Below are 230,686 nucleotides of genomic sequence, written 5' to 3'. Positions count from 1 at the left end.
GGCCCAGGTCATCAAGAAGTCGAATAGAGAGTTATGCTTGCCATTGAGTAGCAAGAACAAGTCTTTATCCCATTGTTCTAGTTTTTCTAGCACTTATCCAACCCAGTTTATGCCTTTTTTTAAGGCCTCTAAAGTTTTTCCTTCAGCACTATTGGTTGGAGGTATGAAATCATATTCCCAACCTGCTTGAGCTGGCAAACTCATAAGAATAGACTCAATCCTGCCGTTGGTTTCAAGCCCAAAACGAGTTCCGCGGTCATAAACTAGATTGAATTCTACATAGCGGCCCCTTCTTATCATTTGCCATTCTTTTTCTCTTTCTCCATAAGGCAGCTTAGCATTCTTTTTCATGAAATGAGTATAAATGGGGGCAAATGCCAAGCCTACATCTTTGACAAATTCTAGTCTATCGGCTTTCGAAATTCCTTCTTCTTCGCTTAAATGATCGAAGAAAATGCCTCCAATGCCTCTGGTTTCTTCCCTGTGTTTAATGAAGAAGTACTCATCTGCCCAAGGCTTAAACTCAGCGTAGTAAGTCGGGTGATGTTTGTCGCAAACCGCTTTTAATTTCTGGTGAAAGAAGCGAGCATCTTCAGCATCAACATAATGAGGCGTTAAATCAATGCCACCACCAAACCAATATGTGCCATTCGACATTTCAAAGTAACGGATGTTCATATGGATAATGGGCACCATTGGGTTTTCCGGATGCAGCACTATACTTACTCCAGTAGCAAAAAAATCACCGTCTTTAAGACCAAATGACTCTAAAATCTTATCAGGTGTTTTGCCATGAACTGCAGAGAAATTCACACCTCCTTTTTCAATAATAGCTCCATGCCTCATTATTCGGCTTCTTCCGCCACCACCTCCTGGGCGTTCCCAGCGGTCTTCTAAGAAAGTGCCCTTACCATCGGCAGCGGTAAGTTCTTTGCAAATATGATCTTGAATATTTTTGAATATTCTCGCTATGGATTCTTTATCGGTGTTTGCCATACTGCAAAAGTAGAATAAACAGTTGAAATGTAATTTCGTTAGATAAATAGATTGCCTACCGATCGTTAGGTTTTTGTGCCAATCGTTTGAAATTATTGGTTACTTTTGAGCCATATACCTTTTTGCATATGGAATATACGGAAACGAAGAGCGAACAGAAAAAGAAGAAAAGAGAGATTTCCATCACTAAAGATATTTTAGAAAAAGCCTATCGACTGATGCAAACCGCTATGAATATGGCGGTGATCTACGAAGAAAATAAATCCATTTGTAGTAAGTACGTCCATAGTACTTCTCGTGGGCATGAAGCTATTCAGTTGGCTGCAGGTATGTCGTTAACTGAACATGACTATGCTTCGCCTTACTATCGTGACGATTCTATTCTTTTAGGAATCGGAATGTCGCCATACGAACTGATGTTACAGCTTCTAGCCAAAAAAGACGATCCTTTTTCTGGAGGAAGAACTTATTATGGACACCCTTCTTTAAGAAGAAAAGGTTTTCCTGTTATTCCACATCAGAGTTCTGCAACAGGTATGCAGGCCATTCCAGCAACGGGAATGGCACATGGAATCCATTATTTGGAAAGCCAGAACCTAATGAAGGAAGCTGAAAAGCCAGTGGTTTTATGTTCTTTAGGCGATGGCTCGGTTACTGAAGGTGAAGTTTCTGAAGCCTTTCAAATGGCCGTTTTGCATAAGTTGCCAATCGTTTATTTGATTCAAGATAACGATTGGGGTATTTCAGCCACTGGTTCCGAAATGCGAGCTATGGACGCTTATGATTTCGTTTCTGGTTTTACCGGCATGGAAAGAATGCGTGTAGACGGTAGCGATTTCATTTCTTGCTATGAGGGAATGCAAGAGGCCTTTGATTATGTAAGAGAAAACCGAGCTCCAATCTTAGTTCATGCCAAAGTGCCATTGCTAGGGCATCATACTTCAGGTGTAAGAAAAGAATGGTATCGTGATGATATTGATGAACACACCAAGTTCGATCCAATTCCAGTTCTCAGAAAGGCTTTGAAGAGAAATGGCTTTAAAGAAGCAGAATTGGTTAAAATTGAGGATGAGGTTGTGACCTTTGTTCAGGCGGAATATGCACGCGCTTTAAATGCTGACGATCCAGACCCAACTACATTTATGGATCATGAATTTGCGCCTACACCTATTACGCAAGAACAAGGTGAGAGAAAGCCAAGAGGAGCGGAAAAAGCGGTAATGGTTGACGCTGCTTTACATGCTGTTGACGATATTTTAAAAAGTAATCCTGAGGCGCTGTTTTATGGTCAAGATGTAGGAGGAACTTTAGGTGGTGTTTTCCGCGAAGCGGCTACACTTGCTCAGAAATACGGAGACAGTAGAATTTTCAATACTCCCATTCAAGAGGCATATATTATTGGTTCAACCGCAGGTATGTCGGCTGTTGGGGCGAAAGCGATTGTGGAAATTCAGTTTGCCGATTATATCTGGCCGGGAATCAATCAGTTGGTAGAAGAGCTTTCTAAAAGCTGCTATTTATCCAATGGAAAATTTCCAATTCAGTCATTGATTAGAGTTCCTATTGGAGCTTATGGCGGTGGAGGCCCTTACCATTCGGGAAGTGTGGAATCGACCCTGCTGAACATCAGAGGAATTAAAGTGGTGTATCCATCGAATGCCGCTGATATGAAGGGTTTGATGAAGGCAGCTTTCTATGATCCAAACCCTGTGGTAATGTTGGAACACAAGGGACTTTATTGGTCTAAGGTTCCGGGTACCGAAGCTGCTAAAACTTTTGAGCCGGATAGTGATTATATGATTCCGTTAGGGAAATCTAGAATCGATCAAGAGGCCAGTGATGAAGCTATTGAGAATGGAGAAAGCTGCGTAGTAATCACTTACGGAATGGGTGTTTACTGGACTAAAGCGGCAAGTAAGTCTTTTGAAGGTCAGGTTGAAATTCTTGATTTAAGAACCTTAAATCCTTTGGATTGGGAAGGTGTGGTTGCTGCTGTGAAAAGGCATAATAAGGCCTTAATACTTACAGAAGAGCCTTTGCTGAATTCTTTTGCTGAGTCTTTGGCAGGAAGAATTTCTAAAGAATGCTTCCAGATTTTAGATGCTCCAGTAATGACTTTGGGGGCTACAAGTTTGCCAGCCATTCCTTTAAATGTGGAGTTAGAAAAGCAAATGTTGCCTACGGCTGAAAAGGTTGAAAAAGCTATCGAAGAGCTTTTAAACTATTAAGGATAAACTTCAGAAATAATTAAGAATTCCAAGTTCGTTATGAGCTTGGAATTTTTGTTTTAAAAGCTCCTTGTTAGAAAGGATAACCTACGGCAATATTCCAAGTGTTTTGGTATCTTAATCCACTGAATGGTTTTAACCAACGTTGACCAATAGGGAATCGAGGATCGCGGATTTTGTGTCCCATATCAAGCCTGAAAACCAAGAAAGAAAAGTCGAAACGTAAGCCTAAGCCAGCTCCCACGGCAATTTCTTTGTAGAATCTGTTCAATTCAAAATTGGCACCTGGTGAAACCAAAACAGTAGAGCCATCTAGTGAATTGTTGGTTTTGAACATGCGCCAAATATTTCCTGCATCTACAAAAAATGCCCAATCAAGAAATCCTACCAAATTCGATCGGTATTCAGCGTTGAGCTCAAGAAGAATTTCTCCCGGTTGCTCAAACTGATAGTTTGTGCGGGCAGGAACCAAATCACCATTTTCATCACGGACGTTATTTCCATTTTCATCGAGCAAATACGGGTAAGACGACCCTGGGCCTAACCTTCGGGGTTTCCATGCTCTGTTGCTGCTACTACCACCGGTGAAGAAGTACTTTTCATAAGGTAAAGTTTTGTTGCCAGAGTACGATTTTGCAACGCCCACATTGGCTCGAAATACCAAGGCTTCATCTTTCCCTAAAGGGTAGTACCTTCTGTAGTCTGTCTGTAATTTCAGGAATTGATAATATTCTAAGCCATTATTTCTTAAAAGCCCTGTGCCTACAAAGTTGTACAAGTTACCGCCTGCTTCTGTGAAATATCGGAAATAAGAAGAAGGCTCTGTGGAGGTTGAATAATTGCTGTTCAGTGTAGAACTGAAAGAAGTACTGCTCACAAATGAAGGTTTAAAAGCCAAACGAAGTGTGTTCCCTTGGGCATAAAGTTGATCCAGTAGTTTCTCGAAATTAGGGTCGATATCACGCGTATAAATCAGGTTTATATCCGCTAGATTGAAATTGTAGGATCTATTACCTCCTAAGTTTTGCCAATTGTAAGAGAAGGTTCCGTTGGTGGTTTCTCGTTTGTATTCTGGCCTTTTGATGTATGAATATCCAAGCGATATCGTGGTCTTTGGATTGAAAGTGTCTAAGTTCAATTTTCGAGATGGGAAGGGAGTTACGAACCTTGGGAAATTCAAGCCCAAGCTTCCTCCATAATTATAACTTTGGTATGTCTTTTCATTATTAGAGGCCCCTGAAATACCTTCGGAACCTACAAAAGCATTGAATTCTAAGATTTCTAGACCACCAAAAACGTTTCTGTTTTTAAGAGAGACATTATAAAAAGGACCCGGGTAGGAGTTGGTTACATTCATACCAAGTTCTTGAGTTAGCTGGAATTTTTTGAGCGGAGCTGTGTAAATGTTAGTGATTAATTTACCAGGTACCAAAGTCGTGTCGAAGTTGATGTTTACGTATCGGAAAATGTCTATGGCCAGTAGTTGTCTTTGTGTATTGACAATATTGGTGTAGTTATAAAGGTCTTTTTCTCTGAAAATTAAACGAGTATCCAGCACTTTTTCAGAATAATCGAAATCACCCAAGTGATAAGTTACTCCTCTGTAATTGATGGTGTCTTTGGCCGCTTCGCTTCCTTGCGCATTAAAAATGATGGAGTCCATATAATACACCTGATGATATGGTTTGTCCGCTGGTTTATTGATAATGGTTGAAAGCCAAATATTGGTGGTGTCAGGGGCGTAAAAGGCTTCAAATTCAATAAAGCGCTTATTGAAGTCAAAATAACCTCTATCTCTTAGTAAAGATTCTATTCTTTGCCTTTCTAAATCGATGTTGTCTTTATTGTACGGTTCTCCCTTTTCTAGAAAGGATTCGCTTTTGCTGCTTTCTACTAATCTTGTCAGTTTAGGGTCGCCAGTACGTAAATTAAGGCTATCGAGAAAGCTTTGAGGACCTTCATGAATAATGAACTTTTGATTTACCTTTCTGCCTTTCTCCTTGGTTTCTACAGCAACTTCGGCTTTGCGAAAACCATGATTCATCAAGTAGTTTTCCATGCGGAGTTTAGAATTGTCGATGGCGCGTTCATCATAAACAGCCAATGGCGTTCCGGTACGCATTCCAAAATTTCCGTTTCGAAGTTGATTCTGAAACCTTTCTAGCTTTCTGGATTTTCGAGTTTGAAGCCCAGCAATGCTTTTCCCTTCAGAATCACGTTCGGCAATTTTTTTATCAATTTTCTCAATGTAATTGCGCCTTTTTTCTTCGATTTTTGCAGTGTCGTAGTGGTTTTCTGCTGATTCGTAAATGGCTGCTCCTATGGGGCCTAATATTGGAATTCGAATGTTTGGTGTTAATGTTATCTGTTCGGTGAGTTCATCCTTATCGGCTTTTTCGACCCCAACAATACTTTGGTTGTAAAGAAGTTTTTCACCATCTTCCAAATATTTGGCACCTGTACAGGCGCCCAAAATAAGAGTAAAAACAAGAAGAATTAGTAGTTGTATTGCCGGCTTCACAAATAGCTAAAATATGCTTTCAAAACGATTGATAAAGTACTTTAAATCTCTTCAATTAAAAAAATATAGAACTCAAGAAGGTAAGTTTCTTGTAGAGGGGGCAAAGGGGGTTCAAGAAGCATTGGAATCGGGTTTTGAGGTTACTCATGTTTTGATAACTAAGGATTTTGCTGAAGTGTTGCCTGTTCAGTTGTTAAATAACGCTAAGGAGGTAATTGAAGTATCGGAAGCGGATTTGAAAGCAGTGGGTACCTTTCAATCGAACAATGCGGGGATTGCCGTTTTGTCAATTCCGAAGGAGGAAGGAATTTCTTTGGCAAGCGATGAATTGACTTTGGCTTTGGACGATGTTCGTGATCCTGGAAATCTGGGCACTATCATTAGAATTGCCGATTGGTATGGGATTAAGCGAATCATATGCTCCAAAGAATCTGCAGATGTTTATAACCCTAAGGTAGTTAATGCCAGCATGGGCTCATTTTCTAGAGTTAAAGTAAATTATGCCGATCTCAATGAGTTATTTGGGCAAACTGAACTACCGATATATGGAGCTCTGTTGGAAGGTGAAAATATATATGACTCTACGCTAGGCCATGGAGGAATTGTGTTGATGGGGAATGAGTTGCAAGGAATTAGTAAAGAGCTTCTTTCGTATGTTACACATCCCATTCATATACCGCGAAGGGGAGGGGCAGAATCGTTGAATGTTGCTATTGCCACTGCGGTTATCTTAGATAATTTCTTCCGGTAGGCTAAAAGAATCCTTCACCACTTTGGGCACTGGCTTCTTCCTGTAGTTGAGCGCTTTCTTCTTTGCCTAGGTAATTGTCTATAAAGTAATGAGCCACATATAGCAAAGGAGTGAGCAGAATGGCTATTAGAAATTTGTAGATGTAGTTGGTTACCCCAACAGCAAGTACTTGCGTGAGTGACCATGGCCCCAGAAAATAGAATGCCACAAAAAGCACAACAAAGCTGTCGATTAACTGAGAAATTAACGTGGAACCTGTTGCTCGAAGCCAAATTTTATGATGGCCAGTGATGTTTCTAAGCTTATGAAAAACATAAACATCCACTAACTGACCAATAAGAAAGGCCACTAAAGAGGCAAAAATAATATTCAGGCCTTGGCCAAGAACTTTTTGAAATGCTTCGTTGATATTGAAAGCGTTGCCATTTGCGTCAGTGGCATTTACATCGAGCCAGAAGTCGGCAGGAGCTAATTTCATAGCAAGAAAGATGACCACAAAAGCATATGCAATTAGGCCTACAGTAATGAGCGTAATCCGCTTTACGCCCTTCTTACCAAAATATTCATTGATAATATCTGTGGTAATAAACACTACAGGCCACAGGACCACACCTGCGGTTAGGTTAAATTGAAGTAGAAAGTCACCGAACAGCGGAACGTCCAAGGGCTCAAATCCTAGCGTTTTTTCAAAAGAGAATATTTTTCCACCTATGAGTTCAGCAATGAGGGCATTGGTTATAAATATGCCACTGAGAATGATGAACAGGTTTGTTTTCTTGTCTTTGAGGATTGATTGAGCCATAAACGAATTAAATATCGTCTAAAATAAAGTCTTCGCCCTCAATGGCTAATTCTGAATTCGCAAAAACAGTTTGTGCTTCCTGTTTTAGGGGCTCCAAATCTTTGTATCGAATGGAGAAATGGCCGAGTAACAATCTGCCAACTTCGGCTTTTTTAGCAATTGTTGCCGCTTCAATTGCTGTAGAGTGATATGTACTGGCTGCTCTTTCTTTGTGCTCTTCTAAGAAGGTAAACTCATGATAAAGCATGTCTACACCTTTAATAATCGGTATTAGCGATTCATCATATTTGGTGTCGGAACAGAAAGCATAGCGGAAAGTTCGTTTTGGAGGAAGCGTAAGGTCGCTGTTCTTGAAAATCACATTACCCTCAGTATCCGTTATATCCTCACCGTTTTTTAAGCGAATGATGTTTCTAATAGAGAAGTCGGAAGGGAGTTTCTCCTTAACGATTTTGCGCTTTTTGGGCTTTTCTTCAAATAAAAAACCTGAGCATGGAATTCGGTGGTTCAATGGAATCGAATAAACATTCACCATATCATCTTGATGGATGAGTTTGTTTACGGTGGTGTCTACTTCAATGAAATTCACATTGTAATTGAAAACCGTTTCGGAATGCTTAAGCTGAAGTGTTATGATTTCTGCCAAGCCCCGAGGAGCGTAAAGATTAAGAGGCTTTTTTCTACCGGTTAAATGCATGGTAGAAAGAAGCCCCATAACTCCAAGGTAATGATCGCCATGAAGGTGTGAAATAAAGATATTGTTGATACGCTGAATTCGTAGCCTGTAGCGCTTCAATTGTAATTGAGTGGCTTCCCCACAGTCCATCAGATAATAATGCCCTTCAATATTGAGTAATTGAGAGGTCTGATTTCTTTTATGGGCAGGTGCAGCGGAATTTGAGCCTAATATCTTTACCCGGATACTCAATATTTCTTAAGCTTCTCCGTCTTCGGCTCCCATTTCTTTTTCCAATTCCGTCATCATCACGTTTTCAATAGCTTCGTGTTGAGTAGGAAGAATCTCTAGGATTTTATCAAGTTGAGAGAGCTCTATCAACTTCTGAACCATTGGCTGAAGACCACAAAGAACAAGCAAACCGCTATTTTCATTGCAAACTCTGTTGCCAGTAAGAATTGCGCTTAGCCCTGAAGAATCGCAATATTTAGTTGCGCTAAGATCCAATACGATATTAGAAATGCCTTGCGTGCTTAAACTTACAAACTCGGATTTTAAAGCAGGAGCAATTGTAGCATCCAGTTTGTCTTCTCCAAGTTCTATAACGGTATATTTTTCTTGTTTATCTACTGTAAATTTCATCTTTTACTTTTCGTTTAAATATCTGTTGATATTACTTTCTATTCTTTTCTCAATCTCTTCAATAGGGTGTTTTTGAAATTTGTCCCCTGTCACTTGCTCGAAAAGCTCAATATACCTTTCTGATATCGATTTAACAACATCATCGGTCATCTCAGGTACTTGTTGGCCATCTTTGCCCTGAAAACCATTTTCAATTAACCATTGTCTAACAAATTCTTTCGAAAGTTGTTTCTGTTTTTCGCCTGCATTTTGACGTTCTTGATAGCCTTCTTTATAGAAATAGCGTGAAGAATCTGGTGTGTGGATTTCATCAATCAAATAGATTTTCCCGTCCTTATGCCCAAACTCATATTTGGTGTCTACAAGGATTAAATCTTGGCCTGCAGCAAGCTCGGTTCCTCTCGCAAAAAGCTTTCTGGTGTAATCTTCCAACTGAACATATTCTGCTTCAGATACCAAGCCTTGTTTAAGAATTTCTTCTCTAGAAATGTCTTCGTCATGACCTTCCTTAGCTTTGGTAGTCGGTGTAATAATCGGCTCAGGAAGTTTGTCATTCTCTTTAAGTCCTTCAGGAAGTGAAACCCCACAAAGCTCTCTTTTTCCATCGCGGTATTCGCGCCAAGCATGGCCTGCCAAATAACCACGGATTACCATTTCCACAGGGTAAGTTTCACACTTCAAACCTACACTAACATTAGGGTCGGGTGAAGATTGAATCCAATTGGGGACGATATCTTCTGTTGCTTTTAAAAACTTAGAAGCAATCTGATTGAGCACTTGGCCTTTATAAGGAATGGCACGAGGAAGTACCACATCAAATGCTGAAATTCTATCGGAAGCGACCATTACCAAAAAGTCGCTGAAGAAATAAATGTCCCTTACTTTTCCACGGTAAAAATCTACCTGTCCTGAAAAGCTAAAATGGGTTTCTTTAATGCCTGAGGTCATTCGGCAAAAATAGTCAAAAAATGAATTGTACTTTAACTTAGCTTAGTTTTCTGACGAACTCATAAGTTGACCTCGAGAATAAGCTTCTTGCTTAATCACAGTTCCTTTTTGGTTGAAATATTGCCAAGTGCCTTCTCTTAAATCGTAGCGGTGATTTCCTTTGATTTTGATGTTTTTGCCATCAAAATATTCTACAAATCGGCCTGATTTTCGGCCATTAACATAGCTGGTTTCGCTTTTTACTTTTCCATTTGGAAGAAAGCTGGTTTCAATCCCTGTATTTCGACCGTATTGATAAGGCGATTGTTTTTCCAAAATACCTTCAGTAGAGTAATGTTTTACATATCCATTGATTACTCCATTGCTGTAAGGTGTCTCTGTTTTCTTTTTTCCGTTTTGGTGAAATTCAACCCAGGTGCCATTAGGCATAGCATTCAGGTAACTTTCTTTTGATTTGATATTTCCATTTTCGAAATATTCTTCGGTGGTTACATCTTGCGTAACTCTTGTGTAGTTCTCTACTTTTTTCACTTTGCCACTTTCGTAGTAAGTGTAATTGAGGCCGGTTTTGGCTCCTTTAATAAAAGTGAATTTCTCTTTTAAGGCTCCATCCAGGTAATAGGATTTAGTTTCTCCATTCAAAATTCCGTCTATATACTGACCTTCATCCAAAAGGCTTCCGTCTCCATCAAATCGCTTAAATGGGCCGTTTTTATAGCCTCCAACATAGTTGAATTGCCATTCCACTTGTCCATTTTTATAATAGGTTAGGTATTTGCCTTCAATTACACCATTGGCATAGTTGAATTCAGCGGATACTTGGCCGCCTTCATAATAATTTTTTGCCGGGCCATCTTGAATGGCGTTTTTGTAAGTGAATTCCGACTTTATATTTCCTGAAGGGTAATACTCCTTTGCCCAGCCAATGGGAGTGCTGTCGTTGAACTGCGTTTCAGCTTTTTTTACACCAGTTTCATAGTAGGAGGTAACCAGGCCATTGAGTTCACCATTTTTATAGCCACCTTTTTGGATTGGTTTTCCATTTCTAGAGAAGATTTCGAACGGGCCTGTTTTCTTGCCGTCTTCAAAAGTGATTTTACTTAGAAGTTGGCCATTTTCGTAAAATTCGTTGAAGGTGCCATCAGGTTTGCCGTTGTCAAAACGCCCTTTCATCGCTACGCTTCCTTCTTCATAATACTTCACGTAGTCTCCATGGATTTTGGTAGAATCCTTATCTAGAATAAAGTATTCTTCTTTAACGATCTTATTTTCGGGTTTGAAGTACTTAACCACTTTTTGCTGAGCGAGTAAGCTCGAGCCGGTTAGTATGCCTATAAAAAGGATGAGAAGATTTTTCATAAAAAAAGCCTTTCGTAAAATTACGAAAGGCTTTGGTATTTATTATAGAATCAGTTAAAGTTTCTCAATAACCATAGAAGAAGCACCTCCGCCTCCATTACAGATACCCGCTACACCAATGCTTCCACCTTTTTGACTTAGCACAGAAGTTAAGGTTGTCATAATTCTACAGCCTGAAGCCCCTAATGGGTGGCCTAATGCTACTGCACCGCCAAAAACGTTTACTTTTTCTGGGTCTAGACCCAACTCCATATTATTGGCGATAGCAACTGCTGAAAAGGCCTCATTGATTTCGTAGAAGTCTACATCAGATTTGCTTACACCTGCCATTGCCATTGCCTTAGGAATAGCTTTTGAAGGGGCCGTTGTAAACCAAAGCGGATCTTGAGCAGCATCAGCAAAACCTCTGATTTTTGCTATCGGCTTCACTCCAAGTTCTTCTGCTTTCTTTTTGCTCATTAGAATCATAGCTGCGGCACCATCATTAATAGTAGAAGCATTTGCCGCGGTTACGGTTCCGTCCTTACTGAATACCGGACGAAGACTTGGGATCTTTTCGAAGAATACGTTGGTGAATTCCTCATCGGTATCCATAATCAACGGATCGCCCTTTCTCTGAGGAATTTCTACCGGAATGATTTCATTTTTGAAATAACCAGCCTCTGTAGAAGCTGCTGCTCTTTTGTAAGAGTTAATGGCATATTCATCTTGCTGTTCGCGGGTAATGCCCATTTCTTTGGCTGTATTATCAGCGCAATTTCCCATAGGAAACTCATTGTAAACTTCCCACAGCCCATCTTTTACCAAGCCATCGAGTAATTCTCCATTACCATATTTGTAGCCATAACGAGCTTTAGGGATGTAGTAAGGAATGTTGGTCATGCTTTCCATGCCACCGGCAACCATTACATCGTTTAACCCGAGCATAATAGATTGAGCCGCAACCATCACGGATTTCATTCCTGATGAACAAACTTTGTTGATTGTAGTACAAGGTACTTCATTGCTAAGGCCTGCGCCAATTGCGGCTTGGCGAGCAGGCGCTTGGCCAAGGCCAGCCGAAACTACGTTGCCCATAAGTACTTCTTGTACATGACTTCCTTCTATGCCTGCTTTTTCCAAAGCGCCTTTTATAGCCAATGAGCCAAGCTGAGTAGCTGAAAATCCTGCTAATTTCCCTCCGAAACTGCCAATAGGTGTTCTGGCAGCCGATACTATATATACTTCGTTCATATCGAATAATTTATTTACCTAACGAGTGTTAGCAAAGTTAACAAATTAAGCATGCAAACAAATTTTTGAAAGGAGTAGAAAGTCTAAAATTCGATAGGTTTGAACTGATTTGGTGGAAAATAAAAAAGCCCCATTTTGGGGCTTTGAAATAATTTCTGAACTGAGATTACCAATCTGGTTTGCTTGTGTCTTTTTTCTTAGAAGCTTTTCTTTTGTTCTGTTGAACGTATTGAATTTCATTGTTTTTCATCGCTTCTAAGATCATTTTGGCTTTTTCTTCAGAGATGTTCATTTCTTTTAACTTCTCTTTCAGTTTTTCCATAGGATCTTTTTCTTCAGGTTTCTGATCAGGATCCTGCTCTTCATTTTCCTTCTGCTCATCTTTATTCTGCTGATCCTTTTTCTCCTGATCTTGCTTTTGCTGCTCCTGTTCTTTTTTCTCTTGATCTTTCTTTTCCTGATCCTGCTTTTCTTGGTCCTGCTTATCCTTTTTCTCTTGATCTTTCTTTTCCTGATCTTGTTTTTGTTTGTCGTCTTTCTGTTGATCCTTTTGCTGCTCTTCTTGTTCGCGAATTATTTTTTTCAACAATTCGTAATTGTAGCGAGCCGATTCGTTCGTAGGATTTTTGCGAAGTGCGTCCTTAAAGTTGTTTAAGGCTTCATTCGTGAAAGACTTCTTCTCTTGCGCTTCGGCTTTTTCGCTTCTCTTGTAGGCGATTATGCCTTTTTGATTGAAAGAATTAGAAGCAACAACTTTATCAGTTGAATGCTGCGCCAAATCGTCATAATTGCGTTCTGCTAAGCTTGCATATTCCAAGTATTTTGAAGCTTCACTAAGTTCGGCACTGTCCATTTTGTCCGCATTTTGACTCAAAATGCCCAGTTTTCCTTCTTCGCCATAGGCCAATAAATAGGCAGCGTTCGCCAGGTTTAGCTGAGCATTGTCATCACTAACCTTTAGAGAGTCAATTAATTCGCCATAGGCAAAAATGGCTTTCTCGTAATCGCCATCGTTATAGGCTTCCTTCGCTTCCTTTTTTAGCGCGTTGGACTTGGCAATTTTTGTAACAGGGTCTGTTACGCTGGAAAATAGTAAAATGATAGAAATTAAGTATTTCATATTCTCAATGTCTTTCTTCTGATAAATACATCTAAGATGAGCAAAAGAATGGCTGCTCCTAGAAAGTAATAAAATTTATTGGCTGAAGCATCAATCTGGCGAGTGTCTCTTATTTCACCTTCCACTTCATTGATAGCTCTGATGAGGCGGTTTACATCGTTTTGGTTTTCGTTGATTTCGAAGTACTTACCACCGGTGTCCGCTGCTAGTTTTCTCAACGACTCAGAGTTAAGTTTTGTTATTACCTCTTGGCCGTTTCTATCTCTTTTAAAACCGCCTCTTTCCGGAATTCGAGCTCCTCTTTCGGTTCCAACCCCTAAAGCGAACAGCTTTACGCCTGAGTCTACCACGTTTTTGGCCGCTTTATCTGTTTCTTCTCCAAAATCTTCTCCATCACTAATCATCAGAATGATTTTTGACTTTTGTTGCGTAATAGGGGCGTCAGGATTATCGAGTTTGTCGATGGCAATGTTTAAGGGTGCGCCAAAATCTGTTCCTGCGTTCGGTACTAAATCAGTTCGAAGCGTACTGATGAACAAGTTGAGCGCACTTTGATCGTAAGTAAGTGGACACTGGATAAATGCTTCTGAAGAGAAAATGATGATTCCAATTCTGTCTGAATTGAAAGCTTCAACAATATTATTGAGTTCGTATTTGATTTTGGTTAGTCGCGAAGGCTCAATGTCTTCAGCATTCATTGACTGCGATAAGTCAACTGCCAAGTAAATATCCTTGCCTTCCGATTTTACTTCTTTTGAGGTTTCTCCAAACGATGGCCCCATTAAAGAGAAGATGATAAGGCCAAAGGCCAAACTTCTCAAAATGATTTTCAGCAATAGGGGGCGAAAGCTTGTGTTCAACCTTTTGGAAACTAATACCAAACGGAAGATGTAGGCCAAATAGGCCAATATAAATAAGGCGATAAAAATGCCGTCAGTAAGATCTATGGATTTAAACCAGGTCATTGCGTATTTTCCTAATTAGCAAAGATAACAATGAATAAACGCCAAGCTCAACCGTTTGTCAAGCCATATGGCAAAATGTGTTGTTAAAGATTGTTAATGATGAATTTGATCGAGCAAAAAAATAGACTGGAGAAGATTGTGTATCTAGGATTTTACCGTCCACAATTCTAAATATTGGATTCTGAAATTATAAGTTTTCTATGAGGTTCAACTTATGTTTTGCTTAGTCTGTAGCTTGTTTTGTGTGTTTTAATGATCGTAAATATTTGATTTTCAGTGCTTGTAATTTTTGGCTAGGTGATTCACCGATTGCGTTTGCGCAATCCACCTAAATTTCAATTTCAAGCGAATTGCCAACATATAGGCTTTTGTAATTCCAGACCTTTGAAATGTCGAAAGTGAACGGAATGAAAATTTACAAAGCCATATTAACTCTTGTCTTCGTTAGCTCAGTAGCTGCTGCACCCGTTGATTACTTAATGAGCAAAGATCATGAAGAAACCGTGGTTTATGCTTCAGATGTAAATGACTACTGGTTGCCAGGCCAAGATTGGGTGGATTTGAAAACTGGAAAGGCTTACCCTACAGCTGAATTTGGTGATGTTATCTGGATGACCATGAGTTTTGGCAAAGGAAATCAGCTTTTCTCTTTCGAAGAAATTGTGAATCAAATTCCAGAAGGTTGGGAAATTCCTTCTCATGCCGATTGGGATGCGCTTTTTAAATCAGCTGGATTTAGTGAAGCACCAAGCAGCCTTATTCCTTCAACTTACTATCAGTTTAGATTCGATAATCTAGGTTTGAACGATAGTGTTTCAGGAAACTTCGGAAAAGGCCAGTTCAGTTTTTACTGGACAAAAGATGAAAATGGAAATGCAAGTTATGTCGAGGTTCCAAACAGAGAATTGAAATACGGTTTTCACGGAAACTCAAATGACAAGCAAATGGCAGTGAGATTAATTAAAAAAGAGATATAGTTTTTGACACCCACACGAGTGTTTTGGTTAGGAAGGTCTCCCATACGGGGAGACCTTTATTTTTTATTCTTTATTAGAATGGCTGGTTACCAGTATCTCACCATTATTAACTCCATGTACAATTATTTTTTCATTATTAACTCTTGCAACAACTGCGTTCTTAATGTTGCCTGCAGCTCTGTAATGAGAGTTTCTGATAATGTCGAAGCGATTTTCTTGAATATTGAATTTTAGTTCGAAGCCATGGCTTGCATCGTATTGCCCAACGGTAACCTCAGTGGAGTAATCATTACCAGAAAGAAAGTAGCTTTCATTTAATTTAATGATGTTTTTTAAAGGTGCTATTTGTGTTTCTTTAGGTAAAGCCAAGGCCTTAAAACTTCCATTTTCTTGAATGAAGGCCATATGTTCAAAAGTATTTGCATGACGAATATACGCTCCTTCTCTGAGTTCAATAGGTAGTATTTCTTCAAAATTTGCTGAAGCATAATTTTCATGTTTGAAAAAGCGCTTTTTAAAAGAGATAACTTGTTGTTCAAGCGTACTTTTTGAATGAAGTATATGTTGTTCTCCATCAATGTAGCAACTCATGATAGCGTCTATCATGCCATTTTTATCATAGTCTTTAGCAAAAATACTGAGAGGCTCATTTTCAGATACTTTGTATTTGGTATTTAGACCTAGGTTTCCTGCAATGATATCTTTTTTTCCATCTTGATTTATGTCACTAATAAAGACGGTGTTCCACCATCCTGAATAAGATGATAAACCATATTTGGCAGTTTGATTTATAAAAGACCCGTTCGATTGTTCAAATATTGAAATGGGCATAAATTCTCCTGCAATAATTAAATCTACTTGCCCATCGTTATTCATGTCTTCCCATTGGGCATCCGTAATCATTCCGATTCTTTGCAATTCTGGAGATTGCTCTTTAGTTACATCTATAAAGTGACCATTTTCATTTTTTAGAATATAAGATGTGCCGGGAAGAGGGTATTCTCTCGGACTCAATCTACCGCCAATAAAGAGGTCTTGATCACCATCATTATCAAAATCTGAAGCTCTAACTACGGAAGAGCTTGAAAGCATTTTTGGCAACTTGTCTGTGGTTTTTGTAAACAAGCCTTTTCCATTGTTTTCGTAAAGTCGATCTTGATAGGTTGGACTGTTTTTGGGAGATTCATTTCCTCCCGAACAAATGTAAAGATCAAGATCACCATCATTGTCCATGTCGAAAAGAACTGCTGCTACGTCTTCGTACTGTTTATCAAATCCAAATTCAGATTTGATAAACTTTTGGTTTGACTGTTGAATGAATATCTGGCCCGAAAAGCCTGAAGATCCACCTATGAATATGTCATCTAGACCATCTCCATTGATGTCTCCAACTGCCATTGCCGGCCCTTCTTCCGAGAATTTATGGGGTAACAGAGGTTCATAATAAAAATCAACATATTCATTTTCTGAAGGGGTAAAATTAAGACCAAAGGATTTAGCTATATTTTCTAATTCCATTGTTTGGTTATCTTGATTGAGATTAACCCTTTCATGAGCTTGATTTATGTCGAATTCTACGGTTGAGTTAGGAGTGGATTCTTTTGTTTGCTTGAGCCCGTTGGGCCAAATAACTTCAATGGATACTTTAGAAAAGTCATTGCCAAAACCAAAATACGCTATTGGACTTAAAGAAGATAAATAGCCTCGGCTTAAAGATTGATAATGAGATTGTTGTGATTGATTCTGTTGTACTTTTATTGTGCTTCCAATTCCGTTAGAGTTTTCCTTATTACCTTTAAGTTTAACTTTTAAATGGTTTGCTGCTTTCTCTTTTTGATCAAGGGTGTTTTCATAAATAAAAGCCTTGTCGTCAATATTTGACACTACCAAATCCAAATCTCCATCATTGTCTAGGTCGGCATAAGCCATCCCGTTGGACCATGTAGGGTCAGTAAAACCCCATTCTTCTGATTTATTGGCAAAAGTCAAATCTCCATTGTTGGAGAATGCATAGTTGTTAAGTTTAATGTCATTTGTCTTTTTAATGATAGCTAATGCCACGGCATTTGGGTCTTTGCCTTCTTCTTTAGCTAGTTCTAACTGTTCGCTGACAAAATTCCTGAAATCAAAGTCGGTAACATTCCTTCTAAAGCCATTTGTTATAATCAGATCTTTTGAGCCATTAGCGTCATAGTCAGCGAATAATGGAGCCCAACTCCAGTCTGTTTCATGGATGCCTGCAAATTGTCCTATTTCTGAAAAACCGCTTGTCTCTCTGCTTAGCTGTAAGCTATTTCTCATGTACTGAGGAGTGTAACCTTCCTTAATTGAAAGATTGAAGAAGTCGAATGCCATTGGCCCTAGAATCTTTTTTTGGCGATAGTTGTCACGAGGCATCATATCCACTTGAGCAATGTCCGGTAAAAGATCATTATTGAAATCTTGGACATCAATGCCCATCCCAAACTGACTAGTGTGCCTTAAATAAGATTTGGATTGGTCAGAAAAAGTACCGTCCTGATTGTTGATGTATATAATGTCATCAAAGAGAAAATCGTTACTTACATAAATGTCAGGGTAGTTGTCTCCATTGAAATCATTGATCGCTAATCCTAGTCCGTAGCCTTCGATAAGAATACCGGCTTCAATGGTTACATCTGAGAATGTACCATCACCATTATTTCTAAAAAGCTTATCGTTTGAAACAGAGGAGCCATCAGTGATTTTCTTATTTACCAACTTTAAATCTGTTCCTTCATTATTTCCATATGTCAAAAGGTACATGTCTAGGTCTCCATCTAAATCATAGTCGAAAAAAGCTGAGTGAGTTGAGTAATTGTCATTGTCTAATCCATAAGATGATGCGTTTTCAGAAAAAGTTAAGTCCCCGTTATTGATGAATAGCAGGTTTTTTCTTTTCTCTTTATTAGGCCCCGAAACAGCAATGTAAATATCCATATAGCCATCTGAGTTGATATCCACAACAGATGCGCCATTACTCCAGATATCGGTTGATAATCCTGCTTTCTTGGTAATGTCTTCAAATTTTAGGTCTCCTTTGTTGATATATAGTTTGTTGGATACCATATTGCCTGTAAAGAAGATGTCCTCTAGTCCATCATTGTTGAAATCACCAATTGCCACTCCTCCGCCATTATAGATTGGAGCAAAGTTCATAAGATTTAACTCTTTCGTCTCCGTTAGTTTGTTTTCAAAATCAACATTCGTTTTTGATGAAGGTAGAAGTCTGAAAAGTGAATTTGCATTTTTGTCGGCATGGCTACAGCTAGTGGTAAATATTGCCAATATGCTTATAAGCAGATAAAAGGACTGCTTAGTCTGTTTATTGATGATCATGTTGAAAAGAAGTCTCGATAGTGTTAAAATCTATTTTTTGACGAGATAGGATTTCTAATTCACTGTTCCCCTCTGTAATAACAATTTTGGTATTGATAGGAATATTTGTGAAAGTTTGCTGCTGTTCTTTATTGGGCCAGAAAATTTCTAATGTATCAATGTTTTCTGCTTTGCTTATACCGATATTCAGGTCAAAGCTGTTGCCTCCAAAGCTAGCGCCAGACGATATTCTTCTGTAGATACTCTGCCCTGAACTTGTGATAATATGAACCTTAGCACCTATAGCGAATCCTTTTTTATCTTTATTTAATAAGGTAATGTTTGTCCAGTTTTTATTGATGGTAGGGTTTAACAATAGTTGATTTTGATAAGTATCACCTTCATGAGCTCCGCCCATTGCGATATAAATATCTTCATCTCCATCATTGTCTATATCTCCCCAGCTTATCCCATGGCCTTTCTGGATGTTTGAAAAACCTCCTTGAAAGCTTACTTCTGTAAAATACTCGCCATTTATATTCTTGAACATTCTATTGGGTATAAGGCTTTCGAAGTTTGGGTCGCCTGTGCCAAAATACATATCTAAGAAGCCATCGTTATCTAGATCTCCAAAATTGAATCCCATCCCATATATAGCTTTTTGGAGTCCCGTTTCTTTAGTTACGTCAGTGAATGAGCCGTTTCCGTTATTCTTGAAAAGACGAGGAATTGCCGCTTTAGCTTCATTACCCTGCATTTCAAAGGCTACTTCAGCAGCTATAGGGTTTGAACTTGTGGTATATGAACAGACAAAAATATCTTCGAATCCATCATTGTTGTAATCCAGAACTCCTGTGGAAAAGCTTACAAAAGGCTCAGAAACTCCTGCGGTGTTGGCTATATCAACGAACTGTAATCCTCCCTGATTAAGCATTAACTTATTATTGCCTCCCATAATTGAAATGTATAGATCTTGAAGTCCATCATTGTTCACATCAATTGTGGTTACCCCTTTAATCAGCGCTGTGAAATTTAGGCCCGTTTCTTGTGCTATATTCTTGAAAGTGCCGTCTTTTTGACTGATGAATAACTCTGACTCATGTGCTTTCCCAAAGTTAGTTTTTCCCTTATTTGTGGAAGCCGTTGATTCATTACCTATAAAAACATCTAGCCAGCCATCATTATTAAAATCTGCCCAAGTGGCAGTTTGAGTAGGGTGGAAGGTTAATAAACCCGCTTCTTTAGTTACATCTGTAAAAGTACCATCTCTGTTGTTTCTTAGTAACGAATTAGGGTGTTGCCCCCAGCGTCCAAACCATCCTCCCCTTAATATGAATATATCTACCCATCCATCATTATTGTAATCCGTTGGGATGCAGTTAAGCCCCCCAACTAAACCGCTGAGTCCAGCTTGTTGAGTGGCTTCCGAAAATTGCCCTGATCCATTGTTTAGGAATAATCTTGTTTGATCAGAAGGTTTTGTGCCGCTAGAGGAAAATACTATATCAAGAAATCCATCATTATTGAAGTCGGCAAGAATAGATCCGCCTGCTATAGATTGTGAATTTAGATTCAGATTTGGTGCTATGTCGATGAATTTTTCAATGAGCACAGATGAATCAGATTCTCCCATGCGAATGTAATACTCTTTCGGTACTCGAAATGGGTATTCACCAAGTGTTTGATAGCAGATGTTTAAAAGCCACTTAAGTTCTAAATCATCGGGATGATCTTTTAATATATCTTCAATAATTTCAATAGCTTTTTCGGATCCATTTGTGAGTTTATGGATTCCGTTTCCCGAGATAGGAATGATACATGAACTAGAACTATGATTAATTAAACAGTTCTCTTGTTCTCCAAGCCTTATATAGGCAATCGCCAATAATCTTTTGAAGAAGTAATCCCACTTTTTGTTTAGTAATGATCCCTTTTTCTCTTTTTCAGAAAGAAAATAATCTATGTCAAAAATGGCGTTCTCAGTATTTCCTGCATTTAACTTTTCTCTAAAACTCCAATAGCTGTAAGAAATGTATTCTTCTGATTCTGTGTTATGCTTTTTTCTTAATGAATCATAAAAAAAAGCTCTTTGTTCATTGAAATAGTAAGTGATTTCTGACGGATTAACTTTATTATGTATTGTCTCTAGCAGGATTGACATTTCCGAATTGGTTTCTTTCTGATTGGAGCAGGATATAATTAAACTAAAAATCAGAAGGTAGAGCAAAATCTTTAGGCAATTCATTCTTTTAAGATAAATAAACTCTTGAGAAAAATAACCATTTGGCTTTCTATGAAATTCATATGTTTTTAGAGAAAGGCAATCTTTTTAAAGACCTTTTCTTCAGCCCGTATGAAAATAAAAAGAATAGCAAGAGATAATACAATGGATCACTGTAATCTCTCCCGATAGAAGAAGCACAATGATATAATAGATTTACCAGTATAAATAAGAATTTTGCAATAACGAAGCAATTGTGCGTTTAATTAAGGATTTCTCTATCATTCGCAATATCACCACAATCAGAATCTCATATGAGTAATCAGTTATAGAAAGCATATAGAGTTCTACTTAATAGAGAACTCTATACTTAATGGTATGAGGTATTTGCTTCAATACCTTATTTAAATCTTTGCTGTATTGTTTGTTGATGTCGGTAATTACATAACCAACCGTTTCATTTGTTTTTAAATATTGCCCCACAATGTTGGCGTCATATTCGGCTAAAACTTGATTGATTTTGGCAAGTACACCTGGCTTGTTTTTGTGAATATGAATTAGCCTGTGCGCATTTTTCAACGGAGGCAAAGTAATGTTGGGGAAGTTCACGCTGTTTTCAGTATTCCCTGTGTTGATGTAATCAATGATTTTACGAGGTACAAAGTCAGCGATATTTTCTTGAGCTTCTAAAGTGCTACCACCAATATGAGGTGTTAAAATAGTGTTCGGCAAGCCCGTTAATTCAGATTCGAACGGATCATTGTTGCTTTTCGGCTCTTCGGGGAAAACATCTACTCCAGCACCCATAATTTTTCCTGAAGAAATAGCTTCTTTCAAAGCTGGAACATCAACAACAGGCCCTCTAGAAAGATTTAGGAAAACCACTCCATCTTTCATTTGATTGAAATGTTCTGCGGTAAAGAAACCTGTGTTTTCTGGCCTTCCGTCAATGTGAAGTGTTACTACATCGGCAATGTTCAACAACTCTTCAATCGAATCGCATTTTTTGGCATTTCCTAATGCCAATCTTTCAACCAAATCGTAATAGTATACTTCCATGCCCAAGTTTTCAGCCAAAACAGAAAGTTGGGCTCCAATATTGCCGTAGCCAATAATGCCCAGTTTTTTACCTCTGATTTCGAAACTATTCTTAGCGGTTTTCGACCAAATGCCTTTGTGCATATCTGCGTTCTTATCAGGAATCCCGCGCATCAGCATAATGATTTCAGCAATGGCTAACTCTACTACTGAACGCGTGTTGCTGAAAGGGGCGTTGAAAACGGTAACGCCATGGTCTAGAGCGGCTTGTAGATCGATTTGGTTGGTGCCAATACAAAAGGCTCCAATCGACATGAGTTTGTCGGCCTCTTGAAAAACTTTAGCGGTAACTTGAGTTTTGGAGCGAATGCCCAACACGTGAATTCCTTTGATTTTCTCGCAAAGCTCATCTTCGTCTAAGCCTGCCGGGTAACTTTCAACGCTAAACCCTTCTTCTCGAAGTTTGGAAAGCGCATTTGGATGCACGTTTTCCAATAACAACATTTTGATTCTATTTTTAGGGTAGGATAAGGCTCCGCTCATTTTTTTATGGAATAAGATTTCGTCAAAACTAGGTGCTATGTGATCGGCATTTTTCTTTACAGGGTCACGTTCTACGTTTTCAGTATATGCGTAAAAGTTGTTCGCCAAACCTGCTTTTCGTACTTCATAATCGGTATAGCCATCGCCAATCATGTTGATTTGGCCATCCAGTTTTAGGGATTCAATTTGTTTTACTTTACCTCCGTTGCTGCTCAGTACATTTTCTTTATTCAGGTCGATGATGTTTCCTTGCTCATCAAAAACCATATCATTGGCAAAGACATGCTCTGGTTTAATGCCTAATCGGGTAACTACCGGAATTATGAATTCTTTAAATCCATTGGAAATGATGTAAGTGTTTTCGGCATTTTCCTGAAAGAAGGCTTGGTTTCTTTCGATAGAATTGGAAACGAGTTTGGAAAGTCTACGGATTAGTTCAGGCAGGTGCGACTTGTTCCCGTTCAACAGTTTAATTCGCTCAATAATAGATTCACGGAGCGACATTTCTCCGGCCATTCCTAGATCGGTAATGTCTTTGATTTTCTGAATTCTTTCTTCCTTTTCAGGGTGCCCATTTAAGGCAATTTCACCTAAAATATCCAAAGCTTCTACCTTGGTAAAGGTGCTGTCGAAATCGATAACGAAATACTGTTTTTCCTGCTCGCTGATTGTCATAGACTATTTTTCTCTGATAAAGAGTGCGCTGCATTGTTTGCCAAAGACCCCAGCAACTCCTGCGGCCAATCCCCCAATTATTCCCGTAACGAGAATAAGTAGAAAAACATTTCCCTCTAGAAAAAGAAGGTCAGCTATTTTGGAAGATAACACGTAGTCGTTCGCGTTGGTCAAAAGCCATGCATCTAAAGCCCAAAGTACGGTGATCGCTAGAAATGGAACAAAGAACACCGAAGCCTTTTTGAGGCTAACGATTGCACCCGTTACAAATGCTGCCAACATTATTGACCACCATGGCAAAACAAGACTGAACAAAACGGCCAAAATAATGGTGAGAATAAAATTTATTAGCTTTTTCATTCTTGGTTTGGAGTTAAAGTTTGGGTGAAAAGAATTCTGTCAGAGGCTTGATCGGCTGAAAGCATATAAAGAAGCTGAACATATTCTCCAGCAGCCCAGGTATCAATCATGTCGTCATAAAATTTGCTGCCTGGATTTCCCGATTGCCCACCCGGATAAACTCCAAGAGCAGTAGGCGTGTCACCCAGTTCCACAATCATTCGCCAAGAGGGCCCATGATTTTTACTAGTAGCGTTTACAATGCCACTATTTCCGCCTATTGGTATATCGAAGCGAGAAAATGCAGGCAAAGCTTGAAGCAAATGACCAACATAAGTGCCTTTGTAGTCGCTCCAATCCAGTGATTTGCCTGTTCTCTCTTGCCATGTATTGAGTGAACTTACCGCTTCTTTAAAAGCCATTTTGTAAAGCTCTTTGGCTGTTTCTATTTCGGGAGTTTTTTTAAAGTCCATCCATGGGTGGTTGGGTTCATGTTTTAGAAGCCAAATCGTTTGATATGAATCTGGCCTGTGTATGGCTACTGAATCGATGTAGAGTTCGTCCCAAATCATGGGGTAAAGCTTGTTCCACCAACCTTCCCAGATTGTGGCACCAATGGCGTCAGTATTATTGTAGAAATCCCAGTTTTCAATTTCTACCAGCATTTTTTGCTCTTCAACAGTCAAGCTTGACCTGTCCATACTATCGAGCATGGTTGGGATCAATTCGGCCGCTTTTAAATTGAAGTTGTTGTTATGCAAGTCTTTGAAGTCTTGAACACCAAACTTTTCCTTACTTCTGAAAAAGTTGTTGATCACACGGTTTCTGTAAGCTTCATAACCATCATCATAAACGTAATACGGGTATTTTTCATCAGTTGGGTGCTGATTGGCAGAGCTCACAAAACCTCTTTCAGGATTTTTTACATGGGCATTTTGTTCTTGCGGAATGTAACCTTGCCATTCATATCGCGAGTTGGAGCCATCCATAAGGAATTTGCCTTGCTCAGGCCATTTGTTCGGGAATTTGCCTTGAATCCACATGGCAATATCACCTTCATTGCTTGCAAAAATAAAGTTCTGGGCAGGAGCGGTGAAATGCTTTAGTGCATTGGTGTATTCGGTATAGTTTCTGGCTTTATTTAGCTCTATAAAGGTCTGTTGATTGTTACTGGGTATGTGGCCTGTCCATTTCATGGCGTAGCCAATCTTGTCGCCTTCGCCTAAAAAGCTTTTATCGTAAGAAACAGGGCCATAATGTGTGTAAGCTACGGTATCATAAAAAGTGTTTTCACCTCTTACTTTAATTTCCTCAACTCTCATTGTGGTTTTCATCCATTTTCCATCATATAAATAAGCTTCTCGCTTTTCATCTTGAAACTGGATTTTGTACCAATCTTTTACATCTCTAGTGGCATTGGTCACACCCCAAGCCACATTTTTATTGAAACCTATAATGATACCAAGAGCGCCCGGAAGTGTTGCTCCAAAAGTGTTTTTTTCTGGTGTGGCAAGCTGCATAACATACCAAATGGAAGGCAAGTTGAGCTGAAGGTGTGGGTCGTTGGCTAAAATGGGTTTTCCTGTGGTCGACTTTTCTGGTCCAACGGCCCAGTTGTTACTGCCATTTTGAGGATGTGGTTTCTCCATGGTGTTTTTAATAAAGTCCATAGGATAGTCTTCTACTGGCTTTTCTACCTTCTGAACATCAAAATCACTCCAATCTCTTTCTCTTGGAATGATGGGATCTTGATCTTCATAAAAGTCGGGATAGAGTAAATCGAAGGTCTCTCTGCCAAAGAGTTTTATGAAATTAGTGTTTTCCAAATCTGCATCTCTTCCCGCAAGCATATCGGTCATATACATGAGCAAAAGCGCAGTTTTCTGCAAAGTCCAAGGTTCTGGCTTATAGTTTAAAAGTTTGTATTCTAAAGGCAAATCAGCTGAAGACAAGCTTTCGATGTAAGCGTTTACTCCATCTCGATAGGCTTCGAGCAATTCAAGCTGATCAGCATTTTTTGACATTTCTTTTACGGCATTTTCAGCCCCGAACAACATGCCTTTTCTCCTTTGTTCTCTATCATAGTTTAAGGCTTGGCTCCCTATTACTTCTGATATCCTGCCTGCTGAAGCATGGGTTTGAAATTCCATTTGCCAAAGCCTATGCTTTGCCGTGATGTAGCCTTGAGTTCTATATAAATCAGGGTCGTTTTGGGCGAACACATGAGGAATCAGGTGATCGTCATAAGAAACACTGACAGATTGCTGAAGTCCTGGGATTTCAAGTGTCGAAGTAGGGTTTGAAGATTCTGTGTTTTCGTTTTGCCAGAAGCCATGAAATGGATCCAAGAACTTCCCCATAGGTGGAATGCTTCCGAATTTGGTGTTCAATCCGTAGAAAACGACCGCTACGAATATTAAACTGATGAAAAACTTAAAAACTTTCATAATCAGAGAAAAGATTGAGCAATGGGTAACAGCGTTTAAAGTAATAATTTAATTGCGATAACCCTTTGTACGATGTGGTTTAACTTTTCAAAAATCAAGAACTGGGTTTCGGATAAGATTTTCTTCTATACGAACAAGAATGTGTAAATAATAGTAGTTGAAAAACGAATTATGCCTAAACCAAAAAACATTATACCTTTGCCGAAACCTTAAAATCGTGCAAATTCCTCCTGAAATTTCTGAGAAAGCCAAAAAGATCAAAGCTATTATTTTTGATGTTGATGGTGTACTTACCGATGGCAAGATCATTTATGATAACAACGGAATGGAGTACAAGGAATTTAATGTGAAAGATGGTCAAATCATTCAGCACTTGAGATTTAACGATATCTTAACAGGTGTGATTACAGGTAGGGATTCTCAGGTTGTTCGCAACCGATGTAAGGAACTTAAATTGGATTTTCACCACCATGGTATTAAAGATAAAGGTGAAAAATTTGAAGAGGTTTTGCTTGCACAAGGCCTTGAAAAAGAACAAGTAGCCTATATTGGAGATGATATTAATGATTTGCCAATTCTAACCCAATGTGGCTTGAGCGCTACTCCTGCCGATGGGCATTATAAGGTTAAGGAAAATGTAGACCTTGTCCTTAATGTTAAGGGAGGCTATGGCGCCTTAAGAGAATTGGCCGATATGGTGCTTGAAGCACAAGACTTATACAGACTTATTGTTGGACGATATATAAATGATGAATAAATTTGAAAAGGGATTCAGCCTAAGAGAGGGAGTTGATGTTGGTTCTGGCAACATGGTGCTGTTTTCCGGCCCCTGTGCTGTAGAGAGCTACGATATTTGCGCCCACATAGCTGAATCTTTGAAGAATGCCACATCTAAACTAGGCATTCACTACGTTTTTAAAGCATCTTTTGACAAAGCCAATAGAACCTCTTCTGATTCATTCAGATCAGTGGGTTTTGAAGAAGCTTTAGGCGTATTAGACAAGATCAAGAAGGAATTTGACGTTCCTGTGGTCACCGATATTCACGAATCTTATCAAGCCGCTCCTGTGAGCGAGGTGGCGGAAGCGTTGCAAATTCCCGCTTATCTATGTCGTCAAACCGATCTTCTTTTGGCTGCAGGAAATACAGGAAGAGCAGTAAAAATCAAAAGAGGACAATTTATGGCTCCCGAAGATATGGCCTACGCTGTTAACAAAGTAAAGTCTACCGGAAACGATAAAGTAATGCTAACCGAAAGAGGTGTTTCATTTGGCTATCATAATTTGGTTGTGGATATGAGATCTCTACCCGTTATGAGGCAATTTGCTCCAGTGATTTTTGATGTTACACATAGCGTTCAACAACCAGGCGGTATGTCGGGCAAATCTGGAGGCCAAAAAGAATTTGCTCCATTCTTAGCCAGAGCAGCTGCGGCTGCCGGTGTAGATGGCTTCTTTATAGAAACGCACCCAGATCCCTCAAAGGCCTTAAGTGATGGCCCAAATATGATTCCTTTAGATAAAATGTCAGGATTTCTTTCTATGTTAAAAGAAGGTTTTGAATATGGAAACCGCTCATCAAACGAAGTTTAGTTTTTTATTGACCAATAGCCTCTGAATTCATGATCAAAAAGCTCTTCGCATTTATAGTCCTAATCATCTTGGTTTCCTCGTGTATTCCTAATGAGAAGGTTATTTATATTCAGAACAAGGATGATTTAGACGAATTGGGGTTAGATACCTTGATTGTTACCCCTCGTGAAGAATACGAATTACAACCAAGAGATATTCTCAGCATTACTTTTTTCTCAAGTGTAGAAGAGGCCGTAGAGCCTTACCGTCAAGTTACTAGCGATGTTCAAGTGAACTTGCGTGGTAATCGAGGTGGAGGAAGCTCTGGCGGAAGTATGGGAGGTCTTGGAGGAGGATCGAATAACGGTATAAATGGCCCTACATTCATTATTGATAATAATGGGTTTTTGAATGTCAATACACTTGAGCCCATTCAAACGAAAGGTTTATCTGTGAAAGAGGTGGAAAGCTATCTGGAGGATAAAATTAAGAATGACGTGGGGGTGCTGGATATTGACGTAAACGTGAGTTTAGCAGGTATAAGGTATACTACTATTGGAGAAATTGGAACAGGTCAACAGGTTATTGCGGGGAGTGAAGCCAATATATTGGAAGCAATTGCTGCTGCTGGAGATCTTACTATTACGGCAGATAGACAGCATATTCAAATTATAAGAACCTATCCTGACGGTGTTAAAATTCACGAAGTAGACATTACCAAAAGAAATATTTTGCAGTCTAAATTCTTTTATGTCAAACCTGGAGATATAATTTATGCGCCTCCATTGAAAATCAGAGAAGTTGGCACTGGAGATAACTTCACTTCTCAACTAGGGACAATCGTTTCTGTACTTACCAGTTTCCTCTTTATAATTAGCATTGTTAAAAATTAAGGTATGAGTGATTTTGAGATGTTCGATGAATTTGAATCCTCGGGAGGTAACTCAGGATCTTCAATAGACTTTAAAGAGCTAATTAATAAATATATAAGGTTTTGGCCGCTTTTTTTAATTAGTACTGCCATACTGCTTTTGTCAGTTTTTATTTATCATAGGTATACTACCGAAAGATTTAGAGTTTCTGGTTCTGTACTTATTCCGGAGACCAACCCAGAAATTGATCAGAGTATATTTACCCAATTCGACTTCGATTTTAAATCGAGTTTTCTGAATGAGATTGAGGTTCTTGGCTCTGAGCAAATGAGTAGATTGGCTCTTGAGAATCTAGACTTCGATATTTCGTACTTTTCAAAAGGCAGAATTAAGACCATTCAGGAATATCATAGCCTACCGTTTTTCATAGAAGTTGATTCAACTAGTAATATTCCATTTGGAAAGGAGATTAGGATCGACTTTGAAGAAGGAAATAGATTCCATGTTGGGTATTCATCATTAGAGTCATTCGATGATCTTCCTCTGAGCTTACCTGGTCGATGGATCGATTTAGACGGATATAGATTTAGGTTGAGAATGGAGAAAGCCGTCAGTTTGGCAAGTCAATCTTATTTCTTTGTTCACAATAGCATTGAAACTCTATTGAATCGTTTTCATGGTTCTCTTAGTGTTACCTACAAGAGAGAATTCACATCGATTGCCTCCATGACACTCACTTGTGAAGTTCCATCACAGGGTGAAAAGTTTTTGAAGGAACTGATCCATGTCTACCAAGAAAAGGAGCTTGAAAGAAAAAACCTGAAGGCTGAAAAAACGATAGTTTTTATCGATAATCAATTACTCGGATTAGAAGATACATTAAAGGCCTTGAGGAGCGAAACTTCTAATTTCAGGGTTGATAACCGCTTTTTGGATTTAGGATCGAAAGGTAACGAGCTTTTGGCAAGGCTTACGGAAATGGATCAAAATAAAAGATTGATCGATGCTAAAATTAGCTTCCTAATAGAGAGCCGGGAAAAACTTGAGGATGATAACAATATCGAAAATCTAATCCTGCCATCTGTATTAGATATTGATGATGCGTATTTAAATTCAGTAGTAACTACCTTAAGTACGTTGAATTTAGAGCGAACCGAAAAGTTAAAGAAGCTTAAAGAAACTCACTCGATTGTTCAAGGATTAGATGATCAAATTGATCAATTAAAGAGAACTTTGTTCAATACCATTGATTTAAAAGTGGCCGAGCTGAAGGATGAGTCTGATAATATTGGTAGTGAAATCAGTTTAGCCCAAAATGAATTTAGCAACTATCCAGCCTTGGAGAGAGACTATTTAAAAATTCAACGTGAATTTTCAATTGTAGATGGACTTTATTCATTTCTTCTACAAAAACAATCCGAAGCACTTATTGTAAAGGCATCCAATATTGCTAATTCTGAAGTTGTTGATGTACCGAAAGCACTTCCTAAACCTGTTTTTCCAAAATATGAATTCGATTATGTTTTAGGAGGAATGATAGGCTTTTTCTTGCCTTTGATTTTTATTGTTCTTAGAGAGATCACATACAATAAAGTAGAGACACGTGGCCAAATAGAAAGAATGACCAATATTCCAATAATTGGGACGGTGGGGCATAAGGAGATATCTTCCAATTTGGCTGTCTTTGAAAGACCAAAGTCTGCTATTTCTGAAACATTTCGATCGCTTAGGGTATCATTAAACTATTTTAAAAAGGAAAAGGATATTCAAACCATCTTATTGACTTCGGGTGTTTCTGGAGAGGGTAAATCTTTTTGTTCGTTGAATTTAGCCTCAATTATGGCCTTGAGTGGAAAGAAAACTGTTCTGGTTGGATTAGACTTGAGAAAACCCAAGCTTTTTGATGATCTAGGATTGAATAATGACTTAGGTATGTCTAACTACCTTGGTGGTTTTGTGGAAATGGAAGATGCAATTTTACCTACGCAGTTTAACAACCTGGATGTAGTGTTGGCAGGGCCCGTACCTCCAAATCCAAGTGAGCTACTTTTGAGTGATAAAATCGATATTTTCTTTAATTATCTCAAAAGCAATTATGATGCAATAATTATTGACACAGCCCCAATTGGAATAGTGTCAGATGCGTTTAACCTTGTGAAATATGCGGACACTACTTTATATGTTGTAAGACATCTTTATACAACGAGAAATTCTTTGAAACCCCTTCAGGAGTATAAGGATAAAGGTTTGCTCCCAAATGTCTCCATCATTCTTAATGACTTTAAAGCCAAAGCGGGCTATGGCTATAATTATGGTTACGGCTACGGCTATGGCTACGGCTATGGCTATACTTATGGTAAGTATGATGGGGGATATTATGAAGAAGAGCAGAAAAGAAAATAATCATTGATTCAATGACTTTTTAGAAATGAAACGAATCCGATTTTTTGTAGGTCAACTCTTAGAAAAGCAGGTGGATGCATCTGGGTTAGGGATTTTCAGAATATTTTATTCTTTAGTCTTGCTATGCGAAGTATTACAGCTTTTTTACTTTAAAGAGCTAGTTTTCGATCGTGTCCCTTTTATTGAACCTTATGAAATCGATTTGACTTTTGGACTATTCATTTGGATATGTTCTCTGATTTGTCTTTCACTGGGCCTTTTTACTAGGATTTCTGCAATTATAAACTATCTACTTTCTCTGGTCTTCATATCAACGATTAGCACTTATGAATATCATATGTTTTATATATATATGGGGGTTAATTTCCTTTTGATATTTGTTGGAGTAGGTAAGTCTTTTTCTTTAGACAATATAATTGAGGCTTTTAAACCTACCAGATCTGTTTTTTTAAATAGGGTTTCTGCCTTCGATTATTATATCTTAGTTTTTGTTGGAATAGGTCTAGTTTATTTAGATTCAGTCATTTATCTTGTTTTGGTCTGATAGGAGTTGTGCAAGATGATAGTTTCGATATTTTTTATGTGAAGGCGGTAGCTCGTAACGGAGATGAGTTTTATGGTAGAGAAGCCGTTGTTAAGTCATTTTCTTATAACCCGTTTACACGGCTTATATATTTATTGAACAGGAAAAGGAGAATGGGTGTGCTTGAGGCTTGTTTAATTTCAATTGAAAAAAAAGATCCTTTACTAGATCAGACTTTGGCTAAAAATTTTCAAAGAGTCAGACAGGCTTTTGTCCCTTTTAGAGTATGGGCAATAACAGTTTTTTTTGTTTCACTAATCCTATTACAAATAAATGTGACTTTTAATTCTGATTTGGTGAATTCAGTAAAGAGTCGAATTGGAGTAAAGGACAATTTGATTGAAAGAAAAGCAAGTGTTGTTACAAATAAAGTGGCTGCCTTAAGTAAAGTTTTTTTAGGAGTAACTAGTCATACGGTATTCTTAGACGAGCATTTTGAAGGTTATAATCATGTTACTGCTATAGAGGCAATTTTTCCTGACGGTAGACATATATGGCTTCCATTTATAAACCAACAAGGACATATTGGGGAGTATAATTATTCTTTTGTTTGGGCAAAATGGACATTTCGTATAATGTCTCCCAATGTAAATATGGCGAGGTATGAAAGAGGAATCAAGGATGTAACTACTTTCTGGGCCTTCAAAAATGGGTTTAATTATAAAGAAATTGAATATAATATATACTACAAGGGAGTGACTGTTCCTTTAAAATGGGAGAAAAATTTCCTTAAGAAACAATATGAAGTCGAGTGGACTAAAATTGGTTATGCCTTTTGGAATAAGAATAATTTCGAAATAAATGTAGAAAATATTGAAGAGTTACCTTTTTGAAAAATGCGCATTCTAGTCTCTGGTTATAACGGATTTTTGGCTAAATCACTTAGGAATTTGTTTTCCCCCGAGGACGTAGTTGTTGGTTTAGTAAGGAATATTGAATCTTGCTGTACTGATCTTTTATATAATAGTTTAGATGATCTGTTTCTTAAGGAAGAATCCTTTGACGTAATTTTTCATTTAGCCTCTGTAATACCTTATCCCTCTAGAAAAGTAACAACTGAAGAGATTTTCTTGAATAATGTTGATTTGACTGAGAAATTAATTCGAAGATATAATTCTTCTCGATTTGTATTTGCATCCAGTGTTTCAGTATATGGGAGTCATCACAATGGTATTTTATCTGTTAATTCTAAAGTTAATCCTGAAAATACTTACGCGGATTCCAAATTGTTCGGAGAAGAATTTGTCAAAAAAAATTGTGAGAATTATGTCATACTTCGTTTTTCTTCGATAATCGGACCAAAAATGAAGCCATACTCTTTCATTCCTATAATTATACAAGAAGCAATGGACAAGCAGAAAATTGTTCTTTTTGGAGATGGAAGTAGAAAACAAAATTATATTGATGTAAGAGACGCTGCCCGGATGTTGTTCTACTTGGGGTTGTCATCAAATATAGTTTCTACAGAACTTGGAGTTGGTACTACTTCATATTCCAATTTGGAAGTAGCGAATATAGTGGCTAAACAGACAGGAGCCTGTATTAATTTCTTTGGTAACGATGAATCAAGTTCTTTCATTTTTGAACCATCACATGGTTTAAAGCAACTGGGTTTTAAATATTACTTTAATTTAGAAAGGACTATTAAAGATATTATTGAATAATGAAAAGGGTACTTGTAACTGGTATTGGAGGTGTGGTTGGTCAAGGTATATTACGGAACATTCGGTCATTTGACCGGGATATAAGACTTTTTGGAACCAATGTTGAAAAGGTTTCGGCAGGAAACCATTTATGTGAAGAGGTTTTTCAAGTTCCTTATGCCTATGAACAAGATTATGTTCAGGTGATGGCACAAATATGTAAAGAAAAATCGGTTGATCTAATTATTCCTAGTACTGATTATGAGGCCTATTATTTAGGCTTAAATCAACATGAGATAAATTGCGAAATCGCTGTTTCTCATTCTAATGCAACTAAGGTTTCCTTAGATAAATTCGAGAACTTTAAATCATTTTTATCTGCGAATATTCCATTTGCGAAATCAATTTTGCCGTCAAATTATAATGGTGAATTTGAAAGATGTATAGTTAAACCTAGAGAAGGTAGAGGAAGTAGGGGAATAGTTTTATTCCCTAAAGACCCAAAGGTTTTTTCTGATGAAAATGTAGTTCAGGAATACCTTGATGGACCCGAATTGACCAGTACTTTTTATGTAAAAAAGAACAGGACTATTCATGGTATGATTACCTTTTTGAGAGAACTCGATCAGGGCAATACATCTATGGCCGAGGTAGTTTTTGACTATGACGAAAAGTTAATGAAAATATTCACGCTAATGGTAGAACATTTGGATTATAGGGGGTCTATCAATGTACAGTCACGTATAGTTAATGGAGAGATTGTTCCTTTTGAGGTTAACTGTAGAATTTCTGGTACTAACTCTTTAAGATCTCAATTCGGTTTCCCCGATGTAGAATTTACTTTACTTGAGAATTTATACAACGAGGAATTACCACAGCCTAGGATAACTAAAGGAGTTGGTTTAAGGGTTATTAAGGATATTATTTACCCTAATATTAGCACTGAGGAAATTAGAAACAGTCAGGATAACTTTTATATTTATTAAATGACAAAGGCAGTTTTCTTTGATGTTGCAAACACTTTGCTGCATAAACCTAGGTTCTTTCCTATTCTTACTAATGTTTTAGAAAACAACGGAATAGAAGTTCCAATGTCAGTGCTAATGGAGAAACACCAACTTATTTCTGAGATAATTCTTTTTCCAGATGTAACTTCAGAAGAGTTTTACAGGGAATTTAATCGATATTACTTGATGGCTATTGGGGTAAATCCCGATCCTAGTCTTCTAGATCAGATCTTTAATCAATGCAAATATCTTCCTTGGGAAAAATTTTCTGATCTTGAGGTTTTAGAAGAGATTGATTTGCCTATTGGAATAATTTCTAATTGGAATTCAGGGTTAGTTTCAAAATTGACAGAAAACTTTCCGAAAATATGTTTTGATTGGATACTTGGCTCCGAGGATAAAAGGCTCAGGAAACCAAGTATTGAGTTTTACCAGATGATGATAGATGAATCCGGTTTTCTACCTTCGGAGATTCTATATGTCGGAGATTCTATTAAGTTAGATATTTTGCCTTCTCAACAATTGGGAATAAACTCAGTACTTATTGACAGAGAAAATACCTATCCTTATTCAAACTTGAAACGAATTAATTCAATGAGGTCAATAATCAGTATGGTATGAAAAGGGTAGCGATAATTGGATCCGGTGATTTAGGCCAGCAGATTTTACATATCATTAAGAGTATATCTTCATTGGAACCTATTGGCTTTTTTGATGACTATGAAAAGAAAGGATCCTATAAATCTGAAATGCCAATACTGGGAGATATTAAAGAGGTAGCTTTATCCTTTAAAAGAAATGTTTTTGATGAATTAATCATAGGGGTTGGGTATAAACATTTAGAATTTAGAGCTGAATTATTTGATAGGTATTTTGGTGATATACCATTTGCAAGGGTTGTCCACTCATCATGTTTCATTGATCCATCTGTCAAAGTTGGTGAAGGGTGTGTAATTTATCCCGGTTGTATAGTTGATCAGGGATCGGAAATTGAACATAATGTACTTCTGAATGTTGGGTGCACTATCGCTCATCACACACGAATTCAATCTCATTGTTTTTTATCACCACGGGTGGCTTTGGCAGGTTTTATAAATATTGGACCCAAGGTTAATTTGGGGATTAATACAACCGTAATTGACAACATTAGTATATGTTCCGGTGTAAGAACTGGTGGAGGAGCAGTGGTAGTCAAAAATATTGAAAAGCCAGGCCTATACTTAGGGGTTCCTGCCAAGCTAATCAAATCATAATCAATTCTAGTATATATGATTCCTTTTAATAAACCTTATTTATCAGGTAAGGAAACAAGTTATATAGAAGAAGCAGTGAAATCTGGGAAGATTTCCGGAAATGGCTTCTTTACCAAGGAGTGTCAATCTTTTTTTGAGCAGAAGTATCATTTTAAAAAATGTTTACTTACAACTTCTTGTACAGATGCGTTAGAAATGGCTGCGATATTGCTAAATATTCAATCTGGAGATGAGGTGATATTACCATCTTACACTTTTGTGTCGACTGCAAATGCTTTCGTTTTAAGGGGCGCTAAACTAGTTTTTGCCGATTCTAGGAGGGATCATCCAGGTATTGACGAGGCTCAAATAGAATCTTTAATCACCAGAAAAACCAAAGCAATAGTAGTAGTACATTATGCGGGAGTTGCTTGTGATATGGACACAATCATGGCCATTGCTAATAAACATAATGTGTATGTTGTAGAAGATGCAGCACAGGCTATAGATAGTTATTATAAGGGAAAACCTTTAGGTGGAATTGGTCATCTGTCAGCCTTTTCTTTTCATGAAACAAAGAATATTATTTCTGGAGAGGGCGGAATGCTAGTGATAAATGATGAGCGATTTGTAGAACGAGCTGAAATAATTTGGGAAAAAGGAACAAATAGAAGTGCTTTTTTTAGGGGGGATGTAGATAAATATGGCTGGGTGGATATAGGCTCATCCTTTCTACCTTCAGAAGTTATCGCTGCTTTTTTATTCGCTCAGCTAGAACAAATGGATGATATCCAATCTAAGCGCAAATATATATGGGACTATTATAGAGCTGCTTTAGTAGAGAAAGCAAAGGATTTAGGGGTTCAGCTTCCTGTGGTTCCTGAATACGCCACCAATAATGCTCATATGTTTTATTTAGTGGCCGATAAAATAGAAATAAGAGAACAACTACTGGCTCAAATGAGAGAACGGGGTGTTCATCCAGTTTTTCACTATTTATCCTTACACAAAAGTCCTTTTTATCACGAAAAGCACGATCAACGAAAACTACCGAATTCTGACCATTACACTGATTGCTTATTCAGGCTTCCTTTGTTTTATGAATTGAACGATCAAATGCTCTCAAAGGTCGTTGAGGCAATTAATTGAGTATGGTAAAACTTAGAGAACTTGTTTTTAAAGGAGTATTCTGGTCTTTTGTTAACCAAATAGGTATTCAGGTTTTACAGCTTGCTACTATGGCTATTCTGGCCAGGTTGCTTATTCCAGAAGATTTCGGTCTTATGGCCATGGTTACTATTGCTACAGGTTTTATCAATATTATTAGAGATTTTGGGATAGGGGCATCATTAGTCCAAAAAAAGGAAGTTAATGATGATGAGTATAGTACCGTTTTTTGGTTAAATCTAGGGATTGGGTTTGCTCTGACTTTATGTGTCTATTTGCTAGCGCAACCGATAGCCGCTTTTTTTGAAGATGATAGACTAAAAGGACTCATGGAGTTTGTATCATTTTCCTTTTTTCTAAATTCCTTGGGGATAGTTTGGGGGAATATTCTATTAAAGAATGTGGACTTCAAACAGATATTTTATAGGAATTTTCTATCCACGTTCTTATCAAGTGTAGTAGCTGTTTTTATGGCCCTTAAAGGGTATGGCTATTGGGCCTTAGTGGTTCAGGTTTATGTTAAAATTATATCTAATCAGTTTTTTAACTTTTTGAGAGTCAGATGGGTGCCCTCTATGGTATTTAAAAGGGCTTTTTTATCCGATGTTTTCAAGTTTAGCCTTCCTCTTTTGGCGGATAAGTCTGTAAATTATTGGATGAGAAATGTAGATAACTTGCTTATCGGGAAATTTCTAGGAAAAAGTGAGCTGGCCTTTTATACCAAGGCTTATTCTTTAATGCTGTTGCCTGTTCGGCAACTTTCAGGGACAATTACAAAAGTCTTATTTCCTTCGTTTTCATTGATTCAAGATGATTTTTCAAGAATGGGTTCGGCATATTTGAAAATCTCTAGGGTCATTGCTTTTGTTTCTTTCCCAGTAATGTTTTTGTTGGCCATTAAAGCAGATGTTTTTGTGATGATAGTTTATGGAGATCAATGGAAGCCAGTGATTCCGATATTCAGGGTGCTGAGTATTTTAGGAATGTTTCAGGCTATTGGTACACTTAGCGGTAATATTTATTTAGCCCAAGGCAAAACTATGCTGATGTTTAAAGTAGGTATTTTTTCCAGGCTACTCATGATAATGGGAATAGTGATAGGCTTATGGCTTGGAGGTCTTATGGGGATGGTTTATGGCTATTGTATTTCTTCTTTCATAGCCTTTATTCCGGAATTATTTTTTACAGGGAAAATTATAGAATTGAAACTTTGGTCTATTGTAAAAAATTTTATCCCTTACTTTTTCGTAGCATTGGTGTGTTCTGTGCCAGTCAATTTTATTGAACTTTCTTTACCTTCATGGATTGAATTTTTGATTTCAGCTCTGGCCTTTGCAATCATTTATTTGCTTGCTTGTAAGTTTTTTAAGTTAGCTGCTTTTATTGATTTGTTTGATTTAATTAAAAAGAGGAAGTTGAAATGAATCTCCATTTATTTACAGATAGTGTATTTGTTGATAAAATCATACCGAAGTGTGAAAAATATGGAGAGGACAATCTATATATAGTGTTTTCTCCTTCAATAAAATTGGTGAAGAATACTTCCATTTACCACTTTAAGTCATACTCGGAGTTTAAACAAAGTAATATTGATGTTGATAAGGTCAAGAGGATTTTTGTTCACTATTTGGGTGGATATGCTGTGGACTTTATTCTGGACAACCCCAAATTGGGGACTTATTTTTGGTTTTTTTGGGGAGCTGATGGATATTCGTTGAAAGGCTTAAGAGAAAATGTTCTGTTGCCTAAAACCCAAAAATATGCAAATGAAGCCAGTTCAGTTTTTTCTAAATATCGAAGGAAGTTGATCCGTTTGATAAAGCAAATGGATTCAAGGAAAAAAAGAGCGCTAAAACATATCGATTATTGTTGTACCTGGGTGCATGGAGACTATGAACTAATTCAAGGTACTATACCATCCAAATTGAAATTCCATTTTTTTTCTTACTTATCGGCAATTGAGCTTTTTAGAAGTGATGTAGTGAGTTCAGACATTAATTATGGTAATTTAAGTATAATGGCAGGTAACTCACTGAACGCTACGAATAATCATTTTGAATTAGTCGATTATATTCAATCTTCTTTTATTAATGTAAGAAAGGTGGTAATGCCTGTTTCTTATTCTGGGACAGAGACTTATAAGTCGCAGATTAAGCAGTATGTGGCAAAGAGCCATCTGCCGGTGGAATACTTAGAGTTTTTTATACCGATTAATGAATATTTAGATATTATAAAGAGTTGTGATATCATTGTGTTCTTTCATTTGAGGCAACAAGCGGCTAATAACTCACTATCGGTTTTGTGGATGGGTAAATTAATGGTGATGCATCCCGACAGTACTTTATTTAGATTTTTGAGAGAACAGGGCTTGAGTGTGATTTCATATACGGAACTTAATTGCGTTAATGATCTTAAAAGATTTGATCAACACTTCCATGATCGGAAAGAAAGAAACAGAGCTATTTTGAACACTCTATTTAGTGAAGGAGAAATTGAGAAAATGTATACGTTCTTGTTTACTCATGAATAATGCCTTATGTCAAAGCTTATAAAGAGATTAAGTAATTTTCTTAACAACCAGAATAATCTTGGAAACAATAAATGTGACTCAACTAATTTGGCTAAAGGGCTGACTCTTGTGGGAAACGTTAGGATTGGGAAGAATAATGTTTTAAAGCACTTAGAGATTTACGGTAAGGTAAACATTGGATCTTTTAATACTATCAATGGCCCTAATACCAGCATACTTTCAAAAATCAACCCGATTACAATTGGTAATTATTGCTCAATAGCAAAGGGTGTACTAATTCAAGAATATAATCATCCTATAAATAGGCCCTCTACATATTTTATTAACAAACATATTCTTAAATCAGACCATAAGGAAGAATTAATAAGTAAAGGAAGTGTTGAAATAGGCAATGACGTTTGGATAGGTGCTTATGCGGTTTTACTTTCTGGAATAAAGGTAGGAAACGGAGCCATTATTGGAGCTGGTAGCATTGTTACAAAAGATGTTCCTCCCTATTCTATTGTTGGGGGCAACCCCGCCAAAGTCATTAAGTACAGATTTGATAATGTGATCATTGAAAAGCTTAATGAGTTAAAGTGGTGGGATTGGGATAAAGACAAGGTTTTAGCAAATGCTGATTTTTTTAACTCGTCAGTAACATTGGATTCCCTTAAGAATGTCAGATAAAGAAAAAATATTTTTTTTTGTTGTAGGCTCTTTTAAGTCAGGAGGCACTGAGCGCACCGCTTCAAGAATAGGTCTAGAACTGATAAAAAGAGGATACAAGGTTACTTTTTTATTGATTAATGGAGTATTTGATTATGATGATTACGGATTAAGAGAAAACTCCATCATTCTGAGTCCGGAAAAGAAGACCTCGAGGATTGTAAGGTTTTTCATGGTCTATTTCAAACTATTTAAACTAGTCTATAGCCATAGACCTGATAAGCTAATTTCATTTTCATTAGGAATAAACAAGCTTATTTTCTTCCTCTTTTACCCAAAGACTATTTTTAGAATAGAGAGCAATATATTTATATATAAAAGAAAACTTCATCGAAGGTATTTGCAGAAATACATGGCTGTCTTTCCTCATATAAAGAAAATTGTGGTGCCTTCCGAAGGGCTATATCAAGCATGTAAGACTTACTTTGGTAAATCAGGAAAAAAGCTTGTTCAGGTTAATAACCCAATTGATATAGATAAAATAGAACGCGAATGTACGAAAGTTGAGCATGCTGATTTTCTTGATCAACCTTTTATTGTTTCAGCTGGCAGGCTATCCAAAAGCAAGGGGTATGAAGCTTTAATAGACGCTTTTTCACAAAGTGAAATTTCAAAAACCCATCGTTTATTGATTTTGGGAGAAGGAGAATTACAGCAAAAGTTAACTAATCAGATTAATTCTAAGGGCCTCGATTCGAAAATAAAGTTGCTGGGGTTTACTAAAAATCCATATCCTTATTTTAGTAAGGCTTTATACTTTATTCTAAATACAAGTCATGAAAGTTTCGGAAATGTGTTTATAGAATCATTTGCTGCTGGAACTTTAGTGATCAGTAATGATTGTGATTTTGGCCCAAGGCATATTATAGAGCATAAGAAGAATGGTATTCTTTACGATTCATCTAATTTTGAAAATATAGTAGACTCTCTAGACTTTTTTATTGGGAAGCAAGAATTATATAACGAAATGAAGCTAAATGCTTACGCTTCTAGATTTAAATATAGTATTGAGACTATTGTTGATGATTGGTTGAAGAAGATTGCCGAATAGACGAACTTTAGATTCAATAGTGACTAAATAGAAAGAGCTTTGAAAATACTAGACTGCACCTTACGAGATGGTGGTTATTATACCAACTGGGATTTTAAAAATGATATAGTCGAAACTTACTTCAAGGCAATGCAAAAGTTGCCAATTGAGTATTTGGAGGTAGGTTATAGAAGTAGGGAATTGACACAATACCTAGGTCAGTATTTCTATTGCCCAGAATATGTGTTGGAGAATGCCAGGCAGCTCACCGATAAAAAACTGGCTGTCATTTTAAATCAAAAGGATTTTCCAATCTCTGATGTAAAAGGGAATTTGGTTCCTGTTAAGGAATACCTTGATTTGGTCAGAGTAGCGGTTAACCCAGACAGCTTTGAAGATGCCTTGATTCTTGCTAAGGAATTGAAGGCCCACGATTTTAATGTGGCCTTCAATGTTATGTATATGTCATCTTGGGCCGAAAAAGGTGGTTTTATAAAGGAATTATCCAAAACATCGGGTCTAGTAGATTTCTTCTATATGGTTGATTCCTTTGGTGGGGTTTATCCTAATGATGTAAAGGAGATCATCAAAATGGTAAGAGATCAGACAGATGTGGCTTTGGGTTTTCATGGCCATAATAATTTGGAACTGGGGCTTATCAATACGCTTACAGCCATTGAAGAAGGAGTGGACATTGTTGATGCTACCATTACGGGAATGGGAAGAGGAGCCGGTAATCTAAAAATGGAGTTACTTCTTACGGCTCTTAACGCAAAGAATAATCTTGAAGTGGATTTTAATGCATTGACTTCTGTGGTCGATCCTTTTGAAAAGCTTCAAGAACAACACCGTTGGGGCACCAATTTACCCTATATGGTTTCAGGTGCAAATTCACTGCCTCAAAAGGATGTAATGGAGTGGGTTACCAGAAGGTTTTATTCCTTTAATAGTATCATTAGGGCACTTCAAAATAGAAAGGGCGGCAGCAAGGATAATGAAAAGCTGGATACTTTCCGTCAAGTTAATTCATATGAGAATGTGTTGATTATAGGAGGTGGGCCAAATGCAGTTGATCATGCAGAAGCGGTTAAACACTGGATCAAAAAGAACGATTCTGTAGCAATTATTCATGCCAGCTCTAAGAATGCCAAACATTATGAAGAACTTGCGAATACTCCTCAATTTTTCTGTTTGGTGGGAAGTGAAGGCCACCGTTTAGAAAAAGTGTTTGATCAAACTTCTGATTTTAAGGGAGAATGTGTTTTGCCTCCATATCCAAGGGAAATGGGAACTTACATTCCTACAGCGTTGAAGGATAAGGCAAAGGAATTAAATGAGGTGACTTTTACCAAAGTAAATAAGGATACCCATACTGTAATTGCCCTACAAACTGCACTTGATCTTGGAGCTAAACAAGTTTACGTAGTTGGTTATGATGGTTATATGGAGGGTGCTATTTCTCAACAAGAGAAGAGCCTTTCCGAAGAAAACGAAATGATTTTTGAAGATTTCATAGCTTTTGTGAATAGCTCCATAGTGTCGTTAACACCAACCAATTATAAAAAACTCAATGTTCAGTCTGTTTATGGCAAATTAGTGTGATGAAAGTTTCTTTTTTTCTCCCCATAAGAACAGGTAGCCAGAGGGTTTTAAATAAGAACATGAGACCATTTGCTGGATTCGAGTGTGGGATTTTAGAACTTAAGCTTAGACAATTGCTGAAATCCACAAAAATTGACGAGGTTTTACTCTCCACAAATGATCCTTCTGCTATTGACTTAGCGAAAGCCCTAGATAAGGATGGTGAGAAAATTAAAATAGATGAAAGGCCTCAGGAGCTGTGCTTAGATTCCACTTCTTTGACCGATTTGATAAAATATGTGCCAACTGTGGTTTATAATGAATTAATATTATGGGGACATGCTACCACTCCCTTGGCGAATGCAAAAATCTATGATAAGGCCATAACCGATTATCATGAGGCGATTATTAATGGATATGATTCGTTAATTTCTGGGTGTTCGTTTAAGAATTTTCTGTTCAATAGGAAGGATAATAAATTCATTAAAGAACAACAGTCGGGTTTACAGTGGCCAAGAACTCAAGACTTGCCAGATTTATTTGAAGTCAATCATGCTATATTTTTGGCACATAAGAACATTTATATCCAACACCAAAATCGAGTGGGAGCAAATCCTTATTTCTATGAGATGGATAGATTGACATCAACTGATATCGATTGGGAAGAAGATTTTAAAATCGCAGAAGTGCTCTATGAAAAGTTTGGAGAAATATAAAGTCATCTTTTGGGATTTTGATGGTGTGATTTTGGATTCCATGTCTATCAGAGACCGGGGTTTTGTAGAGGTTTTAAAAGATTATTCCGAAGATCAAATAAATGCTCTTTTAATATACCATCGTGAAAATGGAGGACTATCTAGATATGTGAAGTTTAGATATTTCTATGAAGAGATTCTTGGTGAAGAAATTTCAGATGAGCAGGTTAACCATTTGGCAGATCGTTTTTCAGAAGTAATGAAAGAACTGCTTACCAATCCTGATCTTCTGATTTCCGATAGTCTGAATTTTATCATTGAAAATTCTGAAAGCTATAGGATGCATATTGTCTCCGGTTCAGATGGTAATGAGTTAAGGTATCTTTGCGGAAAGCTCAATATTGACCAATATTTCATCACTATAGATGGCTCTCCAACTCCAAAAAAGCAATTGGTAAAAACGGTTTTGTCTGAACTTGGGTATAAACGTGAAGACTGCGTTTTAATTGGAGATTCGAAGAACGATTACGAAGCGGCCGTTGATAATGAGATAGCCTTTATAGGGTATAATAATTTAAAGTTGAAAGAGATAGGGGAAGACTATATAGAGAACTTCAAATGAAATTAATAAAAGCGATCTTAGGTTTTCTTATTTTACCTTTTAAGACAAAGGTTTTTAGGCCAGAAAAGGTATTTAAAGGCAAAAGGGTTGCAGTGGTAGGGGCAGCTAACTCAGCTTATGATCATAAGAATGGACATTTCATTAATGGATTTGACTATGTGATTAGGATAAATAAATCCTTGGTAACATGGGATGAGAAAAATGAGGATTACTTAGGTACTAAGTGTGATGTTCTTTTTCATAATTTTCATGAGAATATGGATAGAGGAGGAGCAGGGAAGTTAGATTGGAAATTGTTTAAAAGTTTTGGCTTACATTATTTGGTTCAACCCAGATTTGATAGAGATGGCTGGCGATCAATGTTTAATTACTTTAAAAAATATCTAAATTATACTGATACTATTTTTATTCTGCCAAAGAGGTATTATAAGGATATTACCGATCTATTTGATGATTTTCATCCAACAAAAGGATTTTGTGCTTTATATAGTGCGTTAACTTCAGAGTGCGAAGAGGTTTTTGTCACTGGTTTTACATTTTTTAAAACTCCATATGCTGAAGGATATAGAGATAATATTAGAGATGTAGAGTCAAATAGAAATCACATTCGGAATCAAGGCTTGCATGATATTAATTTGGAATTTCTTAATTTTTTGAAAATCCTCGAAACATCAAGAGCTAAGAAGATATTGGTCGATAGTCAGTTATATAAAATTGTTGAGGTAGAAGGGGCAAGTGTGATTGAAAAAATATTGAAAGTCAATTGAAAGAGTTAGTAAAAAATATTTATGACGATCTAATCTTCTATAGTGGAGGTACAATTGGAAAGAAAATAATGACTTTCTTTTTTAAGCCTGCCTTTCGGCTCATGAGAAATTACAGGATGGGAAACTATTTTTTTTACCATCGCTCCTTTATTTCCGGATTTATACTTATTTATCTTAAGCATAGGCAGTTAAAGTATAATTCTTGTCAGATCTCATATGAGACACAAATTGGGAAGAAGTTAGATTTACCACATCCTGTTGGAATTGTTATCGGAAAAGGGGTGCAGATTGAGGACAATGTGAGCTTATACCAAAACTGTACTTTGGGGAGAAAAGCAGAGGAAGAATACCCTATTGTTAAATCAGGAGTTACAATTTTCCCATCTTCCATAATTATTGGGAAGATTGTTATTGGAGAAGGGGCTACTATAGGAGCGTCTTCTTTTGTAAATAAATCAGTAGGCCCTAATGAAGTTTTTATTAATAAGATCTGAGACATGAAAATCCTTTATATCTCAGATTCATCCATTCCTTCTTACTCTGCTAATAGTATTCATGTTATGAAAATGTGTCAAGCATGGGGTGAACAAGGCCATGAGGTGACATTAATAGCAAAAAAAACTAATGCTTGTTTGAGTGGTGTTGAAGATGCCTTTTCTTTTTATGGAGTTAAGCAGAAGTTCAAAATGAAATTCTTTCCATCAAGACCTTTTCCAGGGTCGGGTAGGGTTTATAATTTTTTATTGCCGTTTTTTTCATTTGGAAACTTCGATTTAGTGTATACCAGAGCTATTTATCCCGCTTTTTGGTATTCTCTTTTTAGAAAGTCTGTGGTTTTTGAGATCCATGAACCATTTGATACGAAGAGTAAATGGTTATCCTTCATATTTAAATTTATAATCAAGAAGAAAAAGGTCAGAAAATGGGTGGTAATATCTAGCCCGATTAAGACTTACTTAATAGATCGGTTCAAAATAACGGAATCTGAAATTTTAGTGGCCCATGATGGAGCAGATGAAGTTAAAGATGGACAACAAGCCTTAACTTCTAATTCTAAGACCAATCAAATAAATGTTGGATATGTAGGGTCGTTATTGCAGGGAAAGGGAATGGAGATAATATTTGAGTTGAGCAAAGCTCTCCCCAATGTGAATTTTCATGTTGTTGGTGGTACAGATAATCAATTGCTTGAATGGAAAGGGCGTGTGAATCCTTCTCAGAGTATAATATTTCATGGTTTCATAGAACACTCCAAAACTGTTAGTTTTTTAAAATCCTTTGATATTTTGATTGCTCCCTATCAGAGGAAGGTTTTTGTAAAGGAAGAATCAAATTCTAACAATATTGCTAAATGGATGTCTCCTCTGAAAATCTTTGAATATATGGCTGTTCAAAAACCCATTATTACGAGTGATTTAGAAGTGATAAGGGAGATTGTGGAAAATAAAAAGTCTGCATTGTTATGCGATCCAGATAATATTCAAGAATGGGTAAATGCGATCAACTTGTTATCTGGAAATTCCGCAGTTGCCTCGGAACTTTCTAAGGAAGCATATAATAAGTTCATTATGGAATTTACTTGGTATAGAAGGGCAGAAAATATTTTAAAGTTCATCAACAGTTGAAAATCCTACAACTCATTCAAAAAAAGCAGCTTAGAGGAGCCGAAATGTTTGCCTGTCAACTTTCTCAGAACTTGGTTGAAAGCGGGCATAGCGTTAAGGTAGTATGCCTGTTTGGAGGGGATGCTAAATTGCCTTTCGAAAATATTCTTTCATTAGGTGGAAACCCTAATAAAAGGCTGTTTGACAAAACAGCTTTGGAAAAACTAGCTTCAATCATATCCGAGTTTAAGCCAGATATCGTTCAGGCAAATGCGGGAGATACCTTGAAATACGCCAGCCTTTCTAAGCTAATCTTCGGATGGAAGGCTCCTTTGGTTTTTCGGAATGCCAATAAAATGGGGGATTTTATAAACTCAACTCCCAAAAAAATATTCAATCAGTTTTTAGTAAATAGGTGTGCTGGTATTGCTTCTGTAAGCGAGCTCTGTAGGCAGGATTTTTTGAATACTTTTAATTTTGAAAGCTCAAAAACTGAGACTTTACCTATTGGTACTAATTTGAATTATGAGACCTACGAATGTCCTATAGACCTTAAAGATGTGAAAGATTTTTCTCCCATTCTAGTGAATGTGGCTAGTTTGGTGCCTGAGAAAAATCATTTAGGACTTCTTGAAATTTTCTCAGCAGTGAAAGCGAAATTCCCCGATGCAAAGCTTTTAATTGTTGGGGATGGTAAATTGCGAGGCAAACTCACAGAACAAATCAATATAATGGGCCTGACCGATTCAGTTAAATTGCTCGGCTATAGAAATGATGTTCTTTCGATTCTTCAAATGTCTGACTTGTTTGTTTTGCCAAGTAAAATTGAAGGCTTACCAGGTGTTATTCTCGAGGCGTTTATGCAAGGAATTCCTGTGGTAGTAAATGATGTAGGTGGAATTTCCGAAGTTGTGAAGGATAAGGTCACGGGTAGGTTAATCGATCCTTTAGACCCTTCAGGATTTACAAAGGCTTGCGTGGAACTACTCAAAAATGAGGATTTGGGTAAAGAGATATCCAGCAATGCGAAAAAGTTAGTAGAGCAGGATTTCTCTAATAGAATTATTGCCGATAAGTTTGTTACTTTTTACACAAGGATTAGTAAAGCATAATGCAGCGAATCAAAGTTCTTCATATCATAAAATCCCTTGGTAGAGGTGGAGCAGAAATGCTTTTACCCGAAACTCTTTCGTTGCATGATCAATCAAAGTTTGAATTCCACTACATTTATTTTCTTCCTTGGAAGAATCAAATGGTGACAACCATTGAAACCAATGGAGGAAAAGTAACTTGTTTTAATGCATCGAATAACATAAAGATTCTTCTCAAAAGAAACGCCATAGCAGATTATGTGGTAGAGAATAAAATTGATGTTATCCACTGTCACTTGCCATGGGCTGGTGTTTTGGGGCGATTGGTATTTAGGAAAACTCATGTTCCAACCTTATATACCGAGCACAATAAGCAAGAACGCTATCATATTCTCACGAAATTATTGAACAGGTTCACTTTCAATTGGCAAAGTATGGCCATTGGTGTCTCTGATGATGTTTCTAATTCAATCAAAAAAAATATCGATCCCACTATTCCCGTAATAACGATTCTTAATGGAGTGAATACTGACAAGTTTGTAAGGGGTGCTACCCAATCTTCTGTAAGGTCTGATTTAGGGATTCCTGAGGGTGCATTGGTGGTAGGTACAGTTGCTGTTTTTCGATTTCAAAAGAGATTGGTAGAATGGCTAAAAGTGATGAAAGCTGTTTGTGATGTGAATCCAAATTTTTATGGTGTTGTCGTGGGAGATGGGCCACTGAAAACAGAGATAATGGCAGCTCACAAAGAACTTAAATTAGAAGGTCGAGTGTTTTTTGCAGGGTTGCAGGAAGAGGTTAGGCCTTACTTTAAAGCTATGAATGTATTCATGATGACCTCAGAATTTGAAGGATTGCCAATCGCACTTTTAGAGGCTATGAGCATGGGATGTGCTATTTTTACAACAAATGCTGGAGGAGTAGGAGAAGTCGTGAATTCCAATGAAATTGGGAAATGTGTTGATGTTACAGAATGGGAGTCTCTATCTCAGGAACTTCTAAAACATACAAACCTTGAAGAACTCGGGTTAATGGGAGAGAATGCTAGACGAAGAGTAGAAACTGCTTTTAGCTTAAAGACCATGGTAAATCATTTGGAAAGCCTTTATGAGTTGTATGGTTCATAATTAATAAGGACGAGGATTATGATTATTCGAAAAGCAACCCAAGAAGACATACCTCAAATTATCGAACTACTAAAAAGTTCTTTGGGGGAAGGATTGATCAAAAAATCAGAAGAGGCATGGCGTTGGAAGCATGAGCAGAATCCCTTTGGCCCTTCTCCTGTTTTGGTTGCTGAAGAATCTGGTGAAATCATTGGTGTTCGCGCTATGATGCAATGGCGTTTCGAGAAAGACGGAAAAATTTATAAAGCGGTTAGAGCAGTGGATACCGCAACTCACCCAGCACATCAAGGCAAAGGGATTTTTAAAAAATTAACCTTGAAATTAATTGATGAATTAATTGATGAGGGTTATGATTTTATTTTCAACACGCCCAATGATCAGTCTCGTCCAGGCTATTTGAAAATGGGATGGGAAGAATTGTATAGAATTCCTATCCGTCTAAAGGTCTTATTGATGTTTAAATCAAAAGAAGTTACACCTAACGAATACACAATAGAATCGGGCAAATGGCCTATTCTAGATGACTCTCAAAGGGCATACTTCAAATGGAGATATCAAGATAATCCTTTAGCTCATTATTATCAGTTTTCCTATGGTAAGAGTGGTATTGTCTTTTTTAGAATAAAGGAGAATAAATACTTCAATGAATTTCGCATTTGTGACACACTGATTGACGAAGCTGAATTCAAACAATTTAAAATCCAGCTCAAATTGGCCATGTCCACCTTCAAGTCCAGAGTTGCTTCGGTCGGAAGCCCTTCTATTGGTAGCGCTACTGCATTTTATTCTAAATGTGGTTTTCTTCCTAAAATGGATAAAGGGCTTTTGTTAACTTCGCGTAAACTGAATACGGATTTTCAAGAGTACTTTTCTCCATCGGAGTCAACTTCTTTTGATTTAGGTACATACGAATTGTTTTAATGTTATATGGTTTTTTAGTCATATTATTAACAGGCGGGATTGCCTTTGGCATGATTGAGGCAAATGCTAAGCTTGATGAAACAGATAAGAAGAGGCTTCGCTCATTATTTCTGTTTCACTTGTTTATGGGCTTTGTTTATTTCGTCTATGTTCAATTTAATAGAAGTGATTCAAGGGGCTATTTTAGTGCGGTAACCTTGAATGAAAGCGGCTTAAATTGGTTCGATTTTTTTTCAGAAGGCACCCATTTTATCGAGTGGGCTATTTGGCCCTTTATTAAGTATTTGGGGTTTACCTATGAAGCTAGCATGGCACTTTTCTGTTTCTTTGGCTTTATTGGGTTCTATTATTTTTACTTATTCTTTAAAGAAAGATTAAGGTTTAAGCATAGTTTTTATGGCGTTGATCTTTTAACGATTTTTTTGTTTCTACCCAATATGCACTTCTGGACAGGCTCTTTAGGGAAAGGTTCATTGATTTTTTGTGGTATTGGTCTCTTCGTCTATGGAATGAATAAATTTCAGAAGAGAATAATTCCTTTAATGATTGGAGCCTTTATCATATGGGGTATTAGAGTTCCTATTCTCTTAGTGTTAGTTATCGGGGCAGCTATCGGTTTTTTTATAGGAGCCAAAAAACTCAGCTTTTTTCAAAGAGCAGTTGGTATGACCATTGGGCTTGTTGGATTGTTTTACGTGTCTCAAATGACAAGTTCTTTTTTGCAATTGGATCAAATCAATGATGTTTCAGGGTATTTTGATAACAGAGGACAGGAACTTTCGAAGGGTTCAGGTTCAGGTGTTAATATTGCCAACTATAACCTGGCTCAAAAGATGTTCACCTTTTTGTATAGGCCCTTATTTGTAGACGGTGTTAATGCTCTTGGTATAGTGGTTTCTTTCGAAAACCTTTTTCTGATTATTATGACGCTAAAGTTATTTAGTTGGAAGGCCGTTAAATATTTGTTGAGCTCGGATTATATGGTCAAAATGTGCTTGATAGCCTTTGTCGGAGCATCGTTTGGACTTTCCTCAATAGCGGGTAATTTGGGTATTGTGATTAGGCTTAAGACTATGATTGTATATTTTCTTTTGTTTGTGGTTATTCAATATTTGGATGATGACAAAATGAAAAAATATATAGCATATAAAAGAAGGAAAATGCAGATTCAAAAATTGAAGGAAATTAGAGATGTCGCCTAAAGGTATTTTTACAGTTTCCTTAGATTTTGAACTTCACTGGGGTGTTTTCGATAAAAAGAGCGTTGATGATTATCGAGAGTATTTCTTGAAAACAAGGTCAAATATCGATTTACTTTTATCGATTTTTAAAGAAAATGGAATTCATGTTACATGGGCCACAGTTGGCGCTTTGGGACTAACCGATCTTCACGACCTCGATAAGGCGCTTAAAGAAATTAATGTAACGTATAAAGAGACTGCATATAATCCTACAACATTATTGGATGGCAATATTATAGGTCAAAATGAAGATCAAGACCCATTTCACTTTGCCAGTTCTTTAATTGAAAAAATAAAACAAGCAGAAGGACAAGAAATGGGCTCTCATACCTTTTCTCATTTTTATACGCTTGAACAGGGAAGCTCTCTTGAGTTATATAGAAAGGATTTACAACTTGCTTCTGAAATCTTATCGAACCATGGTACAGCTGTCACTTCTCTAGTTTTTCCGAGAAATCAATACAGTGATGAACATTTAAAGATTGCTTTTGAAGAGGGAATTAGATCAGCTAGAGTGAATCCCAAAGATTGGTTTTGGAAAACAGAAGCGCAGTCCAAGGAACCCATGAAGAAGAAGGTGTTTAGAACGCTGGATCATTATTTTAGATTAGGGAAAGATACTACTTATGCTTTAGAGGATATTATTCAAAGGGATGGAGAGCCTGCCCTGATGCCTGCGAGTAGATTTTTACGACCGCCAAGCACGTTGGACAAGGCTTTTGGAAGGGCCAAAGTAAAGAGGATTTGCAATGAAATGACTTATGCGGCCAAGCAAGATCGAGTTTACCATTTATGGTGGCATCCTCATAATTTCAGTGTAAACTCGGATCAATCTTTTGATGAGCTTAATCAGATTTTAAATCATTTTCAAATACTTAAGTCCGATTACGGTATGCAAAGCTTAAATATGGCTGAAGTTTTGGTTAGGCTGGAGGATTCTAAATTGTAAATGGTGAAATTATTAAGAGTAACCACGGTCCCAATGTCTCTCCGGTATTTGATACGTGGGCAAATGAAGTTCATGAAATCGAAGGGGCTAGAGGTAACCATGGCGAGTGCAGATGGCCCTGAGGTAGATGATGTGGTGGAATATGAAGGGTGTAAGCATGAGAAGTTCAATTTGACTCGATCCATAACCCCTTTTACTGATCTGAAAACTTTGTTAACCCTTTCTCAATGGATTAAGAAAGAAAAGATTGATGTGGTTCATTCTCATACCCCAAAAGCTGGCTTGATTGCCATGCTGGCTTCCTTTCTGGTTGGAACAAAGGTGAGACTTCATACCGTAGCGGGAATTCCATGGATGGAATCACAAGGATTTAAAAGAGTTTTGCTTAAAAATGTAGATAAACTGGCTTTGAGCTGTGCTACAAAAGTCTATTCTAATTCTTTTGAGCTTATGAAGTTCATGCTCGATGAAAAACTTGTTAGGGCCGATAAGGTGACCGTTTTGGCCAATGGAAGTTCTAATGGAATTGATACTGACTTTTTTTCTAATAAAAGTGTCAGCAATTCAAAAGAAGAACTTCGTGATGAAATAGGAATTCCATTGGATAGCTTCGTTTTTGTTTTTGTAGGAAGGGTAGTGAGAGATAAAGGAATGGAAGAGCTCGCAGAAGCGTTCTCTACAATGCCAAAGCAATGTAGTTTAGTCATTGTTGGTCCTTTAGAACAAGAACTCGATCCAATTTCTAATGAGTTTTTTAGCTTTTTTCAAAATGCACCGAATGTTCATTTGGTGGGTTATCAAAATGATGTAAGGCCTTTCTTGAAAATGTCAGATGCTTTGGTCTTCCCTTCTTACAGAGAAGGTTTTCCAAATGTACCTCTACAGGCTGGTGCTATGGATTTACCTAGTATAGTGACTAATATCAATGGTTGTAATGAAATCATTGAACATCAAGTGAATGGACTAGTTGTAGAACCTAAAGATTCGGAAGGCTTAAAAGAAGCCATGAAAACTATGTTTGAGCAGCCTGAGCTTTTTGAGAGCATGAAAAATAAGTCAAGGAAAAACATTGTTGATCGCTACGATCAGAAAGTCATTTGGAATGCCTTATATGATGAATATCAAAAGCTTTTGAAAGAAGATGTACACTAGTTTTTTCAAACCTCTTTTTGATTTTCTGATCGCGCTGATTGTACTGGTGGTTTTCAGCCCGCTGATAATCATAACAGCACTTCTCCTTTTTATGCTTAATTCTGGCAAACTATTTTTCTTTCAAAGAAGGCCTGGGAAAAATGGTAGGATTTTCAAAATAGTGAAATTCAAAACCATGAATGACAGGAAAGATAAGGATGGTAACCTTTTGCCAGATGAAATCCGATTGACATGGGTTGGGCGATGGGTAAGAAAGCTTTCCATTGATGAACTCCCTCAAATGATTAATGTATTGAAAGGCGATATGTCTTTAGTGGGGCCAAGGCCTTTGCTTGAAGAATATTTGCCTTTATATAATTCAGAACAGGCTAAAAGACATAATGTTAGACCTGGAATTACGGGATGGGCGCAAGTAAATGGGCGAAACACACTGAGCTGGAAGTCAAAGTTTCAATACGATGTTTGGTATGTAGATCACATCTCTTTTTACCTTGATTTTAAAATCTTACTTTTGACCGTCAAAAAGGTTTTTATAAGCGAAGGAATAAGCTCAGATACATCAGCAACCATGGAAAAATTTACTGGAAACTAGTATGATACTCTTCGGTGCTTCTGGCCATGCTAAAGTGATTTTGAACATCCTCGAATTAAGTGGAGAGAGTGTTTCATTTCTTGTTGATGGTAATCCAAACATTAAAAAACTGAACGGATATCCAGTTATTCACGAATCCCAATTTGATCTTTCTGAAGAGCCTTTAATTATTTCTATTGGAAATAATACGATCAGGAAAAAATTAGCTAACAAATATTCCGGAAACTACGGAAGGGCCATTCACCCAAAATCTATTTTGGACAGCAATGTCGAAGTAGGGGAAGGTACGGTAGTGATGGCGGGAGCAGTGATTAATAACAGTGCAGTTATTGGCAGTCACTGTATTATTAACACTTCTGCAAATGTAGATCATGATTGTGTCGTAGGAGACTTTGCGCACATAAGCCCAAATGCTACTTTATGTGGGACGGTCTCCGTAGGAGAAGGCACACATATAGGAGCCGGAGCTACCGTTGCTCCAAATATTAAGATAGGAAAATGGGCCACCATAGGTGCAGGTTCGGTAATAATTTCAGACGTTCCCGATTTCGCTGTTGTGGTAGGCAACCCTGGGGCAATCATAAAATATAACGATGAGCAAAGATAGGATTTGGCTTTCATCCCCGCATATGGGAGGGGCCGAGATGAGATATGTTCAAGAGGCATTTGATACCAATTGGATTGCACCTTTAGGAGCTAATGTTGATGGTTTCGAAAAAGAGCTTTCTGAATACTTGAATGTTCCTTACGTTTCAGCCCTTTCCAGTGGAACTGCAGCTATTCATTTAGCTTTGATTCTTTTAGGTGTAGAAAGAGGAGATGAGGTTATAGCTCAGAGTTTTACTTTCTGCGGTACTACCAATCCGATACTTTATACAGGAGCAACTCCAATATTGGTTGATAGTGAAAGAGATTCATGGAATATGGATCCTGAACTTTTAGAGGAAGCCATTCTAGATAGAATTAAGAAAGGAAAGAAGCCTAAAGCCGTAATTCTTGTCCATCTCTATGGAATGCCAGCTAAAATAACTGAAATAGCCAAGGTTTGTCAAAAATATGAGATTGCTCTAATCGAAGATGCAGCCGAAGCACTTGGGTCTACTGTTGATGGTAAAAAGGCTGGGGCTTTTGGCGATTTTGGAATTCTCTCCTTCAACGGAAATAAAATTATTACAACTTCTGGTGGAGGAGCCTTAGTGAGCCATAATAAGAAATATATAGATAGAAGTAGGTTTTTAGCCACGCAAGCAAGGGACGAAGCACCTCACTATGAACATTCCGAATTAGGCTTCAATTATAGGATGTCGAATGTTTTGGCGGGCATTGGACGTGGTCAATTGGAGGTTCTGGAAAGCCATGTTCAGAGAAGAAGGGAACTTAATGCATTGTATAATTCTATGTTGAATTTTGATGGTATAGAATTCCAGAAGGAATGGAATTCTCAGATAAGTTCAAATTTTTGGTTAACTTCGATGCTAATTGAGCCAGAGGAATTGGGTTTGTCTCGTGAGGATATCAGGCAAGAACTCTGGAAGGAAAACATTGAAACACGCCCTTTGTGGAAACCCATGCATATGCAAAAGCTATATGAGGGTTCTCCATATTATGGAAATGGTGTTAGTGAAGAATTATTCGAAAAAGGATTATGTCTTCCTTCAGGCTCTAATATGACCAAAACCGAATTTGAAAGAGTGATTGATGAATTCACTCGAATAGTGCAAAAATGATCAGGAGCATTAAGACTTTAAACGTACTTCCAAGATGGATTATCGTAATGATAGATCTTGGGGTTTATGCATTTGCTGCTTTAGTAGCCTATTTACTGCGTTTAAATTTTAATGTTGGTAATTTATATGATTACAATTTTTTAAGAGGCATAGTTATTTTTTCTACAGCAGGCCTGATTAGTTCTTTAATCACCAGAAGTTTTGCGGGTATTATTAGATATACTGGTATCCAAGACACTTTACGTGTTCTTTATGCAAGTTTGCTGGCGTTAGCATTTTCTTTTGGGATTAATTATTTGTCTGAGAATTCAATTCCTTATTCAATAGCCTCTATAGCCTTCTTTGTGGCTTTGGTGGTTCTTACAAGCTATAGATTAATTGTAAAAGAACTTTTTGCTTATTATAGAACTGCTCCGAAGGTTTCTAAAAAGATTTTGATTTTTGGAGCGGGTCAGTCAGGCATGATTACCAAGCAACTTTTAGATAATGACACTTCTTCTAAGGTTAAGGTGATTGGCTTTTTGGAGGATAACCCCAGAAAGATCGGGAACATTATAGGAGGGGTAAAGATTTACTCTGCGCGGGGAGATTTTGAAAGAGTGGTTCTTAAAAATGGACCGACAGAACTGATCATAGCGACTACCAATATGTCTTTAGATAGAAAGAACGAATTGGTAGATCAATGTTTGCAATTTGGAATGAAGGTTTCAAGTGTTCCTTCTGCTGACCAATGGATAGGAGGCGAATTTGGCATTGACCAAATCAAAGAAGTTAAAATTGAAGATCTTTTAGGTAGAAATCAGATTAACCTGAAGGACACTTATGTAAACCAAGAATTGACTAATAAAAGCGTCTTGATTACAGGAGCAGCGGGTTCTATTGGTTCGGAATTGGTTCGTCAGGTTTCTAAGTACGGGCCAAAGAATTTGATTCTTCTGGATCAGTCAGAAACGGGTTTGTTCGAAATAGAGAATGAGGTTAAGGCTTCTCTTCATTCGGCTCAGAACCTAGTTTGCTTTATGGCTGATGTTGCCAATAAGGAAAGATTAAGACGGGTATTCAGGGATTATTCTCCGGATTATGTATTCCATGCCGCTGCTTATAAGCATGTGCCAATGATGGAGGCTAATGTTCCCGAGGCTATTCAATGTAATTTGATGGGGACCAGGAATTTAGCAGATCTTTCTGTCGAATTCGAGGTTAAGAAATTCGTTATGGTTTCCACCGATAAGGCTGTGAATCCAACCAGTGTAATGGGGGCCACAAAAAGAGCGGCAGAGATTTATGTTCAGTCATTGAACAATTTGCTTTCTGAAATTGAAGCTGATGCTCCAACTCGATTTATAACCACAAGATTTGGTAATGTTTTGGGCTCAAATGGGTCGGTGATTCCTATTTTTCAAAAGCAAATCCAAAAGGGTGGGCCGATAACAGTTACTCACCCAGAAATAACTCGCTTTTTCATGACTATACCGGAGGCATGTAGCCTTGTGTTGGAGGCTGGTGTAATGGGCAAGGGAGGAGAGATTTTCGTTTTCGATATGGGCAAATCAATTAAGATTGTTGATTTGGCGAAACGAATTATCCAGCTTTCTGGATTGAGAGAAGGAGAGGATATTAAAATTGTTTTTTCTGGCCTTCGCCCAGGAGAAAAGCTTTATGAAGAACTGCTGGATGATGGAGAAAATACTATGAGTACCCACCATCCAAAAATTATGATTGCGAAGGTTCGTGGCGTTGATTTTTCTGAAGTAAAACGTCATTATGAAGAATTGGAGGAAACGATTTTACAAAACGCCAGTTTAACCAACGATGAAATGGATATGAGGTTGGTGGGTTCTCTAAAGTCTTTAATTCAAGAATACAAGAGTAAGGAATCTCGATTTGAGGTTTTAGATTAATAAAGAAATAGTGATCTCCCGATCACTGAAAGGTCCAGAGGCTATTTTTTGACGAAAGTCTGAGCTTCTTCAGGATTAAAATCTTCCGGTCTTTCAGAGGCGTCTTTTCCCGCTTCAAAATCACACAAAAAAGAATTTTCCTTAAACTCAATAATGCCATAAAGGGTAAGTCCGACAATAGGCCCTTTGGTGAAATCATAGAGGTCTAACTGAATAGGTTCGGTTGAATAGTCAACATTATATTTGATGTTGAAAGTGTCGACTTCCGTGTCGAATGGGATGATCCATTCAGCAGTTTGATCTTCATGGAAAATTAGGGTTTGACCCATATCGTTTTCCCATGCGCCTAAAATGCTTTTCTTTTCAGAACAGGCAGCCAGAACAAAAAATAGAGAAAGGAGTAAAAGGTTTCTTGTCTTCATAGTAATTACAAATGTAATTGCTTTCTCATATCAATTTGAAATCACTACGAATTTCTCATTTACAGTATGGCTTGTGGAATCGAGCAAAGCTCTGGAATCTTTAAGGAATATCTTCATCTTGTTTTTTGAGAATTCTGTTAATCCTTTAAAGCTTTGACTTTCGGCTATTCTGCCGGCTATCACTTCGTAACTTCGCCTTCCTTTTACAATAGGCTTATTCACCCAGGTTAAGTGGTATGTATAATCTGATATTACGCTTTTATTGCCTGTTTTGCTAATGGTGAGCTCAACCATAACCCCGCCATCTCTTTTTCTAGTTCTTTGGTCTGAAATAAAATTGCCCAATGAATAGGCTATGAATTTCTCTTTCTCTCCGGCTTGAGGTAAAATCATTTCCATAGGCTGAATTACATGCGGATGACTACCTATGATAATGTCCACGCCATGCTTAAAGAGAAAATCAGCTAGGCTTTTCTGTTTTTTAGAGGGCTCAGAAGAATATTCAACTCCCCAATGAAGATAGACAGCCAATTTATCTAATGATTGATTCTGGGCTTTAAGAATGTCTTTTTTGATTTGAAGCGTATCTGTTCTGTTGACAATGCTAGGTGATGGGATTTTCCTGCCATTTGTGCTTTCTGTATAATTAAGAATGCCCACCTTGATTGTTCCTCGCTCAAGAATCAGCAGGTTTGAGCTATCTCTGTGTTGTTGATTGTAAAAGGTGCCTGTATGCTTTATTTTCATAGAATCGAGCGATTGAATGGTTCGTTTAATCCCTTTTAAGTCATGATCACAGGAATGATTGTTGGCCGTAAGCAATACATCAATGCCGCTTTTGTGAGCAGCTAGTGCCAATTCATCAGGAGAAGAGAAACGTGGGTAGCCAGAATAAGGGGCACCAGCCAAAGTGACTTCTAGGTTGCCAATTGCAAAGTCAGCGCTTTTTAATATTGGGCTTATTTTGGCGAACATTTTGTCGAAGTCAAATGAAGCCTTTGTGGAATCATACGCTGCGTCAATTTGAGCGTAGTGCCCCATGATGTCGCCAATAAACAATAATGATAATGATTCTGTAGAATAAGGATTTTGTGCGTTTACACGAAATACACTCAAGGCTATCAGTAGAAGGGTAAAAAGTGGTTTCATTGCTGAGTTAAAAAATACTCCGAATGATGAAATTTAGTAAAAAGAGGCAAGCTTTTGAGTGATAGCGATTGCCTTTTTTGTCTTTTGACGTGGTGGTGCAGGCAATGTGCAGGCTTAACAATAAAAAAGCCTCACACTAATAAAGTATGAGGCTTTTTGTTGGTCTACTAGGGCTCGAACCTAGACTCTTCTGAACCAAAATCAGACGTGTTGCCAGTTACACCATAGACCATCCTTGAATTCGGAGTACAAAAGTAGCTGTTGGTTTCTAATTTGAAAACCTTTTCGTGAAAAATTTTCAGTTTTTTTTATTCCTCGATTTTCCAGAAAGCTATGCCTCCAGCTTGTTTTCCAAGATAGGCCGTGTCTATCAACTGGTTAGAGCTTAAATCGAAAATATCTACCATGCCAGGGTCTCCATTTTTTCCTTCTACAGAAACAAAGGCGTATTTGCTGTCCGATGAAATGGCAACGCCATGTGTTACTTTTTGGCTATTGTCTAACCTAGCTACTTCTTTGCCACTATCTAAATCCCAGATTCCGGTTTTCGCTGCTGTTTTATAAGAAACTACCATTCTTTTCCCGTCAGGAGAGATGTCAATGTTGTAAGGGCCTTTGTCTGTAGTGAACTTACGGGTTACTTTCCAAGTGTCCGTATTGATTTCAAGTACCATATCAGCGCCATTTCCTGCTACGTACACAAAGTTTTTAGAAGGGTGTGTACTTACCCAAGTTGGTTTAAAAGCTGAATGTTTCATCGTTCCACTCTCATGTCCCATTTTTGAATGATCCATTTTACTGTGATCCATGGTATTCATATCCATTTTGGAATGGTCCATAGAGGCGTGATCCATTGGCATTGAAGCAGCTGCTGCGTCTAAGTCTAACTCGTGGCTTACATTGAGTGTCAAAGCGTCAATTTCAAAAAGTTCTCCCGACATCATGCCTACAGAATATTGTTTTAAACCGTCTCTGGAAAGGCGAGAACCGTGAGGCATTGTGCCCACTGTGATTTTCTCCAGTTCGGTCATGCTTTCAACATCCACTACTGAAACCGAGCTGGGCACCATGTCTCCATGAAGGTTAAAATTGACGCAATAGAGAAGCCCTGTGGCAGGAGAAACTTGCATAGAGGCAGGGAACAGTCCTAAGACGGCAGTTCCTACCACTTCATCAGTGCCTGTTTTAAACTTGTATAGAGTTCCGTAAGGATTTCCATGAGCCAAACTTAAGTACCAGTATTTGCCTTCAGGACCTACTGTAATGCCATGTGGCCCTTCGTTTTCTGAAGGCCAAACTCCCACTGGGATTCTTTTAACGGTTTCGGCTTTTTTGCCATCAAACTTGATTAGGGCAACTTCATCTTCTGATTCTGCCGCCACATACACGTAGTAGTTTTGTGCTTGAACCAAAACAGCCATCAGTAACATGGCTAATATTCCGATTGCTTTTTTCATACTTATCGGTTTTGAAATGCTTGTATAAAGAAGGTGCTAGCGTTTAAACTAGCACCTCGATTTTATTTGCTCTGAATTTGAGTGTTTTTTGGTTTCTCTGGTTCTACTTTAGCCGCCCATAATCCACTGTTCCAATCTGAGTAGAATACGTGGCCTTTGTAGGCCTGAGCACCCCAAGTGAAAGGCGCGTTAGGAACGTAGCCATTAGGGTCGTTAGGGATGATCCAAGCGATTTCTCTGCCTTGTTTTCTAAGGTCACCCATAAGTTCTCCGCTTAAATCAACTACTCTTACGCCTCCATTATAGAATGCTACATAAAGCGTTTCTCCTTCAATCCAGTAGTTGTGAGAGCCAGCGTAAGGCACTTCAAATCTAGCTACTTCTTCAGGATTGTCTAGGTCTGTGAAATCAACAACGTGTAGGTAACCTCCGGCCATATTTGGGCCTTGCATATTCAATCCGTAAGGGAAAATTTCATCACCACCAATTACGTAGAACTTACCTGTTGATGGGCTTCTGAAAGGGAAACTGGCATGGTTAGCTTTGTTTGGGTAAGCGTAGCTAGCAAACTGCTTAGGGTTTTCAGGAGAACCACCAGCAATTCCGTTTCCAACATCCACCAACTGAATTCCATCGCTCCAATTTGAAGAGTAGGCAATGCCGTCTTCCACCCAAACATCGTGAATAGAGTGGCCAGGAGTGTCCAATTCAAACTTTGAAACAGCAAAAGGATTCTTAGGGTCTTTAATGTCGATTACATAGTACTTCTGTCCAGCGCTAAGTGCATATACGTAGCCTTTAGAGATAAACACGTTGTGTACACCACCTGTAAGATTTTCATCAAAAGTTGAAATAATTTCTGCATTTCTTGGGTTGGTTACGTCTATGATTACCAAACCATTTTTACGGTTTGAAGCACCTTCACGGCTGATTACACAGATTTTTCCATCTTCAGAAATCTTAACATCATTTACAGTTCTGGCATCTACTTGTACAGAGTTGATTTTAGTGATGTTGGCAGGGTCAGTTACATCCCAGAAATAAGCTGTGCCATCGGCTCCCCAAGTGCCAGTAACGGCATAATCGCGGCCATCTACACCTTCCCAAACCCAAAAATCTGAAGTGTGCTTATCGCTAACAGAACCATGGCCTACCAATTCGATTTTCCTTGAAACTTCTCGCGTATCAATTTTTAGGGTTTTGGAAGCCGAAGCCACTCCGCAAGATGCAGTTACCACATACTTGCCAGGTTCATCGGCCACAAAGCGGCCATCTTGTTTGATTAAGCCAGATGCTGATTGCGATACATTGTCCGAAACACCATTGAAAGAGTAATAAATAGGCGCGTCAGTAATTTCTTTTCCGCTTTTGTCTAAAGCTTTTGCAGTGAAATGGAATACATCGCCAGTTCTGGCTTCATTGCCATCCGAAGTGAGCTCAATCTTTACGATTGGATTTTTTACTACGTTTAATGCTACTGTATTGCTAACATCGTCTGCTGTAAGTGTAATTGTGGCTTTGCCCGGAGTATGGGTGCTCACCATACCGAAAGCGTCTACATCGGCAATGGATGTGTGCTTAGATTCAAAAGTGACCTCTACATTATCGCGAATAGCTCCCGAAGCATCAATAACCTTGTATTTAAGGTTTACAGGTGTGCCAGCATAGATTTTATCAGGGATTTCCTCTACTTTGATTTCGGCAATGGCGGGGTAGTTCACGTTAATTTCGAAACTTTTACGAATACCGTCAGCAATGGCCAATGCGGTGTGCTTTCCTGGTTGCAAAGCCTTGGCTGTCATAGTGGAATCTATTTCTAATGCTCTTCTTGCTCTAGAAAATAGAGTGACAGGATCTTTCAATTTCTTCCCGTTCTCCATGATATAGGCATTAATTTTAATGCTCTGACCTACATCTAGGGTGATGTTCGCTGGCTCGATTACAATTTCCTTTTGGGCAAAAAGCGCCATCGGAAATAACATAGCCAGCACATAAAGTGCTTTTCTTAAGTTGTTCATGGTTGTGAATAGTGTGTCAATCTAACAATGTACTTAATAAAGGTATGGCTTACAATACTTTTTGGATTGGTTGGTTTTGCAGCGGTTTAGGTTGAAGCTCAATGGCTAACCATTGATTCTTCAATTTCTTCCAAGGTTTTACCTTTAGTTTCAGGCATAATCCGCCAAACAAAAATTAATTGCAAAAGCATCATAAACGCGAAAAAGGCAAACACAGGCCATGGGTTGTCTCCAAAAATACCTTCGCTTTTATCGATGAATAAAGGGGTGATTTGTGAAATAATCGCGGCAAATACCCAATGTGTTCCGGCACCAAAAGCCTGACCGAATGAGCGGATTTTATTCGGGAAGATTTCAGAAATGAAAGCCCAGATTACCGCACCCTGACCAATGGCGTGAGCCGCAATAAAAACCAAAATGAAAATCAGTAAAGTTGAAGGCCCAACGATTGAGTGGAATGCCCAAGCGGCTCCAGAAAGGCCAATTATGTAACCAAAAGAACCTATATACATGAGTTTTCTTCTTCCTGAACGGTCAATCAGGAACATGCCCAATAGCGTGAAAATAAGATTGATTCCGCCAATGGAGATGGAATTGAATAAGGATTCTTCCGAAGCAAAGCCTGCCTGAGCCAAAAGTTCGGGGGCATAATATAGAATGAAGTTGATGCCTGAAAGCTGATTGAAGAAGGCGATTAAAAAGGCCAACATAATCGGTTTGCTGTATTTTTTTGAGAAAAGAGAAATCTTTTCACCGGGCGTAGGAAGGTCTGTCTCTATTTCTTTTAGTTTCTCTGGCGCGCTACTTCCGTATATATTTTCCAGAACTGATAAAGCTTGTGTATGGTCTTTCTTCTTAAGAGCCAACCATCGTGGGCTTTCAGAAATAAAGAGAACAAGTACAGAATAGGCAAGAGCGGGTAGTCCTTCTATACCCAGCATATAGCGCCAATCATTTTCGCCTCCTACACCTATGAGCAGATAGTTAGAAATGTATGCAATCAAGATTCCGAAAACGATCATGAATTGATATAAGGCGACCAATCTACCTCGTTTATCGGCTGAAGATATTTCTGAAATATAAGTTGGGGCTGCTACCGATGATGCTCCAACTCCAAGGCCTCCGATAAATCGGAAGAAGGAAAAGGAGTAAGGGTCGGTGGCAAGGCCAGAACCGATGGCCGAAACAAAGTAAAGTACCCCAATCCAAAATAGGGTTTTCTTGCGTCCGTATTTATCGCATGGAATTCCTCCAAAAAGAGCTCCAACCACAGTTCCCCAGAGGGCCATGGACATAATAAAAGTGCCGTGAAAAAATGGGGAAGTATTCCAGAGTTCTTTGATAGGTTGATTGGCTCCTGAAATCACTACGGTGTCGAAGCCGAAAAGAAAGCCAGCAACGGCCACTGTGGTGGCCCATAAGCTCATTTTGTTGCTTTTCATGTTAAGGTTGATTAAAACAAAATATGCTTAATATATCGATTTCCAAGATTATAAACATACAATCAACTTTATGAATTATATCAAAAAAAGAGGGCGTTTTAGACAAAATGTCCAAAACGCCCTCTTTTGTGTTTTCAGGGAAAGAATTAGTAATTCAATCCTTTCAGATATTTCAAGCTAGTTTTTAAACTTGTAATTGGGTCTTCTGCCCAGTTGTAATCTTGTTCTACAAAGAAGTATTTCATGTCGGCATCTTTCTGGTGCGCAAAAATTTGTCTCCAGTCAATACGGCCATTTCCAACTTCAGTCATTACTCTTTTTTCGTTAAGCTCCATGTCTTTAACGTGCCAAAGTGGGAATCTGCCTTGGTAGTCCCTAAAGAGCTTCAAAGGATCTTGGTCGGCATGGCGCGCCCAGTAAATATCCAATTCCATTTTCACTAAATCCTCATCGCAGTCTTTTAAAAGAACATCATAATAAGGTATTTGACCATCTACTTCTTGGAATTCGAAATCATGGTTATGGTATGCGAACTGAATGCCTGATTTCTTACAAAGTTCACCCGCTTCGTTGAATTTTTCAGCAAGGGCTTTGTATTGGTCAATCGTTTTCCGCTCAAAGTCAAGTAAATAAGCGCAAACTAAATATTCAGTACCTAGTTCTGCAGCTTCGTCAACGCTTTTTTGGAAATCATTCACAATGGTGCCTTTTACGTTTGGTGTTTGTGCACCCGTCATCACGTGAATACTTTTAACTTTCAGCTTCGACTTGTCAATGATTTCTTTCGCCTCTTTTACAGGTTTGCCTAGAAGTTTACCTTCTCCAAAACCAAAGAATTCAGCATAATCATAGCCAGCTTTTCTAAGTGTAGTCAAAGTACCTAGCATATCTTTTTGAACTACATCTCTAACGGTATAAACTTGGAAGCCAAACTCTTTGATACGGTCTTTGAAAGGATTGGCCATTAAGCTACTGCCTGCAAGTAAGCTGGCCGAAGCCAAGGCAGATTTTTGAATAAAATGTCTTCTTTTCATACTTCGTGCGTTTCAGTTCTTTAAGCTAATAAATTATCAGAAAACCATAAGCCACTTTGATGCCAGTGGCGGCTCAAAAAGCAATTAAAACGGATGGAAGTACAGGAACGGTGAGTGCAAAAAGAAAGGGAATCTCAAAACCTTGGAGATTATGAATTGCAATGTAATCCTAACCTAAGTTTTGAGATTCCCTCTGTGGGCCTGAATAGAGTTTACTTTATGGCATCAAGTGCTTTTTCGTAATTAGGCTCGTCAACAATTTCAGATACTTGTTCGGTATAAACTACTTTTCCGTTTTCGTCTAGAACCACAATTGCACGAGAATGGAGGTTTAGTAAAGGTGGATCAATGATTTCCAAGCCGTAATCTTTACCGAATTGGCCTGTAGCGTAATCTGAAAGTACTTCTACATTTTCAATTCCTTCTGCTCCACAGAATCTTGCCTGAGCAAATGGCAAATCTCTTGAAATACAAAGCACTTTAGTGTTCTCTAAATCAGAAGCTTTTTTATTGAATTCCCTTACTGATGTGGCACACGTGCTTGTGTCAATACTTGGGAAGATGTTTAATACGACTTTACTTCCTTTAAAATCTGCCAATGAAGCTACCGACAAATCCGTTGTGGTCAGCTTAAAATCTTTTGCTTGTTCACCTACTTTAGGTAGTTCACCAGATGTATTTATCGAATTTCCTTTTAATGTTACCGTGCTCATATTCTTCTTTTTTTAAAGAAACCTTCCGTTTCAAGATAGGTTCCTGCCTTCTAAATATTGTTTTGCTTTTTCCAAGTCTTCGGGAGAATCGATAGAAATCCCTACGTGCTCTATTTCTACCATTTTGATTTTTTTCCCAGTTTCAAGATAGCGAATACACTCAATTTTTTCAGCTGTTTCCAAAGGAGTCATTGGTGTTTTTTTGAAAGCGAGCAGAGCCTGTTTTCTGAATGCGTAAATCCCGATGTGTTTGTAGTATTTGATTTCAATTTCTTGGTTTCTAGGGTAGGGAATGGGCGAGCGGGAAAAGTAGAGTGCGAAGTTATTTTGGTCAACAATCACTTTCACGTGGTTAGGATTTTTGATGTCTTCTTCTCCAGTAAGTAATTTCATGGGAGAAGCCAAATCAATAGTTTTTTCTTCGTCTTGTTCGAAAACTTCAATCAGTTTTTGAAGTGTTTCGGTTTGGGTGAAAGGTTCATCGCCTTGAACATTTATGATGATGTCAGCTTCAATATTTTCAGCAGCTTCGGCAATGCGATCGCTTCCGCTCTCATGTTCTTCTTTGCTCATAATTACCCTTCCGCCATGATCTGAAACCTCTTTTTCAATAATGGGGCTGTCGGTAACTACATAAACCGCTTCGAATAAACCAGTTTTTAGTGTGGCTTCATAAGTCGAAAGTATAATTGATTTTCCATCTAGCTTTTCCATCAATTTACCGGGAAATCTTGTTGCGGCATATCTGGCCGGAATCATTGCGACTACTTTCATAGGGGTATTTTGGGTTTGGACAAAATTAGGCAGAATCACTGAGAGCATCGTGAAAACCCCTAAAATATCCCAGATTGGGAATGGCATCCAGATATGGAAGCTGAAAATCTGATTTTGGGATTATGTAATGAATTTAATTTATTGATTTTCAGTTAGTTGAAAAATGTTCTGGTTTTGGCAGGCCAATTGTAAAATGATAGACAACAGATTAAAGAACAAAGATCTTGTTGGATCGTGAAGTTGATGGTTATTTATCTATTTGGTTGAGGTGTGCCCCGAAGAAGACGTCTTCGGGGTACTTTTTTTATGCCCCTTTTGAAATAAAAAAAGGGAGAATTATTCTCCCTATATAAATGATTGATGTGTTCTTATTCTTCTTATTGAATCAAAATACCTCTTTTCGATAATACATCGATTTTAGGAATATCAGCCCCGTAAGCTTCTTTCATAGCATCAATAATCAAGTTGGCGATAATTGCATGCCCGCGAGGGTTAGGGTGCACACCATCAACTGAAAATACTCCATTAGGGCTGAAGTCAGGTTGTAAAATTTGACCTTCAATCTCTACACCTAGACCTATGTTAACACCATCCACTATTTCTCCATCAGCTGCAGCTTGTGAAGCAGCGGCAGCACTTGGATCAGAGCCTAAACCAAGAGCCAATTGAGCAGCTAATTGAGGAGTAAGCCCAAACAAATCGGCAAACTTAGGTTGAACGTCCACTAAAGTGAGAACTTGGCCTCCTGCTTGTGTATTGATTCCATCTACAACCCCTTTAATTACTGCATTAAAAGTTGCTCTAGCTGTAACTGTTTTTACTACTTCTTTGGCCGATAAAATATATTTATCCTCAATAGGAGTTGCTAAACCAATTGGAGCAGCGCCTGTTCCTAAAACAGTAGCTGCAGTAAGCACAGGTAAGTCAGCTGAAGTTGCTGGTCTTGACTGTTCATAAGGGCGAAGAGCATCTCTTTGAGCTTGTGTAATTTGTTGAGATAATAAAAGGAAATCGAAGTTAGGGCCTAGATCTTGCAAATCTTTATCGTGCATAAGAATGGCATTTGGGCCAGCAGCATACTGAATTTTCCTTTTGTTGTACTCTTCTTCGGAAATACCATAAAGCGTATTGTAAGGTGCTGGTAGTTGAGAGAGTCCATAAAGTGCATCGTTAACTCCTTTTAAAGCAGCATTTAGCTGATCAGCTGTTGTTTGATCTAAAGGAATGGCATTCCATTTTACGGCTCTGAAGTAGGGTAACACCACCATTGGGGGAAGTGAAAGAACCACTCCTTTGGTTTGACCGTCACTAAGTAACCCTCCTAAAGTATTGGTTAGTGCTTCTTGAAAGTCACCTGCAGAAGTAATTGTGCTTTCGTCAACACCACCCGCAATTGCGTAGCCTAAAACATCATTATTTCCCAACCAGTAAGAAAAGAAAGTTGGGTCGGCAGCCGCAATTTGACTGTAAATAGGAGCATTGCCAGGATTGTCGGCAAATCTTGCATACAGAGCATTTCTAGCAGCAAATGAGGCATCAAACATATCTACAGCTCGCATACCTGGTACAGCAAAATTGTTCAAGGTAGCTTTGTTGCCAGAATAAGCTGTAGGAGCTTCTCCTTGGGTAGGAACAGGGCCTGGAATACTAAGATCCAAGATATAACGTCCTAAAATTGCATTGTTTGGGCCTATGCCTGAATATCCATTTTGTGAATTGATGTCGGGCTGATTAAAATCACCACCACCAATGCCAGAGATTTTAAATTGGGTGGCCAACATGTTGGCGAAAGAATTGTTCTGACCATCAGAATAAAGTGCATTATCCATAAACCCCGCAGAAAGGGAATTTCCAATGCTGACATATTTGGAAAGTGATACGGCTCCGTTGGTTCCTGATTGAGAAGTAGACGGAAGCGGATTAGCATCTTTTCTTTCCTGAATAAGAATATCTTCCTCATCGCATGAGGTGAACGCAAATCCAAGAGCTAATGCACAAGCGTATATTTTTAAGTTTTTCATTTTCATGTCGATTTATTTGAAGAATTCATCAAACGTGATTTGAATGTAGTAGATACCTCCAAGAGTTGGGTTAGCAAATGAAGTGGTATAATGCTCATTCAATAAGTTGCTAGCGCCAACTTTAATAATTGATTTCCAGTCTGGAACTCTGTAGCTAATTTGTGCATCCAAAGTTCCATATTCAGGAATAACCCCCACACCAATTGAAGATTCCCAAAGGAATGCTTGTTGCCATCTGTAAGTAATGTTGAAGCCTAAACGATCGGTTACTTTTCTGTTTTCAAACTTGATATTGTAACGGTATTTTGGAGTGTTGTAGCTAGCTCTAAAACCTTGAGCTAAAAGGTCATCTTGAGAAATCAACTCATTGAATGCCACATTACCACCAATGGTGTATCCGTTACCAATTTGATAATCCAATTGAACTGCCCACCCTTGTGATTTTACAACTCCTGTTGCATTAATGTCGAAACCGTAACGCTGTGTTGGTACATTACCGTCAATTATAGCTTGCTTTTGACCGTCAGTTCCTGCTTGAGCATTTTCTCCTTTTAACCCATTTGGAATAGCCTGAGTAAAGTCGATTTCAGCAATAAAGTCTTTGTAGTTGCTATGGTAGTAGTAAGCGTCAATCAAAAGTTTGCCGTCCATTAGAAGACCTTTATAACCAATTTCAAAAGTGTTCACTTTTTCAGTTTTAAAGTCTTGATTAATTCTAGTTTCAACCACTAAATCGTTGATGTTGCCAGAAGCTCTCGCAGCATTTACACTTTGAGTAGTGTAAACCGTATTCGTTTTAAATCTGTAGCGATCAACCAGTAGGTCATTACTACCAATCAGTCTTCGAGTTACCACATCAAGGTCAATAAATTGATCTTGCGTGGTTGGAATACGGAAACCTCTTTGGAATGAACCACGAAGATTGTGGTTTTCGGCAATGGTTCCTACCGCTGAAACTCTTGGTGAAAGCTGGCCTTTGAAGAATTCGTTTTTATCATAACGAATTGAACCTTGGAATTTTAAGTTTTCGTCTAAAAGGCTTTTTGAAGCTTGTGCATAAGCGCCACCTTCTTTAATAGAAACTTCAGAGCCATCATCTTCTAATGCGAAAAGCGTTCCGCTTGAATTTAGTTTATAGCTTCTGAAATTTGCTCCAACTACTAAATCTATAAATTGGATTCTTTCACTTAAATCCCAACTTGCTTCAGTATGATAAAGATCGGATTTGTCTAAAAACTTAGCTCCACCTTGAGCGATAGAAGTAGCTCTTAACTGTGTTGCTAGATTATCGAAACCTGCTGAACCCGGTTGTGGCTGAACCGAATTGGCTGCTGAACGAGCGGCTGCATGAGCTTGTTCTATGGATGCCCCCGTTAACCTTGCCTGAGCGAATGTTTGAAGGTAAGGCGATAAATAAGTCTGTTGGTTGATCAAAGAAGCCAAAGTATTGGCCGCATAACTATCTCCTGAATTTTCTTGAGTCGTGTAGGCTCTCACATAGAACTCAGAGCCTTTCAATTCTATTTTTCCTGTTGTGATAGAGAAATTATCTAAAACGAATCTGTCGTTAGCGGTGTAAACCGTGCTTCCCGCTCCGTAGTTTACTTGTCCGAAAAGCTCTAATTGATCGTTCAGACGGTAATGAAGTGCACCACCTAACTTAATGCTTTCAGTAGTGTTGTCTACGAATGATGCTTCGGTGTAACCTCTAGGTGTAAAATAACCAGATTGGTCATCTGGGAATAGAGTTCGAATTGGAGGTAGTGAGGTGTTCCCTCCAGCAATTGCTGCGTCAGCCACAGCACCAACTGTAATCCCGAAATCTCCATAAACGTTTACCCCATCGTAAAATCTATTGTCGCCTCTTTCAGTAGCGCCTCTTTCTACTACACCTCCAGTGGCTAAACCTTGATCTCTGTAGTCAACACCTCTAAAATCGTTGGCTTTCAAATAAGAAGCGGTAACCTTAAAGGCAATTTTATTATTAAAAGCTTTAGCGTAACGGAAACCATAATCTTGATAAAGCGAAACATCGTCTTGTTGTTCGTCTACATGGTTTACTCCAGTTTTGGCGTATACGCTTAAACCTTGGTAATCGAATGGGTTTTTAGAAGTAAGAAGTAAAATACCGTTAATGGCATTGGGGCCGTAAAGGGCAGAAGCAGCACCGGGAATCAATTCAGCAGATTCCAGATCTAAATCGTTAATCCCTACAATATTACCTACAGCGAAGTTTAATCCGGGGGCTTGGTTGTCGATTCCGTCAATCAATTGAACGAATCTGGTGTTACCATTAGCTCCAAAACCTCTCGTGTTAATGGTTTTGAAAGTCAAACTTTGTGTACTGAAATCTACACCTTTCATTGAAGCGAGAGCATCGTAAAAAGAAGGTGCAGCCGTATTCTGAATGTCTAGGATGTCAAGTTTTTCAATCGAAACAGGTGATTTTAGGATGTTTTCCTGAACTCTTGAAGCGGAAACAACTACATCTTGACCAAAGATTACTTGTTCTGACATTTTTACTTCAAGGCCTGTTACGTTACCTTGTGTAATTTCAATTTCTTGTGGTGTATAACCTACATAAGAAAAGATCAACGTAAGGGGAGGAGCTTGATTTACGGTAATGCTAAAATCTCCGTTAGAAGTGGATATAGTTCCCACCACTTTATCCTTGACCTTTATGTTCACGCCCGGCAGGCTTTCTCCGGTAGCGGCATCCACTACCTTACCAGAAATGTTTACTTGTGACTGAGCTTGCAATGTAATCGATTGCATAGCCAGAAACACCAGTATCATTCCCATTAAAATTCTCTTCATATTTATCATGTGATTCTGAGTTTGGGGACAAACAAAGTTTGGCTGTTTAAAATAAGTTGTGATAGAAATTTATGACTATTTCAAAAATACAATGTTTTATAAGTATATAAAGGGATTGTGCGAAAAAATATTCGTCATGCATACTATTTAAAAAAGCTTAAAAAGGGCATAGAGCCCTTTTTTTATCCTTCGTTGCTTTTTTTGTTTTCTTCTTCGATGTGCTTTACCAACTTGTCGCATAATCTGTTCATAGCGGTTGACATGAACTCATCACCAGTAGAATTAAGAATGCTTTGCGCTAAGCCGCCAAGGCAATCCACATAAAATCTTTTCATTTCATCTACTGGCATTTCTTTGTTCCAAAGATCTATGCGAAGCGTGTTTTGGTTTAGGTGATCCCAGATATTCAAACTGAATGATTTGGTCTCTTCTTCACCTGAATTCTCCTTTTCTGTGGCGTCCCAATAAATTTTTTCTGGAACGTTTTCGTTATCTAAGACCACTCTCAGTTTAATTTCTGATTCTCTCATAGTAAGTGTTGTTTGATTCTATTGCTTTGAAAACATTAAACTGCTGAACGTCTTCTGCCTTCAACAGGTTCAATGCTTTTTTTCTTATTAAAGAAATTGGGAATAATATAATTGCAAATATAAGCCTAGAATCCTTAGCAGGAAGCTTTAAATGCATTCTGTAAAATAGAAAAGCCCTCACTGAATTCAGTAAGGGCTTTCGAAAGGAGCTTGAATTCTCTTAATCAATTTTCATTTCAGGTATTTCACCTTCAATAATAAGTTTACCAGCAGTTGCTGCTTGTATTTCTTCAACCGAAACGCCTGGAGCCCTTTCTAAAAGTTTAAATCCTCCTTCTGGAAGAACATCGAGAACGGCCATATCGGTAACTATTTTCTTTACGCACCTAAGGCCTGTGATAGGCAATGTGCATTCGCTGAGTAATTTTGATTCACCGCTACGGCTACAGTGCTGCATGGCCACAATTATGTTTTCAGCAGAAGCCACCAGATCCATGGCGCCCCCCATGCCTTTTACCATTTTGCCTGGAATTTTCCAGTTTGCGATATCTCCATTTTCAGAAACTTCCATAGCTCCTAAAATGGTTAGGTCCACATGCCCACCTCTTATCATTTCGAAGCTTTCAGCTGAACTGAAAAGCGCAGAATCAGGCTTTGTGGTTACTGTTTGCTTACCAGCATTGATAAGGTCTGCGTCTACTTCCTCTTCTTCAGGAAAAGGGCCAATCCCCAAAAGTCCATTTTCAGATTGAAGTACTACATTAATATTTTCAGGAATGAAGTTGGCCACCAAAGTAGGAATACCGATCCCCAGATTTATGTAAGTGCCATCTTGAACTTCCTGTGCAATTCTTTTCGCTATGCCTATTTTGTCCAATGCCATATCACTTTAGCTTAGTGGTTCTCTGTTCAATTCTCTTTTCGTAGTTCTTGCCTTCGAAAATGCGCTGTACGAAAATACCTGGAGTGTGAACCATGTTAGGGTCTAGTTCTCCGGGTTCTACCAGTTCTTCTACTTCCGCAATTGTGATTTTACCGGCCATCGCCATCATAGGGTTAAAGTTGCGAGCGGTTCCTTTGAAGATCAAATTACCAGATGTGTCACCTTTCCAGGCTTTTACCAATGCAAAATCGGCTTTAAGCCAACTTTCCATGAGGTACATTTTTCCATCAAACTCTCTGGTTTCTTTGCCTTCAGCTACTTCCGTTCCATATCCAGCAGGTGTGAAAAATGCTGGAATTCCAGCTCCACCCGCTCTAATTCTTTCGGCTAAAGTGCCTTGCGGAATTAAATCCACTTCAAGTTCTCCCGACAAAAGCTGCCTTTCGAATTCTGCATTTTCTCCTACATAAGAAGAAATCATTTTCTTAACCTGCTTGGTTTTAAGCATCAAACCAATGCCAAAATCATCCACACCGGCATTATTGCTGATACAGGTCAAACCTGAAACTCCAGTTTTGAGCAGTGCAGAAATGCAATTCTCGGGGATACCGCAAAGCCCAAATCCTCCCAGCATGAGCACGGCATCATTAGGTATGTCTTTTACTGCCTCATCGGCATTGGCCACCACCTTGTTGATCATGATATTTCTATTTATAGTTTGCTAAACAAGCCCTTACAGCTTCTTCGTCTTTTTGCAATTGTAGCTTAAGCTCGTCAATAGAATTGAATTTTTCCTCCTTCCTGATCAATTCTATGAATTCAACACTGATTTCTGAATCGTAAATATCTTCGTTGAAATCAAAAATGTGAACCTCTATGGTTTTAGCATCTCCACCAATTGTAGGGCGTTGACCTATGTTCAGCATACCATTCCATTTCTGGAATTTGTTGCATACATGAACCGCGTAAATACCATCAGCAGGTATCAGCTTGTACGGCTCTTTGATATGGATGTTGGCCGTTGGATAGCCTAATTTTCTACCCAGTTTTTGTCCGTGAACCACCATTCCGTTTATACAGAAGGGTCTTCCAAGGTACTCATTGGCAGTTTTTACATCGCCAACATCAAGTGCTTTTCTGATTTTGGTGGATGATACGCCAATCTCATCTATGTCTTGCCTTGGAATTTCTTCAACCTCATAACCATACTTTGGCGCGAAGGTTTGCAAGGCTTCTAAACCACCCTCTCTTCCTTTTCCGAAACGGTGATCATAACCAATAATGATCTTTCGGGTTTGAACTCTCTCTTTCAAAATAACTCTGATATATTCTTCAGGGCTCATTTGAGAGAACTCAGGAGTAAAAGGGATTTTCACCAAATGATCGATGCCATACTTTTCAAGCAAAGTGGCCTTTTCAGGGAAAGTAGTAAGCAGTTTCAGCGAATGATCATAGGGTTTGAGCACCATTCTGGGGTGAGGCCAATAGGTGATTAGCACGGTTTCACCGCCCATTTGATTAGCAACTTCGCGAAGGCGGGCCAATATTTTTTGGTGGCCTACATGTACGCCATCAAAAGTACCGCTTGTAACTACAGCGTTTTTAAGTTCTTTAATGGGGTCTGTGCCCAGGTGAATTTTCATTCTATGGTTTTCACGTAGTTGATAAAATCTTCGAGCGACCAAGCATCGCTAACTTTGTGGTTTCCGATTCTTGTTCTGCGTAATGCACTTAAATAAGCACCTACGCCCATGTGCTGCCCAAAATCATTGGCTAAACTCCTAATATATGTGCCTTTTGAGCAAACAACTCTGAAGTCTACTCTTGGTAAATCTACAGCGGTTATTTCAAATTCAGAAATGGTAACTTTTCGGGATTTCAACGCTACTTCTTCTCCCTTTCTTGCATGGCTATAGGCGCGCTTTCCATCAACTTTGATTGCTGAAAATACTGGGGGAATTTGTTCTATTTCGCCTGTAAAAGCTTCTGTTGCTTTATGAATTTCTACTTCTGAAATATGTGAAACATCAACAGATTCTGTGGGTTCAGTTTCCAAATCGTAGCTCGGAGTTGTACTGCCCAAAACAAAACTGCCCGTGTATTCCTTTTCATCGGCCATAAAACTTTCTATGGCTTTTGTTTTTTTTCCTGTACACAAAATCAAAAGTCCAGTAGCCAGAGGATCGAGTGTTCCCGCATGACCTATCTTCTTGATTTTAATGTTGTATCGGATTTTTTTGACTACTCCAAACGAAGTCCATTCGTAAGGTTTGTCTATCAGGATAACCTGACCTTTGCTGAAATTTTCAGCTTTGCTGAGGGATGAATCAATCTCTAAGGCTTGCGGCATTTACATAAAGGTGTAGATAATAGCGCCCAAACCTACAACAAAACAATAAAATGAAAAGTATTTCAATTGGCTTTTCTTCACCAAAGAGATCATCCATTGGCAAGCCACAAGACCTGCGATGAATGCGGTTACAAAACCAATAATGAGTATTGAACTGTCGGTATGAGATGCTGCAATATCGCCACTCAGGATGTCCTTAGCCATTTTTCCCATGATTAAAGGAACTACCATAAGGAAAGAAAAACGAGCTGCCTTTTCACGATCTATACCTAAAAGAACAGCAGTTGAAATAGTAGCACCGGAACGAGAAATACCAGGAAGAATTGCAATGGCCTGCGCAATTCCAATGGTTAGTGCATTTGGTATTGAAACCCCTTTGTTGGTTTCTTTGGCTTTGTCGGCTAAAAAAAGTAAGCCTCCTGTAACTAGTAACATACAGCCCACTAAAAGAATTTGCCCCCCAAAAAGAGTTTCTATTTGTTCATCGAATAGCACACCAATTATAGCCGCTGGAATCATGGAAATCACGATTTTTAGCGAATACTGAAACTGGTCGTTGTTTTTGAATTGAAATAAACCGGAGACGATTTCTCCAATTTCTTTTCTAAAAATAACCACTGTACTTAATGCTGTTGCGGCATGTAACACGACCGTCATCAGAAGACTTTCTTCAGGAACACTCGTGTCGCCCAAAATGGCCTTAGCCAATTCTAAATGGCCGCTGCTGCTAACAGGCAAAAATTCCGTTAAGCCCTGAATTATTCCAAGGATAATGGCTTCGAAAGTAGACATTATTTATCTGCTTTATCTTTTTTGAAAATGGCAAAAAACTCAATAACGAACCCGCTTACAATAATGATTGGTCCTAAGGTAAGCCCTAAAAAGCCTTGACCGTGTTGAGTGCTATCTAGCGACATGATGATAAAACCTAATAGTAGAACACCTAGGCCGATCAACATCCATTTGTAGTTCTCTTTTCCGAAAGCGAAATTTTTATTTTTTTCTGACATATCAGTATAATTCGTCTAAAGACAATTTTAAGTATTTATTCATGGCGCGAAGCGTGCTAAAAAGTGCAATGAAGGCGCCAAGAACCACCAAAGCCCCGTAAAGAGCCAAAATGTAAGTTTCTTGTTGAAGCTCAATCAATCTATCGACTTTACTGTTGGCAAATTGAAGCAAGCCAAAAAGGAGTAGCGAAGCAACAACACCCGCAATAGCCCCATGAAATAAAGATCTTTTCAAAAATGGTTTCTTGATAAAGCCGCTTGTGGCCCCAACCAGTTGCATGCTGCGAATCAAAAAGCGTTGAGAGAATAGTGCCAATTTGATTGTATTGTTAATCAGCATGATTACTACCAACAAAAGAATAGCAGCAAAGCCTAAAAGAACGAGGCTGATGTTTCGAAGGTTTTTGTTGATGGAATCAACCAAGCTTTCTACATATGTGACTTCAAAAACCCCACTAATTGTATTAATTCGATTTCGAATGCTATCGAGTTTAGCATTGGTTTGAAAGTCGGGGGACACGTTGATGACAAGTGCATCTCTCAGTGGATTGTCGCCCAAGAATTCTGAAAAATCCTCACCCGTTTGTTCTGTGAACTGTTTTGCGGCTTCTTCTTTAGAGATAAAAGTGATTTGAGGTGTTTCCTCATTTTTAAGAACGTAGGCACTGGTAGAAATCTCATTTCGAATGCGCGTTTTCTGATTCTCAGAAAGATTTTTATCCAAATAAATCTGAAGCTCGATGTTTTCTTGAATAATGGATGTAAGCCTGTTGGTTTGTAGCAGAAGCACACCGAACAGCCCAATCACAAATAAGGCAAGTGTGACGCTAAAGACAACACTCCCATATTGGTATGAACCTACTTTTTTCTTTCGCTTGGCTTTCTTTTCGTACTTATTCACGCTAATCTCGAATCGGTCAAAAATAGTAATTTATTCTATGACAGAACTGTCAATAGACTTTAATATTATTTAAGGTGCAATGGTTTTGGGAAATGTTCGTGCTCAAGTTTGAGGTTTGACACGGGTATTTTTTTGATCTTTCAATTTTTGAATTTCTTCATATTCGAGTTTCAAGCCAGTGTATGTTTCATAAAGACTTATATGTTCTCGGTAAAAAAGCTCTTTGATAGTGTTTTTGAATCTAGATTGTTGCCGATAAGAATCAAGTTCGAATCGAAGCTTAATTTTTTGTTCTAAATATTCGAATTCAATGTAATTATCTAAGCCAGCTGAGTAGTTAGGGGATCCATAAAAGCGATATCTGTAGAAAAATGACCCAAATTCATATCTAGGTTCGCCTTTTACAAGGCCTATTCTAAAATTGAGGCTCTTAATGTTTACCCATGAAAAAGTACGTCCATCAGCTTGTATATGGCTATCGGTTATTTTTAAGATCCCTTCAAAGTGACCATGCTTTTTCTCTTCTGCTTTTAAACCCCAAAGACTACTGTAAATGGCAGACAATACGCTCAAAAGCATGAAAATATCCAAAGTTTGCTTTTGAAGAAGTCCTAGATATTCAACTTCAGATTTTATAAACCATGAGCTCATAAAAACTAAAAAGCTCAAGCCCATCAGTCGATCTGAAGAGATAAACAGAGGAATTCCTTTTCCGGGAACAAAAAACTGGGCTTCAAAATCAATGGGCTTCATGAATCTGTTCTAAAGCTTCTCTAACGCTATTTACTGGCAATTGGCAAGCTTTGTTAAAACAAACATAAAATGTGGTTTTGTGATTCACTTGGCCTCTGTCTTTTAGTAATTCTAGCTGGCTTTTTGCAGCGTTTTTACTCCCTACTAAAACTTTGTTGGGTAGAAAATCTTCGAAAAAGTTCAGGCTTTGCTCTTGAATGTCATCCCCCACAATGGCTATTTCTGCGATAGGTGCAGTCATTTGGGCGAATAAACAGGCCCAATTGGTTAAGTATTGTGGTTCTACCAAAACCATTTTTTTTACTTTGCCCAGCATGCTGGTCGCTATAGAAAGGTAGGTTTCGTTTCCGAGAATTGTCCCTAGCTGGAAAAGATTTTGCGCCATTAAGGAGTTGGAACCAGGAATTACATTGTCGAAAACCTCCTTCTTACGCGCGATGAGTTTTTCAGATTGTTCATCAGTATAGAAGAAGAAACCTTCATTCTCATCAAAAAAGTGAGTTAATGTATACGCTGTAAATTCTTCTGCCTTTTCTAGCCAATTTTCATCAAAAGTCACTTGGTAGAGAGCTGTTAAGCCTTGAATAACGGCTGCATAATCTTCCAAATAGCCATCTATGTTGGCTATTCCATTTTTATAATTCCTGAAAAGCTTATTGCCCACAGCCATTTTTGAAGTGAGAAATTCAGCGTTTTTCAAAGCGAGTTCCAGAAAACTTGCTTCTTGAAAAGTAGCGCAGGCATCCACAAGCCCCTTTAGCATCAAGCCATTCCAGCCCGAAAGAATTTTATCGTCTAAGCCTGGTCGAACGCGCTGATTGCGATAAGCCAACAACTTCATATTGGCGATGTTGATCAAATCCTCAAGTTCGTCAACTTCCAAATCGTACTTTTCAGTAAAAGCTTCATTACTTAAATTCCTGAAAGGAATGTTTTTGTTGTACTCCCAATTTCCTTTGGGTGAAAGATTGTAGTAATCAATCATTAAGCTGGCATCGGGACCTAAAACATGATGGAATTCTTCTTCTGTCCAGCAATAGAATTTTCCTTCTTCGCCTTCGCTATCGGCATCCAAAGCGGAGTAGAAACCTCCTTCTTCAGTTGTCATTTCTCTTTTCAGCCATTCAATGGTTTGATTGACGATTTGCTTATAAAGAGGTTTTTTGCTCACTTGATAAGCCTCGGAATATAGGCTGACAAGCTGCCCATTGTCGTAAAGCATTTTTTCGAAATGAGGGACAAACCAATCTTCATCTGTTGAATAGCGCGTAAAACCGCCACCGATTTGATCATAAAGTCCACCGAAAGCCATTTTTTCGAGCGTAAGCTCTACTTGTGCAAGTGCCTTTTCATTCTTGTTGAAGTAATATTCGCGAAGCAGAAAGGAGTAAATTACCGGCATTGGGAATTTCGGAGCGCGGTTCATTCCACCTTTTTTGGAGTCGAAATTCTTGCTTAGAATATCGAACATCTGCTTCAATTCCGACTTGGAAAAATGAGCATTACTATCTGTTAAACCATATTTCTGAATGTCGCTTACGGAAAGTGAATTCATAAACCCAGCGGCTGATTTCTCAAGCTCGTGCCTTTGTTCTTTGTACACTTTCGCGATTTGTAATAACAACCTTGCCCAACCTTCGGCTGGAAAGTAAGTGCCGCCATAAAAAGGGCGCTGATCTGGAAGCAAAACCACATTCAGGGGCCAGCCGCCCTGCAAGCCCATTGCGTGAACGGCATCCATGTAAATTTGATCGACATCCGGCCTTTCTTCACGATCGACCTTAATGCAAACAAAATGGTCGTTCATGATTTTCGCCACTTGCTCATTTTCAAAACTTTCTCTCTCCATCACATGGCACCAATGGCAAGCCGAATAGCCAATACTGACAATAATAGGTTTGTTTTGTCGCTTAGCATTTTCAAGTGCCTCTTCTCCCCAAGGAAACCAATCTACAGGATTATGTGCATGCTGAAGCAGGTAAGGAGAAGTAGAATTGATAAGGCGGTTTGTGTGCTTTGTCATGGTTTGGTGCTAGATCAACTGAGATTTTAATGTGGCGATTTCCTTTTTAACATCAACTTGATTTTTAAGTTTCTCAAGTTTGTCAATCGTGTTGAGAAGAAATTTTTGATGACTTTCAGAATTGGGATGAAAAGGTTTATGGTGCAAAGCGGCACTAATACTTTTCCACTCTTTTACAAAATCCAGTGTTTGTTTATTGAAATATGTGTTTTGGAATTTCTCCCAGATGTAATCGATCGCCACTTGATTTGGATGAATCATATCGCTTTCGTAGAATCTGTAATCCCGAAGGTCATCCATCATAAATTCATATGCTGGGAAATAACTGACATCATCTGCAAACGCTGTGATTTGATGACAAGCCATTCGGAGGATGCTTTTGCTGACACTATTCAACTCAATCGTGTCTTTAATATGGCGAACAGGGCTGACGGTAAGGATGAATTTGATGTCCGGATTTTTGGTTTGAAGCAACTCTTTAAGCTCCATAAAACCCGCAACAATTTCTTCTATGCTTAAAAGCCGTTTGTTGAATTCTGAAGCAGGAATTTTATGGCAATTGGCAACCAACATTCCCGTTTTCTTTTGTTCATAAACCCAAGCTGTACCAAAAGTAATGGCTATGACTTTTGCGCTTTTCAGCGCCTTATTCAGTCTGTTTCTTTGCCTATTAATCTTTGATTCTAAATCGGTTTCTGATTTACCGTTCAGCTCTGAGTGGACTTTATAGTTAAGGTGAATGCCATCTCTTTCGAGAAAACTAGGTTGGGTAAAGCTGCTTCTGAAAAAAGAAGCTTCAACTAACTCGAAAATGGATAATGGATTGAAGATTATGCCAAAGGGATTGCGAAGGGTTTCGAACTTGTGGTTCTCTAATTTGCTGCCGATATGTTCTGCAAAACAAGAACCTAGACATATGATAGGAGATGAAATATCAATCGAAAAAGCAGAAGCCTTAGGGTTTAATTCCGTTCTGAACATGTTCAAAGATACGGATTGATAAATGAAAACGCTGTTTTTGAATTTAGATAGAGCACGTAAAAAAGCCCTTCAGATTTCTGAAGGGCCCTGTTTTAACCTTAATGAACCTTTGGGCTTATCTCTCAACCACCTCCTCAAAATCCGAAGCCAAGGCTTTGTCTCTAGCTGGGGCTATTTTTTTTGAATCGTTTAATTTAAATACAATGCGAACTGCCATTCTTGTATTAACGGGGCGTCCTCGCTGCAAACCTGGTGTCCAGTTTGGAGAATTCTGAAGAAGTTGAACTGCCTCAACATCACAGCCAGCTCCAATACCTCGAGTCACTTGAATATCGCTAATAGCTCCTTCCTTGCTCACAACATAAGATAAATAGACAGCGCCTTCCACGCCCATATTTTTAGCTTTTTCAGGATATTTTAAGTTTTCCTTCTGGAATTTCACCCAAGCTTCTTGTCCGCCAGGGAAACGTGGCTGCTCTTCCACTACTTCAAAAACTTGATCACCAGATATGGCTTCTTCTGTAACAATACCTGTTACTTGGCCTACTTCTCCATCTAACTCCTGATAAACCTCTTCTTCCGAACAAGCCCAAGTGAGGGTGAGAACGACTAATAGTAAGATTGATTTTTTCATAACAACTAATTTTTTATTAATTAAACTATTTAAATAGTTTAAAGCAAGTGTTTTTAGTTGTTGTGTGTAAAAATCTGATATTCAGTAAGAAATGTTTAGGCTTTCATGCTCTGATGTGTAGTGTCTGATGATTTTCCACCTAAATGAGGACAGTTCAATAATTCTTGAGTACCTACAAAATCCACTGGCACTTTATCGTAATTATAAATTTGACGTAGGGTAGTGGTGTAATTGTTATCGCCCATGCTCATATCGACATCGCCCATCGTCATTTGGCAAGGGTGTTCGTAACCACAAGCGTGTGTGATTTCCAAAATTTCCTTTCTCAAGGTTTTTACGTAATTGTAGAATCGCTCTGATTTCAAGGTTGGATCAATGCCCGCTTGTAACCATTTGCTTTGGGTGGCAACTCCAGCAGGACAGGTATTTGTATGGCAAGATTGTGCTTGAATACATCCGATTGAAAGCATAGCTTCTCTGGCTACATTGATTAGGTCGGCTCCCAAACTAAAAGCCATAAGCGTGCTTGATGGGAAACCAAGTTTGCCTGAAGCAATAAATACAACGCGATCGGTAAGATTTTTTCTTTTGAAGATTTGATAAACCTGAGAGAAAGCAAAAACGAAGGGCAAAGAAACATGATTGGCGAAGGCTGGGGGAGCAGCTCCTGTGCCTCCTTCTCCTCCATCTATGGTGATAAAGTCTGGCCCAACGTTGCGTTCAAGCATCAAATCTGTCAGTTCTTCCCACATATCGAGTTTACCCACCGCAGATTTAATTCCAACAGGAAGGCCAGTGTTTTTCGCAATGTTCTCTACAAAATCAAGCAATTCAGGAATATTGGTGAAGGCCGTGTGACTGGCAGGAGAAATTACATCTTTGCCCATAGGTAGATGCCTGATTTCAGCAATTTCCTTAGTGATTTTAGAAGCAGGTAAAACGCCTCCTTTGCCCGGCTTGGCGCCTTGTGAAAGCTTGACTTCAATACCTCGAATGTAATCATGCGTCTCCACCAATTTTACGAGTTTTTCCAGATTGAAATTACCTGCTTCATCGCGAATCCCGAAATATCCAGTTCCGAATTGAAACATAATGTCGGCACCATTCTGATGATAGGAGGAGAGAGAGCCCTCGCCAGTATTGTGATAACAACCTGCCTTTTTTGCTCCTTTATTTAGTGACTCAATGGCTTTTGCCGAAAGCGAACCAAAGCTCATAGCTGAAATATTCACTATTGATTTTGGCCTAAACGGACGCTTTCTTTTGTTGTATTCACCCATCAATTTGGCGCAAGGAATTAAGTCGTAGTGCTCCGTGTTTGGGTGCGATTTCTTCGGGCTGTAGGGCAGCATGGTTGGGTTAATGAAAATAAAGCCAGGCGAATATTGATCCTGGTCGGTTCCAAAACCTTGGTAGTTGTTTTCTTTTTTGGAAGAAGCGTAAACCCATGACCTTTGACTGCGATTAAAAGGTAATTCTTCTCTATTGTTGGCTACAATATATTGGCGCAATTCAGGGCCAATTTTTTCCAGCATATAACGGATATGCCCAACAATTGGGAAATTGTGGCTGATGGTGTGTTTCCGCTGAATAATGTCGCGAAGGAAAACGATGAATAAAAAGAAAAGCACCCAGCCCCACCATGGAACTGCGGAAAGGAAAGCAAGTACGGAATCCATTTGAATTGTAGTTTTTGTCAAATTAGAAGTTCTAGGTTGCCATGAAAAGAAGAGGCAACAATTTTTATTTGAAGCAGCGTAGAACTTTCTGAAAAATCCCGAATTGGTTGATGTGAGACCCGAAATTAAAAGTTCTGTTTAAATGACTTTTTGTGCCAATAATTGTTTGAATAAATCTCAAATCAACTTCTTGGCAAAACAAAGGCTATTTGGGCTGTTTGCATATTGGCCGTATTTTTCGGTTTGTAGGTAGCCACTTCGCGTGTACAATGCTACGGCTTCAACTTGTTTGGTCCCTGTTTCCAACACACATTGGGTGTGGCCAAGTTCAGTTGCCCATTTTTCTAGTTCTTCCAGAATTTCAGTAGCTATTCTTTTACCTCTTACAGAGGGCGAAACATACATGCGTTTCACTTCCATCGTATTTTCACTGAAGGCTTTGATGGCTCCACAGCCTACTGGTAGTTCATCTAAATAGGCGACAATCACATTTTTGATCTGATCGATTTTATTGAACTGAGCAAAGAAATCATTCTCATCACCATTATGAATAGCAAGTTCGGCATCTAGAAATTTCACCAGCGCAATAAAGTCTGGATCCGAGGAGTTTGTTCGTTTTAGGGTAAGCATTAGCGCAGCAATATTCACTAAAGCTAATTCGAAAAATTAAAAGGTGAATGCCTTTTGAGGTTTTAATCAAAGAAGGATTTTCAATACCCTTGTTCCTTCATCAGTTGCCTGCCTTTTTCTGTGGTGATGGCATTCATGTAAAGCTTAAGTGCTTCGTGGTGATATTCTTGCTTGGTTAAGGCTTCCGTGTCGATGTATGGAGAACTGTCGTAAGACATGATAAGCTGGAAGTACATTTTCGCATACAGCTTGGCGTCAAAATCTTCTCGGTAGTAGCCTTGCTTTCTGCCTCTGTCGATGTTCTGCGTTACAATTTCCGCGAACTTTTCAGAGAAGGTTAGCATGTGTTTGCTGAACAGATCTGGGTAGTATTTGATCAGCTGCTTCAGCATAATGGAATTGTTTGTGGAGGCAATTCGCTCAATGTCTTCGTCTCTGGCGAACATACGTATGACAGCATTGTCAATTTTGTCATCCAAATCTTTGATGACCTGGAGCACTTTGTTGGTTGAATGCAAAAGCACATCTTCCAACAGTTCATCTTTGTTTTTGTATTTCTGGTAAAGGGTCTTTTTAGAAACACCAAACTCTCTGGCCAAATCGTCCATGGTAACGGTTTTGGCTCCGTTTTCTATAAAAATCTGAGTTGCTTTTTCAATAAAAGCCTTGTCCTTTTCCATTTCGAATAAGATGAACAAGGGAAACCAAGTTTTTGAGGATTGGTTTCCCTTGTTCGCTATTTGTTAAAATTCAATTTCACTTTCAGGATGGTTGTGCTCATAGTCAGCCACCATCAACTCGTTATAGTCAACATCTTTGTGTTTAGAGAATTTCTCTTCCAAACGTACTACAATCATGTAAACTACAGGAACGATCACCAAAGTAAGGAATAGTGACGAAAGCAGACCACCAATAATTACAATGGCTAAGCCATTATTCATTTCAGCGGCAGCACCGGAAGCCAATGCAATCGGCAACATACCAATGACCATGGCAATGGTGGTCATCAGAATCGGACGCAGACGAGCATGGTTGGCCTGAATCAAGGCATCTTTGATCTTCTCGCCTTGCTTCATTCTATGGTTGGCAAAATCTACCAACAGGATGGCGTTTTTAGCCACCAGACCAATTAGCATAATGATACCGAGGATGGTAAAGATGTTCAAGCTTTGGTTGGTAAGTGCCAATGCCCAAAGTGCTCCGATGAATGAAAGCGGAATGGAAAATAGTACGATAAACGGCTTCACAAAGTCATCATAAAGCACCACCATAATCATGTACACCAACATAATAGCGGCCAAAAGGGCAATACCCAGGGTTCCGAAACCATCGCTTTGGTTTTCCATATCTCCACCCCAGGTCCAGTCTACACCTTTAGGTTTTTCAAGCTCATTCAATTTTGCCTCCCATTCTGCAGCTACAGCTCCTACTGTTTTACCAACAGTTTGGCCTTTAACAGCCACCGATGGCGCTCTGTTGTATCGCTCCAGCAAAGACGGACCTGAACCATAATTAATATCCGCAAACTGTGATAGCTTGATCTTTTTCCCATCACTATTGATGAAGTTAATGTTCTCAACATCTTCAATGCTGGTACGGTATGCTTCATCGAGAATGATATTAATGTCATACTCATTGTTACCGGTTCTGTACTTATTATCGGTATTTCCACTGAAAGCAGTTCTCAGGGTCTGACCTACAGTAGCCACATTCAGACCCAACATGGCCATTCTGTCTCTGTCTACCGAAACCGAAATCTCCGGATTTCCATCTTCTACACTCAGTTCAATTTCTGTTGCGCCATCAATAGATCTCAGTAGTTCTTCCGCCTTTCTTGCATAAGCCATCGCTACTTCCATACTGGCTCCGGTAATATTCATCTGAAGAGGGGCTTCTTCGGCACCAATCAAACCTACCGGAACAGTTTTCACTTTGGCATCTACCAATTCCTGCTCCAGCTGGCGCTTCAATTTTGCAGCATAAACGTTGGTTTTGTCCTCTCTCAAAGACTTATCAACGAGAGTAACACTAATCTCCGATTTGTAATTGGTCGATTGTGCTGCTCCCATGCCTCCACTGGCCTGACCAACGGTTGTGATCAGCCTTTCCACCTCAGGCAAAGTCTGCAAATAGCTTTCAGCCTTTTGAGTGATGAAGTTCATTTCTTCAATAGACGCGTCTTTGTTGATTTCCAACTGCACCAGAAATTCACCTCTGTCTGTTCCTGGGAAAAAGTCTGTCCCTATATAGCCCGCACCAATCAGAAAGAATGAACTGATAAACAGAATACCGGCCAATAAGAGCGTAAGTATTTTATGATTCAAAGACCATTTTAAGATGACAGTGATTTGATTGGTGAACCAGGTCAAACCTTCTTCAAACTTGTGAATGACTTTGCCGAGAAGAGACTTCTCGCTGATTAATTCAAGTTTTCCGTATCTCGAGAACAACCATGGCACTACGGTAAAGGATACCAACAATGATAGCATGGTGGCAATGATTACCGTTACACAGAACTGGCTAATGATATCTGAAACCAGACCAGAGCTCATGGCAATTGGAAGGAATACTACCACAATTACAAGGGTAATGGCGGTTACTGTAAAACCAATTTCCTTGGCTCCATCATAGGCAGCACGCACCTTGTTTTTGCCCATTTCCATATGTCTGTGAATGTTCTCGATCACCACAATGGCGTCATCTACCAGAATACCCACCACAAGCGAAAGTGCCAGCAAGCTCATCAGGTTAAGGCTGTAACCGGCAATCATCATTCCTATGAAAGTAGCGATCAATGAGGTTGGAATGGAAACCATTACAATCACTGCATTTCTGATACTGTGAAGGAAGAACAGCATTACAAAAGCCACCAGACCAATGGCTATAAACAAATCGTGGATTACCGAGTTTGCCGCCTCCAGGGTAAACACAGAGGTATCATTGGCAATAGTAAGTTTTACACCTTGTTCTGCATATTGCTGCTCAATGGCGGCCATTTCTTCCTGAACTAACTCACTTACCGTTACCGCATTGGCATCGGTTTGCTTTTGCACTTGCAACAAAATGGTGTTTTCACGATTGATTCTGGCAATTTTATCGGTCTCCTTCTGAGTATCCTGAACCTCGGCAACATCAGTAAGGCGAATGTTTTTTCCGTCTTTAGAAGAGATCACCAATTCTCTCAATTCATCTACCGAATTAATTTTTCCTGAAAGACGAATGAGTGTTGTATTCTCTCTGGTTTTGAGATTTCCTGTCGGGAAGTCGAGGTTGGAAGCTGAAATGACCTGCTGAACCTGAGCGATAGTGAGACCATAGCCTTCTAGCTTGTTCTGATCGATATTGACACGGATCTCTCTCTCCTGACCACCTACAATATTCACCTGAGCCACACCGGGAATTCTGGAAAAGTCAGGCTGAATTTTCTGATCGATCAGATCATACAATTCGCTCTCAGAAAGATCGGCTGTTACCCCCAAACTCACCACCGGCAAGTCGGACAATGAGAACTGCGAAAGTGAAGGCTCTTCAATGTCTTCCGGCAATTCAGAACGGATGGCATTGATTTTTCGCTGCGCATCGTTCAGGGCATAATCTACATCCGCTTCGTTATTAAACTGAATGATTACGGTAGACAAACTCTCGTAAGATTTGGTCTCAATCTTCTTGATATTCTCAAGCGAGGAAACCGCATCTTCAATCTTTCTGGAAACTGTATTTTCTACCTCTGCAGGTGAAGCTCCGGGATAAACAGTAGCAACTGTTACCACTTTTACTTCGAATTTCGGGATCAGCTCATAGCTGAGCTGACTATAGCTGAACAGGCCACCAATGATGAGCAGTGCGAGTAGCACGATCACCAAACTTGGCCGTTTTATAGATACTTCTGCTATTTTCATTTCGGCACTATTATTTGATGATTCTCACTTTCGCCTCGTCAGTCAGGTTAATCTGACCGCTGGTTACCACCTGATCTCCTGCATTCAAACCGGAAACCACTTCAACCTTATCTCCATAATTCACACCGGCTTTGATCTTGGTTAACTGAGCCACACCGCTTTTCACTACGAATACCTCATTGTTACTCACACTACCCACAAAGGCAGATCTCGGAATAGTAAGCCTCTCCTTGCTATCTGCCGAAGCAAATTTTGCTGAAGCATACATGCCGGCTCTTAGTTGGCCTTCGCTATTATCTACAGTGATTTCTACCGGGAATTTCAGAGCTCCATTAGATGATGGCGCTATAAAACTGATGGTTCCTGTAAGCTCTTCGTTGGTGGCTCTTGGCACAATAGTTACTTGCTGACCTACCGCTAATCTGCTCACTAAAACCTCGTCTACTTCCACCTTTAGTTTGAGAGAGGAGATGTCGACCACTTCAACAATTGGAGCACCAGGGTTCACAACCGCACCTAATTCAACCTTCTTTTCATTCACAACTCCACTAACCTTTGTGATAACCCTGGTGTCTCCTGAGTTCAACTTAGCCAACTCATACTGAGCCTTGGCATTTTCAACCTGAAGCTTCGCCTGATCTAACTGGGCAGTTGTTATTCCACCCGTTTTGTGCGCTGCTTCATATCTTTCTAAAGTGAGTATGGCATTGTCCAGATTCGCTTTGGCATTGCTCACGTTGATATCCAACTTATCCTGAGCAATTTGTGCTATCACCTGACCGGCCTTCACTACACTTCCTTCTTTCACTTTTAGTTCAATCAACTGACCTCCAACTTCAGCAGAAATCTCTGCCTTGGTTTTGGGAATGAATGATCCGTTTACGCTGAATCCTTCGCTGATTTCTTCGTTTTTCACCGAAGCAACTCTCACCGCTACTTCGCTATTGGTTTGGGCAACTATGGCTACCTCTTCTTCATTTTTCTCTTTATTAGACTGAAGTATGAAGTAGAATGCGGTGGCAACAGCCCCCAGGATGATTATCGTTATGATTGTCTTTTTCATTGTCTTATTTGTTTTCATACAGAGTTCTAAGAGAGCCCTCAGATTTCAGTAGTTCTATTTCTGCTAGTTTATAATCCAGTTTGGCATTGGTGAGATTGTCTTTGGCATCGGAAAGGTCCCTTTCTGCATCGAGCAAATCGTTGAGCGTTGCCAGTCCGAGGCTATAGTTATTTTGAGTATCAGACAGAACCGACTGGGCCAGTCCCACATTCGTTTCCTGATTTTCAATGGTAATCAAGCTGTTTTCCAATTGGGCTTGCGCATTGTTGTAAGCCAACTGCAAACCGAGTTTGGTATCTCTTAAATCTGCTTCAGCTTTGGCAATGTCAATCTGCGCCTTGCCGACTCTGGATTTAGTGGCAAAACCATTGAAAATTGGAATTCGGATATTCAAACCGATAGAAGAAAGATCTGACCAATACACTCCATTGCTCTCGCCATTCCACCAAGGCATTTTCTGACCCTGACCTAACCAGCCATAGCTGGCAGAAAGTGAAGCGGTTGGATAAAACTCTGCTTGAGTAGCCTTCTTTTGCCACTCTAAAAGTTCTAGCTGTTTGTTCATCAACTTCACTTCAGTGCGTTGAGATAAAAAGTCAGCGTTTTTAGAAAATAAAGCAGAGGGTTCGAAAGTCTCCTGAGGCAGAGAAATCGGCTGATCGATTGGCATACCGATCATGAACTTCAGTGCGTTTTGCGTTTGATGAACTGCATTCAAGACTTGCTGCCTGTTCGATTTGGCATTGTTCAGCGCCACCTGACTTCTGTCGTAATCGATCTTCTTAGCCAGACCCAACTCATAAAGCCCTTTGATGATTCCAACGGTCTGCTCAGTAAGCGTTAGGTTGCTCTCAAGATTCTCAAGGCTTTGTTGTGCCTGATATACCTGATAATAAGCGGTAGCCACTTTTTCGATGACCTGCTCTTCTGTGAGTTGGGCATTGATCAGATAGAATTCACGAGTTGACCTTGCGGCTTTTAAGCCTGTGAAAACGGCCTGATTAAAAATGGTTTGGCTCACCTGAGCAGTAAAAGTGGAAGTCCATTTCTGGCCGAAAGCCACCTTTACATTCGTTCCGGGTTGACCAAAAATTTCGCCCGGTAATACGTTTTCCTGCAAAAGCGGATTGTAATTGGTGTTTCCACTTATGGACAGGCTCGGAAGCGCACTTGCCTTAGTTTCGGCAATTTCCAACTCACCTTTTTGCATATCGAGGCGAGCTTTTTCTGCATCAGCCTTATGCTCTAGTGCATAATTGATGGCGTCTGCAAGAGTCAGCTGCTGAGCTTCTTGTGCCAGTAGTGGACTGCTTCCAATCAGAAAAATCAATATCAGTTTTTTCATTCTTTGTTGCTGTTGTTTTAAATCTTTCTTCCTCTATTCTGGAATTTCCATACAAAAGAATTGAATGGAAACTAAAAAACCAAAATAGTTTCCAAGTTTTTACGCAAACGAATTATTGAGGTTTCAGAAACTATTAAAGCGATCGGAAGTAAATCATTTTAGTGATCAAGCTTTTGGAAAGTTTAGGTGGATGTGGGGGTGTTTTGGTGTTGAACTTTCCAAAAGGTGTTAGAGATTTAGAGAAGAATGCTCAGAGATGTGAATTCGAGTGCTTTATAGCAACTTTTGCTTGTTGCCCCGAAATGCAAGGTGTAAAAAGGAAGCTGTTTTGAAACCAAACTTTTGGAAAGTTTAGGTGTAAGGGAGTGTATTTTGTTGTTGAACTTTCCAAAAGGTCTTGGCGATTCTCAGAGAAGATTTTCATAGTTGTGAATTCGGGTTTTTTGGTGAGGTTCTTTTTACTCCTTAAATATAAGTGGTAAAAGAGAAACCGTTTTGAAATCAAGCTTTTGGAAAGTTTAGGTGGATGAGGATTGTGTTTTGTTGCTGAACTTTCCAAAAGGTCTTGGAGATTCTCAGAGAAGATTTTCATAGTTGTGAATTCGGGTTTTTTGGTGAGGTTCTTTTTACTCCTTAAATATAAGTGGTAAAAGAGAAACCGTTTTGAAATCAAACTTTTGGAAAGTTTGGGTGGATGGAGGTTGTAATTTGATGTTGAACTTTCCAAAAGGTGTTAGAGATTTAAAGAAGAGTTTTTAGAGTTGTGAATTCGGGTGTTTTGGTAAGGTTCTTTTTTGCCCGAAATGTAAGATGTAAAAAGGAAGCTGTTTTGAAATCAAGCTTTTGGAAAGTTTAGGTGGAAGGGATTGTGTTTTGTTGCTGAACTTTCCAAAGGGTTTTTATGAAGAAGTGGGCTAGGATGGAAGCTGTTTTTTGAGCAAATTGAAATGAAGTCATCAATTCCGAAGCAACATATATGAGTCAATTAATCATCCATTCAGACCCTGCAGTAGAGGCGGTTTTTGATAACTATCCCGAAGAGGTAAAACCGAAGATCGAGGCTCTTCAGCAACTGATTATAGAGGTAGCGAAAGAAACGGAGAGCGTTCAACAACTGGAAGAAACCCTGAAATGGGGAGAACCGAGCTACATCACTAAAATTGGCAGCACATTGCGCATTGACTGGAAGGCCAAAGCTCCCGGTCAATATGCCATGTATTTTAAATGTACCAGCAAGTTAGTGCCTTCTTTCAAAGAAAAGTTCGGTGACTTATTTGAATACGAAAACACCCGCGCAATTGTCTTTAAAATGGATGATCGGGTTCCGGAGGCCGAATTAAAACTATGCATTAAAGCAGCTTTGACCTATCATAAAGTGAAGAATTTAGAGGGGTTGGGGATGTGAACTAGTTACAGTTTTATACCTACATAGTAAATGCTGCATATGACACTATAGCTAGAAAGAAAGTTAGCACTACTGCATGACCTATTAAACCTATTATTGTTTTAGGCTTTTTAGTTCTTTTCAATTCAGGCATACCGACAATTAATCCTGCAATACTAATTCCAAAAGCCAAAGTAAGAGTTAAGGCCAGTGGGGATTTATTGTCGCCAAGCCCCATAGCTGTCCAGAATGTAGCTACTAAGAATGTAAGAGTTACAAGTGTCCCACTTAACAAAAAAAGATTGAAAGTACTTTTCATAATTGCATGATGTATAGTCAGGAATGTACTGAAGAATCTACTGAAATGCTAGTGAGTCAACCGTTACTTCTTCCTGCCTCTATCCCAACAGTGGAGAATACTTAACTTTCAACTTTGAACCATAGACATTGAACTTAAAAATCACTTCTCCAGCGACTGACGTTCCATAAAAATCTCTTCCAAAACCACAGTCTAGATCTATTACCAGAGCCATTCTGTGGTTGTGAGCTGAAGACATACCCTTTTCTAAAGGAACATTTATTGATGTGATAGGAGGGATAGTAACATTGGAATTTCTATTCAAGTTTATGTAGTCGAGCTTTTGATTGCCGGCCTTAGATTGACTAGAGAGATTGAGATTTATTCATTCTTTGAATCTCTTTTGTTGAACCATTTTGAATTCTCAGTGTTCAAATGTTAAATATATATCGTAAACGATTTAATCGCAAAGTATAAAATATGAATCAGAGCATTTCAACTAACATAGCCCAAAAGGTTTTCAGAATTGTTTTGGGAAGTTTTATGGTGATGGCCGCTATAGGTCATCTTACTTTTCAACGTGGCGAATTTCAAGCACAAGTGCCTGATTGGGTTCCTTTGGGAAAGGATTTGGTAGTTATACTTTCAGGAGTGGTGGAATTTGCCTTAGGCATCAGTATGGTATTTTGGAAAAGGCAAAGAGTTAATGTGGGTATTGCTTTGGCCGTTTTTTATGTTCTGATTTTTCCAGGAAACATCGCTCAATACTTAAATGGAACTGATGATTTGGCCTCGATACTGACCGAAAAAGATTGATTCGTCTGTTTTTTCAGCCCGTGCTTATTCTTTGGGCTTTATGGTCTACTGGCGCTTTGAAACACTTGATTTTAAGATACAGAAATAGATAAAATAATGTCAGATCAAACATTTTACACTTTAGAAGCTGCCAATTTGCAAGGTAAATCGGTGGGTATGAACCAGTATAAAGGTAAGCTGGTAATGGTGGTGAATACAGCCAGCAAATGTGGGCTTACTCCTCAATATGAGGGATTAGAGGCCCTTTACAAGAAGTATAAGAATGATGGGCTTGAAATATTGGGCTTTCCATGTAATCAATTTGCAGGTCAGGAACCCGGTAATTCTGAAGATATTCAAGAATTCTGTCAGGTGAATTATGGCGTCAGTTTTCCGATGTTCTCTAAAGTTAATGTGAATGGAAAAGACACGCATCCTGTCTTTAAATATCTGAAATCGAAGCTGAGTGGAATTTTGGGTAGCCGAATCAAGTGGAATTTTACCAAATTTCTAATTGATCAAGATGGAAAACCAGTGAAGCGATTTGCGCCTACCACTAAGCCTGAAGATATTGAACCTACGATCAAAAAACTGCTGAAGCATGACGCCTGATGAAAGCCTTTTTTTGGAGAATCAGCTTTGTTTTCCCTTGTATGCCACTAGCCGATTGACGACACAATTATATGGGCCTCTACTTAAGGATTTGGATATCACCTATCCTCAGTATTTGGTTTTGCTTGTGCTTTGGAAGAACGACCAATTGACGGTGAGCGAAATCAGCAGGGCTTTGTATTTGGAGTCGAATACACTGACACCGCTTCTTAAGCGAATGGAACAAAAACAGCTAGTGAAACGACAAAGGTCACAAACTGATGAACGAAGCGTCATGGTTTCACTTACAGAAGAAGGTGTAAAACTGAAAGAGAAAGCAGTCTGTATTCCTGAGAAAATTGTTGAGGGTTTCAGTGGAGGAGATTTGACTTTAGAAGAAGTAATGAGTTTTAAATCTACACTTATGAAAATCCTAAGTGCGCTAGATCAAAAACAGACCGTAGAAGGATAGGGGACTTCCTATCCTTTTATCTCGGTTAGAAAACTTAATTTTTTCCAAACCAATCAGAACACCCCGTAATTCTACTGAATTACGGGTTTAGTTTTAATGTCCATTACTTGAATGCTAATGATGGAAATAACACAGTAAGAAGCGAAATAGTAGAACCCTTCGAACAGTTCGGCACGAATGCTCTCGTTTTCTCCAGTCGCTAAAAATGCCAGAAGCACACCTACCACAAATACATCGGCCATGGACCATTTTCCAATCAGGCCAACGAATTTATAAAGTGAACCGCGTATCGATAGGTTTTTGAAAGCCAGTACAATCATGAGGATTACGGCTTTTAAAATCGGCACCATCACTGAGAAGATTAGAATCAGCCAAGCAACCAAGTCATTATTAGTTTCGAATAGCGACTGAATACTTTCAATCACGCTTTGGGTTCTATCGAAAAGGGAAAATTCGCCCATCATCGGCATTTTAGCCCCAATGTGAATCAAAATAATGGGTTTGGTTAAGCCAGGATAAAGGCAGGCAAGTGAAACAAGAATGAGTATAAATGCGAGAATATTCCTTTTGTTCATAATGATGTGCTAATATGACTTAGACGAACTGACTTTATAAATGTATACATAAATGAAAAAGAGCCCTCATCTAAAGGCTCTTTTTCATTTCTTCTATGAGGTGTATTGTTTTTTAATAATTAAAATCTTGAAAAGAACAAGACAACTGTGCATCAGAACCAATTGGCGATCCATCAGGAGGAGTTAATGCACTTTCGGGTTTAACTTCTTGTGGATCGTCTAAGAATCTTTCGATTTTATATCCTAACTCCACTTGAAAAGCATTGTTCGATTTTGATAATTGAGCTTGTAAATCTCTTAAAGCATGCATTGCAACAGCTTGGGTAGATGCCGAAGCTTGAGAACTCATACTCAACTCCATCAATTGGCTGGCAAATCTGTCGCCTACCACATTTTGCAATTGATCTCTATAATCTGAGTATTGCGTGCCAAAGGCTTGAGCAGCAATTTGATCGATCATATCTTTCAATCCTAATTGTTGGCTATCCATGGCCTTTTGTTGAACTAAACGAGTAGCACGTTGAGGATTGAAAAGGAAATCCATGGTAACTCCTGCTACTGATTCTGCTGGGGAAACAGCATCGAAAAGCACACCTGTTCTTACTTTGAAAGTTTCTCGAGAGCGGCCATAACCAGGCGTTCTGGGTGGAATTAACTTTAAGATGTGCTCAGGGATTTCAAGATTTTCAGGCTTAACCACATTCAATAAAGCTTGAAGCGCAGCTTTTTGCTCCTCAGCCGGAACGGTTTTCTGTAAAGGCTGAGAATCGCCACGCAATTTGTAATTGTAGTAAGCTCCGCCCACCACTTTTGTTGCGGCTTCCAATTGGTATCTGTGCAGCATGTACATAGGTACCAATACTTCTTCCAAAGTTGTCATTGGGGCTCCCATAGGAATATTCTTTTCGCTGAAATTTTTCAGAACCATAGAACGAACAGTCATCAGTCTATTCAGTTCTTCTACCGCATTTTTGCCGCTATCCCAAAGGTGCGCGAATGGATGGGCACCACCTGCTGCTCTTGCATCTGAATCGGTAATGAAGTGCAGATTGTCACTCAAGTGCTTTTCGATAATAGCATCTAAGGCTTTATCTTCATCCGTTCCGCTAGGGAAATCCTGATAACCGTAAGTAATGGCTGCTTTATCCCACTCGCCAATGCCAACATCATAAGCATCTGAAAGGTCGATTTGCCCATTTTTGATATCTATTTGAGGGTGAGGGTAATCCATTACAGAAGCTCTACCATCGGCACTAGATGCATAGCTGTGAGCCAAACCCAATGTGTGACCTACTTCGTGAGCAGAAAGTTGTCTTAATCGGGCAATTGCCATTTTCATTAAGCGAGGATCAGGAGTAGTTCCGTTCTCGTAAGGTGTTAACAAACCTTGTGCAATCAAGAAGTCTTGACGAACACGCAAAGAACCGAGACTTACATGGCCTTTGATGATTTCACCGGTACGCGGATCGGTCACAGAAGAGCCGTAAGACCAACCACGTGTTGAACGGTGTACCCACTGAATTAAGTTATATCTAACATCCATAGGATCGGCATCAGCAGGCATTTCTTTAACGATAAATGCATTTTTATATCCAGCGGCTTCATACGCCTGATTCCACCAGCTAGCGCCTTCAATCAGGGCAGACTTTACAGGTTCTGGTGCTCCGCGATCTACATAATAAATGATCGGTTCTACGGGTTCGCTTACTTTTGCCTTAGGATTTTTCTTTTCTAACCTATGTCTTGAAATGAATCTTTTGTTGATGTCTTCTTGAATAGGCGTAGCATAATCGAGGTAAGTATTGCCGAAATAGCCAGCTCTAGGGTCAAATTTTCTAGGTTTGTAATTGCCGTCTGGCAATTCAATAAATGAATGGTGCATTCTTACAGTAACAGCGCTAGAACTTGGTGTTACGCTTCTTATAAAACCTCCGGATGCATTTCCTGTAAATGTAATGGTGGCTTCAAACTCAGAGTTTTTAGGGAAGTTCTTCAACATAGGCGTGTAAATGGCAGAACGGCTGGCATCCAATCTGAAATTGCCTTGGCGCGAACAACTCAAGGTATTTACAACTCCGTGTGCATCGGAAAGTAAGAGTGGTGTTAGGTCTACCAATACTTTTCCATCTTCTTCAGCTTCAACCTTAAAGCCTTCCAATACAGATTCTGCAAAGGCTTGTTTTACAGATTCTACTTCTTCTTGATTGTCAGAAACCGCTCTATATCTGTAGTTGGGCTGGACCATAAGCACTTTTGGGCCAACGCGTCTGAATTCTACAATTTGAGTGCCTCCCAATTGGCCGCGGTCAAGGCCAATATCGTTAGAGCCTACACCGGCTGGCAGAGAGTTTACATAAAGAAATTCTTGGTCGAACTTATCGATTTCGAGCCAAACCTTTCCCGTAGATTCATCCCAATAATAGTTGAAGTAGCCTTCCTTTTTGGTCATGTTTTTGGTGACGTCAGCAATGCTTTTTTGAGCCGACAATTGCACACAAACCATAGCAAAAAAGGCAAAGAGAATAGTCTTTTTAAGCATGATGGTGAATTGAGTTTAAGTATGAGTGTATCCGTCAATATAAGAAGTCTTTACTAACCGCTCCTAACTTTTATATTTTTATGGATTATCTACCAACGTAAACACAAACTGTATGAAACTAAAAATCAGTCTTTTTTCCGTTTTTTTGATGCTAATGCTGTTTCAGGCAAAGGCTCAGAAGAAACCATTGACCCACGATGTTTATGATGATTGGAAAGGTATCCAGTCCGTTAACATCAGCAACGATGGGAATTGGGCAGCTTACGAAATCAATCCTCAAGTAGGCGATGGCGTTCTAGAAGTTAAAAACATTACTTCGAATAAAACCTATAGAATCGAACGTGTAGGTAGATATTCATTTTCTTCGAAAAGCGACTTTGTAGTGGCTACCGTTAATCCTCAATATGAAGAAGAAAGGGCTTTGAAGTTGAAGAAAACCAAAGCCGATGAAATGCCTAAAGATTCTCTCTTCATTTTAAACCTGAAATCGGGCGACATTAAAAAGGTAGCTCGTGTTAAAAATCATCAGGCTCCAAACGATTCAGAAGAATGGGTGGCATGGTTGCTTGAAAAACCGATGCCGATAAAAGCTAAAAAGGATGAAGAAAAGAAAGACGAAGAGAAGAAGGAAGCTAAGCCAAAATCTAAGTCGAAAGGCACAGAATTAGTGCTTTATAATATGGTTTCTGGCAAGGAACATACTTTTGAAGGAGTGGTAGATTATGAGCTTTCTCCCAAAGGAAACTACCTTTTTTATGAGCAAGATGAAGCTGATTCTTTGAACCCAGCGGGTGTTTATGCTTTCAATACCAAAAACGGAGATCAAATTACCTTAAGTGAAGGATTAGAAGATTACAAGAAAATGACTGCTGACGAAACTGGTGAGCAAGTTGTGTTCTTTGCTACTGATTCAGGTAAAAAAGATGACGACAAATATTTCAGTTTGATGTACTGGAAAGCAGGAGACAAGATTGCGAAAATCGTGGCCGATACCATAACCGCTGGACTTCCTGAAGGCTGGATGGTAAGCGATAATAGCAATCCACGATTCTCTGATAGCGGAAAAAGATTGTACTTCGGAACGGCTCCTCGCCCAATGAAATACGAATATGAGCAGGATACTACTTTGCTCGATAGCGAAAAGCCTGAGGTGGATATTTGGTCATATAACGACCCATACATTCAACCCATGCAACAATTGAGAGCTAACAGAGATAAAAATCAGACTTTCGATGTAATGCTTGATTTGAAGTCGATGAAAATGACACAGTTGGCTGGACCAGATTTAGAGAGCATTTACCTTGATATGGAGAACGACCGCGATTTCGTAATCGCCATGAATGACAAACCATATCGTGTTCAGTATACTTGGGACACACAAACACCAAGAGATTTCTACAAAGTAAATGTGAATACAGGGGAAGCAAAGCCGTTGATGATTGGTAATATCGGTTATGCTTCTGTTTCGCCTGCAGGAAATTATGCCGTATGGTTCGATGCTGAAGAAGAAGATTGGATTTTGATGGATTTGGCTACAGAAACCACCAAAAACCTTACTGAAGGTATCGGTGTAAGTTTCGCAAATGAATTGCATGATTCTCCTTCGCTTCCTGGTTCTTACGGAACAGCGGGTTGGAGTGAAAAAGATGCCGCTTTCTTTGTTTACGATAGATATGACATCTGGAAAATTGATCCAAAAGGCAAAACGGCTCCAGTAAATATCACCAATGGTTTTGGAAGAAAGAATAACCTCAATCTTCGCTATACCCGATTGGACAGAGAGGAAAGAACCGTGCCTACAAAAGGCGAAGTTTTGCTTTCTGCTTTCCATGAATGGACCAAACAAAGTGGTTATTACACTTCAAACTTCGGAAAAGCAACTACGCCTAATAAAGTTGTAATGGAAGATGTGAGTTTCAGCGGTTTGATGAAGGCCAAGAATTCTGATAGAGTTTTGGTTAGAAAATCTACTTACCAGGAGTATCCAGAAGTTTACGCGGCTAATAGTTACAAAATGGATGGCCTTAAGAAGTTGACTGATGTTGATGCTCAAGAAGACCCTTATAACTGGGGTAGCGCTGAATTGATTGAATTCAATTCTTTGCAAGAACGGAGAAACCATGCAGGCTATTCTTTACAAGCCCGAAAACTTCGATCCGAATAAGAAATACCCGATGATCGTTTACTTCTATGAAAGAAGATCAGAAAGCTTACATAGTCATCCAAGCCCTGCGCCAAGTGCTAGTACGGTAAACATTCCCTATTTCGTAAGTAATGATTATTTGGTTTTGGTGCCAGATATTAAATATCAGTTAGGTTACCCAGGGCAAAGCGCTTACGATCACGTAATTCCAGCTACAAACGCTGTAGTGAACATGGGATTTGTTGATAAATCTAAAATGGCAATTCAAGGGCAAAGCTGGGGTGGATACCAAGTAGCCTATTTGGTTACCAAAACTGATCTTTATGCTGCTGCTGGTGCAGGTGCTCCCGTAGTTAATATGACTTCAGCTTATGGTGGCGTTCGTTGGGGAAGCGGAATGAGCCGTATGTTCCAATACGAAAAAACCCAAAGCCGTTTGGGCGGAACCTTATGGGAAACGCCAACTCGTTATGTAGACAATTCTCCGATTTTCAGAGCTGACGAAATCACTACGCCTATGTTTATTATGCATAATGACCATGATGGTGCAGTGCCTTGGTATCAGGGTATTGAGTTTTATATGGCGTTAAGACGACTCCAGAAACCAGCATGGATGGTGGTTTATAACGATGAAGATCACAATTTGACAAAGCGCAAAAACAGAAAAGACCTATCGATAAGAATGGGACAGTTCTTCGACCACTATTTGAAAGGGGCTCCAATGCCAGTTTGGATGGCTCAAGGCTTACCTGCTACTCTTAAAGGAAGAACCTTGCGCTATGAGTTGGTTGATGAAGAAAACAATAAAGTAGAAGAAGGAGCCAGCTTAATGAAAGAAAAAGGCAATAAGTAGAGAATCTTCTCCACAAGAAAATAAAAAATAGCTCGCAGAAATGTGAGCTATTTTTTTGCTGATTCTAGTTGAGTCAAGAATTCAAAAGGCGATTCATTTCATTCCAGACAAACTTCATGAGGTAATTTAAGTATTTAGTTACCCTTGATTTTTAAGTTTTTGAACCAACCTTCAGAACCATTTCCCACCCAAAGACCAAGCTGACCTTCATGGTTTTTGCTGATTTTTTCTATGCTTAAAGTGGGACTTGTAGCATGATTAACGAAAACTTCAACCTTTGGCGAATAGATTTCTATACGGACATGAAACCAATCATTCTCATCTTCAGGCAATGGGGTAATTTCATTTTCATATTTTCCCGGAAACGCATTTCTTAATGTAGACCAATCATTTTTGGGCATTGAAATGTATTGAATGGAGTGATCTTTTCTCTCAGAATTTTTGAAGTTGAAAGGGCGAAAGTAAACAGCGTCAAATGTTTTGTTGTTTTGGCCATGAAAAGCTAAGCCTACAAAACTTTCTCCTGGTGCATTTTTTCCTTTAATATCTAGTTCAATAGAACCATTTTTAAAATTGGAATGGTTGAGCCATAAAATGCCGTCATTGGTTTTTGCATTGAGGTGGGCCACACCATTGCTGAAATCTACTTTGCGGTTGTGTACCGTATAGTTTTCTTCCCTCATTTCGGTAGAAACATCTTGCGTGTTGAAGGAAGGAATTGACCAATAAGTAATAAGTAGCAGATAGAATAAGTTAATGACTTTCATAGTTTTAAATTTGATTCAATTTTACGGTAGGGGAGCGGAAAAGACGATCGCAAAGGACGGTCAAAGTTCGGTCAAACCTGATTTTTGGGCCACAAAGCTTAATATTGCGCACAATGACATGGGATGAGCAAGATTTTATCGAACTCTGTAAAAAGCAGATAGAACAGCGCTATGCTTTTGGAAATGGCAATGGGTACACACAAAGAGACCTTGAGCAATTGGCAGAAGTTATAGAAGAGAAATCTGGCATCCGTTTGAGTCTTTCAACCCTGAAAAGATTATGGAAAGGGAATTTTAAGCAGAGTCCTCAACTGGCAACCCTAAATGCGCTGGCAGCCTTATTGGATTATAAAGATTGGCAGTCGTTTAAACTGCAAAATAGGCCAAAGGAGGGAGTTTTGAAGGCTTCTAAGAAGTCTTTGAACCAAATGGAAAAGAGGACGATTGCCGTTATTCTAGTTTTACTTTTGGTCACAGTGGTTTTGTTGATCAACTCGCAGAAAAGTGAAAGACGATTGTCAGAACTCAAAGTAAATGGGCCTGTTATTTTTGCTACCAAACAGACCGTTTCCAAAGGCATTCCTAACACCGTAATTTTCAATTATGATGTTTCTAACGTGGAGGCCGATTCTTTCTTTATTCAGCAAACCTGGAATGATTTTCATAAGGTGGCTATCGACCCTAAAAAGCATGTTTTTAGCAGTATTTATTTTGAATCGGGTTTTCATAGAGCAAGGCTTTTGGCCAACGATTCGGTGATAGCCATGCAGCCTGTTCATATTTTGAGCAATGGATGGGAGCCTCACGTTTATTACAGTTATGAGGAAGAACCAATTCACTTTGAGGGCGAGTTGGCCATAGCAGGTGGTCAACTTCATTTGTCGAAATCGTTGTTGCTGAGCAGAAATGTAGATACAAGCCGCAATTTCTTTTCAAGAATTGGTTATTCAGAACGTTTTGGGGTGTCTAGCAATGATTTTAGCCTGACCTCACGCATGAAAGTTGACCATATTAAAGAAGCACTTTGCCCATGGATGCAGGTGATTGTGGTTACCGAAAAGCATATTTTTTATGTGAATACGCAGGCAAAAGGCTGCGAAAGAAATATTGAATATAAGCTGGGCGAAATATATCGTTCGGGTGAAAGTCACGATATGTCAGGCCTCGGTTCTAATCCTTACGATTGGCAAAATGTGGCTCTAGAGGTAAAAAACAAACACGCCAAAATCCTCTTGAATGATGAAGTGGTTTATGAAGAAACCTTCGAAGAGGACTTTGGCGATATTATGGGGCTCATTTATCTTTTTGATGGAACAGGTTCCATCGATTATGTCCATTTGAAAGATGGAGCTGGCCACACAGTTTTTGAAGAAGATTTTCAGGAAAACCCAAAAAACCTTCCTTAGAAACTTTCATTGATTAGAGCATGGTTTACCGTAGCTCCCGCCAATGATCCTGTATATAAGGAGGATGGAAGTGATCGCATAGCGGAATTGTCGCCACAAGCAAAAACGCCAGACACCGTTGTTTCTCGCATTCCATCCACTTTCAGCAAACCGTTTTCGGCTATTTCACAACCCAAACTTGCGGGAATGCTAGAGCTTTGTTCGTAATCAGGTCTTGCATAAATAGCTTTTAAGGCAATCTGCTTGCCCGATTTCAATATTACATGATTCAAATAGCCATTTGTGTGCTCAAAGGCTTCAATTTCTTCTTCCTCAATCTGAATATTCTTCGTTGTTAGCTTAGAAGTCTGTTCTGGGCTTAGTGTGGACTTTCCATTGGTGAATAGCGTCAATTCATTCGTCCAGTTGCTGATGAGTTTGGCTAACTCAAAGCCTGCATCTCCGTTTGCTAAAACTCCGGTTTTTTCTTTTCGAACCTCGTAACCGTGGCAATAAGGGCAGTGAATTACTGAAATGCCCCAACATGCTTCAAAGCCAGAAATAGCAGGCATAATATCTCGCAAGCCACTGGCGAAAATCAACTTTTGGCTTATAAATTCCTGCCCGTTGTCACATTTAATATGGAAGCCATCTTCTAACTTTTTTCCTTCCAGGGCAAAACCACCCAAAAAGGTGACGGTGTCGTATTGCTTCACTTGTTCTTTGGCTTTTTTACTAATGCTTTCAGGTGTGTCTCCATCGTGCGTTATCAGGTTGTGTGAATGTGGAGTCGATCGATTACAGGGTTTGCCTGCGTCAATAACCAAGACTTTTCTTAAGGCTCTGCCCAAAGTCATGGCCGCTGAAAGGCCAGAGTAGCTTCCGCCTATAATGATTACTTCATACTTTTCGGGTTGGTTCATGTTGCTGAATTTTGTGACATCTAAAAAGATTATAAATGCAACAATGTTTCATTTATAAAGTTCCCATATTTCAGCTTTTGAAAACGAAGATGGTTATTTCGAGCGGTAAAGCTCGAAAATCACATTGTTTGGTATATCTGGGTCAGACAGATTTGGATTGTGGTTAAAGCCATTTCTTTCTAAAAGGGCAATAGACTTCGCATTCATATGCTGCGTATAGGCTTCAATTTTTTCAAAATGCATGGTGTTGAATCCAAATTGAAGAATCAGTTTTAAGGCCTCATTCATAATGCCTTTTCCATGAAAAGAAGGAGCTAGATCGTAACCAACTTCTGCTTTTTTCTGGTCTTTTGAAATGTTCCATAGGCAAATGCTACCGATCATTTTATTGTCATTTTCTAAACAGATAACCCAGTATAATAGATTATTGTGGGTGATGTTGCTAATAAAGGCCATGGCTTTCTCCTGGGTTTCGGCAGCTGGCCTTTTCACGAATTTGTTCACTTCAGGGTCAGACCTTAGAAAAGAAATCATTTCCCAATCCGTAGGGGCGGGGTGCCTTAAGATAAGTCTTTCGGAAGTTAAGGGTTTAAAGGAGTTCATTGAGGTCGGGTTGATGTATGTTAAAAAATAGACTCTTTATGATGAATAAACATAGTAAAGGTTAGCGCCTAAAGCCAAAATCTATGAGTGATGGTTTTATTTGGTTTTGCTCTCTTAAATTAGGTGATGACTTAACTGAGAAAGAAGCGTTGACTTCCTCGATTTTTTCCGATATCCAATGGTGTTAGGATAAAGTTGAGGTCATTTGCAAGTTGAGTTCGTAGATCTGTTTCCAATCTGTTTCGTTTGGCGATTCGGTTTCTAACAAAGCAAACTGTTTCCAGAAGTTGGATTCTCTTTCTTGCTGTTCTTCAACCAACTTGTGTTTATCGAGGCTGATGTTTTTCCAATCCTTTTCTACGGCCGCGTGAACCTGCATTTTCATCGCTTTAAAGAACTTCTTCCCAAAGTCACGAACCACGGAAATAAATTCTTCATAAGCCATTTCTACGCTTCCATTCTTGGCTGTCCATAATTCAATACCGTTGTCGAGTTTGAATTCTGTTTTCCATACGATCCTGATTTTGTCACCGTTTCTGAAAAATGAAAGGTGGGGGCCGCCAATCAAGTGGCCAGAGTTTAGCGTTCTGTGGTAGGTCCATGCAATCAAAGGGTCATAGGCATCAAAGTAGAAGTCATTTTCCTCATCAGTATCTTTGAGATCGAGCCACTGTTGAGCCTTCGAAAGAAATTCCTCTAGGTCTTCAGTAATGGCGTAAATATTATCGGGAATAAACTCATTGATTTGGCCGAATAAAGCAGTGAAATCTTCAATAAACCGAGCTATGGGATAGTCGTTATAGGGGGATTTAGGATTTCCGAAATGTTTAAGCGCTTCAGGGGAATATTCGTATAAAGTTGAAGATTCAAGATCAATCCACAAATCACCATCCGTAAGCCAAAACCAACTCATTTGCAAATCATCCTCCGATCCCGCAGGTTGACATTCATCAATATGCCTTAGTTTGAAGTTTATCATGGTTTGAGGAGGTCAGCCGACTATTCTGTTCTTAATTTCTAAAAGTGAATTAAACTACGCTATCTGAGTGGCTTTTCAAATTTCTATAAAGAAATGGGAATGCAGGCCACCAGTTTGGCTATGCGCAGTGTCCTGAAGGGGTTTGCGTATAGGTGTTGTTGTATGCCGTTTTTTTATTTATACATTTCCAATGCGTAATTCACATTGTTATTATTAAGTTCTATCAGTCTTTTCAGAGCGATATTCGCTTTCTGAGTGTCAATTGTTTTTAATGCGTGTACACATTTTCTTAAAGTCGATTCTAATTCATTATCGTATGGTCTGAAAATTTCCTTATTCAAAGCGATATTGAGAATTGGTTCTACTAATCTGTCATCCTTTAAACTCTCTAGATAAATGGTATTCACTATATCTTCGTGTTGACTATGCCACTTTCCATAAAGAGCTTTTTCAATGAAGTCATATTGACTAGAATCAATGTCTTTGCCGTTTTTGAAATCTAGCCATTTAATCAACCCTTCCTCGCTCTCTTTTTCAACCGCTATTTTAAGTGACTTATTCATTTTAGTTTTAATGGCATACAACACGTTTATATGCGGAATTTGACGAAAACTTCCGCAATAACCTACTTCTTAAATGTTTATTGCATTACTTTTTCTGTGATTCCTGATATTTCTAGAGTGGTTAACTTGCCCTCGATTTGGCGGTTATTGCGGAGCTGGAGAGTAGGGGATGCTTATTTTACTACAACGTTTAGTGTGAAATGCTTTTTGCACATTGTTGTAGAGTCTTTTTATTCTTCATTCCATTGTTCTAAATCCTCCACTGGACGAGGTAGTCTATCTTCAAGCCACTTCATAAGTGTACCAGGTTTAAACTCTTTATCTTTTGTTTCTATAACCCACGATAGGTAATCATATGGCCCACCATTCATGTAGGGAGGTGGAGAAACGGGATAAAACACTGTTGGTAATCTCTCATCAATTGATAGGTAGTTCATCACGTGTCCAAATTCCTGAACGACATTCCAAGCTAATTGATTTTCTAAGTCAAGTGAAAATTTCACCCACCAAAACCCATCTTCGTCACCATATGAAATTGGTTTCTGAACGGAAGGTACTTTCTCCAAGTATTCAATCAATGTCTTAAATGCTCTCTGATCCATATCAGTCTTCTCCATCAATTGTTACTGGTAAATACTCAAGTCCAACTTTTAACGCCATATACAAGTCTATTCCATCATCATCACAATCGACAATTAATAATGTAAATGGTTCTTTTTCAGAAGCCATTTCTACTTTTTCAATGCTATTTATCCTGACCGTCATTGAAAGACTTGAATTAAATGGAATGTTCACAAACCAACTCTCTTCAATTTGCCCTTCTATAATCTTACCGATTAAATAGAATTGTTTTCGGCTTCGGATTGCAAAACTGTCAATCACTTCAAAAAGCCCTTGTCTATTTTCTGGTTTCATTTCTTAATACTCTACAACGGTTTGCATATGACTTGTGGTGGGTTTCAAGCCACTAAACTATCAGATAGCACTAACCTTTGATTTATAGTTTTATGTTTCAAAATAACACTAAACTCGCTATTGCTCATACACAATGTTGGCAGCTGGGTTTCTGTTCTATATGAATTCATTTTTAAGTTCATCATATTTTTCCTTCAGTAGTAGTTTATTTTTGTCAAGTACAATAACCTTCGCTCTTTTAACAAATGGCTTAAGATGTTCATTCTCCATAGCACTCATTATTATTTGAGAATCACTTGTAATTTCATTAGTAAGTAAGTTAACAATTTTGTCATAGTTGGTATGCGATTGTTCTTGTTGATTTGGGGTGTCTATGATTAGCGCAGATTTTACTTCACTACCGTATTTCTCTACCATCGTAAACACAGTTAAGTAGTATGCAAGAATTGCTCTAACACCTTCTGCTGCTCCACCTTCTTTGATGATTTTGTTGTAATCTAATGGAGAGTTTATTTCTGAAAGGTTAACAGCTTCTGCGTCCAATGATTTAATGTACTTTGTAAGTATAGATTTAAATGAATCATTAATCGTCTCAGTTGTTTCCTTACTAATTAGACCCTTTTGTTCTTTACTTAGTTTTTTTAAGTCATCATCAATTTGCTTGATTTCTGCTTGTTTAACAGATTTAGTTTGAATGACACTTTCTTTTATTGATTTCCCTGCAATACTCTCAATGATTTGATTGAAATTGATGGCAGGAACATTATCATCTTCAATGATATACTTCTCATTTATTTCATTAATCTGATTTCTTGCGTCATTTAATTCTGTCTCGTTCTTTTCAATTTTAGAATCAATTTTGTTGATTTCAGCAAGCAAAACTCTCAATTGATTTTCAGCTTGTGCCTTGTCCGTGAGAATGGATGTTCGATTCAGAATAGTGTTGTCGTGAACAACTCCACATAGAGGACATTCTATTTCTTCATCTTCTATATTTTCAACAGAATACTTGTAGTCCTTGTCAAGTTCTGAGATTAATTTTTCAGTTAATATTTGTTGCTGATATAGATATGCTTTTTCGGAATTGAGGATTGCCATATTATTTAATAGCTTTTCTTGACTTTCTTGAAGTGATTTTAAGTCAGCTTTGATGCTATCGGTAATTTTCTCAAGTGTATTTACACTTATAACCGTTTGGATAGCTTGAGGTATATATGATTCTACAACTTCAATGGCAGTATCAAATTTTACAACTTCGGTTTCAGCGGTCTTTTGAGTTACTTTTTTATCTGATTTTTCTGATTCTATTTCAAAATGTTCAGGAGTCAATAACCCTACGTGAAATTTAATTATTGTGCTTTTCCATTTTTGGTATTGACCTAGATTGTCAAAATTATTCCAGGCATTAGCCCAACTTCTTTTTTGGTCAATATAAAAAGGAAGGAAATAAAATGCAGGGGGCGGAGTTTCAACAACGGATGTACTTTGATTAGGTAATAAAGCTTTGAAGTCAACAATTTCAGCGAATCGTTTAGAATAGTCACCTGTTATTTTTTGAAACTCTTGAACTTCATTATCATTCTCCTTAAGGTATATTTGATTTTTATATCTCTGTACACGATAGGAATCATCACCAATTTGAAATTCGACTATAGTTTTACAATCTTGGTTTGTCCAAGTTGTATCTAGTTCAGGCTCACAACCCAAACCCCAAAATATCAATTTTAATAAAGTTGATTTACCAACACTATTATCATTTGCTGTTATCAGATTCAGGTTTTTGCTGAACTCGAACTGATTTGCTGACTTTATTGAATTTGACAGAACTAGCAGTTGTTTGAATTTTAAGCTTTTCATTTTTCTTAGTTCTTAAATTTCTTATGAGTATTTTGAAATTTTCTTTTCCCATTAGTTCATCATTATATATTCACAAATTAAGGCAGTTGAAAATTCGTCTTTTGTTTGAAATTGTTTTTTAATTTTAGCTGGTGCAGAAGTGTATATAATATCAATTAGAACTGTCAAGTCTGTAATACCATCATTAATAGCATTCTCAATTTGGTCAACAAAAAAAATCGTTGTATCCTTTTGAAGCGTACTACTATTGCTAATTCTTTGTCTTTTATACCTATCAAATGAGCGTTTGAGTTTCTTTGTTTGAAGTGATTTTAGACCTATCTCAGAGCAAATATTATTAAATTCAATTTCAATTTTTGCTTCATCCTTAAGGTTGGTAAAATCATTAATGACCTTGGTAACCTGAATTGAAGTTAGAGCTTTGTCTTTTAAAAGTTCATCCCATTTTGTGAAGTCATAGGTAACTTTTCCTTTACGAATTAGTTCGTCAATTAGAAGTCTGTAAATAGACTCATCGTTAAAATAGGATTCAGGATAAAGTCGATTTATTAAGCTTGAAATTTCTCCTACAAGAATTTTCTGGTAATCCTTTTCGGCTAAATCTGGTACAATGAATTTCAGCGTTGAAGGTAATTCAGAAATTGAAAGCTCACTTTTTAATGCGGTTTCTAGTTTTTTAAGCTGATTATCAGATAAATCTTCTTTCCGAATTATTTTTAGTTTAACATCTTCTTTTTTTAATTCAAGATTAAAGTTACTTGTACAAACAAGATTTAGCGAAGTTACCTTATCAGCATAAGGCTTAGAATTGACACTTTCAATCAACTTACCCAATACAGACCTTCCATTCTTTTTATTCTCAACCAATTGATAATTAGTAAAGGTTGCCGAATTCGTTTTAACCTGATTAAATTCAAATTTTGCGTCATGGGCAGTGAGCGAGTCGCTTAAAACTACGTCTTCATGAAGCTCAATAAACACAGCATATTCATTCTTTTGATCATGTTCACTAATTACCTTGTACAAAGCCCAATGATATTGATAAAGATATTTGTCAATAGTTTTAGCTCCTGACTTTTCTCTTTGAGATTCAAATAATGAATTTTTATTCTCGTTATCCGCCATTTATTAGTTTTTACCTTGCTGCACAACACGTTTATATGCGGAATTTGCCAAAAACCTCCGCAATAACCTACTTCTTAAATGTTTATTGCATTACTTTTTCTGTAATTCCTCATATTTCTGGAGTGATTAACTTGCCTTCTATTTGGCGGTTATTGGGGAACTGGAGAGTAGGGGATGCTTATTTTGATACAACGGTGGTGGTATGAGGAAGTAGCGGTCAGACGAGAGTTTGAGTGTCCGACCGAAACTGAGGTTGGGGCGAGATTCGACTTGTCGAATCCACACAAATCCAGCCATGCCTTATATCACATGTTGTAAGCTGTGTTTTTATTCAATTTCAAATCGCGCTAAAATTGAGTATTCCAGTTTTATTTTTTCAAATTCAATTTCAGGTTGTTCCATTTTAGATTTGTCAGAATAACCATATCCCGTCACCACAATATTTGATAATCCTGCAACACGTCCTTGAAGAGTATTATAAACTTGATTATTTATTTCTTGAATATAAATTGCCTTTCCAATATTTTGGTCAATTGCATTTGTCAATGAAATAGCTTTTTCTTTGGCCGCTTTCATTGCCATTATTTTTACTTCTGTTCTGAATTTTTGAATCTCCGAATGTTCAATTTTATCGATTGAGATATTTGATAGTCCCAATGTTTCAAGTTCTCGAATTACTTGTCCGGCTATTTTTGCATTCTCTACCAATAGCTGGTACTCTTTTACTGAATTGATTTCAGGGCCTTTTAACCAATATTTTTGAAAATTGCTTGCTATGTCTCTAATTGAAAGCTGTTTTGAAATATCAATCCCAATTTCAGAAAGTTTTTTAATCATTGATTGCTCAACCTCCTGGAGTTCTTGTTTTCCTTTTAAATCTTTTTCGTTAACGATAATTTTCAAATAAATTTCATTTGGAATAATCTCCATTTCAGCCTTTCCAGTTACTTCAATATAATTCAGGTCGATGAAATTTTTCTCTCCGGTCTGAGAGAATGAATTAAAAGTCAAGATTGTAAATACTATAAAAATAATTTTTTTCATATCGTTTTTTGTGGTTTTTCAGCATTGCTTTCAACGGTTTGCATATGGCTTGTGGCGGTTTCGAAGCACTTTCTTCTCTGCCGAAACCAAAGTTGGCTACGAAGCGAAAACCTTGCTGGTAGCCGTTCCCCGCCATAAGCTATATGCGTTGTTAGCTCCCGTGTTTTTTAATTTTCTTTTTCTTGATCACTCCTTTGTCAAAGTCGGTCGAGTAAGTTATTTCTATTTCGCTGTCGTTAGAATTAATCTTCACCGTTTCAAAGTCAATTGGACCTTCTCCATCCAAGTCCCAATGGCCATAATCTTTCTCAAATATTATTAATTGTCGCTCCTTTATTTGGTATGAGCAGCAAGGTGCCATAAATCCTTGAAACGGAGTAGAGATTATAATTCCATTTTCTTCAAATTCCTTGTCATCAGGAATCAACGGAAATAGGACAACTGATAAAACCAATGTCCAAAATATTCCACGAAAAATTAGTCCAATTAGCAGTAAGCCTGCAATTGTTGCATAAATCGAGAAATAGAAGTTTATCTTCTTAAATGGTTTCAAATAGAAAAAGAAAAGTATCAGTCCGCTGTTAACCATCAAAATCTTAACCCCAAACTCTATGTTTCCTTCGAGACTATATGCTGTCACCGATTTGACAAATGCATTCAAAATCGCTACCGTCAAAGTAGTCAAATGAATTCTTATCAATATTTTCCGCAGTCTCGTTTTCATATGGTAGCCAACAGTTAGCATTTGGCTTGTGGAGGTTTCGAAGCACTTTCCTGTCCGCCCGAAACCAAAGCTGAGTACAGAGCGAAAGCCTTGCTGGTAGCCGTTTCTCACCATAAGCTATATGCGTTGTTGTAGCGCTTTTTTTTCTTTTTAGTCGGTCAAATCTGCTGCTTGCATTTGTCCGAAGTCTTCTAATTTTCTAAATTTTAATTCAAACTGGTTGTAATTTCTGTCAAAGAAGAGTTTGATTAATGCTCTGACAGTGTCCGTTTCTTCGGTCAATCTCATTTCTAACCATCTTACTTGCTTTGGTTTTCCTAATCCCAAAAATCCTCTTTTTTCTTTCGGGTAGATATATCCAATTATGTAACCGTGATTTGTCCTGTCGCCTGACATTGAAACCCAAAAGTCCTTTTCCGTTTTTAAGTCTTTGATTGAAAGTGTCGGTGAGACTTTGTCGGGATATTGACTGGCTTCTTCTATCTGGTCTAACCAAGGGAAGGAGTCAAATTCCTGAATGAAGTTTTGATAGTTAGTTTCTCCTTTTTTGTCAGCTTGGTCGTGATTGTAACCTGCGAGTTGAACGTTCCAAGTGAATTTTTCAGGTCCTGTTGTCATAGTTTCTTTTTTGTCAGTCGAGCAGGACATAAGTATCACTGCCAACAAGGTCAATATTTTCGTTTTTCACTGTCGCCCTGCTTGCGTATAGGTTGTTAGGCACAGGGACATTTATTTATTAATCGAACTTATGAAGATATCATCTCCTGTTTCAAAGATTTCATCTTTACCGCTTGATAAGAGCCTGTAGTTTGCAGAGTCTAAAAACGAATATTTATACTTGTTTCCCCAACTGTCATTTTTCCACGAGCTCCAAATAGGTTTTGAATCAACGAAGGAAGAATAATTTAATGGGTAATGGTTGTGGTACTGATAGTATCTTTCCAATGCTTCTTCAATTTCTGTCATTTCTTCCCTTGTTCTGTCTTCGTTTAAAAATTCATCGGTGATGAAGTTTCCACTTTTCCAAGCCGTGAAAAAGAAGAGATAAAAGATGCCAGGAATAATGACTATAGAAATCACAAGGCTAAAAATCAAAGACCTTATTGTTGATTGCTTTCCTTCTTTTTTCTGCATCTTATGGTATACCTCTACAAGAGACCATATTTGACAGAGTACATAAATGAAATATATAGGTACAAGTGGAAATATCAGCCATGTTCCAAACAGAACTATTAAAATCAAAAGACCTTTCCAGTAGTCTTTAATTGCAAATTGACCTAGTCCAGGTAGTAGAATTGATAGTAGAAAGGGGGCTAGCTGGTTCATAATGGAAATGGAAGGGTTTGTAGTTTTATTCTGATGTCTAACGGTTTGGCTGTAAGTCGTGGCGGCACACAGAAATATAAAAATTAAATATCAACCGTGCCGCCATGACTTATAGCTTTTGTTGTGGGTAGTCTTTCACTACACTTTGATTATTCCTTTGTTTCTGTATTCTATCTCAAGTTGACTAATTACATCAATCAATGTGTCCGTTGGTATGCTCTTTAAGAACACATCTTGTTTGTAATTTTTCAAGTCATCAAAAAAGTCCGTTCTTAAAACTTTCCAAAGAATGAAAGTCAAGTTTTCAAGTCTGTAAGTCCAAATGTTAAAGTCGTCAGTGAACGTTGATCCTCTAACCAAGTATTTGTCCGAGTACTCGTACTGCCCGTTGGATAAAAGATTAAAAAGTTGGTCCTTTGTCAAATGTCTTAGGTCTTCTCTTAATTCGTTTGCTCTTTTAAATTCGTTCAAAGTTCCAATTAAGTATCCGTTTAGATAGATCAGATCTTTGAATGTCCCTATGAATTCGTTCTTCACCCAAATTCTTCCGTACCCCATGTCTTTGGGATAGTCGTCCGCAAAGGAATATTCAACTGCAAATTCTAATTTGTCACCGATGACCATATTCTCTTAAAGGTTACCCACAACGCTCCGGCAATGCGTAGTGCGTGATTCAAAGGAGCTAGTTTTGAATGGAACACGGTCGGTAGCCAAAGCTGTGGTTTGAGTTAATTTTCATTTTTATAAACGTCAAAGCGTAGCTTTGGCGGGGTGGAAGCAGAGAAGTATCGGTGCCACCATCAACTGCATTGCATATAGGTTTTGTTGGCAGTAGTTTTTTATTTTTTTCTTGTCAGTCGTTGATATTCAATTTTAAAGTCAATTGCAGTGTTCTCAGTGTTTAGCTTTAGAATATTCCCGATTTTATATTGTGGCATTTGGTCCACGTATTCTTTTAAAGTCCTCATTAGAGCTGACACTGATTTGATTTTCTTTCCACTATCAACAATTTTCTTGAAGATGTCATTTTCGTTAATCTCACTCGTCAAGATTACCATTCCGTACTCCCAAGTTTTATCATTTTTGATTCCCTTAAGAACAATTGTCTGATCTGAAGGGTCAGGATAGAGAAAGTCGTTAATCTTTTTCTGTGGGTTATTTATATCTATTGGTACGAGGACTTTTTTTGTCATTTCTTTAAATTACTGCCAACGTTGGCTATCGGGAGTTTTCAATTTAATCTATCAAATCCAAATTGTCTAAAGGGCTTTGTATTTCTCCCATCCTTTATGTGTTATATGGGTATACCCCGATGCTTCGGGGTCTGTGGTCTGGCTAGAGTTATGGCCCAATAAAACTGGAATATACCTTGAGTTTACTCCCTTTTCGAGTAAATGAGTAGCGAAACTGTGACGCAAGGAATGAAGTGTTACTTTTTTCTGTATTTTGGAACTGATCAAGGCTGAAGAAAATACTTTTCGCAAACTGGAATCTGAGTATTTTCCTCCATTGTGCCCTTCAAATAAATATTCCTTTGGCCTATGCTTTTTAAAATATTCGCGGAGCACCGCCAATGACTTTAGAGAAAGAATTGTTACCCTGTCTTTTTTTCCTTTTCCGCCTCGTACAAATACACGCATCTGTTCGCTGTCAATATCTGTGATTTTTAGGTTGACCAATTCACCTGCTCTCAGCCCGGAGCTATATACCATCAGCAGCATCGTCTTGTGTTTAAGGTTATGAACAGCGTTTAATACTGCGCTTACTTCTTTTTCAGAAGGAACTTTGGGGAGTTTAAACTCCTTAATCGGTCTTTCTATATGATAGTCGCCTCTGTCTTGTCCTAGTACTTTTTCAAAGTAGAACTTAATGGAATTTATGTATTGGTTTTGGCTGCTTGTGGATACCCTCTTTCCCCTTACCAAATAGGCTTGAAGGGCCATTACGTCCTCACTAAGCTTCTCAGGAAGTGTATCAATCTGAACTCGATTAATAAAATGAGCACCAAGTTATTCTATGAGGCTTTCACACGGATAACAGCTCTCCAAAAGTTCCTTTTCATACGTCAGGTGATCTCATTTGCTTTTGATGAAATAGGAACCTCAACTTTTGGAGAGTTCTGGTTGTATTTAGAAGCGAGCCCAGGTTATCAGGAAAGTAATTGAGGAATTGTTCAAAAAGGCGAAATGTAGGTTTGCACAGTGTTTGAGCTATAGCGCCTTCTTCTCTAGTTTCTTTTTGATATGGGCAGATATAGGAAATAGCCATAATCTTAGGTTGGGATTCCAACCGCCTTTTAATTTTTTTGCCTTTTCAATGAGTTCGCTATTGTATGGAATGGCAATTCCGAAAAAGGACTTTCCTTCGATATGAATGGACTCTATTTTTCTTATGTGTCTCGATTTAATAAAAAAGAAAAACCAACTGAATAATCAAGTTGGTTTTCTAATGTCTAAAATATGATGTCTAGTTTCTAAATTAGCCAAACAAATCACTGCTTAGGTATCTATCTCCTCGGTCGCAGATGATGTGCACAATAATACCTTCTTCAATTTCATTGGCAATCTGCAGGGCCGCATGTAATGCTCCGCCAGAACTCATGCCGGCAAGAATTCCTTCTTCTTTGGCTAGTCTGCGGGTAGTTTGGGTGGCATCTTCTTCGCTTACATCAATTACGCGGTCTACTCTTTCGGGCTCGAATATTTTAGGGAGAAATTCAGGTGACCATCTTCTAATGCCTGGAATGCTGGAGCCATCAGTCGGTTGTGTACCCACGATCTGGATTTCAGGGTTCTGCTCTTTTAAATAGCGAGAAACGCCCATAATGGTGCCTGTAGTGCCCATGGCCGACACAAAATGTGTAACCTTGCCATCGGTATCTCGCCAAATTTCTGGGCCTGTGGTTTTATAATGCTGGCCGTAATTATCTGCATTGGCAAATTGATTCAGCATAAAGTAACCGTCCTCATTCGCCATTTTCTCGGCTAATGTGCGAGAATATTCTATGGTTTGTTTGGCGGGTGTAAGGATCACTTTGGCACCATAAGCTTCCATGCTCAAAACCCTTTCCCGAGTAGAATTGTCGGGCATAATCAGGGTCATTTCAACGCCCATAATACTGGCAATCATGGCTAAGGCAATACCGGTGTTTCCGCTGGTGGCTTCTACCAATTTGTCGCCTTTTTTGATTTCACCACGGTCCAATGCGCCTTTGATCATTCCGTAAGCTGCTCGATCTTTTACACTGCCGCCCGGGTTGTTTCCTTCCAGCTTACCCAAGATTTTCACCTTTGGGTTTTTGTGCATGTATTGATATTCTATAAGAGGTGTGTTTCCGATTAGCTGTTCAATGGTCATGCGCTTTGGCCTTTAAAAATGATGGTTTCTTTTTCTCCGTTATTACTCATTTGAGCTTGGTAGTAAATTTTTGAATAGGCAGGAATGCTTCGGGTAAGCCATACATTACCGCCAATAATGGAATCGTGGCCAATGAGCGTATTGCCGCCCAAAATGGTGGCACCGGCATAGATCACCACATTATCGCCAATGGTCGGATGTCGCTTGGTGGTAGCATCTTCCTTATCCACACTGAGTGCGCCAAGTGTTACCCCTTGATATACTTTTACATGGTCGCCAATGATGGTGGTTTCGCCAATTACCACACCCGTTCCGTGGTCTATACAGAAGGAATGGCCAATAGAAGCGGCAGGGTGGATGTCGATTCCTGTTTTGCTGTGGGCATATTCCGAAATGATTCTTGGAATTAACTGAACCTCTAACTGATGAAGCAAATGAGCTACACGATGAGCCGCTATCGCGAAAAAGCCCGGGTAAGTTCTAACCACTTCAGTTCGGCTTTTGGCAGCAGGATCACCTTCGAAAAGCGCAGTAATATCTTCTTCAAGTCTTTCGTAAACCTCAGGCAATTGCTCAAAAAAATGTTGAGTCAAATCGCTAGGATCCATTTCGGATTTGATTGGGTTTTTAGAAAGAATTTGGTGCAGCTGAAGTTTTAGCTTTTCAATATGAAGCTCGAATTCTCTTTGAGAATTAAAGGTCTGCCTTCCGAAATCAGGAAAAAGCGTGGCTAAAAGCTCATTGAACCAATGGGCTACGGTTTCTGGTGAAGGGCAACTAGGGCAAGCCTGTTGACGAACATAAAGTTTATTGACGAAATCGCGATTCATAACAGCATAATTACTAAGCGTGATAAAGAGTTCAGCGTCTGAATTAAAAGAATGGATTCTTTCGGGTTCAGGTATTTTGGCAGACGAACTTCCTTCGCAAAGGTTGTAGTTTTAGTCTATAAAACCGATAGGTTAAACTAATTTTAAAATGGAGAGACTTATGAAAACCTTCTCATTCCGCTCATAAAGTCGCGCTTCGATTTTCTTTCACTCGCATTGATCATGAAATACAATACCGGGCCAATGAGAAAGGCATTGAACAAAGGCAGATAAAGTGCTCTAGATCGATTTCTTTTTCGGCTGCTCCGCTGTTTCATGTATTGCATAAAACTGATGGTGTAAGAGACCAAAAGAAAAGTGCCGAAAAGAATCCAAAGCGTAATGTTCATACATGCTGTAACGTGTTTGGATAGCATGAGTTGAAAAAAGATTAGAAATGGATTCGGTAAAGAAAACTCATGCCTATTTCGTTATACTTGCCCAAGTGTTCACCATTTATGCTCAAGCTTGTATTGATTCTATAAAAGTTATGCGATAACTGCCACTTAAGTTGAGTTTGTTGCTTCCAACGTTTAATCTGTCCTTCAAAGTTGATGAGCCTAGAGAAAATGGGAATGCCTAGCTCGGTAATAAGTGCTACATTTTTTTCTTTATGACTTTCCTGCTCACTTGTTTGCTGACCAATTCCTAAACCTACCCGCCATTGTTTTAAATACAAGGAATTAATAATTCCAATTTCTTTTAAATCAATGTATTGAGATTCTATTAGAGTGTTTCTCTCTTTATATTCTACACTGGTGTTAATGATTTTTTTGCAAGTTTGAAAAGATACTTTTTATCTAATCTGAATTGAGTTCTTCGATTTTCTCCTTTGAATTGATGATTGAAATCCAAAGAGATATGAGGGCTAAAGCCCCTGAAGAGCGAAGTAATTTCGCTCTTGAAGCTTAGACCATACGGTGTATTCATAAATCCCGAAGATGGGCCAATAGAAACATATCGAGGAGCATAATAACATAACAAAATGTTTTGTGATAGTACGCTGGTATCCAAGCTTAAGGCCGCGTTTATTATATTACTGTCAGCAATAGGTATTTCTTGAGTTACGTATCCTAGAAATTTAAAAATCAGTTTGCCTTCCCTTTTGGGGATTTGAATTTTATAAAAACCATTTAAATCTGTGAGGGTCGTGTAAGAGGTGTTTTCTACTGTAACTGAGACACTAGGGAGAGCCATACTATCTAGTGTGTCAATTACCCTTCCTGTTATGGTGATTTGTGCTTTTGATGAAATCGAGCTGAAAATAACTAGGTTTAAGAATAAAAAATACCTCCTCATGTTTGTTAAAACAATTCAGAAATAGGAAGCCCTCATTAAGCAGGTAAGGGAGCAAGTAGTCCATTTAAAGCATATACTTTATGATTGCCTTTCTTGCCTTTTACTTCAATTTCGTATTCTCCACTGATGGTGCACCAACGTTCAAATTTTCTGTACAGGTCGTCTGAAATTAGAAAGCTCGTGTTTAAGGTTTTGTTGGCTTGCTCTATTCTGGATGCAAAATTTACCGTATCGCCAATGGCAGCCTCTTTTTGCATGCCTTCAATACCAATGGTGCCCCAAATTACTTTGCCTGTATGAGCACCCAACCTGATTTTAAAATCAGAATTGACAAGGTCGTGAACCTGCTCATCGAAACGTTTGATGGCTTGTTGCAATTCAAAGCCGGCATTGATTACATGGCGGGCGTGATCTTTGTTATTATTGAGCCCGAAAATGGCCAAGAAACCATCGCCATAATAGTCTATAATTCTGCCCTGGTGCTTTTTTACAATCGTGCCCGCGATATAGAAATATCGGTTTAGCACATGTACAACGTCATAAGCTGGAGTCCGCTCGGTAAAAGCGGTGTAATCGGCAATGTCTACAAATAGAACGGAAGCGTCTATGATTTCGCCCAAGCTTCGCGGATTGCCAGTAATACCCGAAAGAATGATTTGTTTATCGATATCATCTAAAACCAATCTTCGCGCTTCTACTGGGCCACAAACTGTGGTTTGGCAAGCCAATCGTATTTCAGGGCTGAGTTTTAAAGTGTCGGCTAACTTTTGTTCCTTTTCGTTTCTAGGATTAACATTTTCTAAACCTTCATCAATAAAAACTCGGCAGGTGCTGCACTCGGCTTTTCCACCGCAGGCATGGGCATGAGGAATACCATGTTTGAGAGAGGCTTCCAAAATGGTTTCTCCCTGCTCACAGTTTACATGAATATGTTCAGAATTGAGTGTTAACTCGGCCATTACAAGTATTCAGAAAGCTCTAACCAACGCATTTCCTTTTCTTCAAGGGCATCGTTGATTTTCTGAAGGTCCGAAGCCCATTGCGTTAAAGTTTCGTGATCTGTTGAGCCACTGTTCATTTTTTCGATCAAAACTTCTTTCTCTTTTTCAAGCTTAGGAATTTCATTCTCTAAGCCTTCAAACTCCCTTTTTTCGTTGAACGATAGCTTCTTTTTGTCTTTGTTTTCTTTTTGAACTACAGGCTTTTCGACAGTTTTTGGCTTTGCTACTTCCTTGGTTTTTGCGGTTTCTTCCAATCGCCAATCCGTGTAGTTGCCGTTATAATCTTTAATCACACCTTCGCCCTCAAAAACAAAGAGGTGATTTACCAATTTGTCAACAAAATATCGGTCGTGAGATACCAACACCAAACAGCCGTCAAAAGATTCCAGAAAGTTTTCCAATGTGTTTAAGGTGATCAAATCAAGGTCATTGGTGGGCTCATCGAGAATCAGGAAATTTGGGCTCTGAATTAAAATCTGAAGCAGCTGAAGTCTTCTTTTTTCACCTCCGCTCAGTTTGCCAATAGGTTTGTATTGAACTTCTGGTGGAAACAAAAACCGAGTTAAGAACTGCGAAACAGGAATGCTTTGGCCTTTACCAACTTCTACAAACTCAGCAATTTCTTTAGCGAATTCAATTACGGTTTGGGTATCGATAAAACTGAATTCTTGTTGGCGGTAATAACCGAATTTTGTGGTTTGGCCTAAGTCTATTTCTCCGCCATTTGCAGTCAATTCACCAGTAATAATTTTAAGAAGGGTAGTCTTTCCGCTTCCATTTGCACCTACGATTCCGACTCTGTCTTTTCGAGGGAAAACATAAGAGAAGTTCTCGATTAATCTCTTATCTCCGAAACCGTGGCTAAGTCCTTCAATTTCTAGCACCTTTTTGCCTTGGCGAGCCGTTTGAGCGTTCAGTTCTAAACTGGCATCGTTGCTGCCCGAAAATGCTTTCTTTTTGGTGTCCTCAAAGGCGTCAACCCTATATTTTGCTTTGGTTCCTCTGGCCTGAGGTTGCCTTCTAATCCATTCTAGCTCTTTTTTATAAAGGTTTTGAGCTTTTTCTATCGAAGCTTTTTCTGAGGTTTGCCTTTCGCTCTTTTTCTCTAAAAAGTTGGCATAATCACCTTTATAACGGAAGAGTTTTCCGTTTTCTAACTCAACAATTTCATTGGTCACTTTTTCTAGGAAATAACGATCGTGAGTTACTAAAATTAGCGCCATGTTAGCGGTTCCTAAATAATTTTCGAGCCATTCAATGCTGTCAATGTCCAGGTGGTTGGTAGGCTCATCGAGAATGAGCAAGTCAGGTTTTTGGATCAGTACTTGGGCCAAGGCTACTCGCTTTTGTTGCCCTCCAGAAAGTTTGGTCACCTCAGCTTCCAGTTCATGAATGCCCAGTTGCCCCAAAATTTGTTTGGCTTGGCTTTCTTGATCCCATGCGTTTAATGCATCGATTCGCTCAATAATTTCCTGCATCTCATTTTCAACAGGCATTCCGCGTTCCGCTTTCAGCATTACTTTTTGGTAGCGATTTAAAAGCCGAAGCGATTCGTCATCGCTATCGAAAACTGCATCCAAAACGGTTTGATTGGCCGCGAACTTAGGGTTTTGCACCAAAGCCCGAACGTTGATGTCGTTACGGAAAACGACATCCCCAGAATCTGCGGTTTCTTCTCCTGTCAAAATTTTCAGTAGGGTAGATTTTCCCGATCCGTTTACGCCAACCAGCGCCACTTTTTGTCCTTGGTCTAAGCCTAGCGAAACCTCATTTAAGATTTTTCGGTCGCCAAAGGTTTTCGATATGTTTTCTAACGATAAGTAATTCACAATGCAATCTAGAAATGTAAAGGCAAAAGTAATTAAAGTTGCGAGCAAGCAATTGGCATCAATGCACAGAATAAAATTAGTTTTCGTTAAAAATCATTTTCTTTGCAGCCCTCAAAAAAATAGGCAATAACCAAGCTGCTGTATTAATCGGAGAAATGCATGGTTGAGTGTAGATGTATTTGTCTTGATTGACAGTATGCTTAAATAATATTGATAAATTTATCAAAGGGCAATGTGCCATTTGAGCCATATGGTTAATGAAAATCCAAATATTGACGAACTACTGTTGCGTGTAGCCGAGGCTACTCATGTTTTGGTGTCCGAAAGTTTAGGTCCGGCTATTGAGAATTCAATTTCGGTAATGGGCGAATACCTCAGTGCATCCGTTGCTTTTGTGATGGAAACCAAGCCGATTGGCGATGGCCAATGGGACTGTCGCTTGGCTCATGCTTGGCGTAAAGAAAATTTACCTCAAAGTAATAATGAAGACCGAGGTTTCGATGGCTGCAATATTCTATTGACGCGTTTGATGGCTGGTGAAGTAGTTGATGCTGGGGTTTCAGAGTTTTCAGAATCAGTAAGAGAGCATCCGTTCTTTTATCAGATTCAACACGCTTCCTTCTTCCCGATTTTTAACAAAGAGCAGTTTTGGGGCGTTTTCGGAATCGCTTTTTCTGAGCAAAAACAACCTTTTTCTCATTCGGAAGTTTCCTTGCTTTCGGTGTTTGCCCGTTCAATCGGCAGTGCTGTAGGGCGTTATTTCTTAGAAGAAAACCTCGAACATTTAATAGAAGAGCGAACAGAAGAACTTCAGAAAAGCAGAGAGCTGTTTATGTTGGCTGTGGAAGGTTCTCAAGATGGAATCTGGGACTGGAATATTCAAGATAACACCACATATTGGTCGCCCAGAATGTACGAGCAATTGGGCTTTGAACCCAATGAGTTTGACCCGGGAGAAGATCGCTTCTTTGAAATGATTCACCCGGATGATAAGCAAATGATCAGAAACAGGCTCGATCGTCATTTGAAAGAAGGTGTGCCATACAGGGCTGAATTCAGAATGAAGACCAAGGAAGGGAATTATCGATGGTTCAGAACAAGCGGACAAGCGGCTTGGGATATTTCTGGCGAAGCCAAAAGAATGGTGGGGAGCCATGAGGATATTCACGAACAGCAAACAAGCCATCAAATGCTAAGGCAGTCCGAAGAACGTTTTCGGATGATTATTAAGTACCATCCCAGTGCGGTTTTTGTGGTGAACAAAGCGGCTGAAATTGTGCACTTCAGTCAAAAGGCCGTGGATCTTTTTGGCTATTCTTCCGAAGAACTGAAAGGCATGAAAATTCACAAGCTTCTACCTGATCATTTGAAAGATCGGCATCCAGACCTTTTTTCTGATTTTATGCGAAAGCCCCGGGTTCTTCTTTTGGGTAAGGATATGAATGCCAGGGCTTTGAAAAAAAGCGGAGAAGTACTTTATGTGGAAGTTGGTCTCAGTTCTGTAATCGTGAGAGATGAAAATCTGGCCATGGCTATGATTACTGATATTTCTCAAAAACGCGAGGCGGTGATAGCCTTAGATGAAAGCCACCGCAGAATGAACGACTTAGTCAATAATTTACCCGGAATGGTTTACCGCTGCAAAGCCGATAAAAACTGGTCGGTAGAATATATAAGTTCGGCATGTGTGGAGCTTACAGGTTATCCACCCGATTATTTCTACTCCGATCCCGATAGCCAAGGCTATGGAAAACTCATTCATGAAGATGATCAGGATGATGTTTGGGAGCAGATTACAGATGCGGTGAGCGAGAGAAAGTCTTTCAGGATTATCTACCGTATTCGCGATAAGGAGAAGGTTCAAAAGTGGATTTGGGAACAAGGCAATGGAGTGTACGCAGAAAATGGCGAAGTTGAAGCATTAGAGGGTTGTGTGTTTGATATAACGCCTTTGGTGCACAGCCAAGAACGTGTAAAAAGTGCTATTTATAAAGCTGAAGCGCTTGAACGAACCAAAATGGCCGCAGATATTCACGATGGTTTGCAACAAACTTTGAGTGTTTGTGCTTTGAACCTTCAGTATTTAGAAACCGAAGTTGGTGAGTTGAGTGAAGGCGCTCAAAAAAGGTTTGAAAATAGCCGAACTTCTTTGAAAAAGGCCGTTAATGAAAGTCGCAGAATTGCGCAGCGTCTGATGCCTTTGGCCATTCACGAAATGGGCTTAAAGCAAGCGCTTAAAAATTTGGTTGAAGAAATTGGAGAAACCGGAGCCTTAAAGTGCTCTTTTTATTCCAACCTGAAAACCAAAATGACAGAAGAAGTAGAGGTCGGTTTATATAGAATGACCCAAGAAGCCTTGAGCAATATGCTAAAATATGCGAATGCAAAACATTTAAACGTTCAACTCGTGGAACTAAAAAATGGTATTCAGCTTATGATTGAAGATGATGGTCTTGGTTTCGACAAGAATAAAATAGATATTTATAAGAGTGGCTACGGTTTAATGGGGATGAAAAGCAGGATAAGTGCTTTAAGCGGTAGCCTTCTTATTGACTCAACACCTGGAAAAGGAACTACAGTAATAGCACAGGTTCCCATAAAGTAAGCTTAAATGGATTCTTTATACAGTGTATTTTTAGTAGATGACCATCCCTTAGTAATCGATGGAATTTTGGGTTATTTAGAAGGAGATAACCAATACGAAGTGAAAGGCACAGCCAACAACGGGAAAGAAGCGCTTCAGAAACTGAGCGATTTAGACGTTGATGTGGTTTTTACTGATATCAACATGCCTGTTATGGACGGGGTTGAGCTTTCGCGAAAACTTTTAAGCCAAAACCCTTCACAGAAAATCATAGCCTTGAGCATGTATGGCGAAGCCCAACAAATCAAAAAAATGCTCCAAGTTGGGGTAATGGGCTACGTTTTAAAAAACAGTACCAAATCTCAAATTCAAAAGGCAATTGAAGCCGTGGCTTCTGGCGGTCAGTTCTATTCCCCCGAAGTAACCCATGTAATTATGAATAAATTACGAGGGAATATGGAAGAAGAACTTGCGCCTGTTCAACTGGATTTGACCAGTAGAGAAAGAGAAATCTTATATCATATCTTAAATCAGAATTCCAATCAGGAAATCGCTGAAAAACTATTTATCAGCACCAGGACTGTTGAAGCCCACAAGAGAAATTTGCTGGAAAAAACAGGCAGTAAAAACGTTGCAGGCTTGGTGCTTTACGCCCTCGATAACCACATTTTCGAAGAGTTCTAGTTTTCTTTAGTGTTGTTTACATACTTGAATATGTATTTCGCTTACATTTTTTAGGTGAAACACGTAGTCCGAAATTCCGTCTTTTGCCGATTTATAACTGTCATCGGTACGGTAATTTTGTATTGTAGATTAGAGCTTGAGGGGATGGATCGACACGAGAATCACTTAATTGGTGAGGGGCAGGAAGATTCTGATACCTCACTAGCAAATAAATTGACAGAAGAACTCCTTTATACCATTGAGAACGTAGAGCGAAGCGCAAGGCGTTTGAATAACCATAAAGGCAAATTAGGAAGTAGAGTTCAAGTTCTAGAACAGATGATTCTAGAGGCAGTTAAGGTAAACGGTCTGTTGAAAGGGATGTTGGATGATGTGCAATCGGAAAACCAGACCGATACCGATACCCACAGTAATGATTCATGACTTGCTGACCAAGGTTTTTGTGAAGTTGGAAAGTGGTGTGTGATGTGAAGTTGATGAGTGTGTGAAAGGGCGGCTTTTAGTCGCCCTTTATTTTTTTCCTTTTTTTAAAGAAGAGCTTAAGGCAGAAGGTGTGTTTTTTCTTTAAAGCATAAATGTTCTTCATCTGACCTCTCGGTACATCTTTCTGAAATGTGTTTCGTATCTTCAAAGAACTTAACATTTCAGAAGGATTTCTTCTAATGACAAATAGCTCAACGGCCGTCTTATTTTTCACCAGAACCTTTTCTGAGGAATATAAGGCTAAACCTATGAGTTTAAGCAAAGGCCAGTTCGAGCAGCTTTATCACTTCTGGATAAAAAGTACAACCGCTAAAGTTCAAGAAAGTGGTCTTCCCTTTATTCATTTTGATTCTTCTCAACAGCAAGGCGAAAGTTTTGGCGAAAGACTGAGCTATGCACTTCAATGTGTGTCCGATCAAGGTTTCGAGAATGTAATCGTTATCGGGAATGATGCGCCAGGCCTTACTGCCGAGCATTTGCTTTCAGCCCATGAGGCGTTGAGTTCAGGAAAGCATGTTTTGGGCAAAGATCAGCGTGGTGGTGCCTTCTTAATCGGTTTAAAGTTATCGGATTTTGATCGTCAAGCTTTTCAACAGTTGAGTTGGCAAAGCGCCAAGGTCTTTCGGCAATTGCAGTCTCTTCTTGTTGATTGTGTATGCCTAAATGAAGAAAGAGATGTTAATGTTTTTGCTGACCTCAAGCTTTTGCTTCGTACACCATCCGATGGGCTACTCCACTTCGTATGTTTTCTGAAGGTTCTTTTGAGGCTTCGTAAATTTCTGGATGTTCGAGCCATAGATAGGGAGCAAGGTTTCGAAAATTCTTTTCTTAGAAGAGGGCCACCCGTTTTGGCCTAAATCTAACTGAATCCATTTATCAATATTCATAGCTCATTTTCTGGGCTAGTATTAATCGTGTTTTATAAAAATTGAAATAATTACCTATGGCAAATCCATATTACGATTCCGCAGACCTTAAAAAATTTGGCCAAATCACAGAGTTTCAGGAAGAGCTTGGAACCAAATTCTTTGAATACTATGAAAGTGTTTTCAAACCAGGGGCGCTTTCGGCTCGCGAAAAATCTTTGATCGCATTGGCTGTGGCGCATGCCGTTCAATGCCCGTATTGCATCGATGCTTATACCGATGCCAGCATGAAAAAAGGAGCCGATGAAGAGCAAATGATGGAAGCTGTGCATGTGGCGGCCGCCATAAAAGGCGGAGCTGCGCTGGTTCATGGTGTTCAAATGATGAACAAAGTGAAAGAGAAAATGATGTAATATGACGTTAAAAACGCTCAAAAGAGAAAAACACTGGCTTTCTTCACCCAAGGAGCAAATCAAGATTTTAAGCGATAATGAGTCTATTGGGGTGACTTCCTTTCATTCAAAATTGAAGGATATGGGAATGTCGTCTCTCAAACCTGTAAGTGTCGATACTTTTCAGATTAATGTTGGGAAAATGTGCAATCAGGTTTGCAAACATTGCCATGTGGATGCAGGCCCCGACAGAAAGGAAATCATGACGCAGGATACCATGCAGCTCTGTTTGGATGCGTTGAAGAATTCTCCGGTAAAAACGGTGGATTTGACGGGCGGGGCTCCAGAAATGAATCCGAATTTCAGATGGTTTGTGGAAGAGCTCTCGAAGCTGGGTAAGCAAGTTATCGTACGATGTAACCTGACCATAATTCTGGCGAACCCAAAGTACCACGATCTGCCCGAGTTTTTTAAAAAACACAAAGTAAATGTAGTGTCTTCGTTGCCTTCGTTTACAGCCAGAAGAACCGATGCTCAGCGTGGCGATGGCGTTTTTGGCAAGTCTATTCAGGCTTTGCAAATGCTGAATGAAGTTGGTTATGGAAAGGACGGTTCGGGTTTGAAACTCGACTTGGTGTACAATCCGTCAGGCGCTTATTTGCCAGACGATCAAGAGATTTTGAAGCAAGAGTTTGCCGCCAAACTCAAAGAACAATATGATATTGTTTTCAACGATTTGTTTGCGATCACCAACTTGCCTGTAAGTCGTTTCTTAGATTATCTGCTCAATTCAGGGAATTATGAAGAGTACATGGCGGAATTGGCCAATGCTTTTAATCCTGCTGCAGCAGAAGGGGTAATGTGCCGAAGCATGGTCTCTATTGGTTGGGATGGCTATTTATACGATTGCGATTTTAATCAAATGTTGGAGCTCAAATTAGGTCAAGATGCACCTAAACACATTCGTGACTTTGATTTCGAAAAGGTTATGGATCGAAAAATCATCATAAACCAACACTGTTTTGGCTGCACCGCTGGTGCTGGGTCGAGCTGCGGAGGAACTACTACAAATTAAAACCTATGGAAACTTATTTAGAAACCACTAAAGATATTTACAAAAAGGCAGCCGAGACTCCAGATGTGGGGCTGTGTTGCACGACTACGCCTGTTTGGGCTTTTCCAGGTTTGGAAATTCCCAATATTATGAAGGAAATGAATTACGGTTGCGGTAGCACCGTTCATCCTCGCGATCTTATCAATTCGCCTAAAATTCTTTACGTTGGCGTAGGGGGAGGTATGGAATTGCTTCAGTTTTCCTATTTCAACAGGCAAAAGGCAGGAGTGATTGGAGTGGATGTGGTAGATGAAATGCTCGAGGCTTGCCAACGGAATTTCGATTTGGCTGCACAACAAAATGACTGGTTCGATCCTTCTTTTGTAGAGTTGAAAAAGGGCGATGCGCTGCATTTGCCTATTGAAGACGAAACAGTGGATGTAGCCGCTCAGAATTGCCTTTTCAATATTTTTCATGAAGAAGACCTAAAACAGGCTTTGAAAGAAATGTATCGAGTGCTGAAGCCTCACGGAAGGCTCGTGCTTTCTGACCCAATAGCTGAGCAGAAAATGCCCGATTCGCTAAAGTTTGATGAGCGTTTAAGAGGATTGTGTTTGAGTGGTGCACTTCCTTTGAAGGAGTATGTTAAAATGATTACAGATATTGGTTTTGGCACCATCGAAATTCGAGCGAAAAGGCCATATCGAATTCTTCATCCTAAACAATACGATACACCAGAAGCTATTTTTATAGAGAGTGTTGAAGTGTGCGCCATTAAGGATCCAATGCCGGAAGATGGACCGTGCGTGTTTACAGGGCGGACGGCTATTTATATTGGAGATCAAGAATGTTATGACGACCATAAGGGCCATGTTTTGTTGCCTAATCAGCCATTGTCAGTTTGTGATAAAACAGCAGGAAATTTAGAAGCACTTGGCAGTCCAGATATTTGGGTGTCGCCAAGTACGTTCTTTTACGATGGAGGCGGCTGTTGCTAAATTTTATAATTAACTTATTGAAGGAGAGGTTGCTATGGTGGCCTCTCCTTTTTTGTGGAATGTGTTTTATTGGCTTAAGGGAAAGCCTCAGAAAATTAGGTGAAATGCCTAAATCTCAGATTTGGGTTTTTAACCCATAGCCATAAAAAAGGGTGGTGCTACATTTGTAATGTAATCAATCATAAAGCTGATTAATAATAAAAAATAAAGTCAGGATTGATAAAAAATGAAGTAACTCCTTTTCACCTAAAGGAAATGAGCATCAGGCTAAGCTCCTAAACCTGAAAAGATATTTGGAGCCAGATAGCTGGGTTCTGGCTCTAAAAATACAAGTGTTTCGTAAGAGGCACACCCTTAGAGACAGACAAGGTTAGAAAGTAGAGTTTTAGTTTTAGTAAGTAGTATTGAGTTTAACGGAGCGCACCAATGATTGTCAGATGGAGAGAAGTTGGTCGTGGAGATTGGATGTGAAGTTGAAGTGCAAATGAGAAGGGCAACCTGGTAAGGTTGTCCTTTTTTTGTTCATTAGGTTATGGGAATAAAAAAAGACCTTCAGGATTTCCGAAGGTCTTTTTAGTTTGTGATCCGCTCAGGACTCGAACCTGAAACCTACTGCTTAGAAGGCAGTTGCTCTATCCAGTTGAGCTAGCGGACCAACTTGCTTTTTCAAAAGCGAGTGCAAATATAGGAAAAAGGATTTTCTTTAAACAAGCCCAAAGCCAATTTAATTCGAAAAAAAATATTCGTTAATTTTTCAGCATGCAATACAGACTGTTAAAACGAGCTCAGATTGAAGTGAGCGAAATCTCATTTGGTTGTATGTCTATCGATTTGAATGGCTCAGGAAATGAGGCCTTGATCCATCAAGCCATAGATGGAGGTATAAACTACTTTGATACGGCCGACTTATATGACAAAGGAGAAAATGAGGCCTTCCTTGGTAAAGCCTTAAAAGACAAGAGGAACCAAATTGTGTTGGCAACAAAGGTAGGGAATGAGCTTAGGCCGAAGGGAGATGGCTGGGATTGGAATCCTAGGAAAAGTTATATTCTGAAAGCGATAGACAAAAGCTTAGCTCGGCTTCAAACAGACTATATCGATATTTATCAACTGCATGGCGGAACCATTGAAGATAATAGAGATGAAGTGATTGAGGCTTTTGAAATGCTACAAGAGCAAGGGAAGATTTTACATTATGGAATCTCATCCATTCGCCCCAATGTGATTGAGCCTTATGTTGCCCATTCAAAAATTGTTAGCAATATGATGCAGTATAGTTTGTTGGATAGAAGATCAGAGGAAAGTATGATGGATCTGCTTCAACAAAATGGAGTTGGGCTTATGATTAGAGGAGGATTGGCACGTGGGATTTTGGCAGGTAAGAGCATAAGTGATTATTTAGATTATAAATCAGAAGATATTGATTTACTGTTGAATAAGATGCGTTCTTTCTCAATTGAGAAAACACCACTTTCTCATGTTGCACTCCAATGGATTCTAAGTCATAAGGCTGTGAGTTCTGTTGTGCTTGGAATTCGAACTAAAGCACAGTTGGAAGAGGCTCTGGCTTATTCTCGTTCTTCTAGAATTTCTGATGAAGATTTGGATGCGTTAGGATGTGTGCTTCCGGCTAACGTTTACCAAAGTCATAGGATTTAGTGGTGTGGTGAATTCTATTTAAGAAAAGAAGTAGTGTTCAAATTCAAAGAGGTTTCCGTGTCGGTTTTTAGAGGCTTCAGAATGAAAATCAATAACGGACTGAACTTAAAAAGTTTCAAAACGCTTAAATTCAATTAATCGATCATGTAACCCTATTTTCGTTTTTGCAATCGAGGATGTCGGTTTATCGAGAAATCATTTTTAAGTTCGTGTCTCACCCTAAAAATCTAATCATGAGTGTTCAGGTCAATCCATCCAATCTCCAGTTTTTGAAAGAACTTTCAGAACATAATGAAAGAGAGTGGTTCAGTGAAAATAAGGAGAGGTACGAGGCTGCTCACAAGAACACCATTGCTGTAGCAGACGAACTTTTGGCCAAGCTTTCTGCTCATGATCAAATTACCACGGCCAGTGGAAAAAAGAGTTTGATGAGAGTATATCGCGATGTGCGTTTTTCAAAAGATAAGAGTCCGTATAATCCCCGATGGGCTGGAAGTTTTGCAAGGCAAAAACCCGAATTGCGTGGAGGTTATTTTTTCTCCATCAAGCCCGGGGAGTTTGTTGTGGGAGGCGGTTTTTACGGCCCTAATCCAGCCGACTTAAAGCTTATTCGAGATCATATTGCGCAAGACGATCAGCCCCTTCGCGATGTGCTAGAAAGCAGTGACTTTAAAAAAGTGTTTGGGCACATTCAGGGAGATCAGGTGAAATCTGCTCCAAAAGGCTTTGCGAAAGATCATCCCTCAATCGATCTGCTCCGGTATAAATCCATGTACGCCTTTCGGAATTTTTCAGATGAGGAAGTGATGAGCGCGGATTTCACGGATCGAGCAGTGGAGGTGTTTTTGAGTTTAAGGCCTTTCTTCGATGTGATGACGGAATTTTTAACCACCGACATGAATGGAATTTCATTGATTGAGTATTAGGCTTTAAGTTGCACCTTCTTCCGTTTTCAATAACATGAATAAAAAAGTCATTTTCGAATTTCTCGAAGCTCTAACTGCTAATAATTCCAAAGAATGGATGGATGCCAACCGCAAATGGTACGAAGAAGCCAAGGCTGCACTTATCGAGGTTTTCGATCCTATTTTGATGAAGCTAAAGGATATTGATCCTCGCATTGTACAGCCTAATGCCCGAAAGTCGATTTACCGAATCAACAACAATTTGATGTTTCATCCGGACCGCCCAACGTATAAAGACCATTTTGGGGTGGGCTTTGGGCATGGCAAAGGTCTGGCCGATTTTTATGTTCATTTGGGTGTTTCTGAATGCTTTGTTGCGGGCGGTTTGTGGCATCCTTCTACCGAAAAGTTGAAAATGGTAAGAACAGAAGTTGATTATGAAGCTCAAAAGCTGAAACGAATTTTATCGGCTTCCGATTTTCAGGAGATTTATGGCGATTTTTGGCAAGGTGATAAGTTGAAAACTTCCCCTAAAGGCTATGATAAGGATCATGAAATGATTGACGTTTTAAAGCTGAAAAGTTTTGCTGTGGTTGGCGATTTGAAAAAGGCCGATGTACTTTCGGGGGATTTTGAACAGAAGATCATCGATTCATACACCGCAGTTTTACCTCTAATCGACTTTTTAAATGTTGCTATTTTGGAGGATTAATTTTTAAATTGTCGTCTTGAATTGAGGAGTTAAAATCAAAAACAATGAAAAAGATTTTATATACAGTTTTCGGGTTGATGTTGGTTTTCGGAGCTATGGCTCAAGAAACTAAACTTGCCCATGGCCCTGAAATAGAGTTTAAAGAAAAACTATACGATTTTGGTGTAATCTCGCAAGGAGATACCGTGTTGCATACTTTCGTGTTTGAAAACACAGGAGGAGAGGATTTGAAAATTCTCTCGGCAAGAGGTTCTTGTGGTTGTACGGTGCCAAGCTATCCACACGAAGCTATTGCGGCTGGTAAAAAAGGTGAAATCAAAGTTCGTTTTGTGAGTGCCGGAAAAAGAGGTAATCAGAACAAAACCGTGACTTTGGTTACTAATGCCCCAGAATCACAACAGGTAATTCTTACGCTTAGGGGAAGTGTTCAAGTAGCTATTCCCGAAGAAGAGAAATAAAGATAATTTTAGATATAGAGAAGGTGACTCGAAAGGTCGCCTTTTTTTATGCCTTTCAGTTTTTTGATGACCATTCGTTTGCTGAATTTTCTGAGGGCTAAAAAGTTGATTGAGGCGAGTTGAGGTAGGTTTTTGCTCGGAATTGCAGAGTTCTTCTGAAATAGTGAAATCAGCGTAACTCGTTCTCTTTTAAAAAGTTTGAAGATTTTTTAAATTTCTCACAATATGACTTCTCGAAATCTCGTTTGACGGTTTTCTTCTGAGCCATGCGATTTGGAATTCTGAAGAAATTTTATTGATTAAGGATATCTTAAAAAAGGTTAAATAATTAATTCAGAGAAGATTACGGGAATTATTGGTTCGAAAAGTGACTTTATTAAAGAGTCACGTCTAACCTCAAAAAATAATGTCTATCACGAATTCGATTCGCATACATGGTTAAGAATAGGGTACTGATTTCAACTTTATTTCTGGGTATATGCATAAGCTTAATAGGACAGGAGCCCAATGAGTTTGTGCGCAAAAAAGTTGAGGCGCTACTTGTCGGTAGGGAAGTGGCGATTCATGGCGATGCTATTTATAGCAAAACTATGCTTCCCGATTTCTATCAAAAGCGAGTGTTTAGTCTTGCCTGGAATGCCAATCAGAAAAGCGATTTCCTTCAAATATTGAGTTTGGCCGAAGAAGAGGGTTTAAATCCAGAAGATTACCATTTCAGGGTTTTGACCGAAAAAGAGAGTATGGCTAGAACTCCGGAAGAAAAGGCCGAAGTAGATGTCTTATTAACCGATGCAGCTTTATTGTACGCCAGCCATTTGCTGAACGGAAAGGTAAATCCGGAAACCATCGATAGCGAATGGAAAGCGGTAAGGCGAGAAGGCAACGCTTCCGATTTTCTGGAAAAGGCGCTTCAAGCAGAGCGTTTATCCGTTGCATTTCAAAGTTTAGCACCCGAAAATGTGGCTTATGCAGGCCTAAAATCTTCGCTTAAAAACTATAGATCAATAGAAGAGCAAGGTGGTTGGTCTTCCATCGCTTCGGGAGAAACCTTGAAACGCGGCATGACCGACAGTGTCAGGGTTCCAAAATTGGTGAATAGGCTTAAAGCTGTAAAACTATTGCCTGCTAATTCAGAAAGTGAATTTGTCTATTCTGAAGAAATTGAACAAGCCATAAAGCTTTATCAGAAAAAGAATGGATTGGAAGTGGACGGCAATTTAGGGAAACAGACCTTGACATCTCTAAATGTGCCTGTTCAAGCTCGCATCGATCAAGTGATTGTGAACATGGAGCGTTACCGATGGATTGCCAAAGAACTGGGTCAGCATTATGTAATGGTGAACATTGCCGATTTCAGAATGCAGGTTTTCAACGAAGGTCAGTTGGCTTATGAGCAGGCAGTGATTGTAGGCAAACCATTTCGCAAAACACCAGTGTTCAGTGGTAAAATGACTTATATGGTTCTGAATCCTTATTGGACAGTTCCCCCGACAATTCTTTATAATGACATGCTGCCTGAAGTAAAGAAGAACGTGGAATACTTGGGGACTAAAAACATTAAGGTGCTTCAGGGCAATGGAAGCAATGCGCAGGAAGTAGATCCACGTACTATTGACTGGTCTAAGCTTTCAAGAACCTACTTTCCTTATACACTCAGGCAAGACCCTGGGCCAACCAATGCTTTGGGGGCGGTAAAATTCATGTTTCCCAATAAATACAATGTGTACATACACGATACTCCAAGTAGAGAGCTCTTTAATAAACCAGACAGAGCTTTTAGCTCAGGTTGTATTCGCTTAAATAAACCTTTGGATTTCGCTCGTTATTTGCTGAAGGGCGATTTGCAATGGGATAATGAAAAATTAGAAAAGGTTATTACATCAGGAAAAGAGCAGACGATTATGCTTAAGAAGCCGCTCAATGTTCATATTCTTTACCTAACCGCTTGGTCAGAAAATGGTGAGGTATGTTTTAGAAAGGATATTTACGAGAGAGATGCTGCGGTGTTGGCGGCCCTTAATCAACCTGCTCCTTCAATTTAATTATGATTATGAGAATTACTTTAGTATTACTTAGCCTATTAGGCTGTTTGAACATGTTTGCTGCGCCTTTTAACACAGGCAAAATGGGATTTACCGTTCAGGTGAATGGAGAAGAAAATCCTTACAACATCTTCTCAGTTTTTGTGATGCCCGGTGAGCCCATATCATTATCATCGCAGAGTAGGGTGGACGTTGCTACGAATGAAGTAGCTATTGTAGAAAGGAACGGACTGGATTGGCAATTGAAAGCACCTTTGGTGCCTGGGGCTTACAATTTCACCATTACAAAAGGAGCAGACCAAATGTTGATCAATGTTCTGGTTTTGACTCCCATTGAAAACGCCAAGAGTGAGTATGTGAACAATTATCGTTTGGGGCAGTATCCATTGAAACCTCTGAACAACCAGGATATTTACATTGCGCCACGAGGGGTTTTTGAAGTGACACCCGATATTGAGTATTTGAAACTTAGTCCACATTTCACCATCAAGCAGTTTCTTTGCAAGCAGTTTGGCGGCTTCCCTAAATATTTCATTGTTAAAGAAAGGCTGCTTTTAAAGCTTGAATACTTATTAGAGAAAGTGAATAACAAAGGCTATTATGTAGGTACCTTCTCTTTCATTAGTGGTTATAGAACGCCTTTCTACAATAAGTCTATTGGGAATGTGCCTTATAGTATGCACGTTTATGGCGGAGCTGCCGATGTGGTAATCGATATGGATGGCGATGGCCATTTAGATGATCTTACTGGTGATGGTAGAATTGATGAAAAAGACGTTCGTACTTTCTATAATTTGGTGGATGAAGAATACACCAAGCCTGATTATGAGAAGTTTAAAGGAGGTTTGGGATTCTATAAGAAAAACAGCAGACATAAAGGTTTTATACATGTAGATGTAAGAGGCTGGAAGGCCAGATGGTAGAACAAGAAAAAAATGTTCAATTTTTTTCTTGTCATGCATTGACTAACAAAAAAAGCCTCTATATTTGCACTCCCATTCGGGACGAAGGTCTTGAAAAAACGGGACGGGGTGTAGCGTAGCCCGGTTATCGCGCCTGCTTTGGGAGCAGGAGGTCGCAGGTTCGAATCCTGCCACCCCGACTACTTAAAAGTCTAACTATCAGATGGTTAGGCTTTTTTTTATGTGTCGAAACCATGTGTCGAAAATTATTTTTTCTAGCATCTAGGTTGTAATTAATTGATTATGAATGGTGTATGTAGTTTAACTATGCCTGCAACCCCTCGGAGCTTTTTTAAGTAAATCTTTACTTGGTATGGCCTCTTTTTTTCTAGTGCAGCGGTCTTCTAACCAATTGAATATCTTTGCTGATATTAAACATATTCCGGCTTTCAGACTGGAACTTGTTTTGTGTATGGTATACATAGCTAAGTTCCCTACCAGGGTACTTCCTCTCTTCTTCAATTAGTTTAATATGTGCTGGGGTAGTTTTAATAATTTTTTGAAATGCACTTAAAAAATCTCCGTTAGCAAATGTTGTCATTAGTCCTGAGCTTAAATTGATGATAAATTGAAGTTTTGAATTTCTGGATTTAAGCTTATGTAACTTATATTGTTCATTGTATTCACTAAGAAGATATTGATATTCTTCTTTAATCTCATTTACATTAAATTCTGACCTTGAGATTTTATTTATCCAGTTAATTAATGCAAGGTGTTTATTCTTTATTTCTTCGTCAGATTTATAGTCTAATATCGCTTCCCAAGGTGTGTTAGGTTCTGGCTCAGGTATATCATCCAGTATAATATCTAGAACATTTGCTTTTTTATCCTCAATCGGTATACTTGGATTGATTCTAAGAAATGGGTAAAATTCATCATTGAATACTTTACTTAGATGTATGGCGTCAAGACGAGTTGATAAATCACTGGCTAAAAAAATGTCGAGGAAGAACTTTTGCCTTAGTTTTTCAAGTTCGTCTGGGCTTAATTCAGAAAACTTGATGCCATTTGTCTTTTTAAAGTCTGGATTAAATTTTGAAAGAACTTTTGAGAGCTCTTGTTGAATGTCGCTGATGTTTTTATTGTTTTCTGGATTGTTGAATTTTTCGAAATTATACGGAAATACATTTACAACTCCTTTATCAATCAGATATTCAAAAGTGCTTCTTTGGTAGCTCAGGTATTCTGGTGTCGAGCCTTCAAAAAGAAGACTAAGAGAAGCGTCACAAACATAGACTTTGTCATAGATCAGTGATAGCTTTTTCAGCTGAGGTTCATCTAGAAATTCAGTAAATGTCTCAAACGGATATACGACATTCTTTCCCATTAATCATTGATTTTGGTTTATATTTTTGAATAAAGTTAATCACTAAACTCATGTGTCGAAAACATGTGTCGAATTTCACTAATTTTAACCTACACCGATACATGAATTTATGTAACTGACTGATTATCAGTAATTATTGTATTCTGTAAAAGGTTCGAATCCTGCCACCCCGACTGAAAAACCACTTTAGAGAAATCTGAAGTGGTTTTTTCTTTTTGATGTCTTTTGCGTTGTGGGTCGTTTTCTAAATGGCTTTTATTCCTTTGGTTTTTTCTTCCTCTTCAAATCATTCTGTGAAACTTCCGTTTTGTCCTTTTGAAATTTCGCTTCGGTTTATCTCATGTTTTTTGATGACTTAAGTCATTTCTTCAGCCTTAAAATCAGCCCAATTTTGTTTCAGGTTTTGAGTCACGGAAAGCCAATGAATATTTTGTATCAATAGGGTATAGAAAGTTTAAATTTCTGGAGGAAAATAATAGTCGATACTTTTGTAAAGCGGAATTAGCAACGGCTTCTTATTTGGGCAGTATGTTCCACACTTGGCCAGCGAAAACGGGTTTTGAAATCAATCATTGTAAAGGGTTGCGTTTTAGTTTTAAAAAACCTCTATTTATAATGGTTCTAAATAGCTTTTAAGCACCCTTATTTCCCCTTAAAACCTTGCTAATGAAGGTTCTATAAGGCCTTTTTGCTTGAATTAGCCACTAACTCCGTATCTAAACTTTAGTTTGAAATAAAGCATTCCAATACTACCTTTGTCTCGATTTTTACGTGATGAGACAATCTGTGACTCTAACAACTGATTACATGTTATCGAAAAAAGCTCTAGTTCGCTTCGCGGCAGCATGCACGCTTGTATGCTGTTTTGTTTTTTCTGGCCATCAAGTCTACGGTCAGAGGGATAAGGTTCCGACCGATGAAGCACTTATCAAACAAGGTGAAGGTTTATTCAGTGAGTATGCCTGTAATACCTGCCACGCTGTAGACAAAAAGGTAGTTGGACCAGCCCTAGGTGGTGTTTACGATAGAAGAAGTCTAGATTGGATTTATTCTTTCGTGGAAAACTCTACTAAGCTTATCGCTAGCGGAGACGCTCAGGCAGTTCAAGTATTCAACGAGAACGGCAAAGTTCAAATGCCATCACACGATCTGTCTAACGATCAGATTTTGTCGATTATGGCCTACGTTCGTCATACTGAAGAGAATCCTCCGGTTCCTGCAGGTGGTGGCGATGTAACTGCAGAAGGAGGCGAAGCTGCTCAGGCTGGCGGAATTCCTTCAGAATACTTAAACATCATCATGATTACTTTGATTGCCGTTTTGGTGCTATTGCTGATAGTACTGGTAATCATTATCAATTTTGTTAACAGGTATTTGAAAGACAAAAAGGAGCTTTCGGAAGAGGATGAAGAAATCGTAAACGAGAAATTCAGCCTTTCAGCTTTCGTTAAAAGCCCAACAGTAATTGGTATTGTTACTTTCTTGGTTGTGGTTTTGGCCGCTAAAAACGTAATCGATGGTTTGTACACTGTGGGTGTTCAGCAAGGTTACCAGCCAACTCAGCCAATCGCTTTCTCTCACAAGCTACACGCTGGTGATATGGAGATTGCTTGTCAATATTGCCACACTGGAGTTGAAATTGCTAAAAACGCGAACATTCCTTCAGTAAATATCTGTATGAACTGCCACAGTTCTATCAAAACAGATTCTCCTCAAATTCAGAAACTTTACGCTGCTCAAGAAAGCGGCCAACCTATAGAGTGGGTAAGAATTCACAACCTGCCTGACTTGGCTTACTTCAACCACTCACAACACGTGAAAGTTGGAGGTATTGCTTGTCAGACTTGCCACGGTGAGATTCAGGAAATGGAAGTTGTTCAGCAACATGCTCCATTAACCATGGGATGGTGTATCGACTGTCATAGAAATACCGACTTGAATACTCAAGGCAATGGTTACTACGACAAATTGGTTGAGATGCACAACAAAACTTCTAAAACCCCTATGAAGGTAGAAGATATTGGTGGTCTTGAATGCTCTAAGTGTCACTATTAATTATTGAATAGAATTTCGATTTCTGATTGATATACAATGAAAGAAAATCAAAAAACATACTGGAAAGGGATTGAGCAATTGACCAATGAGCCGTCATTTGTGAAAAATGCCGAAAGCGAATTTCCAGAATACCTTCCTATCAATGAGAATAGTGAAGGACAAAGCAACAGAAGGGATTTCTTGAAACTTATGGGTTTTGGTATCGCAGCAGCTTCTTTGGCAGCTTGTGAGGCTCCTGTAAGAAAAGCAATTCCTTACCTAAACAAACCTGTGGATGTAGATCCTTCTATTCCTAACTACTACGCTTCTACCTATATTAATGGTGGCGATGCAGTTAGTGTAGTGGTGAAAACCAGAGAAGGTCGTCCGATTAAGATTGAAGGAAATAAATATTCATCAATCTCTCAGGGAGGTACGAACGCACAAGTAGAAGCTTCTGTACTTTCATTGTACGATAAAGAGAGACTTACTTCACCATTGAAGAATGGCGAAAAGACAGATTGGGCAACACTTGATAAAGAAGTGATTTCTCAATTGAACAAGATCTCTGCTCAAGCTAATGGCTCAGGCATTAGAATCGTGAGCAATTCAGTAGTTAGCCCTACCACTAAAAAGGCTGTTGGAGAATTCATCGCGAAATATCCATCTGCTGAGCATGTTTCTTACGATGCCATTTCTAACTACGGAATCACTGAGGCAAACAACAGATCGTTTGGCCAGTCTATGATTCCTTCTTACGATTTCAGCAAAGCAAAAACTATTGTAAGTATTGGTGCTGACTTCTTAGGAACTTGGGTTTCTCCAATCGAATTCACTAAGCAGTATTCAAAAACAAGAAAAATCAATTCGCACCACAGAGAAATGTCTCGTCACTACCAGTTCGAGTTTAACCTTTCTTTGACGGGTGCGAATGCTGATTATAGAACAGGTATTAAACCTTCTCAAGTTGGCCCATTGGTAGCAGCTATTTATAATGGCGTTGCTTCTAAAGCTGGTCAGGCGAAGGTAAGCGGGGGTGCTGCTGATGTTCAGCATGCTTCTGCGGCTATTAACGAACTTTGGGCTAACAGAGGTAGCTCTTTGGTTGTAGCGGGTTCTAATGATCCTGCAGTTCAGGTTTTGGTAAACGGTATCAATGCTATTTTGGGCAACTACGGTACTACCATCAGCACAGACGCTCCTTTAATGGTTCGTCAAGGTGATGACCATGCCATGAGCAACTTTGTTAAAGATTTGAGCGCTGGTAGAGTAGGTGCTGTTATCTTCTTTAACTGTAATCCTCTTTACGATTCTCCGGAAGCTAAAGCCTTAGAAACTGCTTTGTCTAAAGCTTCTTTGAAAATATCTACTTCAGATAGAAATGATGAGACAGCCTCTAAAATGAATTATGTGGCTCCAGATCATCACTTCTTAGAGCAATGGAATGATGCTGAAATTAAAGCTGGTCATTACAGCTTGGTTCAGCCTACAATTTCTCCATTGTTTGATACTCGTCAGGCACCAGAATCATTCTTGAAATGGTCAGGTAAAACTGTTGAGTACTACGCATACCTTCAGGATAATTGGAGAGAGAATTTCTTCACCCTACAAGGTGATACTTCAAACTTCCAGACTTTCTGGGATAAGACTTTATTTGATGGTGTTTTTGAATCAGGTGTAGCTCCAACAAGTTATGTTTTTGATTTCGCAGCAGCATCTTCTGCAGCTACCCTTGTAGCTCAGAACTATAAAAAGCAATCTGCAGGTCTTGAACTTGCCATTTACGAGAAGATTGCGATTGGTAGCGGTTCTCAAGCCAATAACCCTTGGTTGCAAGAAACTCCAGACCCAGTAACAAAATCTACTTGGGATAACTACTTGACTATTTCTCAGGCGGAAGCTGAAGAGTGGGGAATTGAAATGATTGAAGAAAACACTCAAACTGTAAATCTTACAGTAGGTGGTGTGTCAGTTACAGTTCCTGTATTGATTCAGCCTGGTCAAACGCCAGGTACGGTTGGTCTTGCTCTTGGTTATGGTAGAACTAACGCTGGTAGAGTAGCGAACGGTGTTGGTGTAAACGCTTATCAGTTCGTAACCAAATTGAATGGAGCAAATGTTTATGATGTTTTAGCTGGCGTTTCTGTAGAGAAAACTGGCGATGCATACAAAATTGCTCGTACTCAAACTCACCAAACTTACATGGGAAGAACCAACGTGGTTCAAGAGTCTGTACTTTCAGAATACAAAAAGGATACAAAAGCGGGAAGAGAATTCCCGAAAATCTATAAAGATGGTGAGTTTGTTAAACCTTCTAAAGTAACCCTTTGGAGAGGCCACGAATACAACAATCACCATTGGGGATTAGCAATTGACATGAACTCTTGTACAGGTTGTTCTGCTTGTACTGTAGCTTGTCAGGCTGAAAACAACATTCCAGTAGTTGGTAAGGAAGAAGTTCTTAACAGAAGAGAAATGGCGTGGATCAGAATTGACCGCTACTATAGCTCTGATGCTCCTGTTACTGACAAAATCGGAATGCTAGAAGCTTCAGCAAATCCTGAGGTTACCTTCCAACCAATGATGTGTCAGCACTGTAACAACGCTCCTTGTGAGACTGTTTGTCCGGTTGCTGCTACTACTCACAGTACTGAAGGCCTTAACCAAATGACTTACAACAGATGTATCGGTACAAGATATTGTGCTAACAACTGTCCTTATAAAGTAAGAAGATTCAACTGGTTCAAGTATCATGATAATACACAGTTCGATAAGAACATGGCTATGAACAACGATTTGGGTAAAATGGTATTGAACCCAGATGTGACTGTTAGAGCTAGAGGTGTAATGGAGAAATGCTCAATGTGTGTGCAAAGAATCCAAGCTGGTAAGCTAGCAGCTAAGCGTGAAGACAGAAGACCTGTTGATGGTGAAATTAATACTGCGTGTGCTTCGGCTTGTCCTGCAGATGCAATCATCTTCGGAGATATGAACGATCCTAAATCTAAAATCTCTGCTGCACTTCAAATTCAGGAAGAAGAGAACGAGAAGGGTAAGCTTGAGAAAGTGGTGAATGAGGACAGAGCATATCACGTGTTGGAAGAAATCAACGTGAATCCGAATGTTTGGTACTTCACCAAAATCAGAAACAAGGAAAAACAAACAACTGAAGCTTAATTTTTAAAAACGATACACTATGCAGGTTACTTCATCAGTAAGAAAACCTTTGATAACAGGCGGTAAGACTGTCCATGACGTTACCGAAGATATCTGCAGGCAAGTAGAGGGTAAGCCTACTAAGTCCTGGCTATTAGGTATTACTGCCGCCATAATCGCACTTCTCATTGGGTTTTTGGCCGTTGCTGCTACTCTTTGGGAAGGAATTGGAATGTGGGGATTGAACAAAACCGTAGGTTGGGCTTGGGATATCACCAACTTCGTATGGTGGGTAGGTATTGGTCACGCAGGAACTTTGATTTCTGCAGTACTATTGCTCTTCCGTCAGAAATGGAGAATGGCTATTAACAGAGCTGCGGAAGCGATGACAATCTTCGCTGTAATTTGTGCGGCAATGTTCCCTGTATTGCACATGGGTCGCCCTTGGTTAGGAGCTTACTGGGCTCTTCCGCTACCAAACTTGTTTGGTTCACTTTGGGTAAACTTTAACTCACCACTACTTTGGGACGTATTCGCGATCTCAACTTACTTCTCAGTTTCACTTGTTTTCTGGTACTTAGGGCTTGTTCCTGACTTCGCCACCATCAGAGATAGAGCAAGCGGAATTAGAAGGAAAATTTATGGAGCACTTAGTTTAGGTTGGGATGGTGCTGCTAAAACATGGTCAAGATATGAGAGTGTATCGTTAATCTTGGCTGGTTTGGCTACTCCTTTGGTACTTTCAGTACACACCATCGTATCTTTTGACTTTGCAACTTCTGTAATCCCGGGATGGCACACTACCATTTTCCCTCCTTACTTCGTTGCAGGTGCGATCTTCTCTGGATTTGCCATGGTACTTACCCTTATGTTGGTAACCAGAGCCCTGTTTAAACTTCAAGATTATATCACAATTGAGCATATCGAATTGATGAACATTGTAATCATCGTTACGGGTTCAATTGTAGGTATCGCTTATATCACTGAGTTCTTTATTTCTTGGTACTCTGGAGTTCCTGCTGAGCAATATGCATTCTTTAACAGGATGCAAGGGCCATACTGGTGGGCTTACTGGTCTATGATGACTTGTAATGTAATTTCTCCACAGCTTTTCTGGTCTAAGAAAATCAGAACCAACATTGCCGCTACCTTCATCATTTCCATTGTAGTAAACATTGGTATGTGGTTCGAGCGTTTTGTGATTATCGTTACCTCTTTGCACAGAGATTACCTTCCATCTTCTTGGGCTATGTTCTACCCAACTATTTACGATATGGGAGTTTATCTATTCACCTTCGGATTGTTCTTTACAGCGTTCTTGCTTTTCGCCAAGTTCTTCCCTGTAATCAACATGGCAGAGGTTAAAAGTATTGTTAAATCTTCATCTGAAAATGAGCCTATTCAAATATGAGTGATTCAAGAAATTTTGTTCTCGGAGTTTATGATGATGAGGACGTGTTGTTGAAAGCGGTGAGAAAGGTGAGAGAAGCCGGAGTTAAGATAGACGAGGTTTATTCTCCTTTCCCTGTACACGGTCTGGATGAAGAACTAGGCTACAAAAAATCAAGACTTCCTATTGCTGCTTTTATGTTCGGTGCTTTGGGTACCACTTTAGCATTAACCATGCAGCTTTGGATGCTAGGAGTAGATTGGCCAATGATTATTGGTGGTAAGAACTTTACTCCACTGCCTGACTTTGTGCCTGTAACTTTTGAGCTTACAGTACTTTTGGCAGCTTTTGGTATGGTGGGTACCTTTTTGGTAAGCAGCGACCTTAAGCCGTGGAAAAATCCTAATCTTTTAGATATTAGGATTACTGATGACAAACACATTATGGCGATTGACCTTGGTAAAAACAGGTCGGTAGATGCTAGTGTTATCAACGCTGTGTTGAAAGATTCAGGTGCGGTTGAAGTAAACGATAAAGAAGTAGAAGACTAAGCTAACTGATGATCATGTTAAATAGATTCAAAGCATTTTTACCACTCGTAGCGGTTGTCGCGCTGGCTTCTTGTACAGCACATGGCGATGATCCAGGTTTGGAATATGCCCCTCAGATGTATCATTCTATTCCTTATGAGCCATTGACTCAGATTAAGGATAAAGACAGAGGTGAGTGGTTGAGTACTAGAGAAGATGGGTTAGGAGAGTTCTATAACTCAAACCCTAATAATAAATACGAGCAAAACGTAAGAAAGCCTGTTGATGGAACGGTAAGAAGAACCAAAAGTGGTGTACTTCCTTATCGTTTGGGTAAAGACGATATAGAGCTTGCGAATGAATTGACAAATCCATTGCCTGATACTGAAGAAGTTTTAGCAGAAGGTAAAAGGCTTTACGAATTGTATTGCGACCATTGTCACGGTACTAACGGTAAGGCTGACGGACCAGTAGCGGACATCTTCAAAGGTGTGCCGCAATACAGCGCAGCTGCTCAGAGAAATCTTTCAGAAGGACACATTTTCCATGTTATTACTTATGGAATCAGAAGAATGGGAGCTCATGGTTCTCAAATTGATCCTGAAAGAAGATGGAAGATTGTTAGATATGTACAACAATTGCAAAAACAATAACGACCAAATTTTTTAAGAGATGATTAAAGAAAAATTTGAATTTACCTCGGGCCTAAAAAGAACGCTATCTATTGTGGCGATTGTAGGGGTAGTATTGTTGTTATTGGGAGCAATATTACCAAGCGGAGGACATCATGAAGCTGCTGCTGGAGAGCACGGTACTGAGCATGTTGCTTCTGCTGGAGAACATCACGAAGCTGCGGTTGACGCTCATGGAGCTACTGCTGAGCATGGTACCGAAGTTGGACATGAAGCTGCTGAAGCCGAACACGGTGGTGGCTGGTTTAAAAGATTTAAAGTAGACTTGTGGATCAACAACGTATACTTTACAGGTTTAGCCTTAATTGGAGTTTTCTTCTTCGCTATTCAATATGCGGCACAAGCAGGTTGGTCTGCGTTTATTTTGAGAATTCCTTTATCAATGGCCAATTGGTTGCCAATTGCTGGTATTCTAATGTTGGTTAGTTTCTTGGCTTTTGGTCATGATATTTTCCACTGGACTCACAGCGACTTATACGAAGTAGGTAGCGCACATTACGATGCATTGATTGATGGTAAGAGCGGATTCTTCTTCTTTCCTTTAGAAGGTGGTTCTTTCCCATTGTTCTATGTACTTAGAATGGTTGTTTTCTTCGGTGTTTGGTACATCCTTTTAAAGAAGATGCAATCATTAGCGTATGCTGAAGATGAATTAGGCGGAGATAGCTACTGGTATAAATTGAGAAAATTCTCAGCTATTTTCTTAGTATTCTTTGCTGTGTCATCATCAGTTTCTGCTTGGGACTGGATCATGTCAATCGATACACACTGGTTCTCTACCATGTTTGGTTGGTATGTGTTTGCTAGCTGGTGGGTTTCTGGCTTGGCTCTTATTACCTTGATTACTGTATTGTTGAAAGAAGCTGGTTACCTCCCTCAGGTTACAGCTAACCACTTACACGATTTGGGTAAATTTGTTTTCGCTTTCAGTATTTTCTGGACATACGTGTGGTTCTCTCAATTCCTATTGATTTACTACGCGAACATTCCTGAAGAATCAGTATACTTTGTTGAGCGTTTGCTAGACGATAAGTATGCTCCATTCTTCTTCATTAACCTAATCATGGATTTCTTCTTCCCATTCTTGGCTTTGATGACAAGAGACGCGAAGAGATTAACAGTGTTCTTGAAAATTGCTTGTGTGGTAGTTCTTGCTGGCCACTGGATCGATTTCTACCTAATGGCTACTCCAGGTACGCTTGGCGATGCTGGTTCATTCGGATTAACAGAAATCGGTATGTACATGATTTTCGGAGCGGCCTTCTTATTTGTAACTTTGAGCAAATTGGCTAAGCATCCATTGGTTGCGAAAAACCACCCAATGTTGGGAGAAGCAAAACATCATCATATTTAATAAGAGTAAACTAAAGATATGTTCGGGTTTTATATAGTATTGGCGATTTTCTTAGTTCTGGCGATCCTTGTGTTGATCTACAGAGTAAGCAGATTGGTGAACGTAATTAAGGGTTCGGAGGACCAGCTTGTTACAAAAAGTAATAATGTGAACGCAGTCTTAATGATAGTATTTATGGTGCTATTCTTTGGATTGTCAGCATGGTATTCATGGGCTCATTATGATTCTTATGCTCCACCGGTTGGTTCAGAGCACGGAGAACTTACAGATAAGCTTTTCTGGAGAACCATGTGGATCACTGGAATTGTGTTTACACTTACTAATGTGCTTCTTTTTGTGTTTTCTTATAAATACAGATATAGAGAAGGTAACAAAGCAGAGTTTTATCCTCACAATAATAAACTCGAATTAATCTGGACGGGAGTACCTGCAATTGTATTGACTTGGTTGGTGATTTCTGGATGGATGGCTTGGTCTGATATTACTAGCCAAGCCCCTGAAGATGCTGAGCAAATCGAGATTATGGGTTACCAGTTTGCTTGGTCTATTCGCTATGGTGGAATGGATAACGAAGTAGGTGATTACGATTACCGTTTGATCGATGCAGTTAATGCTCACGGTCAAGACTTCTCTGATAGAGCAAACTTTGATGATTTCAACAATCAATCTTTGGTAATTCCTAAAGGAAGACCAGTGCTGTTGAAAATCAGAGCTCGTGACGTACTTCACAGTGTGTTCATGCCTCAAATGAGATTGAAAATGGATGCCGTACCAGGTATGCCTACTCAGTTCTGGTTTGTAGCAAATAAAACTACTGAAGAAATGAGAGTTGAAGAAGGAAACCCTGATTTCAACTACGAGTTGGCTTGTACTGAAATTTGTGGTAGAGGTCACTTCTCAATGAAGAAAGTAGTTACTGTTCTTGAACCAGAAGAGTACGACAAATGGAAAGCAGAACAAAAGTCATGGTTGTCTAAAAACCCTGATTATTTAACTCAGGTTCCTGAGAATTTAAAAGAGTTGGCGGTAGTAAGCGCAGGGATTAACGAATAATTAAAGACGAATATATAAAGATGGCAACAGCAGCAGCACAAATTGATGCACACGCGCATGACGATCACCACGATCATGATCATGAACAATCGTTCATCAGTAAGTATATTTTCTCTCTTGACCATAAGACAATTGCTAAGCAATTCCTGATTACAGGTATTTTCTGGGCAATTATTGGAGCGGCTTTATCTGCAATTTTCAGATTGCAATTGGGTTTCCCAGATATGGATATGGGATGGTTGAAACCTTTATTAGGCAAATGGATAACAGCTGAAGGAACGTTAGATCCTGAATTCTATCTTGCTTTAGTAACTATGCACGGTACTATCATGGTATTCTTCGTGCTTACAGCTGGATTGAGTGGTACTTTCAGTAACTTCTTGATTCCGTTACAAATTGGAGCAAGAGATATGGCATCAGGTTTTATGAACATGTTGTCTTTCTGGTTCTTCTTCATTTCTGGTTGTATCATGTTCGTTTCTTTATTCTTAGAAACAGGACCAGCAGCTGGTGGTTGGGTAGTTTATCCTCCATTGAGTGCTTTGCCTCAGGCCATTTCAGGTTCTGGTATGGGTATGACACTTTGGTTGGTGGCAATGGTATTCTTCATCGCTTCTCAGTTACTTGGTGGTATCAACTATATCACAACTATTATTAACATGAGAACTCAAGGAATGACGTTCTCGAGATTGCCTCTTACAATATGGGCATTCTTTTTAACTGCTGTTATTGGTGTATTGTCATTCCCTGTATTGTTTGCTGCGGCTCTTTTATTAGTATTTGATAGAAGCTTCGGTACTTCATTCTATTTATCTGAAATTTATATTGGGGGAGAGGCTTTGCCAAACGTTGGTGGTAGCCCGATCTTATATCAGCACTTGTTCTGGTTCTTAGGTCACCCTGAAGTATATATTGTATTGTTGCCTGCTTTGGGTATTACTTCAGAGATTATTGCAACGAACGCTCGTAAACCGATCTTCGGTTACAAAGCGATGATCATTTCAATGTTGGGTATTACTGTACTTTCTTTCGTAGTATGGGCACACCACATGTTCGTCTCTGGTTTGAGCCCATTCTTAGGATCGATCTTCATGTTCTTAACATTGATCATTGCAATTCCTTCTGCGGTAAAAGTATTTAACTACTTAACTACGCTATGGAAAGGTAACATCGTATTTACGCCTGCCATGCTATTCTCAATTGGTTTGGTATCGGTGTTCATTTCTGGAGGTATCACGGGTATATTCCTGGGTAACTCTGCCATCGATATTCAGCTTCACGATACTTATTTCGTTGTTGCTCACTTCCACTTGGTAATGGGGGCTGCTTCTTCTTTCGGACTTTTGGCTGGTGTTTATCACTGGTTCCCTAAAATGTTCGGTAGAATGCTGGATAGAAAATTGGGTTATATCCACTTCTGGTTAACATTTGTAGGTATCTACTCTGTATTCTTCCCAATGCATTACATTGGTATCGCAGGTTTCCCAAGAAGATATTATTCATTTACTAATTTCGATGCTTTCAGCGGTTTCACCGATTTGAATGCCTTCATCAGTATTGCAGCGATTTTGACTTTCTTCGGACAGTTCATCTTCCTTTTCAACTTCTTCTACAGCATGTTCAGAGGAAGAAAAGCACCTGCGAATCCATGGAGATCGAATACTTTGGAATGGACAACTCCTATACTTCCTGGTCACGGAAACTGGCCTGGCGAAATTCCAAAAATTTACAGATGGCCTTACGATTATTCTAAGCCAGGAGCACCTGAGGATTTCATTCCTCAAACGGTACCTTTCTCTGAAACTATGGAATCAAATCTTCCGCATGAGAATGATATGATTGCAATTGAGAAAGAAGAAGCTGCAGCTGAGATTATTGTAGTGAATGACTCAAAAGGCCATTAAAGGAAAGCTTTTCAGGCGGTTTTCAGCTGTCACGGTAATAGCCGTTTACCTGTTAATCTTAGTAGGCGGCATTGTAAGAAGTACAGGTTCAGGAATGGGATGTCCCGACTGGCCTAAATGTTTCGGAAGTTGGGTTCCCCCAACAGAGGTAAGCCAACTTCCTGAAAACTATAAAGAGATTTACGCTCAGCAAAGGGCTGAGAAAAACGAAAGGTTTGTAAGCTATCTTACTGCGTTTGGGTTTGAGGACTTGGCTTATCAGATTAAAAACGATCCTGATATTCTCAATGAAGCGGATTTTAACCCAACAAAAACCTGGACTGAATATGTAAACCGTTTGGTGGGAGCGGTGATCGGTTTTCTGATTTTTGGAACATTCATTTGTTCCTTGACTTATTGGAAAGCGGATAGAACCATCGCAGTTCTTTCATTTATTGCATTTGTATTGGTCGGGTTCCAAGGATGGATAGGCTCAATTGTGGTAAGTACTAACTTGCTCCAATGGATGATTACCGTTCATATGCTTTTGGCATTGGTGATTGTTTGTCTGCTCATCTATGTTCATTATAGATCTAAACGCTCTAATGTGAAATTGGCTTTAGAGAAAGGTAGAATGGTTTCAGCTGTTTTGATGAGTGCCATTTTATTGAGTTTAGTTCAGATTGTATTGGGAACTCAAGTAAGAGAAGCCTTAGATATTATTTCAGAGAGTTTGAATAGAACACAGTGGATTTCTGCACTTGGTGTAGAATTTAAAATTCACAGATCTTATTCAATTTTACTCTTGGGAGTGCATTTGTACTTGACTTGGATGGTATCTAAAGACGCTAAAGCTGATAAGAAGGCGAAGCTACTTGTGAGTAGTTTACTGCTTCTTGTAGGTTGTGAAGCAGTTTCTGGAATAGTCATGGCATATTTTGGTGTGCCACCAGCAGTTCAACCAATACACTTGTTATTAGGAAGTTTAATTATAGGAGTACAGTATTACATACTATTGCTCTTGAGTAATAAAAGAATTGAGAGAAGCATCATTGCATGATATCAAATAATTCAACGGATTTAGCTGTAAAAGGGCTCTGGGCTCAAAAGGTGAAGGCCTATGTTGAGTTAGTAAAGATGAGATTATCTTTACTGGTAGCTTTTTCTTCGGCTTTTGGTTATGCTTTAGCTATGGGAGGCAATGTGGATTGGCTTCAGCTTTCTATGCTTTTTATAGGAGGCTGGTTGATTTCCGGAGCTTCTTGTACCATCAATCAGGTGATAGAAAAGGATTACGATCTTTTAATGAAAAGAACGCAGTCTCGTCCCTTACCTACAGAAAGATTGACAGCCAGTGAGGCTTACTCTTTTGCTTCAGTGATTGGTTTTGCAGGAATTTTGATTCTGTTCCAATACACAAACCTGCTTACCACAGGTTTGGCGGTTCTTTCCATGATTCTATACAGTTTTGTATATACTCCTTTAAAAAGAGTGGGACCTATCGCTGTATTTGTGGGTGCTTTTCCTGGAGCCTTGCCTCCATTATTAGGATGGACAGCCGCCACTGGAATGATCAGTCATGAGGCTATGATCATTTTTGGAATTCAATTTATTTGGCAGTTCCCTCATTTCTGGGCTATTGCTTGGGTAGCTGATGAAGATTATAAAAAGGCTGGTTTCAAACTTCTTCCTGTTCAAGGAGAGAAAGATATGAAAACCGCTTTTCAGATAATGACATACACGTTGTTCTTAATTCCTTTGGGCTTGTTGCCAACTTATTTTGGAATTACGGGAGTAAACAGCGGAATTGTGGCAACCATTTGTGGAGTGCTGTTTTTAGCACAAACGATTAAGTTAATGCGCGATCAATCTAGAAAGTCGGCCTTGGGCATTATGTTCGGCTCCTTTCTTTATTTACCGATTGTGCAGATTGCGTACTTGTTGGATATGGTGAAATGATGGCAGAGAATTATCAATTTGTAGATAAACCTTTAGAGCAGCCGCTCTCAATGCATCCAAAGAAATTTGCGATGTGGTTGTTTATCGTAACGGTGGTTATGATTTTTGCGGCCTTTACAAGTGCTCATATCGTAAGACAAGCGAGCGGCAATTGGTTGGAATATGACCTGCCATCGCTATTTAAAGTAACTTCAGTCATAATTATTTTGAGCAGTGCTTCAATGCACTTTGCTTATATGGCTGCTAAAAGAAACGATTTTCTAAAGCTGAAAATCGGTGTTGCAATAACTTTTGTTCTTGGTTTAGCTTTCCTTATCGGTCAGTTTAAAGCTTGGGGGCAATTGGTAGATGCTGGAGTTTTCTTTGTAGGAAATCCAGCAGGAAGCTTCCTGTACGTGTTTACAGGTTTGCACGGACTGCACTTAATTGCAGGAGTGATTTATCTGTTGTATCTATTGGTCGCGGCCATGAAGAATAAAGTGAATTCAGAGAATATGTTGAACATGGAAATGTGTTCTACTTTCTGGCACTTTCTAGGCGGACTTTGGATATACTTGTATATATTTTTATTACTTAACCATTAATTTGAACCAATTAACTATGGCTACTACAGCTACAGTCAGCAAAAAAAGCTTATGGTCAGGTGGGGCGGAGCCTTTTAAGGCTAGCTATGGAAAACTCATGATGTGGTTCTTCCTACTATCCGATGCCTTTACGTTCTCAGGCCTTTTGATCACTTATGCATTCTTAAGGTGGACATCTCCTGCCTATAATGGCGACCCTAAGGATTTTGTGTTTTCTACTGAATACTGGCCTATTCCTGAGAAGGTATACAATGCCTTTCCAGGTGGTTTTCATGGCGACAACTGGGCGCTGGTATTTGTAGGTTTAATGACCTTCATCCTTATCTTAAGTAGTGTTACTATGGTATTGGCTGTAGAGGCTGGTCATAGAATGGATAAGAAAAATGTTGTAAAATGGATGCTTTGGACCATTATTGGTGGTTTGGCGTTCTTGAGCTGTCAGGCTTGGGAGTGGTCTCACTTTATCTCTGGTACAGATATCGCTACCATTGGAGACGTTCTTAAAAACGGAAGATGGGTTGAAAATGCTGAAATCTTTGGCGCTAACCTTACTTTCAACCAATACGGACCTCCTGCATTTGCTGCGTTGTTCTTCTTCATTACTGGTTTCCACGGTTTCCACGTGTTCTCTGGTGTGGTATTGAACATCATTATTTTCTTCAATGCTGCAAATGGATTGTACGAAAGAAGAGGCCACTACGAAATGGTTGAGAAGGTTGGTTTATACTGGCACTTTGTAGACCTTGTTTGGGTATTCGTTTTCACTTTCTTCTATTTGATCTGATCTAAAGACCTATTTATATTATGGAACATTCAGCAACAAGCAACGTAGTTGTACAACCTGCAGACCGAAGTAAAATCCTAGGTATTTGGAAAATTGCCTTGATCTTGTTCGTGATCACTGCCGTAGAATATGTTTTTGCATTCACTATGGGAGCAGGATTGTTAAGAAGTTCAATCTTCGTTGCATTGACACTTGTAAAAGCTTTCTTCATCGTAAGTGAGTTTATGCACTTGGGCCACGAGGTTAAAGGCTTAGTATATTCAATCATTCTTCCAATGATTTTCATCGTTTGGTTAATCATAGCCTTGGTGAAGTTAGAAGGAAGGGATGTGAAGGAAAGTAGAGGAACTCAAGATTATGAGCCTACCGGTACTGAACACGTAGAAAGTGGTCATCACTAGATTTTATAAAAACTTAAGAAATACATTTAAAAATCAGACTGAGCAATTGGTCTGATTTTTTGTTATTAACACATGAAAGCAAAAGGCATTTACCTATTTCTTTTGATTCTTTTACCCGTTTTGATTTTCCTTTTCCTCAAATCATTCGGTAATAATCAGTTCGATATTCCTGTACTTTATGCCAACGGAATTGGAGATACACTTCAAAATGTATCTTGTTTGGATAGATCGCAGAAGGCATATTTGGTTAGCAATCCGAATGTGAAAACTGGAGTAAATAAGGTGATTCATTTCGAAAGAATGGATGGCCCTGTTTTAAAATCGAGACTTGAAGAATTAGAAAAAGTTCAAGATGTATTTTACAATAATCCTCATGTGCATTTAACTTCGTATTTGAATAGCCAAACGATAGATAAGGCGGCCGTTAGTGGCTACGATCATCGAATCACTTTTATGAACCAGTTTTGGTCAGTTCAGTCTCTGGACTTAGCAGAATGGGCTAAACTGAAGTTCTGTGATTTGGTAATGTCTGATTTGGATAACCGCGTGGTTTTGGTCGATGCTAAAAATCAAATCAGAGGCTATTATAACATTATGGAGAGGGAGGAAACTGATAGGTTAATCCTAGAATTAAGAATATTGGAAAGTCAGAATAATGAGTGAAACCGCTTTGAACCCGAAGAAATCGATGTTATGGATACGAATTTTATCCATAGCTATTCCAGTAGCCGTAGCTGCTTTGCTTTCGTTACCACAGAAGTTAGAATTGGGCGATTGGGTTTATAATTTGCCACACATCATTGGTATTGTGAATACCTTAACCGCACTCTGTCTAATTGTGGCGTTAATCGCTATAAAGAAAGGTGATATTTCGCTTCACAAACGAATGAACACACTAGCATTGGCTTTGGGAGCCTTCTTTCTAGTTTGTTATGTGATTTATCATGCTTCAGCGCCATCAACGCCATATGGAGGAGAGGGGAGCTTAAAGTATGTTTATTATTTCTTCTTGATTACACATATTCTTCTTTCAATTGGCGTTGTGCCATTAGTGTTATTGGCTTTCTTTTATGCTTGGAGCAACGTGTTCGATAAGCACAAGAGAATTGTTAAATACACCTATCCAATTTGGCTTTATGTTTCAATTACTGGAGTGATTGTGTATTTGATGATTAGCCCATATTATCAATTTTGATTAAAAAAGTGCTCTTATATTCTTAAATTTGAGAACCATGAGGAAGTTCAGAATTACAGTGATTTCAGCCTTATTACTCGTTGGAGTAAATGCAGCTTCTTGGGCGCAGTGCGCCATGTGCAGAGGCTCAGTAGAGTCGGCTTTGAGCGCAGGTGACACCTCAATGGCAGCTAACCTCAATTTGGGCATTCTATACCTTTTTGTTGCGCCATATGTTCTGTTCGGAGTGTTGGCTTACTTCTGGTATAAATCGAGCAAGAAGAATGGGAAAACGATCAAAATTTTTGGCTATAGTCGAGGGTAAATGCCCTCAGTGTCATGAGGGAAAACTATTCGCTTATGGCACTTATAATTTGGGAAAGTTGACACAGATGAAAAAGCAGTGCGATCACTGTGGAGTAAAGTTTGAGCGCGAACCCCGTTTTTTCGATGGAGCTATGTACATCAGCTACGCCATGTCTGTTGGGCTCTTTCTGGTCAGTGCTTTCATTATTTATAATCTGGTAGAAAACGCTAATGAAAACACCTATTTGATAGCCATTATCTCAGAAGTCGTTTTACTGTACCCGATTATGTTCCGTTATTCTCGTATTTTCTACCTATACGCTTTCGGAGGTTTGAAATATAAACCTGAACTCGACTAAATTTCTTATTTACCTTATTCTTGGAAGTTCTGGCCTAATTTTCGTGGCAAATGGGCGTGAATTACAGCTAATTCAGCTTAATTCGTAATTTGTCACTTGCTAGATGAGAAGTTCTCATTAGCATGATTTTGAAAATTCAAGAACCAGGCGATTGTTGGAAATAAACCCTAAATTTTCCTTCCATAAATTCATAATCCTTTGTGTAGGGCTTTTGGCCATTACCTTGGTGATTGACGAACTCATTTTTTCCGATCGTGATAGGAGAGTAAATCCGCAAGAGACTATTTCAAATAATATCAATGAACAGCTGGCGGTTCTTGACCAAAAGATTGAAGAGGTAGGGAACAAGGCTATCGTGGACCTCAGTCGCTTGTTCAATAGGCTAGAGGCCAGCGAGGAATATCCATTCTTTATCTATGAAAACGGAGAGATCATTTATTGGTCTACTAATCGCTTTGTGCCGAAATACGGGACTTTAGAAGGAACTTATCTCTACAAGTTTCTTGAAATCAACAACGATAAATTCATTGTAAAAAAGAAGACTATAAACAGTGCTCAAAATCACATAGTTGAGATTTATGGCTTTTTGACACTGAGATCTGAGGTTCCGATTAATAAAGGTTTTCAGCTCACAGGAATGAATCCTGAAGTTTTTGGGAAATCCAATTATGTGCTTTCTCAGGATGCTTCAGCCCCATCAGATCATGAAATAACTAGCAACCAAGGGATTTATCTCTTCTCATTTTCAGGAACAGACTTAATGAAAGTTGACTATCCAGTGTATTCAACCTTCATTTTGCTTCTTTATCTCGTGTGTATAATACTGTTTGTTAGAGCAGCACTGTTTTACGCCAATGAATTAAATAAAAGAGGCCATCCCTTTTTAGGTCTTACATTACTAGCAGCAATGCTTCTTGCCATGCGCTTTTTAATGATTCATTTTGAATTTCCCTACAGCGTACGAGCATTTGGCCTTTTCGATCCAATTCACTTTGCAGCGAGCTATGTGGAACCTTCTTTGGGCGATTTACTACTCAACGAACTTTCTCTGTTGATTGTGGTGATATATGGTTTTTGGCAAATTCGCGAAGCTGATTTTGGTAAGGAGAAGGAAGGCCCAACGGTTGTAGTTCTTCTGGGAGCTTCAGTATTGTCATTTTTCTATTTAACCTTTGAACTCGATTCTTTGCTGAGTAATTCTCAATGGGAATTGGATATCGCAAAGGATATTAGCTTGAATTTGTATAAGCTGGTGAGCTATTTTATCCTGTTCGTTCAGGGAGTAATTTTCTTTTTGATCACGCAATTGGCGGCATTGAGATACATGCGATTAGAAAAGAAAAAGTGGTTTCAGATTGTTCTCGTGACTTCATTTATAGCCTGTGTTATTCTCAATTTCTTTTTTCAAGAGAAGAGGATCGTTGACCTTACCATTTATCTGATTTACTTTTTGTTGATTGTTAGGTTGAAGTTCCCTTTGGAAATCAGACAACTTAGTTATAATACTTTCCTTTACTTCTTTACAGCATCTTTTGTGGTTGCTCTTGTAAGTACTTTGGTGCTCAACGGAAACATTAGAAAGGTAGATAGGCAGGATAAAATCAGCATTGCCACCGAGCTTTTAGCGAATAACGATCTTACTGCTGAGTTTTTGCTTTCCGAGGCCAGCAAGGGTATTGAAAAGGATATCTTGATTCAAACCAATATATCCAACTCCTTTGCTTCTAAACAATTGATTCGTCAGCGTATTAGGCGCACCTATTTAGGGGAGTATTTCGATAAATATGATATCGAGATTTTTCTTTTTAATGGCTCAGGAAAGCCAATTAACAACAGTCAGTCGTCTGATTTTGGCGTATACGATCGCCTTTTTGCCCAAGATCAGTATAGAACGGAACATGATAATCTTTACTTCATAAGCAGGCGTTTCCCCAACAGTTCCAACCAATATTATCTGTTCATGGACATTGAACGGTACAATACTTTGGTGGGGCATATCATCATTAAACTAGATAAAAAGGAACAGTTGAGCAATAGTATTTTGCCCCAGCTATTGTTCGATGAAGCCCGAAGTAGTACCGATATGGGGCACTTTGATTATGCCCTTTATCAGAACGGAAAATTAGTGAACGCGATTGGCGACTTTAACTATGAACGCGACTTTCCTTCCGACTGGCACAGCCGCCCTAAGGTCTTCACTTCTGGTATCATAATCAACAAATACCATCATTTGGCGGTACAGGGGCGAAATGCTACTGAATTTTTCGTGATCAGTAGCCCAGTTTATCCGACACGATTTATGATCACCAACTTTTCACTATTCTTTCTCTTCACGGTAGGAATGATCATCGTGGTGTTTCTAATCAGTGCATTATTCTATAACCTGCGCAACGAAACGGTAACCATAGCGGCCAAAGTTCAAATTCTGCTCAACTTCGCCTTTTTCTTACCCTTGATCATCGTAAGCATTGTGGTGCTCCGCTTGGTGAACAATACCGTGAAAGATAATATCGAGGAGAATTATCTTGAAGTGGCCGAGAGTGCAGGAAAGAATGTGGCACCTACGGTGGAAGATTTCTTAGAAAGCCAAAATGAAAACAATGAAACGCTAGAGAATAGAGTGGTGGAAATCAGCCAGTATTCTAGGGCAGATATCAATCTGTTTAATGAAAATGGAGTTTTGATTGCCACGAATCAGCGAATGATTTTCGAAAATCAGGTGCTTTCTACTTATGCCAATCCAAAGGCTATGGCTGAAGTTATAGAGAATCGAACTAGCGAAAGATTATATACAGAAAGGGTTGGTAATTTGGTGTATCAAGCCACTTATGTGGGTATTCGATCACCCCAAAACAACAATTTGATCGGGATTTTGAGCATGCCATTTTTTAAGTCACAAACACAATTAAAAAGGCAGCAAACCGACATTGTTTCTAATATTCTTAATGCATTCACCTTTATCTTTATCGTATTTGTGTTGCTCTCTTTTGTGGCGTCAAAAATCATAACCTATCCTTTTAAGTACCTTACAGAGCGCATTAAGGCCACTACATTTTCCAATATCAATCAGCCTTTGGAATGGCCAGCTGATGATGAAATAGGGTTGATGGTTCGGGAATATAACCGCATGTTGGTGAACTTGGAGAAGAGTAAGAAAGAATTGGCCTTGAGTGAAAAAGAAAGCGCTTGGCGCGAAATGGCTCAGCAGGTTGCGCATGAAATTAAGAATCCACTTACGCCCATGAAGCTTAAGCTTCAGCATTTAAAAAGGGTGTTGACCGAAGGCAGAGACTTGCATCAGGATTTCAATAAGCCTATTGACAGCCTCTTAAATCAAGTGGAATCGTTGAGCGATATTGCAACTTCGTTTTCTTCTTTTGCCAAAATGCCTATTCCTCGAAACGAGAGACTAGATGTGGCTGATGCTTTGCGTAAGGTTGTAAGGCTTTTTAAAGCCGATAGTATGGATATGGAAGTGAATATTCCTCGAAATCCGGTTTGGGTAGAAGGGGATTCAAATCTTTTAGGACGCATTTTCAGCAATCTTATTCTCAATGCCCAACAAGCTATGCCCGAAGGACGAAAGCCAAGATTGGAAATTGAGTTGGAAGAAACACACTCCAAAGCGCGAATCAGCGTTGCCGATAATGGTTCTGGAATTCCAGACGATATTAAGGACAAGATATTTATCCCTAAATTTAGCACCAAGGAAGAAGGCTCCGGAATAGGCTTGGCGATTGCCAAACGCGGAGTAGAGCACGCAGGAGGGAGTATATGGTTCGAAACCGAAGCAGACAAAGGCACCACATTCTACATAGAATTTCCATTAACCGACTAGCTGTGCTCAGGGGGCTTTTTGTGCTGTTTTTTTGTTTGTGTGCAAATCAACTGAAAGCGCAAGAATCTGATAAATGCCGATGGATAAAGACAAACGGTGAACCCATAGTGCTTGATTCTTTAACAGCCATTCCAGAGTCCATTCATATTTCAGAACCCAATGAAAAGCTCAACTTTGAATTCAATTTGAGTGCAAATGAAATATCCGTAAGGTCGAATGAAGTTGATTCTGTTCTGGTTTGCTATCGAACCTTGCCCTACGACCTTCATTCAAAAAGAGCGAATAAAACACTCGATATTTATGATTCTACGGCACTGTTTAAAGATGCTATTCGCTACCAGCAAACGCTAGCTTTGCCTAAAAGAGATGAAGTTTTTTCTTCTCAGAACATCAATAAAACGGGGAGTATTACCCGAGGAATTTCCTTTGGAAATCGACAAGATGTTTTCGTTAACTCTTCGCTCAACTTACAAATGGAAGGTCAATTGAGCGAAAGTGTGAATTTGAGAGCGGTGATTTCCGATAGAAATGTGCCTTTTCAACCTGAGGGAAATACCCAGCAGTTACAAGATTTCGATAATATTTTCATTCAGCTTTATAACGACAAGTGGAGCCTTACCGCGGGCGATATTGTGCTGAAAAACCGCGAATCGAACTTTCTGCGCTATTATAAAAATGTGCAAGGAGCTCAATTTAAAACCGAATATACCATGGCCAATGGCTTTAAGGCTGAAACCTCTTTTGCAGCTTCGGTGGCTAAGGGGCGTTTTGCTTCAATAAGCATCGATCCGATAGAAGGAGTTCTCGGCCCTTATCGAGTGCGAGGTCCCAATAATGAGCGTTTTGTGATTATCATAGCGGGTTCAGAAAAGGTTTTTATCGATGGCGTTCAGCTTACCCGCGGTTTCGATAACGATTATGTAATTGATTATAATTTGGGAGAAATCACTTTCACCAATAAGGTACTTGTCACTCAGTTTACCCGAATTCGGGTTGACTTCGAGTTTTCAGATCAGAATTATTCACGCTCTATTCTCCAAGCCAGCCATTATCAGGCTAACGATAAAATCAACTTCGCTCTCAATTATTATGGTGAAAAAGATAATAGAAATCAGCCATTGGCTTTTAGTCTCAGCCAGGAGGAAAAACAGATTTTGGCCAATGCTGGTGATAATTTAGGAGAAGCCTACACTTCTAGAGTCGATAGCGTTGAATATACTTCTGATTTGGTGCTGTATAGAAAAACGATCGGAGTAGACAATGGAGGGGAGGAGTATGAGATTTTTCAGTATTCAACCAATCCCGATAGCGCTTTTTTTAATGTTCAATTTAGCGAAGTGGGCTTAGGGAATGGCAATTACCAACTCACAAGCGCGACTGCAAATGGTAGAATTTACAAGTGGATTGCACCTATAAATGGTCAGGCTCAAGGGAGTTTTGAACCCGTTTCTTTGCTTCATGCGCCAAATCAAAAACAGATGATAACCATAGGAGCCGGTTATAAATTGAATAATTATGATGAAGTCAGTGCAGAAGTCGCTTTCTCTAAAAATGATGTGAATCTGTTTTCGGAATTAGATGCTGATGACGATCAAGGAATGGCATACAAAGTCATTTATGAGTTTGTTGACCGACCTGTCAAGGGCTTGGATGAATATAAGTTCAATGCTGGAGCTTCTTATGAATTTGACAACGAGGCTTTTTCATTTATGGACCGCGTGAGATACATTGAATTCGATAGAGATTGGAGTTTTTCTACCACCGATTTCAGTGCCAACTACACCGAAAATATTGCAAATGCTCATTTAGGATTAGCCAAGGATGCTTTGAACAGCTTTGAATACAAAATAGTGAGGCGAAAACGAGGGGAAGCTGTAGATGGTTACCAACAGTATTTCGATGGAGCTAAGTCTCTAGGCTTATTTCAGTTGAAAGTAAATGCTTTTTCCATGACAAACGATCAGGAGGTTGTCTATTCTGATTGGAAAAGGCTGACAACCGATCTTGCTTTTCGTTCTAAATGGTTCATTCCTGGTTATAAATTTCAGGTAGATAGAAATTCAGTGAGCAATAAAGCTACTGATGAGGTAATTAGAACCGCCATGAATTATGAGGCACATAGCTTTTATTTGAAAAACTCGGATACCCTAAATACAACCTATGGCGTGGAATATCAGATAAGGGAAGACCGAGCACCTTTTGATGGAGAACTTCGCCAAAATACTCGAGCCGAAACATGGAATGCGTTCTTTAAAACCAACATAGATAACACCCAAAATTTGAATGTTCTTTTTACCTATCGGAACCTTGAGAATTTGAACGCTACGGGTTCAAACAAGAATGACAGAACGATTATGGGTAGGGTAGATTGGCTCGGGAATTTCTTTGAACGGGCGATTCAATCAGAGCTCAATTATAACCTTTCCAATAGCAGGGAGCTGCGCAGGGAATTCGTTTTCGTTCAGGTTGCCACGGGACAGGGAACACATACTTGGCGCGATGATAATGGAGATGGTGTTCAGGATTTGAATGAATTTTACATTGCCATTAATCCTGATGAAAAGAACTATGCAAAGATTTTTGTGCCTACGGATAATTATGAAGAGGCATTCAATACCAATATCAGTTATCGTTTAAGAGTTCGGCCTCCAAGCGAATGGCAAAGTGAATCAGGCCTTAAAAAATGGTTGGGAAGAATTTCTAACACCACCGCTTACACCCTGAATTCAAAAATCACGGATGATGATTTAGGGGCTCGACTTTGGCCCATTCACGTGGAAGATGAATTTGTGCTTTCTTCCAAGGAAACCTTCCGCTCAACTTTCTTTTTTAACCAATCGCAAACTGCTTTTGCAACCGATTTGGGCTTTGCCAAGCAACAGAATAAGCAGCTGTTGCTAAATGGCTTTGAGCAAATCGATAATGATGAATTAAGGGCGCATGTACGTTGGAACATAAATCTCAATATGAATTTGGATCTAACATACACTTCTGGTCAAAGGGCGAGTAGTTCCGATGTGCTTACTCAGCGCAATTATCTTATTGATGAAGAAACTTATCAACCTACACTTTCATGGCAACCAAGTACTGTTTTTCGATTTACCACAACTTATGCGAACAAGCATAAGCAGAATGTATTGACGGAAAACAGCAACGAACAATCTGACATCAATGAATTTGGCCTTGAGTCTCGCTATTCCAAAGCTGCAAAAACTACACTTTCCGCAGGGTTCAAATTTATAGATATAAACTTTCAAGGGGAAGAAAGTTCGCCAACGGGTTATGAACTTCTGGAAGCGCTTAGGCCGGGTAAAAACTTGACTTGGAATCTTAATTGGCAGCAGAAAATTGGAAATGGACTTCAACTGTTACTTCGCTACGATGGCCGTCAATCTGAAGGAAGCAGAGTTGTGCACTTAGGGCGTGTACAGGTTTCGGCTTTGTTTTAATAAAATGCCTTACTCATTAAAGGGAAGGTGCTTTTGAGTTTGCTTTTTCAATCCATTCATACTTTTTATGAACCTGCCTTAAACTCAGGTTTTCGAGAGAAATGCTTCTCTAAATGCATTAATCAGTGATTCTTCTGCCGAATTACGCCATTGTTAAGAAGTGTTGCCTCCAAGCGGCCTTCTGTTAATACTGCGTTAAGGCATTGTTTTTGACTAAAAACTCCCCCTAAAATGGTTCGTTGAAGAGGTTTTTCTGAAAGATTTCTCCCCGTTTCTGAAAGATTCTTCCCCCTTAAGGGTGCTTCATGCGGCTAGTTTTGCGACAGAAATTTTCACTAAAACTAACCCATGAGAAAACATTTTTACATTATTGTGGTCGCCTGTTTGCTAAGCGCCTTTAGCATGCGGGCACAGACAATCGTCAAAGGTACTGTTATGGAGGCAGACGGCAACATGCCTATTCCTAGCGTAACGGTTATTCCTAACGGAAATCAGAGTCAGGGAAAAGTAACCGATGCTGACGGAAAATTCAGCTTCGAACTTTCTGAAAATTCTGGCTACATCACTGTTTCATTCGTAGGAATGAAAACCAAAAGAGTTGAATACCAAGGAACTTCGGATCTAGCCATTTTTTTAGAGCAAGACATCAATCAATTAGATGATGTTGTAATGATTGGTTACGGTTCTACCCGAAAAGAAAACCTTACTTCTTCGGTTTCTTCAGTATCTGGTTTAGAGCGAATCAACAGTCGTCCGGTTTCAAACCTTAATGATTTCTTACAAGGTAACGTACCAGGTGTAACGGTTTTGCAACAAGGTGGTGATCCATCTTCAAACGCACAGATTATTATTCGTGGAATTGGTTCATTCTCAAATGAGGCTCCGCTTACAGTTGTAGATGGTGTGCCTTATTATGGTCCGGCAATCAACCCTAACGATATTGAGTTGGTTTCTATTTTGAAAGATGCAGCGGCTGCCGCTATTTATGGTGCGCAAGCAGCTTCTGGTGTAATTGTAATCAAAACTAAAGCAGGTACTTTAGGTGCTCCTAAAATCTCTGTAGATTTTTATACTGGCTTTCAGCAAGCAGGTAATTTACCAACTCCGCTAACCGCCAAAGAACAAGCCGATGTTTACAATCTAGCTGCTGACAATGCCGGTGTTGCAAGACAGTCGGCTCACAATGCTGCTCAAAACCCTTGGGGACAAGTAAACAGAACAAACTGGGTTGATGCTATTTTTAGAGATGCATCTATCTACAATGTGAATGCTAATGTGAGTGGTTCAACTGAGTTTGTTCAATACATGACTTCATTTGGCTACCACAAAAAGGAAGGTTTGCTTTTGGGAACTGATTTTGAAAGATACAGTGCTCGTTTGAAAGCAGATTTCTTCTTAACTGATAAATTGACAATAGGAGAGAACGTATATTTCTCTAGATCTAATTCTACAGGAACCAACACTTCTAGCTCATATTCTGGTGCCATTATCAGTGCTTTGTACATGCCTTCAGCAGCGCCAATTCGTGACGAAAATGGTGAATTTCATGGCGTAGTACCTTACGATCTTTCTCAGTTTGCTGGTGCTTATGGTGATGTTTACAATCCTGTGGCTTTGTTGTTGAGACCAACTTCTAACAACCCAATCAACTTCTTTAACGCAAACACTTATTTGAGCTACGACATCATTCCTGGTTTGCAGTTCAAGTCTACTTTTAGCTACAGCATTACAGATACTAAAAGCAAGGTTTTCAACCCAAGAATCCCTGAGTTAGGTAGAACTAACCTTCAGAATTATTTGAACCAAAGCTATTCTAACACCAACCGTTGGGTATGGGAAAATCAGGTTTCTTATGCTAAAACCTTTGGAAAGCATGATTTGAATCTTACTGCAATTCATTCGGCACAATTCACGAAATACGAAGGTTTCTCAGAGCAGGGTAGAGGTTTCAGTAGCGAAGAGCCATTCAACCAGTATATGTCAAATGCTTCGGAGTTCAATAACCCAAGCAGCAGCGTTTATGAAGATGCGCTTACTTCAGCAATTGGCCGTGCAATGTACAGCTATGACGACAGATATTTCTTAACAGGAAGTATCAGACGCGATGAGACTTCTCGTTTGGCTAAAGACAACCAGAGCAGTTATTTCCCTTCAGTTTCTGGAGCTTGGAAAATCTCTTCTGAGTTTTTCTTCCAAAGTGCCTTGTTCTCGAACTTGAAATTGAGAGCTTCTTGGGGACAAATCGGTAACATCAACTCTGTAGGTTACTATTCTTTCGATGTGCCATTGAGCAGCCAAACTTTGGTTTTGGGTGAAGATGCTAGCCCTTACTACAAAGGTGTTTATGTGGGTAGAAACTCAAACCTTGATCTTACTTGGGAAATTTCAGAATCTACCAACTTTGGTTTAGATGCTTCAATTTTGAACAACAAAGTAGATGTTACTTTGGATTACTTCGTGAAAACTACCAAGGGAATGATCATTCCTGGTTTGGAGGATTTGCACCAAGGAACTGCAGCTGCTGACGTAAATGGTGGAGAGGTAGAAAACAAAGGTTTCGAGTTTTCTGCAAACTATCATGGCAACATTGGTAAGGTGAGATTCAATGCTGGTGGTAATATCGCTGCTTTGAAAAACAAGCTGGTAAACCTTAACGGTTACAACAGTGCTGGTATCGACTTTATTTCTCACGGAGACGAAGTAAGATCTAACCTTTATCCTTATAGATCTACAGTAGGTAGACCATTGTATTCTACCTATTTGATTCCTTACGAAGGTATTTTCCAAACTCAAGAAGAAATCAACAGCTACAGCCAAAACGGAAACTTGATTCAGCCTAATGCTGTGCCTGGCGATTTTAAATTCAAAGATGTAAACGGTGACGGTAAAATCACTGATGACGATAGAGTGTTTATGGAGGCTTACCAGCCTAAATTCACCTATAGCTTCAACTTCAATTTGGAGTACAAAGGCTTTGATGCTTCTTTGATCTTCCAAGGAGTTGGAGGTGTTAAAGTGTTCAACGGTTATAAATACACTGCTTACAATGCTTCTCAGCAAGGTTATAATCTAGATAATAGAGTGTTGGACGCATGGAGCGAAAACAACCGTAATACTGATATTCCAAGAATTTCTACTAAAGACTTAAACGGAAACTTCAGTACAAACTCTAGCTGGTATTTGGAAGATGCTTCTTACTTAAGATTGAAGAACATCGTAATCGGTTACACCTTCCCAACACAAAATATCAAAGCGCTTTCTGGATTTGATAACCTTAGAGTTTACATCTCTTCAGAAAACCTATTCACCATTACAGGCTACAGCGGAATTGACCCAGAAGTGGGTGGAAAAGGATTGGACGTAGCTCGTTACCCTGTGCCTAAAACCTTTACCGCAGGACTTTCACTAACCTTTTGATTCGAAAATAGATTAAGCAATGAAAATCAATAAGACATTTTCAAAAGTATGGTTGTTTGTGGTGGCCGTACTATTGGTAAACGCCTGTTCAGACGAGTTTACCAATCTTGAACCGCTTGGAAGTACTTCTTACGAGAACTTCTTTAAAACTGAACAAGATGCTATTGAGGCTTCTAACAGTTTGTACTTCTACATGAAAGATGAAGATATGTTTTCTAGAGGTTTCTTCTGGTACATCAATGCTTCGGACGACATGGTGACTGGCCGTGTGAATGGTACTGCCGACAACATCAAAAACTTCAATGTAAGCGGTGATGAAGGCTACTTATACTGGATGTATCCTCAGAGTTACAAAATCATCAGAAGAGCAAACGACATTCTGTACAATGTACCTGATATGGACATTACGGAGTCTTTGAAAACTAGAATTTTGGGAGAAGCTTACTTCATGCGTGCCTTCCATTACTTCTGGATTGCTCATACTTATGGCGATAACAATTTGAACGGTGGTGTGCCGATTGTAACTGAAGATAACATGTTCGATCCTGCAGGTACATACAGCCGTCCTGCTAGTGTAACGGATAACTACGCTCAAATCATTGAAGATTTAACCAAAGCGATTGATTTGTTGCCATTGTTCACAGAGTATTCTGCTGAAAACTTGGGTAGAGCACATAAAGATGCTGCTTACGCTTACATGGCTAAAACCTACTTGTACTGGGCTCAATACGATCCTTCTAAATATGAAGAAGTGATTAAATATGCCGATATGGTAACCAATTCAGGTTCGGGTAGATCACTTTATGATACCGATACCCCTGCTGAAGACTTCAGATTATTGCATAGCCACTTGAACAATTGGGGACCTGAATACATCTGGTCTGTAGTTTCTGGTGTAAACGGTGGAAGTAAACTGCCTGGTGTTTCTTTAGAAAACAAAGGCTGGGGATTGTATAACGGTTGGGGATATTACACACCAACTGAGGAATTGTACGAGGAATTTGAAGATGGCGATATAAGAAGAGAAGTAACCATTTTGAAGTTCGGTGATGATTTCAAATTCTTTGGAGAAGACAGAAAATATCAGTCTGAAAACTCTCTTTCTGGTTTCCAATTCAACAAATACATGTATGAATACCAGTTCGAGAATCCAATCGGAACGTATATCAACTCTAATGGTAATGACCCAACTACGATTTACAATGTTCCAATTTTAAGGTATGCTGAAGTTCTTTTGATGAAAGCTGAAGCACAAATTATGTTAGGTAGAAGTGGTGATGCAGCTTTGAACATGGTTCGTGAAAGAGCAGGAATGGCGCCTATTACCAATGCTACTATGGCTGATCTGAAGCATGAAAGAAGAGTTGAATTGGCAGGTGAGTTTGCCAATAGACACTTCGACTTAGTGCGTTGGGGCGATGCCGCTGAAGCTTACAGCAAGCCTCTGCACGGTAGAATGCATACCGATAAATCTGATCCAAATTCTCCTTATAACATTGAGGTGATTTGGCCAGCAAGAAACTTTAACCCGTCTTATATGCACGTATGGCCAATCCCTAATCAGGTGGTTCGCTCTTCGGGCATTCCTCAAAACAAAGACTGGTAAAAGCTAAATCAATGCAATCATTTTAACCAATGGGACTATTGATTAGGTAAAGAAAAGTCATTCTGAACTTGTTTCAGAAACCCTTCTCATTGAGAAATCAATAAGGAGTTTGATGAACCCGAAACGAATTCAGAATGACCAATCTCGCTTACAAAATAGTCCCTTGGTTCTTTTCATTAGTCATGGAATTAAGCAGATTGGCTTAAGTATAAATGGCTATACACCTGACAACCTTAAACATGAAAAAAATCGCAGTTATTGCTTTGCTGTTTTTCAGCATGCTTGGTTCCGCTCTGGGACAAAATACCCCCATCTATAAAATTCACTCCCACAATGATTACGAGCAGGTAGTTCCATTTTGGCAGGCCGCTGCCAGCAAAAGTGCATCCATCGAGGCAGATGTTCACTTAAAAGATGGCCAACTCATGGTGGCTCACGAAAAGGAATCCATTCAACCTAATAGAACCTTAGCCTCGCTATATCTGCAGCCCATGCTGAAAGCCAAAGAAATGGGCTTGCTAGAAAATTACAGCTTTCAGTTGCTGGTAGATGTAAAAACTGAACCTTATGCTACTTTAAAGCAAATTGTAAAAGAAGTTACGAACCCTGCTTATGCTCAGCTCTGGGTAAGTAAAAAGAATCCAAACGGAATTAGAGTTGTGATTACTGGCGGAAGACCCAAAGCTTCTGAATACAAGGATTATCCTGAATTCGTTCTTTTCGATTATCAAGAAAAGGATTTTGATGCCGATCTTCCTTTAGAGAAAATCGCTTTGTTCAGCTATTCTTTTGGTGGATTTTCGGTTTGGAATGGAAAAGGCCGAATTGTTGAAGATGAGGAAGTTGCCCTAAAAAAGATTATTCAACAAGTTCATCAATTAGGTAAGCCTATTCGTTTTTGGGGTTCTCCCGATGGTAAAACCGCTTGGAAAGCATTTGCCGATTTAGGTATTGACTTTATCAACACAGATCAGCCTTATGAGGCTACAAAATACTTGGCTACGCTTCCAATCAATGTTTATAAAGCCAAGCAACAATACGAAGTATACCAACCTTCTTTTCAGTCCGATGCTAAGGATTTGCCTATTGAAGGCGTGATTTTAATGATAGGCGATGGCAATGGTCTTACTCAGATTTCAGCAGCCATGTTTGCCAATGGAAATAAGCTCAATCTCACTCAAATGAAGAGCTTGGGTTTGGTGAAAACTCAAGCAGCCGATGATTTTACCACTGATTCTGCTGCTGGCGGAACAGCAATGGCTACTGGTCATAAAGCCAACAATAGAGCTATAGGTGTTGGGCCAAAAGGAGAGAAGTTGAAGAATTTTCCCGAAGTGTTAAAAGCTTATGGCTTCAAAACAGGCATTATCACAACAGATCATATTACTGGAGCTACTCCAGCAGCCTTTTTTGCTCATCAAATAGAAAGAGACGATGTTGGCGCAATTGCCGCAGACTTGCAAACCAGTCCGCTCAACCTTTTTATCGGTGGAGGAAGAATGGACTTCGCGAATAGAAAATACAACCGAATTGATTCGCTTCAGGCACATGGTTTCGACTTGGCAGAATCGCTAAACGATATAGCCAAAAGCCAAAGTGAAAAACTAGGGTATTTCGGTGCCATAAGAGATATGCCAAGCGTAATGCAAGGCCGAGGGGATTTTCTGCAAGATGCTACGAATAATTCACTTCAGTTTTTAAGTGCTAAAAATGCTCCGTTTTTCCTTATGGTTGAAGGTGCTAAAATCGATGTAGGTGGCCATGTCAACAGCACAGAAACGATTGTAGAAGAAGGGATTGATTTTGATAGAGCCGTGGGTGAAGTGATGAAATACATTGACAAACACCCTAATACCTTGTTGGTGGTTACTGCCGATCATGAAACTGGCGGAACCGCTTTGCCTCAAGGTAATGTGAAATCTGGAGAGGTAGAATTAGACTTCCACAGCAACGATCATACAGGAATGATGGTGCCCCTTTTTGCATATGGTGCCCATTCAAATGAGTTTCAAGGCGTTTATGAAAACACGGAAATCTTCCAGAAAATATTCAGCTTAATCAAAAAGTACCATAGTTCGCATTAACCCAAACCATCACAATGAAACTAAAATCTATCCTCATGTGCGCATTTCTGATGCTTTTATGCTTTGGCATAAAGGCTCAGAATGCGTCACGCTTTTCGGCATTAGATTCTTTCCCGAATCAAACGCCATGGTCTCACCTGAATTTCAAGAATAACCCTGAAAGCTTTCAGTTTGCCATTGTCAGCGACCGTACGGGTGGGCACCGCGCAGGTGTTTTTCCAACTGCCCTGAAAAAGCTCAATTTGTTGCAGCCAGAATTTGTGATGAGTGTGGGTGATTTTATTGAAGGTTACACACATCAAGATTCAGTTTTGAATAGAGAATGGACCGAATTTCAGGGTTTTATCGATAACCTAGAAGCTCCTTTTTTCTACTTACCCGGCAACCACGACATCTCTAACGAAATCATGAAAAACCAATGGATTAATCGCTTTGGGCGTAATTATTATGCTTTTCGCTACAGCGATGTGCTTTTCATTACCATGGATACAAACGATGGTGATGGTGTGATTTTGGGAGAAGAGCAGCTAGCATATGTGAAAAATGCCATCCTCACAAATTCAGACGTGCGTTGGACAATGATTTTCATGCATCACCCGATTTGGAATTATAAAGATTTGAGTGGTTTCGATGAAATTGAAGCGCTTTTGAAGGATAGAAATTACAATGTATTTGCCGGTCATACGCACAGTTATTTATATCAAGAAAGAAAAGGAGAGAACTACATCACTTTGGCAACTACTGGTGGAGGAAGTGATTTACGTGGCCCAACTTTCGGTGAATACGACCATGTAATGTGGGTGACCATGGATAAGGAAGGAGGACCAATTATGGCGAATATTTCCTTGGATGGTATTCGTGAAATTGACTTGGTTACGCCTGAATCTAGGGCTTTGGCCGAAGGCTTAATTTCTACTTCGCATATGGCCAAAGAAGTGCTGGTAAAGAATGAAACCGGAGAAGAAGGCATGGTGACTTTGGAGGTGAAAAATGAGCAGGATATCCCTATGCTTTTTCAGGCTGATTTAATTCATCATCACCAATTAATGGTAGACGAGGGAACTTGGGAAATTGAAGTGCCAGCTAAAAGTTCGCAGATTATAAGCTTTAAATATGAGCCTTCTCCTCAAGGTGAAAAGTTAGGCTTTGGCAAAAAGAAAACTGATCCTTTTATTCTGGATTGGAGCTTAAGTTATAAACAAAAAGGGTTGGAGGAAATGGTATTGAAAGGCCAAACCAAAGTTTTGCCTGAGGCTCAAAGCCCTGTTTCAATGTCACCAAAGGAGATCAAATTTACCCATACTTCAGATTTAAAGTTTGAATATCCATTCCCGAACAGACAGATTCATTTTACTTCTGATGGTGTAGTGCCGAATTCAGAATCGGAAGTTTATCAAAATGGATTTAGTATTTCTGAAACGAAGGAAATTAAAGTCATCGTAATGAAGGATGGTTATTATGGCTCTGTTTCTGAACAGAAATACTTTAAGGTAAAGCCAGAAACATCTGTAAAAGTTAGAAGGGCTGAAAAGGGACTTCAGTATGAGTACTACGAAGGGGAGTGGGTTCATTTGCCGGATTTTGATCAGGAAACTGTAGTGAAGTCAGGCGCATCAACAGATTTTGATGTGGCTGAAATAGCAGGTTTGCACGAAGATCATTTTGCGATTCGCTATAGAGGATTTATCAAAGTGCCTGAAGAAGGTCTGTATTCTTTCCGACTAAGAAGTGATGATGGTGCTCGATTGGTGATTGGCAGCGAGATAATCATCAACAATGACGGATCACACAGCGCTACCGCTAATGCAGGTTACGCAGTGCTTCAAAAGGGCTATCATCCTGTGGAAATCCAGTATTTCGAAGATTTTATGGGAGAAGAATTGAATATCTCAATTTCAGGAAAGGGATTGCAAGGTTGGGTGCCTTTAGAGCAAATCACTTTCTATAAAAAGTAAAAGAAAACTAGCGGAGTTAACTCTGTTATTGGATTAGGTTAAGTATGGCGCATTGTAGCATTACAGTGCGCCAATTTTTTTTGTTAGTCTAAGTCTTCAACAATAAAAATGGCATTTCGATTTAAATCGTAAAAGCCAAATTCATGCGTTCCCCAAGGGGTGTTGAGGCTTAATTTATTTTCTGAAACGGTGCCTCGCTCTACAAATTCGTTGAAAATGGGCTGTATATCATCTACAAAAAGCCGAATTACGGAGCCACCAAGCAAAGGATCGTCTTCGCTATCGGCATGCCATTGCAGGTGGAGGTACATGTTCTCCCGCTTTAACCCAGCATACATCGAATCGCCAAAAAACCGATCAAAACCTGTATGTTTTTCGTACCAGGCCAAATCCCGCTCAATATCCTGTGAAGGAAGAACTGGTACCATGGATGTAAAGCGGGATTTGGCCATTTAACTAGATTTCTTAACGAATTTGGTTAAAATATAAATTTGCTGGCCATTCACTTTTCCTTCAATATGTTCTGGGTCATCATGAACCAAACCGATATTTCGTACGGCTGTACCTCGTTTAGCGGTGAAATTCGCTCCTTTTACGTTCAAATCTTTGATTAATACTACCGTGTCTCCTGCTACTAGTTCAGCTCCGTTGCTATCAATGTGCTTGGCCGTTGCTTCATCAGAATTTCCTTCTCCAGTAGCTTTTGCCCAAGCCAAAGTTTCTTCATCTAAGTAAAGCATATCGAGCAAATCGATTGGCCAACCTTCGCCTTTTAATCTATTGAGCATGCGCCAAGCCATAACCTGCACTGCCGGAATTGCGCTCCACATGCTGTCGTTCAAACATCTCCAGTGGTTCGGTTCAACAGCTTCAGGGTTTTCAATTTGTTCTAAGCAAGTTTCGCAAACTAGAATGCTGTTTTCTGCCGATTCTTCTTCAGTAGGAGGAACCGTATATACTTTCAAGTTGGAAGTATTAGCACATAATTCGCATTGAGAGCCGCTACGCTCTAAAAGGGTGTTTTCTACGCTCATATTTTCTCTTTCTCGCACTTCTGCATGGAATTTATCCACGCGCATTTGAGTACAAATTTCGGAAAATGTACTGGTAAAAACACTGATTAAAATCAGTTCTGTCAGTAACTAAGGTTACGCTTTTTTGCTTATGGAATATAGACATTTGAATTACCGAATGAGAAAATATACCACTATGAAAATAGAACAATTATATACGCAATGTTTGGCCGAAGCTGCTTATTACATTGAATCAAACGGAGAGGCTGCCATTGTTGATCCGCTCAGGGAAGTTCAGCCTTACCTTGATTTGGCCGAGAGAAATGGAGCCAAAATCAAGTATGTTTTGGAGACGCATTTCCATGCCGATTTTGTTTCGGGACATTTGGATTTGGCTGAAAAAACAGGCGCAACGATTGTCTATGGCCCAACAGCAAAGCCAAATTTCGATGCTTTAGTAGCCGCAGATAATCAAATTCTGAAACTGGGCGATGTTCGCATTAAAGTGCTTCATACGCCAGGGCACACCATGGAATCTTCAACATTTTTGTTGATTGATGAAGATGGGAATGATCATGCCATTTTCACTGGTGACACTTTGTTTTTGGGTGATGTGGGAAGGCCTGACTTAGCTGTGAAAACAGATTTGAGTCGTGAAGATTTGGCTGGGCACCTTTTCGATTCGCTTCGCAATAAAATTATGCCTTTGCCAGATGATGTAATTGTTTACCCTGGACATGGTAAAGGTTCGGCTTGTGGTAAAAATATGAGCGATGCCACTGTGGATACACTCGGTAACCAAAAGCGCTTTAATTATGCTTTACAGCTGGATATGACCAAAGAAGAGTTCGTGAAAACGGTAACCGATGGTTTGGTGGCTCCGCCTCAATATTTCCCGAAGAATGCTGTAATGAATAAGATGGGATACGAAAGCATTGATGATATTTTAGAGCGTGGCGTTTGGGGTCTTGAGGTGAAGGAATTCAAGCATTCGGTTGAAAAAAGTAATGCGCTGATTTTGGATACAAGAAGCAAAGAAGCCTTTGCGGAAGCGCACATACCTAAGTCCATTTTCATAGGGATTGACGATAACTTCGCGCCTTGGGTGGGAGCATTAATCACGGATTTAAAGCAACCGATTGTGTTTTTAGCTGATGAAGGAAAGGAAGAAGAAGTTGTGATTAGGCTTTCGCGTGTAGGTTACGATAACGCCCTTGGTTATTTGAAAGGTGGAATTGAAGCTTGGAAAGAGGCGGGGGAACCAGTTGAAAAAGTGCAGCAGGTTTCAGCAAAGGAATTCGCTCAAGTATTTGATGAAAACCTTCGCTTGTTGGATGTAAGAAAGCAAAGTGAATATAAGTCACAGCATGTGGTTGGTGCTCGTAATTTTCCTCTCGATTTCATCAACGACCATGTGGATGATCTAGATAAAAATGAAACTTGGTATTTGCACTGCGCTGGAGGTTATCGCTCTATGATTACCTATTCAATTCTTAAAAAGAATGGTTACCAAGATTTAATCAATATAAAAGAAGGCTTTAAAGGAATCAAGGCAACAGGGCTGCCACTGACTGAATTCAGCGAACCAGTGACAATGCTTTGAATGGTTGATTGATTGAAAAGTGAAGCCCTGACCTTTTGGCCGGGGCTTCTTTATTTTTCCGAAATATGGATTTCGTTTATTTTCTGGCCATTACTTTTTTGGCAGCTTTTACAATATGAGCTGCATCAATGCCGTATTTGGTCATCAGTTGCTCAGGTGTACCGCTTTCTCCGAAAGAATCGTTTACAGCAACCATTTCTAAAGGAGCAGGGTTGTTTAGCGCTAAAGTTTGTGCAATACTATCGCCCAAACCGCCATTCATTTGGTGTTCTTCAGCGGAAACTGCACAACCTGTTTTAGCAACAGATTCCAAAATAGCTTCTACATCCAAAGGTTTAATGGTGTGAATATTAATCACTTCTGCTTTAATGCCTTCTTTTGCCAATTCAGCTTCTGCTTCAATTGCTTCCCAAACCAAATGGCCTGTAGCAAAAATTGATACGTCAGAGCCTTCAATGAGCTTTAGAGCTTTACCGATTTCGAATTTTTGATCGGCAGGCGTGAATACTGGCACCTTTGGTCTTCCAAAACGCAAGTAAACTGGGCCATCATATTCTGCAATGGCAATGGTGGCTGCTTTGGTTTGGTTGAAGTCACAAGGGTTGATTACGCACATGTGAGGCAACATTTTCATCATGCCCAAATCTTCCAAAATTTGGTGAGTTGCTCCATCTTCTCCCAAGGTTAAACCTGCGTGAGAAGCACAAATTTTTACGTTTTTGCCAGAATAAGCAATCGACTGACGGATTTGATCATAAACACGACCAGTAGAAAAGTTGGCAAAAGTACCTGTAAAAGGAATTTTGCCTCCAATTGTAAGTCCGGCAGCAATACCCATCATGTTGGCTTCTGCAATACCCACTTGGAAGAATCTTTCAGGAAATTCATCGATGAAATCCTGCATTTTCAATGAACCCACTAAATCGGCACAAAGGGCTACCACATTTGGGTTTGAACGTCCCAATTCAAGTAGGCCAACGCCAAAGCCTGAACGTGTGTCTTTCTTTTCAGTATATGTAAATTTTGTCATGGCTTCTCGCTTAATAGTCTCCAAGGGTTTCTTCTAATTGAGAAAGGGCATCCGCTAGTTGCTCATCGTTTGGAGCTACTCCGTGCCATTTGTGCGATCCCATCATGAAATCAACACCAGCACCCATCTCAGTTTTCATCAAATTCATAACGGGTTTTCCTTTGCCAGAAAGGGAATTAGCAAGTTTCAAAGCATTCACTATGCTTTTCATATCGTTGCCTTCGCTTTCAATCACTTCCCAACCAAAGGCTTGCCATTTCGCTTTCAAGTCTTCTGTGTCCATGACCTTGGCAGTAGGGCCGTCAATTTGCTGACCGTTGTAGTCTACAGTGGCAATAAGGTTATCGATTTTATGATGAGGAGCGTACATTGCAGCTTCCCAAATCTGTCCCTCATTCAATTCGCCATCGCCCATAAGCACATAAATCTTATGGTTATCGCCATTCAATTTTTTTGCTTGAGCTGCTCCACACGCCACAGAAAGTCCTTGGCCTAAAGAGCCAGAAGCAATTCTAATTCCTGGGAGACCTTCTTCCGTAGCTGGGTGACCTTGCAAACGAGAATCAATTTTTCTAAAAGTAGCGAGTTCGGCTACATCGAAGTAACCGCTTCGGGCCAAAACACTGTAAAAAACTGGGCTAATGTGGCCGTTTGAAAGGAAGAAAATGTCTTCATCTTTACCGTCCATATCGAATGGTTTCTTAATGTCCATGATATGAAAGTATAAGGCTGTGAGAAAGTCAGTACAGCCGAGAGATCCTCCTGGGTGTCCTGAGTTAACTGCATGCACCATGCGAACAATGTCGCGTCTTACTTGAGAAGCAATTTTCTCGAGTTCTTCTATACTTGGTTTATTCACGCTGTATGAGGGATTGGGTTAATAATTATTTCAATATTTGGGCGGTGTGGTCTTTGGTTTTCACTTTAGAAATCACTTCTTCAATCACACCGTTTTCGTCTATCACAAAAGTTGTTCGGACCGTACCCATATAGGTTTTGCCAAAGGTATTCTTTTCTGCCCATGTGCCAAACTGATTATGAATGGTAAGATCAGTGTCAGCAATCAATGGAAAGGGCAGTTCAAATTTATTAATAAAATTTTGATGCTTCTTAGTAGAATCAGGACTAATACCAACCACAGCATATCCCGCTTTTAAAAGCGCATCGTAATTATCTCTAAGGTTACAGGCCTGAGCCGTACAGCCAGGCGTATTGTCTTTAGGATAAAAGTAAAGAACCAATTTTTTGCCTTTAAAGTCAGAAAGCTGAATGGTATTGCTGTTTTGATCAATTCCCTTGAAGTCAGGTGCTTTATCTCCTGGTTTTAATTCCATGGTTAAAGTTTTAAGTTTAGCGTTTTTGTATTGCCTGCATTGTCGGTAACGGTGAGCTCGAAATCTCCGGAAAGAGGTTTACTTTTGTCCAGTTTTTCCGACCAGATTAAACTCTTTTTCGGATCATAATGCATTAAAAGCCATTCTCCATTGAGCTTTGCTTCGTAGGATTTAATTCCCGAAAATCCATCGGTAATGGTGAAATAGACAACGTTATTGGCTTGTTTTACCAACTTTGCACTTGGGGTTTCATTGTCTTTCAATAGCGTGAATTTGCCTAAAGAAGAAGTCGCAAATCGAATTTTTCCTTGAGTGAATTCGCCTCCTACAAAACCAGGTCGAGATGGGTTATCTATTGAATAAACCTGATATTTTTCAATGTCGTCATAAGTTGCTAATGGTGTGAATTCTACTTCGGCAATACCTTGCATTGGTGTCGATTCTGGGCCAAGTTCAATTACATCACGTTGCTTGGCTTCATCCAAATAATGTTTTGAGCTTAAGTACAGAGTGTCGAAAAGTGAATTTTTACTGAAAGTGACGGCATAGGTTTCACCCAAAAAAGCGTGATCCTTATTGGAAGGAATCATGTCCGTGAAGCCTAATGCTTCTTGATTATTTCCAAAATCAACTTTTTGAGGAATGCCTTTTTTCAGGTCTATCAAGTAAATGTTTTCTTCATTATTGTGATAGGCAGGTTCCAGAACTTTAGAGCCTTCCATAGAATACACTGTGATTTTATTCAAGCTAGAATCTCTTTTGCCGCTAATTTGAAGCGTGTTGTCCAAAAGATAAGAATGGAAGTTTTTGCTGATTTTTCTAGCCGTTTCGGCTTTCTCTTCCTTACCTTTTACATTGAAAGTAATTCTTCTTTGGTTGTCGTAGGCATCGGTCAGAATTATTTGAAAAAGGTAAACTGAATCCTTTCTTGGATAGAAGAAACCATTGTCTGTTACTTTTTGGTAGAAGTTGAGGCTGTTTCCATCATCAATGTAAAGCTTATTGTAGCGCCTTCTGGTTTCTTGTTCTGCCTGATAGTTCGTGTGTACTTTAATGTTTTTTTGGAGTGCAAAACTCACGGTATCGATACGCTGATGAAATAGGAGCGTACGGTTTTGGTAAACGTCAATTTCAGGAATTCCATTTCTGTTGGCTGCTCCATCCAATTTATCATGAGCCCAAATCTCAAAGCCAATTTTTCCAGAAGCTTCAATCGTATCAGGGATAACATATTCGTTGCCTCTTTTTTCAAGAGTGAACTCGAAACGGCCAAACTCTCCATTTACCCTAGAATCAATGTCCATGGTTTTAATCGCAATTCTTTCCGCAATTGGAGCGATTTTATCTTTCACCTGAGTGAAGCCAAACCGTAATGGATCGAGTACTTGTTGGTTTACATTTCTGATTTCGAAATGCAAATGTGGGCCTGTGGAAGAACCTGAATTGCCAGAAAGGCCCAAGGTTTCTCCTTGCTTAAGTTTGAACTGCCCGCGTTCAGGAAAAAGGTTGACGATGAACGATTTCTGTTTGTACTGATTTTCCAAAACGTATTTCGCAATGTCGTCATTAAAGCGTTGAAGGTGAGCGTAAACGGTAGTGGTTCCATTCGGGTGAGCAACATAAATGGCATTTCCATAGCCACCCGTAGAAACCGCGATTCGGCTTACATAACCATCTGCAGCGGCATGAACTTCCAAACCCTCAACTCCATTGGTTTTAATGTCTAAACCCGCATGAAAGTGTGAGGCCCGTAGCTCACCCATGTTTCCGGCCAAATAATTAGTTCTTTCTGGCTGAATTGGGAAAAGGTAATACCCGTCTTCAATTTGATCGTATTGAGCAAAAACTGGCGAACAGGTAAAAATTAAGAGTATTAAGCTGAGTTTATTTAATCTCAACATCCAACATTTTTTCATTTTCTAGAAAGGCGGTCAAAGTATCTCCAATATTTATTTTACCAACGCCAGCAGGGGTGCCAGTAAATATGATATCGCCCTTTTTTAACATAAAATATTTAGAAACATGAGCTATGATTTCATCAAAGCTGAAAAGCATCATTTTAGTGTTGCCTTGTTGTTTCGTTTCTCCGTTTTGTTGAAGGCTAAAGTTCAGGTTAGAGAGGTCGAACTTATCTTTGTCAACAAAGTTTGAAATAGGAGCGGAGCCGTTAAAACCTTTGGCGATTTCCCAAGGTAAACCCTTTTCCTTGCACTTTTGTTGGATGTCTCGCGCGGTAAAATCAATTCCAACGCCAACTTGATCGTAATACTTGTGGGCAAACTTCTGCTCAATGTTTTTGCCTTCTCTGTGGATTCTTAAAAGCACTTCAACTTCAAAATGGATATTGTTGGAGAAGTCTGGATGATAAAAAGGATCGTTGTTTCTAAGAATAGCAGAGTCGGGCTTGATGAAAATTACCGGTTCAGTTGGTCTTTCATTGTTCAATTCCGCAATATGATCGGCATAGTTTCGGCCAATAGCAATGATTTTCATTGAGGTTAGTTTAAGATTTCCTTCCGTTGAATGGTTCAACTCTTGCAAAATTAAGATTCTGCAAAGATTAGGCAACAGGACAGGCCCGCATGTTTATGAATTGTGTTAAACGGCTATTGAATCATCAATTTAAGCGTTTCCGCTAAACCGAATTGATCAATGACTTTAATGATGTACATACCGGAATGCAAACCCAATGTAGACAGTTCAAGATGGTGATCTTCTCCTTTAATGAACGTGCTTTTTGAAGTGATAACCTGACCCTGATTGTTGAAAATTACTAGCCAAACTTGATCTCCAGCAGAGGTGTTTTTATGTTTAATCTTAACATTTTCACCCGATTGAATAGGGTTGGTATGAAGATAGAATTCTGAAGGTTTTAAATTCTGAAAGAAGACCTTAACCACTTCGGAATGTTCATAATGACCGTTGAAATCCGTTTGTCTTAACCTGTAGTAAGAGGTTCCGTTGTAAGGAGCCTTATCAACATGAGAATAATTTAAATGGTCTGTGCTATTGCCTGCTCCAGCTATTATTTCCAGAGGTAAAAAGTTTATGCCGTCTAAACTTCTTTCAATAGTGAAATGGCTGTTATCTGTTTCTGAGGCCGTTTTCCAATTGATTTCTACATAATTCTCAAAAGGAATTACATTGAACGCAATGAGTTCAATGGGAAGGGGAGTGTTGCTTGTGTTAGCAGTGGCAAGGGTAAATCGGTCATTGTCTTCTATGGCAGAAACACCAGAGAATTGATAAATGCCGCTACCTAAAGAAGTTGCTCCCGAAATTGGGGTTTCGTCTGAAAATAAGCCATCGTTATCTGTGTCTACCAACAATCTCAAATCAGAAGCTACAACTGAAGTGAAAGCACTTAAATCGAAGCGCATATCGATACTGCCCACGTCTACTGAAGTTCCTGATACATTGGATTCACTAACTCGCCAAACCCTTTCGAAGCGAGCCTGAACCCCTGAAGGAACGTCATCAGTAACGGTCGCTTTTTCTTCACCTCCATCGTTTCCCCACATGAAAAATTCGTTGTCACCTAAATCAGTGGCATTTAAAACCCGAACGATGCCTGTGCCTCTAGAGTCACTTTGAATGTTAGAAGAATTTACTCTGCCGATACCCGCCACATCGTGGTCGAAATGGCCATTCGCTACGTTGTCCTCATCATAAACATCGCTGGTAACCAAACTGATTCCATATTTGGCCGCTAAGTAATTGAAGATGATGATGTCTTGAGCCAAATTGGTTTTTACGCTGTAAGTGATCACCTCCGTAATGTACCCAGTAAGGTGGGTGGTTGAAGAACCCAAACCCAGATTGAACTCATTGGCTGTGTTGTTGCCAGCCTGGCCGGTTCTGGTTGTGTTCATGTTTACTTGAAATTCGTCTGTGCCATTGCCATGGAAATAGGCTCTGGTTAAAACTGTATTACCAGCAGTGGCCGTATTGTCGGTGATGTTCGCATTACCATGTCTAATAGCCAAGTTTCCACTGCCATCTCTGAATAGATTGTGGTTGTTGCTCCCGCCTCTGTAAATATTCTCATTGTTTACGGTCGGGTAAATACTTACTGCGAAAACTGTTGAAGTGTGGCTATGTGATTTACTACCATTCGTTAAGGCTGAGGCCGAAGTTCCATCGAACAGAACGTGAGGATAACCGTTGCTTCCAGCTAAAACATAAGTAGGATTTCCTGTAGAAAAGGGCACCATGTGAAAGTCTTTACCACTTTTATCTCTCCAGTTGGTAACGCTGGTTCCGCTCAATCCCGATTCTAAAAGACCTTCAATTACACCATCTCCATCCAAATCGCTTGCATCTAGCCAATGATCAAGAATAGAACTCCCACCCGTATGTCCAACTCCTCCTGGGCCTTCTTGGGCAGAAGCAAAGGGAGCATATGCTAACAAATAAACTGATAGCAGTAACAGACATTTTCGCAAAATCATGTGCGATTGACGGATCATTTCTAACGCTTTAATTCTATTGGTTAAGGCAACAGTTTTTCAGGATTTCTGAAATAAACACGAGAATTATTTGGTCAGTTTAAGGTTGAGTTGACAGTGAATGCCAATTCGAAGTTATATCAAAAAATGATCTCTTCAATAGAATCAGTCTTGATATGTTTTTATTGTAAGCTTCTGATATTCAGTAGTGTAATTAATAATGTTGTTTTTTGATATTTTAAAATACGTTATGTTAATCTAATGATTTTTGTTTTGGGTTGAAGACCATAAAAGTAGGTTTGAAGGTGTTGAAATGTGATTTGAATGAAATGATCGAAAAGTAGTGGTATGTAAACTCAGTTAACGGAAAAATAACCTAAAGCCAAAAGCTGAGTTATATACTTAAATAATTTACCAAATCATGTTCGGTTTGAGGTTTTAAGTTCTGCTTTCCATTAATTTTAAAGCGGATTTAAACATCTGAAACTCTAACACAAAATTCACGCTTGATAAAACTATGAAACCAAATAAAGGAAGCCTTTTTACGAGGTCTTTGTATAGAAATTTAGGGCTGGTGGCCATTGTTGCGCTGGTCTTGTACAGTTGTACTACAGTGCCTATTACGGGCAGAAAGCAACTTACAGGTGTTGTAAGTACCGAAGAAGTTATTGCCATGAGTGCCGATGCTTATCAGGATGTTTTAGATTCAGTTAAGCTTTCAAGTAACGCCCAGCAAGTGGCCACAATTAGAAGAGTTGGAAGTAGAATACAAAAGGCTGTTGAGCAGTATATGAATAACAACGGTTATCCAGATTTACTTGACGGCTTCAATTGGGAATTCAATCTAATTGATAATGACACAACCCAAAATGCATGGTGTATGCCTGGCGGAAAAGTGGCTTTTTATACAGGCATTTTGCCGATTTGTAAAGATGATAGCGGTATTGCTGTAGTTATGGGCCATGAAGTTGCTCATGCCGTGGCAAAACATGGGCAAGAAAGAATTAATCAAACTTACGCTAAACAAATTGGCTTAACGATTGGCGCGGTGGCTTTAGGGCAAGACCCAACTTTAGGTCAACGATTGGTTTTTCAGGCCGTAGGTCTAGGTTCTGATTTAACACTACTGAAGTTCTCTAGAACTCACGAGTTTGAGGCAGACGAATTGGGATTAATTTTCATGGCGATGGCTGGTTATGATCCTAGAGAAGCCCCTAAATTTTGGGAAAGAATGTCGGCTGATGCAGGAGGTTCTGCTCCTCCAGAATTTCTTTCAACTCACCCTAGCCATGAAACTAGGATAGAACGTTTGAATGCAGAGTTGCCAAAAGCCATAGAATACTACGAGAAAAGCACAATGAAATAAAACAGAACGGGTCGAAAGACCCGTTTTTTGTTTCATACCATTTCTGTTTATTTCTTTAATAGGTCAATCCACAATGGATGGGCATATGATCACTATGCTGAAGCCATTCTTCGGGTTTGCCGATTTCTATATTTTCAAGTCGTTCATAGAAGAATCTTGAGCCAAAAATGTAGTCTATGTGGTACGGCTTATCAAGCTTTCTTTGGAGGTAAAAACTTGGAGTCAGTTCTTGACCATGATTTTCATTATGAAGTAGATGATAAAGGCTTTCGATTTGAATTTCCTTTAGTTCATCCACTACATTTGAATGATTCCATGTCCTGTGTTTTTTGTCCCAAATAGAGTTGCTGTTGAAATCCCCAACGAGAATGCTTTTTTTTAGCTGGCTCTTATTTAATTGAAGATATTTCCACAATTGACCAATGTATCCAAAACTGGGGGAGTTATTGTAATGCGTCCAAATCGCCAGTAGGTTAAAATCTTCATTGATATTACAAGGTAGGAAATGTTTAACAAGCTGATCTTCATAGGTGTTAGGCCAAGATAATTTCCTTAACTGAATCTCTGGCCTAGCGAATACAGCTAAGCCTTTGTGTTTACTATCGCCTATCCAGATATAGTTTTTGGCCCACGATTGGTAGTCAAGGTGGTTACTTTCTTGTGGGTTTTCGCATTCTTGAATAATGTAAAGGTCAGCTTGATGTTTCGAAATATATTCGAATTTCCTTCTTAAGGCTCCATTACAATTCCAACTTACGATCTTCAAAGCAACAAATGTATAACACTGATTTAATGAGGTAATTTAGGGTATTGAGTTTTAAACTTTTCTTCCCCAGGCTACAAATGCAGCTAAAATTAAGATAAGCATGTTAAATCCTATCTCGTTTCCTTCTCCTCTCAAAACATGAAACACGGAAGCAGATGTCATTAGTAGGATTGCTCCATAAGCTGCATAAACAGTTAATTTGGGTTTAGTTTGAAGCAAGCTGGGTAGAATGATTCCCAGCCCAGCTAACAAATCAAAGATGGCAGAAGTGGTTGCCAAGTTTGGGTTTTCTTTGATCCAGATCCAAGGAAGCTTTTCCGGAAGAAATAGTTTCATGATGGCACCAGATATAAAAGTTAGGGCAAGAAATGATTGAACCAACCAAAGGCTGATTTTCAGGAAGAGCACTGATTTTGATTTTGCTTGAGTCATAGAATTGCTTGATGATTACAATGCAAGCTTATCTATATTTGCTATACAAATGATATTACTATCCTCATAGAAAGTGCTTTCCATGAGGATAGTAAGCTTAAAATTCATAGCTATGTTATCAAACGGTGGTTGCCCTAAAACAATGCTTTCCATACGCAATGCCCTTGAAGCATTAGAAGGAAAATGGAAATTGCTTATCCTTTTTTCGTTATCGGCTGGCCCGAAACGTTTTAAAGAAATTAGCAGGGAAGTGAGCGGCATTACGGATAAAACTCTGTCTAAAGAATTGAAGAGTTTAGAAATGAATCAGCTTGTGAAAAGGGAAGTGTTCGATACGTTTCCTCCCAAAGTTCAGTATTCAATTACGGAGCATGGCATGTCGTTAGAAAAGGTTTTAGATGAACTTCACTTTTGGGGCTTGCTTCACCGTGATCAGATTATGGGTAAATAGCATATGATTTCTTAATCGTGGACATGAAAAAAGGAAACCCAATTTGAGCTTCCTTTGATTTTTATTTTCTGATTGGGAGTTTAACCCAATTGAAATCCTTTCAATTTGATTTGCGTCAATTTACGCTTTGTGTCTAGCGGGAAATCACCCTGCATCATCCAATCGTAATAGCCTCTTTCTTTATCTAATACGTCTTTAACAGGCTTCCCTTTGTGCTTACCAAAGTTGAAAACTTCTACGCCTTTATCGTTCAGTACAAATCGGCCAGCTAAATCGACCATATTGGACGCTACAAGCTCGTGAATTGCAGCCATATCGTTTTCAATTTTGGCGACAACATTGCCCGACATGTCTTCTACTTCTTGCCCTTGGTATTTTTCAATTTGAGCTTTAAGAACTTCGTAAGTGGCTTCAGTATCGGCCATAGCACCATGTGCACCCACTAATTCTTTGTTGCAGTAAAATTGATAGGCCGCTGAAAGTGTTCTTTTTTCCATCATGAAGAAGATTTTCTGAGCATCGATCAGCTTACGTTGACTCACTTCAAAATCTACTCCAGCACGCAAAAATTCTTCCACCAAAAGAGGGACATCAAATCGCACAATGTTGAACCCTGCCAAATCTGCACCTTCTAAAAACTTAGCTAAGTTCTTGGCAATCGATTTAAAGGTTGGTTTATCCTTAACATCTTCATCTCTAATGCCGTGAATCATAGCCGATTCTTCGGGAATAGGAATGGTAGGATTTACCAAATGATGTTGTCTAATAACCTCTCCATTAGGCTTTACCATCAGAATCGCTAGTTCTACAATTCTATCTTGAGAAATATTGATACCAGTGGTTTCTAAATCGAAAAAAGCCAGTGGGTTTTTAAGGTTTAAGGTCATGGGGTTTTCTTTGCGCTATTTATAAAATGCTGTTTTTCAATTCGTCTAAACTAAGTCCGCCAAAGTTACCAGAACTCATCAAAAGCAGGTTTTTGTTGTTCCAGCTATGATTGATCAAATGGTCTTTTAATTCAGCGCTATCATTATAAAGGATGATGTCTTTTCGGTTGAACGCTGACCTTAAATCTTGTTCGGTGAGCGACTCCAATCCTTTCTTTTCAACAGCTTCAGGGTTGATGTAAATAATGGCTTCATCGGCATTATTGAACGTATTTTGGTATTGTTCAATAAAATCTTTATTCAAACTGCTGAAGGTGTGAAGTTCTAAACATGCCACTAAAAAGCGGTTCGGGAACTGATTTTTAATTGCGTTAGTGGTTGCCATTAATTTTGAAGGCGCATGAGCAAAATCAGAATAGATGATGCACGAATCATTTTTGCCTACAATTTCCATTCGTTTTTGAGCACCCTTAAAGGTTACGATAGCTTTGTAGAATTGATCATCAGTAACGCCAATTCGCTTCAAAACAGCGTGGGCACCACTGATATTTTGCATGTTGTGGTAGCCGAAAACGTCTACTTTAATTTCTCCATCAGGAAGCTTTAAGTAAGTAATTCCGTCTCTCACCACATGATCATGAGCTTTGTATGGAATGTTGGCTACATCGGCTCTTTCTTTTTCAGAAATGATCATTGAAGCCAAGTTGTCTTCTTCACAGAAAATAAGTGTACTTGCTTTTGGTGAAGCATCGGCCAATTGCTCGAACTGACTTACATAATCTTCTAAGGTTGGGTAAACATTAAAATGATCCCAAGAAATGCCCGTAATTGTGGCTATATGATGGTGGTAGTGTAAAAACTTAGGTCTTAAATCAGTTGGAGAAGTGGTGTATTCATCTCCTTCAATAATAATAATTGGAGCATCGCTTATTCTTACTTGGTCTTCAAAACCTTGAATTTGAGCGCCTACCATGTAGTCAAAATCCTTACCAAGGTCTTTCAAAACATGCATTACAATGGCAGTAATGGTAGTTTTTCCGTGGCTTCCTGCGATCACAATGCGTTGTTTGTTTTTTGACGCTTCGTAAATAAATTCTGGAAAGGATAAAACTTTCAAGCCCAATTCATTCGCTTTTAATAACTCTGGATTGTCGGCTTTTGCATGCATGCCCAGCACTACGATATCTATGTTTTCGTCTATCCTGTTGGCATCCCAACCTTCAGATTCAGGCAACAAGCCCGCGTTTTTCAATTTCGATTTTGAAGGTTCGAAAAAGTGATCATCTGATCCGCTGATCTGATGGCCAGACTTCTGTAAGTTAATCGCCAAGCTGTGCATAATGCTTCCGCCAAGGGCGATGAAATGGATGCGCTGAGAATTTTCAGTCATATATAAATAGGTTAGGTGTTCAAAATTAAGACAAAATGGACGTTCAGCAAATAATGGCCAATAATCGTATCCACTTGGTTCATAACAGTGTAGATAAAACGGTGGAAAACTTCGTTAAAACTTGTGGGAAAGTACTCAAAAGAAACGTTGTTGAGTAGGATATTTAGCCCTAGGTTTGAAAAATGGAAAAAGGAAAGTCTACAGCATTAAAGTTGGGTTATAAGTCTAGAAATAATCTAGGAAATGATTTAAGCCAACTGGGAAAATTACCTCCCCAGGCTGTTGATTTGGAAGAGGCGGTGTTGGGAGCGCTAATGCTCGAGAAGGATGCCCTTACCAATGTGATTGATATTTTAAGGCCTACCTCTTTCTACAAAGAGGCACATCAGGTTATTTATAAGGCTATTTACGATCTGTTTCAAGATTCTGAGCCTATCGATATTCTTACCGTAACCAGTCAGCTTCGAAAAGAAGGTAAGATCGAAATGATTGGTGGCCCATATTATATAACTCAACTCACCAATAGAGTAAGTTCAGCCGCTAATATTGAGTACCATTCCAGAATCATTGTAGAGCAATCGATAAAGCGTGAAATGATCAGAATTTGTTCTGAAATTCAGCGCGATGCTTTCGAAGATACTACTGATGTTTTTCAGCTTTTGGACAGAATGGAGCAAGCACTGTTCGAGGTTTCTGAGAACAATATCCGTAAGGAATATCAGAAAATGAAGGACATTATGACGACTGCGCTTGAAGAAATTCAGGCCAGAAAAGATCATACAGATGGACTTACTGGAATTCCTTCAGGCTTTACCGCTTTAGATAGAGTTACTTCTGGTTGGCAGCGCTCGGATTTGGTAATTATTGCTGCCAGACCTGCGATGGGTAAAACTGCTTTTGTGGTTTCTGCTTTAAGAAATGCAGCCATCGATCATGGTCATGCTGTGGCGATTTTCTCTTTGGAGATGTCTTCAGTTCAGTTGGTGAATCGTTTGATTTCTGGAGAAGCTGAACTTGAAGGTGAAAAAATTAAGAAAGGAAATTTAGCTGAGCACGAATGGGCACAGCTTGTTCATAAAACCGCGAGTTTAACAAAAGCCCCCATTTTTATAGACGATACTCCTGCGCTTTCAATTCTAGAATTGAGGGCAAAATGTAGGAGGTTGAAGCAACAGCATGATATTCAGCTGGTGGTAATTGATTACCTCCAGTTGATGTCAGGCGATTCGGCAAAAAGTGGTGGAGGTTCAGGAAACCGTGAACAGGAAATTGCTCAGATTTCCCGTTCGTTAAAAATGATTGCGAAAGAGCTTAATATTCCTGTAATCGCGCTTTCCCAGTTGAGCCGTGCTGTAGAAACTAGAGGTGGAGACAAGCGTCCTCAACTTTCGGATTTGAGGGAATCTGGTTCTATTGAGCAAGATGCCGATATGGTAATGTTCCTTTACAGACCAGAATATTATGGCATTACTCAAGACGAAAACGGTATGCCTACTCAAGGTGTGGGTGAGGTAATTATTGCCAAGCACAGAAATGGTTCTTTGGAGAATGTACCGCTGAAATTTATTGGTAAGTATACCAAGTTTGCCGACCTCGATGCTGGTGGCTTTGGAGGTGGAGGCTATGGAAGTTCTTTCCCTGCTTCAGGCGCTTCTAGTTTTGAATCTGGTGGAGCCATGACTTTCCAAAGCAAGGCCAATGATAGCTCTGAACCACCTGCTTTACCGACTGGTAATGAGGAGCCTCCATTTTAAATTTAAAGAGAGGAGGGGTTATGTCTTGTTCTGCCAGTACTCATAATTTTCGTAAAACCAGCACAAGTGCTTAGTGAGTCCTTCTAAATCAGGGTATATGGTTAGGTTGCTAATCCCGAATTGATGGAGCATAAAGATTATATCTTTTTTTAATTCTGCTGGAATTATGATTTTGTCTAGTTGCCTTATTGCGGATGAAGAATCTTTAATGGGTAATTTTGGAGGGTTATGAAGGGAAAAATAGCCAAATTGGCTCATAATTCTATTGGATGAACCTTCGGGTTGAATGAAAATTATGCTTTCTTCCTGTGTGTTGAATGGGTCTGAGAGGTTTTCCGGAATGCTTAGTCTTTCCGGATTGCAGGCATAAATTATTCCGTCAATTTTGGGGTTGTCTATGCATGCAAAGAAAGTAGCGATTAGCGGGTTGTACGACCAATCTAATAGCCTTGTTGGGAGTCCGTGATGTTGTGCTATTGTTAAAAGTTCTAAATCGTTATAATTTTCCTTATCAAGGTAATTTTTAGCCCTTCTTTTCCATTGGCGAAAAAGTTCTTTGTCATTTCTTTGTTCGTATGTTTCTCTTCCTGCTTTTGGTATAAGATCCCATGAGTAATTTGATTGTCCTCGAAATTTGTAATTACTGGTGTTTCTATAGGTTTTATAGAAATCCATTAATTCGTTAATGTCTTTGATCTTATATTTGTCCACCTTGTCCATGTAATCTATATGGGTTTTTCTTAGCTATAAGGTCAAGATATAAGTTTAAAATTTCATTAAAAAACTAAATTACTTTAGATGAATGCACTGATTTTAACTGATTCTTCTGAGAAAATCACTTTTAAAGAAGTTGAGGTACCTAAGCCTAAAGCGAGAGAAGTTTTGGTTAAAGTTAAAGCTGCCGCTCTGAATCGTAGAGATCAATGGATGTGTGAGGGTAAATATCCAAACATTCAGTTCAATACCATTCTGGGTTCCGATGGAGCTGGTATTGTGCAAGAAGTAGGCGAAGGTGTTTCTCAGGATTTGATAGGAAAGGAGGTAGTCATCAACCCGAATATCAATTGGGGGGATAATCCAAAAGTTCAGTCTAAAGCTTATTCTATTTTGGGAATGCCGGTTAACGGTACTTTTGCTGAATTTGTAGTTGTAGAAGCGAATAAGATTTTGGACAAGCCTAAGCATCTCAATTTTAAAGAAGCAGCGGCTATACCTCTTGCCGGACTAACGGCTTATCGAGCTTTGTTTACCCAAGGGCAACTTAAAAGAGGTAAAACGGTATTGATTTCAGGAGTAGGGGGAGGGGTGGCCCAGTTTGCTTTTCAGTTTGCTGTTGCGGCTAAAGCCAAGGTTTTTGTCAGTTCAGGAAGTGCCGAAAAACTCAATACTTGCTTAAATATGGGGGCTTCGGATGGCTTCAATTATAAAGAAGAAGGCTGGCAAAAGAAAGCTCTGTTAGCTTCTGGTGGTTTCGATTTGGTTATAGATTCTGCAGGAGGTGATCAGATCAACGATTTTATAAAGATGGTAAAGCCTTCAGGTAAAATTGTTTTTTATGGAGCAACCAACGGAATGCCTCAGAAATTAGATATGTTCCGAATGTTCTGGAATCAAATAACCCTTCAAGGTTCAACCATGGGCAACGACCAGGAGTTTGAAGCTATGATTCGCTTTGTTGAAGAACATAAAATAATCCCCATTATAGATTCGGTTCGCCCTTTTGATGAAATAAAAGACGCATTCAACAGAATCAAAGGCTCCAAAACCTTTGGCAAGTTGATCGTGAGTTTTCAGTAGATTAGAAGAGCTTTGGGAAAGTGTAAATCGAAAGTTTCTTTGTTTTGACATCTTCAAGCAGGAGGGCGTATTTCTTTGTAGAATAATCGAAGCCCGTGATGAACCTCAGTGCTTCAGTATTCCTTTGAAGAAATTGATCTATAGTGTACTCTGTGTCAACGTTATGCAGTTTCTTATCTAGGAGTTCAAAAGAATCTAGTTTCAAAATTGATTTAAAACGTGTGTTGGGGAAGTATTGGTTGTGAATGGTTGTTTTTGTCCAGTTTGTGAAAAAGGAAGGTGCTCCGCTGGTGCTGTTCATCGAGGATGTTGATAAGCTGTAGGTTGGGTTTGCTCTTGTCAAAGTGTTAGCATAAAATGAAGCTACTTTAATCATTAGGCCATTGTCTTTCTCGTATGGGATTACTGTGAGCACGATATTTCCTTTATCCATATTTTTGAGAATATCTTTAGTGCCATGTATGTTTTCAGGTATTTGAACTAAATCGAAGGCGGTATAGCCGCCAGATTCAACAACACTGCTTTTTGCAAAATCAAAATTTTCATCGGTGAGCATGTATCTGTAGCTTCTTACAGTTCTTTGAGAAGCCAATTCAATGATGTCGAAAATGAACATGTCACTTTGGTTCATCAGCCTGAAAAGGTGCTTTCCGTAAATAAATGAGTTGATTTGCCGCGGAACATGGCTTTCGGTATTGAAAAAATGTTTTACAGAAGCGGTTGACTGTTCAGTATTTAAAGCGACTACGCTTATCTCTCCCTCTGATCTTTTCCCTTTAGGGTCGAAAGAGATTAGAAACTCAGATTCGCCTTGCGGAAAGATGTTTTGTGTTTTTGAAGTAGACTTATTGAGAAATATAGATTTGGATTGGTCAATTATTCTGAAATCATTATGGTCTTGATTTTTGAATAGTTTATAAATGGAGGGCTCAGAAAGGTTTAATGGTTGAAGTTTTGACTTTCCGTTAAAATCAAAAGTCAGCAAGTTTAAGCCCCTCTTTTTTTTGTCAAGTAATACAAATGAAATGGACTTCTTTTGGTTGATCGCCATTACAATTCTTGCATTCTTCATGGGGAATTCAAAATAGTTTATTGATTCGTGCTGTTCATTTTTCCCGAGCGAGTAAATGTCAATCCCTTTGTTCTTTTTTATTGATGGAAAGAAAAACAAAAAGCTATTTTCGTTTTCCAAATACCCCAGAGGACCTTCATTGGTTATGCCGTTTGGGGCATACGGCCCTTCTTCTCTATTTTCTAACGCAGTTATTTGATAGTTTCTTAATAGCGTTCCATTAGGAGAAAAGTATTCAAAGTTTCTCTTTTCATTCTTTCCAAAGCTCAATAGTATGTTGTCTTCTGTACTCGATATCCCAAAAACGTATTGCATACCACTCAATTCACTGGCGTTTAATTCAGTCAATTTGGTTTGAGAACTTAAAGGCAATGAAGCTTGAAGTAAATACCAGAGAAAGGAGAATCTGAAAATAGTCTTCATTCAAGAATTATTATTTTGGTTTGAATATATCTTGATTAATGTGAAATCTAAATGGAAATTTAGTTTATAGGTTTTAGGTAGAGGGAGCGTCCCACCTAAAACGATCAAATACCACTCAACAGAGCTTTTTACAGACTTACTGAATAGTGGGCTTTTAACCGCGTATATTTTATTAAAATCATGGCTAGAATAAACAAATTAACTAGCCTATGAATCACAGATTTAGTAGCTGGGTGGTTTTGGCGCTCTTATTTTTTAGCGCTTTAGCTGTAAAGGCCCAGGATTATAACAATGCCAGTCAGCTGGCGCAAAGGCTCAAACGCCTGGCAAACTCTTCGCCAGATGCAAAGTTGGAGTTGATTACCAAAACGCTTGGTGGAAAAGACATCTGGATGCTCACACTCGGTAAAGGCGATGTAGATTCAAAGCCTGCTATGGCTATTGTGGGAGGTGTTGATGGAGCTCATTTGCTCGGTGTTGAAATGGCAGTTCGCTTTGCTGAAGGTGTTTTGGCTAACCATGCCGTAGCTTTGGAAAACACTACTTTTTACGTATTCCCAAACATGAGCCCCGATGCAACTGAGGCTTATTTTTCTTCTGTTAAATACGAGAGAAGAGGCAATGCAAAACAAACTGATGACGACCGTGATGGTAAGTTGAATGAAGATCCGTTTGAAGATTTGAATGGTGATGGCATGATTACTTTGATGAGGGTTGAAGATCCTACCGGAGATTGGGTTGTTCATCCTGCTGATCCGCGAGTAATGATTAAAGCTGACAAAGCGAATGGTGAAAAAGGAAAATACAAAATCTTTACTGAAGGAACTGACAATGACAAAGACGGTGAGTTCAATGAAGATGGTGAAGGCGGAATCCAATTCCGTAAGAACATGACTTTTGAATATCCTTATTTTGAGCCAGGCGCTGGAGAGCATGCTGTTTCTGAATTGGAGAACAGAGCACTTTTAGATTTGCTTTACACAAAGTGGAATTTATATGGAATCTTTACGTTTGGTCCGGGTAACAATCTTTCCAGCCCTTGGAGGTATAATAGAGCTGGAGCGAGTAAAAGGGTTGTAACCAGTATTCTGAATAAAGATGCTGACTTGAACAAGCTAGCTTCTGATGCCTACAATAAAGTGGTTGGACTAAAAAATGCTCCAGCTTCTGGCGAGCAAGGAGGAGACTTTTTGCAGTGGGCGTATTTTCATTTCGGTCGTTTGAGTTTGGGAACTCCAGGTTGGTGGGTGCCAACTGTTAAAGGTGATTCAACAATGGCGCCTAATAAGGATAAAAATGCAGAAGTGAACTTTTTGCGCTGGGCACAACAAGAAGGCTTGAATAATTATGTTGCCGAATGGAAAGAAGTTAAACATCCAGATTTCCCAAATCAGAAAGTTGAAGTGGGTGGGGTTGCTCCATATAAAATGATGAATCCGCCATTGTCTGCCATTGGAGATTTAGCCGATAAGCATACGGATTTTATTGTAGATATGGCGGCTAAGCAGGCCAATCTAAAATTGGTTAACCTTAAAACCGAAGCAGTTGGTAAAGGTCTTACAAGGATCACTGTTGATTTGTACAATGATGGAATTTTGCCAACTCACTCTCAAATGGGCCAAAGATCTCGATGGCTTAGAAGATTAAAAGTTGAGCTTAAGCTAGGTAAAGATCAAGAAATCCTTTCTGGAAGAAAAGTTGAGCTTTTCAACAGCATCGATGGTGATGAATCTATTCAACTGACTTGGTTGATTAAAGGAAAGGGTTCGGTTCAGATTGAAGCCGGTGCACCTCACGCAGGTACCGATCAAATTAGTGTAAACCTTAAATAAGCAAACCGATGAAAAGATATATATCCAACGTATTGGCTGGTTTGATCATGGTAGGTTTATCTCTACCTGTTGCCAGTTTTGCACAAAATGCCGATGAGGTTTTCCGTGCAGCGGGTTCTCCTCACGATCCAAAGGTTCAGATTTCTTTCAATAGATATTATACTGCAGAAGGGCTTGCCGCTTTAGGTAAAAAAATAGCAGACGCTTACCCGAATTTAGTGAAGAGGGTTTCTCTAGGAAAGTCCTTCGAAGGTCGCGACATGTGGATGTTGCAGATCACCAATTTCAAAAATGGTGATCCAAATAGAAAACCAGGTTTTTATGTTGACGGAAACATTCACTCGAATGAAATTCAAGGTGGTGAAATTTCGATTTATACAGCTTGGTATTTGACTGAGAACTATGGCGACATCGATTTTATCACTGAACTTCTCGATGATAGGATTTTCTATATCGTTCCAACAATTAACCCTGATGCCAGAAACAATTACATGAAGGAACCGAACACGGGCAGTTCGCCTCGTTCGGGAATGATGTCTTTGGACGATGATCAGGATGGAGCTTTCGATGAAGATGGCTACGATGATTTGAATGGAGATGGTTCCATTACCATGATGAGGAGAAAAAGTCCTTATGGAGAGTATATCATCGATCCAAAAGACCCTCGCAGAATGATTCGTTTAGAAACAGATGATGTGACGTCTGCTCAAAGGTATGAGCTTTTGGGGCAAGAAGGGATCGATAATGATGGAGATGGAAGAGTAAACGAGGATGTTCCGGGTTACTACGATCCAAACAGAGATTGGGCTTGGAAATGGCGGCCAGATTATATTCAGAGAGGTGCTTTAAAATACCCATTCAGTGCGCCAGAAAACAGAGCAATTGCTGATTTTGTTTTGGCTCATCCAAATATTGCTGGTGGCCAAAGTTATCATAACTCCGGAGGAATGATTTTGAGAGGCCCTGGAGCTGAAGAAGATGTGGCTACTTATAACAGAGCGGATGTTAGAATCTACGATGCAATTGGAGAAAAGGGACAGAAGATTATTCCGGGTTATCGTTACTTAACTGTTTACAAAGATTTGTACTCAGTATTTGGCGGTGAATTGGATTGGTTTTATGGAAGCCGCGGTATCTATACTTTCTCGAACGAGATTTTCAACAGCTTTGCTTATTATAAAAAAGAAAGAGGTGGTCAAGACGAGCAATATGATTTTGACCGTGAATTGTTGATGGGAGATGCCTTTGCTCAATGGGAAACTTACAATCACCCAACATACGGTGAAATTGAAATTGGAGGTTTTAAAAAGAATTTCGGGCGTCCAACACCTGGTTTCTTGTTAGAAGAAGAATGTCATAGAAATATGGCTTTTACGCTGTACCATGCTTACCAGATGCCAAAATTGAGCATTGAAGAAGTTAGTGAGAAAGATTTGGGTGGAGGATTGAGAGAAATCACTGCGGTAATCAAGAACGACAGATTAATGCCAACTCATGCTTCTCAAGATTTGAAATTCAAAATTGAAAGACCAGATTACGTTACCATCTCTGGGGTTGATGTTCAGGCGGCCATGATTGTTAATGATAATGATAGAGGAGTAACAACGGAACAGAAAGTAGATCCTTCTAAAATTGTATTGAGCAATATCCCTGGTGAGAGCACCATTCGTGTTCGATGGATTGTAAGTGGAAAAGGAAAACCACAGATTACAGTAGATAGTGCTAAAGGTGGTGTAGTGAAAAATTAATCCACTGTAGATATACATTTTGGTAAAATTTAAAAAGGCCGAACGTGAGTTCGGCCTTTTCAATGTTCTGGGAATGGATTTTTATATTTAATAAATTGAATTTCGAATGTTACTTTTTGAAGCAAAAAACAAAAGATATTTAACTGTGTGAAAAAAATAAATTGTATAAAATTTGGTTTTGATCGGAGTTTAACGCTGAAACTGTAATGTTCTTAATTGTTTGATTTACAATGTGTTATTTCTGTGTTTAATTTTTATTTTTATAAAAAGTTATATTTTTTATTATATTTATAATGTTTTTTCAATTAATTGTATTTTTAATTTTTAGGTAGGCTTTTAAAATTAAAAAAACTGTTCGTTTGGATTTGTTTAGTTTAAAAGTAATTAATGAAAATGTATTTTTTTCAGAAGCTTCTATTTAGTTTAAAATTCTAATTTCAATCGATTTGCCTTTTGAAGGTGCGGTATGTGTTTTAAAAGACCGTATTTTATTCTAAATTTGGCTCATCAACCGAATTATTTACTAAATAATTTTTTACTAAAACTACTTACTATGAAGAGAGTATTACTGACTATTGTCATGTCGGTCTTTTTCTCTGTATGTGTATTGGCGCAAGACCGTACCATTACGGGGAAAGTAACTGATGAAAATGGCTTAGGCCTGCCATCGGTGACTGTTTTGCTGAAAGGCACTACAGTTGGAACCCCCACGGAAGCAGATGGGGCGTTTTCACTTTCTGTACCTTCTACTGGGGGTACGCTTATTTTCAGATTTCTTGGCTATGTAACTAAAGAAGTCGAGATTGGAAATCAAACAACTTTTAACATTCAACTGGATCCTGAAGTTTCTAATTTGGGTGAAGTTGTTGTGACTGGGGTTGCAGCTGCAACACCTGCGAAAAAGATACCTTTTACTGTAAGTACAGTAAATGAAAAGGTATTTAAAGCTGCTCCTGCAACAGATGTTGGATCAGCTTTAGCAGGAAAAATTGCTGGTGTAAGAGTTCAGCCAAGTAATGTTCCTGGAGGGGGGCCTGCTATTCAGATTCGTGGAAATACTTCTCTTTCTAGAAATGGAGACCCACTAATTGTTCTAGATGGTGTTTTTGTTGAAGGTACACTAGCTAATATTAACCTTCAAGACGTTGAGAGGTTTGAGGTTCTTAAAGGAGCTTCAGCTGCCACGCTTTATGGTTCTAGAGCTGCTAATGGTGTAATTGCCATTACAACCAAAAGAGGAAAAGATTTAGCTATTGGTACTACAGAGGTTTATGTAAGAACTGAGGTTGGAACTCAAAATGCATACAATTCTCGTTCTCCTGAGAAAGCTCAAAACCATCCTTTCCAGATAGATCCTGCTACTGGAGACTTCCTATTGGATAATACAGGAACTGCTGTAGATGATCCAAGTGGAATTTCTGATGGAGAGTTTCCTAGCTACAGAGACTTTGTTAAAGATTTCTTTCAGGGTTCTACTTTCTTGACACAATATGCAAGAATTAGTTCAAGAGGAGCCTCTGGAAACATTATGGTTTCTGCGGAATATCAGGATCAAACAGGAGGTATTAAGCTTCATGATGGTAGCCAGCGTTACAATGTTTCTGTTAACTCTGATCAATATTTGGCAGATAAACTAACATTGTCGACTTCTCTTAAATTTATACATACTCAAACAGATAACAGGCCTAGAAATATCCGTACACTGACTATGATGGATCCTAGCGCTGATTTGTTTGCTCCGAATGAAGAGGATGGATCTCCTTATAATTATAATGCGAATAGATTTTCGCCTACTTCTGAGTTCAATCCATTCTATCAGTTGGTTAATAATAGAAATGAATCTACTAGAAGACGTTTCATCGGTTCTTCATCTATAAAGTATGATATTTCTCATGGTTTATCTTTAGAAGGAAGATTCGGTATAGATACTTGGATGGATAAATCAAGGTCTTTCCAAGATATTGGGTACTTAGCGAATCAGGGTCTTCCTGGTGTTGGTAGTGTAGGTAGAAGTTTTGATGATTATCAGGCGATAACTACTTCTTTAAGAGCTACTTATTCTAAAAAACTAGGAGATTGGAATATTAGGTCAAATGCTTTCTTCCTTTATGAGGAAAGAGGCGGAACGGCATTTAATATTTCGGGTACAAACTTGGGTATCCCAGGTTTTGATGACATCGACAACGTTACGCTTTCTCCCAATGATGGTATCCCTTATTTGAATGGAAATTCATCGGTTGAGAACCAGATTGTTTCTAATAGCTATTCTTTCTCTGTAGGAGGTGATTATAAAGACAAATATTTATTTGACGTAGTAGTTAGAAGGGATGGTAGCTCTTTATTTGGTGTGGACAATAGATGGAATACTTTCGCTAGATTCTCTGGAGGATGGAGATTCACGGAAGATTTTGCTATTGACGGAATCCAAGAAGGAAAGATCAACGCTTCGTGGGGTCAAGCCGGTACTCTTCCTAACTTCACTGATAGATTTGAGTTAGCATATGTAACAAATGGTACTGTTAGTAATCCAAGTAATCTTCCAAACCCTCTTATAGGCCCTGGTATTACAGATGAGATGGAGATTGGATTGAATTTGGAGTTCCTAAATAAATTTACCTTCATTGCTTCTTATTCTAAGCAAGACAATAGAGATCAAATCTTAAGTGTTCCATTGTCTGCAGTAACTGGTCGATCTAGCCAAGTTCAAAATGCAGGTACACTAGAGACAAATACCATAGAGTTTACATTGGGCTACCAAGCAATTAAAAAGAGTGATGTTAGCCTAGATTTCAACTTAATATTCGATAGAACAAGACAAGAGATTACGGAGTTTGATAGACCAAGATTTCCAACGGGATTAAATATTTGGGATGTAGGGAATTCTCCAACTACCATGTTCGGCCGTAAAATTGCTCGTTCTCTAAATGATCTTACAATTTTGGATGATGGTACCGTTGCCAATGTGCCTGGTGGATTGACAATTGATGACTTTAAAGTTAACAGAGATGGTATCGTAATCGTAGCGGCTAACGAGTTTACTGCTGATGAGGCTGCAGTTTATATCACAGATGAATCAGGCACTCAGCTTGATGATTTGTTGATCGGAGATGCGCAGGCCAACTTTAATATGGCTATGCAAACAAATTTCAGCTTTAAAGGTCTTTCAGTCTTTATGTCTTGGGAATACCAGAATGGTGGAAGCACATATTACCAAGGAGGTCAGTGGTTGGCTAGAGATCGACTGCACCCAATGTTCAGCCAAGCTCAATATCCTGAGGGACAAAGACAGTATAATACTTACTTGTTGACCATTTATAACGTGAACAGAGCTACTGATTTCTGGGTAGAAGATGCAACACACTTGAGATTAAGAGAGTTGTCTGTCGGTTATGATTTAGGTTCTAAGCAGCTTTCTCAAATTGGCTTAGATAGAGTGTTCAAGAATGTTAGATTTAGTGTAATTGGTAGAAACTTACTATTGTTCAGTAAGTATCCTGGTTATGATCCTGCTACTGGAGGGTTCAACTCAAGAGTAGATGATTTCAATTATCCACTAGTTAGAACATTTACTGGATCTGTAGCATTAACTTTTTAAGTCAATAAAATATAAAAGAGGACAATTATGAAAATGTTCAAATATATAGGGCTTATAGCTTTGGTGTTGTTTTTCACGATAACTTCTTGTGAAGATCTTGAAACGGAAAACCTTAATCAGCTAGATAGCCGTGCCGTTTATGCGGACGCAACTTCATTACCGTCAATTGTTGATGGTGGTTTCTTAACTTGGTGGCAGGCAATTCAATTGAACTCGCCAAATATGCCAGTGTCAGTGGCTTCTCAAACCTTGAGCTCAAGCTGGGGTAACTGGGGAATGCAGGATTTGGGTACTATTCCAAGGGCTCCAATTCAAAATACCGTTACTTATACGAATAGGGCTTTTATGACAACTCCTTGGTATAATCTGAACAGTGCTTTGGCTCAGGCTAATGAGGTTTTGAGAGCTTTAAATGATGAGTTTGGAGGGTCAATTGTTGATGCAGATGGAAATGACTTGACTGATGGTACAGTTGCTAATGGTAAAATGCTTCAGGGTTTAACCCTAGGTTGGTTAGGATTGCTTTTTGATCAAGCTTTTATTGCTGATGAAACTGTTACTTCTGAAGACCTAGCCTTACTTGAGTTAAGTCCTTACACCGATGTTATTGAAACGGCAGTTCAAAAACTTACTGAAGCTGCTGCAATTTTCGAAGGCAATTCTTCTACTTCTCATACTGCTATTAATGGTCTTAACTATGACAATGTTCAAGCAGCTGGTTTCTGTAGATCATATGCTGCTAAGTTTTTGGCATATAAAGCAAGAAATGCTGCTGAGACTCAAGCAAATGATTGGGGTAGAATTTTAACCTTGATTAATGGTGGAGTAGGTGAAGATATCTCTCCAGCAGGTGATGGTAACTATTGGTGGACCAGAATTTTGATTCAAGGTCAATTCCCGTTGTGGGCTAGAGTGAGCCAAAGAATTATTAACATGATGGAAGGTGGCTCTGGAGGCCCAAGCACAGATGACCCTGAGCATCCTACGGCACCTTATCCTTGGCCTAATGGAGTTTCCTCTATGGATGAAATCACATCACCTTTAGATGATCGTATTACTACCGATTTCCAATATAATACTGGTGTTCAGTTCCAGTCTGCTAGAGGTTATTATTTCTTCTCAAGCTATAATTTTTATAAGTACCCTGGTTATCTTCAGGCTTACTTAGGGCCAATGCCTCATTTAACTTTGAATGAGCAAAACCTAATTAAAGCCGAGGCATTGATTAGAACTGGTGGAAGTAAAATGGAGGCTGCAGGCTATATCAATGCTACACGTGCAGATCGTGGCGGTCTAAACCCAATGACAGGTGCTGAGACAAACGATGAGTTACTCAAAGCCTTGTATTACGAGCGTTTAGTAGAATTTGCTTGGGATGGTGCTTTGAATGGATGGTTCCATAGAAGAATGACTACCGTAGATCAGTATAAATTACAGCCTGGAACTGCAGAGCAACTTCCTGTTCCAGCTCAGGAATTAGAAATTCTTGGCCTTGATGTTTATACTTTTGGAGGGTTTTAATCTTTATAAATTATGATTTAAAGGCCCTTTATGGGCCTTTTTTATATTATCAGATATGAGTTTGAGGTTTCTTGTCTTTTGTGTTTTTGTTTTTGTGTTGAATTCTTGTGGGGAAAGAAAGAAATATGTCTTGGCACAAGAAGTGGAAATCATGTTTTACGATTCATTAAAATATGGGGACTGGATTTCTCTGGATGGCATTAAATGGAGTCATGTTGTTGATTATGAAATGATTCTTAATGATTCTTCTAGTGATTTGAGTGTTGTAGAAAGGCATATTTTACCAACATCAGTTCAAGATATCAAAATCCCAGGTGCTGAGAACCAAATGTTCAAATCAACCTATGGAACTGCCGATGTTGCACATGAACTTGTAGTGAATCTTTCTGATGTGCTTGATGACGAAGGAAAGACAATATATAAAGTTGGTTGGAAGACATTGGATATTGCTCAAGGTAAAGTTAAGGTGACTAGGGTTGATGGAGAGCCTATTAAGGTGATGACGAGCGATGGATATGGTGCGCAGGTAAAAAAGATTAAATAGATTATGTATCAAATTTTAACAATTCTCTTTAGAAGACTTAAAGTGATGAAAGTTGTTTGTTTAACTGTCATCATGGCTATGAATTTGTCGTTGGCGGCACAAAGTAAAAAGGAAGTTTTGCATATCTCCCAAAGCGATACAACAATATTTCTATTTGGGAAGGTTGAACTTGAGAACGGATTGATAATCAAGACAAATATTGACTCATTGGTTTTGAATAGAAAAGTTTTAAATACAGAATTACTGAACTTCAAGGGAATGAATATGCCATTCTTCTTGAGGTATGCTAAATCAGAAGTCCCGAGCATTGATTTCAGGGTGAAATCTAAGGATGATTGTCTTTTTTTCTTTGCAATTAAAAGTGATGCAGAGGATGAATTGATGGAATTGGAGAAGTTAAATAGGCGGAACTTACTCAATTTGGAGCATTTCAGATTTAATAAAGAATTGAGAGCAATAGGGCCAGGAAATCCAGTAATAAAATAATAGTTAGAATATAGTTTATAGGTAGTTAAGGGTCGCTTCGTTTGAAGCGGCCTTTACTTTTTAATATGGGTTTGTTTTTTTAAAGTGAAAAGAACCTTGTTTAGTCCATCTCGAAAAGAAGATTCTGATAAGCAGTGTTGAGCTCCCTCAAGGCTTTTTGATTGTTTTCCTCTTTGGCAAGTGCGATTCCCTTTTCGTAAGTCACCTTGGCCAGTTCTTCTTCTTCTAAATCAAAGTAGAGTTGAGCAGCATGATAATAGGTAGCTAAATAGCCTGGATGATTTTCGAGCAAGTGCTCAAAATATTCTTTGGCTTTTTCTGGAGACTCCAAAAGGTATTCATTGGCCAGTGCATACCAATTAAAAGGGTCGTTCGGATCTTCCTCCAAATACTGTTTCAACTGATCCAATCTATACGTATTCATTCGTTTGCACTGATTTTTATTTACTTCAATATTGACTATCTTCGGGCAAATTTAAGGCATTTGCCTTCAATTACCCCTCATTTCTATACGATTGCTTTTGTTTCAGTTTTTGTTGAACACAAAATCTTTTTGGGGGTTCTTATAGAAAATAATAATCAAAAATAAGCAAGCATGAACATACTCGTTTGTATCACCCACGTACCCGATACCACTTCACGCATAGCTTTCACCGATAACAATACTAAGTTCGATAAAAATGGTGTGCAGTTTATCATCGGTCCTTACGATGATTACGCATTGGCCAGAGCTGTAGAGTTAAAAGAAGCAACAGGCGGTAAAGTAACAGTTATTAATGTTGGCGAAGCGGAAACCGAGCCTACAATTAGAAAAGCTTTGGCCATTGGGGCTGATGAAGCAGTAAGAGTAAATGCATTTCCTTCAGATTCCTACTTTGTTGCAAAGCAAATTGCCGATGTAGCTAAAGGAGGAAACTACGATTTGATTTTGATGGGACGAGAGTTTATCGATTTTAATGGTGGAATGGTGCATGGTATGGTTGGCGAGATGTTAGGAATTCCTTCTTTCTCCCCAGTTATGCAGCTTGAAATAGAAGGCGATAGCGCTAAGATTACCAGAGAAATTGAAGGCGGAAAAGAAAAGCTGGAAGTTAAACTTCCTTTTGTTGCTGGATGCCAAGAGCCAATCGCAGAATGGAAAATCCCTAACATGAGAGGGATTATGTCGGCAAGAACCAAGCCTTTGAATGTGGTGGAGCCTAGTGATAATACAACTACCACTGAAGTAGCTCAATATGAAATGCCTCCGGCTAAAGGAGCAGTTAAAATGATTGACGCTAATAATGTTGAAGAGTTGGTCAACTTATTGAAAAACGAAGCTAAAGTAATCTAATAACCTCAAAGCGAAGACAATGTCAGTTTTAGTATTTATAGAAACAGAAGACGGAAAAATAAAAAAATCATCAAGAGAGGCTGTTTCTTATGGAGCAGCACTTGGTGATGTAACTGCTTTAGCTTTGGGAACCGCGTCAGCCGATGAACTTGCAACAGCAGGAACAAACGGAGCCGCAAAGGTTCTTCAGGTTTCAGACGAACGCTTGAATTCAGGCTTGATTCAGCCTTATGCAGAAGTGATTGCTAAGGCGATGGAGGCTACGGGTGCTGAAATTCTGGTGACTGCGAAGTCGTCTTTAGCCGATGCAGTTGTGGGTAGAGTTGCCGTGAAAATTGGAGCTGCTTTGGCTTCAAATGTGGCCGACTTGCCTGACACTTCTAATGGTTTTGTGGTTAGAAGAAGCATTTACACTGGTAAAGCTTTTGCTAACATGAGCTTAACTACCGATAAAAAAATTATCGCCATTAAAAAGAATGCTGTAGAAGTAAAAACTGATGGAGGTTCTGCCTCGGTAGAAGCTTTTGATGTGAGCTTGGATAGTGCTCTTTTTGATGCAAAAATTACAGCTACTGAAAAGGCTGAAGGCGATGTTCTTCTTCCTGAAGCCGATATTGTGGTTTCTGGTGGTCGTGGTTTGAAAGGGCCAGAGAACTGGGGAATGATTGAAGATTTGGCCAAAACTTTAGGTGCGGCAACAGGTTGTTCAAAACCAGTTTCTGATATGGACTGGAGACCTCACCACGAACACGTTGGTCAAACAGGAGTTAAAGTAAGTCCTTCATTATATATAGCTGTTGGTATTTCAGGTGCTATTCAGCATTTAGCAGGAGTCAATTCTTCTAAGTATATTGTGGTAATTAATAAAGACGAGGAAGCTCCATTTTTTAAAGCTGCCGATTATGGCATTGTTGGTGACGCCTTCGAGGTTGTTCCAAAATTGAATGAAGCCCTTAAAAAAGCTTTAGCTTAGTTCTGTTACCATTTTGGAGAAAATAAGAATAGAAATTCTAGGCCTTTCTTCTAGCCAGTCGCAAACGTCTGGCTCTTTTGCGTTGGTTTTAGGTGAAGTTGAAGGGGAAAGAAGACTACCAATTATCATTGGTATGTTTGAGGCACAGGCCATTGCTTTGGAAATCGAAAAGATTGTTCCCAATAGGCCCATGACTTACGACCTGTTCAAGTCTTTTGCAGAAGGATTTGGTTATACCATTGAGCACATCATTATTTCGGATCTGAAAGAAGGTGTTTTCTTCGCGAAAATTGTATGCTCTGATGGCGAAAAGGTAGTAGAAATTGATGCACGCCCTTCTGATGCCATCGCAATCGGAATTCGTTTTGGCGTTCATTTTTATACCTATGAATCCGTTTTGTCAGAAGCTGGTATTATTCTTACCGATGAGGAAGAAGTGGCTGAAGATTTGGAAGAGCAGGTAATTGTTGAAAAATCCAAAGGTGGCGATAGAATGCAAGACTATTCTTTGGATAAACTTCAGCAGATGCTTGATGAAGCCTTAGCAAACGAAGATTATGAGAAAGCGGCCAAAATCCGTGACGAAATGAACCGTAGAGGTTAATAAATCTATCAAAGCCTTTCTGAATACCCTTTCGGAAAGGCTTTTTTGTGTCTTTTTACTGAGTAATGGTTAAATTAACCTAAATTCGTGCGGCATTTCTACAAGCCGTTGAAAACAACATTTAAATGGGTATTGTAAGGGGGATTCTTGGGTTGGCCGTTCTTATTGGAATTGCTTACCTTTTATCGGGGAAACGAAAGCAAATTGATTGGCGATTAGTTGGAGTTGGTTTGATTATTCAATTGGTGATTGCCATTCTTATTTCCCAAGTAGGATTTGTAAAAGAAGGTTTTCAATGGGTAAGTCAGCAGTTTGTAACCTTTCTAGGGTTTGCTTCTAATGGAGCCGAATTCCTGTTCGGTGATTTAGCACATGACAGTAGTTCAAATCCGAATTCTCTTCATAGACTTGGTTTCCTTTTCGCTTTTCAAGCCCTGCCAACTGTAATTTTCTTCGCAGCGGTTACTGCTGGTTTGTATTACTTGGGAATACTCCAAAAAGTGGTATATGCTTTCGCGTGGGTAATGGCCAAAACCATGAGGCTTTCAGGAGCGGAATCCATGTCGGCAGCCGGGAATATCTTCTTGGGGCAAACTGAGGCTCCTCTTTTGGTAAAGCCATTTATCAGTAAAATGACCAGTTCTGAACTTCATTGTTTAATGACGGGAGGAATGGCTACAATTGCTGGTTCGGTATTAGGTGCCTACGTTTCATTTCTTGGTGGAGGAGATCCAGCACAACAAGCACAATTTGCTACTTATTTACTGAGTGCATCCATCATGAATGCGCCAGCCGCCATATTAATGGCTAAGATTTTTTTACCAGAATCAGAGCCTGACAAAATCGATCGTCAGTTAAAGGTGAACAAAGACCAGATTGGGGTGAACTTGATTGACGCTTTGGCCGGTGGAGCTTCTGACGGACTTAAATTAGCATTGAACGTAGGGGCAATGTTATTGGCCTTCATTGCTATTATCTATGCATTGAATTGGGTTTTGGTAGATGGAATAGGAGAGATTACGGGCTTGAATGCTTATGTTGTTTCTTCTACCAATGGAGTTTTTGATGGTTTCAGCTTACAATATATTTTAGGGCAACTTTTTAGAGTTTTTGCCTTTATTATGGGGGTAGAATGGTCAGAAACGCTTCAAGTAGGGAGTTTGATTGGCCAGAAAACGGTGATCAATGAATTCGTAGCGTATTTAAGCCTTTCAGAAATGAAAGCAGCTGGCGAACTAAGTACTAAATCTGTTCTAATTTCAACTTATGCGCTTTGCGGCTTTGCAAACTTCTCTTCAATCGCAATTCAGGTTGGAGGAATTGGTGGTTTAGCCCCAAGTAGACAAGGTGACTTATCTCGCCTGGGTATGCGAGCACTTATGGCTGCAACACTCGCTACTATGATGACCGCTACAATAGCAGGAGCTCTGTTTGGTTAGGGTTAGGTTGAGTCTTTTTAAGTTTTTTGAAAATTTCACTTCAATCGAATTGTTAAGAAAAATAGATTTTAGTAATTATATATATGGAAATGAAAAAAAATAAGATTGTTCAAGACAGACTAGTGTGGGTAAAACCAGAGTTAAAAAGAATGGGCACCATATCAATGGCTACTCATGGAACTTTTGGCCCATCAATTTTCGATGGTTCCTTTACTTCTTGAGAATAGTGTTTCTCTAAAATCTTCTTGATGAGTTTAATTTTTGGTTCGGTAGACTTTAGAAGTAAATTTTCAGAAGATTGGATTAAGAACTTTAAAAATGTAGCTGAGTTTTTCGGCCAAGATAGTGCCCACTTTTTAAGTGGGCACAATTTTTTTTGGGGATATATATCTGGATCTCATTCTTATACTCAAAGTATAGGACAATATTCTGCTTTAATTGATGCACGTTTAGATAGGCCTAATGTATTAATTAATCTTTTGGCAGAGCGAGGTGTAATTGTACCGAAAGATTTTACTCATCATTTTTTGGTTTTTCAAGCCTTTATTTGCTGGGGAACACAGTGTACCTCTTATCTGGAAGGTGATTTTAGCATTGTCGTTTATGATGAACAACAAGATAGCCTTTGGATGGCTCGCGATCACCTAGGAATTCTTCCTCTATATTATACTCTTCAAAATGACAGGCTGATATTTGCCCAATTGCCGTCATTACTGGCAAATGTTATTAATGCGAAAATTGATTCTAAATCAATTGCTCACTATTTGGCTTATGAATATCCAGATGATGAAAGTACGTTTTTTGAAGATATTAAAGTCTTAAGGGCGGGGCATGAACTTACCTTTAATAAAAAGGGAATTACAACTTCCAAATACTATCGATTTCGACCGGAAATCGACTCATCGTTAGACATAGAGCAGGCAGGCGAAAAACTTTTATATACTTTGAATGAAGCTGTTGAGAGCCGTATTTCTAATGTAGGTATTTCTTCAAGTATGCTTAGCGGAGGGTTGGATTCTTCAACAGTAGCTAGTTTGGCAGCAAGGTATTTAAATTCGAAAGGGAAATACCTAGATACATATACTTACGTGCCGATTCCTGATATAGAATATCCTGAGATTTCTGGTGTTTTTGGTGATGAATCTCCTTATGTTAAAAAAGTACAAGCTTTTCAAGATGGTATCAAAACAAACTTCCTTAGCCTAAAAGGTGTCAGTATTTTTGATTATTTACCTAATCACCTTCGGTTTTCAGGTTCATTAGATATTCAAAATTACTACAACTGGCTTTGGTCTCAGTGCTTCTTGAGTGTATGCCGTACGCAAGTAAGTCCAGTATTACTTTCAGGCCAAATGGGGAATCTAACTATTTCCTATAATGGTAGACTTTTTGGATGGGAATTGGCTAAAAAGGGAAAATGGAGAAGTTTATATAAACTTGTTTCATCAAGACCTTCTGCCTCTAAATGGAGTAATATCAAACAATTTACTTACTGTCTATTTAATGCTTTTGCTCCTTCTTATTTTCGTTTTAAGGTCAATAGAAGAATAGGCTCACTCAAAAACGAGGTGCTGAATTGGACCGTAAATCCAATTCTTTGGAAGGAAACTGGGGTAGATTCTCTTGCAAGTATAAAGTTTGATAGCTCAATTAAGAATGATTTGGATTTACGTTTGAAGATGAGCCAATCAATTCAACGTTTAGCAAATAATAGTAAAACTTATGAGCTCATATATGGTGTAAAAGAGTTGGATCCCACAGCTGATAAGCGAGTTTTGGAGCTGTCCTTGTCCATTCCTTCAGCTTATTGGTCGTATAGGGGCCAGAATAGGTTCTTGATTAGAAATATGACTAAAGGCCTTTTACCCGATGAAGTGAGGTTAAATCAGAAAAAGGGAAGACAACTTGTGGACTGTAATTACCTTATACAACAGGATATTAGTGTTATTAGAGACTCTATTCAGAGATGGAAGTTGAGAGATGATTTGAAGGGGATCTTTGACTTTTCTGAAGTTGAGAAAAGACTCTATTCATTCGATATAAATAGTTATGACCCAATATTTAGTACAGTATTAAGTCGAATGATTGCAGTTTGTCTGTTTTATGAAACCTTTGGTGTTAATGAAGGCTGCAAAAAATAATAGCTGGGTAGGACGCTAGAAATGGCCAAAAGAATGAATTGAGGCCTAAAGTAATACTATTGACAAGATGAAATATAATACCTAAAGTTAAAAAGGTAAATAAAATGGTTGGTCCAGAAATGAGTGTAATGGGGAAGAGACACTCAAATAAAACAACTGACCATGCTCCAGCTTTTGCTATAAGAGTATGCTTGTGTAAGCAGGCACTGAGTCTGGGATTGTAATACGGAGGCAACTCAAATATTAATGAAATTGCTTTTCCGTTTCGCCAGTGATCAAGTTTTATTTTAGTAATACCATTTTCAAAATATGCTAATACGCTCTGGATACTTATGCCCCACAGGCAGACAGTACCAATCAATTCACTACTTGGGGCCAATGTGGCCAGACTTAACAGGGCGAATATAACTTGGGAAAGGGCTGAGTAACCTGGCCTGATTAAGGATCGAGTTTTGAACAAGAGAATTGTAGAGAGGTAAATATACCATATAGAAATGTTAGTGATCCAAGAGAATTCACCGCAAGAGATAATGAATACTGAAGCAATGGCTCTGGCTACGAACAATGTCAGTACTTGAGGGTAATCGAGCAGTTTATTTGTTATTCTTGAAAAGAAATTTTTTCCGACAGAGATTCGTTTATTTTGTTTAATTTTTTGCCAGCTGAAAAGGTTATTGTTCCTAAATCTCACCCAGTTTTTCAACAATTCCAATGAATCAATGATTACTCCAATAGAGGCTATTTTTGCTACTAGGATAAGAGTGCTTTCTTGGTCACTAATCCCCGTCATTATTGAAAAACCTCTGAAAGATGAAAAATGACATCTCTCTTCTCCTTAGTTTTGGAGAGTTGTTGTATCATAAACTGACATTCTTCAGCATGGCAGATTTTTGATGATCTGAGATAGTTAATAATTAAATCTGAGGTGACTTTTTTTTGGTTTTCGTTTGTATTCAAATTGTCTTCTCTAGCTGTGGTATATAGAATTAATGTCTGATAAAGTGAATTGGAAATATGGAATTGGGGATTCCAAAAAGGGAACCAATTTGAGTTATGATCGGGAATATGAACCTCTTTCCATTCTTTCCAGTTTTCAGACTTTTTTTCTCGAACGAATAAATTTAATCTTGGCATTTCCTGAGAAAAAAGTGACCATCTATTTACAGGGAAGAAAAATGAAAACAAATTGAGGCCTTTTGCCAGAAAGCCAAAGTGGAAGGTAAAAGGTAACCTTTGCAGGACTACCAAAATAGCCCAGAAGATAATTATGCCCAGAATTATATATTCCATTCTGAAATAGTTTTAGAGAGATATTTGACCTCTAAAATTAGTAAATTTCAATTCCTAGGTGTTAAAAAGATCATCTCAAAAAAACCTAGAAATTGAAATTAGAGATGGGGGTATCCCCATTTATTTTACAATAAAATTGGTTTTGCCAGGAATAGCTACAGGATAGTTTCCATTGGCATCTGGTAAAATTGGAGCTTGATCGTTGAATGAATTTAAATCTGGTACTAATTTCAGATCGCTATTCATGGCTTCTTCCCAGGTGATTTCTTGTCCAGAGTAAGTTGCCATTCTACCAAGAATTGCGGTCATGGTGCTGCTTGCTCCATAATCCACATTGTTGAGTTTGTATTCACCTGCTTTTATTGCGGCAAATAGCTCATTGTGTTCTTGTTGGTAAGGATTAATATCGTTTTCTCCATTGTAGTCCAGAATGTTGTTGCCGCCATAGGCATTCATTCTAGCATAATTGCCACCGTTTACGGTTACAGTTCCTTTGGTTCCTTGGAAAACTTCTTCAACACGATTCATACACCCTCTTTGATGACGGCATTGGCTTGAAATAACTTGCCCTTCTGGATAAGTGAATTCCACAAAGTGATGGTCAAAAATATGACCGTGATCTTTGCCTTTTCTTGTTTCTCGGCCTCCCATACCTTGAGCTTTAATCGGGGTACTGCCAATAAACCAATTAGCGACATCTATATTGTGAATGTGTTGCTCCAGAATATGGTCACCACAAATCCAAGTGAAATAATACCAATTGTACATTTGGTATTCGAGTTCGGTTTGCTCAGGAGTTCTTGGCCTTACCCAAACACCTGCACTATTCCAGTACACCTGACCCGAAACAATGTTTCCGATGGCTCCTGTGTCTATTAATTTCTTTACTTCTCGATAGTTTTTCTGATAATGTCTTTGAAGCCCAACAACTACATTGAGTTTTTTGGCCTTCGCTTTTTTACCTGCTTCAATCACTCTTTTAATGCCCGCCACATCGGTTGCTACGGGTTTTTCCATAAAAATGTGCTTGTTTTGATCTACAGCGTATTCGAAATGTTGTGGTCTGAAACCCGGAGGAGTTGTCAAAATCACCACATCCGCCATATCGATGGCTTTCTTATAAGCATCGAACCCTATGAATTTGGTTTCATCAGTAACTTGAATTTTATCTGTGCCTTCGTATTTGGCAGAGAGTCCAGCAAAACTTTCTTCAAGTCTATCTGAAAAAACATCTGCCATGGCTACTAGCCTTACGTCTGAGTCGGCTTCAATGGCTTGTGTTACTGCACCCGTTCCGCGACCGCCACAGCCGATTAATGCAATTTTGATTTCTCCTTTGCCACCTGCGTATGCACTAAGAGAAATCGGCAAAGAGGCCAATAAAGTTCCTGTGCCTACTACCTTAGCAGATTGCTCTAAAAATTTCCGTCTTGAAGTGAGTGTGTGTTGATTTTCCATAGTGTGTTTTTAGTATTCTTTCTGAGGTTGAATCCAGTATTTATTCCATTCCTCCTTTGGAGGAACTTCTTTGGGGCGAACTATTCTGAAGCCAACATGAAGGGCGTCAGTGAGCCACCAAAGGCTTTTAGGGATTTGAGGGTCTCTTTTCTTCCAACTTTTGTCCGAAAATTGTCTGGCTGCAGATCGTAATTCCGAAACATCATTCATAAAGGACCCACCTCTGACCACATGTGGGTAGAGCTTTTTCTCTAAATGAAGAGGGTCTGATTGAGTTTCAGAGGGATATTCAGCATAACTATCGAGTACCCATTCTGCAGCGTTGCCTTGCATGTCGTAAAGGCCATATTTGTTGGGTTTTTTCAGTCCTCCTTTCTGAAGTTTTCCATCGCTATTTTCTTTATGCCAAGCATAATCAGAAATTTCAGAGGCTTGAAAAGGAATGAAGAATCCATTCCTGCTCTCGATGCATATTCCCATTCCGCTTCCGTAGGTAGTCTATAAAACTGACCAGTTTTGGCACTAAGCCATTTACAAAAAGTGGAAGCTGAATATTGTGTTACATTGATTAACGGGTAACCTGGTTTATTGAAGTTTACATAAGGCATTGTGGCTCCAGAAACTCCATCAATTGCCAAATCAATATTTCTGTTTTCGGTGACTAGATCTTGGTCAGTTTCTCTATAAAGAAAGAGTTCGAATTGATCCCAAGTGATTTCAAGGGTACTCATCCAAAAGTCGCTTACCTTTACTTCGTGAAGCTTTTCGTCCGGGTTTCTTCCGCTTTCGGTTTCAGGGCTTCCTTCATTGAAAATTCCTCCTTCAATCGGAACCATTTTAATGCTTAATTCCGATCCGGGAATCGTTTGAATATAAGGTTCAAAAGATTGTGTTCTGGTGTTTGATGAAGGAAGAATGCCGAACAGAAGAAATGTGGATGCAGCAATGACTTGCTTTCTCATTAAAAAGTAAAAGTTTAAAGTTGAAGTTGAGACTTATAATAAAGCCAGCTACAATATAGGGAAAGATGTTTTGTGATGAAGTCGTATTTTAGTTTTTCCTTTGGTTGAATAGGTCTTGAGTAGATTTTTGAATTGATTTTAAATATGGAATCTAAAAAATATAAAGTGTTAGGGTTAATGTCTGGAACGTCATTAGATGGTCTGGATTTGGCTTATGCAGAATATTGGTTTGCAGATGGAAATTGGAATTTCAATTTGCTTCAGACCCAGGCCGTTGCTTATCAACCTGAGTTTAAAAAGAGACTGAAAGAAAGTATTTCTGCTTCTGGAATTGATTTAATGCTATTGCACAATGACTTTGGTAAATGGTGTGGAAAGCAGGCCAATGCTTTTATAAATGAAAATAATCTAGAAGTTGATTTTATAGCCAGCCATGGGCATACTGTGTTTCATCAAACAGATAAGCAATTGACTTTTCAGATTGGGTCAGGGCATGAGCTTGCTTGTGAATCCGGTCAGAAAGTGATCTGTGATTTCAGGTCTCTAGATGTGGCTTTGGGCGGACAAGGAGCTCCTTTGGTGCCCATAGGAGATCAGTATTTGTTCTCCGGATATGATTTCTGTTTGAACCTAGGAGGGATTTCCAATGTGTCCTTTCAGCATGATAATAGGAGAGTGGCTTTTGATATCTCGCCAGTAAATATGCTGCTCAGTGAGTTGCTAAAAGGTACTGATTTGGATTTTGATGATCGAGGACAAATGGCTTCATCAGGATCCTTAAATCCGAATTTATTAGCGGAACTCAACGGGTTGAGTTTTTACGAGAAGTCATTTCCTAAGTCGTTGGGCTACGAATGGTTTTCTGAGAATGTTATTCCAAAAGTAAATCGTTATAACGGAGAGCTCAAGGATATGCTTCATACAGCTATTCACCATATCGCTTATCAGATTGCTGAGCACATTATACCCTATACAAAGAATGGCTCAAAATTACTGGCCACTGGAGGAGGAGCAAAAAATACTTTTCTAATAGAAACAATTCAATCCTATTTAAAAGATAGAGTGGAGGTTGTAGTTCCTGAAATCCAAGTTATTGATTTCAAAGAAGCACTCATTTTTGGGTTTATGGGAGTGCTTCGCGAAAGAAGAGAAGTGAATTGCTTGAGTTCAGTAACAGGTGCTTCTACGGATAATTCTGGTGGAGTAATCTATTACCCTAAATAGCAAAAATAATTTAGCGTTTCCCAAGGCTGATTTTTGGATGAATCGGCCTTGAGACGCTGCTTTTACTCAATGTTTTCTAGAATTTCGTTAAGCTTTTCAATGGTTATGGGCTTTACAATGTAATTGCTAACCACTTCGTAAGCTTGTGCTCTTTTGATGTCCTCAATATCAATGGATGAAGTAATGATAAATAGGCGAACAGTTTCTGAAGCCGGTATTTTGGTGAACTCATCCAAAAATTGCCATCCGTCCATTACTGGCATGTTCAAATCAAGTAGAATAATGCCGGGTAAATTTTCACCCGAAGACATCATCAACTTCAAACTTTCTAAGGCTTTTTTTCCATTATGAAATACCATGAAACTGTTGCAGAAATTGGCCAGTTTCATCATTCTTTTTGCGCCAAAAATAAAAATTGGATCGTCATCTATTATACACGCAACATCAATCTTCTTCATTAGTTAGATGAATTTTAAAGGTGGTTCCCTTGTTCACTTCGCTCTCTACTTCTACTTTTCCCCCCATAGATTCAATCTGGTTTCGGGTAATGAAAAGCCCAACTCCTCGAGCATCTTCATTACCGTGGAATGTTTTGTACATACCAAATATTTTTGCACCATGTAACTTCATGTCGATTCCCAGTCCATTATCAGTTACTTCAATGCGAACAAAGTTCTTTTCTTGGAAGGCATTGATCGTGATATATGGAGCTCTCTCTGGCGATTTGTATTTGATAGCGTTGGTAAAAAGGTTTAATAATATACTTTCTAAGTAGGCAGGAATGGCATCAACCGTAATGTCTCCGTCTACATCGTTTTCAATGGTGGTATGGGTTTCGATTATGGTGGCATGAATGCCAGAAACCGTTTTTTCTATATAATCTTTCAGGTTGAGTTTCAGTAAATTTTCTTTGGTTTTACTGTTCATGGCCACAACTTCATTTAGGTGGCCAATGGTTTCTCTAAGGTTCTCCGAGGCTTCAATCAGCAGTGGAAAGAATTCATTTTCTTTGATTTCAGGGGTTTCCATACTCATCAAATCGGTAAGCATAGATAGGTTTCCTGAATGCGATCTCAAGTTATGCGAAACGATGTGGGCAAAGTTCAGTAGCCTTTCGTTTTGTTCTTTGGTAACATCAAGCAGGGACTTGATTTCTCTTTCAGCCTTTTTGAGTGAACTAACATCTGCTCCAATTCCTAAAAAGCCAACAATCTCGTTTTCTTGATTTCGAATGGAGGTAACATTCAATAAAACAGGAAAAGTAGAACCATCTTTTCTAACATAAGTCCATTCTCTCGTTTCGAATCTTCCCTGTTTTGCATAAGCGAGTAGGGAGTCCAATTTGCCAATGGGCTGATTGAGCTCTATGGTTAGCTCTTGACTTCTGGTTTCCAGTTCTTGGTCCAGGTGAATTATTTCCGGAGTAGCCTTATTGACTACTTCTTCGGCTTGATATCCGAGTAGATTTTCTGCCCCTTTGTTAAATGATAGAATATTGCCATCAAGATCGGTTTCAATAATGCTTACTTGCGTACTCGCATCTTGAATACCTTGAAGCCTATTGATCGTATCTTTTAGCTGAACTTTGGTCTGTTTTCTAAGGGTGATATTATTGATTTGGGACACGAAATGGCTGGGTTCGCCATTGTCTTTCTTCACCATAGAAACTGATAAGAGTCCCCAAACCAAATGTCCGTTTTTATGAAAGTACCTTTTTTCCATTTGATAGCTTTCCCTTTCGCCTGCAATCAACTCTTGTAAAAGAGTGAGGTCAGCTTCAAGGTCGTCTGGGTAGGTTATATCTTGAAAAGTTGTGGCAAGAAATTCAGGTTTTGTGTACCCTAGCATTTCGCAAAGACTTTTGTTTACCTCGAGCCATTGGCCACTTAAGCCTACTAAGGCCATTCCATTAGCCGCAAACTCGAAAGTTTGGCGGAACTGTTCTTCTTGAAAAGCAAGTTCTCTAATCGCTTTGTTGCGTTCGCTTACATCTTCAAAAAGGCCATAAACTTTGGTGGTTTTACCGTCTTCAATATTTGGAATGCCGATACAGCGAATCCACTTTTCGTTGTTTTTTAAAGTGGTAATTTGAAATTCTATATCATAAGGTTCGTGATGGTTTATGCACTTCAAAAAACCTTCCTTAACCTTATTTATTGATTCTTCTCTTTGATAAAAAACACTTGTACTTTGAAAGTCAGGAACAAAGTCATCATCCGCCTCATGTATGGATCGTGTAACTTTGCTCCAGAAAATCTTTTGATTGATTACATCTACTTCCCAAGTGCCTATTCGAGCGGCTTCGTTAGTTTTTTCTAGCAGATTCTGGTATTTGGTGAGTAAATGCTCACGCTCTTTTATGGTGGTAATATCGGCAGTATACATAATAATGCCGCCAATTTTGTCACCTTCAATATGCCAAGGGCGAATATCCCAAGTTAACCATTGAACGGTTCCGTCTGCTCTTTCAAATTTGTCTTCAGTCCTTTTAAATGATTCACCATTTAAACACTTTTGATGGAAGCTTTTCCATTCTTCAGAAATCTCAGGGAATACCTCGTAGTGGGACTTTCCTATAATGTCTTGCCCTTCTAGATTATAGTCTTCGAGCCATTTTTGTGAAGCGGCTAAATAATTCATGCCCATATCGAACATGGCGATGGCCGAGGGGGCTTGCTCAACAAATAAGCGATTACGATGGTAGCTTTCTAGGAGAGCATTTTCAGCTTCTTTTCTTTCGGTAATGTCTTGAGTGGAGCCTGTCATCCAAGTTGGGGTTCCATCAGCAAGCCGACTTGTGATGCGACCTTTGTGCGAAACCCAAAGAATGCGCCCATCTTTATGGAACATTCTGCAGACACAATCAAAAATGGGAGTTTCGCCTTTTAAGTATTCCCTTAATTTATGTTGGCTTTTTTCACGGTCTTCAGGTAAAATAATTTTCTTCCAATCTTCACTTTCAGTAATGATTAATTCTGGGGTTTCATAGCCTAGAATTCGCGACCATCTTTCGTTAAAGCTTAGTTTGTCGTTTACTATGTCCCATTCCCACGTGCCAACATTCAAACCCTCTATTACATTATCGTATTTGTCGATTTGTCTTTTGAGTTCAAGTTCATAAGCTTTTTGGCCTGTTACATTAATGTGGGCTCCCAAGATTCTTATGGGTTTGCCCTCATGGTTAAGAATGGCCATGCCTTTGCAATGCACCCAAACAAGTCCGCCATTCTTGTGAGTGTATCTGAGAATTTCATCAAAAGTGCATTCCGTAGAATTTGAGTGGTTACGGCAAAGACTTTCGATTTTCTCTAAATCGTCAGGATGAATAATTTTTTTTAAACACGAAGTAGTATGGGGCATGGCTTCGGGATCATAGCCAAGCGTAACCCAGAATTTTGGGTTCATCCATTTGTTTTCGGGATTTTCTAAATCCCAATACCACATGCCATCAAGTGCAAAGTCTTGTATAAAGTCGAAAATTCTCTCCTCGGTTTTTACCAGTGAGTAGAGTTCGCGTTTTAGATAGTTCATCTCCTAGTTTTGGTCAGCTGCAGTATTAGAAGCTTAAAAATAAATGAAAAGTGCTTACCTTTTTTCTTTTACAAAGTGTTTGCGCTCTACGTTTGACGGCTTGCGCTCTTGCAAAATACACTTTAGCTGAATTTTTTCTTTATAAAAATGGAGATATGTGAAGAACGGAATGCTTAAAAAACTTAGGATATTATATAATTGGCTCGTTTAGAGTAATTTAATTTGAACAAAAAAAAAGCTAGGTCAAAAATAATTAACCTAGCTTTTTCTAAGAATTTATAGATTTTAATCTTTCATTTCTTCTGCGCCTGATCCTTTTCGGAACATTTTTTCGAAAGCCTTACCCAGTTCATCCAAAGCAGTTCTCAAATGATGCTTGGCTTCTTCAATTTTCGGTTCGTTTTTAGCGCGGAATTCTTCCATTTTATTTTCGAGCTTATCGCGCTGTTTCTTTAGATTTTCAATGGTGTCTTCCATTTCTTCTCTAACGTCTTCCGAAGCATGCTTGGCTTGAACAATAAGTTCATCGATTTTTATGCGGATATCTTTCAATAGATCTTCCGCTTCTTCTTTCATTCCCATTAGTTCGAAGGTCTAGTTCTGATGGTTGTACTTGTATTAATCCAGCAACCTACTTTTATAGATTGGCCTTCTTCTTTGTTTTGCTCAAACACTTGTCCAACGGTTGGGAACTGCGCTTTTGCCCTTGCTTGTCCATCACCATCTTTCGCTTTAATAAACATATCGTATGCGGCAAAGAAAATGGCTCTGTCATCTACTTGGTTTACTCCTTTTTTACAGTCATCGAAGCTTCCCATATAAAGGTTGCCAATGAAAGAATAAGCGTCTGAGGCAACTGAGTTATCGATATCAGCTGCTTTTAAGGCTTCATCTCTCGCCTGAGACTTTTTACCGTTCAAACCGTAAGCTTTGGCCAAAGAAAAGGTTACTTCAGCTTTTTTGGCTTTGTCAGTTTCTAAGGAAATGGCTTCTTTGAAATACTTTTCAGCTTGCTCATATTGTTTATCAGCCAGAAATCTTCTCCCTAAAATCGCGGCTAAACCAGAAGTAGGTTCAGATTTGTGAACAGTTTCAATAGCGGCCATAAAGAATTCAGAATCTGAACACTTGGCGTTTAAAGAAAGTTGGAAAATCTTCTTCGCTAGATTTACATCATTTGGATTTTCTTTTAATCCAGGATATAACTTCTCTTCAATAAAGGCACAGTCTACAGTAATGGTGCTGGTGAGCATTCTGCTAAGCACATCTTTATAGCCTTCTAACCTTTTAACATCTTCACCAGTAGCAATTCTTTGATCGATAATCTCATTAATTTTGGTGTAGATATCCAGTACTTGTTCTTCTGTGAAATTGTGATTTTTATCAAAACTTCGTCTCACAATATCCATATAACCAACCAAGTTGTTGTTAATTAGCTCTTCTGGCTTCTCGTATGCTCTTTGAAATGCTTTGATAGCATCCTCATATTTGTCGGAATTGTCTTTATAGAACTTATAATACTTGTAAGCTTTGTTGTTAATTTCTAAATCAGAAAGGCCGTAAAGCTCATCTTTCAAGTTGTATGAAGTGAACATAGAATCGATCAAGACCTTCTGTTTTGTTGGATCCGATTCTTTATCGGCCAATTCTTCATAGGCTTTGTAAGCATTCACATACATGCCTTCATAAAGTTTTGGCGTGTTTGTCATTAACCAAGCCAGGGCATCGGCTGCTTCTCTGTATTTTCCAATAGACATATTGTCTACGGAAAGCGCGAACCTTCTTTTAGCTTCGGCCGATAGTTCTTGATCTTCAGGCAGATTAAGATCCTGTGCAAAGGATGCAAAGCCTAAAAACAAGAGGAAAACGAATGTTATTGTTCTGTTGATCATAGCTTAAATCTTAAAAACGAATATAGCGGATAAAGAAATTACGACATCCACGTGCGATTATCAAATTGTTAACGATTTAATCCTCAATAAAAAGTGGTTTAAATTCAAATTTCTCTCCGTCAAACAAACCTAAATCACTTAGTTTTAATGATGGTATCACTAATAATGCCATAAATGACAAACTCATAAACGGAGAAGCGAGTTTGCTTCCCATTTGTTTGGATAGCGCATCAATCTGGGCATATTCTTCAGCAACTTGGTAGCCATCTTTTGGAGACATTATTCCTCCTACGGGAAGGGCAACCAATTGTTCCGAAGAATTTGAAACTGCGCTAACACCTCCTTTAGCCTCGATGATTAAATTAATGGCTTTGGTGATGGAAGCATCATCGGCACCAACCGCAATGATATTGTGTGAATCGTGGCCCACACTTGAAGCGATAGCGCCTTCTTTTATTCCGAAATTCTTTATAAATGCTATGGCTGGTTTAGCTGATTTATAGCGATTTACAACCACCAATTTCAAAATGTCCTTTTCTGTGTCGGAAACCGCATTTCCGTCTTCGTCTTTTAAAGCAGCCAAAGTAAGGCAGTTGGTAATCAATTGACCATCTAAGGCTTCAATTACGTTGACTTTACCTGTTTCGGCTCGCAGTTTAATTTTATCTTCTGTGATTTTCTCACAGTTGAAATTGTTGATGATTTGATTTTCTACTTTGGGAATTAAGGTTTTACCGTTTTCTGCTACTTTTTCTCCATTGATGTAGGTTGCTAAAACTCCAAAATTCTGAAGGTTGTCGATTATAGCAAAGTCCGCAAAATCTCCTTCTCCCAAAGAACCCACATCCAATTTATAATGGTCGATAGGGTTAATGCACGCAGCCTGAAGTACAGAAAACAGCTCGTGACCTTTATTTAAAGCTCTCTTTACCAATTGATTAATATGTCCTTCAACCAGGTTGTCAGGATGTTTGTCGTCTGAGCAGAACATGATCATGTGTGAATGATCGTGGAGTAGATCAATTAAAGCCTCGAAATTTTTGGCGGCACTGCCTTCGCGTATAGCGATTTTCATTCCGTGCTTTAGTTTATCAAGTGCTTCTTCTTTCGTGAAACACTCATGATCTGTTGAAATGCCAGCTTTGATATAGTTTTCGGCCTTTTCACCCCTTAAACCAGGCGCATGTCCATCTATAGGTTTGCCTAATTCTTGAGCGATTTTTAATTTTTCATAAACCACAGGATCATTAAAAAGTACCCCTGGCCAATTCATCATTTCAGCCAAATACTTTATTTCATCCTTCTGCAATAAATAGCGAATTTCTTCTGGAGTGATTTCAGCTCCGGCAGTTTCAAAAGTGGTAGCAGGTACACAGGATGGAGCTCCAAAGTTGAATTTGAAATTCACCTGTTTTCCGTTTTCAATCATGTATTCCACACCTGAAACGCCAAGAACATTTCCGATTTCATGCGGATCGGAAACCGTAGAAACTGTTCCATGGACTACAGCTAAGCGAGCAAATTCCGAAGGAACCAACATTGAGCTTTCCACATGAACGTGCGCATCTATAAAACCTGGAATAATATATTGGTCGGGAACGTTTTCCGAAAGTTCAATTTTAGAAATCCTTTTGCCTTCAATGTGAAGAATGCCTTTGAAAATCCTCTTTTTTCGTACGTCTACAATATTACCTGATACTTGCATTTGTTCTATTTAGAGCTGTGAAGTTCGTGTTTATAGAACAAAAGAGAAGAGAAAATGATTGAAATTAAACTGAAATAAGAATAGAGATTAAGGTGAAAAAGGATTGAATTGAGACTAAGGCTTATGTTTACTTTTCTGGATTACGCTTTAAAATGTAGTTGTCCATAGTGCCGTTTCCATAATCTTTTGTGATTCGTATTCCCTCTGAATCGGCCGAAAGTTTGTATTTGCCGCCTAATATGTAGGTCCAATCAAAATTTGCCGTAAAAGCACATTGATTAAAAAATTCAATTTCGTCTCCCTGAATCTCAAAAGTGCCTCTGCAAATTGAAGGAGCAAAACTTCCAGAATTACTTGTGCCTTCAAAAGTGTTGTTATCAATGGTTATCACAATATCTACCGGAAGAGTTTTTGTGTACGGAGTTGAGCGAAAAAACACACCGGAATAAGTACCATCTTCAAAAGAAGTTAAGTCTATATCTTCATTACAAGAAAGCGTTAATGCAAAGAGGCTAAGGAGAACAAAAAGCTTTTTCATGATTTATAAAATTTAAAAACTTAGACACCCAATAGCCGCTTTGGGGTTGTAAATGGAAAAAGCAAATTGTAAGATTTTTTTGCCTAATCATGTCCAATTTCAGGGGATGTGTACCTTTGCACAAATTTTTCTGAATGAATAAGATCAACATAGCCATTGATGGCTTTTCAGGTTGTGGAAAAAGTAGCACAGCTAAAGAAGTAGCAAAAAGGCTTCAGTATAAATTTATAGACACAGGCGCTATGTACCGATCTGTAACCTTACATATGTTGCAAAACAATATTGATTTGACAGATCAGTTGGCTGTAGAAGCTGCTCTCGAAGGTGTTGAAATTGATTTTCACTTTAATCCTGAAACAGAGAAAAGCGAGTCGATGTTAAATGGAGAGAACGTTGAAACTGAAATCAGAAAAATGTACGTTTCTGAAAAGGTGAGTGATGTAGCTGCAGTAAAGGCAGTGAGAGTGGCTATGGTGGCTCTTCAGAAGGAAATGGGAAAAGATAGGGGAGTGGTTTTGGATGGCCGCGATATTGCTTCCGTGGTTTTTCCTGATGCGGAGCTTAAAATTTTCATGAAGGCAAGTGATGAAGCCCGGGCTCAGCGTAGAAAACAAGAATTGGAAGAAAAGGGAGAAGAAGCTTCGCTAGAGGAAATCATTCGTAACTTTAAGGAACGAGATTTGATAGATTCTACCAGAGAAGAAGGGCCGTTAATTCAAATGCCTGATGCTATTGTAATAGATACTTCTGATATGGAGTTTGAAGATCAAGTAAATAAGGTGCTAAATTTGGCGCTAGAAAAAATAAACGGCTAGAAAGCTGCTAATATGGAAATCACTATCGATAAAAATTCTGGCTATTGCTTCGGTGTTGAATTCGCTATTCAAATGGCTGAAGACGAAATGGAAGATGGCAATCTTTACTGTTTGGGCGATATCGTTCACAATGGTATGGAAGTTCAGCGGCTCAATGCCAAAGGACTGAAAATCATCGATAGGGAAGACCTGAAAGATATTCACGATGCTAAGGTTTTGATAAGAGCGCATGGCGAACCGCCAGAAACTTATCAATTGGCCATGAAGAACAACATCGAATTGGTGGATGCATCCTGTCCAGTGGTTTTAAAACTTCAGAATAGAGTAAAAATGGCTTATGACCGCATGAAAGAAGTTGACGGTCAGATTGTGATTTATGGCAAAATGGGCCATGCTGAAGTTATAGGCCTAACCGGGCAAACCAATAACGAAGCCATCATCATAATGAATGATGAAGATTTGGATAAAATCGATTTTACAAGGCCCGTTACTCTATATAGCCAAACCACCAAAAGTACTTCTGGTTTTTACAGAATCAGACAGATGATTGAAGACAGAATTAGGGAGGCAAAAGGCGATTTTCAAGAAATTGACTTCAGTGCTAACGATAGCATTTGCCGCCAAGTGTCGAATAGAGAACCTCAGCTTCAAAAATTTTCCGCTGAACAAGATGTAATTATTTTTGTTAGTGGAAAGAAAAGCTCAAACGGCAGGGCTTTATACAGTGTTTGCAAGCAAGAAAATGACAGAAGCTATTTTGTTGAAAGTGAGGAAGAAGTAGAACTTTCATGGTTCAATCCAGAAGATAAAGTAGGTATTTGTGGAGCAACTTCGACCCCTATGTGGCTTATGGAACAAGTGGCAGACTACATCGGAAAATCATTCGAAAAAATACCAGTCGCATAATTCTATACTAATATTTTCCTTACCATTTTTTTTGGACTAAATTGCGCCTCGAAAAGCGGAAAATTGGCTTTTCATTGAGTGTGAAAATATTAATTTTGCTCTCAATTTTTGATCAACCTTATTGATTCGCAACTAAAAGAGTATGTCTAAAATTGTAAAGCTTAAAAAAGGCTTTGACATCAATCTGGCAGGTAAGGCAGAAAAGAAGATCGCTGAATCCATCCAAGCTGAAACGTACGCTATTAAGCCGTCTGACTTTGTCGGCATGAAACGCCCTAAACTATTAGTGGCAGAAGGCGCTAACGTTAAAGCAGGAACTCCCATTTTGTACGACAAAATGCAGGAGAATGTGATGTTTTGTTCCCCAGTCAGTGGCGAAATTGTCGAAGTAAAAAGAGGAGCCAAAAGAAAGATTCTAGAAGTCAAGATTTTGGCAGACAAGCAGATCGAGTTTGAAAACTTTCAATCGTACAGCTTGTCCGATATCAATGGCCTCAGCAGGGAAGAAGCACAGTCTCAAATGCTTAAAGGTGGTGTTTGGCCAAACATTATCCAACGACCGTACGGTGTTGTTGCCAACGAAAATGATAGCCCTAAGGCGATTCATATTTCTACTTTCGATACTCACCCTCTAGCTGCGAACCTTGCTTTCACTCTTCAGGGGCAAGAAGAAGCCTTTAAAGTAGGTGTAAGCATCCTGAAAAAATTCACCGAAGGTAAAATTCACTTGAACCACGACTTAAATGCCGAGGTTTCTACCGTTTTTACCAATATCGATAACGTTGAAAACAACAAGTTTTCTGGGCCTCACCCAGCAGGTAACGTAGGTGTTCAAATTCACCACTTAGATCCTGTAAATAAAGGTGATGTTGTTTGGACTGTAGCGCCTCACGCTGTTGTTCAAATCGGAAAGCTTTTCTTAGAGGGTAAATATGACGCTTCTCGCTTAGTTGCGGTTTGTGGTTCAGAAATCAAAGCCCCTCAATACTATAAAGTATACACAGGAACAGCCATCAACAGACTTGTAGAGAATAACTTGAAGCAAGATCACGTGCGTTTCATTTCTGGAAACGTGTTGACGGGAGAGAAGATTTCGAAAGATGGTTACTTAGGTTTCTATGCGACTTCTCTTTCTGTAATTCCTGAAGGAGATCATGCAGATTTCTTGGGTTGGATTATGCCTAAGAAAGATGTTTTGAGTTTCCACAGAGCATGGGGATTGTTCTCTTTCATGAATGGTAAGAACAAAGAATATGTACTGGACACCAACACCAATGGTGAAGACAGAGCATTTGTTCAAACCGGTACTTTCGAGAAAGTAACCCCAATGGATATTTATCCAACATACTTATTGAAGTCTATCCTAGCCGAGGATTTTGACAATATGGAAGCATTGGGTATTTACGAAGTGGTTGAAGAAGATTTAGCGCTTTGTGAATATGTGGACGTGTCGAAGCATGATGTGCAGCATATTGTAAGGCAAGGTATTGAATTGATGCAAAACGGATAAGGATGAAGTTTTTACACAAGCTATTAGAAAAACAAAAACCTATGTTCGAAAAGGGTGGTAAGCTAGAGAAGTTCTACTACCTTTTTGAAGCTGGTGAAACGTTTATGTTCTCTCCTGCAACTACAGCCAAAAATAAGGGTGTGCAGGTAAGAGATGCGATTGATTTGAAGAGAATGATGATGACTGTGGTAATTGCCATGGTTCCTTGTCTTGTTTTCGGAATATTTAATGTAGGATATCAGCATCACGTGGCAGTTGGAGAAGCAACTTCTTTCTGGTCGGGTGATAACTTCCTATTTGGTCTTCGTTATGTGTTGCCAATCCTTTTGGTTTCTTATGCCGCTGGTGGTATTGTAGAAGCTATTTTTGCGATTGTTAGAAAACACCCAATCAACGAAGGTTTCTTGGTAACGGGTATGTTGATTCCTTTGATTGTTCCTCCAACTATTCCATTATGGCAAGTTGCTTTGGCTACAGTTTTCGGAGTTCTTATTGGTAAAGAAATTTTTGGTGGTACTGGTATGAACGTTTTGAACGTTGCCATGACAGCCAGAGCATTCTTATACTTTGCTTACCCTTCTCAAATTTCTGGTAACGTTTGGACTCAACTTGCAGGCCAAACTCCAGTAGACGGATACACCGGTGCTACAGCTTTGGCAGTAGCTTATGATACTTCTATTTCAGGAACTGGCGATGTAGTTTCTGCTTTTGGTGATTTCTTCAGTTTCAACAATATGATGATGGGTTATATCCCTGGTTCAATTGGAGAAACTTCTACCATTATGGCCTTGATCGGTGCACTTATTTTAATTGCAACTGGTGTAGGAAGCTGGAAGATTATTGTTAGCGTATTTGGTGGAGCTTTCATAATGGGCTCTATTTTCAATGCAGTAGGTTACAACGCGTTTATGGATTTACCAGCACATTATCACTTGGTAATGGGAGGTTTGGCTTTTGGAGCTGTATTTATGGCTACCGATCCGGTTTCGGCTTCTCATACTGAAGTTGGTAAATGGATTTACGGTTTATTAATAGGTATGCTTACCGTTTTGATTAGAGTAGTGAACCCAGCTTATCCTGAAGGAATTATGTTGGCGGTTCTGTTTATGAACGTTTTCGCTCCGCTAATCGATTACTATGTAGTTCAAGCAAACAAGAAAAGGAGGTTAGCACGTGCGACAGTCTAATACTTACATCATATTATATTCAGTAGGGCTTACTGTAGTACTTGCCTTATTGTTATCAGGAGTTTCTCAAGGCTTGGGCCCAGCTCAAAAGAAGGCGCAAGACTTGGATACTAAAAAGCAGATTTTGGGAGCTATTCCTGCTGAAAAAGCAAAGCTTGCCGAAATGAGTGCTGAAGAAGTTCTATCGAGATATTCAGAAGTGATTACTTCTGTTGTAGCAGATTATCAAGGCAACTTGGTTTCTACCAACGAAAAGGGCGAACCAATTGTAGCTGAGAATGTGAACATCGAGAAAAACTACAAAAAGTCACCAGAAGAAAGAATGTACCCTGTTTTCAAATACAATAGTAATAGCGAAACAGCTTACATCATTCCTACTTTTGGAGCTGGTCTTTGGGATGCTATTTGGGGATATGTAGCCCTTGCATCTGATGTAGAAACTATTGAAGGTATAACGCTAGCCCACAGAGGAGAAACTCCAGGTTTGGGAGCTAGAATTACTTCCGATGAAATTCAGCAGAGATATCAAGGTAAATCAATTTTCGATAACGGTGAATTGGTTTCGGTTACCATGATTAAAGGTGAGGGTAATCCTGAATCTAAATTGGGGCCTAATAAAGTAGACGGTATGGCAGGAGCAACCCTAACTGGTAAAGGGGTTAATTCAATGTTGTACAACTATTTCGGTTACTATCAGAACTACTTCGACAAGCATGTGAAGAGCTCAGATGCTATGACAATGAACAACCAGTAAAAGGAAAGAGCATGAGTACTGAAACTTTAGAAAAACCAGTTGTAAAGAAAGAACCAGTTTTTTCGAAAAGAAGAAAAAAACTAGTAAGCGATCCGCTTGTTGATGATAACCCAATCACCATTCAGGTTTTGGGTATTTGTTCTGCCTTGGCGGTAACCACCCAAATGAAGCCTACTTTGGTAATGGCCATTTCGGTAACCTTAGTATTGATGTTGTCTAACCTTATCATTTCTTTGATGAGAAATACAATTCCTTCTAGGGTTAGAATTATTGTTCAGTTAGCTGTTGTAGCAACTTTGGTAACCTTGGTAAACGAGGTTTTGAAAGCTTATGCTTACGACATGTACAAAGAGTTATCTGTTTTCATCGGTCTTATCATCACAAACTGTATTGTAATGGGACGTCTTGAAGCTTTTGCTTTGGGTAACAAGCCTTACGATTCAATGCTAGATGGTTTAGGAAGTGGATTAGGATATTCTTGGATCATTCTTACTGTGGCCTTCTTCAGAGAAATTTGGGGTTCAGGTAAAGTATTTGGATATCCTGTATTCGAAGCTATGAACTTTGATATTGCCACAAACGGCTTGATGGTTTCGCCTGTAGGAGCTTTCATCGTATTGGGTTGTATCATCTGGATTCAAAGAACCAAAACTGGTTACGTAGAACACTAAAAAGACACAATCATGGATTTAATTAACTTAGGAATAAAATCAATTTTTATTGAGAACATGATTTTTGCCTACTTCTTGGGTATGTGTTCTTTCCTTGCGGTATCTAAAAAGGTATCTACAGCGTTTGGTCTTGGTTTGGCAGTAGTATTCGTATTGGGTATGACTGTGCCAATGAACTGGTTACTCGACCAGTTTGTATTGAAAGAGGGAGCTCTTTCATGGTTAGGAGCTGGCTTCGCTACTGTAGATTTATCTTTCCTTAGATTTATCATGTTCATCGCTATTATTGCTGCAATGGTGCAGTTGGTAGAGATGACTATCGAGAAATATTCTCCATCACTTTATGGTTCACTTGGTATTTTCCTTCCACTTATTGCGGTAAACTGTGCTATTTTGGGTTCTTCCCTTTTCATGGCACAAAGAGACTATACTATTGGTGAAGCTACTGTATTCGGATTTGGTTCTGGTATCGGTTTCTTCTTGGCAATTGTAGCTTTGGCTGCGATCAGAGAGAAATTGAAATACTCAAACGTTCCTGACGGATTGAAAGGTTTGGGTATCACCATGTTCATTACCGGTTTGATGGGTATTGCATTTATGAGTTTTATGGGTATTTCTATCTAAGAGAGAAGTTACCTTTAGATATAAAAGCACTTTCGAAAGAGAGTGCTTTTTTTGTGCCTTATGGTTAAGGTTTGAATTTAATACGAACTCTTTTTGGGGAAGAAATGAATGTGTTCCTGCGTTTCGCAGCCTTCCAACTTGGTCCTTCTTTTATCAATCGAATGGCCTCTTCATCGCAGCCAAAGCCAACACTTTTTCTGATTTCGAAGTAGCTAAGTGTACCGTTTGGATTTATAGTGAATTTCACCACAACTGTTCCTTTTATGTTGGCTGTTTTAGCTGCTTCTGGATACTGCAAACTATCTTCAATATAAGCTTTGAAAGCCTTCATCCCGCCTTCAGGAAGGGCCGCTGAATATGTGTCATCAGTAACTGACATCCCTGGATCGTATGCAGTCACAACAACTTCACTTAGTTCCGTAAGATCAGGTTGAAGCTTGATGTTGAGGGAATCTAAAGAAGGGTGTATTTCAAATTCCTGAGTAACGTAACCGAGGTATTTGGCAATCAAAGTCACAGGTTCTTTAACCAATATCTGGGCATAGCCATTCATGTCAGTAGGAGTGCCTTCTGAGGTTCCCTTCCTTATAATGGTTACAGCAGGTAGCGGTAGTTCATCTTCTGCATCCACAACTTGAATGATAATGTTTTTAGCCAATGCATTGTCAGTTTTCTTGCTTGGAGAAGCCATAGCTGTTAATCGATTTGCAGCGGTTGTCGTGTCCATAAATGCGGATCTGCTTCTCCTGTTTTCGATTTGAATGCCCGCCACTTTTCCTTGAAGAGTTTGACTTATTGATTCTTCGAGTTTTTTGACTTTAATCTCCGCAATTTGAGTTTCTATAACTTTTCCAATTTCACCTTCTAGGTTTATCGTTTGAGGTTCAACTTTAGCAATTTCTGTTTTTTCCTCCTCATCTGCTTCGAAAACAATTTCAGCTAATTCCACATCCGCCAAGGTTGATAAATTGCTTTGCGGCTGAGATAAGGACATATTAGCGGGTTTTTCTTTTTCAGTATTTGCTAGTTGAAGAGTGCTCAACGGTTTAGGCTCAATTAATGAAATCGAGTCTTTTTGAGACGTCACCTGTTCTTTTTGAGCCGTTTCTTGAGAGTCTATTTTATCAGTATTATCCTGAAACCAAATAAAAACGAATGTTAAGCTGAAGATGATTAAGATGCTAGCGGCAACTCTCCAATTGAATTTCCAGAAAATGGCTTTTCTTTTTCTTCCCCAGCTAAGCGAGCATCTAATCGCTTTTCTAATGTTTGAAGATCTTCTTCATATTCATACGAAGCCAAGGATTCCATGCCTTCAAGAGCATCTTCATAAAACGGATCATCTAACAAAAGGCGTTCAACTTCATGCTCTTCCGCTGAAGTCAGTTCACCATTTTTGTAAGCCTTAAGAAGCTCTGGCGTTAATTTTTCAATATGGTTATGCTTCTTGCTCACGAAGTCTTTCTATACAAATTTTTAGATTTCTACGTCCGTTTTGAATGTAGCTTTTAACCTTTTTTAAGTCGAAGCCAGTTGTTGATTCTACCTGTTGATAGCTGTTTTTTTCTAAGTAAAACAGCTTGATGCATAACTGTTGTTCTTCATTCAATTGCTCAACGCAGTGGTTCATCTTAGTGAGGTCGTCCTCAAGCTTTTGTTCTTCATAATCATGATGCGGAGCTAAATGAAATTCCATAAATGTTTCACCATTCAATTTCTCTTCATTTCGTTTTTGCTTCCGCAAATACATCAAACATTCGTTTTTGGTGAGTACATAAATCCAACTTTTAAAGTTGGAAATGTCATTGGATTTTAAGCTTTCCATCAGTTTTTCGAAAACCTGCATGGTCATGTCTTTTGCCAAATCCCTTTCTTGCAGATACTTCAAGCTAACTCCGTAAACCAAGCTCATATATCGCTTATATAGCAAACCAATGACTTTTGAGTCAGTGGTTTTTCGATACAGAGCAATCAAGTCTGAATCTGATTTTTGGTCGATATGAGAAGTAGTTTTACGAAACAATTTCAGCTAAAATCAAAAAATCTTCTTGGCATTTATGGAATGTTCGAATTCCGCGCATCTCATGAGAAAAGGATTTAAAACTAAACTTTTTCAGCCATGAAGAATATACTGATAGTAATGATGCTAATGATAAGCACATTCCATAACCAATCTCAAAAAAATATTGAAAAAGAAATTACCGGTGTGGTATATGGCGCTGACGATGGTCTTCCCTTACCAGGTGTGTCGGTTATACTTAAGGGAACAACGGAAGGGACTGTTACCGATAATGAGGGAAAATACAGCATCACAATACCTGATAATGGAGGACGGCTTATATACCGATATATTGGGTATGTCACTCAAGAGGTGGAAATAAGAAAACAGACAGTTATCAATATAAGGTTGAACCCAGATGTGGTTTCTTTGGAGGAAGTGGTCGTGACCGGTTATTCTAGTAAACTCAAGGGGAAAGTTGCAGGAGTGGCTATACAGTCTGATAAAGGAAAGTCTTTGCCTATGGCGCGTCCGCATTCGAATTCATTTATGGTTTATCCATCTCCACCACAAGACAATGAAGAGTATGACGAGATCAATGAAAGTGGATTTTTATCCCCGTGGAAGAATCCGTTTTCCACTTTTTCCATCGATGTGGATGCCGCTTCGTACAGTAATATGCGCAGGTTCATCAATCAAGGTCAAAAACCTCCGAAAGATGCCGTTAAAATCGAAGAATTGATCAATTATTTTGATTACGATTATGAAGGCCCTTCTGGAACTACACCTTTTGCAGTTCATCATGAGGTATCAGCAGCGCCTTGGAATAAGGATCACAAGCTTGTACATATCGGATTACAGGGCATAAAAATTGAAACCGAAGATTTACCAGCATCTAATCTGGTTTTTCTAATTGATGTTTCTGGTTCTATGAACGACCAGAATAAACTTCCGCTGTTGGTGAAATCTTTCAAGCTTTTGGTGAATGAATTGAGGGAAGAAGATCATGTGGCGATTGTAGTTTATGCAGGAGCTGTGGGCGAAGCATTGCCTTCTACCTCGGGTGCGCAGAAGAGTAAAATCATTAAAGCTTTAGAAAAACTTCAGGCAGGTGGATCTACTGCCGGAGGTGCCGGAATAGAATTGGCTTATCGTATTGCCAAGGAGAATTTTATTGAAGGCGGAAACAACCGCGTAATTTTAGCCACTGATGGCGACTTTAATGTGGGCGCTTCAAGTAATAGAGCCATGGAAGACTTGATTGAAGAGAAAAGAAAGGAAGGCGTTTTTCTTACCGTTTTGGGTTTTGGAATGGGGAATTATAAAGATTCCAAAATGGAAACGCTTGCTGATAAAGGCAATGGAAACCATGCTTATATCGATAATATTCTTGAGGCCAAAAAAGTGTTGGTGAATGAGTTTGGAGGAACACTTTTTACCATTGCTAAAGACGTAAAACTTCAAGTTGAATTTAACCCAGCTACCGTTCAGTCTTATCGCTTGATTGGTTATGAAAACAGAAGGTTGAATGATGAAGACTTTAATAATGACAAGAAGGATGCAGGAGAATTAGGTTCTGGTCATAGCGTAACGGCCTTGTACGAAATAATTCCAGTGGGAGTGAATAGTCGATTTAAAGCTTTGGATGATCTTAAGTATCAAGAAACGGAAGTTAAACCTACCAGCGGCAACACCACAGATTTAATGACGGTTAAACTTCGCTATAAGCAACCAGAAGGGGAGAAAAGCCAGTTAATTGAGCATGTGGTTAAAAATCAATCCGTTGAGCTGAAAAATACTTCAGAAAACTATCGATGGTCTGCTGCTGTGGCTGGCTTTGGAATGTTGCTTCGTGATTCTGATTATTCGAATGGATTGAGCTATGACGATATTATTCTTTTGGCTAAAGGAGCTAAAGGCATTGATGAAAATGGCTATCGAGCTGAGTTTATCAAACTGGTAGAAATGGTGGAGTTGTTTTGAGTTGGAAGGGAGCCATGCTAATGTAAAATGGCTCCCTGTTTTCTGAATAGATTACTCGAATTTGAACGAACGTTTAAATTTTTGGTGTTTTTTTAAAACGTAAGTGTTTCTTTTGCGTATTCGTTTTCAAATCAGGCTTTTAGCCACTTTAGAACCATTAGATTACCCAAATGAAAACTTTTATTTCATTACTATTTGCCTTACCTCTTTCGTGGAGTTCTTACTTTGTTTCGGTTGGAGCCGATGATATTTTAGGCGAATGGTGGATTGAAGATAAAACTGCCAGAGTTGAGATTTATAAGTGCGACAATGAATATTGTGGCAAGGTAACTTGGCTTGAGTATCCCAATGACAAAAATGGAAAACCTCGCGTAGATAAAAACAATTCGAATGAAGGACTTAGAAGGCGTCCATTAGTTGGTATTGACCTTTTCGAGGGCTTTCACTTTGAAGATGGAGAATGGATTGACGGCAAGATTTATAACCCGCAAAACGGCAAATTCTACAGCTGTATTCTTCGTATGCATGAGAGCCAATTGGAAGTTCGCGGTTACTATGGTTTCACTTTTATAGGCAAAAGCACCACTTGGAGTAAAGTGAAGTGATTTCGGATTAATCATCAAATTGCACTTGCATTCGCTCAATTCTATCGGCTAATTTTTCTGTAGTAAATCTTTCGCGAAGCCTATCTACCATAATAGGAAAACAAAAAGGAGTAGGTTTTTGAGGTTTTCGAACCACTATGCTTTGTTGGTTGATGCGTGCTAAAGCTGTGTTCAACCTTGATTTCTCAAATTGAAGAGTTAGCACTTCTTCGTTAGCTTGCTTCAATAAAAGGTTTTCAGGGTCATAATCTTTAAAAACCTGAAATATCATACTCGAAGAGGCTTGCAAGTGTCTGTTAGTAATTCCTTTTCCAGGGTAACCTTGAAAAATCAAACCCGCAATTGAGGCGATATCTCTAAATTTGCGAAGCGCCATTTCAGTGCTGTTAATGCTCGCATAAACATCTTCCAGCAGATTCTCTTCCGAGAAAGCATCTAACTCCAAAAAGTCTTCAACCTCAACATCTTGATCAGTAAGCAGTTCGAAACCGTAATCATTTGAAGCTATGGAAAAGGTGATGGGTTGGCTAACACTAATTCGATAAGCTACAAGCGCAGCTAATACTTCGTGAATGTATTTGCCTTCGAAAGGATAGACATAAATGTGAGTGCCTTCATTGGTCTTGATTTGCTCAATGAGCAATTCCTTTTCTGTAGGTAGAAGGGAAGCCTTTAGTTGTTTTTCTAAAAGAGGTTTTAGCTTTTCCATTTCTGGGCCTTCAAAAACTCCTTGTGCGGCTTCTTCTAACTTCTTCCTTATTTCTTCGGAAAGTAATGAAGAAAAAGAAGCTCGTCCACCTCCCCAGCGAGGAATGGCTCCCGTTTTTCGATTGCTCTTTTTCACTTGAGCTGTCATTTCTTTAATTCTGACCAACTCTAGGTTTCTACCAGCAAACCAAAACGTGTCTCCGGGATTAATGCGAGAAATAAAGCTTTCTTCAACCGTTCCAATGTAACCTCCAGTGGCATAACGAACCTTGATCATGGGGTCAGAAACTATGGTGCCCATGGAAAGCCGATGGCGCATAGCAATTCTTCGGTTGTTTACTTTAAACTTTCCGTCTGCTTCAATTTCCACTTTGGCGTATTCATCATATGCGCTTAAAGAGCTTCCACCAGTTGTGATGAATTCTAAACACCATTGCCATTCTTCAATACTCAAATCGCGATAGGCATTTGTGGATTTTACTTCTTCGAAAATTTCTGCTTCATAAAAACCCGGCCCTACAGCTAAGGTGACAAGGTATTGCACTAAAACGTCATACGATTTTAGCAAAGGATTCCGACTCTCGAATTGTTTTAAGGCAATGGCCTCTTTTAATGCGGCTGCTTCTATTAATTCTAAAGAATGGGTAGGAAGGAAGTATATTTTGCTGGTGGCTCCCGGTTGATGACCACTTCGGCCAGCTCTTTGAAAAAAACGAGCAATTCCTTTTGGGCCTCCGGCCTGAACTACGGTGTCAACAGGTCTAAAATCCACTCCAAGATCTAAACTTGATGTGCAAACCACACACTTTAATTTGCCTGCGTGAAGGGCTTCTTCTACCCAAAGTCGAATATTATTGTCCAGCGAACCATGATGCATCGCTACCAAACCAGCAAGTTGTGGGGCTTTTTCCATCAATTTCTGATACCAAATTTCCGTTTGAGAGCGAACATTGGTAAAAAGCAGAGTAGAATTGTGTTTCTCTAGAATAGGAATGAGCTGAGGTAGCATATTCAGCCCCAAATGGCCAGCCCAAGGCAATGAGTTAACAGATTCTGGAAGAATGGATTCTACCTCAATTTTCTTTTCAACTTCGGCTCTGATGATTTCTGCCCGTTCAAACTCTGAGCCCAAAAGCACTTGTGCGGCTTCTTCTAAATTTCCGATGGTAGCTGAAATGGCCCAAACTTTCAGTTTATGTTGAGAAAGGTGTTTGATTCTTGAAAGCCCCAATTCCATTTGAACACCTCTTTTGCTGCCTAAAAGTTCGTGCCATTCATCAATAATAATGGCTTTCACCTGCTTGAAAGTTTTCGGGCTATCTTTTTGTGCAAGCAAAACATGGATGCTCTCAGGCGTAGTTACCAAGGCCGCGGGCATGCTTCTGCTTTGCCGGGTTCTTTCTTTTTGAGTGGTGTCTCCGGTTCGTAAGCCAACTTCACAACCCAGCGCTAAGTCATCGCAAACTTGTTGCATGGCTTGCTGAATGTCTTTAGCTAAGGCACGCAAGGGCGTTACCCAAATTACTTGAAGACCGGCTTTATGAACTGGATTGTGGAGCTGTTCTAAAACTACTCCGAGCCATAAAGCGTAAGTTTTTCCGCTACCAGTTGGCGCATTTAATAGGCCACTTTTTCCTGAAAGGTAGGCTTGCCAAGTTCTTTTCTGAAAATCGAAAGCTTGCCAGTTTTTAGTGGCAAACCATTGAAGAGCTTGAGCAATATCAGTTTTCATGGGTGATTACTAACCTAATCTATTTTGAGCAAATAGGTTAAGGCTTCAACCAAAAAAACTTATCGGAGTTTGAAAATGGAGCTTGTTTAGAAAGTTGCAGCGTAGTCTATTCGCAATTCTTTTTCTTCCAAAGTACTCACGGTTCCTTTTAAGGTTTGAACGCCTCCATTGAAATAGGCTTTACTTTTAGAGATTTCGA

The 230,686-nt window shown here is 39.1% G+C and carries 206 protein-coding genes and 3 tRNA genes (2 of these 209 running past the window's edge); 104 read left to right on the top strand and 105 right to left on the bottom strand.

Features of this window, described 5'->3' with window-relative positions; all coding sequences use genetic code 11:
• Both ACXACJ_RS12265 and hemF read right to left on the bottom strand, forming a co-directional pair.
• Positions 1-93, bottom strand: partial view of a phosphatase PAP2 family protein gene (locus ACXACJ_RS12265; protein WP_475134685.1) — the 5' end (the start) only. 468 nt of this gene lie to the left of the window's left edge; only the first 93 of its 561 coding nucleotides appear in the window; its start codon is at positions 91-93; the stop codon falls past the left edge of the window.
• Complete coding sequence (hemF, locus tag ACXACJ_RS12260) at positions 94-996, bottom strand: oxygen-dependent coproporphyrinogen oxidase (protein WP_475134684.1); 903 nt, start codon at positions 994-996, stop codon at positions 94-96.
• A gap of 128 nt (positions 997-1,124) precedes the next feature.
• Between hemF and ACXACJ_RS12255 the strand changes: the two genes are divergently transcribed.
• Positions 1,125-3,224: an alpha-ketoacid dehydrogenase subunit alpha/beta gene (locus ACXACJ_RS12255; protein WP_475134683.1), complete on the top strand. Its 2,100-nt coding sequence runs from the start codon at positions 1,125-1,127 to the stop codon at positions 3,222-3,224.
• 73 nt (positions 3,225-3,297) lie between these two features.
• Here the strand turns inward: ACXACJ_RS12255 and tamL are convergent, their stop codons facing one another.
• Positions 3,298-5,745 carry a translocation and assembly module lipoprotein TamL gene (gene tamL, locus ACXACJ_RS12250; RefSeq protein ID WP_475134682.1) on the bottom strand — a complete coding sequence of 816 codons (2,448 nt, stop codon included), beginning with the start codon at positions 5,743-5,745 and terminating at the stop codon, positions 3,298-3,300.
• A 13-nt stretch (positions 5,746-5,758) separates the two neighbouring features.
• Between tamL and ACXACJ_RS12245 the strand changes: the two genes are divergently transcribed.
• Entirely contained in the window at positions 5,759-6,496 is a 738-nt protein-coding gene (locus ACXACJ_RS12245) for a TrmH family RNA methyltransferase (protein ID WP_475134680.1), read from the top strand.
• Position 6,497: 1 nt separating this feature from the next.
• Here the strand turns inward: ACXACJ_RS12245 and ACXACJ_RS12240 are convergent, their stop codons facing one another.
• From ACXACJ_RS12240 to ACXACJ_RS12205, 8 genes are all read right to left on the bottom strand, one after another.
• Complete coding sequence (locus ACXACJ_RS12240) at positions 6,498-7,298, bottom strand: queuosine precursor transporter (RefSeq protein ID WP_475134679.1); 801 nt, start codon at positions 7,296-7,298, stop codon at positions 6,498-6,500.
• Positions 7,299-7,305: 7 nt separating this feature from the next.
• Positions 7,306-8,226: a ribonuclease Z gene (locus ACXACJ_RS12235; RefSeq protein ID WP_475134678.1), complete on the bottom strand. Its 921-nt coding sequence runs from the start codon at positions 8,224-8,226 to the stop codon at positions 7,306-7,308.
• A gap of 6 nt (positions 8,227-8,232) precedes the next feature.
• Positions 8,233-8,616 carry an STAS domain-containing protein gene (locus tag ACXACJ_RS12230; protein ID WP_475134676.1) on the bottom strand — a complete coding sequence of 128 codons (384 nt, stop codon included), beginning with the start codon at positions 8,614-8,616 and terminating at the stop codon, positions 8,233-8,235.
• A gap of 3 nt (positions 8,617-8,619) precedes the next feature.
• A complete protein-coding gene (locus ACXACJ_RS12225; RefSeq protein WP_475134675.1) occupies positions 8,620-9,564 on the bottom strand; it encodes a phosphoribosylaminoimidazolesuccinocarboxamide synthase in 945 nt (314 codons plus the stop codon).
• 42 nt (positions 9,565-9,606) lie between these two features.
• Positions 9,607-10,923, bottom strand: a complete 1,317-nt coding sequence (locus tag ACXACJ_RS12220) for a toxin-antitoxin system YwqK family antitoxin (RefSeq protein ID WP_475134674.1) — start codon at positions 10,921-10,923, stop codon at positions 9,607-9,609.
• A 54-nt stretch (positions 10,924-10,977) separates the two neighbouring features.
• Positions 10,978-12,156: an acetyl-CoA C-acyltransferase gene (locus ACXACJ_RS12215; protein ID WP_475134673.1), complete on the bottom strand. Its 1,179-nt coding sequence runs from the start codon at positions 12,154-12,156 to the stop codon at positions 10,978-10,980.
• 166 nt (positions 12,157-12,322) lie between these two features.
• Positions 12,323-13,276 (bottom strand): hypothetical protein, encoded by a 954-nt coding sequence (locus ACXACJ_RS12210; RefSeq protein ID WP_475134672.1) that lies wholly within the window; start codon positions 13,274-13,276, stop codon positions 12,323-12,325.
• Complete coding sequence (locus tag ACXACJ_RS12205) at positions 13,273-14,241, bottom strand: VWA domain-containing protein (RefSeq protein WP_475134671.1); 969 nt, start codon at positions 14,239-14,241, stop codon at positions 13,273-13,275. Before ACXACJ_RS12205 ends, ACXACJ_RS12210 begins: the two co-directional genes overlap by 4 nt.
• Before the next feature lie 407 nt (positions 14,242-14,648).
• Here ACXACJ_RS12205 and ACXACJ_RS12200 point away from each other — a divergent pair, with 407 nt between their 5' ends.
• Positions 14,649-15,218 (top strand): fibrobacter succinogenes major paralogous domain-containing protein, encoded by a 570-nt coding sequence (locus ACXACJ_RS12200; RefSeq protein ID WP_475134670.1) that lies wholly within the window; start codon positions 14,649-14,651, stop codon positions 15,216-15,218.
• Between the two features lie 63 nt (positions 15,219-15,281).
• On the opposite strand, the gene ACXACJ_RS12195 is transcribed toward ACXACJ_RS12200, so the two are convergent.
• The 5 genes from ACXACJ_RS12195 to ACXACJ_RS12175 form a co-directional block, all read right to left on the bottom strand.
• Positions 15,282-18,575, bottom strand: coding sequence for a VCBS repeat-containing protein (locus tag ACXACJ_RS12195; RefSeq protein WP_475134669.1), 3,294 nt, complete (start codon positions 18,573-18,575; stop codon positions 15,282-15,284).
• Complete coding sequence (locus ACXACJ_RS12190; RefSeq protein ID WP_475134668.1) at positions 18,562-20,715, bottom strand: FG-GAP repeat domain-containing protein; 2,154 nt, start codon at positions 20,713-20,715, stop codon at positions 18,562-18,564. Before ACXACJ_RS12190 ends, ACXACJ_RS12195 begins: the two co-directional genes overlap by 14 nt.
• 411 nt (positions 20,716-21,126) lie before the next feature.
• Complete coding sequence (gene serA, locus ACXACJ_RS12185; protein ID WP_475134667.1) at positions 21,127-23,031, bottom strand: phosphoglycerate dehydrogenase; 1,905 nt, start codon at positions 23,029-23,031, stop codon at positions 21,127-21,129.
• A 3-nt stretch (positions 23,032-23,034) separates the two neighbouring features.
• Positions 23,035-23,391 carry a hypothetical protein gene (locus ACXACJ_RS12180; protein ID WP_475134666.1) on the bottom strand — a complete coding sequence of 119 codons (357 nt, stop codon included), beginning with the start codon at positions 23,389-23,391 and terminating at the stop codon, positions 23,035-23,037.
• Complete coding sequence (locus ACXACJ_RS12175) at positions 23,388-25,817, bottom strand: penicillin acylase family protein (protein WP_475134664.1); 2,430 nt, start codon at positions 25,815-25,817, stop codon at positions 23,388-23,390. The genes ACXACJ_RS12180 and ACXACJ_RS12175 overlap by 4 nt, the downstream gene beginning before the upstream one ends.
• Positions 25,818-26,034: 217 nt before the next feature.
• Between ACXACJ_RS12175 and ACXACJ_RS12170 the strand changes: the two genes are divergently transcribed.
• The 30 genes from ACXACJ_RS12170 (at position 26,035) to ACXACJ_RS12025 (ending at position 56,533) form a co-directional block, all read left to right on the top strand.
• A complete protein-coding gene (locus tag ACXACJ_RS12170) occupies positions 26,035-26,574 on the top strand; it encodes a KdsC family phosphatase (RefSeq protein ID WP_475134663.1) in 540 nt (179 codons plus the stop codon).
• Positions 26,567-27,409, top strand: a complete 843-nt coding sequence (gene kdsA, locus ACXACJ_RS12165) for a 3-deoxy-8-phosphooctulonate synthase (protein ID WP_475135088.1) — start codon at positions 26,567-26,569, stop codon at positions 27,407-27,409. The genes ACXACJ_RS12170 and kdsA overlap by 8 nt, the downstream gene beginning before the upstream one ends.
• A gap of 29 nt (positions 27,410-27,438) precedes the next feature.
• The gene (locus tag ACXACJ_RS12160; RefSeq protein ID WP_475134662.1) at positions 27,439-28,281 is read left to right on the top strand and encodes a polysaccharide biosynthesis/export family protein; all 843 of its coding nucleotides are present in this window, start codon (positions 27,439-27,441) and stop codon (positions 28,279-28,281) included.
• Between the two features lie 3 nt (positions 28,282-28,284).
• A complete protein-coding gene (locus ACXACJ_RS12155; RefSeq protein ID WP_475134661.1) occupies positions 28,285-30,663 on the top strand; it encodes a GumC family protein in 2,379 nt (792 codons plus the stop codon).
• 582 nt (positions 30,664-31,245) lie between these two features.
• The gene (locus tag ACXACJ_RS12150; protein ID WP_475134660.1) at positions 31,246-32,079 is read left to right on the top strand and encodes a hypothetical protein; all 834 of its coding nucleotides are present in this window, start codon (positions 31,246-31,248) and stop codon (positions 32,077-32,079) included.
• A gap of 3 nt (positions 32,080-32,082) precedes the next feature.
• Positions 32,083-32,910, top strand: a complete 828-nt coding sequence (locus ACXACJ_RS12145; protein WP_475134658.1) for an NAD-dependent epimerase/dehydratase family protein — start codon at positions 32,083-32,085, stop codon at positions 32,908-32,910.
• Positions 32,910-33,875: an ATP-grasp domain-containing protein gene (locus ACXACJ_RS12140; RefSeq protein ID WP_475134657.1), complete on the top strand. Its 966-nt coding sequence runs from the start codon at positions 32,910-32,912 to the stop codon at positions 33,873-33,875. The genes ACXACJ_RS12145 and ACXACJ_RS12140 overlap by 1 nt, the downstream gene beginning before the upstream one ends.
• Positions 33,876-34,517 carry an HAD family hydrolase gene (locus ACXACJ_RS12135; RefSeq protein ID WP_475134656.1) on the top strand — a complete coding sequence of 214 codons (642 nt, stop codon included), beginning with the start codon at positions 33,876-33,878 and terminating at the stop codon, positions 34,515-34,517.
• Positions 34,514-35,149 carry an acetyltransferase gene (locus ACXACJ_RS12130; protein WP_475134654.1) on the top strand — a complete coding sequence of 212 codons (636 nt, stop codon included), beginning with the start codon at positions 34,514-34,516 and terminating at the stop codon, positions 35,147-35,149. The genes ACXACJ_RS12135 and ACXACJ_RS12130 overlap by 4 nt, the downstream gene beginning before the upstream one ends.
• Positions 35,150-35,164: 15 nt before the next feature.
• Positions 35,165-36,277 (top strand): dTDP-4-amino-4,6-dideoxygalactose transaminase, encoded by a 1,113-nt coding sequence (gene rffA / locus ACXACJ_RS12125; protein WP_475134653.1) that lies wholly within the window; start codon positions 35,165-35,167, stop codon positions 36,275-36,277.
• A gap of 2 nt (positions 36,278-36,279) precedes the next feature.
• Positions 36,280-37,719: an MOP flippase family protein gene (locus ACXACJ_RS12120; protein WP_475134652.1), complete on the top strand. Its 1,440-nt coding sequence runs from the start codon at positions 36,280-36,282 to the stop codon at positions 37,717-37,719.
• On the top strand, positions 37,716-38,825 hold the full coding sequence (locus ACXACJ_RS12115; protein WP_475134651.1) for a TDP-N-acetylfucosamine:lipid II N-acetylfucosaminyltransferase family protein: 1,110 nt from the start codon (positions 37,716-37,718) through the stop codon (positions 38,823-38,825). Before ACXACJ_RS12120 ends, ACXACJ_RS12115 begins: the two co-directional genes overlap by 4 nt.
• 6 nt (positions 38,826-38,831) lie before the next feature.
• Entirely contained in the window at positions 38,832-39,494 is a 663-nt protein-coding gene (locus tag ACXACJ_RS12110; RefSeq protein WP_475134649.1) for a CatB-related O-acetyltransferase, read from the top strand.
• On the top strand, positions 39,484-40,584 hold the full coding sequence (locus tag ACXACJ_RS12105; RefSeq protein WP_475134648.1) for a glycosyltransferase: 1,101 nt from the start codon (positions 39,484-39,486) through the stop codon (positions 40,582-40,584). Before ACXACJ_RS12110 ends, ACXACJ_RS12105 begins: the two co-directional genes overlap by 11 nt.
• Positions 40,585-40,623: 39 nt before the next feature.
• Complete coding sequence (locus ACXACJ_RS12100) at positions 40,624-42,165, top strand: aldolase catalytic domain-containing protein (RefSeq protein ID WP_475134646.1); 1,542 nt, start codon at positions 40,624-40,626, stop codon at positions 42,163-42,165.
• Positions 42,165-42,860 carry an acylneuraminate cytidylyltransferase family protein gene (locus ACXACJ_RS12095; protein ID WP_475134645.1) on the top strand — a complete coding sequence of 232 codons (696 nt, stop codon included), beginning with the start codon at positions 42,165-42,167 and terminating at the stop codon, positions 42,858-42,860. The genes ACXACJ_RS12100 and ACXACJ_RS12095 overlap by 1 nt, the downstream gene beginning before the upstream one ends.
• Positions 42,847-43,461, top strand: a complete 615-nt coding sequence (locus ACXACJ_RS12090; protein WP_475134644.1) for an HAD family hydrolase — start codon at positions 42,847-42,849, stop codon at positions 43,459-43,461. Before ACXACJ_RS12095 ends, ACXACJ_RS12090 begins: the two co-directional genes overlap by 14 nt.
• Complete coding sequence (locus tag ACXACJ_RS12085; RefSeq protein WP_475134642.1) at positions 43,458-44,228, top strand: glycosyltransferase family 29 protein; 771 nt, start codon at positions 43,458-43,460, stop codon at positions 44,226-44,228. Before ACXACJ_RS12090 ends, ACXACJ_RS12085 begins: the two co-directional genes overlap by 4 nt.
• On the top strand, positions 44,225-44,722 hold the full coding sequence (locus ACXACJ_RS12080) for an LbetaH domain-containing protein (protein WP_475134641.1): 498 nt from the start codon (positions 44,225-44,227) through the stop codon (positions 44,720-44,722). The genes ACXACJ_RS12085 and ACXACJ_RS12080 overlap by 4 nt, the downstream gene beginning before the upstream one ends.
• Positions 44,723-44,725: 3 nt before the next feature.
• On the top strand, positions 44,726-45,853 hold the full coding sequence (locus tag ACXACJ_RS12075) for a glycosyltransferase family 4 protein (RefSeq protein WP_475134640.1): 1,128 nt from the start codon (positions 44,726-44,728) through the stop codon (positions 45,851-45,853).
• Positions 45,850-46,944 (top strand): glycosyltransferase family 4 protein, encoded by a 1,095-nt coding sequence (locus ACXACJ_RS12070; RefSeq protein WP_475134638.1) that lies wholly within the window; start codon positions 45,850-45,852, stop codon positions 46,942-46,944. The genes ACXACJ_RS12075 and ACXACJ_RS12070 overlap by 4 nt, the downstream gene beginning before the upstream one ends.
• Positions 46,944-48,050 carry a glycosyltransferase gene (locus tag ACXACJ_RS12065; RefSeq protein ID WP_475134637.1) on the top strand — a complete coding sequence of 369 codons (1,107 nt, stop codon included), beginning with the start codon at positions 46,944-46,946 and terminating at the stop codon, positions 48,048-48,050. The genes ACXACJ_RS12070 and ACXACJ_RS12065 overlap by 1 nt, the downstream gene beginning before the upstream one ends.
• An 18-nt stretch (positions 48,051-48,068) precedes the next feature.
• Complete coding sequence (locus tag ACXACJ_RS12060; protein ID WP_475134636.1) at positions 48,069-48,971, top strand: GNAT family N-acetyltransferase; 903 nt, start codon at positions 48,069-48,071, stop codon at positions 48,969-48,971.
• The gene (locus ACXACJ_RS12055; RefSeq protein ID WP_475134634.1) at positions 48,971-50,173 is read left to right on the top strand and encodes a hypothetical protein; all 1,203 of its coding nucleotides are present in this window, start codon (positions 48,971-48,973) and stop codon (positions 50,171-50,173) included. Before ACXACJ_RS12060 ends, ACXACJ_RS12055 begins: the two co-directional genes overlap by 1 nt.
• Entirely contained in the window at positions 50,163-51,161 is a 999-nt protein-coding gene (locus ACXACJ_RS12050) for a polysaccharide deacetylase family protein (protein ID WP_475134633.1), read from the top strand. The genes ACXACJ_RS12055 and ACXACJ_RS12050 overlap by 11 nt, the downstream gene beginning before the upstream one ends.
• Positions 51,162-52,313 carry a glycosyltransferase family 4 protein gene (locus ACXACJ_RS12045; protein ID WP_475134631.1) on the top strand — a complete coding sequence of 384 codons (1,152 nt, stop codon included), beginning with the start codon at positions 51,162-51,164 and terminating at the stop codon, positions 52,311-52,313. It begins immediately after the preceding gene.
• A complete protein-coding gene (locus tag ACXACJ_RS12040) occupies positions 52,303-52,905 on the top strand; it encodes a sugar transferase (RefSeq protein WP_475134630.1) in 603 nt (200 codons plus the stop codon). The genes ACXACJ_RS12045 and ACXACJ_RS12040 overlap by 11 nt, the downstream gene beginning before the upstream one ends.
• 1 nt (position 52,906) lies before the next feature.
• A complete protein-coding gene (locus ACXACJ_RS12035) occupies positions 52,907-53,512 on the top strand; it encodes an acetyltransferase (RefSeq protein ID WP_475134628.1) in 606 nt (201 codons plus the stop codon).
• Entirely contained in the window at positions 53,499-54,632 is a 1,134-nt protein-coding gene (locus ACXACJ_RS12030; protein ID WP_475134627.1) for a DegT/DnrJ/EryC1/StrS family aminotransferase, read from the top strand. Before ACXACJ_RS12035 ends, ACXACJ_RS12030 begins: the two co-directional genes overlap by 14 nt.
• Complete coding sequence (locus ACXACJ_RS12025; protein ID WP_475134626.1) at positions 54,629-56,533, top strand: polysaccharide biosynthesis protein; 1,905 nt, start codon at positions 54,629-54,631, stop codon at positions 56,531-56,533. The genes ACXACJ_RS12030 and ACXACJ_RS12025 overlap by 4 nt, the downstream gene beginning before the upstream one ends.
• 41 nt (positions 56,534-56,574) lie before the next feature.
• On the opposite strand, the gene ACXACJ_RS12020 is transcribed toward ACXACJ_RS12025, so the two are convergent.
• The 29 genes from ACXACJ_RS12020 to ACXACJ_RS11880 form a co-directional block, all read right to left on the bottom strand.
• Positions 56,575-56,955 (bottom strand): hypothetical protein, encoded by a 381-nt coding sequence (locus ACXACJ_RS12020; protein WP_475134624.1) that lies wholly within the window; start codon positions 56,953-56,955, stop codon positions 56,575-56,577.
• Between the two features lie 30 nt (positions 56,956-56,985).
• Positions 56,986-58,104 (bottom strand): CapA family protein, encoded by a 1,119-nt coding sequence (locus ACXACJ_RS12015; protein ID WP_475134623.1) that lies wholly within the window; start codon positions 58,102-58,104, stop codon positions 56,986-56,988.
• A gap of 159 nt (positions 58,105-58,263) precedes the next feature.
• Positions 58,264-58,336 (bottom strand) — tRNA-Gln (locus ACXACJ_RS12010).
• Positions 58,337-58,412: 76 nt separating this feature from the next.
• Positions 58,413-59,561: a YncE family protein gene (locus ACXACJ_RS12005; RefSeq protein WP_475134622.1), complete on the bottom strand. Its 1,149-nt coding sequence runs from the start codon at positions 59,559-59,561 to the stop codon at positions 58,413-58,415.
• 62 nt (positions 59,562-59,623) lie between these two features.
• Positions 59,624-61,579: an Ig-like domain-containing protein gene (locus ACXACJ_RS12000; protein WP_475134621.1), complete on the bottom strand. Its 1,956-nt coding sequence runs from the start codon at positions 61,577-61,579 to the stop codon at positions 59,624-59,626.
• Between the two features lie 98 nt (positions 61,580-61,677).
• Positions 61,678-63,021, bottom strand: a complete 1,344-nt coding sequence (locus ACXACJ_RS11995; protein WP_475134620.1) for a sugar porter family MFS transporter — start codon at positions 63,019-63,021, stop codon at positions 61,678-61,680.
• A 146-nt stretch (positions 63,022-63,167) separates the two neighbouring features.
• On the bottom strand, positions 63,168-64,055 hold the full coding sequence (locus ACXACJ_RS11990; RefSeq protein WP_475134619.1) for a sugar phosphate isomerase/epimerase family protein: 888 nt from the start codon (positions 64,053-64,055) through the stop codon (positions 63,168-63,170).
• A gap of 212 nt (positions 64,056-64,267) precedes the next feature.
• Positions 64,268-64,768: a thiol peroxidase gene (tpx, locus tag ACXACJ_RS11985; protein ID WP_475134618.1), complete on the bottom strand. Its 501-nt coding sequence runs from the start codon at positions 64,766-64,768 to the stop codon at positions 64,268-64,270.
• A 30-nt stretch (positions 64,769-64,798) separates the two neighbouring features.
• Positions 64,799-65,542: a 3-deoxy-manno-octulosonate cytidylyltransferase gene (kdsB, locus tag ACXACJ_RS11980; RefSeq protein ID WP_475134617.1), complete on the bottom strand. Its 744-nt coding sequence runs from the start codon at positions 65,540-65,542 to the stop codon at positions 64,799-64,801.
• Positions 65,543-65,919: 377 nt separating this feature from the next.
• Positions 65,920-67,563: a hypothetical protein gene (locus ACXACJ_RS11975; protein WP_475134615.1), complete on the bottom strand. Its 1,644-nt coding sequence runs from the start codon at positions 67,561-67,563 to the stop codon at positions 65,920-65,922.
• A gap of 12 nt (positions 67,564-67,575) precedes the next feature.
• On the bottom strand, positions 67,576-70,380 hold the full coding sequence (locus tag ACXACJ_RS11970; protein ID WP_475134614.1) for a TonB-dependent receptor: 2,805 nt from the start codon (positions 70,378-70,380) through the stop codon (positions 67,576-67,578).
• A 182-nt stretch (positions 70,381-70,562) separates the two neighbouring features.
• On the bottom strand, positions 70,563-70,910 hold the full coding sequence (gene gldC / locus ACXACJ_RS11965; protein ID WP_475134613.1) for a gliding motility protein GldC: 348 nt from the start codon (positions 70,908-70,910) through the stop codon (positions 70,563-70,565).
• Between the two features lie 220 nt (positions 70,911-71,130).
• Complete coding sequence (locus ACXACJ_RS11960; RefSeq protein WP_475134611.1) at positions 71,131-71,793, bottom strand: 3-oxoacid CoA-transferase subunit B; 663 nt, start codon at positions 71,791-71,793, stop codon at positions 71,131-71,133.
• A gap of 1 nt (position 71,794) precedes the next feature.
• Positions 71,795-72,493, bottom strand: a complete 699-nt coding sequence (locus tag ACXACJ_RS11955) for a CoA transferase subunit A (protein WP_475134610.1) — start codon at positions 72,491-72,493, stop codon at positions 71,795-71,797.
• A gap of 7 nt (positions 72,494-72,500) precedes the next feature.
• Positions 72,501-73,436 (bottom strand): bifunctional riboflavin kinase/FAD synthetase, encoded by a 936-nt coding sequence (locus ACXACJ_RS11950; protein WP_475134609.1) that lies wholly within the window; start codon positions 73,434-73,436, stop codon positions 72,501-72,503.
• Positions 73,433-74,143, bottom strand: a complete 711-nt coding sequence (gene truB, locus ACXACJ_RS11945; protein WP_475134607.1) for a tRNA pseudouridine(55) synthase TruB — start codon at positions 74,141-74,143, stop codon at positions 73,433-73,435. The genes ACXACJ_RS11950 and truB overlap by 4 nt, the downstream gene beginning before the upstream one ends.
• Positions 74,144-74,935 (bottom strand): undecaprenyl-diphosphate phosphatase, encoded by a 792-nt coding sequence (locus ACXACJ_RS11940; RefSeq protein ID WP_475134605.1) that lies wholly within the window; start codon positions 74,933-74,935, stop codon positions 74,144-74,146.
• Entirely contained in the window at positions 74,935-75,153 is a 219-nt protein-coding gene (locus tag ACXACJ_RS11935) for a DUF3098 domain-containing protein (protein WP_475134604.1), read from the bottom strand. Before ACXACJ_RS11935 ends, ACXACJ_RS11940 begins: the two co-directional genes overlap by 1 nt.
• A 1-nt stretch (position 75,154) precedes the next feature.
• Complete coding sequence (locus ACXACJ_RS11930; RefSeq protein WP_475134602.1) at positions 75,155-76,054, bottom strand: cell division protein FtsX; 900 nt, start codon at positions 76,052-76,054, stop codon at positions 75,155-75,157.
• A 102-nt stretch (positions 76,055-76,156) separates the two neighbouring features.
• Entirely contained in the window at positions 76,157-76,807 is a 651-nt protein-coding gene (locus ACXACJ_RS11925) for a hypothetical protein (RefSeq protein WP_475134600.1), read from the bottom strand.
• A complete protein-coding gene (locus tag ACXACJ_RS11920; protein WP_475134599.1) occupies positions 76,794-78,830 on the bottom strand; it encodes a thioredoxin domain-containing protein in 2,037 nt (678 codons plus the stop codon). Before ACXACJ_RS11920 ends, ACXACJ_RS11925 begins: the two co-directional genes overlap by 14 nt.
• Positions 78,831-78,839: 9 nt before the next feature.
• Positions 78,840-79,811: a GSCFA domain-containing protein gene (locus ACXACJ_RS11915; protein WP_475134598.1), complete on the bottom strand. Its 972-nt coding sequence runs from the start codon at positions 79,809-79,811 to the stop codon at positions 78,840-78,842.
• 115 nt (positions 79,812-79,926) lie between these two features.
• The gene (locus ACXACJ_RS11910; protein ID WP_475134597.1) at positions 79,927-80,445 is read right to left on the bottom strand and encodes an energy transducer TonB; all 519 of its coding nucleotides are present in this window, start codon (positions 80,443-80,445) and stop codon (positions 79,927-79,929) included.
• Positions 80,446-80,540: 95 nt separating this feature from the next.
• Entirely contained in the window at positions 80,541-82,124 is a 1,584-nt protein-coding gene (locus ACXACJ_RS11905; RefSeq protein WP_475134595.1) for an FMN-binding glutamate synthase family protein, read from the bottom strand.
• 177 nt (positions 82,125-82,301) lie between these two features.
• Positions 82,302-82,772, bottom strand: coding sequence for a GNAT family N-acetyltransferase (locus ACXACJ_RS11900; protein ID WP_475134594.1), 471 nt, complete (start codon positions 82,770-82,772; stop codon positions 82,302-82,304).
• Between the two features lie 62 nt (positions 82,773-82,834).
• On the bottom strand, positions 82,835-83,434 hold the full coding sequence (locus ACXACJ_RS11895) for a TetR/AcrR family transcriptional regulator (protein ID WP_475134593.1): 600 nt from the start codon (positions 83,432-83,434) through the stop codon (positions 82,835-82,837).
• A gap of 63 nt (positions 83,435-83,497) precedes the next feature.
• A complete protein-coding gene (locus tag ACXACJ_RS11890) occupies positions 83,498-86,653 on the bottom strand; it encodes an efflux RND transporter permease subunit (protein ID WP_475134591.1) in 3,156 nt (1,051 codons plus the stop codon).
• A 10-nt stretch (positions 86,654-86,663) separates the two neighbouring features.
• Positions 86,664-87,716 (bottom strand): efflux RND transporter periplasmic adaptor subunit, encoded by a 1,053-nt coding sequence (locus ACXACJ_RS11885; protein WP_475134590.1) that lies wholly within the window; start codon positions 87,714-87,716, stop codon positions 86,664-86,666.
• Between the two features lie 4 nt (positions 87,717-87,720).
• A complete protein-coding gene (locus tag ACXACJ_RS11880) occupies positions 87,721-89,061 on the bottom strand; it encodes a TolC family protein (RefSeq protein ID WP_475134588.1) in 1,341 nt (446 codons plus the stop codon).
• Positions 89,062-90,037: 976 nt separating this feature from the next.
• On the opposite strand from ACXACJ_RS11880, the gene ACXACJ_RS11875 reads away from it, so the two are divergent.
• Entirely contained in the window at positions 90,038-90,466 is a 429-nt protein-coding gene (locus ACXACJ_RS11875) for a DUF1801 domain-containing protein (RefSeq protein ID WP_475134586.1), read from the top strand.
• A 19-nt stretch (positions 90,467-90,485) separates the two neighbouring features.
• On the opposite strand, the gene ACXACJ_RS11870 is transcribed toward ACXACJ_RS11875, so the two are convergent.
• Positions 90,486-90,764 (bottom strand): hypothetical protein, encoded by a 279-nt coding sequence (locus tag ACXACJ_RS11870; RefSeq protein WP_475134585.1) that lies wholly within the window; start codon positions 90,762-90,764, stop codon positions 90,486-90,488.
• A gap of 79 nt (positions 90,765-90,843) precedes the next feature.
• Positions 90,844-91,068, bottom strand: coding sequence for a hypothetical protein (locus tag ACXACJ_RS11865; protein WP_475134584.1), 225 nt, complete (start codon positions 91,066-91,068; stop codon positions 90,844-90,846).
• Positions 91,069-91,223: 155 nt separating this feature from the next.
• On the opposite strand from ACXACJ_RS11865, the gene ACXACJ_RS11860 reads away from it, so the two are divergent.
• The 3 genes from ACXACJ_RS11860 (at position 91,224) to ACXACJ_RS11850 (ending at position 92,601) form a co-directional block, all read left to right on the top strand.
• Complete coding sequence (locus tag ACXACJ_RS11860) at positions 91,224-91,559, top strand: DoxX family protein (RefSeq protein WP_475134582.1); 336 nt, start codon at positions 91,224-91,226, stop codon at positions 91,557-91,559.
• A gap of 96 nt (positions 91,560-91,655) precedes the next feature.
• On the top strand, positions 91,656-92,150 hold the full coding sequence (locus ACXACJ_RS11855; protein WP_475134581.1) for a glutathione peroxidase: 495 nt from the start codon (positions 91,656-91,658) through the stop codon (positions 92,148-92,150).
• On the top strand, positions 92,140-92,601 hold the full coding sequence (locus tag ACXACJ_RS11850) for a MarR family winged helix-turn-helix transcriptional regulator (protein ID WP_475134580.1): 462 nt from the start codon (positions 92,140-92,142) through the stop codon (positions 92,599-92,601). Before ACXACJ_RS11855 ends, ACXACJ_RS11850 begins: the two co-directional genes overlap by 11 nt.
• Positions 92,602-92,672: 71 nt before the next feature.
• Here ACXACJ_RS11850 and ACXACJ_RS11845 read toward each other — a convergent pair whose 3' ends face one another.
• Positions 92,673-93,176 carry a paraquat-inducible protein A gene (locus tag ACXACJ_RS11845; RefSeq protein WP_475134579.1) on the bottom strand — a complete coding sequence of 168 codons (504 nt, stop codon included), beginning with the start codon at positions 93,174-93,176 and terminating at the stop codon, positions 92,673-92,675.
• Between the two features lie 112 nt (positions 93,177-93,288).
• Positions 93,289-95,715 carry a zinc-dependent metalloprotease gene (locus ACXACJ_RS11840; protein ID WP_475134578.1) on the bottom strand — a complete coding sequence of 809 codons (2,427 nt, stop codon included), beginning with the start codon at positions 95,713-95,715 and terminating at the stop codon, positions 93,289-93,291.
• A 112-nt stretch (positions 95,716-95,827) separates the two neighbouring features.
• Here ACXACJ_RS11840 and ACXACJ_RS11835 point away from each other — a divergent pair, with 112 nt between their 5' ends.
• On the top strand, positions 95,828-97,879 hold the full coding sequence (locus ACXACJ_RS11835; protein WP_475134577.1) for a hypothetical protein: 2,052 nt from the start codon (positions 95,828-95,830) through the stop codon (positions 97,877-97,879).
• Positions 97,836-98,711, top strand: coding sequence for an alpha/beta hydrolase family protein (locus tag ACXACJ_RS11830; RefSeq protein WP_475134576.1), 876 nt, complete (start codon positions 97,836-97,838; stop codon positions 98,709-98,711). Before ACXACJ_RS11835 ends, ACXACJ_RS11830 begins: the two co-directional genes overlap by 44 nt.
• Before the next feature lie 134 nt (positions 98,712-98,845).
• On the opposite strand, the gene ACXACJ_RS11825 is transcribed toward ACXACJ_RS11830, so the two are convergent.
• A complete protein-coding gene (locus tag ACXACJ_RS11825) occupies positions 98,846-99,478 on the bottom strand; it encodes a 3-keto-alpha-glucoside-1,2-lyase-like domain-containing protein (RefSeq protein ID WP_475134575.1) in 633 nt (210 codons plus the stop codon).
• Between the two features lie 113 nt (positions 99,479-99,591).
• Between ACXACJ_RS11825 and ACXACJ_RS11820 the strand changes: the two genes are divergently transcribed.
• Positions 99,592-100,884, top strand: a complete 1,293-nt coding sequence (locus ACXACJ_RS11820; RefSeq protein ID WP_475134574.1) for a hypothetical protein — start codon at positions 99,592-99,594, stop codon at positions 100,882-100,884.
• Here ACXACJ_RS11820 and ACXACJ_RS11815 read toward each other — a convergent pair.
• The 22 genes from ACXACJ_RS11815 to ACXACJ_RS11710 all read right to left on the bottom strand — a co-directional run bounded on the left by ACXACJ_RS11815 (position 100,881) and on the right by ACXACJ_RS11710 (position 119,277).
• Positions 100,881-101,786, bottom strand: a complete 906-nt coding sequence (locus ACXACJ_RS11815; protein ID WP_475134573.1) for an NAD(P)/FAD-dependent oxidoreductase — start codon at positions 101,784-101,786, stop codon at positions 100,881-100,883. The genes ACXACJ_RS11820 and ACXACJ_RS11815 overlap by 4 nt on opposite strands.
• Positions 101,787-101,879: 93 nt before the next feature.
• Positions 101,880-102,389, bottom strand: coding sequence for a GNAT family N-acetyltransferase (locus ACXACJ_RS11810; protein WP_475134572.1), 510 nt, complete (start codon positions 102,387-102,389; stop codon positions 101,880-101,882).
• Positions 102,390-102,573: 184 nt separating this feature from the next.
• On the bottom strand, positions 102,574-103,368 hold the full coding sequence (locus tag ACXACJ_RS11805) for a DUF5984 family protein (RefSeq protein WP_475134571.1): 795 nt from the start codon (positions 103,366-103,368) through the stop codon (positions 102,574-102,576).
• Positions 103,369-103,541: 173 nt separating this feature from the next.
• Positions 103,542-103,931: a hypothetical protein gene (locus tag ACXACJ_RS11800; RefSeq protein ID WP_475134570.1), complete on the bottom strand. Its 390-nt coding sequence runs from the start codon at positions 103,929-103,931 to the stop codon at positions 103,542-103,544.
• Between the two features lie 230 nt (positions 103,932-104,161).
• Positions 104,162-104,548: a hypothetical protein gene (locus ACXACJ_RS11795; RefSeq protein ID WP_475134569.1), complete on the bottom strand. Its 387-nt coding sequence runs from the start codon at positions 104,546-104,548 to the stop codon at positions 104,162-104,164.
• Positions 104,535-104,846: a hypothetical protein gene (locus ACXACJ_RS11790; protein WP_475134568.1), complete on the bottom strand. Its 312-nt coding sequence runs from the start codon at positions 104,844-104,846 to the stop codon at positions 104,535-104,537. Before ACXACJ_RS11790 ends, ACXACJ_RS11795 begins: the two co-directional genes overlap by 14 nt.
• A gap of 156 nt (positions 104,847-105,002) precedes the next feature.
• Complete coding sequence (locus ACXACJ_RS11785) at positions 105,003-106,703, bottom strand: hypothetical protein (RefSeq protein WP_475134567.1); 1,701 nt, start codon at positions 106,701-106,703, stop codon at positions 105,003-105,005.
• Positions 106,704-106,754: 51 nt separating this feature from the next.
• Positions 106,755-107,828, bottom strand: coding sequence for a DUF4297 domain-containing protein (locus ACXACJ_RS11780; protein ID WP_475134566.1), 1,074 nt, complete (start codon positions 107,826-107,828; stop codon positions 106,755-106,757).
• Positions 107,829-108,155: 327 nt separating this feature from the next.
• A complete protein-coding gene (locus ACXACJ_RS11775) occupies positions 108,156-108,872 on the bottom strand; it encodes an SIMPL domain-containing protein (RefSeq protein ID WP_475134565.1) in 717 nt (238 codons plus the stop codon).
• 151 nt (positions 108,873-109,023) lie between these two features.
• Entirely contained in the window at positions 109,024-109,596 is a 573-nt protein-coding gene (locus tag ACXACJ_RS11770; RefSeq protein ID WP_475134564.1) for a hypothetical protein, read from the bottom strand.
• A gap of 150 nt (positions 109,597-109,746) precedes the next feature.
• On the bottom strand, positions 109,747-110,214 hold the full coding sequence (locus ACXACJ_RS11765; protein ID WP_475134563.1) for a hypothetical protein: 468 nt from the start codon (positions 110,212-110,214) through the stop codon (positions 109,747-109,749).
• Positions 110,215-110,325: 111 nt separating this feature from the next.
• On the bottom strand, positions 110,326-110,922 hold the full coding sequence (locus ACXACJ_RS11760) for a hypothetical protein (protein ID WP_475134562.1): 597 nt from the start codon (positions 110,920-110,922) through the stop codon (positions 110,326-110,328).
• A 138-nt stretch (positions 110,923-111,060) separates the two neighbouring features.
• Complete coding sequence (locus tag ACXACJ_RS11755; protein WP_475134561.1) at positions 111,061-111,546, bottom strand: hypothetical protein; 486 nt, start codon at positions 111,544-111,546, stop codon at positions 111,061-111,063.
• Between the two features lie 215 nt (positions 111,547-111,761).
• Positions 111,762-112,115, bottom strand: coding sequence for a hypothetical protein (locus ACXACJ_RS11750; RefSeq protein WP_475134560.1), 354 nt, complete (start codon positions 112,113-112,115; stop codon positions 111,762-111,764).
• Between the two features lie 66 nt (positions 112,116-112,181).
• Positions 112,182-112,865: a tyrosine-type recombinase/integrase gene (locus ACXACJ_RS11745; RefSeq protein ID WP_475134559.1), complete on the bottom strand. Its 684-nt coding sequence runs from the start codon at positions 112,863-112,865 to the stop codon at positions 112,182-112,184.
• A gap of 535 nt (positions 112,866-113,400) precedes the next feature.
• Positions 113,401-114,279 (bottom strand): cysteine synthase CysM, encoded by an 879-nt coding sequence (gene cysM / locus ACXACJ_RS11740; protein ID WP_475134558.1) that lies wholly within the window; start codon positions 114,277-114,279, stop codon positions 113,401-113,403.
• Positions 114,276-115,109 carry a serine O-acetyltransferase EpsC gene (gene epsC / locus ACXACJ_RS11735; RefSeq protein ID WP_475134557.1) on the bottom strand — a complete coding sequence of 278 codons (834 nt, stop codon included), beginning with the start codon at positions 115,107-115,109 and terminating at the stop codon, positions 114,276-114,278. The genes cysM and epsC overlap by 4 nt, the downstream gene beginning before the upstream one ends.
• A 158-nt stretch (positions 115,110-115,267) precedes the next feature.
• Positions 115,268-115,525 carry a hypothetical protein gene (locus ACXACJ_RS11730; RefSeq protein ID WP_475134556.1) on the bottom strand — a complete coding sequence of 86 codons (258 nt, stop codon included), beginning with the start codon at positions 115,523-115,525 and terminating at the stop codon, positions 115,268-115,270.
• A 14-nt stretch (positions 115,526-115,539) separates the two neighbouring features.
• The gene (locus ACXACJ_RS11725; RefSeq protein WP_475134555.1) at positions 115,540-115,827 is read right to left on the bottom strand and encodes a hypothetical protein; all 288 of its coding nucleotides are present in this window, start codon (positions 115,825-115,827) and stop codon (positions 115,540-115,542) included.
• A 71-nt stretch (positions 115,828-115,898) separates the two neighbouring features.
• On the bottom strand, positions 115,899-116,447 hold the full coding sequence (locus ACXACJ_RS11720; protein WP_475134554.1) for a carboxypeptidase-like regulatory domain-containing protein: 549 nt from the start codon (positions 116,445-116,447) through the stop codon (positions 115,899-115,901).
• A 35-nt stretch (positions 116,448-116,482) separates the two neighbouring features.
• Positions 116,483-117,406 carry an adenylate/guanylate cyclase domain-containing protein gene (locus ACXACJ_RS11715; protein ID WP_475134553.1) on the bottom strand — a complete coding sequence of 308 codons (924 nt, stop codon included), beginning with the start codon at positions 117,404-117,406 and terminating at the stop codon, positions 116,483-116,485.
• Positions 117,406-119,277, bottom strand: coding sequence for an ABC-F family ATP-binding cassette domain-containing protein (locus ACXACJ_RS11710; protein ID WP_475134552.1), 1,872 nt, complete (start codon positions 119,275-119,277; stop codon positions 117,406-117,408). The genes ACXACJ_RS11715 and ACXACJ_RS11710 overlap by 1 nt, the downstream gene beginning before the upstream one ends.
• Before the next feature lie 250 nt (positions 119,278-119,527).
• Between ACXACJ_RS11710 and ACXACJ_RS11705 the strand changes: the two genes are divergently transcribed.
• From ACXACJ_RS11705 to arsM, 7 genes are all read left to right on the top strand, one after another.
• On the top strand, positions 119,528-121,882 hold the full coding sequence (locus ACXACJ_RS11705) for a PAS domain-containing protein (protein ID WP_475135087.1): 2,355 nt from the start codon (positions 119,528-119,530) through the stop codon (positions 121,880-121,882).
• Between the two features lie 6 nt (positions 121,883-121,888).
• Positions 121,889-122,545, top strand: coding sequence for a response regulator (locus tag ACXACJ_RS11700; RefSeq protein ID WP_475134551.1), 657 nt, complete (start codon positions 121,889-121,891; stop codon positions 122,543-122,545).
• 144 nt (positions 122,546-122,689) lie between these two features.
• Positions 122,690-122,968, top strand: a complete 279-nt coding sequence (locus ACXACJ_RS11695; RefSeq protein ID WP_475134550.1) for a hypothetical protein — start codon at positions 122,690-122,692, stop codon at positions 122,966-122,968.
• 308 nt (positions 122,969-123,276) lie between these two features.
• The gene (locus tag ACXACJ_RS11690) at positions 123,277-123,885 is read left to right on the top strand and encodes a TIGR04282 family arsenosugar biosynthesis glycosyltransferase (RefSeq protein ID WP_475134549.1); all 609 of its coding nucleotides are present in this window, start codon (positions 123,277-123,279) and stop codon (positions 123,883-123,885) included.
• Between the two features lie 86 nt (positions 123,886-123,971).
• The gene (locus ACXACJ_RS11685; protein ID WP_475134548.1) at positions 123,972-124,307 is read left to right on the top strand and encodes an arsenosugar biosynthesis-associated peroxidase-like protein; all 336 of its coding nucleotides are present in this window, start codon (positions 123,972-123,974) and stop codon (positions 124,305-124,307) included.
• Position 124,308: 1 nt separating this feature from the next.
• Positions 124,309-125,361, top strand: coding sequence for an arsenosugar biosynthesis radical SAM (seleno)protein ArsS (arsS, locus tag ACXACJ_RS11680; RefSeq protein WP_475134547.1), 1,053 nt, complete (start codon positions 124,309-124,311; stop codon positions 125,359-125,361).
• Between the two features lie 5 nt (positions 125,362-125,366).
• Positions 125,367-126,338, top strand: coding sequence for an arsenosugar biosynthesis arsenite methyltransferase ArsM (gene arsM / locus ACXACJ_RS11675; protein ID WP_475134546.1), 972 nt, complete (start codon positions 125,367-125,369; stop codon positions 126,336-126,338).
• A gap of 581 nt (positions 126,339-126,919) precedes the next feature.
• Here the strand turns inward: arsM and ACXACJ_RS11670 are convergent.
• Positions 126,920-126,993 (bottom strand) — tRNA-Arg (locus ACXACJ_RS11670).
• 104 nt (positions 126,994-127,097) lie between these two features.
• Between ACXACJ_RS11670 and ACXACJ_RS11665 the strand changes: the two genes are divergently transcribed.
• From ACXACJ_RS11665 to ACXACJ_RS11635, 7 genes are all read left to right on the top strand, one after another.
• Entirely contained in the window at positions 127,098-127,997 is a 900-nt protein-coding gene (locus ACXACJ_RS11665; RefSeq protein ID WP_475134545.1) for an aldo/keto reductase, read from the top strand.
• 233 nt (positions 127,998-128,230) lie between these two features.
• On the top strand, positions 128,231-128,923 hold the full coding sequence (locus tag ACXACJ_RS11660) for a DUF2461 domain-containing protein (RefSeq protein ID WP_475134544.1): 693 nt from the start codon (positions 128,231-128,233) through the stop codon (positions 128,921-128,923).
• 34 nt (positions 128,924-128,957) lie between these two features.
• Positions 128,958-129,614: a DUF2461 domain-containing protein gene (locus tag ACXACJ_RS11655; RefSeq protein ID WP_475134543.1), complete on the top strand. Its 657-nt coding sequence runs from the start codon at positions 128,958-128,960 to the stop codon at positions 129,612-129,614.
• A gap of 44 nt (positions 129,615-129,658) precedes the next feature.
• Positions 129,659-130,072, top strand: a complete 414-nt coding sequence (locus ACXACJ_RS11650) for a DUF1573 domain-containing protein (protein ID WP_475134542.1) — start codon at positions 129,659-129,661, stop codon at positions 130,070-130,072.
• Positions 130,073-130,506: 434 nt separating this feature from the next.
• The gene (locus tag ACXACJ_RS11645) at positions 130,507-132,114 is read left to right on the top strand and encodes a L,D-transpeptidase family protein (protein ID WP_475134541.1); all 1,608 of its coding nucleotides are present in this window, start codon (positions 130,507-130,509) and stop codon (positions 132,112-132,114) included.
• Positions 132,115-132,122: 8 nt separating this feature from the next.
• Entirely contained in the window at positions 132,123-133,037 is a 915-nt protein-coding gene (locus ACXACJ_RS11640) for a hypothetical protein (RefSeq protein ID WP_475134540.1), read from the top strand.
• 104 nt (positions 133,038-133,141) lie between these two features.
• Positions 133,142-133,216, top strand: a tRNA-Pro gene (locus tag ACXACJ_RS11635).
• A 188-nt stretch (positions 133,217-133,404) separates the two neighbouring features.
• Here the strand turns inward: ACXACJ_RS11635 and ACXACJ_RS11630 are convergent.
• The gene (locus ACXACJ_RS11630) at positions 133,405-134,403 is read right to left on the bottom strand and encodes a hypothetical protein (protein ID WP_475134539.1); all 999 of its coding nucleotides are present in this window, start codon (positions 134,401-134,403) and stop codon (positions 133,405-133,407) included.
• A gap of 807 nt (positions 134,404-135,210) precedes the next feature.
• Between ACXACJ_RS11630 and ACXACJ_RS11625 the strand changes: the two genes are divergently transcribed.
• From ACXACJ_RS11625 to ACXACJ_RS11515, 23 genes are all read left to right on the top strand, one after another.
• Entirely contained in the window at positions 135,211-136,458 is a 1,248-nt protein-coding gene (locus ACXACJ_RS11625; protein WP_475134538.1) for a cytochrome c3 family protein, read from the top strand.
• A gap of 36 nt (positions 136,459-136,494) precedes the next feature.
• Entirely contained in the window at positions 136,495-139,614 is a 3,120-nt protein-coding gene (locus ACXACJ_RS11620) for a TAT-variant-translocated molybdopterin oxidoreductase (protein WP_475134537.1), read from the top strand.
• Between the two features lie 19 nt (positions 139,615-139,633).
• Entirely contained in the window at positions 139,634-141,004 is a 1,371-nt protein-coding gene (gene nrfD, locus ACXACJ_RS11615; protein ID WP_475134536.1) for an NrfD/PsrC family molybdoenzyme membrane anchor subunit, read from the top strand.
• Positions 141,001-141,534 (top strand): DUF3341 domain-containing protein, encoded by a 534-nt coding sequence (locus tag ACXACJ_RS11610; protein WP_475134535.1) that lies wholly within the window; start codon positions 141,001-141,003, stop codon positions 141,532-141,534. The genes nrfD and ACXACJ_RS11610 overlap by 4 nt, the downstream gene beginning before the upstream one ends.
• Before the next feature lie 14 nt (positions 141,535-141,548).
• Positions 141,549-142,166, top strand: coding sequence for a c-type cytochrome (locus ACXACJ_RS11605; RefSeq protein ID WP_475134534.1), 618 nt, complete (start codon positions 141,549-141,551; stop codon positions 142,164-142,166).
• Positions 142,167-142,185: 19 nt separating this feature from the next.
• Positions 142,186-143,559, top strand: a complete 1,374-nt coding sequence (locus ACXACJ_RS11600) for a quinol:cytochrome C oxidoreductase (protein ID WP_475134533.1) — start codon at positions 142,186-142,188, stop codon at positions 143,557-143,559.
• 18 nt (positions 143,560-143,577) lie between these two features.
• The gene (locus tag ACXACJ_RS11595; protein WP_475134532.1) at positions 143,578-144,612 is read left to right on the top strand and encodes a cytochrome c oxidase subunit II; all 1,035 of its coding nucleotides are present in this window, start codon (positions 143,578-143,580) and stop codon (positions 144,610-144,612) included.
• Between the two features lie 20 nt (positions 144,613-144,632).
• A complete protein-coding gene (locus ACXACJ_RS11590) occupies positions 144,633-146,516 on the top strand; it encodes a cytochrome c oxidase subunit I (RefSeq protein ID WP_475134531.1) in 1,884 nt (627 codons plus the stop codon).
• The gene (locus ACXACJ_RS11585) at positions 146,497-147,555 is read left to right on the top strand and encodes a COX15/CtaA family protein (protein ID WP_475134530.1); all 1,059 of its coding nucleotides are present in this window, start codon (positions 146,497-146,499) and stop codon (positions 147,553-147,555) included. The genes ACXACJ_RS11590 and ACXACJ_RS11585 overlap by 20 nt, the downstream gene beginning before the upstream one ends.
• A complete protein-coding gene (gene cyoE, locus ACXACJ_RS11580; RefSeq protein ID WP_475134529.1) occupies positions 147,552-148,454 on the top strand; it encodes a heme o synthase in 903 nt (300 codons plus the stop codon). Before ACXACJ_RS11585 ends, cyoE begins: the two co-directional genes overlap by 4 nt.
• Positions 148,454-149,038, top strand: coding sequence for a cytochrome c oxidase subunit 3 (locus ACXACJ_RS11575; RefSeq protein ID WP_475135086.1), 585 nt, complete (start codon positions 148,454-148,456; stop codon positions 149,036-149,038). The genes cyoE and ACXACJ_RS11575 overlap by 1 nt, the downstream gene beginning before the upstream one ends.
• A 16-nt stretch (positions 149,039-149,054) precedes the next feature.
• Complete coding sequence (locus ACXACJ_RS11570; RefSeq protein ID WP_475134528.1) at positions 149,055-149,822, top strand: cytochrome c oxidase subunit 3; 768 nt, start codon at positions 149,055-149,057, stop codon at positions 149,820-149,822.
• Positions 149,823-149,842: 20 nt separating this feature from the next.
• Positions 149,843-150,223, top strand: coding sequence for a cytochrome C oxidase subunit IV family protein (locus ACXACJ_RS11565; RefSeq protein WP_475134527.1), 381 nt, complete (start codon positions 149,843-149,845; stop codon positions 150,221-150,223).
• A 72-nt stretch (positions 150,224-150,295) separates the two neighbouring features.
• A complete protein-coding gene (locus ACXACJ_RS11560; protein ID WP_475134526.1) occupies positions 150,296-150,886 on the top strand; it encodes a hypothetical protein in 591 nt (196 codons plus the stop codon).
• Positions 150,879-151,418 carry a DUF420 domain-containing protein gene (locus ACXACJ_RS11555; protein WP_475134525.1) on the top strand — a complete coding sequence of 180 codons (540 nt, stop codon included), beginning with the start codon at positions 150,879-150,881 and terminating at the stop codon, positions 151,416-151,418. The genes ACXACJ_RS11560 and ACXACJ_RS11555 overlap by 8 nt, the downstream gene beginning before the upstream one ends.
• Positions 151,419-151,455: 37 nt before the next feature.
• The gene (locus tag ACXACJ_RS11550; RefSeq protein ID WP_475134524.1) at positions 151,456-151,722 is read left to right on the top strand and encodes a hypothetical protein; all 267 of its coding nucleotides are present in this window, start codon (positions 151,456-151,458) and stop codon (positions 151,720-151,722) included.
• Between the two features lie 67 nt (positions 151,723-151,789).
• Positions 151,790-152,062 carry a DUF983 domain-containing protein gene (locus ACXACJ_RS11545; RefSeq protein ID WP_475134523.1) on the top strand — a complete coding sequence of 91 codons (273 nt, stop codon included), beginning with the start codon at positions 151,790-151,792 and terminating at the stop codon, positions 152,060-152,062.
• A 151-nt stretch (positions 152,063-152,213) separates the two neighbouring features.
• Positions 152,214-155,900, top strand: a complete 3,687-nt coding sequence (locus ACXACJ_RS11540) for a sensor histidine kinase (RefSeq protein ID WP_475134522.1) — start codon at positions 152,214-152,216, stop codon at positions 155,898-155,900.
• A 107-nt stretch (positions 155,901-156,007) separates the two neighbouring features.
• Positions 156,008-159,349, top strand: a complete 3,342-nt coding sequence (locus tag ACXACJ_RS11535) for a hypothetical protein (protein WP_475134521.1) — start codon at positions 156,008-156,010, stop codon at positions 159,347-159,349.
• A 348-nt stretch (positions 159,350-159,697) separates the two neighbouring features.
• Positions 159,698-162,766 (top strand): SusC/RagA family TonB-linked outer membrane protein, encoded by a 3,069-nt coding sequence (locus ACXACJ_RS11530; RefSeq protein ID WP_475134520.1) that lies wholly within the window; start codon positions 159,698-159,700, stop codon positions 162,764-162,766.
• 19 nt (positions 162,767-162,785) lie between these two features.
• Positions 162,786-164,372, top strand: coding sequence for a RagB/SusD family nutrient uptake outer membrane protein (locus ACXACJ_RS11525; protein WP_475134519.1), 1,587 nt, complete (start codon positions 162,786-162,788; stop codon positions 164,370-164,372).
• A gap of 239 nt (positions 164,373-164,611) precedes the next feature.
• Positions 164,612-166,456: an alkaline phosphatase gene (locus ACXACJ_RS11520; RefSeq protein WP_475134518.1), complete on the top strand. Its 1,845-nt coding sequence runs from the start codon at positions 164,612-164,614 to the stop codon at positions 166,454-166,456.
• Between the two features lie 14 nt (positions 166,457-166,470).
• Entirely contained in the window at positions 166,471-168,411 is a 1,941-nt protein-coding gene (locus ACXACJ_RS11515; RefSeq protein WP_475134517.1) for a PA14 domain-containing protein, read from the top strand.
• An 83-nt stretch (positions 168,412-168,494) separates the two neighbouring features.
• Here the strand turns inward: ACXACJ_RS11515 and ACXACJ_RS11510 are convergent, their stop codons facing one another.
• Both ACXACJ_RS11510 and ACXACJ_RS11505 read right to left on the bottom strand, forming a co-directional pair.
• Entirely contained in the window at positions 168,495-168,863 is a 369-nt protein-coding gene (locus ACXACJ_RS11510) for a VOC family protein (protein WP_475134516.1), read from the bottom strand.
• Positions 168,864-169,490, bottom strand: a complete 627-nt coding sequence (locus ACXACJ_RS11505; protein ID WP_475134515.1) for a PhnA domain-containing protein — start codon at positions 169,488-169,490, stop codon at positions 168,864-168,866.
• Between the two features lie 130 nt (positions 169,491-169,620).
• Here ACXACJ_RS11505 and ACXACJ_RS11500 point away from each other — a divergent pair, with 130 nt between their 5' ends.
• Positions 169,621-171,027, top strand: coding sequence for an MBL fold metallo-hydrolase (locus tag ACXACJ_RS11500; protein ID WP_475134514.1), 1,407 nt, complete (start codon positions 169,621-169,623; stop codon positions 171,025-171,027).
• 76 nt (positions 171,028-171,103) lie between these two features.
• On the opposite strand, the gene ACXACJ_RS11495 is transcribed toward ACXACJ_RS11500, so the two are convergent.
• The 6 genes from ACXACJ_RS11495 to ACXACJ_RS11470 all read right to left on the bottom strand — a co-directional run bounded on the left by ACXACJ_RS11495 (position 171,104) and on the right by ACXACJ_RS11470 (position 177,860).
• On the bottom strand, positions 171,104-172,057 hold the full coding sequence (locus ACXACJ_RS11495; RefSeq protein ID WP_475134513.1) for a transketolase family protein: 954 nt from the start codon (positions 172,055-172,057) through the stop codon (positions 171,104-171,106).
• A gap of 10 nt (positions 172,058-172,067) precedes the next feature.
• Positions 172,068-172,916 carry a transketolase gene (locus ACXACJ_RS11490; RefSeq protein WP_475134512.1) on the bottom strand — a complete coding sequence of 283 codons (849 nt, stop codon included), beginning with the start codon at positions 172,914-172,916 and terminating at the stop codon, positions 172,068-172,070.
• Between the two features lie 25 nt (positions 172,917-172,941).
• A complete protein-coding gene (bcp, locus tag ACXACJ_RS11485; RefSeq protein WP_475134511.1) occupies positions 172,942-173,391 on the bottom strand; it encodes a thioredoxin-dependent thiol peroxidase in 450 nt (149 codons plus the stop codon).
• A gap of 2 nt (positions 173,392-173,393) precedes the next feature.
• The gene (locus ACXACJ_RS11480; protein ID WP_475134510.1) at positions 173,394-175,292 is read right to left on the bottom strand and encodes a M23 family metallopeptidase; all 1,899 of its coding nucleotides are present in this window, start codon (positions 175,290-175,292) and stop codon (positions 173,394-173,396) included.
• Positions 175,276-175,884, bottom strand: coding sequence for a fumarylacetoacetate hydrolase family protein (locus ACXACJ_RS11475; RefSeq protein ID WP_475134509.1), 609 nt, complete (start codon positions 175,882-175,884; stop codon positions 175,276-175,278). The genes ACXACJ_RS11480 and ACXACJ_RS11475 overlap by 17 nt, the downstream gene beginning before the upstream one ends.
• 113 nt (positions 175,885-175,997) lie before the next feature.
• The gene (locus ACXACJ_RS11470) at positions 175,998-177,860 is read right to left on the bottom strand and encodes a T9SS type A sorting domain-containing protein (RefSeq protein WP_475134508.1); all 1,863 of its coding nucleotides are present in this window, start codon (positions 177,858-177,860) and stop codon (positions 175,998-176,000) included.
• Between the two features lie 496 nt (positions 177,861-178,356).
• Between ACXACJ_RS11470 and ACXACJ_RS11465 the strand changes: the two genes are divergently transcribed.
• Positions 178,357-179,205 (top strand): M48 family metallopeptidase, encoded by an 849-nt coding sequence (locus tag ACXACJ_RS11465; protein WP_475134507.1) that lies wholly within the window; start codon positions 178,357-178,359, stop codon positions 179,203-179,205.
• Between the two features lie 55 nt (positions 179,206-179,260).
• On the opposite strand, the gene ACXACJ_RS11460 is transcribed toward ACXACJ_RS11465, so the two are convergent.
• Entirely contained in the window at positions 179,261-179,971 is a 711-nt protein-coding gene (locus ACXACJ_RS11460; RefSeq protein ID WP_475134506.1) for an endonuclease/exonuclease/phosphatase family protein, read from the bottom strand.
• Between the two features lie 51 nt (positions 179,972-180,022).
• Complete coding sequence (locus ACXACJ_RS11455) at positions 180,023-180,403, bottom strand: DoxX family protein (RefSeq protein WP_475134505.1); 381 nt, start codon at positions 180,401-180,403, stop codon at positions 180,023-180,025.
• Positions 180,404-180,515: 112 nt separating this feature from the next.
• On the opposite strand from ACXACJ_RS11455, the gene ACXACJ_RS11450 reads away from it, so the two are divergent.
• Complete coding sequence (locus ACXACJ_RS11450) at positions 180,516-180,854, top strand: winged helix-turn-helix transcriptional regulator (RefSeq protein ID WP_475134504.1); 339 nt, start codon at positions 180,516-180,518, stop codon at positions 180,852-180,854.
• Positions 180,855-180,934: 80 nt separating this feature from the next.
• Here the strand turns inward: ACXACJ_RS11450 and ACXACJ_RS11445 are convergent, their stop codons facing one another.
• Positions 180,935-181,741 (bottom strand): exonuclease domain-containing protein, encoded by an 807-nt coding sequence (locus tag ACXACJ_RS11445; RefSeq protein WP_475134503.1) that lies wholly within the window; start codon positions 181,739-181,741, stop codon positions 180,935-180,937.
• Between the two features lie 19 nt (positions 181,742-181,760).
• Complete coding sequence (locus ACXACJ_RS11440; RefSeq protein ID WP_475134502.1) at positions 181,761-183,131, bottom strand: UDP-N-acetylmuramate--L-alanine ligase; 1,371 nt, start codon at positions 183,129-183,131, stop codon at positions 181,761-181,763.
• 182 nt (positions 183,132-183,313) lie between these two features.
• On the opposite strand from ACXACJ_RS11440, the gene dnaB reads away from it, so the two are divergent.
• Positions 183,314-184,885, top strand: a complete 1,572-nt coding sequence (gene dnaB / locus ACXACJ_RS11435) for a replicative DNA helicase (RefSeq protein ID WP_475134501.1) — start codon at positions 183,314-183,316, stop codon at positions 184,883-184,885.
• A gap of 18 nt (positions 184,886-184,903) precedes the next feature.
• On the opposite strand, the gene ACXACJ_RS11430 is transcribed toward dnaB, so the two are convergent.
• Positions 184,904-185,560 carry an FRG domain-containing protein gene (locus ACXACJ_RS11430; protein ID WP_475134500.1) on the bottom strand — a complete coding sequence of 219 codons (657 nt, stop codon included), beginning with the start codon at positions 185,558-185,560 and terminating at the stop codon, positions 184,904-184,906.
• A 123-nt stretch (positions 185,561-185,683) separates the two neighbouring features.
• Between ACXACJ_RS11430 and ACXACJ_RS11425 the strand changes: the two genes are divergently transcribed.
• The gene (locus tag ACXACJ_RS11425; protein WP_475134499.1) at positions 185,684-186,682 is read left to right on the top strand and encodes a quinone oxidoreductase family protein; all 999 of its coding nucleotides are present in this window, start codon (positions 185,684-185,686) and stop codon (positions 186,680-186,682) included.
• A 1-nt stretch (position 186,683) separates the two neighbouring features.
• On the opposite strand, the gene ACXACJ_RS11420 is transcribed toward ACXACJ_RS11425, so the two are convergent.
• Positions 186,684-188,177 carry a hypothetical protein gene (locus tag ACXACJ_RS11420; protein ID WP_475134498.1) on the bottom strand — a complete coding sequence of 498 codons (1,494 nt, stop codon included), beginning with the start codon at positions 188,175-188,177 and terminating at the stop codon, positions 186,684-186,686.
• Positions 188,178-188,386: 209 nt separating this feature from the next.
• Here ACXACJ_RS11420 and ACXACJ_RS11415 point away from each other — a divergent pair, with 209 nt between their 5' ends.
• From ACXACJ_RS11415 to ACXACJ_RS11390, 6 genes are all read left to right on the top strand, one after another.
• Complete coding sequence (locus ACXACJ_RS11415; RefSeq protein WP_475134497.1) at positions 188,387-190,009, top strand: M14 family metallopeptidase; 1,623 nt, start codon at positions 188,387-188,389, stop codon at positions 190,007-190,009.
• An 8-nt stretch (positions 190,010-190,017) separates the two neighbouring features.
• Positions 190,018-191,757 (top strand): M14 family metallopeptidase, encoded by a 1,740-nt coding sequence (locus ACXACJ_RS11410; RefSeq protein ID WP_475134496.1) that lies wholly within the window; start codon positions 190,018-190,020, stop codon positions 191,755-191,757.
• Positions 191,758-192,310: 553 nt separating this feature from the next.
• A complete protein-coding gene (locus ACXACJ_RS11405; protein WP_475134495.1) occupies positions 192,311-195,352 on the top strand; it encodes a SusC/RagA family TonB-linked outer membrane protein in 3,042 nt (1,013 codons plus the stop codon).
• 27 nt (positions 195,353-195,379) lie between these two features.
• On the top strand, positions 195,380-196,873 hold the full coding sequence (locus tag ACXACJ_RS11400) for a hypothetical protein (RefSeq protein ID WP_475134494.1): 1,494 nt from the start codon (positions 195,380-195,382) through the stop codon (positions 196,871-196,873).
• Between the two features lie 55 nt (positions 196,874-196,928).
• Positions 196,929-197,417: a hypothetical protein gene (locus tag ACXACJ_RS11395; protein WP_475134493.1), complete on the top strand. Its 489-nt coding sequence runs from the start codon at positions 196,929-196,931 to the stop codon at positions 197,415-197,417.
• A 3-nt stretch (positions 197,418-197,420) separates the two neighbouring features.
• Complete coding sequence (locus ACXACJ_RS11390) at positions 197,421-197,903, top strand: hypothetical protein (RefSeq protein WP_475134492.1); 483 nt, start codon at positions 197,421-197,423, stop codon at positions 197,901-197,903.
• 100 nt (positions 197,904-198,003) lie between these two features.
• Here the strand turns inward: ACXACJ_RS11390 and ACXACJ_RS11385 are convergent, their stop codons facing one another.
• Positions 198,004-198,327, bottom strand: a complete 324-nt coding sequence (locus ACXACJ_RS11385; protein ID WP_475134491.1) for a tetratricopeptide repeat protein — start codon at positions 198,325-198,327, stop codon at positions 198,004-198,006.
• A 171-nt stretch (positions 198,328-198,498) separates the two neighbouring features.
• Between ACXACJ_RS11385 and ACXACJ_RS11380 the strand changes: the two genes are divergently transcribed.
• The 6 genes from ACXACJ_RS11380 (at position 198,499) to ACXACJ_RS11355 (ending at position 204,393) form a co-directional block, all read left to right on the top strand.
• A complete protein-coding gene (locus tag ACXACJ_RS11380) occupies positions 198,499-199,236 on the top strand; it encodes an electron transfer flavoprotein subunit beta/FixA family protein (protein ID WP_475134490.1) in 738 nt (245 codons plus the stop codon).
• Positions 199,237-199,255: 19 nt separating this feature from the next.
• Positions 199,256-200,209, top strand: coding sequence for an electron transfer flavoprotein subunit alpha/FixB family protein (locus ACXACJ_RS11375; RefSeq protein ID WP_475134489.1), 954 nt, complete (start codon positions 199,256-199,258; stop codon positions 200,207-200,209).
• A 13-nt stretch (positions 200,210-200,222) separates the two neighbouring features.
• Positions 200,223-200,813 (top strand): bifunctional nuclease family protein, encoded by a 591-nt coding sequence (locus ACXACJ_RS11370; RefSeq protein ID WP_475134488.1) that lies wholly within the window; start codon positions 200,223-200,225, stop codon positions 200,811-200,813.
• Positions 200,814-200,938: 125 nt separating this feature from the next.
• Positions 200,939-202,252, top strand: coding sequence for a NupC/NupG family nucleoside CNT transporter (locus ACXACJ_RS11365; protein WP_475134487.1), 1,314 nt, complete (start codon positions 200,939-200,941; stop codon positions 202,250-202,252).
• Between the two features lie 89 nt (positions 202,253-202,341).
• Positions 202,342-202,473 carry a hypothetical protein gene (locus tag ACXACJ_RS11360; protein ID WP_475134486.1) on the top strand — a complete coding sequence of 44 codons (132 nt, stop codon included), beginning with the start codon at positions 202,342-202,344 and terminating at the stop codon, positions 202,471-202,473.
• 27 nt (positions 202,474-202,500) lie between these two features.
• Entirely contained in the window at positions 202,501-204,393 is a 1,893-nt protein-coding gene (locus tag ACXACJ_RS11355) for an asparagine synthetase B family protein (protein ID WP_475134485.1), read from the top strand.
• Here ACXACJ_RS11355 and ACXACJ_RS11350 read toward each other — a convergent pair.
• The 5 genes from ACXACJ_RS11350 to ACXACJ_RS11330 form a co-directional block, all read right to left on the bottom strand.
• Entirely contained in the window at positions 204,371-205,183 is an 813-nt protein-coding gene (locus ACXACJ_RS11350; protein ID WP_475134484.1) for a hypothetical protein, read from the bottom strand. The two genes, ACXACJ_RS11355 and ACXACJ_RS11350, sit on opposite strands and share 23 nt — an antisense overlap.
• The gene (locus ACXACJ_RS11345) at positions 205,183-205,683 is read right to left on the bottom strand and encodes a hypothetical protein (protein WP_475134483.1); all 501 of its coding nucleotides are present in this window, start codon (positions 205,681-205,683) and stop codon (positions 205,183-205,185) included. The genes ACXACJ_RS11350 and ACXACJ_RS11345 overlap by 1 nt, the downstream gene beginning before the upstream one ends.
• Before the next feature lie 120 nt (positions 205,684-205,803).
• Positions 205,804-207,141 (bottom strand): Gfo/Idh/MocA family protein, encoded by a 1,338-nt coding sequence (locus ACXACJ_RS11340; protein WP_475134482.1) that lies wholly within the window; start codon positions 207,139-207,141, stop codon positions 205,804-205,806.
• Between the two features lie 9 nt (positions 207,142-207,150).
• Complete coding sequence (locus ACXACJ_RS11335) at positions 207,151-207,621, bottom strand: formylglycine-generating enzyme family protein (protein ID WP_475134481.1); 471 nt, start codon at positions 207,619-207,621, stop codon at positions 207,151-207,153.
• Positions 207,504-208,103, bottom strand: a complete 600-nt coding sequence (locus ACXACJ_RS11330) for a formylglycine-generating enzyme family protein (protein ID WP_475134480.1) — start codon at positions 208,101-208,103, stop codon at positions 207,504-207,506. Before ACXACJ_RS11330 ends, ACXACJ_RS11335 begins: the two co-directional genes overlap by 118 nt.
• A 144-nt stretch (positions 208,104-208,247) precedes the next feature.
• On the opposite strand from ACXACJ_RS11330, the gene ACXACJ_RS11325 reads away from it, so the two are divergent.
• The gene (locus ACXACJ_RS11325; RefSeq protein ID WP_475134479.1) at positions 208,248-209,327 is read left to right on the top strand and encodes an anhydro-N-acetylmuramic acid kinase; all 1,080 of its coding nucleotides are present in this window, start codon (positions 208,248-208,250) and stop codon (positions 209,325-209,327) included.
• Positions 209,328-209,389: 62 nt separating this feature from the next.
• On the opposite strand, the gene ACXACJ_RS11320 is transcribed toward ACXACJ_RS11325, so the two are convergent.
• From ACXACJ_RS11320 to ACXACJ_RS11295, 6 genes are all read right to left on the bottom strand, one after another.
• Positions 209,390-209,785, bottom strand: a complete 396-nt coding sequence (locus ACXACJ_RS11320) for a response regulator (RefSeq protein ID WP_475134478.1) — start codon at positions 209,783-209,785, stop codon at positions 209,390-209,392.
• Positions 209,772-212,858 (bottom strand): PAS domain-containing protein, encoded by a 3,087-nt coding sequence (locus ACXACJ_RS11315; protein ID WP_475134477.1) that lies wholly within the window; start codon positions 212,856-212,858, stop codon positions 209,772-209,774. Before ACXACJ_RS11315 ends, ACXACJ_RS11320 begins: the two co-directional genes overlap by 14 nt.
• 285 nt (positions 212,859-213,143) lie before the next feature.
• The gene (locus ACXACJ_RS11310) at positions 213,144-213,434 is read right to left on the bottom strand and encodes a sll1863 family stress response protein (protein ID WP_475134476.1); all 291 of its coding nucleotides are present in this window, start codon (positions 213,432-213,434) and stop codon (positions 213,144-213,146) included.
• Between the two features lie 5 nt (positions 213,435-213,439).
• Positions 213,440-214,750: a tetratricopeptide repeat protein gene (locus ACXACJ_RS11305; protein ID WP_475134475.1), complete on the bottom strand. Its 1,311-nt coding sequence runs from the start codon at positions 214,748-214,750 to the stop codon at positions 213,440-213,442.
• 76 nt (positions 214,751-214,826) lie between these two features.
• A complete protein-coding gene (gene ade, locus ACXACJ_RS11300; RefSeq protein ID WP_475134474.1) occupies positions 214,827-216,455 on the bottom strand; it encodes an adenine deaminase in 1,629 nt (542 codons plus the stop codon).
• A 127-nt stretch (positions 216,456-216,582) separates the two neighbouring features.
• The gene (locus ACXACJ_RS11295) at positions 216,583-216,993 is read right to left on the bottom strand and encodes a hypothetical protein (protein ID WP_475134473.1); all 411 of its coding nucleotides are present in this window, start codon (positions 216,991-216,993) and stop codon (positions 216,583-216,585) included.
• A gap of 134 nt (positions 216,994-217,127) precedes the next feature.
• Between ACXACJ_RS11295 and cmk the strand changes: the two genes are divergently transcribed.
• The 7 genes from cmk (at position 217,128) to nqrE (ending at position 223,460) form a co-directional block, all read left to right on the top strand.
• On the top strand, positions 217,128-217,808 hold the full coding sequence (gene cmk, locus ACXACJ_RS11290; RefSeq protein WP_475134472.1) for a (d)CMP kinase: 681 nt from the start codon (positions 217,128-217,130) through the stop codon (positions 217,806-217,808).
• Positions 217,809-217,820: 12 nt separating this feature from the next.
• On the top strand, positions 217,821-218,714 hold the full coding sequence (locus ACXACJ_RS11285; RefSeq protein ID WP_475134471.1) for a 4-hydroxy-3-methylbut-2-enyl diphosphate reductase: 894 nt from the start codon (positions 217,821-217,823) through the stop codon (positions 218,712-218,714).
• A gap of 142 nt (positions 218,715-218,856) precedes the next feature.
• The gene (locus ACXACJ_RS11280) at positions 218,857-220,224 is read left to right on the top strand and encodes a Na(+)-translocating NADH-quinone reductase subunit A (RefSeq protein ID WP_475134470.1); all 1,368 of its coding nucleotides are present in this window, start codon (positions 218,857-218,859) and stop codon (positions 220,222-220,224) included.
• 2 nt (positions 220,225-220,226) lie between these two features.
• Positions 220,227-221,411 carry an NADH:ubiquinone reductase (Na(+)-transporting) subunit B gene (locus ACXACJ_RS11275; protein WP_475134469.1) on the top strand — a complete coding sequence of 395 codons (1,185 nt, stop codon included), beginning with the start codon at positions 220,227-220,229 and terminating at the stop codon, positions 221,409-221,411.
• Positions 221,398-222,165 (top strand): NADH:ubiquinone reductase (Na(+)-transporting) subunit C, encoded by a 768-nt coding sequence (nqrC, locus tag ACXACJ_RS11270; RefSeq protein ID WP_475134468.1) that lies wholly within the window; start codon positions 221,398-221,400, stop codon positions 222,163-222,165. The genes ACXACJ_RS11275 and nqrC overlap by 14 nt, the downstream gene beginning before the upstream one ends.
• Before the next feature lie 11 nt (positions 222,166-222,176).
• Positions 222,177-222,836: an NADH:ubiquinone reductase (Na(+)-transporting) subunit D gene (locus tag ACXACJ_RS11265; RefSeq protein WP_475134467.1), complete on the top strand. Its 660-nt coding sequence runs from the start codon at positions 222,177-222,179 to the stop codon at positions 222,834-222,836.
• 12 nt (positions 222,837-222,848) lie between these two features.
• Positions 222,849-223,460: an NADH:ubiquinone reductase (Na(+)-transporting) subunit E gene (gene nqrE, locus ACXACJ_RS11260; RefSeq protein WP_475134466.1), complete on the top strand. Its 612-nt coding sequence runs from the start codon at positions 222,849-222,851 to the stop codon at positions 223,458-223,460.
• Positions 223,461-223,524: 64 nt separating this feature from the next.
• On the opposite strand, the gene ACXACJ_RS11255 is transcribed toward nqrE, so the two are convergent.
• The 3 genes from ACXACJ_RS11255 to ACXACJ_RS11245 form a co-directional block, all read right to left on the bottom strand.
• Complete coding sequence (locus ACXACJ_RS11255) at positions 223,525-224,454, bottom strand: energy transducer TonB (protein WP_475134465.1); 930 nt, start codon at positions 224,452-224,454, stop codon at positions 223,525-223,527.
• A gap of 179 nt (positions 224,455-224,633) precedes the next feature.
• Positions 224,634-224,915 carry a hypothetical protein gene (locus tag ACXACJ_RS11250; RefSeq protein ID WP_475134464.1) on the bottom strand — a complete coding sequence of 94 codons (282 nt, stop codon included), beginning with the start codon at positions 224,913-224,915 and terminating at the stop codon, positions 224,634-224,636.
• On the bottom strand, positions 224,899-225,483 hold the full coding sequence (locus tag ACXACJ_RS11245) for an RNA polymerase sigma factor (protein WP_475134463.1): 585 nt from the start codon (positions 225,481-225,483) through the stop codon (positions 224,899-224,901). Before ACXACJ_RS11245 ends, ACXACJ_RS11250 begins: the two co-directional genes overlap by 17 nt.
• A 96-nt stretch (positions 225,484-225,579) precedes the next feature.
• Here ACXACJ_RS11245 and ACXACJ_RS11240 point away from each other — a divergent pair, with 96 nt between their 5' ends.
• On the top strand, positions 225,580-227,442 hold the full coding sequence (locus ACXACJ_RS11240) for a vWA domain-containing protein (protein WP_475134462.1): 1,863 nt from the start codon (positions 225,580-225,582) through the stop codon (positions 227,440-227,442).
• Positions 227,443-227,612: 170 nt separating this feature from the next.
• A complete protein-coding gene (locus ACXACJ_RS11235; protein ID WP_475134461.1) occupies positions 227,613-228,047 on the top strand; it encodes a DUF2147 domain-containing protein in 435 nt (144 codons plus the stop codon).
• A 7-nt stretch (positions 228,048-228,054) separates the two neighbouring features.
• On the opposite strand, the gene ACXACJ_RS11230 is transcribed toward ACXACJ_RS11235, so the two are convergent.
• Positions 228,055-230,487 (bottom strand): ligase-associated DNA damage response DEXH box helicase, encoded by a 2,433-nt coding sequence (locus ACXACJ_RS11230; protein ID WP_475134460.1) that lies wholly within the window; start codon positions 230,485-230,487, stop codon positions 228,055-228,057.
• Positions 230,488-230,573: 86 nt separating this feature from the next.
• A protein-coding gene (locus ACXACJ_RS11225) for a hypothetical protein (RefSeq protein ID WP_475134459.1) crosses the window boundary here: on the bottom strand, positions 230,574-230,686 show its end. It continues 439 nt past the right edge of the window; 113 of the gene's 552 nt are visible here — the last part of the coding sequence; its start codon lies off the right edge, out of view — the gene reads right to left on this strand; the stop codon is at positions 230,574-230,576.

The sequence above is a fragment of the Roseivirga sp. AWQ4_251 genome, from assembly GCF_056158225.1.
This window is presented reverse-complemented; position numbering and strand designations above follow the sequence as displayed.

Coding starts and splice junctions, on each gene's coding strand:
- hemF (WP_475134684.1), bottom strand. CDS start 996: ATGGCAAACACCGATAAAGAATCCATAGCGAGAATATTCAAAAATATT.
- ACXACJ_RS12255 (WP_475134683.1), top strand. CDS start 1,125: ATGGAATATACGGAAACGAAGAGCGAACAGAAAAAGAAGAAAAGAGAG.
- ACXACJ_RS12245 (WP_475134680.1), top strand. CDS start 5,759: ATGCTTTCAAAACGATTGATAAAGTACTTTAAATCTCTTCAATTAAAA.
- ACXACJ_RS12240 (WP_475134679.1), bottom strand. CDS start 7,298: ATGGCTCAATCAATCCTCAAAGACAAGAAAACAAACCTGTTCATCATT.
- ACXACJ_RS12230 (WP_475134676.1), bottom strand. CDS start 8,616: ATGAAATTTACAGTAGATAAACAAGAAAAATATACCGTTATAGAACTT.
- ACXACJ_RS12225 (WP_475134675.1), bottom strand. CDS start 9,564: ATGACCTCAGGCATTAAAGAAACCCATTTTAGCTTTTCAGGACAGGTA.
- ACXACJ_RS12220 (WP_475134674.1), bottom strand. CDS start 10,923: ATGAAAAATCTTCTCATCCTTTTTATAGGCATACTAACCGGCTCGAGC.
- ACXACJ_RS12215 (WP_475134673.1), bottom strand. CDS start 12,156: ATGAACGAAGTATATATAGTATCGGCTGCCAGAACACCTATTGGCAGT.
- ACXACJ_RS12210 (WP_475134672.1), bottom strand. CDS start 13,276: ATGAAATACTTAATTTCTATCATTTTACTATTTTCCAGCGTAACAGAC.
- ACXACJ_RS12205 (WP_475134671.1), bottom strand. CDS start 14,241: ATGACCTGGTTTAAATCCATAGATCTTACTGACGGCATTTTTATCGCC.
- ACXACJ_RS12200 (WP_475134670.1), top strand. CDS start 14,649: ATGAAAATTTACAAAGCCATATTAACTCTTGTCTTCGTTAGCTCAGTA.
- ACXACJ_RS12195 (WP_475134669.1), bottom strand. CDS start 18,575: ATGATCATCAATAAACAGACTAAGCAGTCCTTTTATCTGCTTATAAGC.
- ACXACJ_RS12190 (WP_475134668.1), bottom strand. CDS start 20,715: ATGTCAATCCTGCTAGAGACAATACATAATAAAGTTAATCCGTCAGAA.
- serA (WP_475134667.1), bottom strand. CDS start 23,031: ATGACAATCAGCGAGCAGGAAAAACAGTATTTCGTTATCGATTTCGAC.
- ACXACJ_RS12180 (WP_475134666.1), bottom strand. CDS start 23,391: ATGAAAAAGCTAATAAATTTTATTCTCACCATTATTTTGGCCGTTTTG.
- ACXACJ_RS12175 (WP_475134664.1), bottom strand. CDS start 25,817: ATGAAAGTTTTTAAGTTTTTCATCAGTTTAATATTCGTAGCGGTCGTT.
- kdsA (WP_475135088.1), top strand. CDS start 26,567: ATGAATAAATTTGAAAAGGGATTCAGCCTAAGAGAGGGAGTTGATGTT.
- ACXACJ_RS12160 (WP_475134662.1), top strand. CDS start 27,439: ATGATCAAAAAGCTCTTCGCATTTATAGTCCTAATCATCTTGGTTTCC.
- ACXACJ_RS12155 (WP_475134661.1), top strand. CDS start 28,285: ATGAGTGATTTTGAGATGTTCGATGAATTTGAATCCTCGGGAGGTAAC.
- ACXACJ_RS12145 (WP_475134658.1), top strand. CDS start 32,083: ATGCGCATTCTAGTCTCTGGTTATAACGGATTTTTGGCTAAATCACTT.
- ACXACJ_RS12140 (WP_475134657.1), top strand. CDS start 32,910: ATGAAAAGGGTACTTGTAACTGGTATTGGAGGTGTGGTTGGTCAAGGT.
- ACXACJ_RS12135 (WP_475134656.1), top strand. CDS start 33,876: ATGACAAAGGCAGTTTTCTTTGATGTTGCAAACACTTTGCTGCATAAA.
- ACXACJ_RS12130 (WP_475134654.1), top strand. CDS start 34,514: ATGAAAAGGGTAGCGATAATTGGATCCGGTGATTTAGGCCAGCAGATT.
- rffA (WP_475134653.1), top strand. CDS start 35,165: ATGATTCCTTTTAATAAACCTTATTTATCAGGTAAGGAAACAAGTTAT.
- ACXACJ_RS12120 (WP_475134652.1), top strand. CDS start 36,280: ATGGTAAAACTTAGAGAACTTGTTTTTAAAGGAGTATTCTGGTCTTTT.
- ACXACJ_RS12115 (WP_475134651.1), top strand. CDS start 37,716: ATGAATCTCCATTTATTTACAGATAGTGTATTTGTTGATAAAATCATA.
- ACXACJ_RS12110 (WP_475134649.1), top strand. CDS start 38,832: ATGTCAAAGCTTATAAAGAGATTAAGTAATTTTCTTAACAACCAGAAT.
- ACXACJ_RS12105 (WP_475134648.1), top strand. CDS start 39,484: ATGTCAGATAAAGAAAAAATATTTTTTTTTGTTGTAGGCTCTTTTAAG.
- ACXACJ_RS12095 (WP_475134645.1), top strand. CDS start 42,165: ATGAAAGTTTCTTTTTTTCTCCCCATAAGAACAGGTAGCCAGAGGGTT.
- ACXACJ_RS12085 (WP_475134642.1), top strand. CDS start 43,458: ATGAAATTAATAAAAGCGATCTTAGGTTTTCTTATTTTACCTTTTAAG.
- ACXACJ_RS12075 (WP_475134640.1), top strand. CDS start 44,726: ATGAAAATCCTTTATATCTCAGATTCATCCATTCCTTCTTACTCTGCT.
- ACXACJ_RS12065 (WP_475134637.1), top strand. CDS start 46,944: ATGCAGCGAATCAAAGTTCTTCATATCATAAAATCCCTTGGTAGAGGT.
- ACXACJ_RS12060 (WP_475134636.1), top strand. CDS start 48,069: ATGATTATTCGAAAAGCAACCCAAGAAGACATACCTCAAATTATCGAA.
- ACXACJ_RS12055 (WP_475134634.1), top strand. CDS start 48,971: ATGTTATATGGTTTTTTAGTCATATTATTAACAGGCGGGATTGCCTTT.
- ACXACJ_RS12050 (WP_475134633.1), top strand. CDS start 50,163: ATGTCGCCTAAAGGTATTTTTACAGTTTCCTTAGATTTTGAACTTCAC.
- ACXACJ_RS12045 (WP_475134631.1), top strand. CDS start 51,162: ATGGTGAAATTATTAAGAGTAACCACGGTCCCAATGTCTCTCCGGTAT.
- ACXACJ_RS12040 (WP_475134630.1), top strand. CDS start 52,303: ATGTACACTAGTTTTTTCAAACCTCTTTTTGATTTTCTGATCGCGCTG.
- ACXACJ_RS12035 (WP_475134628.1), top strand. CDS start 52,907: ATGATACTCTTCGGTGCTTCTGGCCATGCTAAAGTGATTTTGAACATC.
- ACXACJ_RS12030 (WP_475134627.1), top strand. CDS start 53,499: ATGAGCAAAGATAGGATTTGGCTTTCATCCCCGCATATGGGAGGGGCC.
- ACXACJ_RS12025 (WP_475134626.1), top strand. CDS start 54,629: ATGATCAGGAGCATTAAGACTTTAAACGTACTTCCAAGATGGATTATC.
- ACXACJ_RS12020 (WP_475134624.1), bottom strand. CDS start 56,955: ATGAAGACAAGAAACCTTTTACTCCTTTCTCTATTTTTTGTTCTGGCT.
- ACXACJ_RS12015 (WP_475134623.1), bottom strand. CDS start 58,104: ATGAAACCACTTTTTACCCTTCTACTGATAGCCTTGAGTGTATTTCGT.
- ACXACJ_RS12005 (WP_475134622.1), bottom strand. CDS start 59,561: ATGAAAAAAGCAATCGGAATATTAGCCATGTTACTGATGGCTGTTTTG.
- ACXACJ_RS12000 (WP_475134621.1), bottom strand. CDS start 61,579: ATGAACAACTTAAGAAAAGCACTTTATGTGCTGGCTATGTTATTTCCG.
- ACXACJ_RS11995 (WP_475134620.1), bottom strand. CDS start 63,021: ATGAAAAGCAACAAAATGAGCTTATGGGCCACCACAGTGGCCGTTGCT.
- ACXACJ_RS11990 (WP_475134619.1), bottom strand. CDS start 64,055: ATGAAAAGAAGACATTTTATTCAAAAATCTGCCTTGGCTTCGGCCAGC.
- tpx (WP_475134618.1), bottom strand. CDS start 64,768: ATGAGCACGGTAACATTAAAAGGAAATTCGATAAATACATCTGGTGAA.
- kdsB (WP_475134617.1), bottom strand. CDS start 65,542: ATGAAAGTAGTCGCAATGATTCCGGCCAGATATGCCGCAACAAGATTT.
- ACXACJ_RS11975 (WP_475134615.1), bottom strand. CDS start 67,563: ATGAAAAACTTAAAAATATACGCTTGTGCATTAGCTCTTGGATTTGCG.
- ACXACJ_RS11970 (WP_475134614.1), bottom strand. CDS start 70,380: ATGAAGAGAATTTTAATGGGAATGATACTGGTGTTTCTGGCTATGCAA.
- gldC (WP_475134613.1), bottom strand. CDS start 70,910: ATGAGAGAATCAGAAATTAAACTGAGAGTGGTCTTAGATAACGAAAAC.
- ACXACJ_RS11960 (WP_475134611.1), bottom strand. CDS start 71,793: ATGGCATTGGACAAAATAGGCATAGCGAAAAGAATTGCACAGGAAGTT.
- ACXACJ_RS11955 (WP_475134610.1), bottom strand. CDS start 72,493: ATGATCAACAAGGTGGTGGCCAATGCCGATGAGGCAGTAAAAGACATA.
- ACXACJ_RS11950 (WP_475134609.1), bottom strand. CDS start 73,436: ATGAAAATTCACCTGGGCACAGACCCCATTAAAGAACTTAAAAACGCT.
- truB (WP_475134607.1), bottom strand. CDS start 74,143: ATGCCGCAAGCCTTAGAGATTGATTCATCCCTCAGCAAAGCTGAAAAT.
- ACXACJ_RS11940 (WP_475134605.1), bottom strand. CDS start 74,935: ATGTCTACTTTCGAAGCCATTATCCTTGGAATAATTCAGGGCTTAACG.
- ACXACJ_RS11935 (WP_475134604.1), bottom strand. CDS start 75,153: ATGTCAGAAAAAAATAAAAATTTCGCTTTCGGAAAAGAGAACTACAAA.
- ACXACJ_RS11925 (WP_475134600.1), bottom strand. CDS start 76,807: ATGAAGCCCATTGATTTTGAAGCCCAGTTTTTTGTTCCCGGAAAAGGA.
- ACXACJ_RS11920 (WP_475134599.1), bottom strand. CDS start 78,830: ATGACAAAGCACACAAACCGCCTTATCAATTCTACTTCTCCTTACCTG.
- ACXACJ_RS11915 (WP_475134598.1), bottom strand. CDS start 79,811: ATGTTCAGAACGGAATTAAACCCTAAGGCTTCTGCTTTTTCGATTGAT.
- ACXACJ_RS11910 (WP_475134597.1), bottom strand. CDS start 80,445: ATGAAAAAATCAATCTTACTATTAGTCGTTCTCACCCTCACTTGGGCT.
- ACXACJ_RS11905 (WP_475134595.1), bottom strand. CDS start 82,124: ATGGATTCCGTACTTGCTTTCCTTTCCGCAGTTCCATGGTGGGGCTGG.
- ACXACJ_RS11895 (WP_475134593.1), bottom strand. CDS start 83,434: ATGGAAAAGGACAAGGCTTTTATTGAAAAAGCAACTCAGATTTTTATA.
- ACXACJ_RS11890 (WP_475134591.1), bottom strand. CDS start 86,653: ATGAAAATAGCAGAAGTATCTATAAAACGGCCAAGTTTGGTGATCGTG.
- ACXACJ_RS11885 (WP_475134590.1), bottom strand. CDS start 87,716: ATGAAAAAGACAATCATAACGATAATCATCCTGGGGGCTGTTGCCACC.
- ACXACJ_RS11880 (WP_475134588.1), bottom strand. CDS start 89,061: ATGAAAAAACTGATATTGATTTTTCTGATTGGAAGCAGTCCACTACTG.
- ACXACJ_RS11875 (WP_475134586.1), top strand. CDS start 90,038: ATGAGTCAATTAATCATCCATTCAGACCCTGCAGTAGAGGCGGTTTTT.
- ACXACJ_RS11870 (WP_475134585.1), bottom strand. CDS start 90,764: ATGAAAAGTACTTTCAATCTTTTTTTGTTAAGTGGGACACTTGTAACT.
- ACXACJ_RS11860 (WP_475134582.1), top strand. CDS start 91,224: ATGAATCAGAGCATTTCAACTAACATAGCCCAAAAGGTTTTCAGAATT.
- ACXACJ_RS11855 (WP_475134581.1), top strand. CDS start 91,656: ATGTCAGATCAAACATTTTACACTTTAGAAGCTGCCAATTTGCAAGGT.
- ACXACJ_RS11850 (WP_475134580.1), top strand. CDS start 92,140: ATGACGCCTGATGAAAGCCTTTTTTTGGAGAATCAGCTTTGTTTTCCC.
- ACXACJ_RS11845 (WP_475134579.1), bottom strand. CDS start 93,176: ATGAACAAAAGGAATATTCTCGCATTTATACTCATTCTTGTTTCACTT.
- ACXACJ_RS11840 (WP_475134578.1), bottom strand. CDS start 95,715: ATGCTTAAAAAGACTATTCTCTTTGCCTTTTTTGCTATGGTTTGTGTG.
- ACXACJ_RS11835 (WP_475134577.1), top strand. CDS start 95,828: ATGAAACTAAAAATCAGTCTTTTTTCCGTTTTTTTGATGCTAATGCTG.
- ACXACJ_RS11830 (WP_475134576.1), top strand. CDS start 97,836: ATGCAGGCTATTCTTTACAAGCCCGAAAACTTCGATCCGAATAAGAAA.
- ACXACJ_RS11825 (WP_475134575.1), bottom strand. CDS start 99,478: ATGAAAGTCATTAACTTATTCTATCTGCTACTTATTACTTATTGGTCA.
- ACXACJ_RS11820 (WP_475134574.1), top strand. CDS start 99,592: ATGACATGGGATGAGCAAGATTTTATCGAACTCTGTAAAAAGCAGATA.
- ACXACJ_RS11815 (WP_475134573.1), bottom strand. CDS start 101,786: ATGAACCAACCCGAAAAGTATGAAGTAATCATTATAGGCGGAAGCTAC.
- ACXACJ_RS11810 (WP_475134572.1), bottom strand. CDS start 102,389: ATGAACTCCTTTAAACCCTTAACTTCCGAAAGACTTATCTTAAGGCAC.
- ACXACJ_RS11805 (WP_475134571.1), bottom strand. CDS start 103,368: ATGATAAACTTCAAACTAAGGCATATTGATGAATGTCAACCTGCGGGA.
- ACXACJ_RS11800 (WP_475134570.1), bottom strand. CDS start 103,931: ATGAATAAGTCACTTAAAATAGCGGTTGAAAAAGAGAGCGAGGAAGGG.
- ACXACJ_RS11795 (WP_475134569.1), bottom strand. CDS start 104,548: ATGGAGAAGACTGATATGGATCAGAGAGCATTTAAGACATTGATTGAA.
- ACXACJ_RS11790 (WP_475134568.1), bottom strand. CDS start 104,846: ATGAAACCAGAAAATAGACAAGGGCTTTTTGAAGTGATTGACAGTTTT.
- ACXACJ_RS11785 (WP_475134567.1), bottom strand. CDS start 106,703: ATGAAAAGCTTAAAATTCAAACAACTGCTAGTTCTGTCAAATTCAATA.
- ACXACJ_RS11780 (WP_475134566.1), bottom strand. CDS start 107,828: ATGGCGGATAACGAGAATAAAAATTCATTATTTGAATCTCAAAGAGAA.
- ACXACJ_RS11775 (WP_475134565.1), bottom strand. CDS start 108,872: ATGAAAAAAATTATTTTTATAGTATTTACAATCTTGACTTTTAATTCA.
- ACXACJ_RS11770 (WP_475134564.1), bottom strand. CDS start 109,596: ATGAAAACGAGACTGCGGAAAATATTGATAAGAATTCATTTGACTACT.
- ACXACJ_RS11765 (WP_475134563.1), bottom strand. CDS start 110,214: ATGACAACAGGACCTGAAAAATTCACTTGGAACGTTCAACTCGCAGGT.
- ACXACJ_RS11760 (WP_475134562.1), bottom strand. CDS start 110,922: ATGAACCAGCTAGCCCCCTTTCTACTATCAATTCTACTACCTGGACTA.
- ACXACJ_RS11755 (WP_475134561.1), bottom strand. CDS start 111,546: ATGGTCATCGGTGACAAATTAGAATTTGCAGTTGAATATTCCTTTGCG.
- ACXACJ_RS11750 (WP_475134560.1), bottom strand. CDS start 112,115: ATGACAAAAAAAGTCCTCGTACCAATAGATATAAATAACCCACAGAAA.
- ACXACJ_RS11745 (WP_475134559.1), bottom strand. CDS start 112,865: ATGGCCCTTCAAGCCTATTTGGTAAGGGGAAAGAGGGTATCCACAAGC.
- cysM (WP_475134558.1), bottom strand. CDS start 114,279: ATGACCATTGAACAGCTAATCGGAAACACACCTCTTATAGAATATCAA.
- epsC (WP_475134557.1), bottom strand. CDS start 115,109: ATGAATCGCGATTTCGTCAATAAACTTTATGTTCGTCAACAGGCTTGC.
- ACXACJ_RS11730 (WP_475134556.1), bottom strand. CDS start 115,525: ATGCTATCCAAACACGTTACAGCATGTATGAACATTACGCTTTGGATT.
- ACXACJ_RS11720 (WP_475134554.1), bottom strand. CDS start 116,447: ATGAGGAGGTATTTTTTATTCTTAAACCTAGTTATTTTCAGCTCGATT.
- ACXACJ_RS11715 (WP_475134553.1), bottom strand. CDS start 117,406: ATGGCCGAGTTAACACTCAATTCTGAACATATTCATGTAAACTGTGAG.
- ACXACJ_RS11705 (WP_475135087.1), top strand. CDS start 119,528: ATGGTTAATGAAAATCCAAATATTGACGAACTACTGTTGCGTGTAGCC.
- ACXACJ_RS11700 (WP_475134551.1), top strand. CDS start 121,889: ATGGATTCTTTATACAGTGTATTTTTAGTAGATGACCATCCCTTAGTA.
- ACXACJ_RS11695 (WP_475134550.1), top strand. CDS start 122,690: ATGGATCGACACGAGAATCACTTAATTGGTGAGGGGCAGGAAGATTCT.
- ACXACJ_RS11690 (WP_475134549.1), top strand. CDS start 123,277: ATGAGTTTAAGCAAAGGCCAGTTCGAGCAGCTTTATCACTTCTGGATA.
- ACXACJ_RS11685 (WP_475134548.1), top strand. CDS start 123,972: ATGGCAAATCCATATTACGATTCCGCAGACCTTAAAAAATTTGGCCAA.
- arsS (WP_475134547.1), top strand. CDS start 124,309: ATGACGTTAAAAACGCTCAAAAGAGAAAAACACTGGCTTTCTTCACCC.
- arsM (WP_475134546.1), top strand. CDS start 125,367: ATGGAAACTTATTTAGAAACCACTAAAGATATTTACAAAAAGGCAGCC.
- ACXACJ_RS11665 (WP_475134545.1), top strand. CDS start 127,098: ATGCAATACAGACTGTTAAAACGAGCTCAGATTGAAGTGAGCGAAATC.
- ACXACJ_RS11660 (WP_475134544.1), top strand. CDS start 128,231: ATGAGTGTTCAGGTCAATCCATCCAATCTCCAGTTTTTGAAAGAACTT.
- ACXACJ_RS11655 (WP_475134543.1), top strand. CDS start 128,958: ATGAATAAAAAAGTCATTTTCGAATTTCTCGAAGCTCTAACTGCTAAT.
- ACXACJ_RS11650 (WP_475134542.1), top strand. CDS start 129,659: ATGAAAAAGATTTTATATACAGTTTTCGGGTTGATGTTGGTTTTCGGA.
- ACXACJ_RS11645 (WP_475134541.1), top strand. CDS start 130,507: ATGGTTAAGAATAGGGTACTGATTTCAACTTTATTTCTGGGTATATGC.
- ACXACJ_RS11640 (WP_475134540.1), top strand. CDS start 132,123: ATGAGAATTACTTTAGTATTACTTAGCCTATTAGGCTGTTTGAACATG.
- ACXACJ_RS11630 (WP_475134539.1), bottom strand. CDS start 134,403: ATGGGAAAGAATGTCGTATATCCGTTTGAGACATTTACTGAATTTCTA.
- ACXACJ_RS11625 (WP_475134538.1), top strand. CDS start 135,211: ATGTTATCGAAAAAAGCTCTAGTTCGCTTCGCGGCAGCATGCACGCTT.
- ACXACJ_RS11620 (WP_475134537.1), top strand. CDS start 136,495: ATGAAAGAAAATCAAAAAACATACTGGAAAGGGATTGAGCAATTGACC.
- nrfD (WP_475134536.1), top strand. CDS start 139,634: ATGCAGGTTACTTCATCAGTAAGAAAACCTTTGATAACAGGCGGTAAG.
- ACXACJ_RS11610 (WP_475134535.1), top strand. CDS start 141,001: ATGAGTGATTCAAGAAATTTTGTTCTCGGAGTTTATGATGATGAGGAC.
- ACXACJ_RS11605 (WP_475134534.1), top strand. CDS start 141,549: ATGTTAAATAGATTCAAAGCATTTTTACCACTCGTAGCGGTTGTCGCG.
- ACXACJ_RS11600 (WP_475134533.1), top strand. CDS start 142,186: ATGATTAAAGAAAAATTTGAATTTACCTCGGGCCTAAAAAGAACGCTA.
- ACXACJ_RS11595 (WP_475134532.1), top strand. CDS start 143,578: ATGTTCGGGTTTTATATAGTATTGGCGATTTTCTTAGTTCTGGCGATC.
- ACXACJ_RS11590 (WP_475134531.1), top strand. CDS start 144,633: ATGGCAACAGCAGCAGCACAAATTGATGCACACGCGCATGACGATCAC.
- ACXACJ_RS11585 (WP_475134530.1), top strand. CDS start 146,497: ATGACTCAAAAGGCCATTAAAGGAAAGCTTTTCAGGCGGTTTTCAGCT.
- cyoE (WP_475134529.1), top strand. CDS start 147,552: ATGATATCAAATAATTCAACGGATTTAGCTGTAAAAGGGCTCTGGGCT.
- ACXACJ_RS11575 (WP_475135086.1), top strand. CDS start 148,454: ATGGCAGAGAATTATCAATTTGTAGATAAACCTTTAGAGCAGCCGCTC.
- ACXACJ_RS11570 (WP_475134528.1), top strand. CDS start 149,055: ATGGCTACTACAGCTACAGTCAGCAAAAAAAGCTTATGGTCAGGTGGG.
- ACXACJ_RS11565 (WP_475134527.1), top strand. CDS start 149,843: ATGGAACATTCAGCAACAAGCAACGTAGTTGTACAACCTGCAGACCGA.
- ACXACJ_RS11560 (WP_475134526.1), top strand. CDS start 150,296: ATGAAAGCAAAAGGCATTTACCTATTTCTTTTGATTCTTTTACCCGTT.
- ACXACJ_RS11555 (WP_475134525.1), top strand. CDS start 150,879: ATGAGTGAAACCGCTTTGAACCCGAAGAAATCGATGTTATGGATACGA.
- ACXACJ_RS11550 (WP_475134524.1), top strand. CDS start 151,456: ATGAGGAAGTTCAGAATTACAGTGATTTCAGCCTTATTACTCGTTGGA.
- ACXACJ_RS11545 (WP_475134523.1), top strand. CDS start 151,790: ATGAAAAAGCAGTGCGATCACTGTGGAGTAAAGTTTGAGCGCGAACCC.
- ACXACJ_RS11530 (WP_475134520.1), top strand. CDS start 159,698: ATGAGAAAACATTTTTACATTATTGTGGTCGCCTGTTTGCTAAGCGCC.
- ACXACJ_RS11525 (WP_475134519.1), top strand. CDS start 162,786: ATGAAAATCAATAAGACATTTTCAAAAGTATGGTTGTTTGTGGTGGCC.
- ACXACJ_RS11520 (WP_475134518.1), top strand. CDS start 164,612: ATGAAAAAAATCGCAGTTATTGCTTTGCTGTTTTTCAGCATGCTTGGT.
- ACXACJ_RS11515 (WP_475134517.1), top strand. CDS start 166,471: ATGAAACTAAAATCTATCCTCATGTGCGCATTTCTGATGCTTTTATGC.
- ACXACJ_RS11510 (WP_475134516.1), bottom strand. CDS start 168,863: ATGGCCAAATCCCGCTTTACATCCATGGTACCAGTTCTTCCTTCACAG.
- ACXACJ_RS11505 (WP_475134515.1), bottom strand. CDS start 169,490: ATGCGCGTGGATAAATTCCATGCAGAAGTGCGAGAAAGAGAAAATATG.
- ACXACJ_RS11500 (WP_475134514.1), top strand. CDS start 169,621: ATGAAAATAGAACAATTATATACGCAATGTTTGGCCGAAGCTGCTTAT.
- ACXACJ_RS11495 (WP_475134513.1), bottom strand. CDS start 172,057: ATGACAAAATTTACATATACTGAAAAGAAAGACACACGTTCAGGCTTT.
- bcp (WP_475134511.1), bottom strand. CDS start 173,391: ATGGAATTAAAACCAGGAGATAAAGCACCTGACTTCAAGGGAATTGAT.
- ACXACJ_RS11480 (WP_475134510.1), bottom strand. CDS start 175,292: ATGTTGAGATTAAATAAACTCAGCTTAATACTCTTAATTTTTACCTGT.
- ACXACJ_RS11475 (WP_475134509.1), bottom strand. CDS start 175,884: ATGAAAATCATTGCTATTGGCCGAAACTATGCCGATCATATTGCGGAA.
- ACXACJ_RS11470 (WP_475134508.1), bottom strand. CDS start 177,860: ATGATCCGTCAATCGCACATGATTTTGCGAAAATGTCTGTTACTGCTA.
- ACXACJ_RS11465 (WP_475134507.1), top strand. CDS start 178,357: ATGAAACCAAATAAAGGAAGCCTTTTTACGAGGTCTTTGTATAGAAAT.
- ACXACJ_RS11455 (WP_475134505.1), bottom strand. CDS start 180,403: ATGACTCAAGCAAAATCAAAATCAGTGCTCTTCCTGAAAATCAGCCTT.
- ACXACJ_RS11450 (WP_475134504.1), top strand. CDS start 180,516: ATGTTATCAAACGGTGGTTGCCCTAAAACAATGCTTTCCATACGCAAT.
- ACXACJ_RS11445 (WP_475134503.1), bottom strand. CDS start 181,741: ATGACCTTAAACCTTAAAAACCCACTGGCTTTTTTCGATTTAGAAACC.
- ACXACJ_RS11440 (WP_475134502.1), bottom strand. CDS start 183,131: ATGACTGAAAATTCTCAGCGCATCCATTTCATCGCCCTTGGCGGAAGC.
- dnaB (WP_475134501.1), top strand. CDS start 183,314: ATGGAAAAAGGAAAGTCTACAGCATTAAAGTTGGGTTATAAGTCTAGA.
- ACXACJ_RS11430 (WP_475134500.1), bottom strand. CDS start 185,560: ATGGATTTCTATAAAACCTATAGAAACACCAGTAATTACAAATTTCGA.
- ACXACJ_RS11425 (WP_475134499.1), top strand. CDS start 185,684: ATGAATGCACTGATTTTAACTGATTCTTCTGAGAAAATCACTTTTAAA.
- ACXACJ_RS11420 (WP_475134498.1), bottom strand. CDS start 188,177: ATGAAGACTATTTTCAGATTCTCCTTTCTCTGGTATTTACTTCAAGCT.
- ACXACJ_RS11415 (WP_475134497.1), top strand. CDS start 188,387: ATGAATCACAGATTTAGTAGCTGGGTGGTTTTGGCGCTCTTATTTTTT.
- ACXACJ_RS11410 (WP_475134496.1), top strand. CDS start 190,018: ATGAAAAGATATATATCCAACGTATTGGCTGGTTTGATCATGGTAGGT.
- ACXACJ_RS11405 (WP_475134495.1), top strand. CDS start 192,311: ATGAAGAGAGTATTACTGACTATTGTCATGTCGGTCTTTTTCTCTGTA.
- ACXACJ_RS11400 (WP_475134494.1), top strand. CDS start 195,380: ATGAAAATGTTCAAATATATAGGGCTTATAGCTTTGGTGTTGTTTTTC.
- ACXACJ_RS11395 (WP_475134493.1), top strand. CDS start 196,929: ATGAGTTTGAGGTTTCTTGTCTTTTGTGTTTTTGTTTTTGTGTTGAAT.
- ACXACJ_RS11390 (WP_475134492.1), top strand. CDS start 197,421: ATGTATCAAATTTTAACAATTCTCTTTAGAAGACTTAAAGTGATGAAA.
- ACXACJ_RS11385 (WP_475134491.1), bottom strand. CDS start 198,327: ATGAATACGTATAGATTGGATCAGTTGAAACAGTATTTGGAGGAAGAT.
- ACXACJ_RS11380 (WP_475134490.1), top strand. CDS start 198,499: ATGAACATACTCGTTTGTATCACCCACGTACCCGATACCACTTCACGC.
- ACXACJ_RS11375 (WP_475134489.1), top strand. CDS start 199,256: ATGTCAGTTTTAGTATTTATAGAAACAGAAGACGGAAAAATAAAAAAA.
- ACXACJ_RS11365 (WP_475134487.1), top strand. CDS start 200,939: ATGGGTATTGTAAGGGGGATTCTTGGGTTGGCCGTTCTTATTGGAATT.
- ACXACJ_RS11360 (WP_475134486.1), top strand. CDS start 202,342: ATGAAAAAAAATAAGATTGTTCAAGACAGACTAGTGTGGGTAAAACCA.
- ACXACJ_RS11355 (WP_475134485.1), top strand. CDS start 202,501: ATGAGTTTAATTTTTGGTTCGGTAGACTTTAGAAGTAAATTTTCAGAA.
- ACXACJ_RS11350 (WP_475134484.1), bottom strand. CDS start 205,183: ATGACGGGGATTAGTGACCAAGAAAGCACTCTTATCCTAGTAGCAAAA.
- ACXACJ_RS11345 (WP_475134483.1), bottom strand. CDS start 205,683: ATGGAATATATAATTCTGGGCATAATTATCTTCTGGGCTATTTTGGTA.
- ACXACJ_RS11340 (WP_475134482.1), bottom strand. CDS start 207,141: ATGGAAAATCAACACACACTCACTTCAAGACGGAAATTTTTAGAGCAA.
- ACXACJ_RS11335 (WP_475134481.1), bottom strand. CDS start 207,621: ATGGGAATATGCATCGAGAGCAGGAATGGATTCTTCATTCCTTTTCAA.
- ACXACJ_RS11330 (WP_475134480.1), bottom strand. CDS start 208,103: ATGAGAAAGCAAGTCATTGCTGCATCCACATTTCTTCTGTTCGGCATT.
- ACXACJ_RS11325 (WP_475134479.1), top strand. CDS start 208,248: ATGGAATCTAAAAAATATAAAGTGTTAGGGTTAATGTCTGGAACGTCA.
- ACXACJ_RS11320 (WP_475134478.1), bottom strand. CDS start 209,785: ATGAAGAAGATTGATGTTGCGTGTATAATAGATGACGATCCAATTTTT.
- ACXACJ_RS11315 (WP_475134477.1), bottom strand. CDS start 212,858: ATGAACTATCTAAAACGCGAACTCTACTCACTGGTAAAAACCGAGGAG.
- ACXACJ_RS11310 (WP_475134476.1), bottom strand. CDS start 213,434: ATGAAAGAAGAAGCGGAAGATCTATTGAAAGATATCCGCATAAAAATC.
- ACXACJ_RS11305 (WP_475134475.1), bottom strand. CDS start 214,750: ATGATCAACAGAACAATAACATTCGTTTTCCTCTTGTTTTTAGGCTTT.
- ade (WP_475134474.1), bottom strand. CDS start 216,455: ATGCAAGTATCAGGTAATATTGTAGACGTACGAAAAAAGAGGATTTTC.
- ACXACJ_RS11295 (WP_475134473.1), bottom strand. CDS start 216,993: ATGAAAAAGCTTTTTGTTCTCCTTAGCCTCTTTGCATTAACGCTTTCT.
- cmk (WP_475134472.1), top strand. CDS start 217,128: ATGAATAAGATCAACATAGCCATTGATGGCTTTTCAGGTTGTGGAAAA.
- ACXACJ_RS11285 (WP_475134471.1), top strand. CDS start 217,821: ATGGAAATCACTATCGATAAAAATTCTGGCTATTGCTTCGGTGTTGAA.
- ACXACJ_RS11280 (WP_475134470.1), top strand. CDS start 218,857: ATGTCTAAAATTGTAAAGCTTAAAAAAGGCTTTGACATCAATCTGGCA.
- ACXACJ_RS11275 (WP_475134469.1), top strand. CDS start 220,227: ATGAAGTTTTTACACAAGCTATTAGAAAAACAAAAACCTATGTTCGAA.
- ACXACJ_RS11265 (WP_475134467.1), top strand. CDS start 222,177: ATGAGTACTGAAACTTTAGAAAAACCAGTTGTAAAGAAAGAACCAGTT.
- nqrE (WP_475134466.1), top strand. CDS start 222,849: ATGGATTTAATTAACTTAGGAATAAAATCAATTTTTATTGAGAACATG.
- ACXACJ_RS11255 (WP_475134465.1), bottom strand. CDS start 224,454: ATGTCCTTATCTCAGCCGCAAAGCAATTTATCAACCTTGGCGGATGTG.
- ACXACJ_RS11240 (WP_475134462.1), top strand. CDS start 225,580: ATGAAGAATATACTGATAGTAATGATGCTAATGATAAGCACATTCCAT.
- ACXACJ_RS11235 (WP_475134461.1), top strand. CDS start 227,613: ATGAAAACTTTTATTTCATTACTATTTGCCTTACCTCTTTCGTGGAGT.
- ACXACJ_RS11230 (WP_475134460.1), bottom strand. CDS start 230,487: ATGAAAACTGATATTGCTCAAGCTCTTCAATGGTTTGCCACTAAAAAC.